The organism is Niallia tiangongensis, from assembly GCF_044704065.1.
Lineage (GTDB): Bacteria > Bacillota > Bacilli > Bacillales > Cytobacillaceae > Niallia > Niallia tiangongensis.
Map to the genome: position 1 here is coordinate 3,859,140 of NZ_CP162613.1, position 230,686 is coordinate 4,089,825.

Here is a 230,686-nt window from a genome sequence, read left to right on the forward strand (position 1 = left end):
AAATTTTAACACTTGATAATCTAGCTAAAGCGGTTAATACAGCTAAGATTAACCCAATGATAAAGGAAATAATTGATAGTGGTATCGTATATAAAATAGCCCCCTTCACCAAAGGGAGAAGGGAACTAACTGCAATATCATAATATCGCTGAAATGCTTCTGGGTCTGTAAAGATATTATTTAAGTACATCTTCTCCGAACCATTTCTCTGATATTGATTTATACGTACCATCATCAATCATTTCTTGTAATGCTTTATTTACCGCTTCTACTAACGTATCATTTCCTTGTCTAAACATTAATCCACTTTGAGACACATCTTCAGCAGTATCTGCAATCACAACTTTCGTATCAGGCTTTTGCTTTTTAAAGTCTAAGAAAGATAATTTATCATTAATCGTTATATCTACACGTTTTGCGTTCAACAGTTCAATCGCTTGATTAAATCCATCAACCCCAACTATCTCTGCACCGTTAGACTTTGCAATTTCTGCGTAATTACTTGTTAATGACTGTGCTGACTTTAAGCCTTTAATATCCTCAAAACTTTTTACATCTGAATCTCCTCTTGTAATAAGAACAGCAGCAGATGAAATATACGGATCAGAGAAAGAGTACTTCTCTTTACGATCATCTCTTATCCCAACTTGGTTTGCAACCATATCAAATCGCTTTGCATCAAGACCAGCAAACATCGCATCCCATTGTGTTTCCATGAATTCAGCTTCCACGCCTAAACGTTTTGCGACTTCTTGTGCGATTTCAACATCAAAACCAGTTAATTTCCCAGTATTATCATGAAAAGTGAAGGGAGGATATGTACCTTCCGTACCAACCACTAATTTTCCATTTTCTTTAATTTGCGCTAATAAATCTGTTTTGTTATCAGCATTTTTATCTGCAGAATCATTTGATTCATTTTTTGATTCACTACCACATGCAGATAGAACTATGGTAAGACTTAGTAATAAACTAAACAATATACTTAATTTTTTCATATTAATCCTCCTAATTCCGATAAGGCTTGTCAGCAATTGCTATCATATTATATGGGATTACCTTTGTCAAAGCTTTCCTTCTAACTTTTATTTTCACCAAAATTTCTGTCATTAACCATTAGTGATATATCCATTTGATACCAAAAAAAGCGACCATTTAAACGGTCACTTTTTTCCATTTATATAAAGAATCTCAATAATAAAGATTTTAATTAATCGTTTTTCCCCAACGAGCTTACTAATTGGGCAAAATAAAATTTATTGTTGTGTAGGTATGATAAAATATAATAGCTTTATGCTGCTGTTTTCGTAAACACAAGTGGATATAGTTGTAATTCCCCTTCATATACCCTTTGCATATTGTATTCGTCTAATAAATCATAGGGGGTTATTAAACATGGTGGCTTCGTAAAAAATAATGCACCGCTTTCATGTAAGATTGATGCAACAAACTGAGAACAAAAATAAGCATTTTTCCGATTATATGGAATTTTAAACAAAATAAATAATAAGCCAAGAAGATTATAGCGATAATTTCTGTGCTCTCTCTCCATTTGATCAACCTTACATTTCATTTTTTCATATTGTGTCTCCGTCACGGAGATGGAATAAATGATGCAACGACTTTTTCGAAAAAAATCATGTTGTACATTTTCTTTCACAAAACCGCCGACAAAGGGATTGCTGGGTTTTCTTCTGCCAAAACTATACACTTCCTTTAATTGTGGATCAAAGGAAATAGATGCATGATTATGGGGCTTTCTTGTAAAGAATTTAATACAACGAGTGAATAAAGTCCCTGTATCCGTTAAAATAATATATACTTTTTTTTCAGACACACCAACATCCCTCCTTTATAAATTCATAATTTTCAATCTTTTGAAATCGTTTTAGCATCTTGATTGTAGGTAAATAATTTTTTCTGAGATGATTTTCACTCACAGTTCCATATCATTAGTTAGTTTTTCAACGAACAACCTTTACTCAAAAAACTTTTTCTATTCCTCTTTTCTATCATATAGAAATTATCTAAGACTTGAAACAAACTCTTGGATTATTTTTATCTACGTCTTTAGCCTTAAAAAGTTACAAAAAAGCATCCTTACATTAGAATTCTGCCATCATGACGATTGTTCCTTCTATGTAAGCATGCTTTTAATCATTAATGTGTTTTTTTCTTAAAGGACTAGTGTCTGATAATTAAACAGGAGAGGTAGTGAGCCCTTTTTAGTTGCTACCATTGCACCTAGCTTATTCGCACGACCCATATAATTCACCATCTCTTCTTTCGTATTAGGAAATCCCCTTTCGTGTATATAATATAGAATCGTTGCCATAAATGCGTCGCCTGAGCCATTGGTATCTAAAACTTTCACTGCCTCGGCAGGCACATGCACTTTTTCCTTTTGCTCAAACAATCGTCCAATAGCTCCTTTTTCTCCGAGTGTAACAAGCTGAAATAGGACATGGAAATTTGCCAGCTCTTCCATCCCTTTCTCCACCGTATCTACCTCCATTAGAAAATAAAGCTCTTCTTCTGATAACTTTAGAACATCAACAAAAGGCAATAGCTCCCTAATCACCTGTCTGCATTCCTCTTCACTATTCCATCTTTTCAAGCGAATATTTGCATCAAAAGCAATTAACACCCCTCTTTCCTTTGCTAAGCTTATTGCTTTTTTTGTTGCTGCTCTTGCATGTGGATGAAAAAGTGTACCAGATCCAAAATAGAATATAGATTTATTTTCAAATGATTGTCCTTTAATATCTGTTTCCAATACAACTTCATCTGGGGTTTCATTTTCATAGTTATGAAAGTGCCTTTCACCAAAGTCATCGAGATGGACAAAAACCTTAGAAATTTTCTTTATTGGTGTACGAACACTATCATCCAAATTTATTTGTTCCTTTTGCATCTCACCTTCCACAAATTTGCTATCTTCTTCGATTCCTAACTTTGTTATATAAAAGCTCGGAATAGCAAATCTACTTACATGTACAGCAACATTAACAGAAGCTCCACCTAAATTTCTATCAAAGCTGTTATTATCACTTGTTCGTGAAACAAAATCAATAAACGCATCACCAAGAGATAGAATTCCTTTTCGAGCCATATCATTCTCTCCCCCTCTATCTTTACTATCCTAAGTATACCTTCATTCATCTTATTAAGCATTTTAACCCGAATGAAGTTTGGTAAAATTAATGAAACTTACGAATCTATTTCTACGTTATACTCTATGTGAAAATTTTAATAGCAGAAAATTTTACATCACATAGCATTCAGCTTTTGCTAAATATTTGATATGATAGTTGGGTGTATGTTTTTTGAAAAAAATATATTTTTTATATTAATTGATAAATAGGAGTGAACAAGGCTTGGATAAATTATGGGAATTAATTGTTGCCTTTATTTTAGGCATAGTAGAAGGTTTAACTGAATTTGCACCTGTTTCGTCAACAGGACATATGATACTTGTTGATGATTTATGGTTAAAATCAGGAGAAATTTTTTCACCTGAAGTAGCAAATACCTTTAAAGTAGTGATTCAATTAGGATCGATTTTAGCAGTAGTCATTATCTTCAAAGATCGCTTCCTAAATATTCTAGGTTTGAAAAAAACGATTAATGGTGAAAAAGTAACGGGGCATAAATTGAGCCTTGTACAAGTTCTTATCGGATTAATCCCAGCTGGTGTTTTAGGACTCCTTTTTGATGATTACATAGATGAGCATCTATTTAATTTTGAAACAGTTGTGTATGCTTTAATTGTTGGAGCTATTCTGATGATTATCGCAGACTATACACAAAAGAAAAAGAAACCAACCACGACTTCCTTGGATCAAATTACAAATAAGCAAGCATTTTTCATTGGTCTATTTCAATGTATTGCCTTATGGCCAGGCTTTTCAAGGTCTGGATCAACGATATCTGGTGGAGTACTTATGGGACTAAGTCATCGTGTTGCAGCTGATTTTACATTTATCATGGCTGTTCCGATTATGGCTGGAGCAAGCTTTATTTCTTTATTAAACAATTGGGAATATATCACATCTGCTGCCCTTCCATTCTTTATTGTTGGATTTATCAGTGCGTTTATTTTCGCATTAATTTCCATTCGATTCTTCTTAAAGCTAATTGATCGAATTAAATTAACACCATTTGCAATTTATCGTATCATTATCGCCATTATTATTATCGTTGTATTCTTATAAGAATCGTTTAGAGTACAATCAGTAACGTATAAAGTCATCTCATGTTGAGATGACTTTTTTTGGCTGTTGCTTTTCTTACTTATCCCTTCTTCAATCGCCTTTTGTCACTTTTTACTTCTAATATATCAAGCAGGAATATGAAAATTGGGATTCCTACAATTAAGCCCCATACGCCAAAGAAGTGTTCAGAGAATATTAGGACAATGAAGGTGAAAAATACTGGTAAATCAGTCTTGGAAGACATGAGTTTTGGATTTAAAATATATGCCTCTATCGCATGGATGATCATGATTAAGACAATGACTGAAATGACATGGGTTATTCCACCAACCGTGTATCCAATAATACACAATGGGATGAAAGATATGATAACACCAGCAACTGGTATAAGCCCAAGTAAAAAAATCATAATGCCTAAGCCAAATAATTGCGGAAAGCCTAGGAAATACAAAGATGTGGTTGTTAAAAGACAATTAATTATCGCAATAATAAATTGCGCTTCTATTACTTTTCCAAATGTACCAACAAATTTCTCTCCAAAATACATACATTCAAAGTATATCGGTGCTATTTTACTCGTATGGAAACGAGTCGCAAACAATCGCAATCGATCCTTTTCTAACAGGAAAAATAGACTAAGCACAATCGCCATAAAAACTTGAAGAAGATTACCCCATATATTTGTAAAATACTTAAAAATAAAGGTAAAGCCCTGATGCAGATAAGTCGTTATACTAAAATTATTAATTATGTTTACTATAAAATTTAATACGGCATTATCATGTGGCTGCATATAAAAATCTGTAATTTGAATAACTAATACAGATATTTGCTGAATGACAACAGGCAAATAGGTGGAAATCCCGTATATAAGTAACGATAAAACCGAAAAATAGAGTAAGATAACAGCAATCGTCCGTTTTATCGCAAACTTACTTGTAAAGAACTGAACAAGTCTATCCATTAAATAGGAAAAAATAAATGTAAATAAAATCAGATTTATCATACTTCGTACATAATACAGGCACAAACCAATTATAAATAAAATAAAAAATCTTTTTACCCCTTTTTTTTGAAAAAAGTGAAGCAATAGTTCCATGCGAAAGACCCCTGACGATTTAAAATACCTAACAAATATGAATTTTTTTTACTTTATAACTTATTATCAATCCAATAATGAAAAATAACAAGAAAAAAAACGATTGAATTTTTTATTACATACTTTCTCTTTAAGTATCGAAGTTACCACTATATATCATCATTTCATTTTCGCGAAATTGTAACAAAGAGGAGCAATTTTCTATTTTTTTTAGAAAAATCTTTCTTTACAGTCTATATGATAATTAGTAAAATAGGAAAGTCGTTTTTAAATTCGGTCGACATTTTTATATAATTTTCGCAATTTTTTATCATCAGGAGGTTTACATGAGTATCTTTAGAAAAAAAGCAGTAACGTCAAGCACAAGCACCTCGCTAAATCGTGTACTCGGCGCATTTGATTTAACGATGTTAGGAGTCGGTGCAATTGTTGGGACTGGTATTTTTGTATTGACAGGTGTTGCCGCTGCTAAATATGCGGGACCTGCTCTTATTCTTTCATTTATAATTGCCGGCCTTGCCTGTACATTTGCGGCGTTATGCTATTCGGAGTTTGCTTCGATGATTCCGCAGTCGGGTAGTGCCTATACTTATAGCTATGTAGCATTTGGAGAAGTAATCGCTTGGATTTTAGGATGGGATTTAGTATTGGAATATGGACTTGCTTCCGCAGCTGTTGCCAGTGGCTGGTCAGGCTATTTCCAAAGCCTGTTATCAGGATTTGGTATCCACTTGCCTACCTTTATGACAAGTGCCTTTAACCCTGCTAACGGTACATTTATCGATGTTCCTGCTATTATTATCGTCTTTATTATTACGCTTTTATTAACGAGAGGAATTCAGGAGTCCTCTAAATGGAATATCATTATGGTATTTATTAAATTAGCAGTCGTTTTACTCTTTATATTTGTTGGTGTTTGGTATGTAAAACCAGATAATTGGGTACCATTTACACCATTTGGTTTTTCTGGTATCACTACAGGTGCAGCTGTTGTTATTTTTGCTTATTTCGGCTTTGATGCTGTTTCCACAGCCGCAGAAGAAGTGAAAAACCCACAAAGAAATCTGCCTATTGGGATTATTTCAGCTTTAGCTATTTGTACCGTACTCTACATTATTGTATCGTTAATTCTAACAGGAATTGTTCCTTATCATCAATTAAATGTAAAAGATCCTGTTGCCTTTGCTCTTAGCTATATTAATCAAAATTGGATAGCCGGCTTTGTTTCTCTTGGTGCAATTATCGGGATCACGACCGTCTTAATGGTAATGATGTTTGGACAAACTCGCCTTTTTTACGCGATTAGTAAAGATGGTTTACTTCCAAAATCTATGCAAAAGGTTAGCAAGAAAACCCAAGTTCCTATTGTCAGCACATGGATAACATCAGCTTTAGTAGCGATATTTGCAGGTTTTGTGCCATTAGATCGATTAGCAGAGCTAACAAATATCGGGACATTATTTGCATTTACAATGGTTTCCCTTGGTGTAGTTGTCTTACGTTACACACAGCCAGACCTTCAACGTGGATTTAAAACACCTTTCGTACCATTTATCCCAGGATTAGCTGTCATCTTTTGCGTTTATTTAATGCTTCAGCTAAGCACCTTCACTTGGAAGGGATTCGTCGTTTGGCTAGTAATCGGATTAATTATTTATATTGCATATGGTTATAAGCATAGTAAATTAAATGATTCCAATGAAAAATCTATTCAATAATGAAAAGAGGAAGACTTTAAGGTTATAACTTAAAGATCTTCCTCTTTCTTATTTAGTCTTTCACTCGTTTAAACGGCCACCAGTTTGCTTCTCCAAAATTCTTAACAAGTACAGGAATAAGCAGTGGCAAGATAATAAACGCGTATAAAAACAATCCAACCAATACTATACTAGCTATTTGCAATAAGGAAAGCATTCCTGATGGCATCATCGCTGCGAATGTTCCACCTAAAATAATCGCGGCTGATATAATGACAGTTCCCATCTTCTTCATTGCTTCTAGCATAGCATCTTTTATTGTTAACTCCTTATACTCATTAAAGCGATCCATAAGGAAAATACTATAATCCACGCCTAAAGCCACTAAAATAACAAAGCCAAAGAATGGTACTGCCCAGCTGATTCCCGTATAGCCAAGCATATTGACATAGATTGCTTCATTTATTCCAAGCGCTGTGTAGAATGTTAAAATCAATGATCCAATTATATAGGCTGGCATAATAATGGAACGGAATAAAAAGATTAATACAATTGAAATTCCAATCATCATCCAAATAACGGTATTCGTGTAATCTGCATTTGACATCGTTCGAAGGTCTGCGTTGGTACTTGTAATTCCCGAAACAGCAACTTCTGCGTTTTCTAGCTTCGTCCCTTTTGTAACACGCTCCACACTATCCTTTATCGCATCGATTTGATCGATGGCATCATTAGAATAAGGATTATCTGCGAATATAACATCAAAAGTCATAATTTTGCTATTAGGGGATAAATACGTATCTAATGCGTCCTTAAATTCATCACTCTTTAATACTTCTTCCGGAATATAGAAACTATTTGTTTCATTCTTAGATAAACCAGATAAATAGTCTGTAGCGGAACCTAATCCATCGGAAACTTGATCTAATCCTTCTGCACTTTGTGTTAGTCCATCGGTTAATTGGCCAAGCTGTCCGCCAATATCACTAAAACCATCCAATAATTGCTTTTGTCCATCATTTATACTACTTAAGCCGTTCGTTAATTTAGGCATATTTTTAACAATTTGTCCTTGACCATCTGCTAATTGATCTAACCCTTTTTGCTGTTGGTCAATTCCAGTAATTAATTGCTGTAGTCCAGTCGAAATATTGCTTTGATTTTTTAAGATCTCTGCATAGCCTTCATTTGCTGCACTAACTCCAGTTTGTAATTCTGCAAGTCCTGCATTTAATTGACTTATACCATTGCTAATGGCAGGTAATTGTTGTTGAGCTCCTAGAAATCCTTCTCTTATACCAAGATATCCTTCCTCTTCAGCTAATCCAGCATATTTATTTTCTAAATAGCCAAACGTTTCTTTTGGAACTTGATTTAGACCATTAGCTAATTCCTCTATACCTGAACCAATTTTTTGATATTCTCCAAGAACAGTGGCTAAATTAGTTTCCACTTTTTTATAGCCGCTTTGTAAATCTTTATGTGCAGCCAATAATGCTTCTGCTCCTGTTTTTGCTTCTAGTAATCCAGCTTTTATTTGATCAGAGCCAGCGGAGCCTTGACGGATACCTTGTTCAATTTTTTCTAAATTGGTTTGAATTTCTCCTAAACCAGCTTTTACATCATTGGTTCCTTTAATAAGTCCGTCAATCCCATCGGCTGCTTCATTTAGCTGTGGTTCAGAATTTTGCAACTCATCTCCAGCACTTTGAAGTCCCTCGCTTATTTGATTGATTCCTTCTTTTCCTTGATCCAATCCCTCTTCTAACGTCTTCGCCTGATTAGAAATATATAGATCCTCAATCGGTTCCCCCATTGGTCTCGTTATAGAACGAACTTTATCGACTAAATCTACTTTAGCTAATTCCGTTGTAACCGAGTCTGCTAACGATAGATATTCAATCGTATCTAATTCATCATCATTTTTAATGATAACAGTTGTTGCCATCGATTCGCCTGGTCCAAAGCTGTCAGCAATTGCATTAAATGCTTTAATAGACGGATAATCATCACTAATTTCTTCTAAGGAATTAAAAGAAAGATCCCCATCATATGTGACAAGGAAAGGCACACAAATACATGCAACAACTAATAGGGAAAGCAATGGTCTTTTTAAAGAGAAATTACCTGCCTTTTCCCAAATCCTGCTATCCGCATGTTCTGCTGATCCTTTTGATGGCCAGAATAATTTATTGCCTAATAAGAGCATGCAAATTGGAACTACTGTAAATAATGCAATCAAAAGTATAGCTACCCCTACTGCTACAGCTGAAGCAGATTGATAAAGCACAAATTTAGAGAATCCAATTGCAGCGAAACCAATCATTACAGCAACACCACTAAAAAAGACGGTTCGTCCTGCATTTTTGTACGTTTCCACTACTGATTCCCAAATACTTTCATTATGCATCATTTCTTCTTTAAATCGGCTTAATAGAAGGATACAGTAATCTGTCCCTATCCCAAAGAGAACAGCTACTAAGAAGATTTGCGTATAGGTGGAAATCGGGAAATCAAATTTATCCACTAGAATCGATACGATAGATTGAGATGCTAGGTAGGTAACACCTACTGTGATTAATGGAATAAACGGTGCAATAACTGATCTAAATACAATTAATAGCACAGCAAGAATAAAGACAACCGTTATCCCTTCCGTCTTCTTTAACCCCTCTTGTGAGCTATTTACTAAATCTTGATCAATCATCCAATTGCTCGTATAAAAGTGATCCACATCGTATTTTTCTATCGTTTTATATAATGCATCACTTACTTCCTCTGCTTCTCGGCCATTCCAGCTAATCGTTAATGAAGTGAGAATGGTTTTTCCATCTTCTGAAACCAATTGATCTTTGAGATCTTCATTTTTAAAAGAAGAAAGAATATCTGTAATTCCAAGCTCTTCCTTGTTTGCTTCTAATGCATCAACTGCTTTTTTTGCTTCCGTTAAATTATTATCAGATAACTTCTTATCATTATGGAAGACTAGTGCAACCGTTGACTGCTCCCCTACATTTTTCTGATTTTGAATTTCATCCAGAATCTTTCCTGCTTGGGAAGAGGAATACTCATCAGGTATACTAATCTGCCCTTTTTCCTTAACTAGATCTCCCATATTTGGAGCTATTATAAATAAAGCGACTATAGCTATAATCCATGCTCCAAGAATAAACCATTTTCCTTTTAAAATAGCATTCACTTTCTTCCCTCCAACCTTTAGTCCTTATTTCCCTCAATCAGTCCATCTAATTTTGCATAAGTATCTAAGAAATTTTGAATTTCAGTTTGATCAAATTTCGAGATGACAGATTCAATCACACTTTGGATTTTTTTCTCCATTTCGCCAAAAATCACTTTTCCTTCAGGGGTTAAAGTTAAATAAATGACGCGCCTATCCTTTTCGTCTCTTGTTCTTTCCACCCATCCCTTTTCAACTAGGCGATTGATAATGGGCGTAATGGCGCTTTTCTTTACACCGAAAACAATCGCAAGCTCTGTAGAAGTACATACATTGACATTGTTTATATGACGCATCGTAAAATGCTGCTCTGTTGTAAGAACATCTCCAATTTCTTGTCTAATTAGCTGATCAAATTTACGATTAACTGAAAAATTTATACTGACATATCGGTCAATAATGTGATTTATATCTGTTCGATTAATAACCGTCACCTCTTATCCTTTTAGTTAAACAACTTAACTATTAAACATTTTAACTTCATTGCTATTTTTATGTCAACAAAAAATTTTTCATTCCAAAAAGATAAAGAAAAACTGTTCATTCGGACCTTTACGGACAGTTATTCTCCCTCCTTCCTCGAATTCTCCTCAGCATGAGGTGAGCGTCTTATTGGAGTTTTAGAGTGGGGTAAAAGGGATTGCATTTTCTTTTATAGCACATCTAAAGGAACGAACGTAGTGATAAGCTAAATTTTAAGGTGCCTATGCTATAATAAGGAAAAAAATGAACGGAGAATAAGATTATGTTTCCAAAAAATTCAATGAAAAATACGCTTATGGAAAGCTTAGGAATTAAAATAGTGACAGTGAAAAATGGGGGATGCATTGCGACAATGCCAGTAGATGAAAGAACAAAACAACCCTTTGGCTACCTTCATGGCGGGGCTTCCGTAGCCTTAGCAGAAACGGCTGCTAGCATTGGAGCAGCAAGTCTTGTTGATGGGCAAAAACAAGCAGTGTTTGGGCAAGAAATAAACGCAAATCATATTCGGTCGGTAAAAGAAGGGATTGTAACTGCAACTGCTTCAGTTATACATCAAGGAAAATCTAGCATGGTTTACGAAATAAAAATAGTGAATGAGAAAGAGGAACTAATTTGCATCTCACGTTGTACGTTAGCAATAATTTGTTTAGAAAATTGATTCTTTAGTTTGGCTGATATATTTCCTTTTTGGCTGATATCCTGCTCTAGTAAATTACTGATTCATTTCACTTAACACACAATAAAGCGCATCCAAAATGCCAGTTAATCTGACTTTTAGATGCACTTTTGCCATTAAACTAAATGTAACTTACACGTATACAATCTTGCTTCATACGGCTTCAATGAAATCGAAGTAGTTGGCTCATGCTCTTCCACTGGATAGTTCGCTAACAATAGATTTTCTTGCTCTAACTCTACCACACGATTTTCAAATACTGCCTCTTCTGCTGATAAATTAGTTATAATAACCATTTTTTTATCCTCTAGTGTTCGCGTATAAGCAAATACTTGATTATTATCCTCATCTACTAAATCAAACGTTCCATAGGTTAAAATTGGACCTGATTTTTTCAACTCTATCATCTTCTTGTAAAAATGAAAAATAGAATCTGGATCTTTCTTTTGTTTTTCTACATTAATATCTAAATAGTTAGGATTAATCCCCATCCAAGGAGTATGTTCAGAGAAACCTGCATAAGCTTCGCTTGACCATTGCATTGGGGTTCTAGAATTATCACGACTTGAAGACCAAATAATTTCCATTATATCCTTATGGCTAACTCCTTCTTCTCTTTTCAAATTATATAGATTTTTCGTTGCCACATCATCATATTCCTCAATTGTTGGAAACTGAACATTTGTCATGCCTATTTCTTGACCTTGATAGATAAATGGTGTTCCTTGCATAAAGAAATACATCATGCCAAAAGCCTTAGCACTTTCTTTCCAATATTCCTTATCATTTCCCCATGTAGATACAGATCTCGCTTTATCATGGTTTTCGATAAATAGCGCATTCCAGCCTTTATTCTCTAAACCTTTTTGCCATTTATTTAATACTAGCTTCAATTCCATAATGTCTATGCCATATTTTTTTTCATTATCCCATAAATCGAGATGCTCAAATTGAAAGACCATATTAAATTTCCCTTTTGTTTCTCCAACCCAAAGCTCTGCTTCTTCCACTTTAACCCCATTTGCTTCCCCAACCGTCATAATATCATATTTAGCAAATGTCTCATTTTTTAATTCATCTAAATAAGTTTGAATTCCTTCTACGTTCATATGTTTATCAAAGGAAGGAACATAGTCTAAATCTAAAGGATTATCCATGTCCTTTAATCCCTCTTCTTTTTTAATATGGCTAATCGCATCAATTCGGAAACCATCAATTCCTTTATCAAGCCACCAATTAATCATATCGTATAAAGCTTTTCTTACGTCTTCATTTTCCCAGTTTAAATCCGGTTGTCTCGTCGAGAAAATATGCATAAAATACTGTCCTGTTGTCTCATCAAGCTTCCAGGCAGAGCCTCCAAATATACTTTCCCAGTTATTAGGCTCTTTCCCGTCTACTCCATCTCTCCAAATATACCAATCTCTTTTTGGGTTATTCAGAGACGATTGGGATTCCAAAAACCATTTATGCTCATCGCTTGTATGATTAATAACTAAATCAATGATTAGCTTCATTCCACGTTGATGAACTTCATAGAGAAGTAAATCAAAGTCAGCCATTGTTCCAAACTCATCCATAATATCCTGATAATCGCTAATATCATAGCCGTTATCATCATTTGGTGATTTGTACATTGGGCAAATCCATATGCAATCAATACCTAATTCTTTTAAATAATCTAATTTTGTAATAATCCCCTTTAGATCCCCTATCCCGTCTCCATTTGAATCCATGAAACTTCTAGGATAAATCTGGTATGCTACTGCTTCTTTCCACCACTTTTGCGTCACTGTTTTAACTCCCTTTCTACATCTAGTTTCTGTCTTATTACCACTTTAAAGCTTGTATTACTCCGCTACTTTACAACAAGAGTTTCTTTCCACCATTTTCGCTGGCACTATTATTCGCTTCGTTACTGTATTGGGATACGTAATATCATCAAGTAAACATTTCGTAGCTTCGACGCCCAGTTGAAAAATATTGATATCAACACTTGTCAATGAGGGCTTCATGTACTTACCGGTTGAAATATTATTAAAGGCAACAATCGATAAATCTTCTGGAATAGATATAGAAAGTCCCTCTGCATAGCTTATTAATTCAATGGCAATAAAATCATCAGAGACAACAAATGCTGTCGGTCGACTCTCCATATTTAATATTTCAGAAAGCTTTTCTTTCGTTTTCCCAGCTAATTCCTTATCATATATAATTAATTCCTTTTGATAAGCAATTCCATTTTCCTTTAATGCTTGTTTAAATCCTTTTAATCGGTCAATTGTAAAAACCATTTCCATATTCGCGCCAATAAAGGCGATTTTTTTATGCCCTAATTGGATTAAATGCTCCGTAATTTGTTTTGTAATAAATACATTATCATTATCTACAAACGTTATTCTTTCAGCATTTTGATATGGTCTACCAATGACAGTAAACGGAAATTTATTTTGTAAAAGGTAATCCATGATCTGATCATTTGTTTTACTATATAAAAGAATGATTCCATCTACTCTTTTTCCATGAACCATCTCTATTACTTCTTGTAATATTTCCTCTTCTGTTGCGCCAGTTGTCAAATAAATGCCAAACTGGCTTTTTCTTGCCTCTAAACAAATGCCTCTCAATACTTCTGGAAAAAACGGGTTTTCCAACACCCTTTCAGTCGAATTCGGCATAACAATCCCGATTGTTTTTGTGCTCTTTACTACTAAACTTCTTGCCTGGAGATTCGGATGATATCCTAATTCCGCCATTGCTTCTCGAACTTTACGCTTGGTTTCATCACTTATTTTAGGATGATTAGCAAGTACTCTTGAAACGGTAGAGGGAGAAACATTTGCTAATTTACCAACATCTTTTATGGTTACCGCCATACTTGTACCTCCATTATCATTTGCACCATTATGGTAAACGCTATCATTTTATATTATATAAATCACATGATCACTATCATTCGTCATGCAAACGATTGCACTAACATATGTAGAATATACCATAGGAAATGTTTTATATCAATAAAAAATTACATTTGGAGGAATTGATGCTTTTAAAAAGGAGGTTTTGCAAGGCCACCTCTGTTAACTTTCGGAGACTTTTTTTGTCGAATTGGGCTTTGACACGACTCCTCTGTTACTTATTCTTCTCTATTTTTTGCATTTCGGGCACAGAGAACGCTTCTCTGTTACCTTTTCTTCTTTATTTTTCGCCTTGCGGGCACAGAGAACGCTCCTCTGTTACCTTTTCTTCTTTATTTTCGCCTTGCGGGCACAGAGAACGCTTCTCTGTTACCTTTTCTTCTTTATTTTTCGCCTTGCGGGCACAGAGAACGCCTCTCTGTTACCTTTTCTTCTTTATTTTTCGCCTTGCGGGCACAGAGAACGCTTCTCTGTTACCTTTTCTTCTTTATTTTTCGCCTTGCGGGCACAGAGAACGCCTCTCTGTTACCTTTTCTTCTTTATTTTTCGCCTTGCGGGCACAGAGAACGCTTCTCTGTTACCTTTTCTTCTTTATTTTTCGCCTTGCGGGCACAGAGAACGCTCCTCTGTTACCTTTCGGAGAGCTTTGTTGTCGAATTGGACTTTGAGACAATCCACTATAATATTTCCCATTACGCTCTTACAAGATCAGCTTTAATTTCCCATCTATCAAAGAAAAAACCCTCACAAGGAGGGCTGAATCTAATTGTATATATAAAATTATTTATCCAATGACTCAAGTTCCTTTATAACTGGAGGATTCTCTAGAACAGTGTCCATATAATTTCTTCCCCAGCTATACATAGCATCTAAAATAGGCATAAGGGATTCCCCCTCCTTTGTTAAGGAGTACTCCACTTTTGGTGGCACAACAGGGTAAACAACTCTTTTTATAATATAGTCATTTTCTAATTCACGCAATTGATTTACAAGCATACGTTGCGTTATACCAGGAATCAATGTCTTTAATTCTCCAAATCGTTTTGTTCCTTCTTTTCCTAAATGCCAAAGAATTAACATTTTCCATTTTCCACCAATAATACTTAAAGTTAACTCTTTCTCACAATTAAATTCCTTTCCTGCCATTCGTTCCATCAAAAAACCTCCTTCATCAAAAATACACTTAGTATACTTTTAGGCACTATATAAAAATAAAGTGCGTACTTACTTACATGGATTATAAAACGTATAATAAAGATTGTACAGAAATTAAACATATTTCAACACAGCTTAGCACAATATATAACGAAAAAAATGTAAAAGGAGCAAATCAAAATGAAATTACAATTAGCATTAGATCTAGTTAATATCCCACAAGCAATTGAGGTTGTAAAACAGGTTGAACAATACGTTGATATCGTCGAAATTGGAACACCTGTTGTCATAAATGAAGGACTTCATGCAGTAAAACAAGTAAAAGAAGCTTTTCCAAACGTTTCCGTTTTAGCAGACTTAAAAATTATGGATGCAGCTGGATATGAAGTTAGCCAAGCAGTTAATGCAGGTGCTGACATTGTCACTATTTTAGCAGTTGCTGAAGATGAATCTATTAAAGGTGCAGTTGCTGAGGCAAAAAAACTTGGCAAAGAAATTCTTGTTGATATGATTTCAGTTAAAGATATTAAAACACGTGCACAACAACTTGATGAACTCGGTGTTGATTACATTTGTGTTCATACTGGTTATGATTTACAAGCAGTTGGGAAAAACTCTTTTGAAGATTTAAAAGCAATTAAAAGTGTTGTGAAAAAAGCAAAAACTGCTGTAGCGGGTGGAATTAAATTAGAAACATTGCCTGAAGTTATTGCTGCACAACCTGATTTAGTTATAGTTGGTGGAGGAATTACTAGCCAAGAAAACCTAAGTGAAGCTGCCTCTAAATTTAAAGAGCTAATTGCTCAAGGATAAATCAATGAAAACAAGTGATTATCTTGACCGTGTTATCCAGGAGCTGTCTCAGGCTGGGACACTCATTGCTAATGAGGATTTAGAAAAGCTTGTTGAGCGTATTCTTCAAGCAAATAAAGTTTTTGTCTATGGCGCTGGTCGTTCTGGATTTATGCTTAAGTCATTTGCGATGCGAATGATGCATATGGGAATTGACGCTTATGTGGTAGGTGAAACCGTTACTGCTACCTATGAAAAGGACGATCTACTTATCGTAGGAACTGGGTCTGGCGAAACGAAAAGCATCATTACTATAGTGGAAAAAGCAAAAAGTATTGGTGGAAATATTACCGCTCTTACTATCTCTCCTGTTTCTACTGTTGGTAAATTAGCTGATCAAGTTGTTAAAATGCCTGGTTCACCAAAAGATAGAGGAAACGAAGAAGCCAAAAGCATTCAACCAATGGGTTCCTTGTTTGAACAATTACTCTTAATTGTCTTGGATAGTGTGATTTTAAAATACATGGAAATAAAAGAATTAGATTCCAATAAGATGTATGGAAAACATGCTAATTTGGAATAAGATTTTTCAAATAAAGGACAGAAAAAGCTCTTGAAAAATGCTTTTTCTGTCCTTTATCCTTATTAATCCGAACCCCCACCACAGCTTGAACAAGAGCTATCGGATGAACAGGAGCTATGGGACGAACAAGAAGAGCCAGAGCCACAGCTGGTGCAACTTGCAGAACTATCACTTCCTACTTTTAAATAACTTGCAAATTCCTCATAATGAAAATAAGAAACGGATAAAAAAGGAACAACCATAGAGTTAAATTTTTGTTCTCTTTTACTTTTCTCCATTTTGTCATATATGACGCTTTTTTGATAATCCCTTACTTTCCTTACTGTTTTTTTCATAGATGCGATAAGCGCGAGTACAGTATTTAAGTATTTCGTGTCACTTTTAAAATATAGATCAAGCAGTTCTTCTTCTGATAAATTTTTAAAGTCCTCAATAACAGTTGGATTCACCGGAAAAAGCCCTTATATAAATAGATATTCTCTTTTCTGATCAGAAAAAGCTCTGTATACACCCACTCAAAGAACCCTCGTAAATCGGGATCAGATTAAAGTTCCATCTTTACAATTTTTTAATATTTAGCCATGATAAGAGCTCCTACTAAAAAAAGGTACACCACTAACGTAGAGTGATGTACCAAATTATTTATCTATCTTATATTTACATTCTTTCTGCATAAATAATATATCGCTGCGGTGCATTTCCTACAAATCGGAATGGATAACATGTAGTTAAGATAAGCTCTTCTTTTGAATCATCTAGAGTAATAATCGAACGATCATCTGCCTCGACTATTTTTGTCGAAGTTATTTGATAAGAGAATTCTCCATATGGTAACACAATTTTAAGTTCGTCCCCAATTTCTAATTCTCCCGCTCTCCTAAATACTGTATCTCGATGACCTGACAAGACAATTTGTCCATTTTCATCTGGGTAGAAGCTGCCTTTATAATGGCCGACTCCTTTATCCAGATCATCTGGATCGGTACCTTCTACAATCGGTAATACTCCATCAATCTTATCGATTTCCAATAGTCCCACTGCATCACCAATAGATGGAACAAAGCGTTCGCTGTGTTTTTCTACCCATTTTTTATTCCCCTTGTTAATGGCTGCTTTCGCTTCTGATAAAGAATTCTCTGTTTGTGCTTTTGTGTCCATAATATTAAAGACTCCATAACCAATAAAAAGTACTCCTCCTACTATAAGTAGAAGCGATAACCATTTCGTCCATTTCATGTTTATCTTATACCTTTCTTCTATTATTTTTATAGAAAACAACAAACCCTCTCACAAACAATAATAAACCCTACGATGATTAAATTGTAAGTCATTGTCGCTGTATTTGGCAATAGATTTCCCTTTCCCTTCTCTTGCTGATTTACTGTATCCTTCTTGTCATCCAATGAGGTTTCTGTTTCATTATCGGATTCACCGTTTATGTTATCTGGAGTTTCTGGATTCTCTCCTTGATCTTCTTCTCCATCTTCTCCGCTGTTTTTCAGAAAAATCCTTTCTTGCTGGGTCAATAGTAAAATCAATATCCAAATAAGCCATTCCATATTCCAACGCTTGAACGATAGTAGAAGAACATAAAAGAGACCACATGAGAATGACTCATGTGGTCCTATGATTTATTTAGCGATTGCAATTGCCTCTGCAATATTGGCAGCATGATCGCCTACTCGTTCTAAATTACTGATAATATCTACAAAAACAATTCCTGCATCTCCACTACATTTTCGTTCATTTAAGCGGCTGATGTGCTTTTTACGATATTGTTTTTCCATTTTATCAATTTCTTCTTCATTTGTAATTGCCTTTTGAGCAAGTTCAACATTTTTAGCAAAAAAGCTTTCATAAGAAGTTTTTAACGTATCCACTGTAAAACGATACATTTCTTCTAATTCATTTTTCGCATCTGTGGAGAACTCTACTTTTTTATTGATTTTATATTCTACAAGCTCCACTATGTTTTCCATATGATCTCCGATTCTTTCAATATCTCTGATAGAATCAACTAAGATGGAAAACTCTTCACTTTCATGTGGCGTAAGAGCTTTGGATGAAAGCTCTACTAAATAGCTCGTAATTTCTTTATCTAAATTATTAATCCCTTGCTCATATTGCAATGCTTTTTCTTTATGCTTTTTTTCTCCAGTTTGTAAGTACATAAATGCTTCTTCTAAGCCTTTAATCGAGAAATCTTTCATTCTTTCCAATTCTTCCTTTGCTTGCCCTAAAGCGATGGAAGGAGAATGTTCAATAAAGGTTGTATTTAAGTGCTGCGGCTTTGTTATTATTGCTCCATCTTCTCCTGGAATTAGCTTTGTCACAAGCCATGCTAATGCAAAAATAAATGGGAATTGAATAATCGTATTAGATACATTAAAAATCCCATGGGCAAATGCAATGGTCATCGGTTCGTTTAATCCTAGAACACCTTGCAAGTACGTAATAAGATTAGTAAATGGCACTAAAATAATAACAAATATCACTGTTCCAATAATGTTAAAGAGAACATGTACCAATGCCGCTCTCCTTGCTGCCACAGAAGCACCAATTGCAGCAAGAACCGCCGTTATTGTCGTACCAATATTATCTCCAAATAACACGGGTAAAGAGGCATTTAAAGAGATAGCATCTGTTGAGAACAACTCTTGTAAAATCCCAATTGTTGCACTAGAGCTTTGGACAATTAAAGTTAAAACTGTTCCAACTACAACCCCTAAAAACGGATTGCTACTCATATTCAATGTTAACTCTTGAAATGCTTCTAATGAACGTAACGGCTTCATACCTTCACTCATTAATTCTAACCCATAAAACAATGTTCCGAATCCAAATACAACTTGTCCAAAAGCAGTAATTTTCGGATTTTTAAAGAAGAATAAAAGAACAGCACCTGCTGCAATGATTGGTAAAGCATATGCCCCAATATCAATTCCAATGATAAAGGCAGTAACCGTTGTTCCGATATTCGCCCCCATTATAACACCAATCGCTTGTCGTAAAGTCATAAATCCAGCACTTACTAATCCTACTGTTAACGCAGTAGTCCCAGAACTTGATTGGATTAATACCGTTACAAATATCCCGGCTAATACGCCCATAAAAGGGTTTGTCGTAAATCGATCTAAGATTTCTTGCAGACGATCCCCTGCAGCATTCTGCAAGCCGTCTCCCATATATTTAATACCAAAAAGAAATATCCCTAATCCTCCGAGAAACTGAAAGATCATTTCTTGATAATTTATTTCCAAAAGATTGTCCCCCTAAAACCTAATTCTTTTAAGACATATACCAAGTTATCATAACAACATCCGACAAGAATTTACACTATTCCAGAATATTATTTACATGAAATTAATATTTATTTACGAAAAATTTACATTCTGATTTCAAAAGATTAGTTGACATTTTTATTTCTATCATTCAATAGGAGATTAATTTATGAGAAGAAAATAATAAGGGGGGTAATACGTAAAAATAGAGGATGGCAACTAATGTCCCTCCTCTATGAATTATTATTTTATTATGGAGTTAATAACCTTTCCATGATCCATTTCATGAACTGTATCACAAAGGATTTCGATATCTTCTTTTCCATGACTAGCAAGGATGATTGTTTTCCCTTCTTTTTTTAACTCTAAAAGAAGTTTGCGAATATCTGCAACTCCTTGATTATCTAGTCCATTCATTGGTTCGTCTAAAATAAGAATACCAGGTTCTTCCATAAGTGCTTGCGCTAATCCTAACCGTTGTCTCATCCCTAATGAATATTTCCCAACCTTTTTCTTGCTTTTAGAATCGAGTCCAACTTTATCAATTGTAGCAAGAATTTGTTCTTTGGAGATTTTCCTTTTTATTGCTGCTAAAAATTTCAAATTAGTATATCCATCATAATTTGGAAGAAATCCTGGTGCTTCAATAATGATGCCTACATTATCTGGTACATCACAATCTTTTCCTATTTGTTGATCGCTTACTTTAATGGAACCAGTCGTTGGAATAACAAACCCACAAATACACTTTAAAAGCATTGTCTTTCCTGATCCATTTCTTCCTATTAATCCATGAATCTTATTTTTTTCTAATGATAAAGTAACTCCATCTAGAACCGTTGTTTCGCCAAATTTTTTACTTATATTATTTATCTCTATTGCTACTTGTTGCATTTGTTTACTCCTCTCTTTTAAATAGGTGGTAATACATGGATGGATTGTTTTCGATTTACCGTTATGGCTGAAATAATTAAGCCAATAATAAGAATAGCTAGACCAATATAAATATACGAAATAGATGGCATCTGGGTTGTCCCGTTAATGTCGATTCTATCTAAATTGCTCCATGAAACAGGTGAAAATTGATAGATGGAGGAATACCCAGTTACTGCAGCATCGAGTACAAGTAAAAAAGAAGCTATTAATACCCCCCACATCCTCGTATTTGATAATGAATTAATGACATAGATTACTAATCCCAAAACAACACCTACTAACCAAGACAGAAAAAATGTAAACCACATTGCTTGTAGAGGAGTGAAATAATATATAATATTTCTTGACACAAATGTTTTGAGTCCTATTACCGAAGAAGCATTCGTATTAGCAAGTGTTCCTAGTACTTTCCCCCAACTACTTGTAAATTGTATATGAGAAATATTAATAATAATAGTTAAGAACAGGAGAAATAGAAAGTATATACCAGAGGCAATTATAATATACGCAATTTGCCCAAGACTCCATGGAATCCGACCACTCCGTACGATTACATATGCTTGGTTATCATCAATAAATGGTGCATCACAAAAAAGCAAGATCAATGGAAAGAAAAATAATAGCTTAACAAATTTTTGTGTAAATAAAAATGGAAAAATCCATGGAGTGACCTCTATATTGATTGCTTTAGAAAATTCAATAATTTCTTTTGTGAATATTTGAGTAAACATGAAAAGTAAAATGGCAATAATCCATACTCGATAATCTACTAGCCATTTACGAAAGTTTTGCAAACAAACATAGCTTGCTACATTAAACAACTTCATTATTTATTCGCCTCTTTACTTGATATTGAAACAACAATCCTGCCAATGCTGAAAATGATACAAATACAAATATAAAATAGAATAAACTTATGTAAGGACCTTGATGAATGACATCTTCACTTCCTGTCAATTTGTAAAGATTTAACCAATCTGGTAGATAAAAATACGTTATTTGCTCCAAAAAATAACTTGCAATAACGGTTGAAGCAATCGCTACAAAGTGAATGGGAATAAAGGCAGATACAGTTAAACCAACAACACTCCATAAAGCTGCAGATAGACTAAACACAAAGCATCTTGCAATGAGATAACTAATAGGAAAATTACTTGTTGCTAGCGGTGAAAATGGAAGATATACTATATTTCCGAAATTTTCAATAGGAAAGATCGGCATTCTGAAAGACAATAATAAAATGAATAATAGTAATCCTAAAAATACTGTTATTAGCCCCGTTACAAAACAAGTAATGATTTTAGCCCTTATATATTTATTTATTCCAGAACGAATAATAACTGGCTTAATATACTGACATTTCCAATCAGAACAAAAACTTGAAACAAAAGGAATTGCCGCAAATAGGACGACAATTTTTTTAAACATGGCCAGCCCAATAAATATCTCGATCAAATAACTAACCGAAACCCCTGGCATTTTTAAAGAATCCCATACACTAATAAAACATAGTACAGTAACTCCAATAATAGCAAGATAAAAAACTTTCGAGGTATATACTTGCATGAAAGACATTGATAAAGCTCTTCTCTTCATCATCAGTATTCTCCCCCTATAAGGATTTCTTCACCAGTCTCTGCATTAAAAATGATAGAGAATTCAGATGAACTCTGAGATGTCCCCTTACTATCTGTTACCGTTATTTCTTGATTTGCTGTAAACACCCAACAAGGAACAAGCTCATATTCTATTCCTTTATTTTCAGCTATTACTGGCACATATTCTAAGGAAATTTTCGAAATAGTTACCAGATCCGTTAATAATGTATTCTCATATTTGTCTTTTAATTTAGTAAGTGCATTTTCGATGGAAATTGGCTTTATCTTTTCCTTAACGGTTTCACCAATATCATATATTCCATTTGCTGTCATATAAATTAAGCCACCCTTGTTTACAATACCTAGTATACGACTCCCAATCACAGGAATACCGCTACTGCTATTCAACGAAAAATAGCCTTTATTCGTAATATTTATATTTTCATAGCTAATTGGAAATATGACAGCATACGCTTCATCGTCTTTCTCCCAGTGGCGAGGATGACTGCCATCTTTCGTTTCATAGTCTTCCCACTCCTGTTCTAGCGTTTTCAAATCAAAAGCAATAACCTGTGGGTTACCTAATTGTTTAATTCCCAATTTCTCTGCAGTTTGCTTTACTTGATTAATCGCATCCTCTTTCGATATATGCTCAAGAGAAGTTGCTTTAAACACATTTTCTAAATCATCACGAACAAAATAGGTAGTATCCGAAATAACACTGTCGTATTCACGATTCATATAAAATGGTGTTCTATATGTAACAGAACCTAACTCTATACTTAGAGAAGAATCATCCGAAAGATCATAGTACTTATCTATATACTCAGGAAAGAAAGCATTCTGTACTTCATTTGTCTCTACTATTTTATTATTTACTAGAAATGTATCCTTTACTTTATCCTCATCAAATTCTTTTAATGAAATGGAACTTCTTTTTAAGTTAGTATTGTCAAAGCCGACTACTCTTGCTTTAATAACTAAATTGTCTTCTATTTTTTCTTCAATAAATTCAGGTGTAGCTTTATCCTTCTGATCAAGTTTTATCTCTTCGGATGAATTATTATTCTGTTCTCCGTCTGGAAAGCAAGCAGTCAGAATGAAAGGTGATAAACAGAAGAATAATAAGACTAATATCTTTTTCACTATGAAACCTCCACTCTAGGAATATTTAAAAAATAGATCGTCACAGGTAAACGATCTACGATTTTAAGCTAAGTGCTCAAAATATTAAGAGTACCAATATCCTTCTGCATATACTGAATATTGATCAGTATCAGCTTGAAGAACTAATGATGTACCTTTTCCAGCATATGTGTGATAACTATTCACAATTTTAGATGCATTATTTGGAGTTACTCGAATAAAGTTAGTATACGATGTAGAAGAAATACTCGCACTACGTTTCACTCTATAATAAAATTGATCAGTACTAATAATATTGTGACTCGTTGTATAGATATATGCATTTTGCTCATTATCATCTTTGGGATTTGGAGCAGAAAATGCTACACCATCATTTGCAGAAGGAGTTACACTAAAAGAATAATTTTTTTTCGCTGCAAATGCAGAAGGTGTTAAAATAGTTAGAGCAGTTGCGAAAATAAAAGCAAAAGAAATTAGTTTTTTTCTCATTTAAAATTCTCCTCTTTAATAATTATTATTTAGAATCTATCAGTGACCTGTATGGCAGATTGCTAGCGAAAATGAAAGTAAAAATATTGTTTCTAGAAATAAACCTCATAATCATTTAATATTATTTTAAAATAATTGCTTTGAATTTTATTAATTTGCATATGGAAGTTCTGTGACTGTAATTGTATTTTCAGAAGAAAATTCTATCTGTACATTAGTATTATTTGTGTAAAATAGTGTAAAAACTAAACCCACAGTAAAAAGACTTTTTATTATTTTCTTCATTTTTTCTATTCCTTTCTGTATATTTCAAATCCTAATTTTAGGGCATAATTAAAAACACTGTATTTTACAAATTCACTGAATTTTCACCAATAAAGTACAATATTTAAGTATTTCCCCCTATTTTTGTTGTACAATATGAAGATAGGAATATTTTTGAAGGAATGATAGATATATGGATAATAAAGTTGGCCAGGAAATTAGAAGATTAAGAAAATCACTAAGTATAACGCAAGCATCCTTAAGCGAAGACATATGTGACCAATCGATGATTAGTAAAATTGAAAAGGGAGAAACTTATCCCTCTGCATCTATTTTATATCAACTATCCAAAAAACTTGATGTAGAAATGGAACATTTCTTCCGATTTTCAAAAATCCCCAAACCTGACTATGTTCATCATTTTTATCAATTATTGCGAAAAGCTGTGCAAAAGAATGATTATAAGAACGTGGAAAAGCTAATTACTAAAGAAGAACACCACCCCGTATTTAAACAACCTGAATTACAGCAGGTTATTCTTTGGCATAAAGGAATGGTCTCTTATTATGTATACCAAAATTTTCAGCATGCTGTTGATTTATTAAATCAATCTTTAGCTATCAGTAGGAAAAGTTACGAGAACTTCTTACTTTCAGAGAGAGAACTTGAGATTATAAATACATTAGCTGTCGTACATGCGGAAAAAGAAATGTTTGAAAAAGCACATGAGTACTATATGGATGCATGGAATGTATTGAATAGAAAATGGACATTAAAGGATCCAACCATCTATATTCGGGTTATTTATAATCTTGCGAAAGTAAAAACGAGATTAGGAGATAAGGAAAATTCTATTAAACTATGCAAAAAGGGGATTGACTATTGTAAGGAAGAAAACCTTATGTATCTTTTAGGAGAGTTGACTTACCATATTGGCTATAACTATGAAGTTCAAACAGAAGATATGGAAAAATGCTTTGCATACTATCATAAGGCAATCACCATATTCGAACTCCAAGGTAATGAAACACACAAAAAATTTATCTCAGAAAAAATTAATAAACTATCGATTAATCTTCCAACTTCCAACTCCTAAATTTAGGAGTTTTTTTGAATAGTAACTGTTAGTTTATTTATAAACATATTGACTAAAAATGATAGACAACTACATATATACACCTTGATTTAGATTTAACGATATCATATCCTCTAAAGTACCCTCTCCTCCCTTTTTATTCTTTTCTATTATTTTACACCAACAATAAAAAATTCGGTTTTTGTTCAAATAAATATTCCATGATTTATGGTAAGATTATAATGTTTTTCCTAAACATTTTTACTGGAAAGAATTATCCTGCAAGGAGCGTAATTATTCATGATTGATAAAATCAAACCAATACCTTCCTTATCTTCGAATTCCGTATTCTTAGCTGCTCTATTAGGAATGGTTGGTGGTTTTTTAGATGCTTATACATTTATTAGTAGAGATGGGGTATTTGCCAATGCACAAACAGGGAATATCGTTTTATTCGCGGTCAACGCTGCAACAGGTGAATGGGCGGAATCCCTCCATTATATCCCGCCATTAATAGCCTTTGTCTTAGGAGTCTTGGTTTCTGAAATTGTCAAAATACCATCTCTAAGGGAAATCCTATATAGCTATAGACGATCGATCCTTATTTTAGAATGTATCGTCTTAATTATAGTCGGATTTTTGCCAACATCTGTTCCGAATATCATTGTTACAACCAGCATCTCTTTTGTATCTTCTTTACAAATATCGACATTCAACAAATTAGATAAATGGGCATATAATTCAACAATGACTACTGGGAACCTAAGAACTGCTACTCAAGCTGCTTATGCTGCTTTTACAAAACAAAGTCACGAGGCGAAGGTCCAATTTAAAGAGTTTTCCATTATTATCGGCTCCTTTTTATTCGGGGCATTACTAGGAACCTTTACAACCACTCAATTTGGCAATAAAGCCATATGGGTATCGGCAATTATTCTCATCGTCGCATTAGTTCTTTATCATAAAGATAAAGGGTATATTCGTAAACGTTGTACAGATAATTTATAAAAAAGGAGAAAGGCTGAATGATTGACAGCCTTTCTCCTTTTTACTTACGATTCATAAGCCCATATAGTTCCTCCCACTGCCTTTCAAGCTCCTCCTTTTCAGAAAACAATTGCTCCAATTTACCCCAATCCGTTTCTATTTCCATTCTTTTCTCTAATTCTGCAATCTCTCTTTCCACTCCTTCTACTTCCTTTTCCAAATAAATTTGATTAAAAGAAGCTTCCCTCTCCTGTTTTTCCTTAATCGGTGCTTTCTCTTTTTTTGATCTTACGGAATTACTTAGTAGATTCTTTGACGTTTCTCTTTCCTTTGACTTTTCTCTTTCCTTTGACTTTTCTCTTTCCTTTGACTTTTCTCTTGCATACGTATAGTTCCCCTCATAACAATGAACTCCCTTTTCTTGAATCCAATAAATCTTTTGAAATAGCTTATTTAGAAAATAGCGATCATGGGAAACCGCAAGAATCGTGCCATCAAAATCTTCTAAAGCCTCTTCTAATACTTCACGGGACTCTATATCTAAATGATTCGTTGGCTCATCTAGAATTAATAGATTGATTTCTTGATACATAAGCTGGGCTAAGCGAAGCCTCATTCTTTCTCCTCCACTTAAATTGCTTACCTTTCGAAAAACAGAATAACCATAAAAGAGGAATTGAGCTAAAATATGCCGTGCCTCTCCCTCTGTCACATGCACTTCATTTCGAAAAGCTTCGATCACTGTTTCCCCTTCCATTTCCATTAATACATGCTGAGAAAGATAGCCAATTTTCACGTTACTTCCAATCTTAACTTCACCTTTATCTGACTCTAATTGTTGAAGTATCATCTTCAACAAAGTTGATTTTCCCGATCCATTCTCTCCAATTATTGCCGCTCTTTCTTTATAGCTTATTTGCATTTGAACTTGCTGAAACAATAGCTGGTCGCCAAAGCTTTTTGATACATTCTTCAGCTGAATAACATCCTTCCCACTTCGGTCACTTGCTTCCATATCGAAATTCATTTTCTTTCTATTTATAATAGGGCGAGCTAGTTTTTCCATTCTTTCAATAGCCCTTTCCATATTTCTCGCTCGCTTATGCAACCCTTCATTAGGCGGATTTGCCCGATTCGCCCATTCACGAAGTCGTTTGATTGCTTCTCTCATTTTCTTGATTTTCTTTTGCTGTTCCTCATATGCCTGAAACTCTCTTAAAAGTTTTTCCTCCTTTTCCTTTGTGAAATTTGTGAAATTAGTATGATAGGTTGTTACTTCTCCATCTTCTAAATCTACCACCTTTTGAATCACTTCATCTAAAAAGTAGCGATCATGGGAAACCACTAAAATGGTACCATTATAATCCTGAAGAAATTTCCCAAGCCACTCGACTGCCATTAAATCCAAATGGTTCGTCGGTTCATCCAATAAAAGAAAATCAGGTTCTTGGAGGAGTAGCATCGCTAAACCAACCTTTGTTTTTTCCCCTCCACTTAAGGCTCCATATTCTTTCATGACTAACTGCTCGATTTTTAGCCCATTAACCATTTTCTCTATTTTTGCTTCCATTTCATATCCACCAGCATTCGTAAAATACTCCTGCAATTTTCCATACTCCTCCATTAATAGCAATAGCTGTTCTGGATTGATATTCCTCGCCATTTCCTGTTCCATCTGTTTCATCTTCCCTTCTATCGTTTCGAGGTCAGAAAATGCCTTTTTTAATACTTCCTTCACCTTCATAGATTGTTCATACTCCGGAATTTGTTCTAAATATCCAATCTTTAATCCTTTCTTCCAATGGATTTGTCCAGCATCGGGGGTTTCCTTTCCTGCAAGTAATCGAAATAATGTGGTCTTTCCGCTCCCATTTCTTCCAACAAGACCAACTCTTTCTTTTTCCTTTATTTCTAATGATATGTCTTCAAATATTGTATTTCCTCCGTACATCTTCGCTACATGATTGACACTGCAAATAATCATAATACCGCTCGCTCCTTTTTCTATGATTATCTCTTTTCCCTGACTCTTTCATGGACGGTTTAGTCCACTTTTTAGCAACGCAAAAAAGCCATGGAAAAACAAAGTTCTCCATGGCTTTATTTAAGGAAAAAGATAGGTACACTTTTTACTTAAATATAAATACCTCTAAATGTACTTTTAGAAAGAGCCATATATAGTTGCGTACTGGCTCCTTTCTATTAATAAATGACATTCCATTCTGCTTTGGTAAAGCCATTAAAAAAAGAGCGCATGAAAATGCACTCCTTTAACCGTCCATATAGATGTGGGTAAGAGATGTTTTCACTGTTTTAGTTTGCTATTTAGTTGTTTAAAAAAGGGCACACTTATCCCGTTAACAACTACAATCGCAAATTTTGCACGGTTAATATATAGACTTTCTATCATATAACCTTGCACTAAAACAGTTGAACTTAACATCCTTCCCACCTCTTTTCTTTTATAAGTTAGTTTTATTATATCTTTTTAAAACATCTCACACAAGAGAATTAATAAGAAAAATCAGTAATATTGGAATCGTAGCATTTTTCCTTTAATAATTTAAGCATGATTCCAACCTTTTAGAAGAAAATCCTCCTTGTTAAAAAAATAAAAACTCGATATAATATGATGATAACAACGTTGTTATTTTTCGTTTAGTAAATCGGGGGAATGAAAAATGAGTGTCACAATTAAAGATATCGCTAAAACTGCTGGTGTAAGTTATTCTACAGTATCAAAGGCACTTCGAGATAGCCCATTAGTAAAAAAGCCTACGAAAGATCGAATTATAGCAGTGGCCAATGAATTAGGCTATCAGCCAAATGTGGCCGCTAGAAGTCTTGTATCAAAAAGATCATTTACAATTGGCGTTGTATGGCCAACCATTGAACAAACCGTTCTTTCTACACTTATTACAACAATTAACAAGAAACTGGAGCAGCTTTCTTATACGACATTAATATCGATTAATGAAGTAGAGTCAGCTTTAAAAATCTTTAATCGTTATCAAGTGGATGCCATATTAGTATTTGATTCCAGTCAATCCATCGATTCCTATACATCAGATGTTCCTATTGTCACTTATGGACTAGCAAACAAAGAAACAGTCTATCCCATCATTGATGTGAATCGTCTAAAATCTACTTACATTGCTGTACAACACCTTCACAATATCGGGCATCGTTACATTAGCTATATTGGGGAAGTTGAAAACGAAGAGCTACAAAGAGAAAAGGTAGAAGGCTTTACTCAAGCTATCTCCAATCTAGGATTACCATCTTTTCCAGATCAAATAGTGAAGGTACAAGATTTTGACCAATACGATGGCTACGAGGCTACTAAACAATTACTTGCTACCACTAAACTACCAACCGCTATTCTCACTGGTAGTCATGATCTTGCTCGAGGTGCCCTTCAAGCAATTTACGAAAAGAAGCTCTCCATCCCAAATGATATTTCTATTATTAGTTATGATAATATTACAGCAATAGACCGTTTCGATACTCCATTGTCTACCGTAGGAGTGCCATTAGATAAAATAAGTGATAAGATAATTGAAGTATTAATGAATGTTATAAGTGGCAAAGAAATTGAAACCACCATTTTTCTTGAACCAGAATTAAGAATAACTACTTCTTGTTCAAATCCTTTAAAATGAATGATTCTACAAAAAAAACGAGGAGCCATGTTAGTTTCCTCGTTTTTTCTTGTAGCTACTTATTCGCTTTTACTAAATCCATTTGTCCCTGATTATTTATTTTTAAAAACCCTCTATATGCAGGCCACATGACAATTACGCCAATTACACTCATACTAAAAAATAGTAAAGTCGCCGGAATCTTCATATATACAAAGGTAACAGCAACACAGCCTAAAATGATTACTATTGTTCCTCCAATATTGGTTATCCCTAATATCAGAGCATACTTCACATATTGAAAGCCTTTGAGCTCGAAATGAACATAGGTCGGAATCAGATATAGAATAGTGATTAAGTAAAAAAGACTTAAAATACCAAAAATGATTAGGATGCTTTTAGAAAGGAGAGAATTGATGGAACTGAAATAATAGATATCTACAGCTAAAACAAAGCCAATTATTCCTAGCACAAGACCGATGACATTTATGCCGACAAAATCGCGCTTATAGCATTGCCAAAATGTTTGAAAGATAGAAATATCCTTATTTCCCATTATCCATTTCCTTATGACAGTAAATAGTGCTACTGTTGCAGGAAACACGCCTAAAATAATGCCACCTAACAATGAAAATCCAATCCATAAAAGATTTAAATAGGCTAATTTCATAATCATATCTGACCCACGATAAATACTATTGGCAAATCCGCTCACTTTTTAGCATCTCCCTTCAACCATCCAATAAAGCTAGCACTATTTTAAACTAGTAATCAACATGATTAAACTAAAATTTCACTAAGGAATCTAATTTAACAGGCTTTCCAGTTTTAATGGAAATATTTCCTGCAATTCCTGTTAGGATGGATTTCACACCATCAATATGTGTGGCTGCACGATTAAATCGATCCTCGACTGGCTCACCAAATATATCGCGAAGTAATACTGGATCTCCCCCACCGTGTCCTCCTTCTCCTTCTTCTATCTCCACTTCATAAGGCTTTCCTAGCATTGGGTGAACCGTAATAGATTTTGAGGATAATGCCCCTTCTTCTTCTTTATTTCCACCAGAATTGACATATGATTTTTCTACTACATTTACTTCTATTCTGCCCTTTGTTCCATTAAAGGCAACATTAAAGCCTTCCCAAGGTGCATAAGCATGTAAGGAATAAGTAAGAATCGCTTTATTTTTATACTTAGCGATTAAACCTAAAGTGTCTTCTGTGCTAATTCCATCTCCAAAAACGCTTTGATCGCGCTGATATCCATCTTCCTTTTCAGCATGCAGATACATTTCCTTTAAATGCTCATTTTCCTCTAAATGCAAAGCAAAATGATCTGATTTTGCATATTCACTTCCATATGCCCTTTGATAGAAATGGGTCTCCCCTCTCTTTTCGGCATTTTCTCTTCCGTAAAACATTAAGTCACCCATTGCTAAAACAGTATCTGGATAAGACTGCAACCAGAAATTGACGAGATCGAAATGATGGGTCGATTTATGAACAAGTAACCCCCCACTATTTCGTTTGTCACGATGCCATCTTCTAAAATAATCCGCTCCATGCTCTGTATTAAGAAGCCATTCAAAATGTACTGCATGAACATCCCCAATGACACCATCTTCAATTAACTCTCTTATTTTCGTATTATGCGGGGCATACCGATAGTTAAATGTTACACGTAGCTTTCTGTTTGTACGTTCAACCGCCTCTAAAATAGATTGCGCTTTTTCTTCATCAATCGTTAAAGGCTTCTCAGTAATGACATCACATCCCATTTCCATTGCCTTTATAATATATGTATGATGCGTCCGATCCATCGTAGTAACGATACAATAATCTGGTTTTAGTTCTTTCAGCATTTCTTCAAATTTGTCTGCTTTATACGTTGGAACAGCTTTATAATCATACTTCGTTGCTAATAAATGATTCGCATAATCCATTCTCGTTTGATTCAAATCACAAAAGCCTACTAAATCAGCTGTTTCTCTAAAATCACGGGCAATTGCACCATAAAAAAACTCTGCTCTTCCTCCAGTTCCTACTAATGCATATGTTTTTTTAGTCATGTTTCATCATCCTCCTAAATCTATCTTTTGTTAAACTTACACTCACTCTCACCCATCACTTTGATTCTTCCATTATCATTAATTTCTATGTCTAAGAACAGTGGACGTTCATTCGGTGTGTCATTAGGAGCATGTAGGGTTAACTTGAAATCTCCTTCAAAGGTTTGAAAAATCATTCCATGCCCACCATTATTCTGATAGATTGCTTCGGAATCATGCTCCCATGGTCCTTGAATAGTACCAGTCCTAGACCGTGAAATACCTTGTGCATAGACATTATTGATAAAACTCGCCCATAGCATTCCTAATTCTCCGTTAGGAAGTGTGATGACAAACGGACCATCTGTCACATAATTGTTTCGCCCTGGAAATCTTTTGTGTTGAAAAGAAGTTGGCCATCTTGCTTCCGAAGCACGGAATAGAATAATAGGATCTCCAATCACATCCACTAAATTATCTTGAAGCTGCACGGCACAAATTTGCCCATCACTAACCTGAACCCATTCATGGCAAAACACTAGCCAAGGTTTTCCATTCTTATCGATAAATAATGTCCCATCTAATGAATACCAATTTTCAGGTGTTAAAGGTGAAGTGCTATGGGGTTTAAACGGTCCCATAAGCTGATTCGATACGAGGACACCTGTTCCTCTACAACCATTATCTTTTCTAAGAAAGGTTGCAAACATATAGTATTTTCCTTTATATTCATGTACTTCTGGCGCCCAAAAATTTTCTTCCGAATAAAAGTCTTCCTCTGGACGAAATACTGGATAAGGTCCTTCCCAATTATCTAAATCAGGACTTACATAAACATCAAAGCCTGTTCCTTTTCCCCAAATATTTTTATCCGTACTGCCAAATAAATAATAATTTCCTGACTTTTGATCTGGAAATATAAACGGATCACGTATTTGGATATCTTGTGTTTTTACCATGCTTTTTCCCACCATTCTAAGTAAACTTATAAAATAGGATGTAGCCCTTCCCACTTTACTTGCCATGTTCCATCTTGCGGAAATCCTTTTATATGTTGATCTTCATTTCCACGCCACCCACATGCCATCATAGCTACAGCAGTTAATAGCCCACCATTTCCCGGTAAATAACAAGATAAACTACTATTTTGATAGTTATGCCCATTTGGTAAATACATATTTTTCACTTGATCCATTAATAGAAAATCAACTGCTCTTTCACTATCACCAAGGCGTGCTGCTGTCATTGCACACATAGGAAAGTCCCATCCCCAGGCAGTTTCCCATTGCCATTCTTTTTCTACACGTTCTAGTGTTTGTTTCATTACTAGAGGATCAATTAAGGTGCCTTCTAGTATTCCAAGTGCTGCCACCATGGATGGATGATCGTGATTACACTGTGTAAAGGTATCCACGCAATTTTCATGGGCTAAATATACTCCATTTATTTGAGGTGGTTTTGCTACTGCTCTCGCTACCTCTAGCCATTTAGGGTTAGCTTTTCTTCCTAACCTCTCCACCCATTCAGTGGCAACTTCTAAACCATATTTCCAATACTCTAATTCATATGGTGGATTTAAACTTATTGCTGGATCATGACACTCCTGCGCTGGAATTAATGGAGGTCCTAATATATATGCCTCTTTGTCTTTATCCCATACTGCAAAAGATGCCATAAAGTCAGCTGTTTCTATAATAATTTCTTCCCATTTTACTAATAGCTCTTCCTTTGGATTAGCTTGATAGCATAATTCAGCTAAGGCGATCGGATGTGGTTGCTGCCAAATCAAAAGAGGTGCAATTGGTGATGGACTTTGTTTGCCATCCACTCCAATCATTTTTGGCCATCGCGCCCCTTCATAGCCTTGCTCTTTAGCTAAGTCTTTTGCAATAGAAAGATGTGATACATACCAATCCATCGCTTTTTCAACGATTGATTCACGTCCCCATAATGCAAAATGGGCGACATGCCACCAATGCATTTCCAAATGGAACTTTCCAAACCAGCTATTATACATATAACCCGTTTCCTGTGGTGGTGCAGTTCCACTATCATGAATGGCAGTTAAAAATTGCGATAAGACCACTCTACGCTCTAATTCATTCGCTCTCGAATCAGTACTTCCAGAAAAATCAATCGCTCCACCGCTATTCCAAAATTCTTCCCAATGATTCTTACTAGCGGAAAAAATTCGATCATAGGAGTGATTTGTTGGTGCGTGTTCAGCAAAGCTCATCGAAAAGGAAAATTCCGCTGTCTTATTATCAGGAATAAGCACATATCGCTTATTGCTATCTTTGGTTAATTGCCCACCCGACCATGTCCAGCCTACCTCATAACTATCTTCATCCATATGTCTACGGAAAAAAACAGATGACTCCGTTTGTCTCAGCACCTCTATTTGATTTAAGGAATATTCCTTTGGAAAAATTGATTCTTCCCATTTCACCGATGTCATTTCTGGAGAGGGGAATGACAAGGTTATTTGTAATTGACTAAGTGAAATCAAAGGAGAACATATATGAACACCAATTTCATCTGATTCAGGATGACAAATCGTTACAACAGAAACAGGTTTATTTTCTAAATAAAAGGTGCTTAATAAAGTCCCTTCCCATAAATTTAACTCTTGGTCAATATTGTAAATATCGTTCATCTTCGCTTCCTGGTTATCTTCCTTTAATAAACGAAAGCCAATGATACCAAGATGGACACGATGCGGATTCTGCCTCAGCCAATGATAGGCTTCTTCCTCTTGCTCCTTAGGAAACAATGGATATTCTACCACTCGGCCATATGTATCCAACCTTTGCTGAGTAAGCTGTTCTTTCCTATACAAATCTCTTCCACCAGAGGAATGCCATCCCCATTCGGATTGTGTTCCAAGTGGTACCTGATATTCTTTCGGGAAGGATTGCAGCCCTGTTATATCTGCCGAAAAGGCAAAGCTTCCATTCCCAACGGATAATGGCGCTAGGTTTTCTACTCGTTTATATTTAGGATGATGCCTTGTTACCACAGCCTTACGATTAATCATATGAATAGCACCTCTTTAAAAATTGTAGGGAGTCCAACTTATCCTTTTATACCAGTAGTCGCAATACCTTCCACAATATATTTTTGAAAGATAAAGAAAATAATCGTAATTGGTAAAATAGAAAGAATGGACATCGCAAACATCGGTCCCCAAGCAGATTGCCCTTGTGAATCTAAGAAAAGTTTAAGTCCTAATGTCACCGTATAATTCGATGTAGTATTTAAGTAAAGCATTTGACTAAAGAAGTCATCCCATGTCCATATAAAAGAGAAAATAGCCGTTGTAATAAGAACCGGTGTTGCTAATGGGAGAATAATCCGCAAATATATACGGACAATTCCACATCCATCCATAATTGCACTTTCATCTAGATCTCTTGGAATCCCACGAATAAACTGCACCATTAAAAAGATAAAAAAGGCTTCTGTTGCAAAAAACTTAGGAACCGTTAACGGTAAAAAAGTATCGATCCAATCAAGATAGTGGAAGATGGCATATTGTGGTACCAAGGTAACATGAACCGGAAGCATTAAAGTTGTAAGCATGCAAATAAACCATAATTTTTTTAACGGGAATTGCAGCCTAGCAAATGCATAAGCAACCATCGAACAGGAGATAAGATTTGCGACAACATTTATGCTACTTAGAAATAAGGAATTTTTAAAAAATGTGCCAAAGCTTAAATCCTGGATAACGTACCAGCCTTTAGCATAGTTTTCGAGTGTGAATTCCTTTGGCCATAGTCCTTGCTGGCTAAAGATGAGAGCTTCTGGCTTCAATGAACTGGAAAGCAGCCATAAGACAGGATATAGCATTAGAATTCCGATGAAACTAACAACTAGATAAACAAAAGCTCTTTGTATTCTTCTTTTTACATTCATCTGCTATTTCCCCCCTGCATCTTCGTAATACACCCAATATCTAGAGGTGATAAATAAGATTCCTGTAATGATCGCTAATACAAGTACAAGTATCCACGCCATTGCAGCAGCATAGCCCATATTGAAAAAGGAGAAGCCGTTTTGATATAGGTAAAGCGTATAAAATAAAGTAGAATTAATCGGTCCGCCAGTTCCTCCGCTAATAATATAAGCAGACGTGAAGGCTTGCAGTGACTTAATGACTTCCATAACGAGGTTGAAGAAGATAACTGGTGATAGCATTGGCATCGTAATATGGATAAAGGACTGGAATTTATTAGCCCCGTCTATTTCTGCCGCTTCATATAGGTTTTCCGGTATTTGCTTTAGGCCAGCAAGGAAAATAATCATCGAAGCACCAAACTGCCAAATAGATAGAATAACCAAAGTGTACAAGGCATAATCCGGATGGGAAATCCAAGCCTTTCCTTGTATACCAAAGAGAGATAAAAAAGTATTAACTAAACCATTGGAATCGAACATATTACGCCAAAGAATCGCAATTGCAACACTTCCGCCTAATAAAGAAGGCAAATAGTAAATAGTTCGATAAATACCAATTCCCTTTAAACCCTTTTTCAGTAAAAGTGCTACCAATAGAGCAGAAAGTAATTGGGTCGGGACAGATAACACAACAAATTTAGCTGTTACGTGTACAGAATCCCAAAAATTATCATCATCAAAAAACATATTTTTATAGTTTTCTAAACCAATCCATTCTGGTGCATTTAACAAATTATAATGGGTAAAAGATAAATACAATGACGCAATCATCGGACCTAATACCAAACCGAAAAAACCGATGAGCCAGGGTGTTAAAAAACCGTATGCAATCAGACTATTTTTCGTTTTCGCTCGTAATGACATCCCTATCCCCCTCTATTAATCTAGTTCAAGAAGATCGGTATATTACCGATCTTCTTTCCCATACCGTTACTTCGAATGTCTCTCGATTATCTTATTTAATTCTTTAAAGTATCTTTCAGAAGCATTATCGACAGAATCCTTTTCAAATGCGATGGTTTCCACTGTTTGCTTATAAAGCTTTTGTTCCTCTACATATCCTGGGTAAAGCGGTGTATATTCCGCATCTGACGTTTTTGTGACAAGATCAATATAATCTAAGACAACTTTATCTTCATCTGCAGCAGATGCGCTTACTTGTTCACGAACCTCAGAATTAACTGGAATACCTCTATCCATCCCTAAAACTTCTCCTGCTTCGATATTATTAACAAAGAAATCAAGAAACTCAGCAACTTCTTTCGGATGCTCCGTTTTTGCATTTCCAGCTAAAAATTGGCTTGGCAATAGCGTTACTCCATTTTTGCCTGTTTCGCCATCATATGGAGGAATATGGAATGTCAACTCATCCTTTGTTGCACTGTTATAAGCAGAATACTGGTTCGAGAAAATAAATTGCATTGCAACATCCCCTCTAACAATTAACGATTGTGCAGGATCATCTTGGTTTTGTGTTTGTAATTCAGCAGGTGCTGCTGCTCCGTTCTCTCTCATATCTTGCCATAGCTGGAACCATTCCTTTGCATCCTGCTCTTCAAATCCAACTTTTCCATTATCATAAGCAACCTTATCTCTTTGTGCCAAGAACATACCAAAGCCGTCTTCATCAAAGTCTAGGACACCATACTTCTTGTCTAATGCCGTCGTAATCTCTTTTGGCGTTTTCTCTAAATCTTCCCATGTCCAATCATCAGCAGGTATCGGCACATTCGCTTCCTCAAATGCTGTCTTATTCATCACTAAACCACCAGCATTCACACCAAGAACTACCCCGTAAAATTTGTCATCATAAGTAGCAGCCCTAATCATGTTTTCAGGGTGTTTACTTAATTCAAGTTCCTTCCCTATGTATTCATCTAGAGGCAAGACTACTCCTTTAAGGACATAGTCATTTAAATTTCCACCAAATTGAATGATATCAGGAGCATTTCCAGAAGCTAACTGTGTATCTAATTTTTCAAAGTATCCTTCAAGACCAGAAAATTCAGGCACAATTTTCACATCTGGATGTAATTTTTCATATAGTTTAATAACTTCTTGTGTCTTTTGTGATCTTTCTTGACCACCCCACCATGTGAATCGAAGTTCAATTTTGTCTCCATCCGCACCACTAGATTTACTAGAAGAGCTTGATTGATTTGAGCATCCAGTAAAGACGAGTAAAGCAGACATGACTAATAAAATCCAAGTAAAGCTTTTTTTCATATAAATTCCCCCTTTTTGACAAAAATTTAAAATACCCTTTTGAATAAGGAAAGAGTGTCAAAACGATAAAACCTTGATAATGATAGTAAGCTCATTCTGTTAGTAAACGATTTCATTTTAAAGGAATATACTTTTTACAGTTTAATAATGTTATAGCCAAGATGAATTGAAATAATAAAACGAGGTAAAACCGATAATTATAAAGCGGTTTCAATAGTGAATAAAAAAAGAATTGAAAAATAACAACGTTGTTAATTTTGATTATAAGATATGTTCCATTAAATAGCAACCATCATTTTCAAGCTTTCTATTTTGTTATTTGTCTTACTTAATAAATTAGTAACTTTGTACTACCTTTATAAATAGAAATAATAACCTGTTCAAAGCAAATACAAAAACCCCTAACAACCTGTATTTTCCTACAGTTTAATAGGAGTCTTTAAAATCTAAAAACCATACTTTATTACTCTATAGCTATATGCAGGAATTTCATATGACCCACTTTCGAGTATTTGATTACTTTTCCACACCATACTCTTTTTCGGAAATGTTACCTTACTAGTTTTTCCATCCATATTTACAATGACATAATAAGAGGCATCCTTATCTACTCTTGGAATCATAGCAGTGCCTGGAGTAGTTTTTATTTCCATTTTAATTGCGGCTTGCCTTACATAATGTTGGATTAATGCTTCTATCATTTTTTCTCCCTGTTGTCCCACCGGCAAGCTGCCAAGCATGATAATCTTCCCTTTCCCTTTTTTTGTTTCTTTTATAAAAGCTTTTCCAGCACCTAAGCCTTCTTTGATTAGCCCTATATTCTCTCCGTTCTCTGTATCAAAGATTGTACTCCATAGTCCTAATTCAGCTGTTATTCCAAATGCTTCCCCGTAAGTATTTGTTCCATCTAATGGATTCGTAAATAAGGCATGGACACCAACTTGCTTCTCTAGTTCACCAAGCGCACAGTCTGTATGATTTGTATGGTTTATCGTGCGGCCACCAGCAAGAGGACCAACTATCCATATACCACCCTTTTCTACAAACTCTATTGCCCTCTGTATATATTCAGAGGAAAGATAAGGGATAAACGGCGTAAACAATAACTTATAACCATCTAAATCCGCTTGTTCCATGATTAAGTCTCGATGGATACCTAATGAAATAAATCGTTCATAGAAGCTGGTTACAATTTGTTTATATTGAATACCGTTGAATGGTTCTGTTTGAAAATATGCTTTTGCACGATCTGAATAGCAAACTGCTACCTCAGCTTGCATAGGCTTGGTGGAAAGAAGGAATGGTTCTAGTTCTTTTCGAATTCTTTCCACCTCCAAAACATTAGTATATCCAATGGTTGGTTGCCCCCAAGCACTAACAACAGAACCATGCGTAATCTCACAGCCGGTGCGCTGCTGTCTCCAAAGCCAGTAGCAAAAGCCTTCTGCCCCAGCCGCGTATGCATACGTAGCCTCTGCTTGTAAATATCCATCTGGATGTGGACTTGCATATCTTTCAAGAGATGCACTAAAGGAAGTACTTGTTTCCATCAGCCAAAATGGAGTGTCTTTCTTTATATTCCTATATAGATCACATAGCATAAAAAAAGAACTGATATTTTCTTTAACTGCATATGTATCAAACGATGCAAAATCAAGATTTTCAAATAGCAGTGATTGATTTAAATCAAAAAAGACTGTCGCATTATGTGTAATAGGGGCGTCTGAATATTGGCGAATAATGGCGGCTTGTTCGTTTGCAAATTCTGTAATTTTCTCATGTGTAAACAGTTTATACATTGTTGACAAAGAAGCATTGTGCAAGAAAGGTGTCGCAGTGGGCTGAGGAATTTGTTCAAAGCTTTGATAATACTGGCTCCATATTTGTGTACCCCACGCAGTGTTTAACTGTTCAATTGTTTGATATTTTTGTTTTAGAAAGGAATGCCATTCAGCTTTACAGGTCTCACAATAGCACTCCCCTACATGACATTTAAATTCATTATCTAGCTGCCAGCCAATGATACCAGGCAATTTCCCTAATCCTTCTGCAAGTGCCTCTGTTATGATTGCTGATCTCTTTCTGAAATAGGCATTATTTGTGCAAATATGCTGTCTTGCTCCGTGACTCATAACCGTTCCTTCTTTATCTACATGCATTCGTTCAGGATGTTGATAAGACATCCAGATTGGCGGAGTTGCTGTCGGCGTACACATTACCGTATCAATTCCATGATCTTTTAATCGATTAATAATATCGACCAAAAATGAAATATCAATTTCTCCTTTATTTGGTTCGATATAAGACCAAATAAATTCCCCTATCCGCACTACATTTAAGCCGATTTTTTGCATATGAAGAATGTCTTCTTCCACAATCTCTGTTCCCCATAATTCAGGGTAAAATGCTGCACCATGATATAACTTTTGCAAGTCCTATCTCCTCCTTTTATAACAAAATAATGTTAGCAATAGCTATATAAAAATTCAGATAAACATAAAATTGCCAAGGATTGTCCGTATGGCATCGTAGTCATCGGAATTTGGCGATAAAAATCAAGTGTATCTCCCATTCCAGTCCCAACTGAAACTTTTTGTAATGCTCCTTGTTCATTTATTTCTTCCATGATTGCATGCACAGCTTTTAACGCAACCTCTTTATATTCTGCTCCAATATATCGTTTGTGAACAGACTTTAGGATTCCATAAGCAAAACCTGCTGTTGCAGAGGCTTCTAAATAAGAGGTACGGTCGTTTATTAAGGTATGCCACATCCCAGATTCATGTTGATACTCTTTCAATGACTCTATCTGTCTAGTTAATGTTTCTAGCAAATATTCGCGAAAAAAATCACCCTCTGGCAAATCCAGCATGTCAATTATTTCTGGGATGGCAATTGTAATCCAGCAATTTCCTCTTGCCCACAATGCTTCTGCAAAATGGTGATCCCCTTCAAACGTCCAGCCATGATACCATAGACCTGTTTTTCTATCAGAAAGATATTTGATATGAATAAGAAATTGCTTTTTTGCCTCTTCTATATATGCTTGGTTATGAAGGAGTTTACCGATTTTTGCGACAGGCAAGACAGTCATCATTAAGGTATCGTCCCATAGCTGATTTTTATTTTCTGGCCCGTACGTCATATGCTGTAAACCATCTTCTCTTGTTCTTGGCATATCATATAAAACCCAGTCAGCCCATGCATTTAAATAAGGCATGTATGTTTGATCTGTTGTTTCTTCATATAAATAGGCTAATGTAAGTAGCGGCGCCATCGTATTGACATTTTTCGGTGGAGCCCCTTCTTCTAATCGCTTTGTATACCAGTCTGTCATTATTTGCTTTGCATTTGAATCATTTGATAATTTCCAATAGTTATAAATTCCATATAGACCTACACCTTGGGGCCAATTCCATACCTCCCAGCTCTTATCATCTACAACGACTCCATCAAAGTGCAGCAAATACTCACCAGTTTGATCCTTAATACTTGCCAGATTTCCCATAAGTTTATTTATATAAGCAATCACATCTTGTTTATCCACTATTCTTTTAGTATCAACCATTTCTATTCCCTCCTTAAAAAACTTGGTTATCTAATAGATTTTATTCCGAAACGCCCATTCACTCTATTTCAAGCCACTCGTACTAATACCTTCCACAATATATTTCTGAAAAAGGAAGAATACTAAAATGACAGGTACTAAGGAAACAACTGACATAGCAAACATTGCTCCCCAGTTTGAAGCAGATTCAGTATCTAGAAATAGCTTTAACGCTAACGAAACAGGGTATAACTCTGCCTTGTTTAAATATAAAACTGGATTAATTAAGTCTTCCCATTTCCAATAAAATGAGAAAATAGCGGAAGTAGCTAAGGCTGGAGTGATTAAAGGCAAAATAATCCGAAAGAATATGCTAAAGCGACCACAGCCATCTATTCTAGCTGCTTCATCTAGCTCGACAGGTATCGTCCGAATAAACTGGACAATTAAAAAGATAAAAAAGGCATGCCCAAAAAATTGGGGAACAATAATTGGTTTAAAGCTATTAATCCAGCCAATTTTAGCAAAAATAATATATTGAGGAATCATTAACACTTCATGTGGAAGCATCATCGTTACCATCATGCATGCAAACCAAAAGCTTTTTCCTTTAAATTGTATTCTTGCAAATCCATAAGCAATTAATGACGAGGACACGACTGCTCCTATTGTGGAAAGTCCAACAATAATCAACGAATTTTTAATAAAGGTACCAAAGGATTGCCCCGCAATCCCCTTCCAGCCATCAGCATAATTCGTCCATATAAATTTTTCCGGAATAAGGGAATGAGCGGTCACAAAGATGGAAGAACTTTCCTTAAAGGAACTCACGATTAGCCAAATGACCGGATAAAGCATGATTAATGCAATAGCACTTGTCACAATATGAAATAGAAATTTTTTTGGTTTTAGTCTTTTGTTTTTCTTCTCTATGTTTGGCTCGATTATATTTGTAGTTGTTTGTTTATATGTCTCCAATTTCGTCAATCCTCCTTCGATTCATAATAAACCCATAAGGATGAAGTCTTAAATAAAATGAGAGTCGTTAATCCTACAATAATCAGCATGACCCATGCCATTGCAGATGCATATCCCATTTGAAAAAAGTTAAATGCTTTTTGGAATAAATATAATGGGTAAAGCAAGGTTCCATCTAGAGGACCGCCTTCCCCTTTCGAAATAATATAGGCAGGTGTAAAAGTCATAAATGCAGAAATTGTTTGCATGACAAGATTAAAGAAGATAATAGGACTTAACAGCGGAAGCGTAATTTTAAAGAACTTATGTGCAGCACTTGCTCCATCAACGCTAGCAGCTTCATAGAAAGTTGGTGGAATATTCTTTAATCCTGCAAGGAAAATAAGCATCGATGAGCCAAACTGCCATACTGCAAGCAAAATCAATGTCCATAATGCACTAGTCGGATCTTGATACCAGAGTATTTTTTTATCAATGCCCATAAAGAATAATAAAGCGTTTATCACTCCATCATTGCCAAAAATATTACGCCACATAATAGCAACTGCCACACTGCCGCCGATGATGGACGGCAAGTAAAAGAGCACACGGTAAATCCCTATTCCTTTTCTGCTTTGATTTAAGAGCATCGCAACAAAAAGAGCAAACATAAGACGAAGGGGAACGCCCGCTAGGACATAATAAAAAGTTACACTTAAGGACTTCCAAAACTTTTCATCTCCAAAGAACATTTCTTTGTAGTTGGCAAGTCCTATCCATTTTGGAGTTGTAAATAGATCATAATTCGTGAAGGATAAATATAAGGAAATTAGCATTGGCACAACGGTAAAGGCAGTAAACCCAATAATAAATGGCGAGATAAATGCATATCCTGACAAATTGTCTTTAAATGCACGAGACTTCATTCCAAACACAACTCCTTTCTCGATTAGAAATAGTGCACGAATCAATTCAAGATGAACTTTTCGTGCATTTTGTATACAAACGAGGAATTTTTATTAGCTTTTTCTATTAATCCTTATTCAAATAAATGGTTAGTTTTCGAACATCATTCGATATTTTGAGTTGATTCTAGCTTGGGACACCTGACTCCTAAGGCAGATGAGGGAAGTGGGAAATCTCAGAAGGTTCCCCTCCCTCAAATCTTGCAGTGTAAATGAATGGGTAATCTCTATTTATTTCTCCCTAAAATTTCATTTGCTTGTTCTCTAAATTTCTTTGCGCCTTCTTCTGGTTTGATTTGTTTAAAGAGGATTTGATCGGAAACATCCTTTAATGCTTTCATTACTTCCGCACTGCCAATCGGATCAGGTGGATCTGCTTGGCTTGCATGCTGTGCTGCAGATTCTACGTATTCCACAATTTTCGTCTCCGATTCGTTAAGCTCTGACTTAATGGCATCTGATACTTCCGTTGAAACAGGGACTCCTCTTTCTCCTTTAATGATTTTATTTGCTCCAATGTTATTCACAAAGTAATCTATAAACTTAGCAGCTTCATCTTTTACCTTTGAACTTTTTGGAATCGAAAACAGCATACTAGGCTTTAAGAATAAAGCACTTTCCTTTTCCTGTTCTGGCGGTAAGTTGATTGTTAATGGCGCTTCAGTTAATTGCGAGAACGCTAAGTATTGGTTAGACCAGTTCCATGTAAATCCAGTTGCACCTTTTACTATAAAGTCATCTTCCATCCCTTTAATTTGTGCTTGTTCATCAGGCGTTGGCGATGCCTTTCCATTAATTAAGCGCAATTGTCTTTCAAAATAATCAACAAATAATTGATCATCCGTATAAGCTAATCCTGTACCATCTTCCTTATAAAAACGTTCTCCCTGTGTTCTTAAATAGTACGGGAAGAACACATCTGGGGGATGCATCCCGTTCGATCCATATATCCCTAGTTTTTCTTGTAACTGCAATGCTACTTTTTCATAATCCTCCCATGACCATGTTTGGCTATTAATCTCAATCCCCGCTTCTTTCAAAAGCTGATCATTAGAAATTACTGACAATACGTTCATGCCAGCTGGCAATCCGTAAAGCTGATCTTTGATTTTCCCTCCGGAAATATTATTATCTGGAATCGAAGAAGTATCTATTGTCCCCTTTTCTAAATATGGTGTTAAATCTTCTAACTGACCTTTTTCTCCATATTGGGATAAATAGGCCATATCCATTTGAATAATATCAGGTAATTGGTTGGCAGCTGCTTGAGGAGCTAGCTTTTTCCAATAGTCATCCCAGTTTGCAAATTCTGGCTCAATATTGACATTGGGATTTTCCTTTTCATACATTTCAATGACTTTCGTCGTATAATCATGACGCGGCTGCCCACCCCACCATGCAAATCGAAGGGTAACTTTTTCATTGCCATCTTCTCCTCCTGAATCATTACTGCTCGTTGAACTACAACCGCTAAATGCCGTGACCATAAACAAACTTAATGCTAAAACGAGAATCTTCTTCATCCAATCCCCCTCTTCTTTTTCGTTTTGTAAGTGCTTTTATTAAGATTTTACGCGTTATCAATCTTTCATGGAATGGAAAAAGCAGAGATTTCTTGTTTAAAAAATAGAGGTTTCCAAAAAAAAGCTCCTAATCCATTCTCTATAAATTGATTAGGAGTGCTTTTTTAATTTGTATTTTTAAATTCAGATGGAGTATATCCAGTATGCTTTTTAAAAACTTGACTAAAGTATTGAGGATTATCGCCAAATCCAATCATTTCTGCAAGTGCAAAAATTTTGACATCATCCGTGTTTTTTATTTCATCAATGGCTCTGTTTACTCTTATTCTCGTCACATAACTCGAAAACTTTTCTCCCGTTTCTTGTTTAAAGAGCTTTCCTAAATAATCTGCATTCATATAGACTTGTTTTGCTACCCATTTCAAAGAAAGAGCAGGATTACTTATTTCCAGCTCAACCATTTCCTTTATTTTCTCCATTAAAAAGGTCTGTGAAGACTTATGTTTATCATAATAAGAGATGGTGATATCTTTTGTATGGCGAAGAAGAAAATCCTTCATCTCCTGAATAGACTTCGCTTCCAGCAAATAAGGAATTTCCCCCATATATTCGGGGAGTTTTTTGCCGTAGCATGTTTGAATGATGGCAAGGAAAAGCTGGATGACATAGGTTCTTGTCAAATGAATTGGATCACGTTTAACTGCAAGCTGATAGAATACCTCGTCCATTTCCTTTTCTACCTTGTCCCAATTCCCTGACTTTATTTGTAAAAACAGTTGTAATTCATCAAAATCAAAACTATCGGTTTCTTGGTCTTCCTGAATATCTTCTTTTGTGATAATACTGCCTTCTTCTAAATAAAATCGATAACTGAGACATTCTAATGCTTCTTGATAAAGCTTTTTTGTTTGTGTAATAGGTCCAATGCTGCTGACAGCGATGGTCATATCCATTTCATAGACAGCATAAAAATTTTTTCGAATTTGCTCCATTCTTTCTTGTAGATCTTCTTGGTTGTTACTTTGATCTAACAAGAACAAAATATATTCTCCGATATTGGATGAAAGAATCGGGTTCTCAAAAATATCGTTTCCGATATTCTCCAGCATAAATAAATGTTCATAGGAGAATTCTCCCTCTAAATGAAATAACACAACACAAATTTGCTTATTCTCTAAATTAATATGAAAAAGCCTTTCATAATAAGCTAAAGTCTTTTTCTCAGACTTCTTACTTGTAACAAGTTCTGTCAATAATTGCTTTTTTACAAAGGGCTGAACAGTATCCATCTTCGTTTTCAATTCTTTTAAATGAGACTCTCTTTTTTCTGTGATATGAATCTCTTTAATAGTCTGTTCAATCGCTTCCATAATTTGATTCTCATTACAAGGCTTTAGTAAATAATGCTTCACCCCATACTCCATTGCCTTTTTGGCATAATGAAACTCCGAAAATCCCGATAAAAGGATAAAATGAATAGAAGGGAATTTTACGGATATTTTCGAAACTAATTCAATTCCATTCATGCCAGGCATTTTAATATCACATATTACAATATGAGGCTGTAAATCAGTAATTAATTGATAAGCATCCATCCCATTAGCAGCTTTTCCTACTAACGTAGTTTCGAGCATTTCCCAGTTAATAATGTTTGCAATACCGTCTAATATGATTCTTTCATCGTCCACTAAAATAACTTTATACAAACCGTCACCGCCATTCATTTGGAATGCTTAGACATACCTTCGTTCCCACTCCTGCTTTGCTTTTGATCGTTAAGCCAAATGCATCTCCATATAAAAGCTTGATTCTAGCATCGATATTTGATAATCCAATTCCATTTCCTTTTGTTTTCCCTTCCTGTTTCAGAACCTGTTCTAATAATGTATCCTCCATTCCAGGGCCATTATCTTCTACAATAATATGAAGGATGTTCTCCCGTAAAAAGGCACACACACTTATTTCACATGTCTCCATCATTCTTTCAAGGGCATAATGAACCGCATTTTCCACAAGTGGCTGAATCATAAATTTAGGAATATAGCAATTTTTTGTATTTGGCGAAATTTCTTCACGAAAAACTAATCGATCGCCAAAACGATATTTTTGAATTCTTATATAATGGGAAACGATGAAAATTTCTTCTTCAAGTGGCACAACATCATTTTTCATCTTCATGGCATTTCGCATTAGATAGCCTAAAGACTCCACCATACTTGAAATATCCGTTTGCCCATTTATTTTTGCCTGCCAATTAATAGTCTCCAAGGTATTGTATAAAAAGTGGGGATTAATTTGTGCCTGCAATGCCTTAAATTCTGTATCTTTAATCAAAAGCTGTTTCTCATAATTTTCTTTAATCAGTCTGTCTATACGGTTAATCATCAAAATAAAGTGATTTGTAAGAATACCAACTTCATCCTTTGATTCTGCTGGCTTTAACACATTAGTAATGGATAAGTTCCCATTTTGAACATTTTTCATTGCCAACACAAGTTGTTCAATTGGTTTGGTCAATTTACCGGAGAAAACAATTGCCATCAATAAAACGAGGCAATTCAAAAGCAGGAAAATACCTACCATGACGTATTTAGTTGTTTTCACTTTCGAAATAATAGAATTAAATGAGACAATGTTCCAGTATACCCAGTTAACGTGAGAACTCGTAGAATGCGTAATAAAGTATTTCTTGCTTTTAATGGTTGTGATTTGATAACCCACTTTCGTTTTCGGTAAATAAGGGATTTTCTCAAGCTCTATTGAGGAACCTTTGTAAAAAAACTGATTTGTGTCACTACTAATCATCATATTATTTGTCTTTTTATTTTCTTCAGATATGCTATCTTCCACAATTCTGTCTAGATTCACTTGAATTAGGAGCGTACCTAAGTTGTCTAAACTTAAATTTTTATGTGCTCTTATTTTACGTATCACAAAGATTTTGTTACTATCTGTTTCTGTTACCCATTGGTTCGCCCCGTTATTTTCCTCTGCAATCTCTATCCATTTCTCCTTCTGATTAGAAATTATCGGCGAAGAAAATCCTCCAGCCCGGTACTCTACTCCATTTACATCTAGCAAATGAATAGAATGAATATACTTAGAAGACCCAACATAATCAGTCAATAAATCCCAAAGTTCATTTTCTAGCTGATAGCGCTCGTATGGATTATCATTCTTTTTTACTTCCGACAAAATTCTTTGAATCTTATTATCTGTCATAACAGAAAACGAAATCTCTTCAATATTCTTTAATTCTTTTTCTAATTGGTTGGAGGACATATGTAATACTTCAGTCGTTTTTTGATAATATTGTTGATCGTATACATGAAATGCATATTGGAATCCAACTAAGATAAAGGATAAAGAACCTATCATGATCAATAAAATCGTTAGAATGAGCTTGTTTTTGATTTTCAACTGCTTATATTTATTGAGAATAGAAATAAACCAGTTTTTCATAGCTGAGCTCCTCTTTGCTTCAAATAGTTCGATCCTGGTTGAGCTTTTGCAAACGATTATCTATACTGACAAACGCTTTCCCAGCAATCCATGTAATAACAAATGCAATGGAACTAACACTGAAGAACAATAGAAGCGTAATATGGAGTGAAGCAATTAACGTAACGCAAAACACGGCTAAAAAAATGCCTAATGTATGAAGTGGACGTAAAAACCCGATGAAAAACGCATATTTTAGATACTCAAATAATCTAAGTTCATAATAGGTGAAGATTGGTAGAAGATAAAAGAAAGTAGTCATAAAGTATAGAAATAAACCAAGAAAGAGAATAATAGGTAACGTTTGACCCAAATCGCTGATAATCCGAAAATCAATGTAAAATAAAAGGAAAATCATTGTACAAATCATCCCAAGGATATTCCCTTTCCGCCAATTTTCCTTGTAGCTATTCCAAAATACTGGGAATATAGAAATATCCGTCTCTCTATTGACCCATTTTTTTGTAACAGAAAACATCGCTATACTTGCTGGCATCCACCCAAATAAACCAAGTCCTAAAACAGTAAAAATTCCCCAAAGGATATTTAAATAAGCCAATCGCATTACCCATTCACAAAAACGATAGACACCATTTGTTAAACTATGTACCAATATCCCATCTCCCTTCCTTTTTTAATCTATTGTACCTTACTTTTGAAAACCTTTACATAGTATAAACAGCATGGTAAAAGGAAGATTTATCTATTAAGTTAGTCCTAAGATTCTTTACTACATTCCCCTCTCTTTATTTTCTTAAAGAAAATAAATTTTTAAGGTTTTGACTTCTAAACAATTGGGTAAATACCACCTATTAAAAAAAATTACTAGCGGAAAAATAGTGTTTTCTATTTCAATTAATAAACGGGAGTATCGGAAAATGAATACAATAGCTTACATAAAGGAAGAATTAAAAACTTTCATTAATGAAAATGAAATTCCATTCAATCAAAAACTTCTTACTGAAGCAATAAATGTATCAACAAAGATTACAGAAATATTAAACAAAGGAAACATCGATTTATTAAAAAACGCCAAAAAATTAATTTTTTATACAGTCGATCAGCAGGAAGAAGAATTAATCTCTTTTGCGAAAGTAGAAGGAATTGCTTGGGCAAAACACTCTTTAACACTTGAATTAAAGCTTGAATGGGTGCAAGCTATAAGAAGAACGCTATGGCACTTTATACGGATGATTGATGAAGAAAAAGACATAATGAAAAATCGTGATGATTATTACAGTATGGAAAAAATATTCAATGAAAAAATAGATCAATTTTTAAATACCTTTTTTCTGAGCTATTCTCATTACAAGGATGAGATGCTACATAAACAAAGAGAAATGGTTGAACATTTATCCGTCCCAATTATTCCAATAAAACAATCTATTTCCGTTTTACCGTTAATCGGTTATATTGATTCGTACAGAATTAAAGTAATTGAGGAAAAGGTACTTAATGATATAGGAGATTCCAAAATCCAAATATTAGTTATAGACCTTTCTGGTATAGCCATAATGGAAATGGATGTAATTGATTATTTCGAAAAAATATTAGCAGGGATTTCAATGATGGGTTGCAAAGCGATTCTGACTGGATTAAGGCCAGAGTTAGTGAAAAAAATGGTGCATGTTGGCATGCATTTCGAAAAAAATGCAGAAACACGAGGTACGCTGCAAGAAACCTTGAAGAATATCCTATAGCTTTAATTAAAAAGACCATTATTAGGTCTTTTTTCAGTTTAAAGCCAAAAGGGGATCAGTCAAAAAGCATTTAAATCCCGTTTTTGGCAATATACTTCTTTTTACGGATATATATTTTGATTCCTCTTGCTTAAGATGGTAATATCCTAGCTGGTTATTCCCCCAGGTTGGATAGGATATAAAACTCCCTCCAAGGCGAACGATATTCTGCCTGTTTCCTCGGAAACGACAATAACTAATGCATCAGATATCTCACTTAAACCAATGGCTGCACGGTGTCTTGTCCCTAATTTTTCCTTACCATTGTAATGAACAGAGGAAGGAAAAATATTTCCAGCTGAAACAATTGAATTCTCCTCAATCAGCACCCCACCATCGTGCAAAGGATTGCCTGGGTAGAAAATTGCTTCTAATAGAGACGGAGATAATTTTGCATGCAAAGGAATTCCGGAATGGACAAGTGTTGCTAATCCATCATTGCGCTTAATGGCGATTAGTGCACCATGACGCTTCTCCGATAAAGCTTGGGCGCATGCTGTAAGAATTTCTAAATCCTTTGTATAAGGCTCTAAATATAATTGCAAATAGAAGGTAGCAGCACTATGATGAATACTTTTAAATTGTTTATTTACTTCTTCAAAGTCATTTAAGATACAGCAATCTTTTTCATCCATCGTACGCTTGAGTTCCCCAATTTTCTCTTGTAAATGGGTCAACGAATCGTGCATATGATTACTAAATTCTATAGGTAAATGTCTTTCTCCTTCCATACGAACACTCCTTTTTTGTTACCTTGTCCAAGCTTAGTGAATTTATGCAAGCAGGTAGAGAAATTTGTTTATTAGCTTGCTGATTCCTGTACGCTGATGCATTTTGAATCATTGAATTCATATTTTACAAGTGATAGACTAATAGTTGAGCATTTTAAAAGGAGGAAATATTTTACAGATGAAATTTTGGACTTGGACTATTACCATCCTACTAACAGTTACTGCTATTGGCGTTTCTTCCTTTTTTGTCATACAAACACTATTTGACAGTAAATCGCCCTTACAAACAAACAATGAGCGGTCTGTCGTAAAGGAAACTTCCAATGCAGTAGAAGAATCTTTTGATACGGAAAAAGTTAATACTCCTGTCAATGAGGAAGTTGTCACTTTAGCAGATGGGACGAGCGGACACAATTTTATTTCTACTTGGCATGATTTTTATAATGAAACATTAGGCTGGGGGAGATTGGAAACAACAAGCTATGAAAAACAAAAAGAAGCAGCACTTTCCATTCTTAATGAGATAAAGGATATAAAGGTCTCCGATCAAGAAATTGCACAAGACATCAAAGATATCGCTGCAAATGCTCAGATTGTGGCGGAAAAGGATGATCGTGCCTCTATGCGAAATCTGCATCGATATTTTCATGATTTAGATATTTATTTTAATGGCTATGACTATAATCAAACATTTGGTATTACTGAATTTAGAGGGAACTAAGCCATATCTTCGTTCCACTCTAAATTTTTAGTTAAATGGATATTTTTGATTAAAGTAATTTGGTTTTTTGCCTTCATTATTGTAGCGTTTATGAAAAATATGGGTAGTTGCAGGAGACAGCGGCGGAATTAGCCATGCCCAATTGCCAGTAATATCTCTCCCTTTTTCTGCCTCTTTATTTTCAAATGTCTTAAATTGCTGTGCAGCGGTATGGTGATCAACAATTGTTACACCTGCTTTTTGAAAAGAGTCCAATACAGCAATATTTAATTCCACCAAGGCTTTTTCTTTCCAAAGAGTAGCGTTCCTTTTCAGGTTGAGACCAAGCCATTCCCCGATGGTTGGTAGCATATTATAGCGATTTTCATCCGCTAAATTTCTTGCTCCAATCTCTGTACCCATATACCAGCCGTTAAATGGTGCTGCCGTATAAGAAATACCACCAATTTCAAGGCGCATACTAGAAATAATTGGCACAGCATACCACTGTAAGCCTAATTCTTCAAACCATGGATATTCTGGATGTTGAATAGGTACTTCTAAAATAATTTCTTTCGGGATTTCATATAGCTTCGGCTTTTGCTCATTCATTTGAATAACAAGTGGAAGGATATCATAATTTGTTTGTTCTCCAGTCCAGCCTAGCTTTATGCACTCCTTTGTAAAAGCAATGGAGTCAGGATCCCCAATAACACCATGCTCTGTTTCATACCCAGCATAACGAATAAGCTGGTGATTCCATATTCGGATAGAGGAATTTCTCGTTTCTTGCTGAAAAATAGTAATCGTTGGCTTTATTTTCCCTCCATTTGTTGCATAGGTAATATGCTGGAACAAGGCTTCTTTTATTTCTTCTTCTGTTCTAGTATGCCGTTTGTCTAGTACATGAAGATTTTCCCAAAACAATCGACCGATACAGCGATTACTGTTGCGCCAAGCCATTTTAGCGCCATATATTAATTCTTCCTCTGTATGCTCATAATATCCCTTTTCATAGATGGCTTTCTTCACTTGTAAAACTCTTTTTTCTATCTCTTCTCCAGACTTATTCAGTTCCTTATATGCCGTCTCAATGAACGTTTTTGCTTCTTCTAGCAGTGTATTAATCAATAAATCAGCCTCCTAATGCTAATTATTTTAGCACTTTACGAATAATTTTTTCCTTTTTTTCTGTATACGGTGGGAAAAGAATCGGGATATCTACTCTAACACTTTTTCTGAGCACACTTCTTTGATGCGAAAAGGTTGTAAAGCTATATTCGCCATGATAAGCTCCCATGCCAGATGCGCCTACTCCACCGAAAGGCAAATTTGGCGGAACAATATGTGTTAGTACATCATTTATAGAAACTCCCCCAGATGATATAGCATGGATCACCTTTTCTTCCGTCTCTTTGCTATTTGTAAAAAGATAAAGAGCTAGAGGTTTATCTAGCTTTTTCATCGCTTCGACTGCTTCGTCTAATTTTGTATACGATAAGACAGGTAAAATCGGACCGAAGATTTCTTCTTGCATAGAAGCTGATGCCCATGTAGCATCCAGTATAGTTGGTTCAATAAATCTTGTTTCGATATTACTATTCCCTCCAAATAAAATCCCTTCCCGGTCCGCTTCTAGCATTTCTCGTAAGCGAAGAAACTGTCGCTCGCTCACAATTCTGCCGAAATCCTTCCTATCTTCAATCTTTTCTCCAAAATAATTCATTAGTGTATTTTTCAACTCAGCGATTAATGGCTCTTTGACAGATTCATGAACCATAATATAATCTGGAGCGACACAAGTTTGACCGGCATTTAATGTCTTTCCCCATATAATGCGCTTGGCCGCTATCTTCAAATTTGCTGTTTCATCAATAACAACTGGACTTTTTCCACCAAGCTCCAACGTAACAGGCGTTAAATGCTTGGAAGCTGCTTCCATTACGATTTTTCCAACCTTTGTGCTGCCTGTAAAGAAAATATAATCAAAGTTAGCATGTAGTAACAATTGATTTGTATCCACTCCTCCTTCTACAGAACATATATAGGAAGGTTCAAAAATAGTATTAACCATATCCGTTACCACAGCTGAAACAGTTGGCACAAGCTCGGAAGGCTTTAATATTGCGCAATTCCCTGCAGCAATTGCTCCAATTAATGGTTCAATCAATAATTGAAATGGATAATTAAAGGGACCAATAATAAGAACCGTCCCATATGGCTCGGAAAGAATCTCTCCCTTGGAAGGAAATAGGCTCCATGTACTTTTTACTTTTTTAGGCTTCATCCATCTTTTTAGATATTTCATTGCATGACGTATGCTATTAAGCACAAAGCCTATTTCCGATGTATAGGACTCAAAAGGATGCTTTCCTAAGTCTTTCTGAAGGGCTTCTATTAATCTTTGTTCATTTTCTAAAATAGCATTTTTCAATTTTTCCAGCTGCTGCAGCCGGAATGTATAGAGCAATGTTTTTTGGGATGCGAAAAATGTTTTTGTCTGTGCTAATCTTTCGTCTACGTTCAATTTCAACAGCTCCGTTAATGAGTATCGTTTAAGTTTGAGTGTACCAACTTTTTCTTTCTTTAAGCAAGTTTTATAGACGATTCTCTTTAATCGGGAACAATCTTTTAACTAGCTAGTCCGTTTTATTTAATTGGATGAAAAAGGATTTCGCAAAAGAAAGAAATAAGATTCGTTCTTTTGCGAAATCCTTGTCATAAAGGGAAACTTCCTTCAGTGGGGGTTCCTTCTCCACCACTGATGGTTAGTTGAACCAATCGGACCTTTACGGACAGTTGCTCTCCCTCCTAGCTTTCTCGAATTTCCATTAACAAGGGGGAGAGTCTTACTGTCCGTTAAGAGTGGGATAAACTTTTATGTAAAATATTTAAGATATTCCTTAATTCTTCAATTGGAATTTGCCCTGGTGCTGATGCCTTTTTTGCTGCTGCAAACGTGATAGCTGAGCCAAATATTTCTCCTGCCATTCTACTCACAGCCCCTTTTCCTCCCATGGCCATTGTTACAATTGGTAGATCTGCAGCAATTTCCTTCATCGTTGCCGTTGCATCTAACAATGTTAAAACATCTTTAACAGATTGAGGCATGACTGCAATTTTCGGAATATCCGCACCCAATTGTTGTGCTTTCTGTAATCGAGAAAGAATTTCCTCCTTCGATGGTGTTATTTCAAAGTCATGATTAGATAGCACGACTTTGATTTGCTGTCCATGCGCCAGCTTAATAACTTCCTTCATTGCTTCTTCGTCGGTAAATAATTCCATATCTAGTAAATCAACCAGCCCTGTTTCTACCACCCTTTTATTTAAAAGAAAATAAGCTTCCTTCTCTATCTGTCTTTCTCCACCCTCATCAGCTGTTCGAAAAGTAAATAGTAAAGGAATATTTCCAATCGTATTTCTTATTACGTGAAGGGCATCTATCACACTGCCTATCTCATCTACTTCTGAAAAATAATCCCCTCGCCATTCTATTATATCGATTGGAAGCTCCTTAAGTAATGCTGCCTCTTCCCTTAGCTCTAGACTTGTTCTCCCAATAAGGGAAACACATATTTTCGGCAGTCCTTCACCAATGAAAACATCTCTTACCTTAACGCTTTTACTCACCTTTTTCCCTCCAATAACCCATTTCTCTATTATTTAAGCAAGATCCAAGGAATCTATTACGGATTCTACTATTTCCTCTAGCTCTTTCCCATCCATTTTCACCTTCAAATGATGGTTTACATAGATTGCCTTTCTCTCATTAAATAAATTCTTTATTTCTTCCTCTGATTTCCCTTGTAATACTGGCCTGCTATCGATAATAAATGGAATTCTTTGCTTCCATGCTTTAAAGGACATGTCCAAATATATGACGATACCATTTTCAAGACAGCTTTCCCGAATGTCTTCTTGTAAAAAAGCTCCTCCCCCAAGGGATATAACTTTTTGCGTCTGTTTGGATAAAGCTCTAATCATCTCTTTCTCCTTATTTCGAAAGAACGCCTCTCCGTGATGGTGGAAAATTTCGGAAACCGACATGTTATATTCTCTTTCTAATTGATGATCAACATCTACAAAATCTCGTTGGAGTTTATTTGCTAACGCATTTCCAATTGTTGTTTTCCCTACCCCCATAAACCCAATTAATATAATACTTTTCTCTTTTGCTGATTCCTTTTGCAACATGAAGTAAAGCCCCCTATATTCTATTCCGACGAAAATCTTTCTTTCATTATAAGGGAAATACAGTCTTTATCCTAGCAGATTATGAGGAATAAATCGGATACTCCATTCATAAAGTGTACGGATATAACTATTTTCTATTCCACAAATAAATAATCTTCATTCATGCTTCCTTAATTCTCATTCATGTATTTCTGTTCTCTATTAGTCCTATTTATAAAATCTTATACTTTGTCAAGTATTAAGTATTCATTAGTATGTAAAACCCTTTCAAATTATATCCCCCGGAAAACTTATTTATAATTATTATAAAATTATATTGATTTTTTATTTATAGATGATATTATAATATACATATGCTAAAGAACTAAATTATGAGGTGATTTTTTATATGTCAAATAATCGATTAACTACTAGCTGGGGAGCACCAGTTGGGGACAACCAAAATTCCATAACCGCTGGACATCGTGGACCTACTTTAATACAAGATGTACATTTACTTGAAAAATTAGCTCATTTTAATAGAGAACGTGTACCTGAGCGTGTTGTTCATGCTAAAGGGGCTGGAGCTCATGGATATTTCGAAGTTACGAATGACTTAACAAAATACACAAAAGCTAACTTCCTATCTGAAGTAGGCAAAAGAACACCAATGTTCATTCGCTTTTCAACAGTTGCTGGGGAACTAGGTTCTGCTGATACGGTTCGTGATCCACGTGGATTTGCAGTGAAATTTTATACAGAAGACGGAAATTATGACATCGTTGGTAACAATACACCTGTATTCTTTATTCGCGATGCGATTAAATTCCCTGACTTCATTCATACACAAAAAAGAGATCCAAAAACACACTTAAAAAATCCAACAGCTGTATGGGATTTCTGGTCTCATTCACCTGAATCTTTACACCAAGTATCAATTCTTATGTCAGACCGTGGTATTCCTGCAACACTTCGTCATATGCATGGATTCGGAAGCCATACCTTTAAATGGGTGAACGAAGACGGAGAAGGCGTTTGGGTTAAATATCATTTCAAAACAGAACAAGGGGTTAAAAACCTTGATGTAAATCTAGCAGCTAAACTTGCTGGGGAAAATCCTGATTATCATACAGAAGATTTATTTAATGCGATTGAAAAAGGAGATTTTCCTGCTTGGACACTTTATGTTCAAATCATGCCATTAGAAGATGCAGAAACGTATCGTTTTGATCCATTCGATGTAACAAAAGTATGGTCACAAAAAGATTATCCTTTAATCGAAGTTGGTCGTATGGTACTTGATCGTAATCCAGAAAACTACTTTGCAGAAGTAGAGCAAGCAACTTTCTCTCCTGGAACATTAGTACCGGGTGTAGAAGTTTCACCAGACAAAATGCTACAAGGTCGTTTATTTGCTTATAGTGATGCACATCGTTATCGCGTAGGTGCAAACCATAATGCACTTCCAATTAACCGCCCTCGCAATGAAGTAAATAACTATCAACGCGATGGCCAAATGCGCTTTGACGGCAATGGTGGCGGTTCTGTTTATTACGAGCCAAATAGCTTTAGCGGTCCAAAAGAAACTCCTGAAAATAAAACAACACCATTTGCGGTATCTGGAGTAGCAGAAAGTGTTGCATATGATCATAACGATCATTACACGCAAGCTGGGGATCTATATCGCTTAATGTCTACAGAAGAACGCGAAAGATTAGTTGCAAACATTGTTGGCGCAATGAAACCTGTAGAATTAGAAGAAATCAAACTTCGTCAAATTGGTCACTTCTACAAAGCAGATCCTGAATACGGCACAAAAGTTGCTGAAGGTTTAGGCTTAAGTGTACCAGAGACAGTAAAATAATAACGTTTTGTTGAAAAGCCCTCTATCATGGAGGGCTTTTTCTTTCTATTTAAAGGAAGGGTTCACTCAAGCTCTAAAACCTTGGTTTGTTAGTAAATTACCCTTTTTAGCAAGACTTCATGGCGATTTGTAGGTGGATGCTTGCAGCTTTTCTCCTTTTACTTGCAACTTACTGGGATTTACTTGCGACTCCCACCTTTTACTTGCAGCTTTCCTCCTTTTACTTGCAACTTACTGCCTTTTACTTGCAGCTTTCTTCCTTTTACTTGCAACTTACTGCCTTTTACTTGCAGCTTTCCTCCTTTTACTTGCGACTCCCACCCTTTACTTGCAACTTACTGCCTTTTACTTGCAGCTTTCTTCCTTTTACTTGCGACTCCCATCCTTTACTTGCAACTTACTGCCTTTTACTTGCGACTTCTCTCCTTTTACTTGCGACTTCTCTCCTTTTACTTGCAACTTTCTCCTTTTACTTGCAACTTTCCTCCTTTACTTGCGGCTCTCCCCATCTCAATCATTTGAAAAATCAACCAGAAACCGATACTCTTAGGATAGTAAAAACTATTATAATGAGGTGAAATAATGGAGTTATCAATTAATACCACAAAAAAACTAAGCAATGGAGTAGAAATACCCAATTTGGGCTTTGGTGTTTTTTTAGTTAACGATCCAACAGAATGTGAACAAAGTGTCCTTGCTGCAATTAAAAACGGATATCAGTCCATTGATACAGCTACAAGGTATGAAAACGAAGAATTTGTAGGCAATGCAATTAAATCGGCTGGTGTACCTCGTGAGGAATTATTTATTACAACAAAGGTTTGGGTAACCGACTTCGGCTATGAAGAAACAAAAAAAGCTTTTCACGAATCCTTAAAAAAATTGCAGCTTGATTATTTAGATCTTTATCTCATTCATTGGGCAGCACCTGGCTTTGAAGAGACATGGAGAGCATTAGAGGATCTTTATGAAGAAGGCTTAGTCCGTGCTATTGGCGTATGTAATTTCCAAATTCACCATTTTGAGAAATTGGCTGAAACAGCAAGAATAACGCCAATGTTAAACCAAGTAGAAACACATCCCCTTTTCCAACAGGTAGAATTAAGAAATTATATGGCACAGCATAATATCGCACATGAAGCTTGGGCCCCGCTCGGTCAAGGAAAAAATGGATTATTCGATTTGCCAGCTTTAGCAGCCATTGCCAAAAAGCATAATAAAACAGTTGCACAAGTTATTTTACGCTGGCATTTAGAACGAGATACCATTATTATTCCTAAATCTGTACATGAGCATCGTATTATTGAAAACGCTGATTTATTTGACTTTACACTCGATGCAGACGATATTAAAACGATTGCTTCCTTAGATACGAATCGACGAAGCTTCGGAAATCCGGATGATATCGAACGGTTTAAAGCAATGCAAGAAGCAGCAAAGTAATTTTATAAACAAAATTAAAAGCATACCAACTCGTCTGTTGGTATGCTTTTCGCACAAAAACCCTATCCAATTAATTTACTGTTTCTTATTAGTAGAAGCCCATTGATTATCTGTCGCTGTCTTATGCTGTTTTTTGCTTGTAACTTCTGTATTTGCAGTTGCCCATTGGTTATTTACTTCAGATTTTTTCTGTTTCGCCATTATTCGTTACCTCCTGCTAGTAGTTATAGACGTACAATTCTAGTATGAGATAAAGTTGCTAAGATTATGAACCCGACCGAAAAACTTTTTATAAACCAATAATCTTAAAGCTTTAAACGTTGCAAACGAAGGGCATTTAATACGACAGATATAGAGCTAAATGCCATAGCCGCACCAGCAAGCCAAGGTGCTAACAATCCGATTGCCGCAATCGGTATACCGAGTGTATTATAACCGAATGCCCAGAATAAATTTTGCTTAATATTGGTAAGGGTCTTTCTGCTTATTAAAATACTGTCTGCAATTGCTTGTAAATCCCCGCGAATGAGTGTAATATCAGCTGCTTCCATTGCTATATCCGTACCAGTCCCAATTGCCATTCCTATATCTGCTAGGGCAAGTGCTGGAGCATCATTTATTCCATCCCCGACCATGGCTACTTTTTTACCTTGTTGCTGCAGTTTTTTGACAGCCTCCGCCTTCCCATCTGGGAGTACCTCAGCAATTATATGCTCAATCCCAGCTTGTCTCCCAATCGCTTCTGCTGTTTGCTGGTTATCTCCAGTAATCATCATGACTTCTATGTTCATCTGTTTCAATCGTTTAATTGCCGCTTTTGACGTTTGTTTAATCGTATCTGCAACTGCGAGAAGACCAGCATAATTACCATTTACGCTTATAAGCATTGCTGTTTTCCCTTGGGATTCAAGCTCTTTCATGTGGGGAAGAATTTTCCCAACATTTATGCGATAACGATCCATCAACCGGCGTGTTCCGACTAATACTTCATTACCATCTACATTTGCACGAATTCCAAATCCTGGAATCGCTTCAAATTGAACTGTATCTGGAAGTAGAATCCCTCGATCCGTTATTCCTTTGACAATCGCCTCTGCAAGGGGATGCTCTGATTTACTTTCTGCTGCCCCAACTAAGGATAATAGTTCTTCTTCTTTCCATTCTGTTACTACATCTGTTAAAACAGGCTTCCCATTTGTGACCGTTCCTGTTTTATCTAATAAAATGGTGTCAATTTTATGCGTCATTTCCAGGTGTTCTCCGCCTTTGAATAAAATCCCATATTCTGCAGCTCTGCCTGATCCAGCCATAATAGAGGTCGGAGTAGCAAGCCCCAGCGCACAAGGGCAAGCAATAACTAGTACTGCGATTAACTTCTCTAGGCTTTCTGCAAAATCTCCAGGTGTAATGAAGAAATACCATAAAAGGAACGTAATAAGTGCAATACTTACTACAATTGGAACAAAAATACCTGAAATATGATCTGCCAAACGTTGAATTGGTGCCTTAGAACCTTGAGCTTCTTCAACTACTTTTATAATTTGCGCAAGTGCTGTCTCTTTACCGACCTTTGTAGCCTTCATTTTTAAGAAGCCATTTTTATTAATGGTGGCGCCAATGACTGAATCTCCCGCTTGTTTATCGACTGGAATACTTTCACCAGTAAGCATCGATTCGTCAATCGCTGACTGTCCTTCGATGATTTCTCCATCTACAGGAATTTTTTCTCCTGGTTTTACAAGGAGTGTATCTCCTACTAAAACCTCTTCAAGAGGAATTTCCCTTTGCTCGCCATTTCGAATAACAATGGCAGTTTTCGCCTGTAATCCCATTAGTTTTTTTATTGCTTCTGAAGATCGTCCCTTTGCTTTCGTTTCAAATAACTTGCCAAGAATAATTAACGTAATAAGAATAGCACTTGTTTCAAAATATAGACCAACAGGATGACCTAAATTCCCTAATGTCTGGAAGGATAGATAGACACTATAAAAATAAGCAGCAGAAGTTCCTAATGCGACGAGAACATCCATATTAGCACTCTTATTTTTTAATGCTTTATAGGCGCCTATATAAAACTGCTTACCCACTAAAAATTGAACAGGGGTTGCCAGAGCCATTTGTATCCATGGATTCATGAGCATCTCTGGGACATAGAGAAAAGAAGTAAATGTAAAGTGACCAACCATCGCCCATAAGAGAGGAAGAGATAAAATCATGGAGAATATAAATTTCCGTTTTTGTCTTTGAAATGCTTCTTCCTTTTTGTTTATGGTTGCTTGCTTAGACTCCTTCTTCGTTGCCCCATAGCCAAGCTTATTTATTTTTCCAATTAATTCATCCGTAGCAACACTTGCCGGATTATACTCAATTGTTGCATTTTCTAAGGCAAGATTAACGGTTGCATCATGAACACCGGACATTTTATTTAACCCTTTTTCAATACGAGTTGCACAGGCAGCACAAGTCATTCCTGAGATATCTAATTCGAGTTTTTCTGTTGTTACTCCATATCCTAATCCTTCAACTTTTTCTTTAATTTCATTTGTTGAAAGTTCCTCTTCTCTATACTTAACCGTTGCCTTTTCGAGTGCCAAATTGACTGTTGCAGTTTCTACGCCTTGCATTTTATTAAGACCTTTTTCAATACGAGTTGCACAAGCAGCACAAGTCATTCCCGTAATCTCAAAGGTCTGTTCCTTTATTTTCCCCTTACTTTTCATAACACTTTGTTCGGCCATATCACAAAACTCCTTATACCTATACAGGGTATATATTATTGAAAATAAAAATGTGCTGACAAATGCACATTTTATCATTGTATTACTTTACATCATAGCCTTGCTCATCGATTGTTTCTTTAATCGTTTCAAGATCAACTTCACTAGCATTAAAAGCAACATCAACTAATCCTTCTTTTAGGTTTACTTTAACAGCTGAAACTCCAGCAAGCTCGCCAACACTTCCTTCTACTGCTTTCACGCAATGATTACAAGACATACCTTCTACTTTCAATGTTACGTTTTCCATTTAAAACACTCCTTATTTTTTCATTAATTTTTGAATTGTGGTTAAAACCTCATCCACAACTTCCATGTCTCCTTCTTGAATACGCTCAACAACACAGTTTTTTAAATGTCCTTCTAACAAAATCTTTGCTACACTATTTAAGGCAGATTGTGTAGCAGAAATTTGTGTAATAACGTCATCGCAGTACGTATCTTTTTCGATTAAACCTTTTAACCCTCTAATCTGGCCTTCAATACGATTTAATCTGGTGACTAAATTTTGCTTTACTTTGTCTGAATGATGACTTTTTCTGTCACTAGTAACATGGCAATTTTCCATTTCTTGTTCGTTATGTTCCAATAAAATTCCACCTCCCATAGATATCGTATATTTATATCATACCCAAGTATGGTATAAATGTAAAATGAAATGATTTGACAATTTTGTGAATGATTCTACGAACTTACTCTTTTCCACTAATATAACCGAAATATGATATATTAATGCTATGAAAAATATTAAACAAATTCCTCGTCTATCATTAAGAGAACAAGTATATGAACGGTTAAGATCAGCAATCATTCATCTTGAATTAAAGCCTGGTGAAAGAATTAACGATAAAGCATTGGCTGAACAATTTGGTGTAAGTAGAACTCCGGTACGAGAAGCACTCAAAAAATTGGAGGATCAAGGATTAATTGTAACTTCTCCAGGTTCCGAAACAATTGTTAGCCTAATTGAAGTAGAACAAGCAATGCATGCCTTTACAGTTGTTGCTTCCCTCCATGCATTAGCTGCTAAAATAGCTCTAGCCACTTTGTCTATTAGTCATGTCGAACAAATGACGGCAATAAATAACGAATTTGCTGCGGCACTAAAAGTAGCGGATCGGTTTAGAGCAATCCAAAAGGATGACCAATTCCATGCAATTATTTTAGAAGCATCTCAAAATCCTGAAATAGTTATAGCTTTAGATCGTCTTCTTCCTAAAATCCGTCGACTTGAGTTATTAAAATTTAATGCCTTGGATGGGCAAAAATCGATTGAACAGCATCAGGAAATTATTGCGTGTATATCTAACGGGAACAAGAGCCAGCTTCCAACATTGATCGAAAATAATTGGCTAAGCTTGGCTGAATATTTAACTAAAAAATAAGATGATTCACCATTCTTACTCTCAAGTGGGGATATTCCCCCCACTTATTCTCTATTTTTCTTATCCTCTGCTATACTGCCACTCATTAATTCAGGATAAAGTGAAACTAACCATCATTGGGGGTTTTCCTTCATCCCCCAATGATGGTTAGTTGAACCATTCGGACCTTCACAGACAGTTGATCTCTTCCTCGAATTCTCACAAACAAGAGGTGAGAGTCTTACTGTCCGTTAAGAGTGGGATAAATCTTTGTTAATAATTGAAGCAATTGACGCTCTTCTTCAGCAGTCAAATTTCTAGTAATTTCTTCGTTTAGCCTTTCTAACACATCTTGTATATGTGGAAAAATGTTTTGTGCTTTGGCTGTTGGATATAAATTATTAGAACGTCGATCATTGTTATCGGTTTGTCTATCAATATATCCGACGTTTTCTAAATGCTTTACAGCTCTTGCTGTTGTTGCTTTATCAAACTTTAAAAGAGAGGAAAGTTCATCTTGGTTAATCCCCGGCTTGGCAATAATCGTTTTTAAAAAAGCGTGCTTCCCACCATTCCCTAATTCGAATGGCTTTAATTCCTTCGAAAGGAATTTCTGATTCTGCCGATGAATCATCGATACAATCCTTCCAATTGGCATTTCATTCATATTGTTTTCCCCCTCGGATAGTTTCACATAAGAATGCAGAGACTAATTTCACTGATTGTAGCATACAAAAAAATAGTTGCTTATGCAACTAACTTATTTTAAAATGAAGCAAGAATAGTTGCTTATGCAACTAAATAAAAGAGGTGATTATTTGCATCCTTCCGTAAAAGAAAACAACAACGAAGTTCATCAACGTAGATGGCTCATTTTTACCGTTTTAAATATATTTACGTTTATGTCCACTCTCGATGCAAGTATTGTGAATATTGCGCTACCGACTATTTCTAAACAATTAGGTCTCGCTTTTGCAAGCTCGCAATGGGTTGTTATTAGTTATTTACTAACAATCTGTACCGTTATCCTATTCTTTGGAAAATTGGGGGATATGTTTGGAAAAATTAGAGTCTTTAAATGGGGATCGGTTCTATTTATCATTGGCTCTTTCCTTTGTGGATTAAGTAATTCTCTTTCCTTTCTAGTCATTTCTCGGATTATCCAAGCGATCGGCGCATCAATGACGATGGCAAATAGCCAAGGAATAGTCACAGAAATTTTCCCAGCAAAAGAAAGAGGAAAAGCATTGGGCTTAATTGGAACGTTTGTCTCCTTAGGGAGTATCACTGGACCAAGCTTAGGTGGCATTATTATCTCAAGTTTAGGGTGGGAATACATATTCTGGATTAACATTCCAATTGGGATTATTGCTATTTCATTAGCATGGAAAATACTTCCTAAAGATGTAACGTTAACAAAGACTAAGATAGATGTAGCAGGAAGCTTATTATTCAGCTTTGCCATTATTCTTCTTATCGGCGGTTTATTACTTGGTCAGCAATTTGGATATGCTAACTGGATGATTATCTCTTCCATCCTTATAGGAATAATTATATTTATCAGTTTTATCATCGTGGAATATCGCAGAGACAGTCCAATGCTAGAGCTCTCTATCTTTAAAAATCCACTTTTTTCAATAAGTATCTTCTGTGCGTTTATTGTCTTTATCGCAAATTTTTGTTTTAATATCCTGTCTCCCTTTTACACACAGGATATTCTTGGGTTGTCAGCGTTACATTCAGGTTATATTCTTATGCTCTTTCCAATTACCATGGCGGTTGTTGCACCTTTAAGTGGAGCATTATCCGATAAAATAAGCGGACAAGCTATTACCTTTGCAGGACTACTAGTAATGATTGTCGCACAAATCGGTTTAACTTTTCTTCATGAAGGAAGCACACTCACAAGTTTAGCTTTATGGATTATTATGCTTGGTGCAAGTACTGGTCTCTTCCAGTCCCCTAATAATTCTTTAATTATGTCGACTGTGGAGCGGAAACAACTAGGAATCGCAGGCAGCATTAATTCACTCGTTCGTAATTTAGGAATGGTAGTCGGAATTTCCCTTGCAACGAGCATATTATTCTCTGTTATGAGCATGAAAGCAGGCTATCGAGTAACTGCCCTCATCCCTGGTAGACCTGATATTTTTCTTAGTGGGATGCATGTAGTATTTCTCGTTTCCAGCAGTCTTTGTTTTGTTGGCCTGCTTCTTACAGGATGGAGATATGCGACTTCTCGCAAAATAGAAGCGAAAAAAGTCAGAAATGCTTCTTGATTTAGTGATTAACCAAAGAGGCTGGGACATAAGTATTCCAGCCCAAGTTAAAGCCAAACAATTACACGAAATTTGAACTGCCCCCCGTCAAGTAGACAGCGGAAATAAATAAAATATTCTAAGCGGCTTTAGCCCTGTATTCTAAGGGGCTAAGGCCGTTTAGTCTTTTTTGTAATCGTTCATGATTATAAAATCGTATGTACTCTTCAATGTCTTGCTTCAACTCTTCAAAAGTACTGTACTTGTTCAGATAATACTTTTCACTTTTCAATGTTCCCCAAAAAGCCTCCATCGGTCCATTATCGATACACCTTCCTACCCTTGACATACTTTGGACCATTTCTGCTTTATCAATTTTCCTTTTAAAAGCTCGGGAGGTGTATTGAAATCCTCGATCACTATGGAAGAGGGGTTTTGCTCCTGGGTTAACTTCTAACGCTAAATCGAATGTTTTAAATACCAGCGGATTATTATTAAAATTGCCTAACATATAGCTTACAATGGAGCCATCGTACAAATCTAAAATCGCACTCAAATAAGCCTTTTGTGAGGCTCCATACTTCATTTCAGTCACATCTGTTAGCCATTTTTCATTTGGCTCATCTGCGTTGAATTCTCTGTTCAAAATGTTCTCAACCATATGTTGTGGTGTGCTTGGCTTATACTTTTTACCTTTACGTCGAATTACCGAGTGAATTCCAGCGATTCCCATCAATCGGTATACACGTTTATGATTTATAGGCTTTGATAAGGTACGGTTTAGGTTCATCGTAATGCGGCGATATCCATATATACCGTCCACCTTCGCATAAAGATTCTTTATCTCCTCTAGAATTTGCTCATTCAACTTTTCATTCTCGGAAGGGGTACGATTAAGCCATTTATAATAGGAAGAACGTTGAATTTTCCCAATTTCGCATAATAGCACAATGGAGAATTTCTCTTTCTCATGAAGTTCCTGAATGACTACATATTTATCGGTCAATCGAATTTGGCTTAAGGACGTTTCTTTAAACGCCTCCTTTCGAGTTCCTCCAACTTTTTTAAGAATGCATTCTCAGCCCGAAGGCGCTCATTCTCTCTCTCCAACCGTTTCATTTCACGCTGGATCTTCTCTTCTGGAGTTAACTCTGGTTCTGACTTACGTTGGCCTCTCTTATCTATTAGACCTTCTTCTCCGTGTTCCTCATACTTTCTCACCCATTGATAAACCTGTTGATAGGAAACATTGAACTGTGTCGATGTCTGTTGATAATTTTTGCCGTTCTGTAAGCTGTACATAACGATTTCCAAACGCTCTTCTTGTGTGGTAGACCGACCTTTAATCATAGAGTTGTTCATCCTTTTCGTCTCTTTTAATTCTCTATGATCATTATACTTCTTTATCCAATCTTTCAACACCGAACGACTGGATATTTCATATTTATGTGTAATCTCAATCAGAGAATAGCCCCCTGAAAGATAATCAAGTACTGCAGCAGTTTTTACCTCTTTGGTATACCTTTTCCATCCACTAGAAGCTTGAAGTCCAGACGTTCCATAGGTCTGAAATAGATAAAGCCAATCGTGTAGAGCTCTTGTTGAAATGCCATATTGTTGACAGAAGTCTGAAATTGAAGTTTGTCTGTCCACATAAGCCATAATTATTTCAAATTTCTCTTGCGCTGAATATGCATTTTTCGCCATGAAAAAGCCCCCAATAAAGTTAAACAGATTTTTTACTATTTCATCTGTCTACTTTATTGGGAGCATATCAATTTCGTATGATTGTTTGGCTTTTTAATTAGCTTGTAAAAAAGCTGTTTCAGTTGTTATCACCCGCAGCCTGAATACACTTCGCTTTCTAGTATGAAAAACTAGCCTTTATTTAAGAGCTAAATTAGAGATTGGTCGTCTTTACAGAGTGGCTATTTAGTTTTGTCCCAGCCTCATTTAGCTAACGCTAACTTTCAGAAGACATGCCTGTATAGATTAATATGGCATCGCGTAAAAAGGCTGTTGCGCCAACTTGTACTTTGTCATAATAAGAGGTAAAACGATCATCAGCAACATACATTTCTGCAAGTCCTGCATGTGCCTCCTTTGTATATTCCGGCCATGTGAAAGAAAGCCATTGCTTGTGCAAATCCGCTGTTTTTTGCCCAGCCTGCCCAGCGGGATTCCCTTCCTTTAATGCTTCTTGCAAGCTGGAAAATAGTGTTTTCTCCACTTCAACCATGCTTCGATAATCATTTTCTGACATATTCATTAGTTTAGCATTGGATTGATCAATAATCTCTTCTCCATACTTTTCTCTTATTTCTTTGCCATACTTCGCCTCGTTATCTTCTATCATTTTCTTTTTAAAACCTGCAAATTTTTCTTGATCAGACATCGTCCTGCTCCCTTCTATTGTTTCCATCGTTTTTTCTACATTCTCAATTAACTGATGTAGCTGTTCTTTTTTAGCCAGGAGTTTTTCGTGATGTTCCTTTAATGCCTCTTTGACTTCAAAAGAAGGGGAAGCCATCATATTCTTAATAGTCTCTAATGGTACATCTAGCTCACGGTAAAACAGAATTTGCTGTAATCTGTCTACCTCATTTTGTCCATAGATACGATATCCTGATGAATTGATTCTCGCCGGCTTGAGAATTCCTATTTCATCATAATATCGCAATGTTCTTGTACTTACTCCCGCTAACTTCCCTAATGCATGTACGGTGTATTCCATCTGTTCACCTCCTGACTCTTCCATCGTAAACATTGACGCAACGTAAATGTAAATAGTTTTTCTATATATTTTTTAATCTTTTATTATCAAGGCTATTTTCCTAACGCTACTCAGTATTTCTATATGTAATTTCCCCGAAAAAAAAAGGCCATTATCAAAAAAGCAGCCATCACAAAGAATTCGCCTTCATGATAGCTACTCTATTTTTCATTTCTTTGAAATAAAAGCTCTTCCTCTTAACGTTTTAAATTTACGCTTGTTACCTCAAATTTATCATATCGGTGGCGGGAAAAAGAATATTCAAATGGCATGCCATTATTTAAATAGCCCACATGTTCTACTTCAAGAATAGGATCATCTAATTCACATGCAAGATGTTCATGATCTAGCTCTGTGGATTTACATGCTCTAATTTTCCGATGAGATCCAGCAATCGTTAATCCTAATGTTTTCGTAATATGCTCATAAATAGAACCGTATAAGACATCATCATTTAGACCTGTTATGATTGTTGTTGGCATATAAGTAATTTCTAAGACATACGGTTCGCCTTTCACTGATCTCAATCTAATTAAATAATACACTGGTGTTTTCACATCAATTGCCAAATGTGCTGCAACCTCTTCATTGGGAAAATGAACTTCAAATTTAATGATTTTGCTCTCTATTTTCTCGCCATCTAATAGCTTGGACAATCCCATAATTTCATTTGACAAAACATTTACTCGGCTGTCATGTAGTGCAGATTGAACGATGAAGGTGCCATGCCCTCTTTTTCGATAGAGAAGTCCTTCCATCACTAGTTTATCCAATGCTCTTTTCATTGTCATTCTGCTGCAGGAAAACTCTTTAGACAATGATATCTCATCAGGTATCGGATGATCCAATGGATAAAAGTTTTCTTTAATTCGACGTTTAACTTCAATTGCTATCGCTTCATACTTATTCATAAACGAGCCACCTTAATTAGAAAAAATAATTCTATAAATTATGTTTGCAATATCCTTTAATCTTTAATCAATAGATAATGATATTTTAATTATAAGCATTTGAATTTAAAAGTCTACACTTTAAAAACTTACGCTTAGTATGTCTATTTATAGTATAGTACATTTCTTTGTAAATCGTATACCCTTTTTTGAAACGCTTTCAATCATGTTTTATTCCGATTGATTTAAATAGAAAAAAGAGATAGCCATTGTTTAGACTATCTCTTTTCCTTTATTCGCTTAAATTCTCCATAATTATTTCTTAGGAACTTCGCAGCCTTCGTCTGTACAAACAGCACCTGTTCCGGAAAGGTCTTGAAATTTAGGGGCTGGATGGTCTTCCTGCCATACTTGTTCGAGAACACGTTTAAAGGTTTCAGTAGGTTGGGCTCCAGAAACAGAATATTTTTGATTGATAACAAAGAATGGAACGCCTGTCACGCCAATTTGCCCAGCAAGTGCTTCATCAATTCTGACATCATTTGCAAAGCTAGTGGCATCAGCTAATACTTTTCGTTGCTCTGCTTCTTCCAGCCCTACTGATTTTCCGATTTCCACCAATACCTGAGGATCACTTATTAGTTTTCCTTCTGTGAAATAAGCATGCAATAATTTCTCTGTTAGCTCTTTTTCTTTTCCAACCGTTTTCGCATATTTTGTTAACCGATGGGCGTCAAATGTGTTCGTTGGTTTCATGTTATCAAAATCATAGCTCAATCCTGTGCTTGCAGCTTGATTACCAACATTTTCATTCGCATTTTTCGCTTCCTCGATACTCATTCTATATTTACCAGCAAGTACTTCATGGATACTTTTCCCAGAGTAAGCTTCCGCATTAGGATCTAATTCAAAGCTCTTAAATTCAACCTCAACTTGGTCTTTAAAAGGAAATTGTTCTAACGCAATCTCTAAACGACGTTTGCCAATATAGCAAAATGGGCAAACAAAGTCTGACCATACTTCAATTTTCATTTTTCCACCTTCTTTATAGTGATGCTATCATCCTATCACAATAGCAGGGATTTTACTTCGATTTTGCTCCAAGTCAACGGCCATTTAAACCAAATAGAAAAACTCCTATTATAGGAGCCTTTCTTAAAATCAGCCTTATTTAAATACCTTTACGCGATCCTCTAGAGGCTTAAATTCTTTTTGTCCTGGTTCTACTGTTGGTTTACCAAATGGCATTTGTGCAACAAGCTTCCATGTAGAAGGAATTTTCCATTTTGCTTGTACCGTCTCATCAATAAGTGGGTTGTAATGCTGCAAAGAAGCTCCATAGCCTACTTCTTCCAAAGCAGTCCAAATGACCAATTGATGCATGGCGTTCGTTTGATTTGCCCAAACTGGAAAATTCTCTGCATATAACGCAAACTGCTTTTGTAATCCTTCTACTACTTCTTGATCTTCAAAAAATAAAATCGTTCCATATCCTGCTTTAAAGGAATTTAATTTTTCTTTCGTGGAAGAAAAATTCTCCTCGGGAACAATTTTTTGTAATTCACTTGCAGTGAGATTCCAAAGTTTATCATGGTGTTCGTTTAATAAAACCACTACTCTTGTACTTTGGGAGTTGAAAGAAGATGGTGTATGTAGCACTGCTTCATTCACTATTTCTTGGATTTTTTCATCAGACACTATTTGTTCTTTACTAATGCCATAATACGAACGGCGGTTTTTAATCGCTTCTAAAAATGCAGTCATTTTTCTCCTCCAGTCGAAAATTTTTTTCTTATTTATATTACCCATTTGTCTTATTATTAAAATATCTTTTCTAAAATTCTTCGACTGGAAATCCTTTTATAAAAATACACTTCGCTTTCCATGGGGCGAGTGGTGAGCCCAAAGGAGTCCACGTGTATTCAGGCTGCTCAGTATTTCTAATTAATTTCTTTTCACTATAAAAAAAAGAGTAAAGCTTCATACGCCCTACTCTATGTATACAAATTATCCACGAATTGTTTTTAATGCTGTGCTCCAAGCTACTACTTGATCAAGCATTGCATTCATGTTCTCTAAATGAAGAGAAGATGGTTTAAATGTTGTGAAGTTCTCAAAATCAGTAAATAAAGAAAGTGTTGGATGAACTCGAACATCAGCAATTTGCAATTCGCCTAAAATTCCTCGTAAATGCTCTGCTGCACGAGCTCCACCTGTTGAACCATAGCTTACAATTCCAGCTGCTTTATTGTTCCAAGCTTCTCTTGCAGAATCTAAAGCATTTTTTAAAGCACCAGTTATACTGTGATTATATTCTGCTGCAACAAATACGAACCCATCAAGACTAGCTAGCTTTTCATTCCAAGCTGCAACATTTTCTTGGCCTTCTGCTGCACCTAAAAATGGTAAGTTAAACTCTGCAATATCCACGATTTCGTATTCAGCATCTCCTCGCTTGTCAGCAATTTCTTTCACCCATGCTCCAACTTGTGGACTCACTCTTCCTTGACGTGTACTACCTAAGATAATTCCAATTTTCATGATTTTAACCTCCGTATTTTTTAAAAAGTCATATTACTTTTTTATCCTAATACTGAGATTATTTAATTGCAAACAAAAACACTTACTTATTATAAAAAAGTTATTATAAGTAACCTACTTATATTTTTCGTAATCAAAAAGAAGCTTCCTAACACATTTCCTTGACTATTTTTCCTAAATTTGTAATACCTTTAATGATATTCTCTTCTGACATATACGAATAATTAATTCGGCAATGGTTTTTCTCTTGCATGTTAGGGAAAAAGCTTTCACCTGGAACATAAGCTACTTTCGCGATTGGCAAACTACGTTCCTGCATAAGAATCTTTGTATCAATATGCTGTGGAAAAGTAAGCCATGTAAACAACCCACCTTGAGGATTTGTATAGGTAACACTTTTCGGAAAAGCCTCGTGTAAAGTTTGAAACATCAGTTCTTTCTTATGTTTATACGTTTCTCTGATATGTGCGATATGCTCATCCAAATCATACCTATCCATAAATCGGTTCACTGCATACATATTTAAAGTTGAATTTTGCGTATCGGAAGCCATCTTTAATAAGCTTAGTTTCTCAGCTAATACACTATCTGCAATTAACCAGCCAAGACGTAATCCCGGACTAAGAATTTTCGAAAAGCTTCCTATATGAATAACTCTTCCCTCTGTGTCAAAACTTTTAATAGATGGCAGATCTTCCCCTTCATACCGTATTTCACGATACGGACTATCCTCTACAATGACGACATTATATTTATTTGCTAAGTCTACTAAAGTCTTTCTTCTCTCTAAACTCATCGTCACTCCTGTAGGATTCTGAAATTCAGGAACCGTATAGATAAGCTTCGCATTTGGATGCTTCTGTAATACTGCCTCAAGCTCGTCCATTCGCATACCATTTTCATCCATTGATACGCCAATGTATTCTGGTTCATATGGATTAAATGCAGCAAGCGCTCCTAGAAAAGTTGGATTCTCCGTTATAATAATATCTCCATAATCAATAAAAGCTTTGGCTGCAAGATCTAATCCTTGCTGTCCGCCTTGAATAATAAAAAGATTATCCACGTCACAGCTTATGCCAATTTTCTTCACTCGATTCACAAGCTTTTCCCTTAATGCCATTAACCCTTCTGTTCCTGTATATTGCAGCGCCAATTTTCCCTCTTCTAGTAGTACCTGATCGTATACTTTTCTTAATTTTTCAATTGGAAAAATCTCTGGATCTGGATATCCACCTCCAAATGAAATAATAGAAGGATCCGCCCCCAGTTTTAGTAGTTCTCTGATAGCTGATGGTTTTACTCGTTCTATTCGATTGGCAAATTTGTAATTCATTATGCTTTTTCCTCCTTATGTCTTTTCCCCTTCTACACTATCCGGAGCAGAATTTTCAGTATATTCATTCATTATAGATTATCATATCGCTCTTGGGTATAAAGATTTTATTATTTTGGAATGGATATTCGTTTGATTCTAACCATAAACCCGGATAAGGAGCAACTAAAATTTGGCGATTCAGCAAATAGTAGAAAATCCATTCACAAAAAAGAGATGGCTTTTACATTCAACCGATTTGTATTGTAGATGGAATTTTCCTTTTTATCAGCTTTTCCATATTAACTGTTTTCACTAATTTTCCATTGGGATTGTTTGCCTCTTCTTCTTTTGTTATGACAAATCCTAATTTTTCGTATAAACTTATATTCTTTGGTACATTTGCTCTGACTTTACATTCCATTTTCTGCTTTCCGTTTAATAATGCATATTCTTCCATCCATGCTAACATCCCTTGCGCAATTCCTTTACCTCTTGCCGATGGAGTAACGGAAAGTCTCGAAAAATAAAGAGAATCCCCTTTTAGCTGTAAACGGGAGGAACCAAGGGGGATATCATTTAATCGATAAAGAATTGCTTGCTCCGTTCCATTTTTGAGTGCATCAATTAATTTGTCTATTGGTTCATTCAGTGCACTTGAGGGCACCTTCATATATCGATAATCTTCAAACGCCTCTAGCATTAGCCTATGGACAAGAGGAGCCTCATCCTCTGTCACAAGATTTATTTGCTGTTTTTTCTCATTCTTTCTCCCTATTAAAATACCTGTTAATTGATCGATACTCTCCACAATAAAGGTTGCATTTGCCTTGTGTAGCTCTTCATATGAGCCATAGCCATATGTAACTCCTATCGAATCAATAGCTACATTATTTGCTCCAATGATATCATGCTCCCGATCCCCTATCATCACAAAGTCACTCAGCTGATAAGACGGATATAAATCTACTATATATTGAATAATTTCTGTTTTTGAAGTTCTACTCCCATCGAGATTACTGCCAATGATTTGCGTAAAATATTGCTCGATTTGAAAATATTTCAAAATCGTCTCCGCAAAAATCGTTGGTTTGGAGGTGGCAACAATTAAAATCCTGTCCTCTTTTTGTAATAAGTCGAGTAGCATCGATATACTTGGATATAATTCATTTTCAAACATTCCGCTTTGCGTAAATCGCTTTCTATATAGTGCTATGGCCTGATTCGTCATTTCATCGTTGTAACCATAATATTTTGGAAAAGATTCTTGTAGTGGCGGACCAATAAATCTTTCTAACTTATCTAAATCAAGTACTTCTTTCCCAAGCTTTTGCAATGCATATTGAACAGATTTCGTGATTCCTTCTTTAGGATCTGAAATTGTTCCATCTAAATCAAATAATATGACTTTGTACTTACACATGCCCCCACCCCTTTTACGAATAAATAAATCTTAATCTTCAGTCACTTATCTTTTTGCCCATTATAACGAATTTGGCATTTTGCCACAATAAGCAATTATGGAACAAATCAAAACATAATCATTAACCATGAAATAAATCCACCTTAACAACTTGGAATAGTCAATTTGATAAGTTATAATGAAATTATCACTACTTATTTGATGTCTTCGAAGAAATGAAATTGATTAAATTAAGGGGGAAGTACAATGGTTTATTACGATAAAACGAAATCCATTAAAAATATTCTTATTCAAAAGATTGTTTGTAATAGCGGCTTATCCTCTGAAATGTTGGAGCATTTATCCATAGCAGAGTTAAATGAGAAACTTAATAAAGACTTCCCTTATACCCACCCTCATAATGGATGCGGTTCTCTAAAGTGGAAAAATATTCGCTAGCCCTTTGCCAGAACCTTTTCTCAACATTCCCGTTATAACCATATCACCAACTAACTAGAGAATAAGGATCTCTGGTTAGTTGTTTTTCCTTCTAAACTTTTCGTCTATGTAATCTCCCGCTTCCCAATCCTAATTAGAAGTCAACTATCTGCCGCACCAATCAACTCAAATTTCGTACTTCCTTCCCATTATAATTCATACATCATAATACTTCTTTATGCATCATCCACTAATATGAAAGAGTATTCCTTTGGATTATTTACCCAATAAATCCTTTACTCTACTAATACACTAAAATATTTTATTGACAATTACTTTTTTAATATGGTAAATTCTATTCATTGGTTTATCACTCTACTATATTATCGAACTAAAGGATTTTAGTGATAGCCTTATTTTTAATAGATTTATCTTAAAAAATACAAACTTTAATTCATAAAGGTGGCTTTTTACAACATGAAACGTTTAGCAAGTAATTTACTTATCTTAGCAGCTGTATTTTTCATTTTTACAGCTTGTTCAAACAATTCATCCGATAAAAAGGAAGATACATTAGTAATTGGAATTGATGATAAATTCGCTCCAATGGGATTTAGAGATGAAAATAATGAAATCGTTGGTTTTGATATTGATTATGCAAAAGCGGCTGCTGAAAAAATGGATATGTCAGTAGAATTCCAACCAATCGATTGGAAAACAAAGGAATCCGAATTAAGCAGTGGTCGAATTGACCTAATTTGGAATGGCTATACTATTACGGATGAACGGAAAGAAAAAGTTCTTTTCACGAAGCCTTATTTAAAAAATGCACAAGTGGTCGTAACATTAGCTGATTCGAAGATAACAAAATTAGATGATTTGGAAGGAAAAGTCGTTGGTCTTCAATCTCTTTCTTCTGCATCCGATGCATTAAATAATAGTCCTATTAAATCAAAAATTAAAGAAGTTACCGAGTTTTCCGATAACGTATTAGCTTTAAATGATTTAAAATCTGGCCGTTTAGATGCTGTTGTTATTGACGAGATTGTTATTGATTATTATATGACGAAAGAACAAGATTCCTTTAAAGTGCTGGATGAATCACTTGCTCCTGAAGAATACGGAATTGGTGTTAAAAAAGATAACGATGCTTTATTAGAGAAGCTTCAAAAAGCACTTGATGAGATGAATGAAGATGGAACATCCGCTAAAGTTTCGGAAAAATGGTTTGGAGAAAATAAAGTATTAAAGTAAACTCGCAAATGAATCGTAAACAAAACAGGATTTCTTTACGAAACCCTGTTTTGTTTTGTTGGAGGAATAAAAATGTCGTTTGATTATATTATGTCGATACTAAAACCGATGTTAGAAGGAGCACAATCAACCGTTCTTTTATTTATTATCGCTATTGTGTTGTCTGTTCCACTAGGTTTTCTTTTAACTCTTGCTATAAGGTCTAGTATCAAACCACTTGCTTGGCTGGCAAGCTGTTATGTTTATATTATGCGTGGTACTCCACTATTGCTGCAATTATTGTTTATCTGTTTTGGTTTGCCGATGATTCCAGGAATCGGAGAATATTTGGTGTTAGATCGTTTTGTCGCTGCCGCTTTAGGTTTTATTTTGAATTATGCAGCTTATTTTGCGGAAATTTTCCGTGGAGGTCTACTCGCTATCGATAAAGGTCAGTATGAAGCCTCTCAAGTTCTCGGCTTAAATAAATGGCAAACAACAACACGTGTTGTGTTGCCACAAATGTTTCGCATTGCCCTTCCTGCTGTTGCAAACGAATCGGTTACATTAGTGAAGGATACGGCCCTACTTTATGCTGTTGCTGTCCCAGAATTACTGCATTTTGCTCAAACTGCTGTAAACCGCGATTTTACGATTGTACCATTTTTCATCGCGGGGATTATTTATTTAATCATGACCCTACTATTAACAGCATTTTTTAAATGGCTAGAGCGTAGATTCAAATTTGAATAAGAAGGACGGATTTTTATGGCAATCATCGAAATAGAGAATATCAAAAAATCATACGACAAGGTTGATGTGTTAAAGCAGATTACCTTTGATGTCAATAACAATGATGTCGTTGCGGTTATTGGTCCATCTGGTTCTGGAAAAAGTACGATGCTCCGTTGCCTTGTCGATTTAGAAAAAATAGATGGAGGAAATATTCGTGTTTGTGGGGAAGATTTAGTAAAAGACGGAATCTATTCACCGCCCCCAAAAATTAAACAGATTACGACAAAGATGGGAATGGTTTTTCAGCATTTCAATCTATTTCCTCACCTTACTGTAAAAGAAAATATTGAACTTGCACCGAAATTGGTCAAGAAAGAGGCAGCTGCTGACATTCAGAAAAGAAGCATGAAAATCTTAGAGAAAATCGGACTTTCCAATTTTACAAACACATACCCAGCCAAACTATCTGGCGGACAAAAACAACGTGTTGCCATCGCCCGCGCTTTAATGATGGAACCAGAAATATTGCTGTTTGATGAACCAACCTCTGCCTTAGATCCAGAACTGACTGGTGAAGTGTTAGAAGTAATGAAAGACTTAGCAGAAGAAAAAATGACAATGATTGTCGTTACCCATGAAATGGGCTTTGCCAAGGAAGTAGCCAACAACGTTATCTTTATGGACAATGGAGTAATCGAAGAGTCAGGACCACCAAATAAGATCTTTACAAACCCTCAATCCGTGCGTACACAGGCTTTTTTGAGTCGGAATTTGAAGTAATTGTAAAGTAGAAGAGCTTGAGGTTATTCTCAAGCTCTTCTAAATAAGAATGAAGGACTACTTTCTTCTCAATCGAATAACATTCCAAGACATTTTTGGCAGTACAAGTACTAATTTGCCATTTTCCATATAAGATTCCTTAGAGGCAACAGGTTTTACTGCTTCATGTTGAAGTGTGTTAATTGCCTTAGGATCATCGTTTGCAAGCACAATATGCTCCTCAATGGAATATCCTTCAAATGATCGAATATCCACATCAACATGTAATGGATTGTCTAAGCTTCTATTAACAGCAAAAATAACAAGTTCCTCTTTCTCCTCATTATAGACAATCGATTGATCTAAGTATGGTACATCCGTAAAATCCTTTGAATCATATTTTGGTGAATCTACTATCGCTTGGATTGCCGTTCCACGACCATATACAGATGTATAATAGTATGGATAGAAAATGGTCTGTTTCCAAGAAGCCCCACCTGTTTCTGTCATTATTGGTGCAATGACATTTACTAATTGGGCAAGACAAGCTATTTTAACTCTATCTGAGTGATTTATTAAAGAATTTAGCAAACTACCAACAAGCAATGCATCTTCAAAATTATAAACATCCTCTAAAAGTGGAGGTGCCACACTCCAAGGTTCTATTTGTTTATCTTGATTATTAGAGTGAAACCATACATTCCATTCATCAAAGCTTAAATGAAGTTTTTTCTTGCTTCTCTTCTTTGCCTTAATATAGTCACAAGTTGCAATAACCGTTTTGATAAAATCATCCATATCCAATGATTTTGCGAGGAAATTGGTTGTATCATTATCTCGGTTACCATAATAGGTGTGAAGTGATACATAATCGACGTAATCATAGGTCTGATCCAATGAGGTTGCTTCCCACTCAGGGAATGTTGGCATCGCTGTATTGGAGCTTCCGCAACTGACGAGTTCAATTCTTGGATCCACAATTTTCATTGCCTTTGCTGTTTCTGCAGCTAGTCTTCCATATTCATAGGCGGTTTTATGACCAATTTGCCATGGGCCATCCATTTCGTTACCTAAGCACCAAACTTTAATATTATGCGGGTCTTTATAGCCATGTTGTTTTCTTAAGTCACTCCAATATGTACCTCCTGGTAGATTGCAATATTCCAAAAGGTTACGGGCTGCATCAATTCCACGCGTTCCAAGATTTACAGCCATCATTACTTCTGAATTCACTTGTTTTGCCCATTCAAAAAATTCATTTGTGCCTACTTCATTTGTTTCGATGGAATTCCATGCTAGTTCCAATTTCTTTGGTCGTTTCTCCTTTGGTCCTACGCCATCTTCCCAATTATAAGCAGATACCATATTTCCTCCAGGATAACGAACGATAGGAACTTGTAATTGTTTAACTAACTCCATTACATCTTGACGAAATCCATTATTATCCGCCGAAGGATGCCCGGGCTCATAAATACCTCCATAAACCGCACGTCCTAAATGCTCAATAAATGAACCATAAATACGGGAATCAATTTCTGATATTTTAAAAGATTTATCGATGATCATTTTTGCAGTTTTGATATTTTCAGACATACTTCTCTCATTCCTTTTCCATTGTATTTTGATTTGCATAATTGAATTGTTTTTTCAGATAAAAACTACTATTTAGATACAGTCTATTATCCAATTTCATCAAAAATCTTCTCATTCGATAACCAAACTATTAGTGACTTTTCTAAGATAAATACGGCTGTTTATGAATACTATAAGAGCAACTCCTATTAAGGCTAATGGAATCAACATTTGACAAAAGTAAATGATCAAGTAGTCTATTACCACCATCAAGATGCTCATTGGTAAATTTTTAATAGCTAAAAATAGAGAGGTTCTTAATAAATCTAATACCGGACCATGAAAATTTACTAAAACTGGAAAGATTGTAACGAAGAACAAAGCAAAAAGAAAAACTAGAAAGATATAGAAATAGTAAATACTCAGTGAAGTATTTGCTGCAATTTCAAAATAAAAATTTCGAGAAGATAGTAACAATATGCCAAAACCGACAACAATAATACCAGTCATCATATTTCTAACAAAATTCCACTTAAATGATTGGTAAAATTCGGTAAAAATATTCATTTCTTTCCCATTAATCAAATGAAACATACAATGATGGAGTGCAACAGTAGATGGACCAATTGTAATTAATGGTAGACTAAACAATACCCACAAGAAATTTAAAACAATAATGTAATAGAGTTTTCCCATCCGTTCCCAAAATGGAGAATCGTATCTTATTTTCATTGTTCACCCCGCCTCTTTATCAACTTTTTCAGTCATTTTCTCCAAGCTTTATCCTTTTACTGCTCCAGCTGTCATACCCTCTACAAAGTACTTATTGAATATTAAGTACAAAATGAATAAAGGAAGAATGGAGAAGATGGATCCGGCAACTAGGACATCATAATTGTTTCCATAAGGTGTTAATAACGTATTTAATCCTATAGGCAATGTGAATTTTTCTGCTGATCGTAAAACAATTAATGGCCACAGCATACTATTCCATGCCCCCATTGAACTCAGAATTGCCATTGCTGAGAACGCAGGTTTAGAAATGGGCATAACAATTCTCACACAAATTCCATACTCACTACTGCCATCAATTCTTCCTGCATCCAATAATTCCTTTGGTATGCCTGAAAGATACTGCCTAAAGAAAAAAATGGTGGAAGCATGTACTAAACCTGGAAGGATAACCCCAGCATAGGTATCTATTAGTCCAAAACTTATCATTTCCTTATATAATGGCAACATCAATATTTCAAACGGAACCATCATTGTCGCAATAACTAGGAAAAACAATAGGTTTTTAAACTTAAAATGATACATTGCAAAGCCATAGGCAACAAAATAACAGATAATTAACGTCAAAATCACAGAAACAATGGTAATAATCAGACTATTCTTATACCAATCCAGATAGCCAGTACTTCCATCAAAAAGATAGCTATAATTGATTAATGACCAATTTTCAAAATCCAAGTTTAAATTTAAGCCGTTTCTTATTAACATTTGACCTGGACGGAAAGATGCAAATAATCCTGAGAGAAAGGGAACGGCTACACTAGCACACATAAGGATAAAAAAGCCGTTTATCAAAGCTTTCACCAAAGGATTTTTGCCAGTTTTTTTCCCTTTAATATTTCTAATTCCTTCTAGTGATGAGCTAGATAAAGGACTTTTATTGGGATTCGTATTATTCTTGCTCATACTATTTGTCCTCCTTTTTAAACATGCCGCTTGAGAGCAGGTACACCATGCTAATGGATAAAGCAACAATCAATAATACTAAGCCAACCGCAGATGCATATCCTAAATCATTCTTTTCAATGCCTCGTCTATACAAATAACCAACTATCGTTAACCCAATATTTTTTGGAGAATTATTGCTTCCATATATCATAAAGCTTTCAAGAAACATTGCTAATCCAGCATATATACTGATGGTTGTAACATAAATTCTTGTTGGTTTAAGTAACGGCAAAGTGATATGCCAAAACCTTTGCCATGCATTTGCACCATCGACTTTTGCCGATTCATAAAGCACCTCATCAATAGAGCTTAAGCCAGCCTCAAAATACAAAGTGTTAACTCCAGTCCATCTCCATGTTGCTAATAAAAGTAGTGCAAACATTCCTGTTCCCCAATTTTTCAGCCACTGTTTTGACTCAAGGCCAAAAAAATGCAGGATTTGATTCATAAGACCAGAATCCATTTCACTAAACATATATCGAAATAAAATACCTGCAACTACCACTGAAACCAATGCTGGCAAATAAATAATCGATTTATAAATTCTCTTCCCAACAACACTTTTCGAATTTAATAAAAATGCGCAAAGCATTGGAATAGGAATCAATATAATTAACGTAAATATTGTGTAGATGACACTATTTCTAACGGCGATATGAAATACCTTATCACCTAACAGTTTTTCATAATTTGCAAGCCCAATATATTCACTGTATCCATTTCCAATATTATAAAAACTCATATTTATGGTCGAATACATTGGATATATCCAGAAGAATGACAAGCTAACAACAAACGGCAATATAAACACATAAGGTGCAATTTTCTGAGAGAATAAAAAAGCTTGGATCTTCTTCAAATTCGTTCCTCTCCTTTTCTATCAAGAGTCTTTAAGATTGCCTTATGAGGCAATCTTAAAGACCAAACTTATTCTTGCTCAAAATCTACCTCTGCCTGCGCATCTTCAAGAGCTTGCTTTACATCCGCACCATTTTCTAGAACTTCATTTAAGGTGGTTAAATTAAAGACCTCATTAATTGTAGTAGTAATTGGCACTGTTTTAATTAAATTTACTTCATCTTGAATTTCTAATAATGTATCAAATGGATTATTAACAAAATATTTCACATATTCGTTCTCTTGATTATGGGTAATTTCTTTATTTGTCCACACCTTCGTATTGACTGGATCAAAACCAAGGATATTCCAAATTTGTTCCCCGCCTTCTTCCGTCAATTTTGCCCAAGTCATAAATTCAGCTGCTAGATCAGCATTTTCAGAGTCTTTATATACTACTGTTCCTGTACCACCTGCACCATTCGAACGTTTTTGCCCTTCTTCAAACACGGGGGCTGGCGCAATTGCAAATTTACCAGACATCTCTGGCATATAATCTGTAAATCGAGACATATACCAAATCGCTTTAGGGAAAGCAGCTACTTCACCTTTTGCAACTGTAGCATAACCTTGCTCTGTATCAATTTGTCCCCCTGGAGTTACTTCTGCAATACCACTTTCCAACCAACCTTTTTGCATTGTTAGCAAATTATTTAAAGAATCTAATTCCACGTTTGCATTTTCAGGATCTTCTACCCAAGATTCTCCATGTTCAGACATAGCTAAAGTTAACCAGTCAGCACCGCCTGTATCAACTGAAGTCATATAAACTTCTCCATTTGAAGCCTCTTTTAATTTTTCACCAGCTGCTGTAAAGTCATCCCATGTTTGAATTTGGGCATAATCAATACCGTATTTCTCTAGGATTTCCGTATTATAATACATCACAGTAGCTCCAACATGTGTTGGTACACCATAGTAGTTACCATCTTTTTCATAAGCATCTAATCGGGATGTTACCAAATCGGCTTTATACGGCTCTACATAACTGTTCAATGCCAACCATGGTACTTCTCCGTCTAAATAGTTTGGAAATTGGCCAATTTCTACATCCGCTAAATCGGGAATTCCTTCACCAGATTGGACTGATAAAGTTAGCTTCGTATGCATATCTGCATAAGGATATACGGTAAACTTAATTTGAATTTGCTTATCCGGATTCTCCTCATTCCATTTATTCAACATTTCAGTATAGAACTTTTGATGTAAATCAACGAACAACCACATGTCCATTTTCGCACCATCTTCTGGGCCTACTGTAGTAACCTCAGATTCTACCTCTTCTGTGTTTTTTCCATTTCCACTAGAGGAATTCGAACATCCAACAACTAAAACAGCCATCAAAAGAACAACAAAATAGGAAAAGCCTTTTTTGGGTAACCTCATGAAATTTGCCCCCATTCGATTTTTGAAATTCAAAATTCAAGTATTTACATGTACTTTATATTGATTAACAAGATCACCTCCTGTAATTAAAACGCTTTCATCATTAGGTATATTACCATTTACAAATTTTTATGTTCACTTTTTTATACGCACTTTTTTATTTTTTGCAAAAAAATGTACGTATATAATGAACATTTTTGTTAATTATATTTTTTTCCACCCCTTACTTGTTTTATCTACTATCAGAAATAAATATCAGTTTTACTAAAATTATCCTTATTAGAGTTCTGGCGATAAAAAGAATTTATATAGGCAAGATTTATTGTAATATTCATCATGCACAGTTAAAATTTGACCACACATCTTTTGGAAATAATCCGTTTTATACCATGCCGAAAAGTTTTTCAGAAAACAAAGGAAAAAGGAAATGTTTCTATTTCCTAAATTAGCAGGAGTAACTTTTTCATGAAATCAAAAATTACATGAGTAATTTTTTAATATTTAGAAGAAAATACATCTGTAGAAGTTATTACAAAAAGGAGTGTTCACATTGAAAAAAAAGAATGCTGATCAAAATACGGAAGTTGCGGGACGTGTTTTTGATCCAAGTGATTATGAAAAAAAAAATCAACTTTCATCAGGCTTGGCAACAACTCATGAACAAGCTACAGATACATATACAGAAGGGGAAATTGGTGCCGTAATTGATGATGTAGATGGGGAAGATATTCAAATTGGGAAAAAAACGAAGAAGTAACAGAACTAGCTAGACCTCGGAAAATATGAATTATTTCACAAGCAACTAAAATGGGGACTACTTCCTAAGTAAAGGAAATAGTCCCTATTTATGTCGATTTAATTCCGGTTAATTCATTTTTTTAGTTAATCAATTAGGAAAAAGGAATACTAAATTGCCCGCCTTTACTCAGGAATATATGGTAACTCAAGGGTTTTTGGAAGATTGATTACATGTGTCTCTACATAAGATTTTAATCCTTCTTCACCGTATTCTCTTCCAACACCCGACTGCTTCACCCCACCAAATGGGAACTGAACGTCCAAACCTTGAACAGCCGCTGTATTAATCATCGTTGTACCAGCTTCCATTCTGCGTGCTACTCTCACGGCATGCTCTTCCTCCCCCCAAACAGAGCTTGTTAAACCGTAAATACTTTCATTATGTAATTCGATTACTTGTTCTTCATCATCAAATGGCAAGATTGGTACAGTAACTACAGTTGGCTGGAGAAAATAACCGTTATCCATTAGTTCTGGATTTAGTATTTTCCCTAATGGAATCACTTTTGCACCTTTACTTTTAGCATCCTCTACAAGGCTACGTACATATTTCACCTGGTTTTTATTATTTACAGGACCTACTGTCACATCTGGATGAAAAGGCTCCCCAACTCTTATCCATTTATTTGCTGCTTCGATATATTTTTCTACAAAGGCATCATAGATGGAACGATGGACATATATCCGTTTAGCAATCATACAAATTTGTCCTGATGTTAAAAAGTTTGAAATGACCATTCTTCTCATAGCTCTTTCGTCGTTAACATTAAAATCCTCTAAGACAATTGCAGCATCATTTCCACCTAGCTCCAAGGTCATCTTTTTGATTGTTTCTGATGCAGCTTTCATAATACTTTTGGCAGTTTTTGTTCCACCAGTAAAGGCAATTTTTGCAACTTTAGGATTAGAGGTTAGTTCTACTCCCACTTCTGCATCCCCATGTACAAGATTGAGTACACCAGGGGGAAATTCATTTGCAATGATTTCAACCACTTTGCTAACAGCTAAAGGAGCATATGGACTTGGTTTAACAACCATAGTATTTCCAGTCAATAATGCTGGGGCTATTTTAATGGTGGATAAAGAAATAGGATAATTCCATGGTGAAATGGCAGAAACAACCCCTACTGGATCAAATGTAATAATAGTTCTCCCATTTTCATGTACTTTTTCCTGTGGACTAACGACTTTCTTCACATTCATGCAAGCAAATTCCATCCACATGATAGAAATAGCGATTTCTCCTTTAGAATCATATAATGCTTTCCCGTGTTCTCTAGATAATAAGGTAGCTATTTCAGGTGTTGCGTCCTTTATTTTTTGGATAGCTCGCTCCATTCTTTCAATCCGATCCTCCACTTCCGTCCATGCCCAGCTTTTTAAAGCATCATACGCTGCCTCTATCGCATGTACCGTTTCGTCTTTCGTATTAAGAGGAGCATATCCTACAATCTCATCAGGATGCGTGGGATTTTCACGAGGAGCTTGTTTTTCCGTTGGTACTTTCTCTCCATTGATAATAGCATGTATTGTTATGGGTTCATTTGGCATAATCTGAATCCTCCTTTTCGATTCTTCCTTAACATAATTAGTATGAATTAGGTTAATACAGTATATACGGTGAGTATATTGAAATTAGATGATTCTTCCTAATCCATTTAGATAGAGAAACGTATTTACAAACTATTTCACTAATGACTTTATAATTATTCCTCTTTTATAAAGTAGGAAAACACAATTAGCTTTGTAATTTTTCCCACATTCAAAAAAAAGAATAGCAAATACTACTTTAGGTAGCATCTGCTATTCTTAATTACTCTTAAATATTAAATTAAAATTTACATTATCACTTTGAAATTTGACACAAATTCGTTTAATATTACCCAGATTATCTATTATCCCAAACCTTCTGCACCTATTCCAATTTTCTTTAATAGATCAATAAGCAGCTCTTTTTCTTCCTTTGAGATAAAGGATAAATTTTCTGAAATGGTTGCAACATGTTTAGGGAAAATCTCATCAAACAACGCCCGTCCTTCCTTTGTCAGGACGACGTTAGAGGCTCTTCTATCATTGGGGTTGGGCTGTCTTTCTACTAGCCCTTTCTTTTCTAGCTTGTCTACTACATAGGTAATACTTCCACTAGGAATAGAAAAAACCTCACTAATCTTTTGAACAGGATGTGGTCCTTTACTGTAAAGCAATTCAAGAATCATAAAATTTTCACTATTGATTTTATGACTTTCTATATCGTTCTTTATATTTGTAATAACAGCCTTGGAAGCCTTCAACCATATGCGAAACAATCTCAAATCCAGATTATTTTGATTTTCCACGACTTAACCTCCTTTAAATAATTAAGGCATTTTATTTATCTATATAAAGGATAATTAACTTCAGTTGGAATCGCTATTGGCATTTGAAGTTTTCCTTTAGATTCAACGAAAGCTGATTGTTTTCTTCCTTTCTACTATTACCAAACTCCTAATATTTCCTGAAATTTACTCATTCATTGAATTCACTCTTTATCTTACTAGACTTAAAGCAATGATTCAAAATTAATAAAGAATACAATGAACCCTAATAGTAATAAAATGATTGGCATCATCATACTTTTAACCGCATCTTTAATTTTAATATGTGTAATAATTGCTCCAATCATTGTAAAAACAATTAATAACCCACCCCAAGCAGCTAATGTTTCATGCCAAATACCTATAATAATGAAAACTGCTGAAATAATCTCGACTAAACCAGTAAACACCCTAAACCATCCTGGATACCCATAATGCTTAAACCCTTCAACCATTTGTTTAGAGCCCAACTTCATAAATCCAAACATTAGGAATCCTAACCCTAATATAACTTGTAGAATAATTGATAATACCGTCATTTTATTGCTCTCCCTTTATCCTAAAATTATTTATCCTATAATTAGGACTTTTTTATCCTAACATTAGGATATATTTATTGTCAATAAAAAAATAAAGAATGACTTAGTGGTATACTCTTTTAACTATATATTTTAAATTTATACTTAAAGATAAAGACAAAGCCTCTAGACCTACCAAACTTTTAGTTCTTAAATACAGTATTTACAGGTTAATCAGTACTAAAGGACTTACTGAGAATGGACTTTAGAAATAGCCCACAAACTTCTCTTTTCTATTTTAGGAACTAAAATTTCACATAAAAAAAAGCATAAAATTTCCAAAAGAAAATTTATGCTTTACATTATATAGATAAATTAAAAACCACCAAATATGTATTTGGTGGAGACGGTGGGTATTCTACCACAAAAATCTACAAACCTTATTATATCAACGTTTGAAGGGCTTTTTCGACCGTCAAAAATGGCTCTTACAAAGGAATTAATAAGGTTTGCTAAACTATGCTTACGGAGACTAGTATTTCTTTATTTCACAGCATTTCTTATATTTTTTATTTCTTCCACAGGGACAATTATCATTCCTCCCAATTTTACCATTAACTTCTCTATATTTTTCTATTCTTTGCTTTGAAATAAATTCAACCACTTTTTCAACGTCTTGTATTTGATTAAGGTCTTGAAGGTTGCTCAGTTTTAGTGAACAAATTTTTATATCTCTTAATCGATCATGTCTATCATAGTAAAAGTCATATACTAGGCATTCTTTATTACCAGTAATCTTTAAATTTGCATAAATATAATTAACCTTATCATTATCTGTAAGTGCTTTAAAATCAGGAGCATAAACAAATATAGCGTATGGCATTTCACCTGGTGCAAACGTTTGAATCATATAACCAATTTGTTTTTGCCTTAATAAAATTGACTCTAATTGATTTACGAAATTATCCCTGGATTCAAAATCAAAATCTAATAAGAAAATAGAAAACCTAATTTTTTCTACACTCCCTATTTTATTTAACAAATCTAGAATTTCTTTAAACTGAGATGCCATATTTTGTGTCGGCTTATTAACCTCAATATTATGATGCAACAACGAAAAGTAATTATCTAGTTCCTGTCTGTAACCTATCCCACTTAGTCTAGTCCCACTCTCTACTTCTTTAGCATCCCAAGTATATAAGTTTCGTTCTAAATACATCCCTAAATGATCTAACTCGTCATTCAAAGCTAAACTCTCACATTCAATAGCTTTCCTACGTTCTTTTAAGTAATGTAGAAATTGTAACGGATTATCAAATATATCCCGATATATTCTTAAATCATCTATCGATAATGATATTGAATTACTCTTCAATTTTATAAAATTGATTTTTTCTGCTTTGGCCGTAAAGGTATTAAAATTATCTACCGTCACACAAAGGCAATAAATTTCAGGATAATTTCGCATGTCTAATTCCACTTTCAAATCTTTTTCCTTCGTATAAATTTTTGAAAGTGTACTTTTCTCTATATATTCCTTCGTTCTATCACATTGATGATCTGCCTTTTCAATCAATGCTTTAAAAGAATTTATATGTCCTTTATAATCCGTTAAAGCAGAAGTATAAATAAATGATCCCGCTTTAACTTCTACTATTAACATGACATCATTAAAAGTTATGAGTAAATCATTTTCTGCACAATCTTTCAATGATTTTTTTCTAGGATAATAATTGTCTCTAAGCGTATTACAGCCGGGAAGTATTTTTTTAAATAAATTTTCTACCATTTTTTCAGTTGTTTCTTGCTGGATAATTGCCCATGTTTCTTTATAACTCGGACATGCACTTATTAAATTTTTTTGAATAGCTCTATATAAATTATCGAAAATAGAGTAATAGTCAAAACCGTATGCAATATTATTTATTTTAATAAAAGGTCTTTTTTGAATAGGCAAGTCTAAATTCGGCCATCCAGAATAATAATTATCATCATTAAAGAAAGCTCCATATTCATTAATTCCATAACTTAGTATATCGATAAATTCATCAGACCACCCTGTTATCTCCTTAATCCCATGTAGCTTAATTATATCTAATTTTTGAATTCCTTCAGATATATCTAATAATTCTTTATACTTTTGATTAATATCAGTAACATTATCAACTTGAATATCTTGGCTGAAAAACTCAGTCAAACTATCAGCCATTTTCTTCATTTCATCCATTCTTCCTTGCGTAAGAATATATTCTAACTTTTTCAACCCTCTAATAAAATTTTCTACATTAAGTTTAAATGTTTCTTCAAATATTTGCTTATGTGGAGAAAGTATTTCTCTAAAATGTTCAATTTGATAACACTGGTATCTATCTCCACGTACAACTCTTGAAAATTCAGATTCAATTATATACGCAAGTTCTTCTCTATTAACCTCTGGATCATCTTTTATTTTTTTTTCAGACCAGTAGTAATAATAATTATTTAAAGAATAATACAATTTGATAACATCAATTATTATATCTTCATAGTCATCAAATTCACTCTCTTGCCCACCATCCAAATACGTATTTTCTTGAGAAACTAAAATTGACTGAATATATTCAATAGCTCTTTGAGAATAAATTTCTTCTAGGCTACTTTGAATCTCTGAAGTTAGATTAATAAAATTTAAGATATTCCTTTCAAATAAATAATTTAGAAGTTCAAGTGGATTAGATTTTTTAACCTTTTCTTTTATATTATTTATTAACTTATCTATATCATTTTTATATTTTTCATAATTATTCTCTATCAACATTAACTCACTATTTCCCATTTAATATCCCCTTATATTTTTATTAAAGCCTAATTTTTCTATGTATCCTTCCCCAATGCCTCTTCACCTGCTTCTTAATAATGCAATTAACATGTAATCTACACATTTTGTTATGCGCTTTATAAGCATAAGTAATAAAATTCCCACGATCTTTATAATCGAAGCCTAAGTGTGTATACAGATCATAGAGCGATCGTTTCGGACCAGGTCGTTTTGTCGCATATTCAATACGTTTTACAGTTTTAACTTTTCTATACGCCCTAGTGTAATAATTAAATAAACTCTTTTCTCTCAGTTGAATCATGTGTCCATTTGTTACAAACCCCAAATAATCTATTTTAGAAGGTTTTAATTGTTCATCAAGAATTTCTGTACCATTCCATAACCTTATTTCAGTTTTTTCTGGTTGCACAATTAATCCATCAGGTTTGTATTTTTCTATAATTGTAAATAATTCATCTCGAATTTCATTAAACTCACCATAACTTTCGCTATCAATTGGTATGATTACAATCAAATCATCACAGTATCTTCTATACATAGAATTAGCATTCTTTTTCTTACACCATTGTCTAATTTCTTTATCAAAATCAATTAAATGTACATTAGAACAAACTGCACTCACACTTGAACCTTGAGGGATACCGAAAGGCCCCGGATTAGGATTTTTCTTTAAATGAATTTTCTTAAACTCTCTAAATTCAGTTGGCTCCATGATTCTACTAATTTGATGTGTTTTAATTTTTCGGTTCAATTTCCCTCCAAACTTTTCTTCTAAAAAGCTATCAATATTTTCTCTATTCACGTATGTAAATTTCGTCAAATTTTTAAATACTTGATACCAGTCTTTATCTAGAGTAGTTACTCCCAGAACTCTTTTCATGTTTTCTTTCAATGTATGATGTGAAATATTATCAAAATACTTCGAAAAATCACTAGCTATTACAACAGCGTTCTCAAATTTAAATAAATGCTCAAACACTTCAAACGCAAAATCGATATTATTTTTACCAAACTTGTTATTACGATATGCAATAACGTTTTCATCAATTTCATTATCAGCAGAATAATCGTTATAAGCATTATTTAACAAATCACCATAATATTTATATATAAAGCTATCTTTGTGTGCAGCATAAAAAATTTGACGAGTCTTTGGTTTCCCAGGTTCTTTTCTTTTAATGACATTGCCTAGTTCATCAATTTCTTTAACCGTCACAAACCTCTTAAAGCTCATTTCAAAATGTATAAATGGTAAAAAAGCATATGAAGCTACGAAATCCTTATTTAAAAGATTCGCTTTCATATGCCCAATTTGTATTCGTTCATCAAAATGTAGATAACCTTTTGTTCTATACTTCTTCCAATTAATATTAGAAGAGCTAGAGAGGTTATGTAATTGATGTGGTCCATTACCCTGGTTCATAACCGGAAAACCTCCTAGCCTAATTTGGTGTCATCTATCAAAGATAGATGCTCTGCTGACCACGCGCTCCGTATGAAACGGCTTTGTTACTCTTAAAACAATACACTATACTTACCCTATGGAGGTAATTACAATGTTGCTAAGTTTGTCTAGCTATTCAGAAGTCCAGCTTGTGCTGTTCTTAACAGAAATCACTAGGTTGCTTGTTGAGGTTCTAAATATTTATAACCTTGACAAGCGTGAAACTTAACACTTCCGCAACTATTTTCACAGAACAATCAAATTATCCCATTTTATCCAATAAAAATCAATTCTACCTCTATTAATCTTTTAAATAAAACTCTAATTTTTCAACCACAATTTTTTTAGCAACCCCATAATCACTCGTACTAAATTCCCCTACCCTTTTTTTCAACACCTGATAAATGGACTGATGAATATTTCTCGTTAGCCATCCTATATTATCAACATCGCTATCTAGTTGAAAATCGTAACGAATAGGTAGTTCCATTCCTTTCTTATCCAACTTACTTTGAACAAAGAAATCTTCAATTTTTAAGTTTAACCACGTTATATACTCTTTTCGTAAACCTTGAGCTTTTAGATAATCTTCGCCATCTGAAATATTCAACTTAATCGTTTCATTAGCTTGTGTTTCTTTTAATTCGATTAATGCTTGGGCTTCTTCTTTAGAAATTACGCCTGCCTCTCCCAACTGTTTAATACGTTCATTTTCAGCTTTTAAATTGCTCACTACTGCATCATTTGCTGCTTTTTTAGCCGCTAAATATCGATCAAATCCATCAGGTGAAAATGAATCTTCGTTTCCAATGCCTTTCGATGAATATTTGGTCACGCTTCCTAATTGTTGAGGAGCAATAACAAGAACATCTTCTTCAATATCAACTTTGGGTTTCTTTTTACCAGGTCTAGATTCTACAAACCCTAGTTCTTCAAGCATATTGATTTGTTCGCTTAAACTTTCTCTTTGGGATTTAATTACTTCCGAAAAAGATTTCTGTTGTTTATAATAATCCCACAGTTTTTCAAGCCCTAGTTCTTTATGGTAAATGACATTACAGAAATTATCTAAATCTGAATTAGCATTAGGAATTTTTCTCAATCCTCTTCCTATTGCTTGTGCATATGGTGTTAATGATTTAAATGGTCTAAATATAGAGATAATCGAAATATCAGGATTATTGTAACCTTCCCCTAGCATTTGAATGCTTACCATCACGTCATATTTGCCTTGTGCAAAATCACTTAAACGAACTTCATTTTCTCTTTCGTTATTTGAGTTTGTACTAACATAAGTCGCACTCATTCCAGCATCATTAAACCATTTACATATAGACTGAGCATGTTCATCGTTACATGTAATTGCTAGAACTCGATGATTTGGGTAGCTTTTTCGTTTATCCATTAAAACTTGTTTCGTTTGTTCAATAATTTGCTTTGAACATACTTCAGAAAGAGCAACGGATTTGTTTATCCAATCATTATTTAACTTTTGCTTTGCTTCCTCTAAAGTGAGCCTTTGACCTGTTTCATTATGAATAAACTCTAATTCTCCAGGGATTTCAACTTCTTTGATTACATCCTTTAATAAGCCATCTTTAATTGCTTCACCTAATGTATATTCGTAAATAGGGTCCAATGGATTGCTTGTAATTTCAAGTTTATCTGCTCTAAATGGAGTTGCTGTTAATTTAATTACTTTTGAAGCTTTAAAATAAGCTATAGCTTCTTGCCACATCGGAGCTGCTACGTGATGGGCTTCATCGATAATAATCATGTCGAAAAAACCTTGATCCACTAGATTCATTAAATTTACTTCTTCACCGCTACTATTAATTCGATGAATATTAGTAATTACAATATCTGCTTCCTTTAACTTACTAATGGCGATGGCCTTTTCCTGCTCACTATCTTTCCTAAACCCTTGATATAATAATGTTTTAGGTAAATCCACTGCTTTTAATATCACGTTATGCTTATATAAAAATGAATTTTGAGGATTAAATAAAGTATCAAATTCTTCAAATACTGTTCTTCTGACAACCTTACCTGGAGTTATTAATAGTACTTTGCCTTTACAATTAGTAAAAGGAAGTATCGACATTAAACCGGTTTTACCTGACCCAGTAGGCATAACGACTAATACTTCTCTTTTTTCGAACTCTGGAAACTGCTCATAATATCTTGTAACCGCGTTGTAAGCATCTAATTGAGCTTGATATAACTTACTATTACCAATAATATTTGCACTACCTGCCTCAAAAAATACCATAATATTCCTCCTTTATAATTATATAATAACATGTAAATCAACCTTAATAATTTAAATATTTAGATATTAAACTTTATAGATACGAACAAATGTTGAGGGAACCCCCCAACTCACAAAATGACTAATGCGTCACTTTATTGAGTTTGGGGTTGCAAAATAAGTATATTTCACTACAAATTACACATTAGTAATAAGCTAATTTTTTTATATGTATATCCTATCAACTTCATATCTGCGAACAAACATTAATAATTAACAACGAATCCCTAATTTATAAAACATCTGAAAATGGCGCTTGTAACCAACAAAGATTTTCTTATAATAACAATATATGTAAATTTTAAAATAAAATAGTATTGCATTATAAAGTTGTAAAATAAGTACTTTTCTAACTAAATGAGGTGAGAAAATGTTTGTAGCTATCAATCGAAACGGAGAGAAACAGTTTGCATTTCATGAAGATAAGATACGGTTAAGATCATTATCTGATGCAAAAGAACTTTATTGTCCTAACTGTCAGAAGAAAGTTTTCTTTCGTGGTGGACCAAAACGCATACACCACTTTTATCATGAAACCCATGTTGAATGTAGTTTTTTGGGGGAGCCTGAAACACAGGAACATCTTGGTGGTAAATTAGCAATTTATAATTGGTTGAAAGAGAAATATCCGAATGCTTATGTCGCATTAGAAAAACGAATTAGTAAGACGAATCAAATTGCAGATGTTTATGCTGATTTTGGTAATGATCAAAGATTTGCATTTGAAGTACAGTGCGCGGAGTTAACAACAGAAAAGTGGTTAGAACGGCGTAAACTATACGCAATAGCAGGCATAAAAGACATCTGGCTTTTCGGTGCTAATTATTATAAAGAAATTAATACTGATGATATAGGTGAGGACGAATTGGTTATCCGATTAAAGTACTTACAGCAAACGGTTAATAAAAAAGAACGTAGTGTTTATTTTATTGATACAAAAAACAATCTCGTAAAACATATCGGACAATTTTTTGGTATTACTTATCGGACAGAAACAAGAGCTTCAGTAAAGTTGCAAGAACTCACTATTAATGAAATGAAAATTTTTAAAGTACCATCTCCTTGTAAATACGTTTTAGGAAATGAAACTTCATTCAAAAAGCTTCAAGAATATTTTACAAATAGAAGTAAGAAAGCTGCAGAAATTTGGCGGGAACGTAAAAAGGAACACGCCCTAAGAATGCAAAGAATCCATCAAAAAAAAGAGCAGCAAAAGAAATTCCAATTATATAAACGGTACTTGAATAACTTTAGTATTGAAAAAGTATATCACCGTTTGTCACCCAGAGAACAAGTTCTATTTAAAAGATTAGTAAAAGAATACGGTTTAACCGATACAAATTTCCCTGGCATATTCAATATACAAATGGAAAATTATAAATTTGTTCACACGCCTTATCCTTTATGGCAATTACTCGTTTTTCATAAAGCTATAAAGCACAATTACAGTAAGAAACAATTAATCTATTCAAAGTATTTATTTCAAGATATAAAGGACCAAATCAGATATGATGTTAGGGACAGTAAAGAAGTTGCTACAATAATTCACAGCTATCTAGTTCTCTTGGAGAAATGCGGTTTTTTGGATAAAAAAACGTTTTATCGTAAGTATACTCACCCATTTACAATTGAAAATAATGTTTTACCAATCGTTAATAATAAAGATCTTAATTCAAATGTTGCCTTATATTTATCTGAATTTAATTTATTTGAAATTGGTTGGGTTGATGATTACTATACTACTCATGTATTTATTGAGCGTGAGGAACAACAAATATTGAAAAAGGGTATAAAGCATTATCAAAATCTCGTAATTAATAGAATGGAATCCCCTTTTCATATTGAGGAAGGGTTAATTGATTGGTTCTGTGAGGCCGTGTTGAACCAATATATTCAATTAAATAAGAACGAAGAAGATTTTTTAACTCAACTAAGACATCTCGTACTAGAAGGTGAATTTATCTCGCAGGCAATACATGATACTTTTTTTGCGTTAATAGAAGAAAAATTTAATTAATTATAAGTGCTAGGCACGCAATATATAACAATTTGTAAATTTGTCAGTATTATTATTGTGCCTGGCACCTAATATTAAATTCAAAAGAACGATAACTATGTGATAACAACTTCCAACTTTGCACTTATTGAATTAAAAATACCATAATACACCTAATTTGTAAGTATATAATAGAATGAATTATAATTGTAAACAGAATATTCTTTTTATATTTACAAGCACGAACAATTGTTTTATAATCTAATAAAATAAATATTAACAAGGGAAACCCCCAACTCATAAAGTAAAGTGATTTTAATGTCGCTTTACTTTATGAGTTGGGGGTTTTTGCTTTGTAAAGGAGGAAATGCAAATGCAAGATGAAAACTTAAAAGTTACATTAGAAGAAACAATTTCATTAAAAGTGGCAGCAACATTGTTAAAAGTACCTGAAACAGTTGTTATTAAATTATGTGAAGCTAGGTTGTTAAAAACAGTGGGTTCCGATGGAATATGGAGAGTGTTCAAGAAACAAGAATTACCGTGTATACTTCAGTTAAAAAGTTGGATTCCCAGAAATAGTGATAATTTTAAAATCCTTGATAATCAGTACGATTTGGTTGATTTAGAAGAGTTAGCATATTGGCCTTTTGAATTGATAAATGATGAAAATTACGTTGAATTTCGAAATATTTGTATTGACCGAGCCGTATTTAAGGATCCATCTAACCAGCTTCATACAAAATATGTACTTGAAATTGAAACTTTCTTAAACGTGGCGGAGTGGGAGATGTCTTTGGAAACTATTTTAACTACCGTAGATCAAACTGTAGACCCTACTACAACAGTATTTACAGGTGTATTTGAAAATGTAGAAGATGCTTATGCATGCGCAAAAGAACTCTATAATGAAATCGACTTACAAAAAGCCATCACAAATCAACATTAACCCATACTTCGAGTTGATGATGAAATGAAATCAAATTAGCTTGAAAAGCGTAGAGACACCAAGAAGTTTCTACGCTTTTTTCATTATGTCAAAGTATATAATAATGGATGATAATCCGAATTAGAATACCATTTTTAAAGTATGTCTAGGACAGAAGTTCCTAAACACAAACGCCGCTATATCAACATTCCCATAAAAACCAACCTACTTTTCAGAATTTCTCAAACTGTTATTGGCTTTTTTAGTATAATGGCTATATATCCCGTGTTTCGTCCGGGAATCTTCGAAATTTTCCGTAATAAAAATCAATAAATATTTATCTAATTTAATCGATAACTCCGTCCTATATTAAAGCTATATAACCTAACTTTTCTCAAAATTTCATTTGAAATCACAAGTCATCATCTTCATCCAGATAGCTCATTAACTCTTCAAATAAATCATCGTAGTAATTTCCATTGAATTTTTTTCCTAAATTTTCAAACTTCTTCTTTCTTCGTTGCATAAGCTCCTCATGCGCTATATCAGAATAAGACCTATTTGTACCTGTATCGGTGATTCGAGTATCATAACTTTTAGAGTTATTAATTACATAAATATATTCATTGGAACCACCAAAAACAAATTTCACATAACGCAACTCTATAAATTTGTAATCAGAACCTAATTCAAACCCCATACTTTCTAATTTACAAACAATTACTTGATAAAATTCTACAAATTTTGAATAAATATCTTGAATATCACATACATAAATTTTCCCATATAACTTATCAATACGATCATGTTCTTGTGTCCAGTGATAACCAAAAATCGATTCAATTTCTTCAATATTCAGTAAATTATATAGATGATAATCTAAATTAGATCCATTTAGATTTAATTTTGATTGCAATTCTTTATTATAAATAGAAATTTCATAAAAGTAATAAACTTTCTTTTTTTCTACAATTTTATCAAGTTCATCCTTTCCGTATCGATATTCAGGTAAACTATGATTCATCATACAATCACTCCACTCAATGATTAATACAGAAATTATATAAGAATAATAAAATTAATTCAATATTCAAATTTTTATAAATTACATGGATAATACTTTCATCAGAAATCCTTGAAAAAATAAAACCTTAAAAATCATTAAAATTCGTTAAGAATGTAGCTAATGAACCCCTCTATGCCATTGAATAAATTAATTTTTGCTGTAACAACCTTTATTATATAACATGTTTTAGATTAGTCTTGTGAACTTAATCCAGATATTATCCTTGGAATCAGTTCAAGTTTAATAGGTGATCAATCGTTATTTTATTGTTGGCATATGATGACACTTCTCTAATTAAATACTGCTACCGGCTTGGTAGTTTTATATGTGTTGTTTGATTACGAGCTTAATTTTCTTTTTTCATAAGGTACTAAGAATATGATTTTCAAGCGGCTATAATGTGTAAAGCAAAAATTCAAAGGAACAAACTTCAAGTACACCATTCATGCTATTTAACTAACGAATGAATGTCCTTAAAACTGTTTATCAAACTTTACACTAAAACGGAGGAAATCGTCATGAATACAAAGGAATTCAAAGTACACTTTATTTACAACAACAAAGGTCAACGGGTAGAACTGGGTTATGCTGAAATTCAAACCCTTCTCTTTCTATATGAACATAGCTTTTTATCACAACCACAATTACTAGAATTTTATTCATTCGTTCAGGCAGCACATCCAGCTACATTTCGCAAAAAAACGAGCAAATGGCTTGAAGCTGGTTTAATTAAAAAGAAAGCCACCTCGATTCAAAATGGACATTCTGTAGTAATTATTTCACTAGCAGGCGCTGGTTTGACAGTGTTGAAAAAATTAGGTTATATAAAAGAAAATATTCGAGTAAAGGCACCTAGCTTTAGTAATATTGATCATTCATTAGCAATTCGACAAACTGCACTTGATGTTTTATATAATCATCGTAAGATCACTAATGCACAAATTTATTATGCTAAAGGTTTGTATTATGTTGGTATTAAACCTAATGTATTTTTCAATACCTTAACAGAGCCGGTTTTAATTTATAAAACCAAAAAGCTTGGGGAAGATCGTCTAAGTCACTTTAAAAAATATGATGGCACTCTTCAAAAATACAAGAATACCTTATTAACATCAATTAACCCTTATAAAGAAAAGGACGAATATACAGAGGTTATTGCAGATTGGCTATTTGAAGTACAAGGTCAATATCTACACATTGAGGTCGATTGCGGAAATGAACAAATTCGAAAATCGAAAAGTGGACATGATACTTCCTTCGAAGGAAAACTTTCACGTTTGCAACCGCAACTTGAAAAGAAAGCGATGGATCCATCAACTTATCATGTATTGTTTATAATGGTCGATAATCGAAAGGATGCCGTTTTAACACAACTACATCCTTCAAGAGTTACACGTATTGCTAACGTAAAGCAAGAAATGGCTCGCTTTGCGAATTTTACTGAATGGCAGTTCGAAATGTATGTGATTCGTTTCAGTCGTACTAAAGGTTTTTTACAGAATTTTTTCAGGAAAATTGCAGAACTAGCAGCGGATAAAGGCAGCCTAATTAATCAACTAATTGATGTTTTTTTTCAGAAAGAAGCATTACAATTTTCCGATTGGGAATTTCGGTTCTTAGAAAAAGATACTATACAAGAAATACAGTCATTTACTATTCTTAATTATATTCCTGAAAAAATATTTGCATATATACAACCTAAAAATAAGGTGTTTCAATTGATTGTTCCCTTCTTCATGGAGGAAGGGAATGTTAAAATAACTGAGCAATTGGCCGAGCTGGCAGATAGTCTAAGTCATGGTTATTATGGAGGCGCTTTAACAAAAATCTTAGTTATATATCCAGATGCATCAGAATTAGGTTATGATGTTATTCGAAAAAACAAAAAGAATTCGAAGGATGATTCCGCAATGGACACTTCTAATATGCTGTTCATTTATATGACAAATTTCATCAGCCTATATGACATCCCAAAATTATTCAACGAAAGTAAAAAACGCATTCCATACAGTATGATTTTCGAAACTTGAGCGGCTGAGGCGGTTCTTCTATGAGCCGTCTTTTTCATATTAACCATGTACAGTGAAACGGCGTCTCAGGGGAAGTTGGATAACACACTAAAATTCAAAGTAAATCAATAAAAATAAGGTATCAAAATAGCACTAACAGGTTACACACTCTATAAGTATACTTCAAAACCTCCAAGCCCTTGAAGGCGTAAGAATTCCACTAGATTAAAGATAACGAGAATGTTGCCACTATTATATTTATACTAATCTATAATTAACGTTTAACATTTTAATAGAGCGTGTCATACCTTTTTAGTTAAATCCTCACTTATATTAGTCTTATCTACATGCCATCATAGATATTAAAATTTCATCTCTTAAACGCATTAGTTGCTTAAACTTTTTAATGATACTACTCTGAAAACACTATAACATTCTGTATTGAAATTATTTTTATCAAATAATAGTTTGCTATTTGTTTCACCCCAAAAATAGCATTAAAAAGCCCCCTTACAAACTGCAAGGAGGCTATTTTCTATTATTTTAGATGATAATATTCCAACCCTTTAAAGATCAATGCATTTATAAGATTACTCATTTTGATCGATTTTTGTTTACTTAATTCTTTCAATTCTTCGTAAAGGCCTTCTTCAAACAACACTGATTTTTTATCAATGGTGTTCTTTATATTTAGGGTATTTTTATACAATTCATAATCTAAATTAGTTACTACTTCATCAGTATTACTAGCAACTCCATTAGACGATTCAACAATTTTCTTATCGTATGGCTTCACATAAATTTTCGAAAAAATATTACGAGACAATGAATCAATTTCATTTTCACCATCATATCTCCATTCACCATCATGATTTACGACAACTGCTGCATTTGCTAATTTTGCTTCTAATACACTTACACGCATTTCCAATTTTCGTGAGATACTTTCAATTGTCTCATTGTCATTTAATAGTGCCACAACTTCTTTGATCGTCATAAAGTTCTTCTCTTGCTTCACTTCAGGCAATTCAACCTGAACTAGATCTTGATTCTGCATAACCTCTGATCCATCATTTAATTTTCCCTGATTTAAATGCCCGTTTTCGCGCATCGCAATCATCTCCTTTTCTGCTTTTTAACATTCTAACTTCTTACTTCCGATATTCTTAGGGCTTTTTCATAAAATAAAAAATACCCGATTTGCTATTCGAAAACGAGGATTCATAGTATAGAATGTTTAAAATTCTGGAGATGATTTACATGAATAACACATTATTAATTTTTAACGCTACTTCATTGTGTATGAGCCATCAGCATTTCTTTTATTTCGACAATGAGCAGAAACTACAAACTACTAGCGATTCATGGCCAACCTTACAGCCATTTTTTCAAGAAGAAGAGTTAAGTGATAAGGCAATTGGTTTATTACTTGTTATGCAGTTTTTAGCACGAGAAGAAAAAATGATTGTGGTTCCACGAGAAAGTGTCTATAAAAACTCACGTCATATTACCAAAAATGCAGCCAATTTAAATAAGCTGCTTTGCTTTTTACAGGAAAAAGGCTATTTGGATCTTCAATATGCGGGTGTCTCTGGTCGGAAACAGTTTATAACACTAAATCCGCAAATTTTTCAACAACAATATTTAAGAACTAATTAAATAAAGAAGAACTACACCTCTGACGTTAACGCTAACTTTAGTGTAGTTCTTCTTGGATAGATTATTAAAATCTTAAAATACCTATTTAAAATTTAACAAAGCGAGGTCTACAACACATATATCAGGAACTTCCTGTCGAGCTGCAATTTCTTGGTACAACAGTAATATAGATCCTTTATGATTTTCTAACCATATTCTTAATGTGTATGTATTATGTATGATACTTAACTAGATTGCTTGCCTTAGAATAATTGGTTGTAGAGCATGTCGCTAACATTATATTTCAACCTTTGTAAACTCCATTCCCTTCACCTTCAACTGATTAAATAAATTCGCTAATGCTGTCTCACCGACATTTCGGTACTTGCCTAATAGTACTATCTCTTTTGGAAAATCTTTAACATGTAAGAATCCTTGCTCTTGTAACGAGTTCAGCAAGCTTGTTTGTCCAGGGAAGTTTTCCTTTGTTAATGCAACATTTCCTAATGCTTCAGTTAAAATAATAAATTCAGATTTGTAAAACAACAAGACTTCCCCGCGATATTGCTCCATCAATATTTTGCGTTTTTGTTCTTCTTCAACGAATAATCTTAATTCTTCAAAGAAACATTCATCATTAGCTTCTTTAAAACGCTTTACATGCTGGTGCATACCATCTAATTGATATGGCAGTTCACTCATAATTCGTGCTTGCTGTTCGCCATTCAAACGTATTAAAAACGTTGTAGATTTTGGGAAACGTTGTGGTAATAAAAAAGCATCACGTAAAAAATCAGGTATCTCAACAAATTGATTTTTATAATAAATTTTGCGACTAACTTTTTGTTCAGCTATCACATTTTGTGAAATTGGCTGTTTTTGCACAAATGTCTGCATTAATGCTTCAATATGTTCAATTAAATATTCACTATCAGCTGCGCTTTTCTCAGGAACTGGCTCAATATACTCTGGCACCTCGATATCAGGTGATGCATATGTTTCAATAAACCATGTCAAAATCAAATGCTGATACTCCCAACAAGTTAATGCTTCTCGAATTAACATTTTACGCGTACCATCATGACTTGCTGTGTTTCCTTGACGGCGAACAAAGTGAATCGCATTATCCGTTGTCGGCGTAATGATGCCTTCATTTTTTAACTTCATTTGTAATTCACCGAAGTTCAACTCACTATGCTCTAGACCTTCCAATTGTGCAACTTGACGTACTAATGTTTCTGCCATAGTTCGTGTTGTTTGCATCGCTGCACGTGGTGAAATAAAAATAAGCTTTTCTATTTCTTGCGTTAACTCAGCTAAATTTGGATTAACCCCAAATAAAATTTCTTGTAACTTTTGCGACACTATTTCACACCTACCCCCTGATTTATATATAATCACTCTATTATATTTAAAATGAAAGCGTATCAGTATAAAAACATGATACGCTTTCTCATTGTTATAATTGATTCAAAAAGCCCTTTAACGTTTCAAATTCTTCTTCCGACAACGTAACTCCCTTACCCATCTTTTCACGATTAGGCGCCCATTCGCGGATATCATATTTCGGGGCATTTCCATTCCAACTAATAAGGTTTAATTCTTTCTTCCAACCTTTTGCGGATTCAGATAGTACACCGATGTGTTCAACAACTTCATATTTGATTTCTGCCATTTAAAAAGCCTCCTGACATTTAATAAACTTGCTCTAGTTCAACTGCTCGCTTGAATGTAATACCTGTATTGATCGCAGCAAAGTGCTTTTCTCCACAACGAATTTTTTCTAATTCAGTTTTACGTAAATCTTCTGCAGCGGTACTTCCTTTTGTCTCTACAATAAAGTACAACTTCTCTTTGCCGTCTTCTTCAACAGATAATGCCCAGTCAGGATTATAGTTTCCAAGCGGTGTTTTGATTTTAAAGTCGGCTGGCAATTTAATATAAAACTTTACATTTGGATCTTTTTCACATGCTTCGGCGAAATCTCTTTCAATTTTAGAATCTACAATAACATGGTCATAAGGAGAACGATTGTCTGAAACTTTCACAATGCTATCTTCATACGATTCAATTTCTTCTTGTTTGAATAAGCTTTGATCGTATACTTCTTCTGTTTCCAGTTTCTCATATTTAACGCCATCAACCATCGCTAAACGTTTAGCTGCATTAATAATGCGCGCGGCTTCTAGCATATACATTTGTGGATTCACTTTAAAGTCATGTAGCGTATCACTTTGCTTCAAAATAGCAATTAATGTTTTACGAGTTAGTTTTGTATCTTGCTGTAACTCCGTTAAAATATCAGGTGCTTTTGTATATTCGCGTTGAACAGTGCTGAAGCTTGTTTTTGCTGTCGTTTTTCCTTCAATACCACTTTCTTCAATACTTAACTGCTTACGCTCGTATTCTAATTTTTGAATACGTACTAACAATTCATCCTTTAATTTTTTTGCCGCATCGCTGATGAACTGCTCGCTATTAAATTGAATTGAATAAGTTGTTTTATATTTAATGCGCTCCCACAGCTCAATGAATGGTCCAGATAACGCTTCTTTATTTAAACGAACCGTTTCTTTCTTTGCATGATCCTTAATTTCAATTTTTTCTGTATTAAACTTCTGTTCAATTGCAGCAATTACCTTCTCCGTCATATTTGGAGCTAGAACAGTATATTCTTCAGGCAACTCAAATACTTGATCTTTAATCGCTTCAGCTAAGGCAACAGTTCCCTTCCCTTTTGCATCAATGTATTTTTGCTCAAATAAGTATTCAACAAGCTTTTTTGAATACTCATGTCCTAAAGGTTTTTGATATCCTGTCAGTTCATCTTCCTCTAACACAAGTGAACTAAATGTTTCATTCTTAAAAATACCGAATTCTATACCATCTTTTTCATACTCATGCTGTAAGCCAGTAGCAAATTCTTCGTAGCTTTCATTTGCCATTACAGTTAACGTATTGACTTCGAATCCATGTACACGTTCACCATTTTGATTAACAGCTATGCGCAGACCTCGACCGATTTTTTGGCGCTTCGTTAGTTCATCTTTCGAGTCAATTAACGTACAAATTTGGAAGACATTTGGGTTATCCCAACCTTCCTTTAACGCTGAATGCGAGAAAATAAAACGTAGTTTATGAGCAGTTTTTGTCTTCCTTTTTTCTTCATCATACATTGTCAGTAAATCTTCTTTATCTTTCATGATGATCTGGAAAGCACTTTCATCCTTTTCCCCACCATTTTTAAAATTACCTTTTTTATCAATTGAGAAGTATCCATTATGTACTTCTTCAACAGGAACGTGATAATCACGAAGCTTTCTATATTTAGGAGATTTTAATACGTCCTTATACTCTTCTTCAAAAATTTGACCGTATTCCCCTAAATAATGCTTACCATCCTCATCGTATTTCCGGTATTTAGCTACATTATCGATAAAGAAAAGACTTAAAACTTTAATTCCTAAAGCATTTAGCTTTAGCTCTTTATTTAAGTGTTCCTCAATTGTTTTACGAATTTGACCGCGCTTTACCTCTAAGTCGGCGTAGTGTGCCTGACTTAAATAAATCGTAGATGGCTCGCCTGAAAACTCAATGTACTCATTACCTTTTTCAGCCGATATATCGCGAACATAACCAATCTCTTCATACGCCGTTAACTTGGTCTTTTTCACTAAGTCATCATTTTTCTTTAAGGAAATAATCTTTTTCTCAATGCCGGTTTTCTTTTTCTCAAAAACCTCTACAGATGCCGTAACAGAAGTTTTTGTCGCTTTAATACCTAATAATCGTAAGTGAGCCACATTACCATCAATTGTACGTTTAACGCCAGCCACCTCTATTTGCTTTACAAGCTTGTTCTGATACGCTTCAACAGGTCCTAATTTATAAAGTAAAGGATATCCTTCTTCTTTATGTGTTGCAGAGAAACGGAAAACAAACGACGGATTTAAAGTAGCAATTGCAGCCTTTGCATTCTCTGTAGTATCTACGCTTTGTGGCTCATCAATCACGACAATTGGATTCGTTTCCGCAATATAATCTTTAGGAGAGATACCATATAAACTATCACGATCATTACGGTTAAAAATATTATCTTCACTATTGAACGCTTGAATGTTAATAACCATAATTTCGACATTTTCGTTTGAAGCAAATGCTTGGATATTATTTAACTTAGAACTATCATACATAAATGCACGATATAAAATCCCTTGCATTTGTGTTTTGAAATAATCCTTTGTCATTTGCAACGTCTTCATGACACCTTCTTTAATCGCTACAGAAGGTACGACAATAATAAATTTCGTAAAGCCATATTTTCGGTTCATTTCCAGAATCGATTTTAAATAAACGAAGGTTTTCCCTGTTCCTGTTTCCATTTCGATATTGAACTGTGGAAAAGGTGATGAAATTGATTGGGCAATTGGAATACCTTGCTTAACTTGAAGCTGTTGGACATTTTGTAGCAGTTTACTTTCTGATACATCAATTTTATTACCGACACCTTTTTCACCAAATAGCTTTCCCTGTATATCTTGATCCATAATCGTAAATTCTGATTTACGAATTTGTTGCCCTTCAAATACTCCTAATATGGCATTTATCGCCTCTGCCTGATACGTTAATTCATCAAATTGAATTTTCATTACTGTCACCTCTAAATCGTCAACAAGTTATCTTCTGGATAACCTGCATCTTTTAGAATTTCAATACAGTTCAATTTATCTGAATCATCTCCAAAACCCGCATCGCTGAATATAACGCTGCTTGTTTCTGTTCCATGCTCCTCACGGCGTACAATTATTGCTTTTGCAATATCTGGTGTAATTTCTTTTGATAAGCAAATAAATAAACTTCCAAAAGCAATGTCATAAATCGTTTGACCATTTACTTCAAACGTGTCAATTGGATATGTTAGCTCTATACCTTGCTTTAACATAATTTCATACACGATATCCATCTCTGAGCGACCTTCTACAAATGGGGTTTCATATAAATCTAACGTGTCTTCTAGGTTTTCAAAATCCACATTCCATTCACGAATGTTTGAAGAATCCAACTTCAACACTTTAAAGCCAATATCTAATGAATCAGGATCTACTGTATTTTCATCAAGCAACCCGACCTGTTGATGCTTTTCTTTTAATTCAGCCTTAACTTTTTCCCCTGCACGATTAATTCTTTCTCTAGCTATTTCAGATAGTTTATGTTCTACATTTAATCCATCACATAAACGAATTGCATTTTCAAGAATAACCTTTTTATCGTTTGCAGCTTTTTGAGAACTCTCATCTAAATCCTCCGGGAGTTGAACTAATATAAACTTCCTTCTTCCCCCGTCTTCAGCATTCATTTGCATAATAGCATCTGCGGTAGTCCCTGACCCACCAAAAAAATCTAAAATAATTGCATCTTCATTTGATTCAACTAAACCAATAATATATTTAATAAGTTTAGTTGGCTTAGGTGTATCAAACACATTTTCAGGTAAAATTTGAAGTAATTCGTATTTAGCTTGTCTATTATGTCCTGTTTTATCTAAATTAATCCACAGAGAAGATGGTGGTAACCCCTTCATATCCTTCAAATATGTTCTTCTTTTGAATTTTTTACCATCGTTTGTAAATTTTATTTCTCCTGTTTCTATTTTTTTATTTAGTGTTTCTTTTGACCATCTCCAACCATTTTTAGGAGGCTTAATACTATAACCTGTTGGCGAAATAACATCATAGATTAAGTTTTCTCGATAATTTGGAGAATTTAAAGGATTACCATCAAAATATGGGCCATTAGGGTCATTATCAGGATTTTTAAAATGTTGCTGTTTATCACTATCAAATTGTTTTTTGGGTTGCCACAATGGTTTTTTTGAATAAATCAAGGTATAATTATGGTCACTTGAAAATTGTTTGGCATCATTATTACTATTATCTGAAGATCGCCAAATTGCTGAAGATACAAAACAATTTTCTCCAAATATTTCATTACATACTTTAATTAAATTTGCATTTTCTCCATCATCAATACTAATAAAAATCACACCATCATCTGTCAGTAAATTCCTTGCTAACTTTAATCGTGCATAAATCATATTCAACCAATCCGTATGGAAACGACCGTTACTCTCTGTATTAGTTGACAAACGATTACCTTCAGCATCAACTTGTCCTGTTTGTTCTAAATAATTCTGAACTCCATCTTTAAAGTTATCTTTATAGACAAAATCCTTCCCTGTATTATAAGGTGGATCAATATAAATAATTTTCACCTTGCCATTATAAGATTTTTGTAAAATTTTCAATACTTCCAAATTATCCCCTTCGATATAAAGATTTTCTGTCGTATAGAAGTTTTTACTTTTCTCTGGGACTGGACGTAATGTTCCTTTTGATGGCTGTTGTGATCCTGCAATCATTTTCTGTTTGCCATGCCATGTAAACTGATAGCGTTCTTGCTCTGTTTCTACGGCTTCCCCTAATACCGTTTTCAGCATATCAAAATCAATTTTTTCACCATCAGTTAAGATTTCTGGGAATAGCTCTTTTAAACGTGCAATATTTTGTGCAGTTATATCTAACGATCCCCCATTCATTTTATTAACCATTATCTTGCTCCTTTTCTATTAATGCTTGTTTCGCAAGCTTTACTTTATTTGCTTCTTGTTGTAATTCAACCCGCATGTTCAATTGCGTTTCTTTTTTAGCCCGCCTTACATAATCGTCAATTTGTGCGTCCATCACGACGAGTTTCTCCAGCAAATTATTTTTTAAAGAAATCGGTGTATAAATGTTGTATCGAGATTGTAATTCTAATTGTAGCAAACGCTCAAGCCACGATTCATAAAACATTTTTAAATTTGTTTTACTAAGGTTTTCAAATTTTAATTGTTGTTCAACCTGTTGCAGCATTACGACTTCTTTTATTTCATAGATAGTATCACTTACTAAGTATCCATCTTTTTTCTTAATGTGTGTAGAGAATACCCATTTCGTATATGAACCATCAAAGAATATAATTACTATAGGATTCGGCATAATACTCATAAACACCTTATAAATTTGCACTGCCTTTTTTAAATCCTTTACGTTTATAGCTAAAAAAACGATTGAATCATAACGCTCTGTTTCATTCTCATACACTTCAATATTCGTATTATTAGTTTGAATTGTAGCTAAGATACGAATACCTCTCGAAACTACATGTTCAGAAATGATTTTTTTCTGAGCGGGTGTTAACTTGTTTTCCATTTGATTATACGGCAACGTCTTCATGATTTGCGTTGCTTTTGGAAATCCAATCGCCTTTAATAACTGCGCTTCATTCATCATGCTTCATCCTTTACAACTAAAAATGAAATGAGTTCAATTTCATCGTCACCTAAGTCCAACTGTCCTTGTAATGTATTTGAACCGAAGCTAAACAAGCTTTCAAAGCCTACTTCTTCTTGTTTATCTTTAATAATATCAATTGATTGCTTCAATAAGTCTTGATAATGCTCCATATCCGCTGCATCGTTTGTTTGCTTATTAAACCACTCGACTGAATTTAATTCTGGCTGTTGTTTGCCAAGTGTTAATTTACGGTAAGCATCTAATATTTTCTTCGCATGTGTGTAATGTATAAACGCTTCTCCTTCATCTGTCACATACAATAAAATGTATGGTGCTAGGCTATTGCTTTCAACAGCTACTTCTTTATGCTGTTTGAAACAAAAAATCACACCTGGTTTTGCTTCAGGCAAATCTGCATTACTTATAACCGCATACAAACCTTTTGGAGCAACTGCAAGCTCTTTTTTATACAATTTTAATGCGGCACTTAAATCACTTTTGAAATCGGTGTATGTTAAGTCAGTAATAGATATCGCACCTGAAACATCCTCTAAGTTTAACACATCATTTTGTAATGCTTTTAGTTGATTGCGACGATATTCTAAATCATTCATTTCTTTCGATGACGTATCTAAAATATCTTCCTCCCCAGAGGCAGAAGTATTTAATATTTTCATACGTCCTTTAACACGTTCTTCTAAATTGATATATTCATCTAATTCCATATTTGGCCAAAAGTTGACGAGTTGAATTTCTGTATTAGTCGAACCGATACGATCAATACGTCCAAATCGTTGGATGACACGTACTGGATTCCAATGAATATCGTAGTTTATTAAGTAATCGCAGTCCTGTAAGTTTTGTCCTTCTGAAATACAGTCGGTCGCAAAAAGTATATCAATTTCATCTGTACGTTTACTATCCACCTTGTAGCGTTCCTTCGATTTTGGTGAAAAGTTCATTAAAATATCATTAATGTCTTTGACACGAACGCCTTTTAAGGTACATTTATTCGCTCCACTTCCGACAACTAACGCAGAATAAAGTTGTTTATTAAGTAAACGCTCTGAAAGATTATCGTACAAGTACTTAGCAGTGTCAGCGAACGCTGAGAAAATAATAACCTTTTTATTGCCTGGATTAATTGGATTTTCAATTTTTTCTTTTATTAAATTGACTAATTGTTCAAGCTTGGCATCACGTACAGTTGAAATCTGTGTTGCTTGTTGTAATAGGTCCTGTAATGTGGCTAAATCGGCACGTAAATCTCCTGCCCATTTCAACGCATCAATATCATTTAATTGAATTTGTACTTTGTCACTACCTACTGTAATCGCTTCAAGCTGTTCATCATCTAGCTCAGTGTCATCAAATTGTTCCGAATATGCTTGCTGATTTTGCAGCTGTAATGTTTGGAGTGTACCTTCAATTCGTCCAACTAATTTTTCAAGCGTCAGTCTAAATGAATGAATAGAACTTTCTAAACGCTTGAACAAGTTCACCTTCATTAAAGCGGCTACTGCAAACTCACGGTCTGTTTGTTTAAACGTCGATTGACCACCCTTTACTCTAGTATCATACAACTCTTCATAATACTTTCGTTTATGAGGTAAAACGTATTTCATTGGCTGATAAATACTAAAGCTCAATGACTCTAAACGCTCATTGACTTCGTTCATATTAACAAATCGTTGTTCTGTATCAACATCGGCTTTAATTGAAAGCGGCTTTAATCGAGTTGGGAAACTACCAATATCTTTGACATTATAATATTTCTCAATATGCTTACGACTTCGAGCAATGGTTAGTAAATCAAGCAATTGGAAGTAGTCTTGCTCAACCATATTTAAAAACTCTTCTGTCGTTCGCTTCGGTGCTGGCAAAGCTGTCCAACGATTGAACGACGCTTGTGCCGCGCGTAACGTTTGCTCAATGCTATCTATACCTTCTTTTTTAAGTGCCTGATCGTTATCTTCCGTTATAAAGGCAATTTGATTTTTGATATCATTCATTTTATTATTTACGGGTGTAGCCGATAATAATAGCACCTTCGTTTTTACACCTTTTTTAATGATTTCCTGCATAAGCTTTTGATAGCGTGTTAATCGGCCCTTATGCGCATTGTTATTTCGGAAATTGTGCGATTCATCGATTACTACTAGATCATAATTTGACCAATTGATTGTATCGAGACGAATTTCACCCGACATGCCACTTTCGCGATTTAAATCGGTATGATTTAACACATCATAGTTAAAGCGGTCTTCATTTAACACATTTCGTTTATCATTTTGCGTATAAACCGCCCAGTTATCTCGCAGCTTTTTCGGACATAAAACTAATACACGGTCATTTCGTAGCTCATAGTATTTGATGACCGCGAGTGCCGAAAATGTTTTCCCTAACCCCACACTATCCGCTAAAATGCAGCCATTATACTTCTCCATTTTGTCGATCATGCCGAGTACACCATCGCGTTGGAACGGGTACAGCTTATTCCAAATAACCGTATCTTTAAAGTTCGTGCCTTCTTTAATAATATTATCCTCTGAGAGACCTTCAAGATTTTCAGAAAAGATATTATACAACGTTACAAAATAGAGCCATTCAGGTGCATTTTCTTTTTGAAATGCATCAAGCTGTTGCAATACTTCTGCTGTAATTTCTTTCGACTTTGTTTCGTCTTGCCAAAGTCTATCAAACTCTGCAAGCATGTTTTGCGTAACACCCATCGTTTCTTTCATGACGGTATAGCTAGCTTGGCGATTTGAAGGTGTGATACCTAATCCATCCGCTGTAAACTCAATTTCCGATTGAATAAAAATGTCCTCATCCGTTTTGTTTTTAATCATCATTTGCTTAGGATACGAGACTTCACCTAAAATCGTTTTAAACTGGGCGTGTTGATTAATCCATTCTGATAATTCTCTTGCAATTTGTTTGGACTGCATTTGATTCCGTAATGGAATTTCAAACTGGTTTCCTTCTAAATCGAGCTGTTGGCCTTTTCTTTCTACTAATTTAAATTGATGATTATCATCAATTTCTTGTTGATAAAAGGTTGGCTCTGTAAAGAGAAAGCGAAAAGATTCCCCTTTCGCTAACGCTTTTTTTAATTCTTGAAAAATATTCATACTCAATTTTGCAGAGGCCACTGCAATTTTCGAGCCTTTTTTTATTTCATCTTTCATCACTTGAACGAGTGTGTTATTCCCTTTATTATCGACTAAATCTACTTTCACAACTAAACACCTCTTACATTACATTTCTAATAATTGATCAAAGTAACCGTCTTTCTCATTCGGATTAATGTTGATTAATGTTCGACGATCTAGCAATAAATTTCCCCATTCACAAGAAGTTTCGGAAACAAATGTACATGCATGACAGGCCGCGCCATTTGCTGACGTATGATATTCGAATTCCCCATCTGAACAGATTGGATCAGATGAACAATAACTCATCTTTTCTAATGCACGAATAATTATAGGTAATAACTTTTCGCTTTGAGCCAAGTTTGTTAATCCACCTAAACTTCCTTCTGAATCTCCAGAGGCAGTGTATATAAACACACCATACATGTCATCATTTGCATAAATACGTTCTTTTAAAGACGTCATTGTATAGCCGCAATGTGCAGCTAGTTCCTGCAACAAAGCATGGCTAAACGTATGCAACAAAATTTGGCGTGGCAGAATATCTAATGGTGACTTTTTAAATTCTTCGCGCTGGGTATTATATGCCCTTACAATAGCACTCGTAATTTGCTCAGTTTGTTCCCACTGGAGCAATTTTTCTAAATTAAATTGAAAGAAAATACCTTCACCGTAATTTCGCACAGCTGGTAACCATTTCAAATCGCTTGTTATAACAACTGGCTGTGTTTTCGCTTCTTCATCTGTAAATCGGTCAATATAGTCTAATCGAGTAAATTCTTTTAAAACTTGTACTTCAGGTACAGAATCCACACGGAAAATCCCATCAAAATACGGCACTAACGTTGGCGCAATATCAACTTTCTTAGATGAAAAACGCTCTTCGTTTATTTCCTCCTGTATTAGCGTGTTCCACTCCTGCTTTTTAATCGATTCATAGGTAGAACTTTCTGCAAGCGTTATTGAACCATCTAAATACTGCTTAATAGCAGGTATAAAAGAAGAAGGGATATTTTTAAAATTACATGCCATTTCAAGACCTGCTTCACCCATACCTAGATATGCTTTACTAAAATTTTCTTTATCTTTTTCTACTAAATATAGAACCTCAAATTCTGAGCTAGATGCTGTTAAAGGAACTTGTAAAAAACTCATAACAGAAGGTGAATAAACATTAGATGCGCCACGCAACGTCGTTTTCATTTTACAATTACATTTCTGTTTGGCAGTATTACTAATCCACGGTCGTTCCCCATGACAATCAAATAAACTATGATTCTCTCTTTCTTCAGGCTTCATAATACTCCCTAAACTTTCACTATGCTTACAGTGCAAGCAAATCACGTGTAAATCAGATAAAGATCCACTTGAGCCACGGGTTTTTAGCATTAATCGTGGATCTTTAGATTGTTCTGTACAAGGCTTATTTCGATGTACCCATTCTTCATAAGGAAAATCTGACAAATGACCATTTTCACATGCTAATACAAAGCGGCTTGCATAAAGCTCCTGAATGTCATCTTCATTTTTCCGCGCACAATAATAACAATTAGTATTATCATAATTCGTCATATTATGGCACTTCGGACAGATTTTCCATTTAGGAAACTCAACCGCTTTAATTTTTTGTTTATCAGGATTTTCATTTAAAATGCGTACGTGGTCAACTCCTAAAAACGATGTAATTCGTACATCTTTTTCTTGAGGCGCCCTTCTTGTTTGCCACTGATCTGCTGATTTCACGATGACGCTTTGATATAAAAGTTCAACGATTGCTCCTGGCCCTGATTGATATATTAGTTGGGAAGGCCTAATTGTCTCATTTTGTTGATTCACGATTTTAACACCTCAATTTCAATGGCTGCTTCTACATTTCTTAATGACATCATAGCTGGACGAGCATCTTTTACCTTCACTTCTTCATTAAAGTTTTTTAATAAGTAAGCTTTTACATATTTAGATTCTTTGTAAGCTAAAGTATCTTCAGCGTGCTTCAACGCTAATTCTCGCCACCATTCTAATAAACCCTTTACTTCGTTTTCAATGGTTGCACCATAAGCATTTTGAACTCTTTCTAAAAATTGAACGGTTGCTGTATCTACTTTATTTTGTAGTTGTACTATTTTTTTCGGACTTTGCTCAGAGTTGATTTCCATAATCGTTTGACGCATAAATCCAACAAACGTACCTGTTAACCCTTTATATAAAGCACCTTTTGCGAAAGGTGTTACACTCATCGTTTCTACATGACGATAGAGTGCTTGATGGTATGCTTTAAAACGTTCAAAATGCGATAAATCTCTAGACCGTAGTGAATTAAGCAGAACAAATACAACTCCTGGATATTTACGCCCAACACGGCTCGTCGCTTGAATATATTCAGAAGTCGTTTTCGGTTGCCCTTGTACAAACATTGTTCCAAGTCGGTCCACATCGACACCTACTGAAATCATATTCGTTGCAAGGACGGCATCAAGAACACCTGCTTCATCTAAAGTTTTCTCCATTTGTGTTAGTAGCTGTGGAATTTCTTGTGCCTTTTTCCGGCTCGTTAATTCTTCAACGGATAGATCATGTTCAAATTTATTTGTTGGATCTAGCATATTTAATCGTGAGTTTACTTCATCTTTAAAAGTAGTAACCATACCTGCCAATTCTTTAACCGTATTAAAATAGCCTAGCATTGTATAATATGGATCTACTTTAAACTTTGGCTCACTTCTTGTTATCGTTGCATATGCACTATATGTTTGAATCGCTTGAATTTTATTACTGACTCCTGGCGCACAGATTCCTACATAGCATCGGCCTGGCTTTTCAGAAGTCGGCACCTCTTTTGAAACGAAATTATCATTTGCTTTTTGCACAGCTAATGGGAACTGCTGCATTTCCCGACCGTATAACGCTCGAATTTGCTCGTCCGCACCACTAATTGTTGCTGTTGAAGCAATTACTTTAGCTGGTCTTCCGTTATTTCTTGTTAATAGATCAATTGCTACCTCATATAAACCTGTTAAAGAGCCTAATGGTCCTGAAATCAAATGAAGCTCATCTTGAATAATTAATTCAGGTGGTTTCAAACGATTAATACGACTGTATCCCCTTGGGGTAGAATCACTATATTTAAATCCTAACTCACGATGATACACGTTTTTATTACCAAATAGTTCATGCATATCTTGTTTCCAAGGTAACTGAGCAATTTTATCTACCGTACCAATTAACAATGTTGGTAACTTCAGATAAATTGCCTCATCAACTGTATAAACAGGAATTCCGTGTTTAAATGCACACGCTTTATTAGAACAACAAATTTTCTGTGAATTCGTGTTAATTTCATACTGCTCCGGCCCTAGTTCCGACCCACACCACGGACAGTTTATTAGTTGAATAGGATTGCCAGTCTTAACTTCTTTACCATCTCGTAATTGTTCAAGCTTATCCATTGCATCTACAAATTTATTAGGAGATGAATCCTGTCCAATCCAAAGCCCTATACTAAATGGCTCTTCTCCAAATAAATTTGCATTTGGTTTACGCAGAACTTCTGCAGCACAAATTAAAGCTGCAGCTCGTTGGAATTGTTGTGTTGTTAACAAACGCAATGTATAACGCATAAAAACTGTAACTCCAGCATACTTGTCTACTTGTTTTGGCGCTAATAATCGGCGATATGCCATGACATAAGCCGCCACACCTAAATAAGCCTCTGTCTTACCGCCCCCAGTTGGGAACCAAATTAAATCAACAATTTCTCTGTCTATATGCTGTTCATCAGATGCACCGGCAACATTCATAAGTAAAAATATTAATTGGAATAAACGCCATTCTCCATCTAATGTAGGTTTTATTCTCTCTCCGGTAGTACGATACGTTTGAGCCACGCCTGATTGCGCTCGTTGCAATAGCATCGCACGGTTTGCAAATTGAAACGCTAAATAACATAAGGAATTATTACTTTCTGTTACTAATGAAATTCCTTCTTCTAGACGTTCGATGATACTTTTTACTTTTAAAATATTTTGTTCCGCTTCACTCTTTAAATAATCAGGTAGCTCATTTACTATTTTCGTTTCATGATTCAGCCACAATTTATAGGCTGCTGGTATAACACTTAATTTTTCCTTTAAGATGGCTACAGGATATTCACTTAAATCCTTCATCTTAAATGACTGATTTTCGATTTTACAATGCTCCACATTCGGCAATTCATAACGTGGCATCCATGTTGAATAAATCGTTGTACTGTTTCCATCGGTTTCCCAATCAACCCCCACGCCATGACCAATTGCTAATTCTTCTTTATCACGATAAAGAAGTTCATTTTGGACATGATATTGATCAGCTTTAGATGTAAATTTAGCTACATGAATTGTAGGTATATGTACCTTTAAAGAGCTTTGAAACATAACTTCATCTTGTTCTGGATATTGATTTTCTCTCTTCAAACTATTCATTAGAAAAACATTTACGTGATATAAGTTATTTCGGTAAGTAACGGTATAACGTACTTTCCCATGCTTCGAGTCATTTAAATTTTCTAACGTATCCGTTCTCTTATCCGAAAGATTAATTTCCCATCTTTCCGCTTGTGGCATACGCTTATGTTCTTTATCCTCATAAATAGCCCAAGAAGCTTCAATTACAATAGTTGTTAATTCTTGCAGTTTAAAACTAATTCCCATGGTAGAAGGACGAAAAAGTTTTTTTATTGTAAGCTGTTCATTTATTTCTTCTTCGCTTGCTTGTACATGTGTTTCTATTGCATTATCACGTTCATTTACAACATCTGATGTAGAACCAAATGGAACTAATTTCCCCGTTAAATAGAACTGCATCGGTCTAATATTTGTACCAAGTATTTCATCTTCCATACGTGGACCAATTAAATATGTTTCTAACTCATGAATTAAATCTTTACGTAAGACTGTGTATTGCTCCATCTAATAACACAACCTTTCTCTTTAAGTAGTTTCTATTATTATAGCATCTTGCTTTTCTGTATAGGGAATATTTCCCACGACAGAAATTATCTATTAAATAAGATTACTATCATTAATTTTTTATTTCCCTCTTTAGAATATGCTAATTTGCTGCTACCTATTTCTGGTTCCCTTTTTAGGCAAATTTAATAGGCGTCTCCCGTAGCTGCTTTCAATAGAGAATACATTTTTTCTAGCTATCTTTTCAAAAACAACTAGGAGAATTAGAGTACCTACAGACGTACTAAAGTTACCTAAAACAAACTTTAATATAAGAACTTAATCTATTACACGGTTAATTTAGCTAAATCAATTGAAGCCTTTCGAATCTTAGAGCAATTGAAACCAGCATTACCAAAAAACACACTTCTTCACTACGCCTTATTTACTTACATTTGCTCAAGCATATAAAATATGCACCGAAAACCTTAGCCTAAGGTACCTAGACATCAAAATTAATGGTCAATCAAAAAACACTGAACATTCCCACTTAGAAATTCCTCTTGAATAAGGGTACTTCTAGCTAAGTTAACAACAGAAAAATAAAAGCAAACAAGTTACGAAAAGCGAAAAGAGTTGTCCCTGTGCCACCCCCTTTTCGCTTTTTTATTTCCGTCTCTTAAAAAGGTACTTTAGACCCATAAGAATACACATGACCTATCGATATACTGATTTGCGAATTTGAAACAATTCATTGAGGTTTAACATTCCTATTACTTTTTCAAAAAAATAAAAGGAAAAATAGCGTTCGAAGCTATTCGAATGCTTTAAATACTCTGTTAGAATACTTCAAATTTCGAAGGGACACGCTTTTTAGTCTCTCTAAGGATTCCACAGCACCCTAGCCGGAAAGGTTGTTGTAAATATGTTTTTATAGCGATTAGGTACCTAGGTTTCAAAATTATCAATAACGGAGGAAAATTCAACATGCAGGATAAACAAGAGCGTAATGAATTCAAAGAAAAAGAAAGTAAAGAAGTAGAAACTAGTTTTTCAGAACTAAAATTAGCTGAATCTAAGTTAATAATAGCTGAAGGAAAACATGCTGAAGAAGAATTGTCCAATGCAAAAATTCGTGGACAAGAATCAATTGATGCTTTGTTTAAAGAGTTGCAGGAAAGTATTAATAGCTTAGATGAATACGGTTTTGAATGGCAACCACCGGTAACCTTTGAAAAACCATCTCTAAAGGAATTTGATGTCAATATTTTTCCTGATACTTTGAAAAATATGGTTTTATCAGTAAGTCGCTTTACACAAACACCAGTAGATTTAGCTGCAATTTGTTTGATTGGTGTGCTATCAACAACTTTACAAAAAAAGTTTCATGTTGAACCAGTCGTTGGCTGGAAAGAACCTTTGAACACATATACAGCAGTGCTATTGCAAGCATCTAATCGTAAATCTTCGGTGTTTGGATTAATGACAGGACCAATATTCAATTATGAATCGGATCTTATTAAATCGCATCAAGAGCAACAGAAAAAGAATGAAAAACAACTGTCTCTAGTAAATAAGCGTATCGATAAACTAGAAAATGAATATGCCAAATCAGGTGATATTGAACTACAAGGAGCATTGGAAGAATTGTGGGCCTTAAAAGAAAAATTAAAACCACAGCCTGCTCCCACATTCATTTTAGATAATTCAACTGAGGAAGCAATCATCTCAAAACTTTTTCAAAATTCCGAACGAATAGCTATTGCCTCTTCCGAAGGAGATTTATTTGAACGGTTAAAATCTTCTATTAAATTAGACGCAAGTAAGCTAGATGTTTACCTAAAAGGGTATTCAGGTGATCCTTTACGAACTGACCGAATCTCGAGGGATACTGAACGTTTAGAAGAGCCTTTGGTGACAATTTGTATATCAGCCCAACCAGCAGTTATTGAGGATATGCCTCAAAAAATCATTGATCGCGGCTTAATTCCTCGTTTTTTAATCTCTATGCCTAGTGACTTATTAGGTAAACGCGACGTATACAATGCTGAACCAGTGGATTTCGAAACTAAAGATTTATATAGCAATTTAATTTCTAAACTCCTAAGTTTTGAAGATAAAAATTCGGTTGCACTCCAACTTTCTTCAGAGGCATACGATGTCTTGAAGAAATTCGAACAACATGTGGAAACATTATTTTTACCTGAACAGTTGTATTCAGACTCCTTGAAAAGTTGGGGTGGGAAAATCATTGGCAATTTATTGCGCCTTACAGGATTATTACATGTTGCTAAATATACCGAAAAAGCCGATGGAAAAGCAGATATCCCTACCACAATTAATATAGAAACATTAAATAATGCACTTAATTTAAAGGGATATTTTGATTCTCAAATTATCAATGCTTTTGGAACTATGTTTAATAAAGAATCTAATGATATGGCTCAATATTTATTATATAAGTTAGAACTGCTAACAGAAGAAAAAAAAGTGCGAAAAGTCGCTAAGCAAGATTTATGGCAAAAAACAAAAAAAATTTTTACTACTGCTCCACCTTTTAAATTAGCATTAAAAATTTTAGAAGAGCGTGGCTTTATACAATTTGAATATGGCGGTAAATCAGGTCGACAAGAATTTATTATCTTATCCCCTTTTGTAAAAAAAAATCAATAAATTTTTAAATAGCTATTCGAATATGAGAAAACGGCTGTTATTATACTTCCAGCTTTTAAACAACATGGCTAGATAATTAATGTTCTAGCAGGAGAAAGGAGGAACTTCAGATGCAATCAAATGATTTAGAAGAAAATGAGCAATGGATGGATTTAAAAACGGCTGCAAAGTATTTAAATGTGTCATATAAGTCGCTGAGGAGCTTTCGAGCAATGGGCCTCGAGGTAGCAGAAATTGGTCGTATTAAACGCGTATAGAAAACGGCATTAGACGAATTCATGAAGCAATATAGTTTTTAAAAAGATCAATGAGAGGTTCTCTTATTTTTAAAGATAATCCTCTCCATCACTAAAAATTAAATTTCAGGAGGGCATTTCATATGCAAAACACTTCAAAGAAGTATCAACAAATTAAACCTTATCAATTAAAAAATGGGACAACATTATTCCGATTCACGATTTATCTTGGAATAAATCCACTAACAGGAAAAGAAGAAACTGTGACTCGCAGTAAATTTAAAACGGTTAAACAAGCAGAGCTAGCCATTGAAAAACTAAAGTTTGAATTTAGCAATGGTTTAAATCCAGCTAAAATGCTAAAAACATATAACCAGGCTTATGAGCAATGGATCAAATCATATCAGGTTTCAGGTATCGTTATGAGTACTTTTTCAAAGACAGAAAGTTATTTTGAAAATCATATTTTACCTTTCTTTGGTGAAAAGAAATTAGCAAAAATTAACGTTGCAATGTGTGAGCAATTCGCATTCGGACTTTCGAAAAAATTAAAGTACTTTCATCACATTATTAATTACGCTTCGGATGTAATGGATAAGGCTGTTTGTTTGGGATATATTCATTCAAATCCATTCAAATTAGCATCAATTCCAAAAGAAGCTCCACATCAACAAAATGATAATTATCTTGAAGTAGAAGATTTCAAAAAATTGTTACACGTTTTACCTGAGTTAGAATTAAAAAAGCAATGTTTATTACGGCTCCTTATGTTCACTGGAATGCGTAAAGGGGAACTATTGGTGTTAACCTGGTCAGATGTAGATTTCGATCATAAGTTACTTTCTATCCATGCTGCATATTCATATTCCAAATATAACGAAGGGCAAAACATCGGTCTAACTAAAGGAAAACTTAGTCACATTATTCCTTTAGATCCGACAACTATGAATATGCTTAAAGAATGGAAGGAAGTCCAAAAACAACAATTAACTCAATTAGGTTTAACACGTAAGACCGATAATGAACAATTTATTTTCAATAACTCGGTAAACAATCTTCTAAAATCAAGTTACCCTAATGATTATTTAAATGAAGCTATCCAAAAAGCGAATATTAAATACATTACAGTACACGGCTTACGTCATACACATGTAACACACTTGGTTGAAGCTAGTGCAGATTTTTTTGGTATTCAGAATCGTGTGGGGCATTTAATTAAAAATACTGCAACTCATAAATTTTATTCTCATGCAACTATGAAAATTAAGTTAAATACACTGCAATGTCTACTAGATTACTATAAAGAGTTTGATATCGAATAAACAGGAGGAAATTATAAATGGATCACTTAATGTCATTAAAAGAAGCTGCAGAAAAATGGAATGTTACAGAACGTACAGTACGCAAGTGGTGTATGAACGATACAATTAACGCTGTAAATATTGATGGAACTTGGATCGTTATTAGTAATCAAGAAACACCTATTCAGAATCTTGGTGAATTTAAAGTTTTTGGCTTAGCTAATGCAGTGAAAAATTTCAATAGTTATTATGATATCGCTCGTATTTACTTTGATCATGACAATCATTTCGTATGGACATCTTTTTTTACAAATGAAGATGAAATGCATTTTTACAATCATATTTCAGCAGTTGAAATCTACAATAAAGTTTTCCATGAGGATTTTCGTCGACAAGTTACAGAGGAACAAATTTTGATGTTATGTTACGACGAATATCTCGCTAAAGAATTTACTTCCTTCGATGATTTGCAAGACTATACGCCACCGTACTTGATTGAATAACGGTTTTCAGACGTAATAGAGTTTAATAACTCTGTTACGTCTTTTGTTTTCTAATTTGCTAAAGTCCTTCTTATTCACTAAACTAAAAGTGTAGTACAAGATACTACTTCCTTTAGTCTCCGTAAGCAAGAACTGGAGGAAAACATGGTAAATATTAAAACCTACAAGCTACAAAATGATGCAATCCGATATAAATTCCACATTTACATCGGTACAGATCCATTGACAGGCAAAGAAAAAACAACGACTCGCAGCGGATTTAAAACCAAAAAAGAAGCAAAAGAGGCTTATTATGAGCTGCAACAAGAAATCAAGAATGGCACGTTTGGCAAGGTTTCTAAAGACACATACCAAGAGGTTTACGAGCTGTGGATGGAACACTACGAAAATACTGTTGAGGATAGCACTCTCTTAAAAACCAAACGTATTTTTCAAAATCATATTTTGCCTACCTTTGGGTCATATCGTATTGCCAAGATCGATGCAGCGATTTGCCAAAAACACGTTAATCAATGGGCCAAAAAGTTAAAGCGTTTTAAGATGGTGAAAAACTACGCTGCTCTTGTTATGAAGTTTGCTATTAAACATAGCATCATTGATAAAAACCCTTTTGATTTAGTTGAACTGCCTATCATCAAAAAGACGATTTCTCTTGAAGATGATGATGATGAATTTGAAAACTTTTATTCCCGAGAGCAATTAGTCCATTTTTTAAATTGTTTACAGCAAGAAACTAACTTGAAGAAACAGGTCGTATTTCGATTATTAGCCTTTTCTGGAATGCGTAAAGGAGAAGTTTTTGCCTTGAAATGGAAGGATATCGACTTTGATACGTTGGAAATCCGTATTACAAAGGCTGTGAAACGTGGAGAAAACGGGCTTTATCTTGGTACAACTAAAAACGGTAAACCTCGCACAATTAAATTGGATCCAGAAACAGTCGATTTTTTAAAAAAGTGGCGCACTGAACAAGATAACATCTTTTCAGCGAAAAAAATCAATACGAAAACGAAGCAACAATTAGTGTTCTCTAATACTTTTAACGTTTTGCAGGATCCAAACAAGACCGTTCAGTGGCTTTCTAGTTTCATTAAAAAACATCAGCTAGAACCCATTACAACGCATGGCCTTCGACACACTCATTGCTCCTTACTATTCGAAGCCGGAGCATCCATTAAAGAAGTGCAGTATCGATTAGGTCATAACGATGTCAAAACAACACTCGAAATTTATGCACACGTTACTCGAAAAGCGAAAGCCGGAACAATTGATAAATTCACTGCCTTTCTAAATGATGAATCCGATTAAATTCTAACAAAGGATTAACAAAGGTTAATAAGGTTTTTAATAAGGATTCAATGCAATTCAGTACAACTCAAAGGCAATAAAAAAGTGCCACAAGCGTTGTTATATCAACGTTTATGACACTCAGTGAAATCCAGGGGATTTCTATGTATGGAGACGGTGGGAGTCGAACCCACGTCCAGAAACATCGGCACTTAAGCTTCTACGAGTGTAGTCAACATATTCGCATTTCGCTTATTCTTCTGCCTGTTGACAGGCGCCCGATAAGCTAGTCTGGTTGTTCTCTTCCTTCTTCCTCAGACGGTGGAATCCGGAGTAGCCCACTCAGTTTGAGTCCCTGACCCTACCACATGGGCGATGGAGGGAGGAACCGCTAAGCGCTATTAAGCAGCTAAAGCGAAGTTGTTTTGTTGTTTGCCAGTTATAGGCTTTGACGTTTTAACGAGGCCGATCCCCTCGACTCGCAACCTAAGCTCGAACTATCCCTGTCGAATCCGTAGCGTCCCCATATAAGGAATAAAATCAAGTAATAGTTACATTACAAGATTCCCGCTTTAATAGAAAAGCGTAACGTTTCGGAAGCTCTGAAATAGGAGCTTAAAGTTATGTTGTCTTATCGACATAACTTATTATAACATAACTATAGCGTATTTCAATTGTAAAGTTTTGGATTACATTTTTTGCCTTTCACGTAAAGCACGTTCGATGCTGCGATTTGCTTCTTTACGTTTCAAGGTTTCACGCTTGTCATAGTTCTTTTTACCCTTACCTAAACCAATCAAAACCTTTGCAAAACCATTTTTAAAATAAATCTTTAATGGGACTAAAGCATAACCTACTTCTTTTGTATCACCAATTAATTTATTAATTTGCTTTCGATGTAATAGAAGCTTTCTTGTTCTTAAAGGATCATGATTATAACGATTTCCTTGCTCATATGGACTAATATGCATACCTAGCAGGAATACTTCTCCATTAATAATGCGCGCATATGATTCCTTTAAGTTTACTCTACCAGCACGAATTGCTTTGATTTCTGTTCCTTGAAGAACAATCCCTGCCTCGTAAGTCTCCTCGATAAAGTAATCATGATTTGCTTTTTTATTCTGTGCAACTAATTTCCCTTCACCTTTTGGCATGTCTCTTCCCCCTACTCTGCCAATAATTTTAACAAAAGAATGTCTATTATTCAAACATCCCCTGCATGTGGTTTCTTTTTTAAAAGGAACCACATGCATAAAATGTACCTATTTAGCCGTTAACGCTTCTTTTTCTTTCTCTTTGCTTTTGGTGCATTCTCGAAGTGTTTTCTATCATTCTTTCCTTTTCGTCGGGATTCTCCAGGTTTTCCTTTACGATCCGTATCTCTATCTCTATCTGATTTACCTTTGCGCGGTGCACGAGAGACACTACCAGTGGAGAATACCTTGCCGTCTTTCTTTGGATCTCTGCGGCGTGTTCCCTTCATGCCGACAATTTCAAAGTCGATTGCACGTTCATCTTTATTTACATTTACGACACGCACCGTAATTTCGTCTCCAATACGGAAGACTTTTCCGGTTCTTTCGCCAATCATTGCAAAATGACGTTCATCATAACGATAGTAGTCATCGGTCATATAGCTGACATGGACAAGTCCTTCGATTGTATTTGTAAGCTCTACAAACATTCCAAAATTCGTAACGGAGCTAATAATACCATCATATTCCTCACCAATTTTATCAAGCATGTACTCTGATTTCTTCAACTCATCTGTTTCACGCTCAGCTTCTACCGATCTTCTTTCCATACTAGAAGAGTGCTCTGCTATTTCTGTTAAGCGGCTATTCCATTTTTCTTGTGTCGTGGAACTGATATCTCCTTCAATTAAATACGTACGAATCAAACGGTGTACGATTAAATCTGGATAGCGTCTAATAGGTGAAGTAAAATGCGTATAGAATTCCGTTGATAGACCAAAATGCCCTAGGCTCTCAGGGTAGTACTTCGCCTGTTGCATGGAACGCAGCATTACCGTAGAAATAACCATCTCTTCAGGGGTCCCCTGAACTTCTTCAATTATTTCTTGTAACGCTCTAGGATGTACAGAATTTGCAGTCCCCTTTACAATATAGCCAAAGTTTGTAATAAACTCGAAGAATCTTCTTAGTTTTTCTTCTTTTGGATCTTCGTGAATACGGTAGATAAACGGAACCTGCATCCAATGGAAATGTTCTGCAACTGTTTCATTAGCAACTAGCATAAACTCTTCTATCAGTTTTTCCGCAACAGAACGTTCTCGTAAAATAACATCCTGTGGCTTTCCATCCTCATCCACAAGGACCTTTGATTCTTTAAAGTCAAAGTCAATGGCACCACGGGTCATACGTTTTTTACGAAGGATTGCCGCAAGCTCTTCCATACGCTCAAACATTGGCACAAGTCCTTCATATTTGGCTCTCAATTCTTCATCTTTTTCATGTAATATGGAATTCACATCTGCATAAGTCATGCGCTCTGTTGTCTTAATAACACTTTGAAAAATTTCATGCTTCACTACTTCACCATCTGGCGTAATTTCCATCTCACAGGAAAGAGTCAAGCGATCTACTTTAGGATTTAAGGAACATATTCCATTAGATAAACGATGTGGAATCATTGGAATCACTCGGTCTACTAAGTAAACACTCGTTCCTCTCTCCTCTGCTTCTACATCAATAGGAGTATTTTCTGTTACATAGTAAGTAACATCTGCAATATGAACCCCTAGTTTATAATGACCGTTTTCTAAAATAGTAACAGTAACCGCATCATCCAAATCTTTTGCGTCTGCACCATCAATAGTGACAATTGTTTCATTACGCAAATCTCGTCTGTTTGCAATTTCCTTTTCATCTATCGTATCTGGAGCATTATTCGCTTGATCTAGTACATTTTCCGGGAAAGCTAGTGGTAATCCATGCTTATGTATTACCGATAAAATATCAACACCTGGGTCATTCTTATGTCCTAGTATTTTGATAACTTCCCCTTCTGCATTCTTTCTGCCTTCTGGATAGGAAGTTAGTTTAACAACTACTTTATGCCCTTCGATAGCCCCTTTTGTACTGCCTCTTGGGATAAAAATATCGGTTGCGATCTTTTTATCATCAGGTATCACAAAGCCAAAATGCTTACTTTCCGAATAGGTACCAACTATTTGCTGTACGCCTCTTTCAATAATCCGGACGATTGTACCTTCTCTTCTTTGACCAGAGCTCTCAGAAGTTACCCGTGCTAAAACAATATCTCCATTTAACGCTGTTTTTACTTCATTTGGGGGAATAAAGATATCATCCATGCCTTGTTCTTCTGGAATAACAAACGCAAACCCTTTTGCATGACCTGCAAGTTTTCCTCGAATAAGATTCATTTTTTCCGGTAAACCGTAACGATTGCTTCTTGTACGAACAACAAGTCCCTTCTCTTCCATCTGAACAAGCGCCTTCACGAAGTCTTTAAAGTGAGAAGAATCCTCTATTCCAAAAGCCTCTTCTAATTCTTGTACTGTTAATGGTTTATAGGCTTCATCTTTCATATAGGTTAATAACTTCTCGACATTTTCCTTGATTATATCTTCCAAACAAAAAACCTCCTTTGCTTCTCATTCTTTCCAATCTAGTTTTTCTAAAAACTGATAGAAATCTTCAAAAACCTGTTCCTTCTCTTTATCATGTGTAATAACATGAGTTGAGTTTTCATACCATTTGATGTCTTTGTGAATCGATTCCACTTCTTCATAAATAATATTAGCACTATTTGTATCAATCATTTGATCATGTCTTGCTTGGATAACAAAAACTGGTGAATAAATAAGGTCAACAGATTCTCTTACTTCTTTTATAAGATTTTGTAATTCTTTCAATGTATGCATTGGTTTAAATTGAGCCATTTCCTGCTCAATTACTTCTTCTGATTTCTTCTCACGTTGCTTATAACTGCGGGCGTATTCGAGCACTCCTTCATACATTACTTCTTCACTCTTAATATACATCGGAGCGCACATTGTTACGATACCCTTTACAGGTACAGTGTAACCTAATTTAAGGGAAAATACCCCTCCTAAGGACAGTCCTCCAACGGCAATTTCTTCATATCCCATATCTTTTAAATGCTGATAAGCTTCCGTTACATCCTTCCACCAATCTTTCGGTCCAGATTCGACTAATTCCTCTGGCGGAACACCATGACCTTTATATAAAGGAACATAACATGTATACCCCTTTGTATTTAAATATCTACCTAGCAAACGCACATCAGATGTATTCCCTGTAAAGCCATGCAATAACAGCACAGCACGATTATTATCTCCTTTAAAGGTTAATGGTTTCTGTTCTACTATTTTCATTTGATAGCGCTCCTTTGCCTTATTATTTTCTCCTTCATCCTTATATATAATTAAAATTACGATGTTTGTTAGAAAAAGTACTATTCATCTATTGTAGTAAAAAAGAAATGGAAGAATCCAGTAATATGATTAACCTTTATTAATGGTCGTTCCTTCTTTTTTATCAACACTTATGTATGAACCAACTTGTTTTCCGAAAAAAAACCTGACCTTTCTTGGCCAGGTTTTTTTATCTATACCGAACTTCGTTATTATAGATCAAAATAACTAACTGCAATCGTTAAAACAAAGAATAGGATTGCTAAAACGATTGTTGCATTGTGAAGGATTAATTCTAAACCACGTGCTTTTTGCTTACCAAATAACTGCTCTGCACCACCAGAAATGGCTCCAGATAGTCCAGCACTCTTACCATTTTGAAGAAGTACTACTACGATTAATGCAATCGCAACGATAATCAATAAAGTAATCAAAACTGTGTGTATCATATCAAACACCTCCATTAAAACCAACCTACATTAGTTTAAATGTATCATATTTTATGTTTTGTCACAATAGTATGTCGCGTCTTTGTCATAATAATTAGTAGAATACATATTTTGATGGTGGAATATGAGAGGACTTTCTTAATGAAGGGATAATTTTGATCGTTTTTTGTCTGGTTATGTGGGAATGATGATAAAGCAGATCTGTTATCTTTTCTTGCTTCCTCTGTTAATGGCGGGCACAGAGAACGCTTCTCTATTACCTTTGCTTCCTTTTTTCCTCCTCTCGGGCACAGAGAACGCTTCTCTGTTACCTTTGCTCCCTTTTTTCCTCCTCTCGGGCACAAAGAACGCTCCTCTGTTACCTTCGCTTCCTTTTTTTCTTCCTCTCGGGCACAGACAGCGCTTCTCTGTTACCTTCGCTTCCTTTTTTTCCTCCTCTCGGGCACAGAGAACGCTTCTCTATTACCTTCGCTTCCTTTTTTTCTTCCTCTCGGGCACAGACAGCGCTTCTCTGTTACCTTCGCTTCCTTTTTTTCCTCCTCTCGGGCACAGAGAACGCTTCTCTATTACCTTTGCTCGCTTTTTTTCCTCCTCTTGGGCACAGAGAACGCTCCTCTGTTACCTTCGCTTCCTTTTTTTCTTCCTCTCGGGCACAGACAGCGCTTCTCTGTTACCTTCGCTTCCTTTTTTTCCTCCTCTCGGGCACAGAGAACGCTTCTCTATTACCTTCGCTCGCTTTTTTTCCTCCTCTCGGGCACAGAGAGCGCTTCTCTGTTACCTTTGCTTCCTTTTTTTCTTCCTCTCGGGCACAGAGAACGCTTCTCTATTACCTTTGCTCGCTTTTTTTCCTCCTCTCGGGCACAGAGAACGCTTCTCTATTACCTTTGCTCGCTTTTTTTCTTCCTCTCGGGCACAGAGAACGCTTCTCTATTACCTTCGCTTCCTTTTTTTCCTCCTCTTGGGCACAGAGAACGCTCCTCTGTTACCTTCGCTCGCTTTTTTTCTTCCTCTAGGGCACAGAGAACGCTCCTCTGTTACCTTCACTCGCTTTTTTTCTTCCTCTCGGGCACAGAGAACGCTTCTCTGTTACCTTTGCTTCCTTTTTTTCTTCCTCCTGGTCACAGAGAAAGTCTCTCTGTTACTTTTTCCCGCTTTTCCTCTTACAAGGGGGGGCACTGACTTCTAACACAAATTCTCTGCTACCATTCTTTCTCTCATATTGCTTTAGTTTGAAAAGTCCCACCTTATTCTCCCTTCCATCTTTCAAAATAAAAAAGCACCCTAGCTTATAGGAAAGCTCCTAATGCTAGAGTGCTTATCAAGTTAAGGCAAACTTAACTTCAATTATTTCTTAAGATTGTAGAAAGATTTAAGACCATCGTATACTGCTAACTCGCCAAGCTCGTCTTCGATGCGAAGAAGTTGGTTGTATTTTGCAATACGGTCTGTACGTGACATAGAACCAGTTTTGATTTGACCAGCGTTTGTAGCAACAGCGATGTCAGCGATTGTAGCATCTTCTGTTTCACCAGAACGGTGAGAAACTACAGCTGTGTAACCAGCACGTTTAGCCATTTCGATAGCTTCGAAAGTTTCAGTTAAAGTACCAATTTGGTTAACTTTGATAAGGATTGAGTTAGCAATACCTTTTTCGATACCTTCAGCTAATTTTTTAGTGTTTGTAACGAATAAATCATCACCAACTAATTGTACTTTAGAACCGATACGGTCAGTTAATAATTTGTGGCCTTCCCAGTCGTTTTCATCTAATCCATCTTCAATAGATAGGATTGGGAATTCGTTAACTAACTCTTCGTAGAAAGATACTAGTTCTTCAGAAGTTAAACCATTACGGCCTTCTCCAGCAAGATCATATTTTCCAGTTTCTTTGTTAAAGAATTCAGAAGAAGCAACGTCCATTCCTAAGAATACATCTTTACCTGGCTCATAACCAGCTTTTTTGATTGCTTCGATGATTACTTCTAATGCTTCACGGTTAGAACCAAGGTTTGGAGCGAATCCACCTTCATCACCTACAGCAGTGTTTAAACCTTTTGCATGTAAAACAGCTTTTAATGCATGGAATACTTCAGCACCCATACGTAGAGCTTCTTTGAAAGTTGGAGCTCCTACTGGTAAGATCATGAATTCTTGGAAATCCACATTGTTATCAGCATGTGAACCACCGTTGATGATGTTCATCATTGGAGTTGGTAATTGTTTTGCATTGAATCCACCAAGGTAACGGTATAATGGTAAACCTACTACTTCAGCAGCAGCATGTGCAGCAGCCATAGATACACCAAGGATTGCGTTAGCACCTAATTTACCTTTGTTTTCAGTACCATCAAGTTCGATCATCGCTCTATCGATTCCAACTTGATCAGTAACGTCCATACCGATAATTGCTTCAGCAATTACTTCGTTAACGTTTTCTACTGCTTTAAGAACACCTTTACCAAGGTAACGAGATTTGTCACCATCACGTAATTCAACTGCTTCGTATTCACCAGTTGAAGCACCAGATGGAACTAGTGCACGACCGAAGAAACCTGATTCAGTTAATACTTCTACTTCTACTGTTGGGTTACCGCGTGAGTCTAATACTTCACGAGCATAAACTTGTTGAATATAAGGCATAATTATTCTCTCCTTTTAATTTAAAAACTTATTTTTTAATAATAGATATTCCAGTCATTTCTGCTGGTTTATCAATTCCTAATAAATCTAACATAGTAGGAGCAAGATCTCCTAAAATACCATCTGTACGTAACTCAGCGTTCTTATCTGTTACGATTACAGGAACTGGATTTGTTGTATGTGCTGTCATTGGTGTTCCATCAAGTGTTACCACTTCATCAGAATTACCATGGTCAGCTGTAATAATTGCTTTACCACCTTTTTGTTCAATTAAAGTGATAATTTTCCCTAAACATTCATCCACTGTTTCAATCGCTTTGATCGTTGGTTCAAGCATTCCCGAGTGCCCAACCATATCAGGGTTAGCGAAGTTTAGAATAATTGCATCAAAATTATCTGCTTCAATTTCCTTCAATAGTGCATCTGTTACTTCATATGCACTCATTTCAGGTTGTAAATCATAGGTTGCCACTTTTGGTGAATTGATTAAGATACGCTTTTCACCAGGGAACTCTGCTTCACGACCACCGCTCATAAAGAAAGTAACATGTGGATACTTTTCTGTTTCAGCTATGCGAAGCTGCGTTAATCCTTTTTGTGAAAGAACTTCACCTAATGTGTTATCCAAGTTTGTTGGCTTGAATGCAACATACCCATTTACTGTTTCACTAAAATGAGTTAAACATACAAAGTAAAGATTTTTTGGATGTTTTTCTCCACGATCAAATGAACGGAAGTCCTCATTCGTGAACGTATTAGATATTTGAATTGCACGGTCAGGGCGGAAATTATAGAAAATAACAGCATCTTCATCTTTAATTGTCGCAACTGGCTCACCGTTCTCTTTTGTGATAACAGATGGAAGTACGAACTCATCAAAGATTCCGTTATTGTAATTATCCTCTACTACTTGTAATGGATCAGAGTATGCTGGTCCATCGCCATATACCATAGCACGGTAAGATTTTTCTACACGATCCCAACGTTTGTCTCTATCCATTGAATAGTAACGTCCAGAAATGGTAGCAAATTCACCAACACCGTATTCAGCCATTTTTTCTTGTGTAGCTTTAATGTATTTTTCAGCAGTCTTTTGACCGACGTCTCGACCATCTAAGATACCGTGAATATATACATTTTCAATTCCTTCTTCTTTTGCTAGACGAAGAAGTGCATACATATGTTCAATATGGCTATGAACTCCACCATCGGATAATAATCCAAATAAATGTAGATTTTTGCCTTTTTCTTTTACATGCTTCATTGCATTAACGAAGGTTTCATTTTTGTTAAATTCGCCTTCTCTAATCGAAACATTTACTCTTGTTAAACTTTGATATACGATCCGGCCGGCACCGATATTCAAATGTCCAACTTCAGAGTTACCCATTTGTCCTTCTGGAAGACCAACAGCTTCACCACTAGCCACTAAAGTAGCATGAGGGTAAGAGTTCCAATATTTATCGAAATTAGGCTTATTTGCTTGTGCTACTGCATTTCCCATGCGTTCGCTTCTTAAAGCAAAACCATCTAAAATGATTAAAGCTACTGGAGATTTACTCATTCTTACCTGCCTCCAATAAAGCTAAAAAGCTTTGAGCTTCTAGGCTAGCTCCACCTACTAATGCTCCATCAATATCTGGCTGTGCCATATATTCTTTAATGTTTTCAGGCTTTACGCTACCGCCGTATTGAATGCGGATGTGTTCAGCAACTTCTGGAGAGAATTGTTCACTTACTACCTTACGAATATGTGCACATACTTCGTTCGCATCAGCAGAAGTAGAAGATTTGCCAGTTCCGATTGCCCAGATTGGCTCATATGCAACAACTGTTGCTTTCGCTTGATCTGGTGTTAAACCGTTAAGTGCTTTTGTTACTTGAGATGCAACGAAATCATTTGTTTCGCCGTTTTCTCTTTGCTCAAGTGTTTCACCACAGCAAACGATTGGAGTTAAGCCATTTTCAAAAGCAGCAAGTGTCTTTTTGTTAACAGACTTATCTGTTTCGTTAAAGAACTCACGACGTTCAGAATGACCAAGCACTACATATTTAGCACCGATATTTTCTAATGCAACTGGGCTGATTTCGCCAGTGAATGCACCATTTTTTTCGAAATGCATGTTTTGAGCTCCGATTTTCACATCTGTGCCATCAGTTAATTCTACTAATTGTCCTAAAAACAACGCAGGAGCACATACAACTGTATCCACTTTTTCACTTGATGGAACAGAAGCTTTTACTTCTTGAATGAACTCAGTCGCTTCAGGAAGCGTTTTGTTCATTTTCCAGTTACCCGCAATAATTGGCTTGCGCATTGTTTACATCCTTTCATGCATATCTATAAAGATATTATTTGTCGTTTAAAGCCACTACACCTGGAAGTTCTTTACCTTCCATAAATTCTAATGAAGCACCGCCGCCAGTAGAAATATGACTCATTTTATCAGCTAAATCGAATTTTTCAACTGCTGCTGCAGAATCTCCACCACCGATTACGGAATATGTATCTTGAGATTCAGCAAGCGCTTCTGCTACTGCTTTTGTACCTTTAGCGAATTCATCTAATTCAAAAACACCCATTGGTCCGTTCCAAATTACTAATTTAGAACTCTTAATAACATCTGCATAGATTTCACATGTTTTAGGACCAATATCTAATGCTTCCCAATCTGCTGGGATTTCTTCAATAGAAACTGTTTTGATGTTAGCATCGTTAGAGAAATCATCTGCAACTGTAACATCAACAGGCATATAGAACTTAACGCCTTTTTCTTTTGCTTTTTCCATATAAGATTTAGCAAGATCAATTTTATCTTCTTCTAATAAGGATTGACCGACTTCATGACCAAGTGCTTTAACGAAAGTATAAGCTAAGCCTCCGCCAATGATTAAGTTATCAACTTTATCAAGAAGGTTTTCGATTACGCCAATTTTATCCTTAACTTTTGCTCCACCAATAATAGCGGTGAATGGGCGATCAGGATTTGATAAAGCTTTGCCGAGAACATCTAATTCTTTTTGCATTAATAAACCAGATACTGCTGGAATACGATGAGCAATTCCTTCTGTTGAAGCGTGTGCACGGTGTGCAGCACCAAATGCATCATTTACAAATACATCTGCAAGCTCTGCATATTGTTTTGCTAATTCTGCATCATTTTTTTCTTCACCAGCATTGAAACGTACGTTTTCAAGAAGGATTACATCTCCTTCTGATAACTTGCTGATTTGTGCTTTAACAGCTTCACCATATGACTCATCTGCTTTAGCAACTTCTTTGCCTAGTAATTCAGAAAGACGTTTTGCTACAGGAGTTAAACGTAACTCTTCTACTACTTCGCCGTTTGGACGTCCTAAGTGGCTTGCAAGAATAACAATTGCACCATTTTCCATTAATTCTTTAATGGTTGGAAGCGCAGCTTGAATTCTTGTTTCGTCAGTGATTTGTTGATCCTTCATTGGTACGTTAAAGTCAACGCGAACGAAAGCTTTTTTCCCTTTTAAATCGATATCACGAATTGTTTTCTTGTTCATTAAAGGTACCCTCCACTGCATATTTTTAAAATAGCGGAAACAAAGTTGTTTCCGCTGTTAGATTAAAGGGGGTGCTTATTAACTCGCACATATTTCCATTTGAAAAGGGAAATTATTTTGTTGCAAGTTGTGCAAAGTGCTTAACAGTTCTAACTAATTGGTTAGTGTAAGACATTTCGTTGTCATACCAAGCAACTGTTTTAACAAGTTGTTGATCACCAACTGTGATAACTTTTGTTTGTGTTGCATCAAATAATGAACCGTAGCTAATTCCGATAATGTCAGAAGAAACAAGCTCATCTTCCGTATAACCGAAAGATTCGTTAGCAGCTTCTTTCATTGCAGCATTAACTTCTTCAACTGTTACCTTTTTATCAAGAACAGTAACAAGCTCAGTTAAAGAACCAGTTTTAACTGGAACACGTTGAGCTGCACCATCTAATTTACCTTGAAGTTCAGGTAATACTAAACCGATTGCTTTAGCTGCACCAGTTGAGTTTGGAATAATGTTTTCAGCAGCTGCACGTGCACGACGGAAGTCACCTTTTGGATGTGGAGCATCTAAAGTATTTTGGTCGCCAGTGTAAGCATGAATTGTAGTCATTAAACCAGATACGATACCATATTTGTTTTGAAGAACTTGTGCCATTGGAGCAAGACAGTTAGTAGTACAAGAAGCACCAGAGATAACTGTTTCAGTTCCATCAAGAATTTCATGGTTTACATTGTAAACAACTGTTTTCATTTCGCCAGTAGCTGGAGCAGAGATTACTACATTTTTAGCACCTGCTTGAATGTGAGCTTCCGCACTTTCTTTTGTTGTGAAGAAACCAGTAGATTCGATAACTGTATCTACACCAAGTTCTCCCCATTTAAGGTCAGCTGGGTTTCTTTCAGCAGTTGTAACTACTTTTTGACCGTTTACTAAGAAATAACCTTCGTGAACCTCAATCTCACCTTGGAAAGTTCCTTGAGATGAATCATATTTTAAAAGATGTGCTAGCATTTTAGTATCAGTTAAATCATTGATTGCAACCACTTCTAATTCTGGGTTTTCCATGATTTTTCTGAATGCTAAACGTCCGATACGTCCAAAACCGTTAATACCTACTTTTACTGTCATTGTAAATTTCCTCCTCTAATTTTAAGAGTATTAAATATATAAAGGGATTTCCCATTATATCAACTTTTTTGCGGCGCCTTCATCTGTTATTAAAATAGTTGAAGTTGGCGCTTCTTTTAAATAAGCACGTATAGCCTTTGATTTAGATGCTCCACCAGCTACGGCAATAATATTAGGTACGGAAGATAAGTCTTCTAGTCTAAGGCCAATTGTTTGGACCTTATGAACAACCTCTCCCTCTTCATTGAAGTAATACCCAAATGCCTCGCCAACAGCTTCTGCATTCTTAATCTTTTCTAAATCCCTTTTACTTGTACTTCTACGATTCGCCATCGTAAGCGCCTCGCCTATACCGTGAACTAAAAGGTTTGCTGAACGTATAAGTTTTAATACTTCACTTATACGAGGATCGTTGGAAATGCTTTTATACATCTCTTCACTGACCTCATCTGGAGCATATAAAACTCGATGTTTTGATGCAGTATGGTCTGCCATCATGGAACAAATTGTATTTGCCTGATTTTTGACATCTTCTCCTATTCCACCACGAGCAGGAACAAATAATAATTCGCCATCTGCAACACTTGGTGTTAGCGCCTCAGCAACAGAAGACATAGTAGTCCCACCAGTAACTGCGATGATATTATTTCCCTTTAGGAGAGATTTCATACAATTTGCTGTCGCAAGTCCTAATTCTTTTTTTACCCATGGAGAATGATCACTGTCTCCAGCTACAATAATCACTTGGTTAATGCCAAGTTTTCTTTGCAGTAGCTGCTCCATTTCGTTAATACCCGTTACTTCTCTCATTACACTAGAAAGACTTTCCAAAACTTCTTCCCCTATCGAAGTGACTGTCATGCCGATGTTTGAAATATGTATAAGCTGCTGATCTTTTAAAAACTCGACTTCACTTCTCAAGACTCTTTCGGTCAGTCCTAGGCTCACTGCCAGACTTCTTCTTCCGACAGGCTGCATATTCTTAATGTATTGCAGAATATAGTACCTTTTTTGCATAACTGTAAGTAAATCAGGTAATAATCTTTTTTGAATCTCAATAAATGAAACCATGCTTGATGCGCTCCTTCACTTACAGTGGTCGTCAGAAGTCCCGCATAGACATTTTGCGTCCCGGATACTACAAAAAAAATAACTTCCCTACTACAAGAACAATTCTAACACCAGTATAGTATGAATTCAACTGATATGTATCTATTTTTTGTAAAATTTGACGAAAAAGTGTCGTTCCTTCTTTTCTTACTATTTGGAAAAAATCAATTATTATCCTCCTAATTTTTAATTATTTTTTTGAAATAGAAAAATGGTTTTTAAATGACTATCTTACGAGAGCATTAGTAAGTAAGGAGGAGGTTTGATATATGAAAACTTTACATGAAAAGCTTTCTTAAATAGTGAGTCTTTATTGAAGGATAATAAGGTAGGAAGTTAAACGCAAAGCTTTTCACAAAGGAAAATCGAGATAATAAACATTAGATTCATTACTTAGTAATCATATTTTCCCGTTCCTTCAAGAGTTCCCACAATAAAGGAAAAGCATGAATAAATCTGAATTAGCAAACTTAATTATTATTAGACACTAATATAGTTCAAAATAAAAAGGTTTTTCTAAAGAATCGAATAATGTTCGAAACTTCAGAAAAACCTTTTTATCATTCATTAGCGCCCTCGGAGGGAATCGAACCCCCATTTTAAGAACCGGAATCTTACGTGCTATCCGTTGCACCACGAGGGCATAGTGTATAACTTACGTACCATTAAAGTTACGCCTTCATATTATAAGCGAAGTTACTATTTTATGCAATAGATGATGTTTAAAAATAGGAGCAATGGGTATCATGGAGAAAGGATTGTAGACGAAATAAAAGGATGGAATCAATTATACCTTTAAGTATCGACTTCCGAATTATAAAGGCTATTTTCTAAAAGATTGCTTTTAAAATTAGGCTCTGTTATTAATCATTGTTGATTTTAGTAGTATGTGTATTCATAGGCGGAGAATTTCCGGCTAAAGTATATAGAGTGAACATAAGTAGAAGATATAAGCGGAGATATTCCGATTATCTGCTGTAAATAAGACAAAATCCAAAGAATTGGATACAATAAACGGAAAAAACTCCTTTATATTTAAGGAAATATGCGTATTTCCCCATTTAAACGGAATTATACCGTTAATTTTTCAAACACGGCACAATTAACATTCCGTTATAACAGAACTTAAAATTAAAAACCAACTTTAGGAAAACAGCCATAAAAAAGATGTCGAATGATATTTTTGGGTATTTAGGCTTTAATGTTTGACCTTAATTGACCATCCGTGTATCATTAGGATTACATACAGTTTTGATGTTTTTCATCTTACTGAAGAAACAAATACTTATGGTTTTCGAACAGACATTATAAAGGAGGATTTTAAATGAACTTAATTCCTACAGTTATTGAGCAAACAAACAGAGGAGAACGTGCCTACGATATTTACTCTCGTTTATTAAAAGACCGTATTATTATGCTTGGTAGTGCTATTGATGATAATGTAGCTAACTCTATCGTATCACAGCTTTTATTCTTAGAAACCGAAAATCCTGAAAAAGATGTATCAATCTATATTAATAGTCCAGGCGGAAGCATCACTGCTGGTATGGCAATTTATGATACAATGCAATATATTAAACCAGATGTTCAAACTATTTGTATTGGTATGGCTGCTTCTATGGGTGCATTCTTACTTGCTGCTGGTACAAAAGGCAAGCGTTATGCCCTTCCAAACAGTGAAGTAATGATTCACCAACCACTTGGTGGAGCTCAAGGCCAAGCAACGGAAATCGAGATTGCTGCTAAACGTATTTTATTCTTAAGAGATAAGTTAAACGGTATTTTATCTGAGCGTACTGGTCAACCTATTGACATCATTGCAAGAGATACAGAACGCGACAACTTTATGACTGCAGATAGAGCAAAAGAATATGGTTTAGTAGACCATGTTATCAGCCGTAATCCTCTTGAAGACAAAAAAAATAAATAAACAATTATTAGCTAAAATATACTCAATAAAAAGGCTGTTCCAATGTATGGAACAGCCTTTTTTATATGAGGGCACTGAAAAAGTTCATGAAATGAGAAAAAGAAGTTAATCACCTACTATATACAGGTGGGTAACTTCTTCATATTGTATATATATTGATGAAATCCACATTACTTTCTCAGATTAATCACTTTTTCAGTGGCCTAAACGTGAGTTGTAAGGAGGCTTGGCGCTCGCCCCAGTGAGTCATGCGGTCACCTCGGAAAACAATTCCCACATCTAAGTTTAGAAAGAGGTTACTTTCAATCATCAATAGCTAACAGTTTTTCAGTGACATCTTTTATATAAGGAGAGTTTTTTATTTCTCAAAAGAATTACTTTAGCAATTCCCTCAGATTCTGAAGCGCTTCCACTTCGTCGCTGCCCTCAACAATAAGTTTAATTGTCGCCCCAGAATTTATTGCTAAGCCCATTATTCCCATAATGCTCTTTGCATTGACCTTCCTTCCATCTTTTTCAATAAATACTTCTGATAAATAATTACTTGCCTCCTGTACAAATAAAGCAGCAGGTCTCGCTTGAAGTCCCGCTTTTAGGCCAACTGTAATTTCTTGTTCCACCATCGAACTTCCTCCCCTTTAACAAAGTAGTAATATATCTATTATACAAGGAAAATAAGTTTTTTGCTCTATCCAAGGGAAATAATATTCAGTTTAAAGAAATTTTTCTGATAATAATGTTTGGCACAAAAAAATGGATAATATATATCCCTGTCTTGATATATTATCCATTTCTTTTATTTCACTGCTTCTCCACGACGAAGTGCATCTGCAATTTCATCAATTTTTCTTAATCGATGATTGATGCCAGATTTACTTATATTACCGGAAGATACCATTTCCCCTAATTCTTTTAAGGTTACATCTTGATATGCAACTCGCAGCTCTGCAATTTCTCTAAGCTTATCAGGAAGAATTTGCAGCCCAACTGTTTTATCAATAAAACGAATATTCTCGACTTGTCTTAATGCAGCCCCAATTGTCTTATTTAAATTGGCTGTTTCACAATTGACCAATCGATTAACGGAATTTCTCATATCTCTAACAATTCGTATGTCTTCAAAGCGTAGAAGTGCTCCATGTGCACCTATAATATTAAGAAATTCCGTTATTTTTTCCGCTTCCTTTAAATAAGCAATAAATCCTTTTTTTCTTTCTAATGTCTTACTTTTTAATCCAAAAGTATTCATTAAATCACTAAGGGCAATTATATGCTCCTTATACAAGGATGCGATTTCTAGATGATAGGAAGATGTTTCTGGATTATTTACAGAGCCTCCTGCTAAAAAGGCCCCTCTTAAGTAAGATCGTTTACAGCATTTCTTCTTAATTAGCTCTGGGGAGATTTCATGAGTAAACACAAAGCCTTCTTTAAGAATACTTAATTCCTCCAGCACTTCTTTACCATGATTAGAAATCCGCACAATATAAACATTGTTCTTTTTCAAGCGCATTTTTTTACGAACTAGTAACTCAACTGGGATGTCAAAATACCTTTTTATCAAGGTATATATCCTTCTAGCTATTGCCGCATTCTCTGTCTGTATATTTACTACTAGCCTCTGGTTAGAAAAGGAAAGTGTGCCGTTCATTTGTATCAGTGCTGATAATTCTGCTTTTCCACAGCAATTCTTGGCTTCGATTGTTGTCAATTCTTTTTTTGTTTCTGACGCAAAAGACATGTCCTTCCCCCCTTATTAGAAAAAAGCAGATGTTATTTAATCCATTTTTTCAATTATTGAATAAAGAATTTTCGCCACTTCTACTGTATTATGGCGAATAACACCTTGATCAAGCTTGATGATATCGCCAGCTATCACATCCAGGTCCATCCGTTCAAGCCGATTTACATCAAAAACCACAGGCTTTGCTTTCTCTTCATCATATCTTTGTTGCACACTTGCAGGGATATTCGTTTTGTTCACGATAATCGTGTCGATAAACGGTTTTTCAACATGTTCATATAACGCCTTCACATGATTACTTGCGGTATAATCTAACGTTTCTCCTGCTTGTGTCATTATATTGCATATATATACTTTTTTCGCTTTCGTTTCTAGCACTGCTTCTTTAATTTCTGTGACAACCAAATTCGGCAAGATACTTGTATATAAGCTTCCAGGACCAATCACAATTAGATCTGCTTGCTGGATAGCATGAATGGTTTCAGGAAGAGGTGCAGAATCTTCTGGAGTTAGAAATACTCTCTTTATTTTTTTCCCAGCCTTCGGAATGCTGGATTCTCCCACAACAACGGTCCCATCTTCCATTAATGCATTTAAGATAACACTATGACTTGTTGCAGGTAATACTTTACCACGAACATTAAGCACTTTGCTCATTTCTTGAATCGCATAGGTAAAATTACCAGTAATGGAAGTCATTGCAGCTAATATTAAATTGCCTAATGAATGCCCGTCTAAATCTTTACTATTGGTGAATCGATGCTGAAACATTTCCTCCACTAACGGCTCCACATCTGATAATGCTGCTAATACATTGCGAATATCTCCTGGAGCAGGGATATCAAGATCCTCTCTAAGTCTTCCAGAGCTTCCTCCATCATCGGCTACTGTTACGATTGCTGTTATATCTACGGGATATTTTTTCAATCCTCGCAAAAGTACAGAAAGGCCTGTTCCTCCCCCAATGATTACTATTCTTGGCTGTTCCTTTTCACTCATGCCTGTTGGTCCTTTCTCCTCTCCATATCACGGTGAGCAATAGCAATATTATATTCCTTTTCAAAATGATGTCCAATATATTCTGCTAATGCAACAGACCGGTGCTGACCCCCAGTGCAGCCAATCGCAATAACTAGCTGCGATTTTCCTTCTCTCTTATATTGGGGTAGCATAAACGTTAACAAATCAATTATTTTTTCTAAAAATTGACCTGTCTCTGTCCATTTCAACACATAACTAGATACCTCTACATCTAAACCAGTTTTCGGTCTCATATGCTCCACGTAATGAGGGTTTGGTAAAAAACGCACATCAAATACTAAATCTGCATCAATAGGAAGTCCATGCTTAAATCCAAAACTCATTACATTTACAGTAAAGATGGATTGTTTATTAATAGAGAACTCTTTTAAAATCTTTTCACGAAGTTCTCTAGGAGAGCTTTGCGATGTATTATAAATAATTTGAGCTCTCCCTTTTAACTCTTCTAACATTTCTCTTTCCAATTTAATTCCTTCTAAAGGAAGTCCAGACGGTGCAAGTGGATGAACTCTTCTAGTCTCCTTATATCTTCTAACTAGTGCGCTGTCATCAGCATCTAGAAAAAGGATTTTCGGTACAGCCCAGGAATTTGCTAAATCGTCTAGCGCAGTGAATAAATCATCAAAAAATTCTCTGCCTCTTAAATCCATCCCAAGAGCAACCTTATTCATCTTATTCTCAGACTCTTTCATAAGTTCAAGAAACTTAGGTAAAAGTGTAGGAGGTAGGTTATCTACACAAAAAAATCCTAAATCTTCAAAGCTTTGGATAACAACTGTCTTTCCTGCTCCTGACATTCCTGTGATGATTACGATTTGTGGCTCACTTGCACTCATTTTTTTTCCCCCTTTAAATCTTTAGCTTGGATCTAATCGGTAACTAATTAATTCAAAATCAGGTGTATAAGTAAATGTCCCATAGATAATTCCATTACCATGGATCATGTAGTCTAATATATGATAATCGCCTTCAGCCATTGGCAAGTTTTTCACATCATCTAAATCGTGCCAGACAATTTTCCCTTCAGCTGATTCATCTACATTGACACCATCAGCGTTCGTAGAGAAAAAGGTGAACATCATCCACTCCGATACAATTTTATCTCCATCTTTAATAATAAAGGTAAAAATCCCTTTAATGTTTGGATTTCTTAAATAAATACCTGTTTCTTCTCTATATTCACGAATACAGGAATCTCGCACAGACTCCCCAGGCTCCATTTTACCACCTGGCGCTACCCACCAACCGCGTCTTGGCTTTTGTAATAGCAAAACCTTATTATCTTTAAGTAACAAACAATTCGTCACACGTTGCAAATTATTCACCCCAATTTTCTCTGTATGTAGGCACTTCGTTTATCCATTCCTTTTATTATACTATTATTGTCATGCCCTCACAATAAATTGCCTTTTCCAATTAGGAAGCGTTCCTTATTCATTACGGAGAATGCTTATATAATAATAGAAAATAATCTATAATTTCTTGTATGTTAATTTTGTTAAAAACAGGTAGAAGTATCTTAAACAGGTAAAATGGAGGGGGAATTATTACCCGACGAAAGGATTTCTTTGAATGAATTAACAGTATTTGTGTAATTCAACGTGATATTTTGCCGAAAATTACTATTTATCATCTAAACCCAAAATCCATCCCACAAAAAAAGGCATAGGCTCTATAAACCAAGCCTATGCTAAAAAAATATATCTTAAAAGGGGGTCAATTTCTACTTATATGATACCCCAAATATATTTCACTACTGTTACATTCCAATTAAAACGGAATGACACTTTCAAGACGTGTTTACGCTTGTTGTTTTAATGCTTCCGCTAACTCTTCCACATAGTGCTGGGCACTTTGGGCAGCGATACTTCCGTCACCAGTTGCAGTAACAATTTGACGAAGTGTTTTTTCACGAATATCACCAGCCGCAAATATGCCTGGTACTTTCGTTTCCATTTGATCGTCTGTTTCAATATAGCCATTTTCATTGGTAATTCCTAAGCTTTCAAATGGTTTGGATAATGGAACCATGCCAATGTAAATAAACACGCCGTCAGCCTCTAGCTCTTGCTCTGTTTGATCTACAGTGGAAACAAGTGTCACACTGCCCACTTTCCCATCCTTTTCATTGATGGCTTTAATTGTATGATTCCAAATAAAGTCCACTTTTTCATTATCAAATGCTCTTTTTTGAAGGATTTTCTGTGCTCTTAATTCGTCACGTCTGTGTACAATCGTCACTTGTGATGCAAAACGAGTTAAGTATACACCTTCTTCAACTGCTGAATCTCCTCCACCGATTACGAATAGACGCTTATTCTTAAAGAACGCACCATCACATACAGCACAGTAAGATACACCGCGACCGCCTAATTCTTTTTCACCTGGTACTCCAATCTTTTTATATTCTGCACCTGTAGAAATAATAATAGATCTTGCTTTAAATTCTTTTGAACCAGCTTTCACTGTTTTATATTCTTTTCCATCCACTATTTCTTTAATATCACCATAAGCATATTCAGCACCGAATTTTTTCGCGTGATTAAACATTTTATTGGATAGATCTGGGCCTAAGATACTTTCAAATCCAGGAAAATTTTCAACTTCCTCTGTATTCGCCATCTGTCCGCCAGGTATTCCTCTTTCAATCATTAAAGTAGAAAGATTAGCACGAGATGTATAAACAGCAGCTGTCATTCCAGCTGGGCCTGCCCCAATAATAATAACATCATAAATTTTTTCTTCTGTCATTTTCAAAAACTCCTTTTCCCATTAACTAACGCATTTATTATACTAAATTAACGCTTAGATAAAAGAATCCATGCTTAAATTAATTTCCATTTCTTATTATAAGTATGATTATCTATTACTATCCTATAAAACCAATCCCCTATCCGTCCAAAAATCTGCTCAAACTTGAAAAATTTTCAAATAGTGCTGAATTATATGGATAGGCTGTAATCAGGTATAGGATTTTTTTCATTCAAAATGAAATTTCTGTAGTGTCCCATTTTTTGTAAATCTTTTTTATTATGTAATCCCTAAAAGCTCTATATCAAATCCTTTAATTTCTTGACCTCATTTTCTAAAATTAATCTACGCTCCCGCAATTCTTCTTCTTCCTGCAATAGTTTGTCTAATTGACTAGTTAAAACCTGGTAGACCTGTCCAATCAATTGTTTATCTCCACAACCCAAAGCCTGCTTTAAAGAAAAGATTAATTGTATGTCTTTTAAGGTAAAACCATATTCCTTTAACTCTTTCACAACCTGAAAATCGAGAATTTCTTTTTCACTATATTCTTTTTTATTATTTTGCCAACTAGGTGTCAATAAGTTTAATTCTTCATAATGCCTAACAGTATCTTTTGTCGTATTTAGTAGCGTTACAAACTCCCCTATTTTCATTTCTAACTCTCCTTTTGTAAAGATAACTATTGACATGGGGTTAACCCCATCACTTTAAATTAATCTAGGTTGATTTTGTAACAGGTTGGATGTTTTAGATAACAGTTTTTTAAAATGAATCCTAAATTTATTAAAAATTTCACTATTACGGAGGAGATAATATGTCTTTGAGCTTACTAATTGGAGCGATATTGGCTTATGTTTATGGGATATTAACAAGTTTAAGCGGAATGCTACAAATAAAATCGAAAGATATACCGACTTGGTCTGCTTATGGGATGATTTTATTCGGAATCGCCATATGTATTAGTTCCACCTTAGCCCTTATGAATATACAAGTCCTGACTTTACAAATTACTTGTTTCGTTTTCATTAGCATTCTTGCCATCACAAATGGCTTTTACCTTTATAGAAAAATAAACATCATTCACCATATTATTAGATTAATTATAACTCTTTTTATCATCTATTTAATCATTTAATCCATTCCATTTGCTATTAAATTACATCCCTGAAGCAACCCAAAAAAGAAGCAGCTAAATTCTATCCGAATTAAACTGCTTCTTTAGGAATTATTTTTTCACTAAATGCATAAAAAATCATGAATGATGAATATTAACTATAGATAGGCTGCATATAACCCTTCATCGACTTTATATATTTCTGCAATGTTGAAGTAGAAAGTCCATACTGATCGGCAATTTCTTGCTGGGTTTTCTTTGTTTCACGAGTTTGATTCCATAAATAATCGATAGCTGCTGCACTGGCAATGCAATTTTTATATAAAGAACCGGCCCTTTGCATTTCCATGATAGCTGAAAACCATAATAGATATAAGCTAGTTTCTTCTGTTCCAATTGGATGATAGTTCGTATAAATTTGCTCTGCGGTATGATGCGCAACATATAGAAATGGATCCTCTATTTCAATACCAGTCTTCACATAAGCTAAATAATCTTGTTCTATTTTCGTAGAGCTCTTCGTTTGCTGAATAGCAGAAGAAGAAAGGATTTTTTCCTTTTGGCTAGATACAGACGTTAAGAATGTCGCAAACAATCGTTCCTCTACATGATTGCTTTCAAATCTTTTTAGAATAGAGCTAAGATGCTCCTCAAATCCACTAATCTTATATTCCAAGTTGTTCCATGGCTCTTGTCCTTCTTTTTCTGGATGATGATCCAATACCTTTTTCCATGCTTTTTTTGCCGTTTGCTTATTTCCCGTGTTATACGCAGAATACGATAACCAATAATAAAAAGAACCGTCTCCTTGGAATCCTTGTTTATAAATCTTTTTCAACCAAAAATAAGCAGTATCATACTCGCCAATAAGTGCGAAAGTAGTGCCTAGTTTGAATTGATGATCAATAGAAATAGGATTGATTTTTCTTAAAACGGCTGCCAATTCCGCAACGTGAGCATCGTTATTTTGATAATAGGCAAATACTAGCTTATTACACAAAGCATGTAAGTTTCCTATATTCTGGGTTAATACATGCTCTAAAATTTCGCTAGCCTTTTCCGATTGACCAAGATAGAAATGAGCTAAAGCTAAATTATTATAGGCCGACCAATACTCTGGATAATCTTGAATCACTTTCGTCAGCACTTCTACAGCTTTTGCAAAGTTACCAGACTCAAGCAATGCTCTTGCCTGCTCTTGTCTTGTGATAAGATCTTCTTCCTCGTAGGCTTCATCTTCCTCGAGCTCATCCGATTCCAAAGATAGAACCTCCATTAGGTCTTCCGTATCCTCTACAAACTCCCCATCTTTATCCAGACTTAAATAGAGTTTTGCATGATAATATGCATCTTTAAAAAATCCTAAATGGGCATAATTATTCGCTAGGAAATAATAACACTCAACCATACCCTCATCTAGTTCTTCAATAATAACATGGAGAAGTTCATTTGATTTTTGATATTCTCCAATATCTGCATAAACGACTGCAAGCTGACATGCAATCATTGGTTCTCCTGGCTCCAATGCCAGTGCTCTTTGCAAATATTTAAGGGATTTATAATAATCTCTTTGATGATATGCTTTAATTCCTTTATTAAAATAAAATTCGCCTGTAGGATTAAATGTAATAAGTTTACCCACTGGTTGTACTCTACTTGAGTTTTTATTCATAAATCCTCCAATATATATATGTTCCCTTATAAAGCAAGAGGTAAATAGCATGCTAAAATAAATGGTTCTTGTTAACTAAACAATTATACCATATTAAGTTCATTTCGGAGAAGAGTCAATCCTATTTTGGAAAAAAAGTGTATGAATTAAAAGCGGAAATTTATTGATAGGAAAAAGGGGATAAACGAAATAACTTTTCGATGAAGCCATTCACGTAGAAGCAAAAAGTAAAAGAGGCTGGAACAAAAACATTTCAGCTAGCAATGAAGACGAATGTTTATACAATATTACCGTACAAATGTTCGCGTTCTGAAAGAAGGTTTCAAAAAAGTCTGTGGTTATTACCCGCAGTCTGAATACACTTCGCTTTCCATGGGGCGAGCGCCGAGCCGCTTCGTCACTTAAGTTCCTGCAGGGTCTCGGACTTTCTCGCAGCTCCCATAGGAGTCTACGTGTATTCAGACTGCTCAGTTCTTCCATATAATTATGTTTTTCTATTCCCAAAATAGTTAATAGAAAATCAATCTTTAAAAACGGAGTGGAATGGAGCGGAGGACACTCAACTCCTGCGGGAAGTAGAGACGCTTTAGACCCCGCAGGCACGCCGAGTAGGCTCAGCTTCCTCCCCGTCGCATAGAGTTTCCGCAGCGCAATGAAACGAATTAGTTTTTAGACTGACTATATTTAAAATCATAAATAACTAGCAGGAAAAAGTACCCTTTATTTAAGAGCTAACTTAGAGATTATTCGTTTTTACAGATTTGCTATTAGTTTTGTCCCAACCTCTTTTTCTATCTCTTTACTTACCTTGCTTCTCTTCATGACGTGCTTCCAATACATTTAAAATTTCGGTGAATGGAAGTTTTTGCTCTCTTAATAGGACGAATAAGTGATAAAGAAGATCGGATGCTTCCCACTTCAATTCCTCTGCATCGCGATTTTTTGCAGCAATAATAACTTCTGCTGCTTCTTCTCCGACTTTCTTCAGAATCTTATCTACCCCTTTTTCAAATAAATACGTCGTATATGTACCTTCAGGGCGATTAATATCTCTTTCTTCAATAACCTTCTCTAAATTAGCCAGAATCTGATAATCTGCAGATGTTTTTTTAACCGCTTCTTTGTTTTGATAAATGCTCTCTACAAAACAGCTTGTTGTTCCATTATGGCAAGCAGGACCAGCTGGATTAGTGAGTACCACTAATGCATCTTGATCGCAGTCATATTTAATCTCTACAATTTGCTGTGTATTTCCACTTGTTGCCCCTTTATGCCAAAGTTCTTGTCTAGAACGGCTATAAAACCAAGTCTCGCCTGTTTGCAAGGATTTTTCTAAGGATTGTTTGTTCATATAAGCAAGTGTTAACACTTCTTTCGTAGTATCATCCTGTACAATAGCAGGAATTAATCCTTTTTCATCAAATTTCAATTCCTCTACATTCATCTGACAAGCACTCCCTTTTCCTTCAAATATTCCTTTACTTCATGAACTGATGTTTCTTTATAGTGAAAAATAGAGGCAGCCAGCGCAGCATCTGCTTTTCCCTCTTTAAACGCTTCTTCAAAATGCACAGCATTTCCAGCTCCTCCTGAAGCAATAACCGGAACAGAAACAGCCTCACTCACTGCTTTTGTTAATGTTAGATTAAAGCCATTTTTCTCACCATCCGAATCCATGCTTGTTAATAGGATTTCACCTGCTCCAAGTGCTACAACTTCTTTTGCCCACGTAATAACGTCTTTATCTACTGGATTTCTTCCGCCATGTGTGTACACCCGCCATGACCCAAGTTTCGAATCGTATTTTGCATCAATCGCAACTACAATGCATTGAGAACCGAAAAAACTTGCCCCTTCTTCAATCAAAGATGGATTTAGCACTGCTGCTGTATTTAATGATACCTTATCCGCACCTGCACGCAGAATTTTTTTCATATCCTCTAACGAATGAATGCCTCCCCCCACCGTAAAAGGAATAGCAAGCTGGGATGCAACTTCCATGACTACCTCTACCATCGTTTTTCTTCCTTCATGGGAAGCAGAAATATCGAGAAATACCAATTCATCTGCTCCTTGTTCATCATAAAAGCGCGCTAATTCAACTGGGTCTCCTGCATCTCTTAATTGAACAAATTGGATTCCTTTTACAACACGGCCATCTTTTACATCCAAACATGGAATAATTCGCTTGGTTAACATTTTAAAACCCCTCTCACAATGAGCTTGTTGAAAAGTTTCTTCCGCTAATACATTTTCCCAAAAGCTTCTTCTAGTGTAAACCTTCCTTCATATAACGCCTTACCTATAATCGCACCGCCAACACCTTTAAAGTGTATTTCCTTAAGTCGCTTAAGATCCTGTATACTACTTACTCCACCGGATGCAATCACTTCTTTTTTTGTTACCATAGCCATTTCTTCAATTGCCTCTACATTTGGGCCACTCAACATGCCATCTGTTGCAATATCCGTAAAAATAAAGGTCTCGGCTCCTGCTTCTGCAAAGCGTTTCCCCAGCTCCACAGCTTTCACCTCAGAAGTCGACAGCCATCCATGTGTCGCTACAAACCCATTTTTCGCATCGATTCCAATGGCAATTCCCTTTCCATATTTACGAATCATCTCCATCGCAAAGTCTGGATTAGAAACGGCAATACTGCCAATTATTACTCTCGTTACACCATTTTCTAAATAGTGAACAATATCTTCCTCTTGCCTAATGCCCCCTCCAATTTGCACTTGCACACCTAATTTTTTAGCTGCATCAATAACATATTGATCGTTTACTCTCATGCCATCTTTTGCACCATCTAAATCAACCATATGTATCCATTTAGCACCCTGCTCAACAAAGCTTTTGGCCATATCAAACGGAGAATCTCCATAGATTGTTTCTTTATCATAGTCCCCTTGAAGCAAACGGACACATTTTCCGCCCCGCATATCAATAGCAGGATATAAGGTAAAGATCATGTAAGTTCATCCTTCCTGTATTAAATTAGCAAAGTTGCTTAATAAATGCATACCCAATTTACTACTTTTCTCCGGATGAAACTGCATGCCATATACATTGTTTCTTCCTACCACTGCTGGTACCTTTTTATCATAGGAACAGCTCGCAATGATTACTTCGTCTTTTGTATCTGCATAATAGGAGTGTACAAAATAAACAAAATCATCATCCATATTTGGCGTTATCGATGAATTCTTCTTAAAATGAAGCTTATTCCAGCCCATATGAGGTACCTTATAAGCTGAACCATCTTCTGTGATTCCAGGAAAACGGACTACTTTTCCAGGCAATAATTTCAATCCTTCACTATAGCCATGCTCCTCACTCGACTCAAACAATAGCTGCATTCCAAGACATATTCCTAATAAAGGCTTGCCGCTGTCAACAAATGAGTCAATCATCTCCGCTAAGCCAGTCTCCTTTAGCTTTGCCATCGCATCTTTAAATGCACCTACTCCAGGAAGAATTAACGCATCTGCTTTTAACAATGCTTCTTTGTCCTCTGAAATAAAATAAGGAGCATTTAATCGTTCCAATGCTTTACTGACACTGAACAGATTTCCCATTCCATAATCAATAATCCCGATCATTTACAGCATCCCTTTCGTCGAAGGAATCCCCTTGATTCTAGGGTCAATTGTCGTTGCTTCATCTAGAGCACGAGCCATCGCTTTAAAAATCGCTTCAATCATATGATGAGTATTTTGTCCGTAGTGTAAAATAACATGAAGATTCATTCTAGCTTCTAATGCAAATTTCCATAGAAATTCATGGACAAGTTCGGTATCAAAGGTCCCTACTTTATCACTTGGAAATTCAGCACGAAATTCTAGATGTGGTCTATTACTTAAATCTATTACAACTTGCGCTAATGTATCATCCATTGGCACAAAGCTATTTCCATATCGTTTAATGCCTTTTTTATCACCAAGAGCATCTTTCAGCGCCATTCCAAGACATATTCCAATATCTTCTGTTGTATGGTGATCATCTACTTCAATATCGCCATTTGCTTGTACCGTCAAATTAAATTGACCGTGTTTTGTAAATAAATCTAGCATGTGATTCATAAATGGTACGCCAGTATCGATTTCGGAAACTCCTTCTCCGTCTACATTTAAAGATAACTGAATGTTTGTTTCTCCTGTTTTTCTATTGATTGCAGCGGTTCTTCCCATTTTTTCTTCCTCCTTTTATGTAGGTTCATTAAAAATTATGGCTGTTTCGTAAAGTATGTTGCTATGACCCGCAGCCTGAATACACTTCGCTTTCCATGGGCTACGCTTAAGCCTCCTCGGCTTTGCCTGTGGGGTCTCACCTTTCTCGCTAATCCCATAGGAGTCTACGTGTATTCAGGCTGCTCAGTTTTTCTCATTAATTGATTGTTGCTATTGAAAAAGCAACAATCCATTAATAAACAGCCAAAATCATTAAGATTCTTTATTTTATTTTTGATTTATAGTTTCAGCATTTAAATAAAACCCGTTGATTTCCATTCTGCTCCAATCAACTGAGGCGACGATACTTTTTTTACAAATCTCGTGCTTCTATCGCTCTTGCATGGGCCTCTAGTCCTTCTAATCGGGCGAACTTGGCAATTTTGTGGGCATTTTCTCGAAATGCCGCTTCACTGTATTGGATGACACTGGATTTTTTTTGAAAATCATCTACGTTTAAGGGATTAGAGAATCTTGCTGTACCATTTGTCGGCAATACATGGTTAGTTCCAGCAAAATAATCTCCGACTGGTTCTGAGCTATATCTTCCTAAAAAGATGGACCCTGCATGTCGAATATTTCCCAGAATATCAGACGGATTTTCGGTGATTATTTCTAAATGTTCTGGGGCAATTGTATTAATGACTGCCACAGCCTCTTCAAGTGTTTTTACTACGACAATTAATCCATATTGATCCACTGATTTTTTAGCTATTTCTTTTCGTGGCAAATCACGTAACTGTATCTCTACTTCATTCGAAACCTCTTCTGCTAATTTTCGAGAAGTAGTCACAAGAACAGATGAAGCTCTTTCATCATGCTCCGCTTGTGATAATAAATCTGCTGCTATTTCTTTTGCAATGGCAGTTTCATCCGCTATAATCGCGATTTCGCTCGGACCAGCAATCATATCAATAGCAACATCTCCAAAAACTTCTCGTTTTGCAAGAGCAACAAAGATATTTCCAGGACCAACAATCTTATCGACATTCTCAATAGATTCTGTTCCGTACGCTAAGGCAGCAATCGCCTGTGCTCCGCCAACTTTATAAATTTCCTTTACTCCAGCAATATCTGCTGCTACCAATACTGCATGAGGTAGCGTTCCGTTTTCGCTTGGTGGTGATACCATAACAATTCGATCGACTCCTGCCACTATCGCTGGAATAACATTCATTAATACTGATGAAGGATAGGCTGCTGTTCCACCTGGCACATAAACTCCAACTGAATCTAAAGGCAGAATTCTTTGACCAAGGATTGATCCATTTTCTTGTGTGAAATCCCATGAAGTTTTCAGCTGCTTTTGATGGTATTCTTTAATGTTTGCAGCTGCCTCTTTGATAATGGAAATCATGTCTTTTTCTACATTATCATAGGCAGCAGCTATCTCGTCTTCCCTTACAAGAAGACTTGAAAGATTTGCTCCATCCCATTTTTTTGTATATTCTATTAATGCTTGATCACCATTTCTTTTTACGTTTTTTATTATATCAATTACGGATTTTCGCTGTTCTTCTGTTCCAGCATCAACAGAACGTTTTAAGCTAATATTCTCTATCTCTGTCACAATCCTCATCTCGAAATCCCCTTTCTCTTTATTTAGATGGCAGCTTCGTCTTTACGACTAGTTGAAGCCTTTCTACTAATTCACTGATTCGTCTATCCTTCAATCGGTAGCTTGCAGGATTTACGATTAATCTTGAAGTGATATCTACTATTCTTTCATATTCTACGAGTCCATTTTCGACCAAAGTTTTTCCTGTTGAAACAATATCTACAATCCGATCCGTCAACCCAATAATAGGCGCAAGCTCAATAGAACCATTCAGCTTAATGATTTCTACTTGAGACCCTTGCTCTCGAAAATAGGCTGCTGCTACATTCGGATACTTCGTTGCAATCCTTGGTGCAATTTCATTAAGCTCTGTATTTGGAAGACCTGCCACTGCCAAATAACAAGCACTGATATGTAGGTCTAGCAGTTCATAAACATCTCTTTCTTCTTCCAGCATCACATCTTTTCCAGCAATTCCTAAATCCGCTACGCCATGCTCCACATATGTTGGTACATCCATTGGTTTTGCCAAGATAAAGCGAAAATTTTCTTCTTCGACATCAATGATTAATTTCCGGGAGTCATCAAATTCAGCTGGTAAACGAAAGCCTGCATCTCTTAATAAGTCAGCTGCCTCTTCGAAAATTCTTCCCTTTGGCATGGCAATAGTTAGCATATCGTTCATTTGACAACCTCCATTCCTTTTTTTCCAACTAATAGCGTAATTTCACTGTATTGCTTCGTACAAGCATCCACATCTTTTACGCCATTAATATCTTGCGTAATGACATGGATTCCTGCTTGCCTTTTCTCCTGAGCCAATTGGAATGCTTCTTTCCTGCGCTCATTACTAAATAAAATACACTCTATAGTTGCTGTTTTTTCCACATTACCTAGCGCCTCTAATAATCGATCAACTCGAATAGCAAAACCAGTTGCTCCCGTTCTTTTTCCGAATTTCTCTAATAATAAGTCATAGCGACCACCGCTCCCAATATGAAAACCAACACCCTCTGCGTATACCTCATACACAATTCCGGTATAGTAACTCATATGACTAACAAGGGATAAATCAAATGTCACTCTATCTGCCACTTCATAATCAACAAGGATTTCCCAAAGCTGCTTTAAGTCGTCAATTGCTTTCGTACCTTGATCTCCTTCAATCAGTTGATAAGCAAGCCCAATTACTTCTTCTCCGCCTCTAAGCTGCAAGAAATCATTTAATCGCTGTTTATCAATGCTTGATAAAGAAAGCTGTTCCACATGCTGGCGATACCCCACATAATTTTTTTCATATAAATATTTCGTTAGACTCTCTGCTCTTTCTTTCGTTCCAAGGATTTGCTGGAAAAAGGCCTGCACAAAACCAATATGTCCTACTGATACTTGATAATCCTTCACTCCTGCTTGTTGAAGCGTGGAAACGAGTAAAGAAATCCCTTCTCCATCGGCACTAATTGTTTTATCGCCAATATATTCAACCCCTATTTGCTCAAATTCAGCTGGTCTCCCACCCTCTCGCTGCTGTGCACGAAAAACAGATGCATTATAGGCAAGTCGCAATGGCAGTTCTTCTGTTAGAAGTTTAGAAGCTGCTACCCTCGCAATTGGAGCTGTCATATCTGGACGAAGAACTAGTGTATGTCCTTGCTGATCTAGTAATTTAAAAAGCTGCTGATCTAAAATAGCAGATGCCGTTCCAACTGTTTCATAATATTCCAATGTTGGGGTTTCAATAAATTGGTATCCCCACTTCTTTATTTCTGTGTCCATTTTCTGTTTTACTTTATATTTTCTTTCATATATGGCTGGTAATGTATCTCTCATACCTAATGGCTTTTCAAACATAAATAAGCTACTCATCACTACACCTCATGTTTTAAAATTCCGAATGCTTTAGTTCGCTAATATACTACCAAATTAAAGTATTATTTTCAGTTTACCCTTCGTCGTATCTTAGGTCAAGGGAAAAATTTCATTTAAAAGAAAATTCGCTTAACCTTTCTTTTTTTATTAATTCTGATATTTTCAAAAAAACCTATCTATCCGTTACTCCAAAGATCATGAATCTTGGAATAACGGACAGATAGGCTTTCTTCTATTTATTCATCTAATACATAAGAAGGTTCTTTTTTTCTGCGCTCTTCCATTTGTTCTGCTGTATAAATGACTTTCATTGGATTTCCGCCAACAAAGCATCCAGCGGGGACATCCTTATGTACGAGTGTGCCTGCGGATACAATCGCCTGATCTCCAATTTTCACGCCGGGGAGAATCGTTGAATTCGCACCAATCATTACTTCATCTCCAATTTCAATCTCTCCCAGCCTGTATTCATCGATTAAATATTCATGGGCAAGAATCGTTGTATTGTATCCTATCACACTATTCTTTCCAACCTTAATTTTTTCAGGAAACATAATATCAAGCATTACCATCAAAGCAAAGGAAGTATGTTCTCCTACTTTCATTTTCAAAAGCTTACGGTACATCCAGTTCTTCCCTTTCAAAAAGGGCATATATCTTGCTATTTGGATAACGATAAAATTCTTTACTACCTTTAAAAAAGGAACGGTTTTATATACATGCCACAAAGAATTCGGACCGCTAACTGGATATCTTGTGGTCTTTCTCATGATGTTTGGACTTCTGGAATAGAAAGGATATCCTTCATATTATCAAAAATATAGTCAGGATTATATTCCTGCAAGAATGCCTTTCCCTTTAATGTCCATGCAACCCCCGCAGTTAAGGTACCTGCATTTTTTCCTGACAAAATATCATGTTTATTATCTCCAACCATAATTGCTTCTGCTGGAGATGCCTTCAATTTCTCGAGAGCAAGCAGAACTGGCTCCGGATCTGGCTTTGCCTTTGTTACATGATCCAACGCAACCACTACCTCAAAAAACTCATCTAATTTCGTTAATTTCAAGCCCATTTCTACCACATCAGAAAGCTTTGTTGATACAATCGCAAGTTTAAAGCCTTTTTCCTTTAATTCTTTGATTGCCTCATACACCCCATCAAATATTGTAACAATATTATCATGGTTCTCAATATTATAGGCACGATACATTGTCATCATTTCCTGTGCCCGCAATTTATCAATGGATTCAAATGTTTCCAATAACGGTGGACCCATAAATGGAATTACATCTTCTCTACTATATTTTCCTGGGTAATAATGATTTAGCGTATGTAAATAAGAGGAAATAATTAATTCATTTGTATTAATTAGCGTTCCATCTAAATCAAATAATGCAGTATTAATTTTTCCAGTCAACCCAAACATCCCTTTCTATCATTAACCATTTGTATCTAAATAACGCTCACTCGCAAATCCGGCTTTTCTTCTGTAAGTGATTGCGACAACTGAAAACACTATTAAAACTAAAGAAATTAATTGAGCCATTCGCAAATCACCAATCATTAAGCTATCTGTTCTCATACCCTCTATAAAGAATCTCCCAATCGAATACCAGATGACATAGGATAAGAATATTTCACCTCTACGTAAGTTTACTTTTCGTAAAGCTAGCAAAATCACGAATCCAATAATATTCCATAATGATTCATATAAAAAAGTAGGATGGTAGTAAGTTCCGTTAATATACATCTGATCAATAATAAAGGTTGGCAAATGAAGCCCTTCTAAAAAGGAACGTGTTACTTCCCCACCATGTGCTTCTTGATTCATAAAGTTGCCCCAGCGGCCAATTGCTTGTCCTAGGATAAGACTTGGCGCTGCTATATCAATTATTTTCCAGAAGGGAATTCCCTTTTTCTTTGTAAAAATATAGGTAGTGACAACAGCACCAATTAAGGCACCATGAATAGCGATACCACCATTCCAAATTTTCGGAATATCACCAAGGTGATCTTTATAATAGCCCCATTCAAAGATAACATAATAAATTCTCGCGCATATAATAGAGATTGGAATAGCCCATAACATTAAATCTGGAAAGTCATCCTTTCCTAGTCCTCTTCTATTTCCTTCTCTCATTGCAATAATAAGAGCAAGAATTAATCCAGAACCGATAATAAGTCCATACCATCTGACATCAATTGGTCCTAATGAAAATGCAATTGGATCGATTGGTCGTATATCTTCCATCAGATTTCCTCCTATTTCCCTAGTGTCTCTTTTAAAGGCTTAATAAATGGGGTATTTCTATATCACCTTTAGTTCCCCATTTTTTGGACCTCTTTAATTTTTATCATCAGAAATAACATTATTCAATTTATTGGTGAATTGTTCAGCTGCATTTACACCCATTCGTTTTAAGCGGAAATTCATTGCTGCTACTTCAATAATGACAGCTAAGTTTCGGCCAGGACGAACTGGAATCGTAAGCTTCGTTACTTCCGTATCAATTATTTTCATTTTTTCTTCGTCTAGCCCCAAACGGTCATATTGCTTGTTCTGCTCCCATAATTCCAAAGACATAACCAAGGAAATTTTCTTATGAGTACGTACAGCACCAGCTCCAAATAGAGTCATGACATTTATAATTCCTAATCCGCGAATTTCCAATAGATGCTCAATTAGCTCTGGCGAACTTCCGACAATTAGATTCTCATCCTCTTGACGAATCTCAACGCAATCATCAGCAACTAATCGATGACCACGCTTAACAAGCTCAAGTGCTGTTTCACTTTTACCAACACCACTTTTTCCCGTAATTAAAACCCCTACACCATAAATGTCAACTAGGACACCATGAACAGCAGTAGTAGGTGCAAGTTTTCTTTCCAAGAAATTTGTAAGTCTACTAGAAAAAAGCGATGTTTTATGCTTTGATCGCAATACTGGTACAGCGAGCTCTTCAGATGCCTCAATTAATTGTGGAGGCACTTCCATATTACGAGTAATGATAATCCCTGGAGTTGTATCACTACATAATTTCGTTAATCGATTTGCTCGATCTTCATCACTTAAACGTTCAGCAAAAGAGAGCTCGGTCTTTCCTAACAGCTGAACACGCTCAGCTGGGTAGTAGTTAAAATAGCCAGCCATTTCTAAGCCTGGTCTTGATATATCACTAACCGTAATCGGTCGATTAATTCCTTCTTCTCCACTTACAATTTCTAAATCAAACTCTTCAATAACATCTTTTATTAATACTTTTGCCGCCATGAAGCTCCTCCTTTAAAGGTCAATGCTGTTAGTTTTTAAACAGAAGAAAACTGTTTAATTTTAGTCATTATTTAGAATTCCATATTCACCTTATTTTAGCATTAAAAGATAAATATATGCCAGAATTCAATCAAAATATTAGGAAAACATGACTACTTAGAAGTAATTGTTTACATACCGGTAATGGCAATAGGTGGAGCGTATTAAAATTACGCTATTAACAATGGAAATAATATCCTTTTCATTTAACCATTTACACTTGTTTTCCATTAATTTTGAACATAAAAAAACTGCCAATATAAAGCTGAGACAAAACTAAATAGCCAATCTATAAAGACGAACATTCTCTAATTTAGCTCTTAAAATAAGGCTACTCTTTTTACTGGTTATTTAAGTTTTTGAATATATTTGAGTGTATAAACTAATTCGTTCCATTGCGCTACGGACACTCTATACGCCGGGAGGCCACTGAAAAAGTATGTTTAATCTAAGTTCAACTAGGATTTTGAGCTTTGAAAGCGAAAATATGTTGGTTTAGAGAGGTGACCGCTCGACTCCCTCCTATGGGAGCTGCGAGAAAGTCCGAGAACCCCGCAGGAACTTAAGTGACAAGGAGGCATGGCGCTCTCCCCATGGAAAGCGAGCAGTCACCTCGGAAAACAATTCCCACATCTAAGTTTAGAAAGAGGTTACTTTCAATCATCAATAGCTAACAGTTTTTCAGTGGCCTCTGCGCCATTCCAATTCGTTTTTTAAGGTTATTTTCTAAAATAGCCTTTTTAAAAGCGAATAAAAAGGCCAAACAATCAAACGAAACTTTGTGATTGTTTGGCTCTATCTTTGGCTGGATTACTTATGAACCAGCCCCTTATTTAGCAGCACTTTATCTTTTTTCTCCACGAAGAACTGTATTTTGAACAATTATATTACAAAGCGAAAGTAAAATGCTAAAAAGTAAGGACATACCAAAACTTGATATTTCAAAACTGCTCCCCATCAATCTGTCTGTTAACGACAAGGTGATTGCATTAATGACAAATAAAAATAGCCCTAGCGATAGTATCGTCACAGGTAATGTTAATAATATTAATATTGGTTTTACAATAATATTTAGCAGAGATAAAACGGCACTTGCTCCAATTGCAGCACCGAACCCTGATAAATAAAAGTAATCCTGAAATAAGCCGGCTAATGCCACAAAGAAAATAGCATTAATCAGTATCCCTATTATCCATCTCATCCAAATTGCTCCTCATTTTGCATAGTAGAAACCGATAAAGTGAAACTTCCAACAGTGGGGGCCTTCATCCCCACTGTTGGTTAGTTGAACCAATCGGACCTTTACGGACAGTTAATCTCCCACCTATCTTTCTCGAAATTCGTTAGCAAGAGGTGAGAGTCTTACTGTCCGTTAAGAGTGGGATAAATACGATAAGAGATTTAATTAGCATTCGTACAATCATTTATTCTCCACGCCATCTATCGATTATTTTATTATCGGTTTCTTCTATAAATTAATTGCCTACTTTTTCAATTTTTTTTACCTTTATCGATCCAGTTTTAGTGTTTGCTTCAATTTTTGTATGATGATCACTTGATTGTATCGATTTAAATTGTAACGTTTTTTGAAGTACTTCACTTTTTTCTTCAATTATTTGAATACCCTCTAACTCTACATTGAACCCGCCAAAATTCGTTTTTAATTCACCACTAACAGCTAAAGCTTCTGGCAAACTTACCTCAATACTCCCTGTAGTCCCTTGGAACTCTAACACTTCGCAATTTTCAGCATGATTTGTACACGAAATGCTGCCATTAAAGGATTGTAAATCCACTTTATTAAAGTACCCATCAACTGTTATGGAACCATTAATCGTTTCTGCATCAAGTTTCTGGATGTTTCCTTTGTCTACTTTAATACTGCCATTCGCTGCATCCGCTTCTACCTTTGTATTTTCACCTGCATTTAGCGTTATTTTACCATTAGCTGTTTTAGCATACAATTTTTCCGCCTTTATATCAAATGTTGTAATCGGTCCATTAAATAAGCGAATGATTGCCGATTCATAAGACGTTTGCGGTACGTAAACTTGAGTTTTTACCTTCATCCATTTATGATTTGTTTTGACTACTAATTGTTCATCATCTACAATCACTTGTATTTCCTTTAAAAACACTTTTTTTGCTTCTTCCAAAGAATTTACTCGATATACCTTTGCTTTACACTCAATACTAACTTCTTCTTGATCCCATGGAATAAGCTCCACTTCTCCATTTGGAATATCAATATCCAGTTTTTTTGGTGAAATATTATTGTATTGAAAAATGTGAGAAACTTCTTCAAAATGACCAAAGTTCAAATCAAGGTCTACTTCTTTTACCTTCTTTATGGTTGTATCAACAAAGTCAAAAAGCTTATCTTTTGCTGCTTGAAAGTTAAATCCATAATTTGAATTTGTTTCTTTCTTCTTTTCATGGAACTTTGCTTCATCTTGAAAATCTTCTAATATTTTCTTTTCTTCTTCATTTAGTAATTTCTTCTCACTCACTTCATCAACCTTTTCCATTAGCTTTAATGCTTCATCCACTGTCAATTTACCACTTTCAACTAATTCTAAAATCCGCTTTTTCTCGTCAGCCACTTTAACTCCTCCTCAAAAATAAACTGTTTTATTCTGTTATCAACATTTTAAATTAATATGCTAATGATTAGACATAAACTACATAAAAGAAATGCATTAATGAAACTCTGTGAATAAATTAAATGATTGGCTGCATTTCAACTCCAATCAATTCAGGATATCAACCATTAGAATTCAAAATTATCGTTTCTTCATTCTAGTACGAATTATCCCTCCGGAAAGTTTCAATACTTTTATTTCTCTATATACTTAATTTAAGAATCTTTTTTATTTTATGTCATTATTTTTCATTTCAGAAGAATTCTGCTGAAGAAAAAAATGGGACAAGGTCATTTTATAAGAAGTCGGCATCTACTATAAACTAACCGACTCTTCTACTGTCCCCATCCCTTTTTTCTTTATTAAGTTGTAGCAATCTTTTCTGCTTCTTCTATATGATTCTTCATTCTTAGTCGATCTCTCTCCAAAATCGGCTTCAAATATTTCCCAGTATAAGATCCTTTAAGATTTGCAATGTCTTCTGGAGTACCTGTTCCTAAAATTGTACCACCTTTATCTCCACCTTCTGGACCTAAGTCGATAATATAATCTGCAGTCTTTATTACATCCAGATTATGTTCAATAACGAGTACTGTATCGCCATTTTCGACTAATCTTTGCAGCACCGTCAATAATCTTGAAATATCATCAACATGTAAGCCTGTCGTCGGCTCATCTAAAATATAAAAGGACTTCCCAGTGGAACGGCGGTGTAATTCAGATGCTAATTTCACCCTTTGCGCTTCCCCACCTGATAAAGTAGTTGCCGGCTGTCCTAGTTTAATATAACCCAAGCCAACATCAACAATGGTTTGGAGCTTGCGATGAATCTTGGGGATATTTTCAAAGAAAGCTACTCCATCTTCTACGGTCATTTCCAATACATCTGAAATGTTTTTCCCTTTATATTTCACTTCCAATGTTTCTCTATTGTATCGTTTTCCATGACATACTTCACATGGAACATACACATCTGGAAGGAAATGCATTTCGATTTTTATGATTCCATCTCCACGGCAAGCCTCACATCTTCCGCCTTTTACATTAAAACTAAAGCGTCCTTTTTTATATCCACGTACTTTTGCTTCGTTAGTCGTCGCAAAAACATCCCGAATATCATCAAACACTCCGGTGTAAGTTGCAGGATTTGATCTTGGCGTTCGTCCAATTGGAGACTGATCTATATCAATAACTTTTTCTAATTGGTCGATTCCTTTAATTTCTTTATGCTGTCCTGGCTTTGCTTTTGCACGGTTCAGTTTTTGTGCTAAGCCTTTATGAAGAATCTCGTTAATTAACGTACTTTTTCCAGACCCTGAAACACCTGTGACGGCGATAAACATTCCAAGCGGTATTTTTACATTTACATTTTTTAAATTATTTTCTTTTGCGCCAGTTATTTCAATAAACCTACCATCACTTTGTTTTCTCTCTAATGGAAGTGGAATGAATTTTTTTCCTGATAAATATTGACCTGTAATTGATAGTGGATCATTCATTACTTCATCTGGTGTTCCAACTGAAATAATTTCTCCTCCATGTACGCCTGCACCAGGACCAACATCGATTAAATAATCTGCTGCCATCATTGTATCTTCGTCATGCTCTACAACAATCAATGTATTTCCGATGTCTCTCATTTGTCTTAATGTATCAATTAATTTATCATTGTCTCTTTGATGAAGACCGATAGAAGGTTCATCTAGAATGTAGAGTACGCCGGTAAGTCTTGAGCCAATTTGTGTTGCCAAACGAATTCTTTGCGCTTCCCCTCCAGATAGGGTTCCTGCTGCTCTACTTAAAGTCAAATAATCTAAACCAACATTTATTAAAAATCCGACTCTCTCTTTTATTTCTCTAAGAATCAAGTTAGCAATTTGTTTTTCCTTTTCAGTTAGATCAACCTGCTCCATAAATTGATAACATTCAACAACTGATTTTTCCGTGATTTTTCCAATATGTTGGCCATTAATTAATACTGCTAACGCTTCTTTCTTTAAACGATAGCCTTTACATGTACGACAAGGCTGTTCAGCCATGTATTTTTGCATTTGCTCTCGGATATAATCAGAGCTTGTTTCCTTAAATCTTCTTTCAATATTTTTTATAACACCTTCAAATTGAATATCATTTTCCCTAACTTGACCAAAGTCATTTTCATATCGAAAGTGAATATATTCTTTACCTGACCCATAAAGAATCTTGTCCATTAGATTTTGGGGAATATCCTTTACCGGTATATTCATATCAATGCCAAAATGGTTACATACACTTTCAAGGAGCTGAGGATAGTATTGAGAACTAATAGATTCCCATGGAGCAATCGCATTTTCTTTTAAAGTCAAATCCCAATTAGGAATGACTAAATCAACATCTACTACTAGTTTATTTCCGAGACCATCACAATCAGGACATGCTCCAAATGGACTATTGAAGGAAAATAGTCTTGGTTCTAATTCGCCAATAGAGAATCCACAAATCGGACAAGCATGATGCTCGCTAAAAAGCAATTCTTCCTGTCCAATAACATCGATAATCACTTTTCCATTCCCAAATTGTAAAGCAGATTCAAGGGAATCTGCCATTCTTGCAGCAACCCCTTCTTTTACAACAAGTCGATCAATTACAACTTCAATATTATGTTTCTTATTTTTATCTAAGGAAATATCATCACCAATTTCAAACATTTCGCCATCGATTCGCAATCGAACATATCCCTGCTTTTTCACATCTTCCAGCACTTTTACATGGGATCCCTTGCGCCCAGATACAACCGGTGCAAGCACTTGAAGTCTTGTTCTTTCAGGATATTCTAGAATACGGTCAACCATCTGCTCAATTGTTTGGGAAGATATTTCGATTCCATGCTCAGGGCAAGTTGGTCTTCCTACCCTTGCAAATAATAATCTTAAATAATCATAAATTTCGGTTACTGTACCAACAGTAGAGCGCGGATTTCGACTAGTTGTTTTCTGATCTATAGAAATAGCAGGAGATAGCCCTTCAATCGAATCAACATCCGGCTTATCCATTTGTCCTAAAAACTGGCGGGCATATGCGGATAAAGATTCCACATATCTTCTTTGTCCTTCTGCATAAATGGTATCAAAAGCGAGGGAAGATTTCCCGGAACCAGATAAACCGGTTATGACTACTAATTGATCTCTTGGAATTGTTATATCAATATTTTTTAAATTATTTGCTCTTGCGCCTTTTACAATAAGTTTATCCTTTGCCATTGTTTGCTCACCCCTCAGCCTTTAATTCAAGCAATAAATCGCGAAGCTCTGCTGCTCTTTCGAAATTCAGAGCTTTTGCTGCTTCCTTCATTTCGTTTTCCATTTGGGCGATTATTGCCTCTTTTTCCTTTTTCGTCAATTTATCAAGTTTAACAGATGTTGCATATTCTTCTGGTTCTTCTGCTGCTTGCGTAGCACGAATAGAATCTCGAATACCTTTTTGAATCGTTTGTGGAGTAATTCCATGTTCTTCATTGTATTTCTCTTGGATTTCTCTTCGTCTTTTCGTTTCACTTATTGCAACTTCCATCGAATGAGTCATCTTATCTGCATACATAATGACATGCCCATTCGAATTTCTTGCTGCACGTCCAATTGTTTGAATTAAAGAGCGTTCCGAACGAAGGAACCCTTCCTTATCAGCATCTAAAATAGTGACTAGTGATACTTCTGGAATATCCAAGCCTTCCCGCAATAGGTTAATTCCTACAAGCACATCATATTTGCCAAGACGTAATTCCCGTATGATTTCAATCCGATCTAATGTTTTTACTTCGGAATGTAAATACTGGACTTTAATTCCTATTTCTTTCAGATAATCTGTTAAATCCTCTGACATTTTTTTCGTAAGCGTCGTCACCAATACCCGCTCATTTCGTTTAATTCTTTCATGAATCTCAGCAATTAGGTCATCAATCTGCCCTTCAATCGGACGAACGTCAATGGTCGGATCAAGTAATCCAGTTGGACGAATGATTTGTTCAATCATAACTGGCGTATGCTCGATTTCATACGGACCAGGAGTTGCCGAAACACAAATCATTTGATTTATATGCTTTTCAAATTCTCCAAAGGTTAATGGGCGGTTATCAAGTGCTGACGGCAAGCGAAAACCATGCTCTACTAGCACATTTTTCCTTGCCTGGTCCCCATTATACATTCCTCTTATTTGCGGTAGTGTAACATGCGATTCGTCAATGACAAGAAGAAAGTCTTTTGGAAAATAATCTAATAAAGTGTAAGGTGTAGATCCAGGAGGTCTTAATGTTAAATGTCTTGAGTAGTTTTCTATTCCCGAACAGAACCCCATCTCTCGCATCATCTCAAGATCATAGCGTGAGCGCTGTTCTAGACGCTGAGCCTCTAATAATTTATTATTCTCTCGCAGTTTTTCTAATCGTTCTTCTAATTCCTTTTCAATGTTCTCAATCGCTATTTTCATTTTCTCTTCTCTTGTTACGAAGTGAGAAGCAGGAAAGATTGCAATATGATTTCGTTCTCCTAATATTTCGCCAGTTAATGCATCTACTTCACGAATTCGATCAATTTCATCACCAAAAAATTCTACTCTAATACAGTGTTCATCGCGAGAAGCTGGGAAAATTTCTACTACATCTCCACGTACTCGGAAAGTCCCTCGTTTAAAATCAATATCATTTCGATCATACTGGATATCAACTAGCTTACGTAGCAATTGATTTCTTTCTAATTCCATACCAGTCCTTAATGAAACAACCATTTCTCGATATTCTTCTGGGGAACCTAAACCATAAATACAGGAAACACTGGCGATGATAATAACGTCATCTCTTTCAAATAAGGAGGATGTTGCAGAATGGCGAAGCTTATCAATTTCATCGTTGATGCTCGCATCCTTTTCGATAAACGTATCCGTTTGCGGGACATATGCTTCTGGTTGGTAGTAATCATAATAGCTGACAAAATACTCCACTGCATTATTAGGGAAAAACTCCTTAAATTCACTATATAATTGGCCAGCTAGTGTTTTATTGTGAGCAATAATTAACGTTGGCTTCTTCACTTCCTTAATAACATTGCTGATTGTAAAGGTTTTACCAGTTCCAGTTGCCCCTAGCAAGGTTTGAATTTTTTCGCCTTCCCTAATTCCTGATACTAATTTTTTTATTGCTCCTGGCTGATCTCCTTGAGGAGTATACTTTGAAACTAATTCAAAATCATGATTCACTAAACCATCCTCCGATCTATAAGCATTTCTGCTTATTCATATGCTCCGTTGATACTTTTTGTTTATGGTGTTTCCTATATATTACAAACTATTTTCGTATACTTTATTGTTTATAGAGGCAAATGTAAAAACTTGCACGTTACATTTTGCTTCAGATACTTGCATTCTTCTTTTTTCCCGCAGGATCCGAGTGTATTCCATTCGATTAACACTCCCATTTTTTTTGCAGAATAATCGAAAGCAATTTTTTATTTAAACAAAAAAATTTAAAAAGGCGGTTGTTTAACCGTTCTTTTATTATAAATTCCTACCTATGTAATCAACATATCACCATTCTACCACAAACCATCCATTTCAAACCACAAAAAGAGAACAAACATTCTATTTATTTTAGAATTGTTTTATCTATGTGAAAAAAAAACCAAAAAAAATGACTATACGAAAATACCTATCATCTTTATCGACGTAAAATCGTTTAGTCATTCTTCTTCTCTATTCTTTTTCATTACTTTTTGAAATATAGCCTAAACATTATTTATTCGCTACTTTCTCTTTCCATTTCCTGCTAATCATATATCCAATCGTCATGGAAAAAGCATCCACTACTATTAATAAAAATGTGTCAGTATATCCTTTATACACTGAAGCAGCAATCAATGCGACAGTTAAGATTAACCCAATAATTGGATAATAGGTAGCTTTTGAAAAGAGTACTACTAATAAGCATGGAAAAAATAGTGCAGCTAGATACTTCCCCATCTACATACACCTCTATTTAAACATATTTCGCTTCGTCAACCATTAACCCAATTCTTTCAAGAGCGCTTGCTAAATTATTAAAAATCGGAATTTGGCTAAAATCCACACCTAGTTGAATTGCTGTTTGCGCCACCTCTGGTCTTAATCCAGAAAGATATCCTTTTACACCAATTAAACGCAGAGCATGAATAACCTGAAAGATTTGATGCGCCACCATTGTATCGATTAGTGGCACTCCTGATAGATCAATAAATAACTGATTAAATCGTTTTTCATTGCATTCCTTCAAAGTATTTTCCATGATTAATTGTGCCCTCTTCGTGTCTATATCTCCAATTAATGGAAGAACACCAATCCCCTTCGTAATTGGGATAACCGGACTGCTTAATTCATAGATTATTTCTTGCTGCGCTATTAATTGCTGAAATTTGTATTCATCATAAGACCCAATAAATATATTTCCAAATAAATCAAATGCATAGTGGATTAATCGTATCCATTCAAACAGTGTAGTAACAGTTAACTGATCAGTTGATTCCTTAGAAAACTTTTCAACGTATGATACAAGAATTGCCTTAATAGTGTTAAGCTGTTCAATTGATTCCAAGATAGGAACCAAGTCTTTTGCACGCTTTTCCGCAACTCTCACAGCCCATTTAGAAATATTTGCTGTATATACTGCTTCATCCTCAATAAATACCTTAATTACATTTTCTAAAAGTACTTTATGAGCTGTAACTAATTCATCCAAATTTTCAGTTGATTTATTAATAGAATAAAAATTAGATGAGCTATTTTCTATCGTGTTTAGCCAATCCTTTCGCATATCTACAAGTTGATTATTTAAATAGGTGTATAGGCTTTGCATACATGGTTCCAACTATTTCTCCTCCTAATACAAGAAACAAACCTTCATCCCTTTTTCTATTAGACTGTTTATAAAGTTTGTTTTCGTAAAGTTTGTTGCTATGACCCGCAGCCTGAATACACTTCGCTTTCCACGGGGCTACGCTTAAGCTTCCTCAGCTTCGCCACCGGGGTCTCACCTGTCTCGCTAATGAGGCCACTGAAAAAATATAGTTATCCAAGTTAAATGAGGATTCAGTTCTTTGAAAGCGAAATAATAGGTCGCCTCGGAAAAGAATTTCCACATCTAAGTTTTAAAAAGTGATTACTACCAATCTTCAAAAGCTAGCAGTTTTCCAGTGCCCTCCCTCGCTAATCCCACAGTCTACGTGTATTCAGGCTGCTCAGTTTTTCTAATTAATTTATTTTTTCTATTGAAAAAGCAACAATCTTTTAGAAAAACAGCCTTCTATCATAACAATTTCTCGATGTAGAATAATTGAAGCATCCACAACTGTCTATGTTCATTCCTACTTATTTTTTGGATTCTACTCTAGGTAATTATGGATAAATATATACTATCATATATTTGTCACCATAGTGAAACAAGTGAGAAGCCTTTGATAGTAAGAGCAGATTAGAAGATATTCCTATGTATTTTTTAATAAACTTATTGCAATTACTTGAAAAATGGATTCCAGAGAGGAAGCTCTCTTTTTGGCGTTTTCTAACAAAAAGATAATTTCTGTGATTTCCTCAGGGCTTAGTTTTTCTACTATCCAGTCTTCCAAATCCTGGTTTTCAATCACTATATTTTGATTAGGTATATTTATGGTACGAAATTTCATCAATTCATGATGAATAATTTCTAAATGGTTTTGATATTCCTTTTCCTTATGTACATATAAAGTAGTATTTTTTTTCAGCTGATTTTTATCCATTTGTGTATTCCCCTCTCTAAAAGTATCTTTGAATCTGCTAAAAAAAGATCAATTCCTTCGATTTTTTTCGGGTAAATATATGATTATTATAATAGGTAAACATTGCGGAAGACCTTAGTCCTTAGTAACTTCTACTAAAATAGGTATTTAGGATTATTCCAACTGGTTATAAAGTCTGTTTTATCCATTGTTGAGGTAAGGTAATATTTACTAATAAGGGGATGTGACGTAGCAAAATAGCTATTACATAAAGGAGACAAATGATATGGAAAAAGTAACTGCTGATATTACCGGATTTCGTATAAAAGAAGATGTATATTCTAACTCCATTGAAGGTTTATTTCTACTAAAAAAGGGCTCCATTCTTACGAAAAAACATGTAGATTTACTAACAAAGCATCAGGTAAATCCATTTGATGTAATTAGTTCTACAGAAGAAGCCCCTCCTTCCTCCGTCAATAATGAATTTACTGAATTAATAGATGTAGTGAAAGAAACCTTTCATTGCATGATAGAAAAGGAAAATTACAATGTAGATAGACTTCTTCATACCTATGAAAAAGTAATTGATTTTTCCCTTCAAGAATTAGCAATTTTAGATATTATCCATGAAGAAGTAGCACCAATGAATTATATTTATCAACATAGTATCAATGTCGGCATCATTTCAGCAATCATAGGAAAAATATTAGGGTTATCTAGAACGGAATGTCATCTACTAAGTCAAATGGGTTTATTCCATGATATCGGCATGCTCAAAATTGACCCATCTATTTTACAAGCACAAGACCGCTTAACGCAAAAAGATTATAAGGAAATCCAAAAACATACAACCTATGGAAAAAGCATTTTATTTCAGGTTTCTCAATTAGATATATTAATATCACGAACTGCCCTATTGCATCACGAAAAAATTAATGGAAAAGGCTATCCCTCTCACCGAACGGAAAAAGATATTCCATTTTTAATTCAAATTGTTTCGGTAGCAGACATGTTTAATAGCATGTGTAGTTCACACACCTATAAAGAAAAGAAAACCTACTTTGAAGCAATCAATGAATTAGTGAATGAAGCATATGGAAATGCATTAAACCCTGCCATTGTCATTCCATTTACTAATTTTATTATGAGAAAGCAACTCTTTAAAAAGGTCACCTTATCTAATAGTGAAACGGCGGAAATCATCTTTATCCATCAAAACGAACCACATCTCCCGCTTGTTCGTCAAAAGGATTTCTATATTGATTTACGTAAGACATCTTTGAAAATTGCTGGCATAGCCAATTGAATATATAAAAGAAATGGCCAAATCAAAAATGATTTGGCCATAATGCTATGCTCTACGGAAAGATTTTAAACCCCTTTATATGCTTTTCGATAAATGTCTGCCAACTCTGTTACTAATGGTAATTTAGGGTTCGCTGTTGTACATTGATCTTCAAAGGCACGATCTGCTAAATAATCCACTTTTGCTTCAAATTCTTTTGGATCTACACCTTGTGCTGCAATACTCATTGGGATATTTAACTCTTTTCCAAGTCTGATTACTGCTTTAACAAAGCTGTCTACCCCTTGTTCCACTGTATTAGCTGGCAATCCTAGAATTCTTGCAAGCTCTGCATAACGTTCATCTGCTTTAAAGTATTCGTATTTAGGGAATGCCATGAATTTTTTCGGTTTCTCTGCATTATAGCGAATTACATGTGGCAATAAGATAGCATTTGAACGTCCATGCGCAATATGGAATTCTGCACCTAATTTATGTGCCAAGCTATGGTTAATTCCTAAGAAAGCATTTGCGAATGCCATACCAGCAATTGTAGAAGCATTATGCACTTTTTCGCGTGCTTCTTCATCATTTCCATTACGATACGCTCTTGGTAAATATTCAAAGATCAATTGAACTGCTTTGACGGCTAATGCATCTGTATAGTCATTTGCCATATTAGATACATACGCTTCAACAGCATGTGTTAATACATCCATTCCTGTATCTGCTGTAACTGCAGGTGGTACTGTCATAACAAATTGCGGATCGATGATTGCCACATCTGGTGTTAATTCATAATCTGCTAAAGGATATTTAATGTTTTGTTCTTTATCTGTGATTACCGCGAAAGATGTTACTTCAGATCCAGTACCAGAAGTAGTTGGAATTGCTACAAATTTAGCTTTTCCACCTAAAGATGGATATTTATAAACTCTTTTACGGATATCTAAGAATTTTTGCTTTAATCCAAAGAACTCTTCATCTGGATGTTCGTAGAATAACCACATCCCTTTTGCTGCATCCATCGGAGATCCCCCACCAAGTGCGATAATGCAGTCTGGTTGGAATTTAGCCATCATCTCTGTTCCTCTAACAACAGTTTCAATAGATGGATCTGGTTCTACATCTGAAAACACTTCAACTTGCACAAGGTTTGAACGTTTTCTTAAGTTATAAAGTAATTTATCCACATATCCGAATTTAACCATGTATGGATCTGTTACGATAAACACTCTAGAGATATCCTTCATTTTTTGTAAATATTGTACAGAGTTTTTCTCAAAATAAATTTTTGATGGAACTTTAAACCATTGCATATTTACATTCCTTTTAGCCAGTTTTTTAACATTTAATAGATGAATATCTGTTACGTTAGTAGATACTGAGTTTTTACCATAAGATCCGCAGCCAAGCGTTAAAGATGGCATGAATGCATTGTAGATGTCACCGATTGCTCCTTGAGAAGATGGTGCATTATTGATAATACGGCATGCTTTCATTCTTAACGCAAAGCTTTCCACTACTTTTGGATCTTCAGAGTGAATAACTGCTGAGTGTCCTAATCCCCCGAATTCTAGCATTTCTTCTGCACGTTTGATTCCTTCTTCTGTTGATTCCACTTTATAGCACGCAAGCACTGGGCTTAATTTTTCTCTGGATAGTGGATAATTTGGTCCAACACCTTCTAATTCAGCAAGAAGAATTTTTGTATCTTCCGGAACTTTTACTCCTGCTAAACCAGCGATATAATGTGCAGATTTTCCAACTATATCCGGATTTACCGCACATGTATTTTCATTGATTACTAATTTTTCTACTTTTGCCAACTCTTCTTCATTTAAGAAGTAGCAGCTATTGCGAATCAATTGATTTTTTACTTCATCGTAGATTTCTTTATCTATGATTACCGCTTGTTCAGATGCACAAATCATTCCATTATCAAATGTTTTAGATAGAATCAAATCATTCACTGCTCTTTTTACTTTAGCTGATTTTTCGATATAACAAGGTACATTACCAGCGCCAACGCCAAGTGCAGGTTTTCCACAGCTATATGCAGATTTAACCATTCCTGGTCCGCCAGTTGCAAGAATTAATGCAATATCATTATGATTCATTAACGCTTTTGTTGTTTCAATAGAAGGTTTTTCTACCCATTGAATACAGTTTTCTGGTGCTCCAGCTTTAACTGCTGCATCTCTTAAAATTCTTGCTGCTTCACTGCTACATTTTTGTGCAGATGGATGGAAAGCAAATATAATTGGATTACGTGTTTTTATCGCAATAATAGCTTTAAACATTGTTGTAGATGTTGGGTTCGTAACAGGTGTTACCCCTGCTACTACACCTACTGGATCGGCAATTTCAACAATTCCTGTTTGTTGGTCTTCACTTATTACCCCAACTGTACGATCATACTTAATATTATGGTAGATATATTCAGTAGAGAATATATTTTTTGTAATTTTATCTTCATAAATGCCTCTGCCAGTTTCTTCAACTGCTAGTTTAGCCAAATACATATGTTTATCTAGACCAGCAAGAGCCATAGCCTTTACAATCTTATCTACTTGCTCTTGATCTAAAGACATAAATTCTTCCAGTGCCTTTTTTCCTTTTGCTGCCATTTCATTAATAACTGTTTGCACATCAACTTGCTCATTTTTCGCTTTTACTTCTTTTTCAACAACTGACATCGTAGATCCCTCCAATATAGAGAATAATAATGTGAAATAATTCACAAGTAACTTTAAAGAAAAAACCACTTTATAAAGCAGTTAATTTGTGAATGTTTTCACAAAAGATTCTTTAAAGAAAAACTACTAATATAGTAGTTTATTTTGCCTACTAACTTCCTACAATCTTATTGCATCTTTTCGTAATTTCTTGTTGTTTTTCTTTACATGCTTATCATATAACGACATGCCAAAACCTTCAAGCCTATTCATTAAAAATTGTTCAGTTTTTCACAATGTTGTTCACATTTTATACAAATTTGAAATAAATCCTTGTTTTACCTATAATATAAAATGTGATAAAATCAACAATGAAAGGGTTTACAATATGGATGAAAAATCGGAAAGAACTAACACGGATCATGATACCTATCAATTTATAATCCGTGTCTCCTATCAGTTGTTTATGGAATTGGGATTTCGTAAGGTCAGCACAAGGATGATTGCAGAGCGTTGTGGAATTACACAGCCAGCCTTATACCATCACTTTAAGAATAAACAAGATATTTATAAAGAAGTAATTATTACTTCTATTCAACAGACTGAAAATGCTTTATTAAAAATTACGAAAGAATATCAGACCCTTCAAGAATGTCTTTACCATATTGCTCTTTACTTTTTAGAACATTATCAAGAGGATCTCATGCAAATGTTCCATGACTTACAACATGAGATGCCAATTGATATACAAACCCAACTAAGAATTCGCTGGCAAGAGGGATTTTTCAAACCGATTAAACATGTGTTTGATATGGCCGAAAAAGAGAATAATATTTCTTTCCAAAAAATAGAAAGTAATAGCGAAGAAATAGCCTTCACGTTTCTACAATATATTCAAACCGCCATGCATCCTTCTCATATGAAAAAACTTTCTAATGCAGAACAAACAAAGGAAATCCGGCGTAAAGCAAAATTAGTCGTTCATCTATTTTTATTTGGAATAGTAGATAGATAATAATTTTCAAAAAAATACTTCCTTTCTTTCAAAAATAAATATATACTCACCTTATCACTTGATAAGTTCCTTTCCACACACAATTTATCAAATGATAAGCAATGTGTATTTAAGGAGTGAAAAAAAATGAAACAGTATATTCATCTTTATTTTGCCGCTGTTACTAGTAAAAAAGGAAAATGGATAACCTTAATTGCTTGGATTCTCCTTGTTGGAATCTTAAGTGTGCTCTTCCCTCAAGCTAGTTCACAAAAAAACGACTTAGCTAGCAATGTTCCAACAATTGCTTTATCACAGCAGGCCGAAGAAAAAATGAAGGAGGAATTTTCTGATGACCAAGGAACTCCTGCCTTAATTACATGGTTTCGCTCAACCGGCTTATCTGATAGGGATGTAGAGCAAATCCAAGAACTTACGAACCAATTAACAAATGCTCCACTTGCTAATCAAGCAGTAATTATTCCTTATCATCAACTACCTATTGAGGTAGTCAGACAACAAATTTCAGAAGATGGAACAACTTTAGTTCTCCCTATTTTATTTGCGAACAATTTAGCTACTAGTGAATTAAAAGACAGTATTCAAAACCTAGAAACTGTTGCAAATGAGATATTTGACAAAGATCCTTTTAACACTACATTACAGGATGAGACGAAATTACATGCGAGAACTACTGGCCCTGTTGGGATCTCCATAGATGCTACTGAGCTATTTAGCCAAGGGGACTTATCCTTACTCATTGGCACCGTTATTATTGTGCTTATTTGTTTACTTGTCATCTACCGTTCTCCTATTTTAGCGTTAATTCCTTTAATTGGAGTAGGTATTGCCTATGGAGTTATCAGTCCTTTGCTTGGTTTCATGGGAGAACATCAGTGGATTGAATTCGATTCTCAAAGTATTGCTATTATGACTGTATTACTTTTTGGAGCAGGTACTGATTATTGCTTATTTATTATTAGTAGATATCGAACGTATTTAACCAAAGAATCGATTAAAGAAATTGCTATGCAAAAAGCATTGCATCGATCCGGTGGAGCCGTGGCTATGAGTGGATTAACAGTAGTATTTTCTCTACTTGTCCTATTGTTCGCCCAGTATGGTGCCGTTCAACGATTTGCAATCCCATTTAGCTTAGCTATATTTATTATGATGATAGCCAGTCTTAGTCTTGTTCCAGCCATTCTAGCTATTATTGGAAGACTATCTTTTTATCCATTTGTTCCGAAATTAGACGAACAAATAATGCAGGGTAGTATAAAAAAGTTGGCCAGAAAAAGAAATACGCTAGGTAAAACAATCGGAAATGTAGTAACCAAACATCCATGGAAAGTGACTATTCTGACGACATTATTTCTTGGTATTTTTGCTGCATTTTCCCTTAAAACAGTATATACGTATGATTTATTGTCCTCCTTTCCAGATGATATGCCATCAAAAGAAGGATTTACTTTAATCGAAGAACACTTTAATGCGGGCGAACTCGCTCCGGTATCTGTCATTATTGATACAGAAGGAGAAAAATTTAAGGTCGGAGAAGAATTAAAACAATTAGATTTCATTGCAACGGTTTCAGAGGAAGAATCAGGAATAAACAATCCTAATTTAGTAAAATATTCGATTGAATTAGAAACAAATCCTTATTCAAATCAAGCGATGGATGAACTACCTATTATTCGTGATACCTTAGAAGAGATACTTCGTGAAAATGGCATAAAGGATCCAAATGATAATATTTGGCTTGCTGGAATAACTGCAGAACAATATGATACAAAAGAATTGACAAATCAAGATGCAAAATTAATTATTCCAATTATTTTAATCATGATTGCTATCTTGTTACTTGTTTATCTAAGATCCATTACAGCAACATTCTATTTAATAGCATCTGTACTTCTTTCTTACTTTAGTGCTCTAGGCTTAGGGTGGGGCATTCTTCATTATGGATTTGGAGTAGAAGCAATTCAAGGATTAATCCCCTTGTACTCCTTCGTCTTTATTGTTGCTTTAGGAGAAGACTATAATATTTTCATGATATCAAGCATTTGGAAAAAACAGAAAGAGATGCCTCTCTTACAAGCAGTAAAAGAGGGAGTTGCAGAATCAGGTGGGGTTATTACTTCTGCAGGAGTCATTTTAGCAGCTACCTTTATGGTGTTGACTACTCTACCTATGGAAGTGCTTGTCCATTTTGGAACGATAACGGCTATCGGGATTGTGTTAGATACATTTATCGTAAGACCGTTTTTAGTACCGGCAATTACTTCTCTATTAGGAAATGCTGCCCTTTGGCCCAGCAAGAAAATACATGTAAAAGGAAAGGAATAAAGGATTACTCTCCTCCAAGGTTTGTCTTTAAATAAGCCTTGGGGATTTTTTATCTCATCCAAAACATTTCCATCTTAAGTAAACATCCCCCCTAGATTTAGGTGCATTATTCTACTTTACTAAGTTAATTTATATTGATGATTTTTTTCCTTTGGCTAACTATTTTATCTTTCTAACACTTTTGTTGATATGTATAAAAACGTTGCTCTAGACCCACCCTATAAGGAATTGATATGATAAGTGGGTTAGTTAAGGGGGCATTTGTAATGGATAAAAAATATGCAGACTTAAAGCTCGGAGAACGGGCTGCGATATTGAGCATTTTTACATATATTATATTAGCTTCTGTGAAATTATTTATTGGGAACAGCACTGGTTCGCAAGCCTTAAAAGCTGATGGTTGGAATAATTTTACGGATATTATTGCTTCTGTTGCTGTATTAATTGGCTTGCGTCTTTCCCAAAAACCAGCGGACAAAGATCATCCTTATGGTCATTGGAAGGCAGAAACAGTTGCTTCTTTAATTGCTTCCTTCATAATGATGAGCGTGGGATTGCAAGTATTATTCCAAGCCGTTTCTTCCTTCTTTAGCCATACAAGACAAGCACCTGATTTAGTAGCTGCCTATACAGCCATCGCTTGTGGTGCTGTAATGTTTTGCGTTTATCGCATTAATTTACGTTTAGGCAACAAAATTAATAGCCAAGCTGTTAAAGCTGCTGCAAAGGATAACTTCTCAGATTCAATCGTTAGCTTTGGAACGGCCGTTGGTATTTTTGGCGCTCAACTAAAACTAACCTTTTTAGATCCCCTTGCTGCCTGCATTGTTGGGCTATTAATTTGTAAAACAGCCTGGGGCATTTTCCGAGAAACAACCCACTATTTAACAGATGGGTTTGATGTTTTATTAATTGATCAATTCAAAAAAACTATTTTGCGTACGGAAGGTGTAAAGGCTGTAAAAGAAATTAAAGCAAGAAACTACGGAAACAACCCAGTTGTCGATGTAGTCATTACAGTTAACCAGCAGCTAGATGTTACTCATGCCCATGATATTTCATCCGCAGTTGAGAATGCTTTAATAGATGAGTTTAATGTGTTAGAGGTACATGTGCATATAGAACCAGACGAAGAAAAATAAAAACGACTGGATATTGGTAATGCCCCCCCAAAAGTTAGAGTGCAAAAATCTAACCTTTGGGGGTACCCACCATTTTATCCCTTCGTTTTTTTGCAACTAGATAATCCGGCTAAAGTATTAATATGCCTTGGCCCAATACACTAATTTACTTGCTTTCTTCCCACAGCATACACAAGTATCTGCAATTACCTCCTGTTCAAAAGGCATGCATCTAGATGTTGCACTTGTTTCTTCCTTAATTTTATCTTCGCATGCTTGATCTTCACACCACATTGCTTTAATGAATCCTGGCTTTTCTTTTGTTATCCATTGTTTAAATTCATTGAAGCTTAAAGCAATATGAGTATTTTCTTCTCTATGATCGATAGCTTTCTGTAGTAAATTATCTTGGATATCCTTTAACAATTGGGCAATTGTATCCTCTAGTCCATCCATTGATACAAATTGCTTTTCTCCAGTATCTCTGCGAACGAGCACAACTTGATTTTTCTCGATATCCTTTGGTCCTACTTCTAGACGTAAAGGAATTCCCTTCATTTCATACTCATTAAATTTCCAGCCTGGCTTTTTATCACTTCCATCAATGCCCACTCGAATGGAACTGTTTAGTTTCTTCTGCAAATCATAGGCAAAATCCAAAACCCCTTCTTTATGCTGGGCAATTGGTACGATCATTACTTGAGTTGGCGCAATCATTGGCGGTACTACTAAGCCACGGTCATCTCCGTGAACCATAATCATGGCACCAATAATTCGAGTAGTAAAGCCCCATGATGTTTGGTGAACATGCTGGAGGTTTCCGTCCCTATCAGAGAACTGAATTCCAAATGATTTTGCAAAGCCATCACCTAGATTATGAGACGTTCCTGATTGTAATGCTTTTCCATCATGCATCAAACTTTCAATCGTATACGTATATTTAGCACCAGCAAACTTTTCTTTTTCTGTTTTTCTCCCTTTGATAACAGGAAGTGCTAAGTATTTTTCACAAATTTCCGCATAGACTTCAAGCATTTGAATAGTTTCTCGATCTGCATCTTCTTCTGTTTCATGACACGTATGCCCTTCTTGCCATAAAAATTCTAATGTACGTAAAAATGGACGAGTAGTCTTTTCCCAACGCACTACATTTGCCCACTGATTATATAGCTTTGGAAGATCGCGATAGGAATGGATAATATTTTTATAATGCTCTGCAAAAAGAACTTCAGAGGTTGGGCGCACACAAAGTCTTTCTGCTAATTCCTCATCTCCTCCATGCGTAACCCATGCTACTTCTGGAGCAAATCCCTCGATATGATCCTTTTCCCTTTGCAATAGACTTTCTGGAATAAACAGTGGCATATAAACATTTTCATGTCCTGTTTCTTTAATACGTTTGTCTAAAGCATCTTTAATATTCTCCCAGATTGCTGTTCCATATGGTCGAATAATCATGGACCCTCTTACACTTGAATAATCGATTAGTTCTGCTTTTGTAACAACATCTGTATACCATTGAGCAAAATCTTCTTCCATACTAGTAATGCTTTTTACAAAATCCTTTGCCATTTTAGGGGCCTCCTATTTTCAATATTGTAATATCTGTCATTAATTAAACTATTTCACCTTGTAAAGTTCTTCTAAGGATTGCTCTTGCGAGGGAGTACAAATTAAACCTGTTTTCCACGGGGCGAGTTAGCTTGCTCCGTGGAGCCAGGATGGTATTTACTCGCTAATCTACGTGTAACCCAGTTTTTTTAAAAGCCCTTTTTATTAAAAATAGCCATTAAAAAAGCTTTGCCTTTTATTAGGGACCATAAAAATGGCGGTACCACCCTAATTCAAAGCAAAGCTTTACACTCATCCATGGTAACGGTATTGAACCGCTGAATCTTTCTAAACAATGTCTATTCGATACAGAACGAAAAAGGCAGGTTCCACAGATAGCCTATAGGTCCTTTCAGCAATTAAACCCTCTCTTCTAATAGACATGGCTGTATACTATTCCTTTTTATAGTTTCTTTATTCATTTCTTTGTGAAAAATCATATCGGATAGAATCATTATTGTCAATATGGATTTTTTTATTCATTTTATAATGGATAGGCAATAGTTTGTTACCTTTTCTCCTTTTTGAAAGTGGGACGGGCAATGAGTGGACTTCTCTGTTACCTTTTCTTGCTATTTCTCTTGCTCGCGGGCATAGAGGGTGCTTCTCTGTTACCTGCTCTTGCTGATTCTCTTGCTCTCGGGCACAGAGGACGCTTCTCTGTTACCTGCTCTTGCTGATTCTCTCGCTCGCGGGCACAGAGGGCGCTTCTCTGTTACCTGCTCTTGCTGATTCTCTCGCTCTCGGGCACAGAGGGCGCTTCTCTGTTACCTGCTCTTCCTTTTTCTCTTCCTCTCGGGCATAGAGAGCGCTTCTCTGTTACCTGCTCTTGCTGATTCTCTCGCTCTCGGGCACAGAGGACGCTTCTCTGTTACCTGCTCTTGCTGATTCTCTCGCTCGCGGGCACAGAGAGCGCTTCTCTGTTACCTGCTCTTGCTGATTCTCTTGCTCTCGGGCACAGAGGACGCTTCTCTGTTACCTGCTCTTCCTTTTTCTCTTCCTCTCGGGCATAGAGAGCGCTTCTCTGTTACCTGCTCTTGCTGATTTTCTCGCTCGCGGGCACAGAGAGCGCTTCTCTGTTACCTGCTCTTGCTGATTCTCTTGCTCTCGGGCACAGAGAGCGCTTCTCTGTTACCTGCTCTTCCTTTTTCTCTCGCTCGCGGGCACAGAGTAAACAGAGTAAGTTTCTCTGTTACCTTTTATATTAATCATTTGAATAAAAATCCAATGTCGCTTGAAGTGCTTGACCAGCAGGCAGTTTTACTCCATGTCTAATAAGGCAGGCTTCTAGACTGGCAAGTACGAATAAGACATTTTCTTTTCGGCAGCTATAGCCCATCGTTCCAATTCTCCATATTTTTCCATTCAAAGAGCCAAAGGAGCTTGCAATTTCTACGCCAAATTGCTGGAGCATCATACTTCGGACCGACTCTGCATCGATTCCTTCTGGCACTTTAATGCAAGTAACAGTTGGGAGTTTCCACCTTCTATCACTAAATAGCTCTAGCCCCATTCCTTTAATTCCTTCCATTAATGCTTGTTCATGGTATTGATGTCTGGCGAATCTATTTTCCAGTCCTTCCTCTAAAACAATTCTTAATCCCTCATGTAGTGCGTATAACATAGAAGTTGCTTCTGTATGATGATTTAATCTTCTTGGACTCCAATAATCCTGTAATTGTGCTAAGTCTAAATAATTGGAGCGAATCGGAGCATGGGCTTTTTTCTCTGCTAACTCACTGTCTGTTGCTATCCCTCTTTCTACCTTTTTCCGCGCAATCAATACTTTTTCCACTCGGTCATTATACGTAATAGGAGCATTGCCCGATGGCACTGATAAGCACTTTTGGTTTCCCCCAATAACTGCATCTATATGCCAATTATCTGTTTGAACATCTACTCCGCCAATCGTTGCCACAGCGTCGACGATAAATAGAATATCTTGTTCACGGCATGCCCTACCAACCTCTTCTAATGGCTGCATACACCCAGTTGATGTTTCTCCATGAACAAGGGCAACAATTTTTGGTTTCACTTTCTTCATTTCTGCAATGATTTCTTCCGGATCAAAGACTTCGCCCCATTCACAATGAAGTAAATGAATATCTGCCCCATATCTTTCAGCGATTTCTGTTAACAAGTGTCCAAATCTTCCGTAAATCGGTATTAGTACTTTATCTCCCGGCTCAATAATACTGGCCAATACAGCTTCAAGTCCAGATCTCGAGGTTCCATCTATCGGATATGCCCACTGGTTTTTTGTTTGGAAAACTTGTTGGATCATCACCATCACATTATTCATGATAGCTGTAAATGCTGGATCGAATTGCCCTAAAATCGGAGTGCTTAATGCTCTTAATACTCGTGGATCCACTTCAACTGGACCTGGTGTCATAATTGTTCTTATAGGTGTGTTTAATTCTGAAAAAGTCATTGGTTACGTCCTTTCCTTTTTTCTCTTCTGCTTTTCGGTTCTCTTGCTCCAAATAAACGCTCTTTTTCCTTCTATAAAAATAAGCACATTACTTAATAAGCCAAGCGGTGCAATAATTTAATAAGAACAATAATCCCTCTTTTTAAATCTTCTAGATTTGTGTGTTCTTCTGGAGAATGGCTGACTCCAGCTACGCTTGGAACAAATAGTAAGGCTGACGGACAGTATGTTCCAAACACCTGCGCATCATGCCCTGCCCCACTGATCATTTTTCGGTTTGGAATATCCATTTCTTGAACGATGGAATGGGCTAGTTCTCTCAAATCTGCATCCATTTCAACAGCCTTAATGTCCATCCATTGTTCCCACTCAACATTCATGCTCGCTTCTATGCTTTTCTGCTTAAAATAAGCAAAAATTTTCTTGCAAAAATTATCTAGCACTTCTTCTTGATGATGCCTGACATCTAATGAAAACGTCACTTCTTTCGCAATCACATTCGGAACATTTGGCGAGGCTACTATTTTCCCGACTGTTGCTACTAACTGAGAATCAATATCTGTAACTTGGTTTATAGCATAGGTAATTAATTCAGCAGCTAAATGCATACTATCCTTTCGATAACACATTGGAGTCGTACCTGCATGATTGCTCTCTCCTGTTACTTTGACAGTAAATCGTCTTTGCCCAACAATATGAGAAACGACGCCAATGGACTCCTGCTCTTTCTCCAATACTGCACCTTGTTCGATATGTATTTCTATGAAACAATCAATATCTGCTCTTTTTACTTGTTCTCTATCTGATTGCAAGCCCATCGATGACATCGCATGAGAAAAGGAAATATTTCTCGCATCGTATAATCCTTTGCAATCACCCCTCATATATTTTCCTGTTATTGAACCTGACCCCCAGAAAGCTAAAGGAAATCGACTCCCTTCTTCCTCGCATAATGATACGACTTCTATTGTTTTTTTGGGGATTCCATAATGTCTCTTTAAATAATCCAAAGCAAGCAGACTAGCTATGATTCCATACGCACCATCATATTTTCCACCATCTATTACTGTATCAATATGGGAACCTGTCAGAATTGTTTTCTCCTTTACAAGCGACCCTTCTAGCCTGCCAAACAGATTACCTACACCATCAAAATACGTACTTAAACCAGCCTCATTCATTTTTTGTAAAAGAGAATGCTGTGCTAACCGCCAATTTTCATCATAGAGAAGTCGTGTAACTCCACCATTTTCGGTAGCCCCAAATGCAGCCAGCCATTCCATCCACTTACCCACCTCTTTTGTATCTAATTCAATAGATGTCTTCATTTCTATCGCTCCTCTCGGGTGATGTTTCCAATTGCTTCAACCTATTCAAAAATGAAGGAACAGGCTAATTCATTTTGATATATTTCCATACCTTTTTCATGGAATAAAATAACAATTTTAACTACGCACTTTTATTATGTAACCATTATTTTAATAAGCACTCACTGGCAATACATTAGATAAAGTGTTAGAATCATCTAAATACTTTGTATAAAATAACTAAAACTGATATGCGGAGACACCTTGTAAAATAGTATGCTTATAGGAGGGGATAAAATGAAACTAGAAGAAATACTGCAAAAACCGGTTTTTGATGCTGTGGAAGTCATTGCAGGTCACACTGGATTAAATAAAGAAATAAAGAATATTACAATGATGGATGCGCCTGATATTGTTGAATATTTACATCCTAACGATTTATTAGTTACTACCGCTTACCATCTTAAAGATAAGCCTGATGTTTTGCTTTCCTTAATAAAAAGTATGCAAGAAAAAGATTGCACTGCTCTAGGTATTAAAGCAAAAAGATTCTTAGGACATATTCCACAAGAAGCAATTCAATTTGCAAATGATAAAGGCTTTCCACTTTTAGAAATTCCTTTAGAAACATCACTTGGCGAAATTGTTAATGGCTCTTTAAATTACATGCTGAGTCAGAGAACAGCAGAGTTAACTACCGCCTTTGAAACCCACCGGAAATTCACACAGCATATATTAAAAGGAAAAGGCATAAAAAGGCTTGTCGACGACTTATCGCAAATGATTAATAAGCGAATTGTTTTACTTGATGCACATTTTCAAATGCATACCTCTTCTCATACTAGAAATTCGATTGAAAACTACTTTAGCTCCCTTCATGCAAAAGGATTTGAATTTTTATTAGCAAGCTCGCCCTATTCTTGTTTTTCAAGCAGAAATACAGAAGAGGTTTTTACTATTTTTCCAATCTATACGCATATGAGGAAGCCAGCATTTCTAGTTGTACTTGGAGAAATCTCGATTGAAGACAAGAGTTTATTGCTTACCATTGAACAAGCTACCAACGTTTTATCTTTTGAGCTAATGAGAGAAAATACAGTAAAGCAATATTCAAGAAGGGCACGAAATGATTTCTTCACTCATTTTGTGGAAGGAAAATTTACCTTTGCTGAGGAAATTGAAAGTCGAGCAAAAGAATTTTCTATAAAAAGGGAACACGCTTCGATTGCAATCATTGGAAAAATGGATAACAGTGATCAATACATGTCCTTTACACAGCATTCTGTTGAGGTAGATTATATATACGAATATTTGGAAACGGAAATAAAAAAAGCGCCTTTTGCCTCCCAGCTTTTTATAAAAGATGATCACTGTATTATTATTATGGAAGTCGCCCATTCATCGTATGATTTAGACCATTCGATTCTTCCTTATTTGCAAAATATTCAAGAATATATCGGAAATACCTTTAAAAGGTCTATGTCATTTGGTATTAGCAATGTTTTTCAACGCCTATTAAATATACCTAATGCATATAAAGAAGCACATAGCGCCTTACATATTGGACAGCTTTCTGGAAATATTCCCTTTATCCAGATTCACCGGCCAAAAGATGTGTTTGAGATGTTAAGAATTATTCCGACAAAGGATCTTCAGGAATTTTACGATTATATCTTTCAATCATTCATAAACAATCAGCAGCAGGAAGAGGAACAAATACTACTCAACACATTATCTGTATACTTAGAAACTCATTGCCAAATTTCTGAAACGGCAAAACGCCTTTATGTTCACCGCAACACAGTAATCTATCGTTTAGAAAAATGTGAAGAACTTTTAGGAAAAAGCCTTAAAGATCCAGAAACTACCTTCCATCTTCGGTTTGCTTTCCGGATAAAGTCGATTTTAAAAACGACTGAAGGAAAAAAACAAATTCAAATATAATGGAGTCTTCTTAGATATATAATCTATATTTTCTAAATATTTTGTACAATATAACCAATGACTTCTTTCTTCTCGCTCATTATGATGTTAATTATCATAACGAACAATGTTAACTTTATTAACATTCAAGAAAAAGGAGTGTAACGAATGGCTCAAAACAAAGAAAAGGGTTTGAAAATTTTTTCTTTAGGACTACAGCATGTGCTTGCCATGTATGCAGGTGCTATACTCGTACCGTTATTAGTCGGAAGAGCATTAAATTTAACAACTGAACAACTTGCTTATCTTGTTGCAATTGATTTATTAACATGTGGAATTGCCACCTTGCTTCAAGCTTGGAAAAATAAATATTTAGGAATTGGATTACCCGTTGTTCTTGGTAGCTCCTTTGTTGCTGTTACGCCGATGATTTCCATTGGAACAAACTATGGAGTGACTGCTATTTATGGAGCCATCATTGTTACTGGACTTTTCATGATTATTTGCGCTCCTTTTTTCAGTAAAATAACAAAACTTTTCCCTCCTGTCGTGATTGGAACAGTCGTCACTATTATTGGTTTATCTCTCATTCCATCAGGCATTAAAAATATGGGAGGAGGAGCAACAAGTGAAGATTTTGGTTCCATTGAAAATCTGATTCTTTCATTTGGGGTATTATTATTTATTCTATTGTTAAATCGCTTCACAAAAGGATTTATGCAATCATTGTCTGTTTTAATTGGAATTATCGCCGGCACTGTTGCTGCTGCCTTTCTTGGAAAAGTTAATCTATCCCCAGTAAAGGAGGCGAGTTGGTTCCATTTTCCTGAACTATTTTATTTTGGGACTCCTAGTTTTGAAATTGGTCCGATCCTTACGATGTTAATTGTTGGTTTGGTCATTGTCATTGAATCAACTGGTGTTTTCTTTGCACTAAGCAAGATTACTGAAACACCTTTAAGTGAAAAGGATTTAACAAGAGGATATAGAGCAGAAGGGGTTGCCATTACTTTAGGTGGATTATTCAATGCATTTCCATATAACACCTTCGCACAAAACGTTGGTCTTGTACAGCTTTCCAAAGTGAAAACCGTCAATGTTGTTGTCGCTGCCGGAGGAATCTTAGTCTTCCTAGGACTCATTCCCAAAGTTGCAGCATTCGCTACCATTATTCCAACACCTATATTAGGTGGAGCAACGGTTGTTATGTTTGGGATGGTTGTAGCTTCTGGAATCAGAATGCTTAGTAAAGTAGATTTTACTGATCAAGCTAACTTATTGATTATGGCGTGCTCCATTTCCATCGGTTTAGGAGCTACTGCAGTTCCTACTTTATTTGATCAACTCCCTTCTGCACTACGTATCATTGTCAGTGATGGAATTATTACTGGAAGCATAGCAGCTATCCTGTTAAATCTTCTTTTTAGGGTAAAAACAATTAAACAAAACACTAATACTTCTATTCTCCCTACACAGGAAGTAAGCGAAACACATACACTTTAATGAGAAAAGAGGCTGTTCTTCAATGAACCGACCTCTTTTCTCTTTACCTTTATTAATTTCTTATCGTTGCCAGTTTCATCGTTTTCATTCTTACCTGCTCTGGATCGACCTGAATTCTCGCTACATTTGTTTCCATTGCTGTTCTCGCAACGGCGGCAGCAACGGCTGGAGCTACTCTTTGATCAAAGGGACTTGGAATGATATACTCCTCATTCAGCTCTGATTCCGCAATTAATCCTGCAATTGCTTCAGCCGCAGCTTTTTTCATCGCTTCATTAATAGTCATTGCTCGAACGTCTAAAGCGCCACGAAAAACACCTGGGAATGCCAATACATTATTTACTTGGTTCGGAAAATCAGATCTTCCTGTTCCGACAATCATAGCACCTGCCTCTTTCGCTTCAGCCGGACTTATTTCTGGCACTGGATTTGCCAGCGCAAAAATAATCGCATCCTTATTCATCGTTTGTACCATCTCTTTTGTTAAGGTATCTGCGACAGAAACTCCGATAAATACGTCCGCTCCTCTAATAGCATCGCGCAAAGAACCTTTTTCATTCTCTCCATTTGTGAATGTTGCTACAGACTCTTTTGTTGGATTCATGCCAACTGGTCTACCAGTATAAATTGCTCCTTTTGTATCACATAAAATCATATTGATTACACCGGAAGAAAAGAGAAGTTTCGCAACAGCTATCCCTGAAGCACCAGCCCCATTTATAACAATTTTTAAATCCTTCATTTCTTTGTTTACAAGTTTAAGCGCATTGACAAGTCCAGCCAAGGTTACAATCGCAGTACCATGCTGATCATCATGAAATACAGGGATATCTAATTCTTGCTTTAATCGTTCTTCTATCTCAAAACAATAGGGTGCAGCAATGTCTTCTAGATGTATCGCACCAAAAGTAGGAGCCATCAATTTCACAGTTTCCACTATCTTATCTTCATCTGCTGTATTTAAAGCAATCGGAAAGGCATCTACTCCAGCAAAGCTTTTTAATAAAATTGCTTTTCCCTCCATAACAGGAAGAGATGCCGCTGCCCCAATATTCCCCAAACCAAGTACAGAGGTACCGTTTGTTACAAGGCCCACCATATTGCCTTTCATCGTAAAATCATATACAGCTTCCGGATTTCCAAAAATTTCTTTACACGGTTCGGCCACTCCTGGAGAATAGGCTAAACTTAAATCCTGGGCATTTTTCACTTCTACCTTTGCATGGATTTCTAATTTCCCTTGGTTGACCTGATGCATATGTAAAGCTTCTTCTCGTAAAGACATTTTATCTCTCCCTTATTAGCGCAATTTCCCTCTAATACAATTGCTTCTTTCTATTGGGGCATTTTTCTAGTATAGGAATTTTTCTTACCTAAAATGATAGATCGAAAAACATAAAAAAACGCTTTCAAAAAAATACTAACTATCTAAAAAAAAGTAAGCATCATCAGACGTTTTTTCTACATTGATTTTTGTATAACCAATCGGGATTTTATGCAGTTCTCCCCACCTAACCATTTCTGAGGTGAGGGTCTAACTGCAAGGTAATCTGAAATAAATTAGCATTGCTTTTAAATATACGATCGTTCGGTTTCCACTATTATTCTTTTTTAGCTAAATCAACACTAATTGCGTTCTGCATATTAACGGAAATTAATACATCAACCATATGAATAAAGAGACCATTTTCTACTACTCCTACTATATTATTCAGTGTTTGATGTAATTGACTGGGATTTTGGATACTAGGAAAAGAACAATCAACAATATAATTGCCATTATCTGTTACATAAAGCGCCTCATCCTTCATCCGCAACTCTGTTTTACAGCCTAATTTTCGAATGGCTCTCTCTGTTTGTTTATACCCAAATGGAACTACTTCTACAGGCAAAGGAAATCGCCCTAAGGATTGGACTTTCTTACTCCCATCCGCAACAACAATAAAGGTTTTGGCAGCACTAGCGATTATTTTTTCTCGCAATAATGCTCCACCTCCTCCTTTTACGGCACAGAAATTAGCATCAATTTCATCCGCACCATCAATTGCAATATCTAATGCTTCCACTTCATTTATATCAACCAGTTGTATTCCATATTCGCTTGCTAATTTTTCAGTAGCTTTTGACGTCGCAACCCCTTTTAATTTCATTCCTGCCTTGATCATTTCGCCCATTTTTTTAATCACATAAAATGCAGTTGATCCTGTTCCTAGTCCAACGGTCATTCCATCTTTTACATATTGAATTGCCGCTGTTTCTCCTACTAATGCTTTTTCATCCTGTCTATCCATCCTGTTCACCTACACACTTATTTTGTCATTATGCAAATAGTTATCCTCCCTTCTATAATAGATGATATATCCTTCTCTTTCATCTTTTTTTCATTAAAAATTTTCTCCTAAATACATTTTCACTTTATTTTTTACTTGCTCCATTTTATCCGCGTTTCTTCTATACATTGCTTTTGCATCTTTGTTGTCTGTTTGCAACGAAAACATTTCTAAATCTGCTTGTACTTTTTTAATCGTTGCTAATAATAGTGGTCTTTCCTGTGCCTCTGCTAGCTTGATTTTATCATCAAATATATCAATCGTAAGCTCGCCATATGAATTAACCTGTCCTAGAAATACATTATCTAGTGTTACACCTAATTTCTCTAATTCCATGTGCAACCAAGCTGGTGTTTTTCCCGCTTTTGTTAAAGACTCATATACGATATTCCCATCCATAATTATAGTTTGAGGCGCCTTTTCGCTTGGTACTTTCAGGTTTAAATCTTTAGGAGTGAGTGGTCTATTTTTCTTTTTCAGTAAAACACTAAGCATCCCCTTTGGCTCAAGTACAGCATATTCAATTTCAGATAAGCTAAAAACATCTTTTTGTCGCAAAAGCGTAGAAAAATCGTCAATGGTATAATGCTCTTTTTTCAAATTATCTTCAAGCAACTTTCCATCTTCCACCAATACCGTTCCAGTACCTTCAATTACATTACGCAATGTCTTACTTTTTAATGAAATCACATCAGCTAAATACGAGATGATTGCAAAGACGAATATCCCGAGTATTCCATGCATAACACTAAGACTGGAGTTTAGGATAACCTCTCCTGCGATATCTCCCAGAGTAATACCCGCTATGTATTCAAAGAGTGACAGCTGAGAAATATGCTTTTTTCCTAATAGCTTAGTGGTAATAAATAAAACAATAACAAAAAGCAAGGCACGTAAAACTACTGTTAACATGTTTTCACCATTCCTTTTAAGAAGAACTATATTCCTTTTCTTCTCTCTCCAATTGATATACCCTCAACTGAATATCGTTTTTAATCTCTCCAACTAATACCATTGCTTCGTGAAAAGCCTTTTGGGCCTCTTCCTCCATGGAATGGAGAGCAAAGGCAGATAGCTGGGATTCAATACCTTTTAAACTCGCTAATGTCTGCTTCACATTTGATGCAACAGTCATATTTTCTTCCTCCAATAAAAGAGAAGCCGTTTATATAGAAGGGAAGTCAATTCTCCTAGAAACGGCTTCTCGATTTTTTCAGCATGTTTTATTGTTGTGCATATTGTGGTTCTTCTTGTTCTATCTCTTGTAACCTTGGATTTAAGGAATCAATGATTTGTTGGGTTTGTTGTGCAGCAGTTTGATATGTTTGCTTTGCCGATTGGTTATCTGTGGATAAAGCAAAGATTTCTAAACTTGCTTGAGCACTTTTTAGCCCAGCGATTGTTTGTTTTACGTTTGTAATTACGGTCATATGAGCTGCCACCATCCTTAAATTTTTTGTTACTCTTATATCATTTCATTAACTTCTATTGTTATTCAGTAAAAAAAATCCAAGTGTAAAGTAGGAGCGTCTTGCTTCAAATAATTGAAACTTTTGCTTTCTATTGCCGTATTCTCTAATAAAAATAAAAAGGGAATTTTAAAAAATGATTACTGTCATTATTGTTTTAATTGTATTCTCTATCCCCCTAGCTGGGATCATAACTACCCATTTAGAAAAACAGACAAAATTAAATCATGCTATGCTAAAAGATCAATTGGAGCTTGAAAGATTAAAGCATGAAAATTTTTTACTAGAAACGAATAAATTGAAATTAGAAGTGGATAAAATGGAGAAGGAAAATGATTTATTGGAGAAGAAGTGATTTTATGACTGTGCATTTCTTGAAGGAAAAGAGGCTGGGACAAAACTAAATAGCAAATCTGTAAAGACGAACAATCTCTAATTCAGCTTTTAAATATAGTCAAGTGTAAAAACTAATATCGAAATAGAAAAAAATTAATTAATAGGAAAAACGGAGCTGCCTGAATACACGTAGACTCCTATGGGAGCTGCGAGAAAAGTGAGACCCCGGAGGCGAAGCTGAGGAGGCTCACCGCTCGCCCCATGGAAAGCGAAGTGTATTCAGGCTGCGGGCAATACCACCAAATTTTACTGAAACAGCCTTTTATAAAATTAACAATAAACACGAATAATCATATGTAACTCCCATGTGATTATTCGTGTTTATCTATAACTGGAATACTTATGTCCCAGCCTCTTTATGGATTCATAGAAGTCCTAAGAATGCTACAGATTAAAATAACTAATAACTTTTCCATTTTACAAAAACAACAAGGCAATTAACCATTCCATTCAATAATAAGTCAACCTATCTTTAAATAAACAATAACAGACTTACTGCCATAACAGCCATTCCTGCTATTAAGCCGTATATGGATAGGTGACCTTCGTCATATTTTTTTGCGGCTGGTAATAATTCATCTAGTGATATAAAGACCATGATGCCTGCTACTGCTGCAAAGATTAGGCCGAACATTACATCATTTAGAAATGGCATTAAAATGAGGAAAGCAACAATGGCACCGACTGGCTCTGCTAATCCTGATAAAAAGGAAAGTTTAAATGCTTTTTTTCGATCACCTGTCGCAAAATAAACTGGTACTGCAACTGCGATTCCCTCTGGAATATTATGTATCGCTATCGCAACTGTAATCGCTACACCCAGTCCCGGATCCTGAAGTGCTGCAGTAAAGGTAGCAATTCCTTCTGGAAAGTTATGAATAGCGATAGCAAGTGCTGTAAAACTCCCCATTTTCAGTAGAGAATGATCTGTTTTCTTGACATTTGATTTATTGATATCTTCTACTTTTTTCAACTCATGTGGATTTCCTTGCTCTGGAACAAATTTATCTATTAAAGCAATTAACAATATTCCACCAAAGAATCCTGCAACAGTAAGCCAGTTACCTGATTGCACTCCTAATGATCCGACTAATGCGTCTTTTGATTTAACAAAAATCTCAATCATCGATACATAAATCATCACTCCGGCAGAAAAACCGAGCATCCAAGATAGAAACTTTGTATTCGTTGTTGATGTGAAAAAGGCAAGCACGCTTCCTATCCCAGTAGCCAAACCTGCTAATAATGTCAAACCAAATGCAAACAATAAATTTTCGGGCATATAAATCCCCCTTATTTCTCTGTATTATTCCTAGGCTTTTTCGTATATATAAAAATTATATCTTCGTTTAAAAATGTTTCTCTCAAGAAAAATTTTAACCAATTTCTAAATATTCGTCAATCCGTTTATATATTGATTATATCTGTAGTCAAAAAGCAGCACACAAATACTACCTTTGGTGAATTATTAAGACCGTCTTTTTAATTATACGTAAAATGGTTAATTTCTTTACACCATTTTATTTATTTCTTAAGTGAAGTTAAAAGAATCCTATGTAATAGTCTTTTTTCTTCTATTATTCATCCCCTTATACACTCTTTTTACACCTTCTGTAATAATCGTGCTTCCATTAGATCGATAACAATATTTCCATTAATCAGTTTAATTAAGTAATAAGATAAAGTACCAATTCCCATATCCATCATGACAAATCGCTTCATTTTCGAAATTTCAATTACTACAATAATTATTTGTTTTTTATTCTCTTTATTCATTTCCCCCAACTCCCCTTAGCATTTAGAGTATGATGGAAAACGTTTGTCCAATGTCCACAATGCATCCCATTATTCATTCTAGCTTGAAAGATTCTCCCCGAAAAGGGATGATTCCCAAATAAAGAGGCTGGGACAAAACTAAATAGCCAATCTGTAAAGACGAACAATCCTTAATTTAGCTCTTAAATAAAGGCTACTTTTTCATACTAGTTATTTATGATTTAAAATATAGTCAGTGTAAAAACTAATTCGTTTTTAAAGATTGTTTTTCTATAAACTATTATGGAAATAGAAAAAATTAATTAATTGGAAAGACCGAGCAGCCTGAATACACGTAGACTCCCTCCTATGGGAGCTGCGAGAAAGTCCGAGACCCCGCAGGAACGTGAGTGAGGCCACTGAAAAAGTCCATGAAATGAGAAAAAGAAGTTAATCACCTACTATATATAGGTGGGTAACTTCTTCATATTGTATATATATTGATGAAATCCACATTACTTTCTCAGATTAATCACTTTTTCAGTGGCCTAAACGTGAGTTGTGAGGAGGCTTGGCGCTCGCCCCATGGAAAGCGAAGTGTATTCAGGCTGCGGATAATAACACCATCTTTACTGAAACAGCCTTTTATAAACAGAAACAAACCCGAACAATCATATGGAAATTGAACTGCCCCCCGTCAAGTAGACAGCGGAAATAAATAAAATATTCTAAGCGGCTTTAGCCCTGTATTCTAAGGGGCTAAGGCCGTTTAGTCTTTTTTGTAATCGTTCATGATTATAAAATCGTATGTACTCTTCAATGTCTTGCTTCAACTCTTCAAAAGTACTGTACTTGTTCAGATAATACTTTTCACTTTTCAATGTTCCCCAAAAAGCCTCCATCGGTCCATTATCGATACACCTTCCTACCCTTGACATACTTTGGACCATTTCTGCTTTATCAATTTTCCTTTTAAAAGCTCGGGAGGTGTATTGAAATCCTCGATCACTATGGAAGAGGGGTTTTGCTCCTGGGTTAACTTCTAACGCTAAATCGAATGTTTTAAATACCAGCGGATTATTATTAAAATTGCCTAACATATAGCTTACAATGGAGCCATCGTACAAATCTAAAATCGCACTCAAATAAGCCTTTTGTGAGGCTCCATACTTCATTTCAGTCACATCTGTTAGCCATTTTTCATTTGGCTCATCTGCGTTGAATTCTCTGTTCAAAATGTTCTCAACCATATGTTGTGGTGTGCTTGGCTTATACTTTTTACCTTTACGTCGAATTACCGAGTGAATTCCAGCGATTCCCATCAATCGGTATACACGTTTATGATTTATAGGCTTTGATAAGGTACGGTTTAGGTTCATCGTAATGCGGCGATATCCATATATACCGTCCACCTTCGCATAAAGATTCTTTATCTCCTCTAGAATTTGCTCATTCAACTTTTCATTCTCGGAAGGGGTACGATTAAGCCATTTATAATAGGAAGAACGTTGAATTTTCCCAATTTCGCATAATAGCACAATGGAGAATTTCTCTTTCTCATGAAGTTCCTGAATGACTACATATTTATCGGTCAATCGAATTTGGCTTAAGGACGTTTCTTTAAACGCCTCCTTTCGAGTTCCTCCAACTTTTTTAAGAATGCATTCTCAGCCCGAAGGCGCTCATTCTCTCTCTCCAACCGTTTCATTTCACGCTGGATCTTCTCTTCTGGAGTTAACTCTGGTTCTGACTTACGTTGGCCTCTCTTATCTATTAGACCTTCTTCTCCGTGTTCCTCATACTTTCTCACCCATTGATAAACCTGTTGATAGGAAACATTGAACTGTGTCGATGTCTGTTGATAATTTTTGCCGTTCTGTAAGCTGTACATAACGATTTCCAAACGCTCTTCTTGTGTGGTAGACCGACCTTTAATCATAGAGTTGTTCATCCTTTTCGTCTCTTTTAATTCTCTATGATCATTATACTTCTTTATCCAATCTTTCAACACCGAACGACTGGATATTTCATATTTATGTGTAATCTCAATCAGAGAATAGCCCCCTGAAAGATAATCAAGTACTGCAGCAGTTTTTACCTCTTTGGTATACCGTTTCCATCCACTAGAAGCTTGAAGTCCAGACGTTCCATAGGTCTGAAATAGATAAAGCCAATCGTGTAGAGCTCTTGTTGAAATGCCATATTGTTGACAGAAGTCTGAAATTGAAGTTTGTCTGTCCACATAAGCCATAATTATTTCAAATTTCTCTTGCGCTGAATATGCATTTTTCGCCATGAAAAAGCCCCCAATAAAGTTAAACAGATTTTTTACTATTTCATCTGTCTACTTTATTGGGAGCATATCAAATATCATATGGTTGTTCGGGTTTGTTTCTGGCTGGAATACTTATGTCCCAGCGTCTTTTATTGGTTATGCGTTTATTCTTTAGACCGCTTCATTCCCATGAACATTCTCGTCAGGAATCAATAGCAACCCTAATTCATGATGATCGCCTTCATATAAAGCCCTTTGCACGAAACGAATTTCACCATTAGCATCAAACACTTCCAGTTTACAATGGGCTGAATTTTTTTGTAAGGCTTTATATAACTGGTTTTTATCTTGAACCGGAATACTATTAACCTTCGAAATCATTTCTCCAATTTCCAAGCCCATTTTATCAGCTGGAGAATCTGGCACAATTCCTAATATTACTACCCCATTATTTTTTCTAGAAAAATAGAAAGATTTATTCTTTTCTTTGTTTATCTGCTTTCTTGTAATCCACTCACGACCAATCATTGCTACTATGACGAGACCAAGTGAAGCAATTGGGAAGAAATAAGCAGCAGATCCAGCTACTATTACAATAGAGCCAAGAATAATAATATTTCTCCCTATATTCCGAATGGAAATAATCGGGTGTTCTCCTTGAACTACTATTTTAGCTCCAATCAAGAAAGGGACCAAGAGGAGAGAATACGTTTGATCTCCTACAGTAAACATCGGCCACCATTGAAACGGGATCGTTAAAACTCCTGTAGGGATAAACAAAAATACTGGTAGGATCCACGTTCTCTCTAGTAAATGAATCCCTATAGCTTGACCACGTTTACTTTTCTTCAACCGTGGAGAGGTTCCTTCAATTCCATTTTGACGAACAAATATTCCCTCGGAAATAATTAATAGTCCTAATAAAATAACAGCCGTTGGAAAAATATATTCGGATGAATTCAGATTACTTTTCGAAAACAAGAGATAATCCCATCCAAGGAAAAGAGAAACACTACTAACAACTATCCCTAATCCAACTGAGTATACAGGCGATAACATTCTCGTTTTTCCAATTAACGCTAATACGATTGTAATAATCCCTGTAAAAACAACAAATTCCATTGGAACTACTAAGACAAGTCCGATGGAGAGAACCGATATACAAAGTCCAATGATAATCCCGATTGGCAGCAATTGTTTCAGTTCAAAATAAGCGTTCTGTGCTCTTACTGTGAAATGTCTTCTTTCTTTTTTTACTCTAGCAACCCCTAAATAAGCAGCAAATAAAAACGATAAATAGAAAACAGGATTCAAAAATAGTTTACCAAATCCTTTTAAAAGCTCGAGCAACCAATCTTGCCACATAAAACTTCCCCCATCCTAACAATAAGCTTTCCATCTATTTATTCCTTTATTTTAAGGAACTTAATCTTTTATAGTATAAATCTATTATATTCTACTAATATGGTAATAGAAAGACTATGTGGAAGAAATATTATCTCTTTTTGGAGCTATTGAAGAGATTTGCTCTTTAATTTTTCATGTTCCATAAATAAAGCCAACAACCTAATTAGGTCATTGGCTTATTTTAACTTTTTATTTTGTTTTAGCAATAGAAGATTTTACTTTCGCTACTACATTTTCTACTGTAAATCCATACTCTTGGAAAAGTTTATCGGCAGGTGCAGATGCTCCGAAATGATCAATCGTGATATGCTCCCCTTTAGATCCGATATATTCTCTCCATCCTAGAGATGCACCAGCTTCAATACCAACACGTGCTTGAACACTTTCTGGTAATACGCTCTCTTTATACTCAGCTGATTGTTGTTCAAAGCGATCCCAGCTTGGCATACTTACCACATTTACAGAAATTCCTTCTTCTGCTAATGCTGCTTGTGCTTTCATTGCAAGAGACACTTCTGAACCAGATGCTAAGATTAAAGCTTGAGCCGCTTCTTTACCAGTTGAAACGGTGTAAGCACCTTTTTTCACGCCTTCGTATGCTTCAGCCTTTGTTAAATCTATTGTCGGCAAGTTTTGACGAGTCAACACTAGCGCTGTTGGTGTATCTGTGCTTTCTACAGCAAGTTGCCATGCAGCAGCTGTTTCTTTTGCATCTGCTGGACGAATGATAGAAAGTCCTGGCATTGCACGCAATGAAGCAAGTTGTTCAACTGGCTCATGTGTTGGACCGTCTTCACCAACTGCGATACTGTCATGTGTGAATACATAAGTCACAGGCAATTTCATTAATGCTGCTAAGCGGATTGCTGGACGTAAATAATCAGAGAATACGAAGAAGGTTGCTCCGAATACTTTCACTCCACCATGTAATGCTAAGCCGTTTAACGCTGCACCCATTGCGAATTCACGTACACCAAACCAAATATTTCTGCCAGCATAACCGTCGATTGCAAAGTTTTTCTCAGCTGTCATTAATGTTTTGTTTGAACCAGCAAGGTCTGCAGAACCACCGAAGAATGCAGGCACAGCACTAGCAATTGCTTGAATAGTTTTACCAGAAGAATCTCTTGTTGCCATAGAATCTCCTGCATTAAATTCAGGTAGGATTTCTTGCAAATCAGCTGGTAATTCGCCATTGATAGCTGCTTCTAGTTGAGTTGCTAATTCTGGATGAGTTGCTTTATAGCCTTCAAATAGTTCATTCCAAGCTTGTTCTTTTTCTACTCCCACTTGTGCTAATGCTGCATAGTGCTCAGAAACCTCTGTTGGAACATGGAATGCTTCTTCGTAAGACCAACCATACGTTTGTTTAGCTAATTGTGTTTCAGAAGCTCCTAGTGGTGCACCATGTGATGCTGATTTTCCACCTTTGTTTGGAGAACCGTAACCAATAACTGTTTTCACTTCGATTAATGTTGGTACATCTGATTTTTTTGCTTGTGCAATAGCTGCTTGAATTTCTGTTAAGTCATTGCCATCTTCTACTCGAATTACTTCCCAACCATATGCTTCAAAACGCTTTTGAACACTTTCTGAGAATGATAGATGTAAATCACCATCTAAGGAAATATCATTTGAATCATATAATACTACTAATCTTCCTAGTTTTAAATGCCCTGCAAGAGATGCTGCTTCTGCAGATACACCTTCCATTAAATCACCATCACCACAGATGCTATACGTATAATGGTCAACAACTGGATAATTATCTTTATTATATGTTTCTGCTAAATGTCTCTCTGCCATTGCCATCCCAACTGCCATTGCAATACCTTGTCCTAGTGGACCAGTAGTAGCTTCAACACCTGGTGTGTGTCCAAATTCTGGATGACCTGGAGTTTTGCTTCCCCATTGACGGAAGTTCTTTAAGTCATCAACTGTTACTCCATAATTAAATAGATGTAACAAACTATAAAGAAGCATAGAACCATGTCCTGCTGATAAAACAAAACGATCACGATTGAACCAGTTAGGATTAGCTGGATTATGATTCATTTCTTTTGCCCATAGTGTATATGCCATAGGTGCTGCACCCATTGGCATTCCTGGGTGACCTGAATTTGATTTTTCAATAGCATCAATTGATAATGTACGAATCGTATTAACTGCTAATTGCTCAATGTTTGTTTTTACTTGATTACTCATTTTCCTCATCCTTTATTATTTATTTAATGCTAAACAAAAGCATAATGATGTGCTAACTTTCTTAGAAAGCAATACCTTTACCTTTATTTGTCTTAGCCTTTATTTAAATTGAATTCCGTCTTTATGAACGACAAGCTCACCGGTCAAACAATTATTTTTTATCCATCTTAATACTTCATCCGCTAGTTCATTAGCAAGAATACGATCAAGGGCTGTCGGGTTTGTTCCCATACAAAGTGCTTCATTAATTTCTGTATATTTCCAATCTACATCAAGCTCGCTGATTACAGAATCTTGAACAACTGCTTTTAAAGACTCGCTATATATTAAGACATTAGATGTTTTTGTATATGTATAGCTCTTTGTTATCGCGTCACATAAAGCGGTAATTTCTTCTTGCTCGTAATCAACGGCTAAATAGTTCCCATCTACTGCAAGGGAAATATCCTGCAGCATGTTGGTCGAAGGATTCCCCTCTATTGAAAAACCAAATAATCTTGGTTTGTCATATTTTAGAGATTGAATGGTATCCTGAACCTTTAACACATTCTGAGTAATACTGTTAAGAGCTGTATCATACCCTAAAGTCCAATCATTTCCTCGAATATTATTATAAATGGAAACTGGCACAAATAATGTCCGAATGGCTTCTTTCGTTGCAATAGAAGTTTTCCATAGTTCTTTTGCATCCGCATCTCCAATTACAACTGTCATATCCATTGGAGCAAATGCTTGATCCCACTGATAATCTGACGGTGTAGCGCTTACCTTTAAGATAGAATGGCTTACATATGGTGCATCACTAATTTCTTTTACTTCTGTATAAGTGATTTCACCGGACTCTCTGTCTATTTCAAGTCCAAAAAGTTGATGCGTAGGAGATAAATTCTCATATATACGATGTAGAATTTGTTTTACCCCCGAAGGCAAACAACCTAAGACAATCACTCCAACCTTCAACACCTTACCCCCTAACTATTATTGAGCTGCAAGTAAAAATGGTAATAATAAAAAATATACAGAAAAAACGCACATACTATTGGAAGAAAAAGTATTTTTTCACCTTTTCTTCTTTATGATATATTTTTCCAAAACCATTATACCATACAACTTCCCAAGAATAAACCATACATATTTAGTATAACCTATTAATGGTACGTACAAGTTATAATGTGTTTCATTTGATAATTTTGATGTTAATTAGCCCTACTATTAACAATAATATGATTCTAATTCTTTGATTCCATTGATTCTGTTAGCATGTCTGCCACCTAAAAATTCTGCGCTTAACCATGTATCGACAATTAAACATGCCAATCCTTCACCAGTAACTCTTTCACCTAAACAAAGGATATTACTATCATTATGTTCTCTTGTTGCTTTAGCAGAGAACACGTCACCCACTACTGCTGCACGTATTCCAGTGATTTTATTGGCAGCTATACTCATGCCAATTCCTGTTCCGCAACACAAAATACCTAATTGATTCTCTCCATTTACAATGGATTCCCCAACAAGCTTTGCGTAATCTGGAAAATCAACACTTTCCCTACTATGACAACCAAAGTCTACTACTTCCACATCAGATTTAAGTAGATGTGCTTTTATTGCTTCTTTTAGCTGATATCCGCCATGATCACTAGCTATTGCTATTTTCATAAGCTCATCCTTCCTAGTTAAGATGCTTCTTTTTCAGATGTATTCTAACATAAAAGCAAGGATTTGTATTCGGTTTCAGGTAAAATTTATAATTTTTTCATATTTCGATTTACTTGTTCATTCATTAATTATTGGAAAAGGAAAAAGGAATGGAGCCCCTTCTCCATTCCCATTCTTTTGCAATAAGATAAAGCATCAATTAAAAATCAAAATTATCAGGATCTGGACCAACACGTTGATCCAAGTTTAATGCATCGATTTTATCCATTTCTTCTTTTGTTAATGCAAAATCAAAAACATTTCCATTTTCGATAATGCGATGCTCTTTTACGGATTTTGGAATAGTGACAATTCCATTTTGCAGATCCCATCGAATGATAACTTGAGCTACTGATTTTTGATATTTCGATGCGATTTCCACTAATTCAGGTTGATCTAATAGTTGACCTTGCATCAATGGAGACCATGCTTCAACTTGAATGCCTTTCTCTTGGCAATAAACTATTAGTTCTTTTTGTGTAAGTCTTGGATGCAATTCAATTTGATTAATCATTGGTTGTATTTCAGCATCTTTCATTAATTCTTCTAAATGATGAATTTGAAAATTACTTACACCAATTGTTTTTACTTTTCCTTCTTTATATAATGTTTCTAAAGCTCTCCATGCTTCTTTATACTTTCCTTCTTTTGGCCAATGAATAAGATATAAATCTAAATACTCTAGTCCTAATTTTTCTAGACTTACTTCATATGCTTTTATTGTTTCTTCATACCCTAAATCTTCTGTCCATACTTTTGAAGTAATAAATAAATCTTCTCGAGCAATTCCTGTTTCTTGCATTCCTTTTTTAATCCCCTCACCAACACCAGCTTCATTCGCATAAATAGCAGCTGTGTCAATGCTACGGTAACCATTTTTAATAGCAGAGCTTACAGCGTCTACCAGCACTTGGCCTTCTTCGACCTTAAATACGCCTAGTCCTAACCAAGGCATCTTTACTCCGTTTGATAAGTTGACAGTATCTTGTAAGTTTTTCATCGTGCTAAAACTCCTTTTTCTAATGAATTTTTTTCTAAAACTAAACTAAAACCTGTAAGGAAGATTGCAGCTACAACCATTACTCCCCCAACCCAAGAAGTATGAATTAATCCGAGCGAATTAGTTACGATTCCTCCTAAATAAGAACCAATTGCTATTCCTGCATTGAAGGCGGCAATATTAACAGCAGAAGCAACATCCACTGCACTTGGCACGTATCGTTCTGCTAATATGACTACATAAACCTGTAATCCCGGCACATTCATAAAGGCCAATAATCCCATAAACAGAATGCTTATTAAGCCAATGACCTTAAATGGAAGTGTCAAGGATAATATAAACAGTACTATAGCTTGGACTATGAACATATAAAATAAAGCCTGAAGTGGATTTTTGTTGGATAGCCTGCCACCGATCATATTACCAATCGCAATTGCTACCCCATACAATAATAAAATTCCTGCTACTGTATTTTGCTGAAACCCTGTTACTTCATGCAATAACGGGGAAAGATAAGTGAAAACAACAAATGTACCACCATATCCTAGTGCCGTAATTAAAAATAGCAATAAAAGTCGTCCGTTTGTGACTAATCGTAATTGATCTTTTAAGGTAGCACGGCTCCCCTTCGATAAATTGCCTGGTACGAGAATAAAATTTGCGATAAACGCAATAAGACCGATAATGACTATCGCAATAAATGCTAATCTCCATCCAAAGTGTTGGCCAATAAATGTTCCAAAGGGAACTCCAGTTACTGTTGCAACGGTTAATCCGGAGAACATTATAGAGATAGCACTAGCTCTTTTTTCTTTCGTTACTAAATCTGCTGCTATCGTTGATCCAATGGACATAAATATTCCATGTGCAAAAGCAGATATGATGCGTGCAATAAGTAAAATAGTGATATTTGGTGCGATTGCAGCCAAACTATTTCCTATAATAAACACAATCATAATCCACAATAATAGTGATTTTCGTGAAATATTAGATGTAATAGCTGTTAAAACTGGTGCTCCTATTGTGACACCTAATGCATAAATAGAAACAGTTAATCCCGCTGTTGTAATGCCTACGTGAAAATCATCAGCAATTAATGGGAGTAACCCAACACTTATGAATTCCGTTGTCCCGATCGCAAAAGCACTAATAGCTAATGCCATTAAAGCGAGAGTATTCTTTTTTTGCTTCAATTTCCATTTCCTCCTATTAAATATATCGTTAACCACTAGCGGTAGCTTTTTACTAGTCTTGCATTTTAACCGGCAAGTGTTATTATGAATCATATAAGATAAATAGAAAAGTACGTACTTTTTTGTAATGTAGGAACTAAAAAGTATTATAGGTACAAAAAAGTGCCTATAAAATAGCTGGAGGATAGAGGATGGAAAATAAAAAATATAATATATCTGTTGAAGCCACTTTAGAAGTAATCGGGGGCAAATGGAAGTGTGTAATATTATGCCACTTAACCCATGGCAAAAAAAGAACGAGTGAACTAAAACGATTAATGCCGAATATTACCCAAAAAATGCTAACACAACAATTAAGAGAATTAGAAGAAGATGGCGTAATCAACCGAATCATCTATCAACAAATTCCACCAAAAGTAGAATATGAACTTAGTGATTACGGGAAAAGCTTAGAGCATATATTAAACGCTCTTTGCCTTTGGGGAGATACACATATAACCAAAATTTACGGAGATAAAAGCTTAGTTTTAGAAGATAGTGTGTTAAATCAATAGCCTCTTACACAAAAGGCTGGGACATAACAAAATAGAAGATTTATAAAGGCGAACAATCCCTAAATTACTATTAAATAACCGTTGTGCTATCATATACTTGGTTATTTGTGTTTTTAAATATAGTTAAGTGTAAGAACTAGTTCGTTCCATTGCGCTACAGACACACGATGCGCCGGGAGGCCACTGAAAAAGTATGTTTAATCTAAATTCAACTAGGATTTTGAGCTTTGAAAGCGAAAATATGTTGGTTTGGAGAGGTGACCGCTCGACTCCTATGGGAGCTGCGAGAAAGCCCGAGACCCCGCAGTGCAGCGAGGAGGCTTGGCGCTCGCCCCAGTGAGTCATGCGGTCACCTCGGAAAACAATTAAAGAGGTTACTTTCAATCATCAATAGCTAACAGTATTTCAGTTGCCTCTGCGTCGGGGAGGAAGCTGAGCCTCCTGCACTGCTGGGTCTCAGCCTTTCCTCTATTTCCCGCAGGAGTCGAGTGTCCTCCGCTCCATTCCACTTCGTTTTTAAAGATTGTTTTTCTAAAAAATGTTTATTAATAGAAAAAATTAATTATTTGGAACAACTGAGCAGCCTGAATACACGTAGACTGTGAGATTAGCGAGACAGCTGAGACCCTGCAGGCCAAGGGCAGGCTGCGGGTAATAACAACAGACTTTACTGAAACCTTCTTTCCAAAACTAAAAACACGAACAATTATACCGTGATTTTTGTATGATTGTTCGTGTTTATCACTAGCTGGATTACTTATGTCCCAGCCTCATTTTATTTATATAATTTTTTTAATGAACGATATATCTTATCGCTGTTTGCAGCTGTATATCATTTTCATCCTTCTGTTTTTCTAGCCTTACTGATTCTTCCATCTTGGCTGCAGTTTTTTGATCAATCACACCTGTAACCTCTAATGCATTTTTTTCTTGAAATGCTCGGACAGCCACTTCTGTTTGCGGGCTAAAATAGCCATCCTGTCTATCAGTTGTGAACCCTAAGCTTGTCAGAATTTCTTGTGCATATTGGACTTGTTCATCATTATCTTCCATCTTTAACGAATCTACAATCTGAAGAGGATGTGTATGATACAAGTCTGTTTGCTTTACTTCAATCGTAGGCTTTATTCCTTGTTTATGAATCCAATTCCCATCAGGGGTTAGCCATTTAGAAACAGTTAATTTAATTTCGCTTCCATCATCCATATCAATTGGCTGCTGGACTGTCCCTTTTCCGAATGAATTCTCGCCAATTAGCGGATAATCTGCTCCCTCTTTCAATGCAGCAGCTAAAATTTCTGATGCAGAAGCACTTCCATTATCAATTAACACGACAACTGGATATGCTTTTTCCTTCGATAAATCGGAATAAAACTGTTCACGATTACCATTTCGATTCTCTATTTGTACATATGGTTTACTGTCTGTTAAAAATTGCTCCACTATTGCGTTCACGCTAGTAAGTAATCCACCTGGGTTACCGCGGACATCCAAGATAAGGCCAGATATTCCTTTTTTCTCTAAACTACTCAGCGCTTTGTCAAACTCACTTGCGGTATCTTTAGAGAAAGACGTAACTTCGATGTAGCCTATCTTTTCTCCACCATCTTTTTTGATATCTGAATAAACAGTAATTTGGGGAACTTCATCTCGAACAATCTTTACCTTTAGCGGCTTATCTACTGTTGTTCGTTTAATCTCTAGTTCTACCTTTGTCCCTTTTTCGCCTCGAATCTTGCCGATAACATCATTTAAATCCTTTCCTTCGACGGTTTCGCCATCCACGGAAATAATTTGATCCTGCGGTTTGATGCCTGCTTTCTCTGCTGGAGAACCTTTTATCGGCGATACAATAATCATTTTATCGTCTTCTATACTGATTTCTGCGCCTATTCCTTCAAATGACGAACCTAACGCTTGTTCAAATTGCTTGGCAGCCTCTTGGTCCATATAGACAGAATATGGATCCTCTAAAGTAGCCAGCATCCCTCTAATCGCTCCGTCTTCCAATTTCTGCTTGTCTACATTTTCCACATAATTTTGAAGGATTAACTGATAGGCTTTATCTAATTTATAAAGAGAATTTGTCTCCATTGTATGACCAATTGCATGCTTCTCCTGTCTTTTTTCTAAAACGGTTATTCCCATATATGTCATTCCTGACCCCGCTATTAAGGAGCCTGCTATGTAAACAGCCAGCCATTTTCGATTCATTTCATCCGTCCCTTCTATCGCACACGATGTGTTTTATCCTGTTTCTATGTATATGATAAGCTCGGACAACTTATGAATGAATCTACCTTTTATCCATTGGACACGAACCTAATACAGGCAAATGCATAGTATATAAAGGATTTTATGAGGAGGGGAAAGAATGTTTTATCATATTAAAGAACTAGCTTACCAAGCAAAACCCGAAAGGCCAGATCCTGTATTCGCTAAAAAAATACAGGAACTCATCGGTGGACAATTCGGGGAAATGTCGGTAATGAATCAATACTTATTTCAAGCTTGGGGTACTAGAAAACATGATAAATATCGTGATTTATTATTAGATACTGGAACAGAGGAAATTGGACATATTGAATTACTGGCAACAATGGTTGCAAGATTACTAGATGATGCACCCGTTACGGAACTAGAAACAGCAGCAGCAAGCAATCCGGCAATGGCTGCTATTATTGGTGGTATGAACCCACAGCATGCTATTGTCTCAGGACTTGGAGCAATGCCAAAGGATAGTATGGGGGTTCCTTGGAATGCAGGATATGTCGCAGCAAGCGGCAATTTACTAGCTGATATGCGTGCTAATTTAAATGCGGAATCACAGGGGCGACTTCAAGCAGTACGCTTATATGAACAAACTGACGATAGAGGAATTAAGGATATGCTGTCGTTTTTAATCGCACGTGACACGATGCATCAAAACCAATGGCTTGCTGCTATTTATGAACTAGAACAACAAGAAGGTGTTGTTGTACCAAGCACTTTCCCTAAGCATTTAGAAAAAACAGATGTATCCTATCTTTTCCTTAATCATTCGATGGGAGACGAAAGCAGCAAAGGAAGATGGGCATCTGGACCGAGCATGGACGGCATGGGAACTTTCCAATATGTAAAAGATGTTCCTCCATTTGGTCCTGCTCCAAAATTAAAACCAGCCCCTCCAGCTGAGCATGATACTCCCCCAAATGTTAAATAAGTTTTATTTTATAGAAAAACGGTGCAAAGGTAAAAGACCTCGTGCACCGTTTTCATTCACTATAATCCTTTTACCCGCAATACCCGCATTGCATTTAGAACTGCTAATACTGTAACACCTACATCTGAGAAAACAGCTTCCCACATTGTCGCAATTCCAAAGGCTCCTAGCAGTAAAAAGATGGCTTTTATTCCTAAAGCAAAAATAATATTCTGCCAGACAATTCGTCTTGTTCGCTTTGCAATAGATAGAGCTGTCGCTATTTTTGAAGGCTCATCTGTCATAATCACTATGTCAGCTGCTTCAATCGCTGCATCTGCTCCTAATCCGCCCATCGCCATTCCGACATCAGCTCTGGCTAGAACAGGCGTATCATTAATCCCGTCTCCAACAAATAGAATTTTATCTTTTGGCTGTTTTTGTTCATCAAGTTTCTCGATTTCCTCTACTTTATGCTGTGGCAATAGATCTGCATGTACTTCATCTAATTGCAGAAGAGCACCAATCTTATCGCCAACCTTTTTTGCATCACCTGTTAACATTACGGTTTTCTTAATACCTTGTTCTTTTAAAAGCTGAATCGCTTTCTTTGCATCGTCTTTTATTTGATCTGAAATAACGATAGAACCGATAAATTCTTGATTTACTGCTACATAAATAACCGTGCCAATCTCTTCGTTTTGTACGTATTCTATGTTTTCTTTTACCATCAATTTTTTATTTCCCGCTAAAACATTTCTACCATCAAGCTTCACACTAATTCCATGACCAGATATTTCCTGATACTCCTTAATACGTTCTTCTAATATTTTCCCAGGAAATGCCTTTCTGATGGAGTCCGCAATAGGATGATTAGAATGTACTTCTGCATAAGCAGCATATTCAAGAACTTCCTCTTCTGAAAATCCAGGAGCTGCATGGATGGAATTCACTTCAAATACGCCTTTGGTCAACGTACCTGTTTTATCAAAAACAACATATTTAACAGCATTTAAAGCTTCTAAATAATTACTTCCTTTGACCAATATCCCTTTTTTCGAGGCTGCACCTATCCCACCAAAGAAGCCTAACGGAATGGAAACTACAAGGGCACAAGGGCAAGAAATAACAAGGAACACAAGAGCACGATATAGCCAGTCTGAAAATGTTGCACCACTTATTATTAGTGGTGGTAAGATAGCTAATAAAGCCGCGGTAATTACTACTACAGGTGTATAGTATCTTGCAAATTTGGTAATAAAATTTTCGGTAGGAGCTTTTTTGCTGCTAGCATTTTGGACAAGCTCTAATATTTTCGTTACTGTGGATTCTCCAAAATCCTTTGTTACTTCTATTGTTAATACTCCATTATTATTAATGAATCCAGAGAGTACTTCATTGCCAATTTTGATATCACGAGGCATGGATTCTCCAGTTAATGCTGATGTATCAACAGAGGAACTTCCTTCTATTACCCGCCCATCTAGAGGAATTTTTTCTCCAGGTTTTACGAAAATAATATCTCCTATTTTCACTTGCTCAGGACTTATTTTTTTAAATTGATCACCATCCTTTACATTTGCATAGTCAGGGCGAATATCCATTAAACTTGTAATTGATTTTCTAGAACGATTCACTGCTATCCCTTGAAATAGCTCCCCTATTTGATAGAAGAGCATAACTGCTACTCCCTCAGGGTATTCTTGAATCGCAAATGCTCCTAATGTGGCGATCGCCATAAGAAAGTGCTCATCAAATACTTGCCCGCGTAAAATATTTTTTATGGCTCGGTATAAAATGTCTCCACCGACGATTAAATATGCCAGAAAGAAAAGGGAAAATTCCGCCACTCCAGTCAAAGGAGCAAAAAATCCACCTACTGCAACAATCGTTCCAGCTACTAATCTACCAATTAATTTCTTTGTATTTTCCGCTCCATGTTCATGTGTATGGCTATGTGTTTCATGATCATGTTCTTCATGATGAGCATGTGCATGATTATGTGGGACCGAGACTGTAATTTTATTTCCTTTTTCCACCATTCTCACATGTGGTTCTAGTCTTGTAATTGTTTTTTCTGCTTTTGCTAAAATACTGTCTCGTTCTGTTTCATTTAACTGTAAACTTAACGTTTGCGTGGCGAAATTAACATTACATTCACTAACTCCATTAATGGAGGCAATTCCATTTTCAATTTTCATAGCACAATTAGCACAATCCAAGCCTTCCAATGTAAATTCTTTTTTTAGTAGCTGCTTCTCTTCACTCATCTTATCCCTTCTTTCACTTCATTCATCTATTAATCAATGAATTATTTACTCGTTTCAATATATGAGCAATTATTCATATATTCATATTCTTATTATATGAATAATGTAATAAAAGTGTCAATCCCTATTCTGATTTTTATGTAAAAAAGAAGAGGCTGGGACAAAAATAAATAACTATCTTTAAAGACGAACAATCTCCAATTTTGCTCTTAAATAAAGCTACTTTCTCATGTTGGTTGTCTATGTTTTAAATATAGTCACGTGTAAAAACTAAGTCGTTCCATTGCGCTACAGACGCTCGATGCGCCGGGGAGGAAGCTGAGCCTCCTGATATGAATGAAACTGTCAAGGTTCCCACTACACCATTCGTTTTTAGGTATTTTAAGGCAACTTTAAGTAAAGAAGCTAATTTTCGAGCTTCTTTTTTTGTATGGGTTTTAGCCAAATTTGGCTAAATAGTCTCCTTCTTTAGCTTACCAACCTAACTTCCTAACTTAGAATTGCGGTCAAGTGCTTTCCTTGACGGTAATTCTAAGTTAGGAGACACTGCTAAAAGCTAAGGAAGGAATAATCCATTAACTGACACCTCCTATAAAGGTTATTTGAATAGATAGTAAGAACACGGCACGAAGGCAAAAATCTAATGACTGCGGTTTAGCATTCTGATATTCGTGGATTTACACATTTTATTTTTCCGTATAAAGGCCTAGCCACTAACTCGCGGCGTGCGTTCACCTATTTCGGCTAGCACAGAGGAGGCACGTGGATTATCCTTCCCGGTATTTTTTTTGCCTCCGAGCCCTGTTCTCAAGTATCTAGTATTTTTCTTCCCGTCCTACCTATCCGACTATATTTTTCAAAAACTAACCCTAACTAAAGTTCTATACTTCTTGTACTTCTTGTCCAATTGCCCAAATAAAACCTGCTAATTCTCTTGCTACCGCGACAATCGCTTTATTCTTTTCTTTTCCTTTAGAAACTAATCGAAAGTACTTTTTATGAAGACGGTTCTGCGCTTCCCAAGAAATAGAGTGAATCGTTGGCGGTAAGTGTTCTAAACGCTTTTTTAATTCTCCCCTGACTGCTGGTTGATACAAATAACTCCAGGCGGCTTCTATTAACAATCTGCGGACATGACGATTCCCTGTTTTCGTAATGGCCCCCTGCCGCCTTTTTTCCCCACTTGAGTATTCACTTGGAATTAAACCGACGTATCCCATCAGTCCTTTAGGAGTAGAAAAGCGTCTAAAAGAACCAATTTCTGCGGCAATACTGGTCGCGGTGACAAGGGCAATCCCTCGCAGCCCTTGTAAAGTTTGAACGATAGGCGCATGAACTCCTTCTTGGGCATGCATGTTCATTTCCATTTCATATCTTTTTACTCGTTGTTCTAATTCTTTCAATTGATGATAGTATTCTTGAAAGACTAATCGTAAAGTGGAACTTTCAAACTTCAACGTATTTAACCATTCACGATATTTTTTTGTCCATTTATTAACACCTTTAGGTGGGTGGATATCATTACGCAATAAAAACTTACTTAACCGATGCTTCGCTCTTAGCTCATCCTCCTTGGCATCTTCCCTTGCTCTTACTAAATCTCGAAGTGCTTCATCATCTGGAGTGGGAACATAAATCGAAGATAATTCATTTGCGCGATAGAGCTGGGCGAGACGAATGGAGTCTCTTCGATCTGTTTTAATTCGATCTCCAGGTCTTGTCGGAATTAAAGTAGGGGCAATCACTTCACAATGAACATGTAAGGAAGATAATAACCGATATAAAGGGTATCCAGTGGGACCTGCTTCATAACACATTCTAATAGTTTCAGGTTGTCCAAGTTTTTTTACTAGTTTTCTAATCGCTTCTGGTGTATGAGGAATGACCCCATAGTATCTTGGTTCTTCTCTTCCTTCCTCCGCAATTGCCACTGCAATTTTTTCTTTTGATACGTCTAAACCTACATATTTTGTGGTATTCTTCATAATATAACTAGCTCCTTCCGTAATGTAGCTCTGATTTGGTTTTTGTTTTGGTTCACTAAACAATATTCCCAAATTAACCTACGAATTTACGTGTAAGGGGCTAGTTTCGTTCATTATAACTCGCATGCGCTGCGGGGTCTAAAGCGTCCTCTATTTCCCGCAGGAGTCGAGCGTCCTCCGCTCCATTTCACTTCGTTTTTAAACCTTTTTCTAAAACAATAAAAACAAATATTATTCATGAGCATTAATTGTACAAAGGTTCGTGTATATTCGTTAGTTGAAAGGCTTATGTCCCAATCTCTTCTATTGTGATTCATTTTTTTCAACTATCCTTATTCCTTTTAAAGACTAATGGTTGAATTCATAAAAAATCACTTTAAACCACATTACATGCAAATTAATGATGTCTTGCATGGTCAATCATTTGCTTTAATACGTCCATTACGTGTTCATCATCACAAGAATAAATCATTGTTGTTCCTTCTCGCTTATATTTTACTAAGCGTAAGTTCTTTAAAAATCGAAGCTGATGAGAAACAGTGGATTGGAGCATGTTCAGACTTTCTGCAATTTCATTTACGGAATGCTGCTTTTTTGACAATAAATGAAGAATTTTTATCCTTGTAGGGTCAGAAAGTGCTTTAAACGTTTGAGAAACAATATACAGTGTTTCTTCATCCAACTCAAGTTTATTTTTATCGATTGGATCTATTGATTCCTTTTTATCATTCAATTCGCTCATCTATATTCTTACCCCTTTATTATTACAGACCTTTCCACCTATTATAGCATACAAATTATTGCTTTCTGTAGTAACTCGATTTCTCGATTTCCGCCACTCTTGACACAAAAAATAATGGCGCTCATTAAAAATGAACGCCATAACTCGGGTTTAGGAGAAAAAGGAGAGTCTTCCTGTGGAAGATGATACCTCTCATTTCATGTTTAATTCTCCATATTTCGGATAAACTATTACTATCATATTCTTTTACAATGGAACAATACCAACTGGATTAATAGCATTTGATTTTGCTTGATTCCATGGCCCTTTATGCAATTCAAAATGCAAATGCTGACCTGTAGAATCACCAGTATTACCCATTGTACCGATACGCTGTCCTTTTGAAACAGTATCACCAGCGTTTACAAGACGGCTACCCTTTCTCATATGAGCATAGACTGTTGTATATTCCTGTCCGTCAATGTAATGACTAATAAAAATAACTTGTCCATAACTATCTGAAGGATAAGAACTAAAGACAACACCATCTGCAGCTGCGTAAATAGGTACCGCACCAGTAGCTGCAATATCAACACCTGCATGGAAAGTACCCCAACGGTGTCCAAGTCCTGAAGATAAGTAGCCTGCTCCTGCTGGACGGGTGAAATTGCCAGATGATACAGAAGTAGATGGCTTAGATACACTTTCGGAAGAACTTCCGCTAGATGAGCCAGTTGAAGTTGCCGTATTCGAACTAGAAGATTTAGCACTTGATGCTTTTTGTGCAGCAGCTCTTTCAGCAGCAGCTTCTGCTTCTTTGCGTTGTTTTTCTGCTTCTGCTGCTTGTCTTGCTAATTCAGCTTGTCTTTCCTTTTCTAATTGTATCGCTTTTTCCATTGCTACTTGTTGATCTTTAAGCAGCTGTTCTTCCTCTTCTAAGGAAAGCATTTCTGCATGGACGTAATTTTCCTCTTCCTTCAATTGAGCCATTAATTTATCTTTTTCATTTTTCTCTGAATTCAATTGAGAATTTAACGATTCTAGGTCAGCGAGCATTGTTTCAAGGGAGCTTAATTTCGACTTTAGCTCTGCTTGTGATTGTTCCAATAACTTTTTATCCGCTTCTTGCTCTTTAATTATTGATTGATCCGCTTCTACAATTGTTGCAACAGCACCAACTCTATCAATAAAATCACTGAAGCTTTGTGACCCCATTAACACATCCAGGTAATTAACCATCCCACCAGTTTGCTGATAAGATCGCGCACGCTCCTTCAATAATTCATTTCGTTTTTCAATTCTTGCTGTCACTTCTTTAATCTGCTTCTCTAATTTTTTTACTTCTTCTTTTGTAGTAGAGATTTGTTCTTTTTTCTCGGTGATTTTCACTTGAGTACTTGAGATAGAAGTGTTTAATCTTTGAATCTCTAATTCTACTGAATCTTGCTCTGAATGAATATCACTTAATTTGCTACTAGAATCATTTAGTTTTGACTTTACGTCATTTTGCTTATTCTCAATATCACTTTTTGCCTTATTCAACTCATTAAGTGAAGTTTGAGCATATGCAGGTGATGTAGTAGTGGCTGTATAAGCTACGATACTGCTTATACTTAATGCAGATACAAGTGTTAATTTTGCTACTTTCTTTTTCATCTAGTAGAAGCTCCTTCCCCGTATACCAATAAGTAAACTTGGTAATTTTATTGCTTTCTCTCTTTTTTTTCCAAATGGAATAGCTTGAAGCACTATAATTCTCGTTCTCCAAGCTATTGACCATAAGACTAATTTTATTTATCGACGACTAACTTACACTTTTAAAAACTTGCGAATACTCATTACAGAACCCCAAATCCCAATTACTGCTCCCATCAGAAGAAGTAATCCACCAACTTGGTATACAAAAGGAGTAAAATCTAAAATTTTAATATAACTTCCTGCTAGCTTCGCAACTAAAAACTGATAGGCATAATAATAAATTGCGCTAACTGCTGCTATCGGAATGATGGCGCCGATTATTCCCAGCCACATACCTTCTAGAAAAAATGGCCAACGGATAAACCAGTTAGTTGCACCTACTAAACGCATGATTTCAATTTCTTTTCTTCTTGCTACAATCGTAATTTTAATCGTATTGGAAATAAGGAACATTGCTGTAAATAGCAATCCAATAATTAGTGCAATTCCCACATTTCTACTCAAATCAATTGCACTAAAAAGTTTTTCAACCGTTCCTTGTCCATACCTTACCTTCGCAGCATGTTCAAATTTCTCAATTTTATCTACTACAGTTAGTGTATCCTCTGGATCCTTAGTCTTTACAACAAAGACATCATTTAGTGGATTATCCTGTTCGAATAGTTTAAATGCATCTCCATCTTCCCCAAGACTACTAATTAAATTATCTAATTCTTCCCCTTTAGGAGAAAATGTAACACTACCCACTTCTGGTATTGCCTTTATTTCTTCTTCTAAGGCATTTCTTTCTTCCTCTGTTGCTGCTACATCAATATGGACTCTAATTTCAACATTTTCTTCAATGGAAGTCGCTACATGATTTAGATTCATCATAATAACGAAAAATACACCAACAAGAATCAAAGTAATAGTTACCGCACTAATAGAGGCAAATGTCATCCAACCGTTACGAAGAAGGCTTTTAAAACTTTCTCTTGTATGTCTAGCCACTGTTCTAGCCTTCATATCCGTATTCACCTCTCGTTTCATCACGTACAATTCTGCCGCCTTCAATGGCGATAACGCGATGCTTAATCGTATTTACGATTTCACGATTATGTGTTGCCATTACTATCGTTGTACCTCTATTATTTATTGTTTCAAAAATATTCATGATTTCCCATGACGTCTCAGGATCTAAATTACCTGTTGGCTCATCAGCAATCACTAATTTAGGGGAATTGACAATCGAACGCGCGAGCGATACACGTTGTTGCTCTCCTCCTGATAATTCTGTTGGAAGCATCTTTGCTTTATGCTTTAGTCCAACTAATTCTAATGTCTCCATGACTTTTTTCTTTATATATTTAGGGTTTTCTTCAATAACCTCTAATGCAAAGGCAACATTTTCAAAAACAGTTAACGTGGGAAGGAGCTTAAAATCCTGAAAGACAATTCCCATGTTTCTTCTTAATAAAGGAACCTTTTTGTCTCTTAATTTTTCTAAATTGATGCCGTTAATTCGAATACTTCCTTGTGTAGGCTTTTCTTCACGATACATCATCTTAATAAAGGTAGATTTACCTGCACCACTCGGTCCTACAACATAGACAAATTCTCCTTGATTAATCCTAACATTTATTCCATTAGCGGCTATTACACCGTTAGCATACTTCTTCATTACATTCTTCATTTCTATCATCTAATTATCACACCTGAATTATTTTTTGTATGGATTATGGAAAAAGCGAAGAAGTTACATTTAAGTTTGAAAACATAAACGAATCACAGAAGTGATATTTGGAAGTGATTTGGTTCATGAATAATTTATCCTCTGGCAATAAGTTTAATTTCCCCTAAACTATTCCTTCTATTTTCCATATGATTCAAAAACCAAAATTCGACAACTTTCAACCGACTAAAAGTGACAACTGTGATTATGCACAGCCTGTCCCTTAACCTACTTAAGCTATTATATCATCATAATCCGGCAAATTAACGTAAAAAATTATTACATTTTCTTTTCAAAAATAACATAAAGTACTATTGATTTCATTTACCCCCAACATTTTCTATTAATATAGTACTACAAATCGCCCTAATTCCCCTTTTTTTTCTTAATGTTTTACGATAAATAGTAGTATGTACCTAAAACTTAAAAATATTATTGGAATTATTTACATAATCAAAAGCTGTTTTGGTCAGACACAAAAAATTCACAAAATCTAATCGCTATCTATAAAGAAATTTCGACAAAGATTTTACAAAAAGCTCCTTATCTCTCAAAATAAAAAAGAGAATATCTGCTTTTAGTATTCATTCACTTAAAAATTAAATGAATCAACACTAAACAGATACTCTCCCTTTTATAAGCCTGCTTATTTAAAACCTCTGCCTAATACCTCTGAAGCGTCTGTTACAACAACAAATGCTGCTTCATCGATTGATTTTACTAGTTGCTTCAGCTTCATAAATTGCGATTGGTCTACCACACACATTAAAATTGGTCTTTCTGAATCTGTATATCCACCGTGAGCGGTTAGTCTAGTTACCCCACGATCAATTTTATTTAAGATTCCTTCCCTTACTTCATCTTGCTTATCTGTAATAATTAGCGCCATTTTCGAGCTGCCAAAGCCTACTTGGATAAGGTCAATTGTTTTGCTAGTTACAAATAATGCAATCAATGCATATAAACCTTGTTCTATACTAAACACGATAGAAGCTGTAATAACGATAACCCCGTCAATTAATGCCACACATTTTCCTAACGAAATACCCGTGTATTTGTTTATAATCTGTGCGGCTAAATCGGTGCCACCTGTAGATGCTTTTCCTCTAAATACAATTCCAATTCCAAGACCAATTCCAATCCCACCATAAAGAGCTGCTAATAATGGTTCATTTGTCCATGGTTCTAATCCTCTTGAGAGGTAAACAACAAATGGTAGAAATACAGTGCCTACCAACGTTTTTGCTCCAAAGTTTTTCCCTAATAATAGGACACCTAGAATAAATAACGGAATATTAAATGCCCATTGTACGTAAGCTGGTTCCCACTGAAACACAGACTTAGTAATTGTACTTATCCCACTTACTCCACCAGATGCAATATTATTAGGCAATAAAAACAAATTAAAGGATAAAGCGACAATTGCCGACCCTATTAGCACGTATATATATTCGCGCAGCTTCATTCTTTTACACTCCTATTCAGTTTCTGTCACATTCCTTTGACGTTCTTATTCGACAATCTTTTTTATTATGTAATAATCGCAAAGAGCGTACTCTAAAATATGACATCATTTTCATATTCAGCAAATTTTTTTATAGAAAAAACAAATGAAATAGAGGGATAGATTTTCATTCCCTCACATTTTTGACATTAATAAATAATTCCATAAAAAACGAACTGATTCTTCCCAAGCAGAGAGTATATCATCTTATATTTGAAGTGTAAATGGTGGCAAATTAGCGTGGTAAAGCGGTGAAACAGCAGGTTTAGACCTCGCTAAAAATTGCAAGGTCTTTATTGCTTATAAAATAAAAATCCAAAAGAGGATGGCAAGTCCGAAACGATAATAAGCAAAGGGAGCTAGTTTAATTTTATTAATCAGCTGTAAGAAAAAATTAATAGCTATTAATGCAACGATAAAGGCTGTGAAAAAGCCAGTCAAAAAAAGAGGAAGATCATCAGGAGATAAATAGTTCCAGCTTTCAATTAAGTCCTTTCCGGTTGCCGCTGCCATGATAGGAATCGCCATAATAAAAGTGAATTCTGATGCTGTTTTATGGCTCAGCCCAGCAAGCAAGCCTCCAGATAAAGTGGCTCCAGAGCGAGAAAATCCTGGAACTAACGCAAAGCATTGAAACATTCCTACTGCAAAAGCTTGTCTATAGGTAACCTGATCTAACGTTTCTGCTGTTGGCTTTTGTGGCTTCCATCGCTCTGCTGCAAGCATCAGCAGCCCTCCAATGATAAGGGTAACGACGACCGTTCCTGATCGAAAAAGAACTTCCTTTATGAAATCATAAAATAAGACGCCACCTATTCCAAAAGGCATCATTCCAATGGCAATATGAAATATGCTTAACGTTCCTATGTCCTCTTCTTTTTGCCATTTATTGATTCCGATAATGCTTAAAATTCGTCTCCAAAACACAAAAACGACCGCAAGAATACTTCCCAATTGAATGATAATTTCAAATGTCTTTGCTTTTTCGCCTGTAAATTCCAGCAAATGGGCTACTAAAATAAGATGTCCAGTTGAGGAAACTGGAGCAAACTCTGTTAATCCTTCTACTATTCCTAATATAATAGCAATGATAATTTCCATAAAATTCCTCCTTTTAGAAAAATTCTTGTTAGAAAAAATATGTTAATCAGCATATCATTCTTTTACTTAGTGAATTCATCCATTAGCCCCGTCCATTAAAACGCCTGTCCTTTTTAAATATATTATTTAATAGGGAATATAGACCGAACAATTTATCAAAATAAAAATAGCCACCACAAAGTGATGACTACATTTATTCATTAAGCATTATTAATTTTTGAACGAAGATAAGCATTAACAAAGATATCAAGGTCACCATCCATAACGGATTGTGTATTCCCTACCTCTGTATTGGTGCGATGATCCTTTACCATGGAATATGGATGGAAAACGTATGAGCGGATTTGGCTTCCCCAGCCGATTTCCTTTTGTTCTCCACGAATTTCTGCAAGCTTTTCTTCTTGTTCTTCAATTTTGCGTTGGTATAATTTCGCTTTTAACATCTTCATTGCTGTTTCTCTGTTTTTAATTTGTGAACGTTCTGTTTGACAGGAAACAACAACGCCAGTTGGTATATGTGTAATACGAACGGCAGAATCAGTGGTATTAATATGCTGTCCACCGGCTCCACTTGCACGATACGTATCAATTTTCAAGTCTTCTGTGCGCACTTCGATTTCGATTTCATCGTTAAACTCAGGCATTACATCACAAGAAACGAAACTTGTATGTCTACGGCCAGAAGAATCGAATGGGGAAATACGTACTAAACGATGAACCCCTTTTTCTGCTTTTAAGTATCCGTATGCGTTATGTCCTTTAATCGCTAGCGTTACACTCTTAATCCCAGCTTCGTCCCCTGGTAAATAGTCCAAGGTTTCCACTTTAAATCCTTTTTTCTCCGCATATCTAGTATACATACGTAGAAGCATGCTGCCCCAGTCCTGTGACTCTGTCCCACCTGCACCTGGATGAAGTTCCAGGATTGCATTGTTTTTATCATATGGTCCACTTAATAATAAATTTAATTCGAACTGGCTTAAACGATCGACTAATTCTGAAAGCTCTTCTTCTAACTCCGCGCGAAGCTCAGCATCATCTTCTTCTTTTACCAGTTCATATGTTAATTCAAGATTTTCAAATGTTTCCACTAATTTATAGAACTCATGAACCTGGTCCTTTAATGCATTGCTTTCTGAAATGACTGCTTGAGCTGCCTGCTGATCATTCCAAAAATCAGGATGAAGCATATCATCTTCTAATCCAGCAATACGAGCCTCTTTGTTTTCTAAGTCAAAGAGACCCCCTAAAGTTTTCTAGTGTTACATTTATCTTCTCTAACTCATTACGAATATCTGCTAATTCCATTAATGTCACCCTTTATATAAATTATAGTTCTAAGTAGTTTTCTACTTCCTTTATGTATTATATGGCTTTTTGAAAAAAAATGCATGTTTTCCTGTTAATTTAATAGTGAGGAGGGAATTTGACTGTGGATTTGATGGGTTTACTTGCGAGTTTGGCACTTTTACTTGCGACTTTCTTACTCTTACTTGCGGCTTTCGTACTTTTACTTGCGACTTCTTCACTCTGACTTGCGACTTTCGTACTCTTACTTGCAACTTTCCTACTTTTACTTGCAACTTTCCACCTTACTTGTGACTTCCTCACTCTTATTTGCGGCTTTCACACTCTTACTTGCGACTTTCCTACTTTTACTTGCGACTTCTCCACTTTTACTTGCAACTTCCCCACTCTTACTTGCGACTTTCCCACTCTTACTTGCAACTTTTCCACTCTTACTTGCGACTTCTTCACTCTTACTTGCGACTCTCGCAGCCCTTCTTGCTCCCCCTTTTCCAATCCACCATCCACCAACCAATAAAAAAAAGCCTATCTCTTCCAAAATGGAAAAGATAGACTCCTCACTAAATTTATTAAAGATTTGCTCCATGGCAATTTTTATATTTCTTTCCGCTTCCACAGAAGCATGGCGCATTACGGCCGATGTCTAGTTGTTTAACTGCAGGCTTTTTCTTTGGTTTCTTCTCTCCGCCTTCTTCTTTAGGGTTTACAGCTTGGCCTTTTGCCACTTCTTCCCTTTCTAGATTATTGCGGATTTCTGCTTTCATAATGTATTTTGCGACGTCTTCTTCAATGGCAATGACCATTGCTTCAAACATGGCAAAGCCTTCTGATTGGTATTCACGAAGGGGATCGATTTGTCCATATGCACGAAGGTGAATCCCTTGGCGTAATTGATCCATTTGGTCAATATGGTCAATCCACTTACTATCTACTGCACGAAGAACGATAACTTTTTCGAATTCACGCATTTGCTCAGGAGAAAGCTTCTCTTCTTTTTCATCATAGCTTTGTAGTACTTTCGCAAAAATGAATTCAACGATTTCATCGCTTTCTTTTCCACGAAGATCGCTTGCTTGTACATCGCCCTCATTAAGAAGATTTCCATTAACATAATCCACAATCGTTTGAAGATCCCAGCTTTCTCTGTCGCCATTTTCAGGAGTATGAGCTTGGACATTTCTCTCTAATGATGATTTAATCATATTTTCCACAATGGAGCGAAGATTTTCAGAAGTTAATACTTCATTACGCTGTGAGTAGATAATTTCCCGTTGCTGACGAAGCACATCATCATATTGTAGTAATTGCTTACGTGAATCAAAGTTATTTCCTTCTACACGTTTTTGTGCAGATTCTACAGCACGAGATACCATTTTGCTTTGAATAGGCTGGGAGTCATCCATTCCTAATCTCGACATCATATTTTTCATATTATCAGAGCCGAAACGGCGCATTAATTCATCTTCCATGGATAAATAGAATTGCGTTACCCCTGGATCTCCTTGACGACCAGAACGACCGCGAAGCTGATTATCGATACGTCTACTCTCATGACGCTCTGTACCGATAACTGCTAAACCACCTAATTCTTTTACACCTTCGCCAAGTTTAATATCTGTACCACGCCCTGCCATATTTGTTGCAATCGTAACGGAACCTTTTTCTCCGGCAGTTGCAATAATTTCCGCTTCTCTTTCATGGTTTTTCGCGTTCAAGATATTATGTGGTATACCTTTTTTCGATAAGTACTTCGAAATGATTTCAGATGTTTCAATTGCAACTGTACCAACAAGTACTGGTTGTCCCTTTTTGTGGCGCTCTGCAATATCTTCTCCTACTGCTCTGAATTTCCCGTCCATAGAAGCATAGATTAAATCAGGGCGGTCATCACGAACAATATCACGGTTTGTCGGGATCACAACAACATTCATATTATAAATGTTTCGAAATTCCTCTTCCTCCGTTTTCGCTGTACCAGTCATCCCCGCAAGTTTTTCGTACATACGGAAATAGTTTTGGAATGTGATGGTTGCAAGGGTCATGCTTTCATTTTGAATTTCTAAGTTTTCTTTTGCTTCAATTGCTTGATGCAAGCCATCGCTATATCGGCGGCCTTTCATTAGGCGGCCTGTAAATTGGTCAACAATGACAATTTCGCCATCTTGAACAACATAATCTACATCCTTATGCATACTAGCATGGGCTTTTAATGCTTGGGTAATATGATGGTTAATGGCAACATTGGAAACGTCAAATAGGTTTTCAATTTGGAAAACACGCTCTGCTTTTGACATTCCTTCTTCTGTTAATTGAACGCCTTTTGTTTTTTCATCATACGTATAATCTTTATCTACTTTTAAGCTGCTAACAAAAATATTGGCACGAACATAAAGCTGTGTTGATTTTTGAGCAGAACCAGAAATGATAAGTGGTGTACGTGCTTCATCGATTAAAATGGAGTCCACTTCATCGATTACTGCATAATACAATGGTTTTTGTACCTTTTGCTCGTTATAAAGAACCATGTTATCACGTAAATAGTCAAAACCGAATTCATTATTTGTTCCATAAGTTATATCTGCATTATAGGCAGCCTGCTTGTCTTCTCTAGATAGACCGTTTAAGTTAAGACCTACTGTTAGACCAAGGAAATTATATAATTGCCCCATTTCTGCAGCATCACGAGCAGCAAGATATTCGTTGACTGTAACAACGTGTACACCTTTACCAGATAATGCATTTAAATACACAGGCATTGTCGCAGTTAACGTTTTACCTTCCCCTGTTTTCATTTCGGAAATATTCCCATCATGAAGGGAAGCTCCCCCCATTAACTGCACTGGATATGGATAAAGTCCAAGTACACGCTTTGCCGCTTCACGAACGACTGCAAAAGCTTCTACCAATAAGTCGTCTAATGTTTCTCCTTTTTGGAAACGAGCTTTGAATTCTTCTGTTTTTCCTTTTAATTGCTCGTCTGACAGTGCTGCTGTTTCATCTGCAAGCAATTCAACCTTATCAGCAATCTTAGCTAATTTTTTTATATCGCGTTTGTTTTGATCAAATACTTTATTTAAAATTCCAAGCATTAAAAAACGCTCCTTTTTCTATTGTAATGAGAAATCGCAGTAGATATTGGGAAGACTATCTCTTTTTCATTAAAAAAAGATGAAAAATAATTGTCTTCTTTGTTAACATTTACAGGATTCCATCCATAAAAATCAATTTTTAAGACCAGTTATCTTTAAACGTATACTTATACTAAATTGTATACTATATATTATAGAAGAAAAATGATTGCTAAATACCCATTTCCCCTTAAATTCAAACTAGTATCATCTATACATCTTACCATTTCCACAATAGCGTGACAACTTATACCTTGACAGAAGCCTTCATTCTATCAAGTTCAGCAAAAAAACTCCCTATATTTAATAGGAAGTTTCTATTTGCAACCTTCTCCTGTATGACTCGTTTTTCATTATTTATTAATGAATGGATAAGTCTTTTATTAGCCTTCTACTTAACGTTTATATATGAACCCATAATATAGGCTAGGCTTATTCAATTTTTATCGCTTTTTCCTGTGCTTCGACACAGAGAGCGGCAGCAGTAAATGCATGTTCCTGGGTCATGGCATTTTCTGTTCCATTTAAGCAGTCTAAAATGAATTCTCCGAAGAATGGGTAGCCTACTTTTCCCGTTAATTGAAAATGCGTCTCCCCTTCTCCATTCACTAAATACAAATGGTTGCCTTCGTTGCTGCGAGCAATGTCAATGTATTTACGGACTTCAATATACCCTTCTGTTCCGAGGATCGTAACACGTCCATCTCCCCAAGTTCCTAGCCCATCTGGAGTAAACCAATCGACACGGAAATAGAAAGTAGCACCATTATCTGCAACCAACGTCGCATCCCCATAATCCTGAAACGCTGGGTATTGCTTAAAATTATAGTTGGCAACCTTACTATGGAGAACTTTTGCACTTTTAGCATTAGTATAATGTAAAAATTGCTCAATTTGATGACTTCCGATATCCGTAAGAATCCCGCCATATTGCTCTGGGTCAAAAAACCATTCAGGTCTGCTGTTTGCATTTGCACGATGGGGTCCTGTTCCCATCACAGATATTACTCGGCCAATCGCTCCTTCTTCAATTAACTGCCCAGCAAAAACGGCACTTTCCACATGCAACCGCTCACTATAATAAATTCCCCATTTAAGACCAGTCTCTTCCACTTTTTGCTTTGCTTGTTCAATTTGCTCTAACGCTGTAAAAGCAGGTTTATCAACAAAATAGTGCTTTCCTGCATCTAATACACGTAATCCTAACGGACCACGCTGCACTGGGATATTTGCACTTGCTACTAGATCAATCGTTGCATCTTGAAGAATTTCTTCTTCCGATGCTGCTGCACTAACATTGGGATACGCTTCCATAAACTTCTTTACTTTTTCAGGGTATAGTGATAGGTAAGCCTTTGATACTATCGCTAGCCTTTCCCCCACTTCACACCGTGCATGAGACTTTCACCTCACACGGCGTTCCATCGAAAAATTCCAAAACGAATCAATAGACGGATTAACATGTATGTATATGCATAAGGACTACTGCTCAGGAAATTGTTTTTTTAGTAATAATTTATTAGTCCTATTTAAATGACGACTATTATATTCAGCTTTTGAAATTTTCGACTAGAGTCTATCCCTCCACCAATTATTATCTTGGTTTCATAAGTACTGTGACTCCACTCTCTCGAACGGTTAATCAGTTTTAATAGGTTAATTCCCTTTATATACTGAACTGCTTCTTCGGCTGGTTAATACCTCCACATCCTTCGATTTCCACGTTCCAATTTCTCTATCCTTCCATATATCCTTAGGTTTCTCCTATGGTCCTGTATGCTTGAACTTGCCTGTAACAAGCTATGGGTTTTCATAACGCCAGATTTTTACTTACCCACACATACGAGTGACGTACTTGCCACCTGCTGCATTTCTACAGCATTTATGTCTAGAACCGTACATTCGGAGATTCGTCAGTGTATGCTACACATTCTAACCATAGATACTTTATGGACTCCCGGCATATGGGATACACCGTCTACCACTAGACAGCTTTCGTGATTGACTGTGAAAAATTTTCACTTTATCAACTTACGGTATCTCTCTGCCGACTTCACCGAGCTTCACACCATTCTATTTAACCCTAGAATAAGCATGTCGGAGTATCAGAGTAAGCGTTTCAGAGCGTTACCTCCTCATTCCGCCTATCGAGAAATTAGTTCTCTTAGAGGGTACTAAATACTCCCTAATGCCTAACCTTTTCCGTTAGAAACGTGTCACACCTGGGTCATAAACGGAAACTAAAGTTCCTCCTGCTTCTACCAGACCATTACACATTCCATAAATATGCCCATGATCTAAGCCAATCGCTGCAAATCTGAATTCCCCTTCTTCCACTACTTTGCTTACTTTTCCTTTTGGAGCATAATTCATGCCATCATTTTTATTCAACACTTTCTCCTCCTTTTAATTATTCGTATTTTCCGCCTACGGTAATGTCATTATCTTCAAAGTTTTCTATCGCTGTTTTCTTTTCATAAAAATGGATGGCATTTTTTTGTGTGCCTTCCATTGTGTAAAATAGGCTATCCTTCGTTAATGGAAGTTTAATTGTTTTACCTGTGCTTGCAGATTCATAGATAGCAGAAATCAATTCCAATGTCTGTCTTCCTTGTTTCCCATCAATTAAAACAGGGATTCCATGTTCCAACGCAGTTAATACATCATCAATTTGACCAGTATGCCCCTCATACTGTACTTCTTCCAATTCATCATAATAGTGCTGAATTTTTTCTTCCAACTCTGGATCCTCTTCTGGGAATCCATTTCCCTTCGATTTAGAAGCCTTCACCTTCCATGGCACGGAAACTCTAGCATTTTTCCCTTGAAAAATTAATTGTTGTTCCTCCCCGTGATGAATGACAGAGCTAGTTATTTGAGCAAGGCTTCCATCATTATATCGGCAAATAGCGACAGAAATATCCTCTACCTCTGCATTTTCATGAGAAGCATTACTCATTAATGCAGTAACTTCGGATGGCATCCCGTTCATCCATTTGAAAATATCAATATGGTGCACAGCGTGATTTAGTGTACAGCCGCCACCTTCTTTTTCCCAAGTACCCCGCCACCATAAATCATAATAGCTGTGCCCACGCCACCAGAAGGAATCAACCTGGGTATGGACAATAGGTCCCATAAGTTTAGTATCTAGCACACTTTTCAACTTCATCATTGGGGTACGAAAACGATTTTGTGAAATGACAGAAAGCATTTTATTATTACTTTCAGCAGCTGCATTCATGGCATCACATTCCTCTAGTGAAGATGCCATCGGTTTTTCAACTAATACATTCTTACCGGAATCTAGAAAATTTATCGTAATTTCTGAGTGTGTATAAGGTGGAGTACAAACAGATACTAAATCAATATCTCCTCGTTCTAGCATTTTTGTATGGTCATCATAAACAGCTGCATCAAGCTTATATTCTGTCACCTTCTTTTCTGCCTTCTCCGGATAAATATCACATAACGCAACAATTTGGCACCGATCTGGAAATTGCAAATATGCTTCAATATGAGCGGATGAAATTGCTCCTGCACCGATAATAGCTACTTTTAACACAAAACCCTCTACCTTTCCTTTATATATTTATTCTTCTTATAGGTTATTTAGAAATTTCTTATCATAGAAAATAAGTACTATTCTTCGAGATTATAAAACGCTTACACTATATCTTAAATAACGACTGACCCTGTTGTTGTACAATGAGAGGTTTTAAGGAAATCTAGTCTGATTTATTCCTAAAATTTATTATTCTATTTTGAAAGGTTCTGTTTTCCCTTTCTTGCATTTGTGTGGACAATGATGAATTTACTGAAATGTATTTGTTTAATAATGACTATAAATGAATAGGTTTTATTCTAAAAGGATAGGTTCTTTTGATGATTGAGTTTTTCAGGCTAAATCCTATATCTCATGATTTACCTTCTTCCATAAAACAACTTCAATCAGTGGAGTTTTTTAAAAGCCCCACTAATTGACAGTTGAACCAATCGGTCGTTTACGCGCAGCTCCGTTCTGCCCCGCCACCTGGATTTCTTTTGAAGTGGAAAGGCTACTTTACTGGCCATAATGCGGGATAAATGAGGTACTAATTAATATATCGTTCTATTTTTTTCGTCTGCGATTCCTGATTTTCTATAGAAATACGTATTAATGCGATCACGCCATTCTTTAGCATTTTCTAACTGTAACTGTAAACGTTCTTTCACATTTTCAAATACCCAATTCTCTACTTTTCCTTCTAATTCATTCCAGCTCTTAATAAACGTCTCCACTTCTTCTACACCTTGAAAATGTGTATTATAAATATGCTGGATGACTGTTACTCCGGAATGAAGTTTATGTGAGTATGGTACATGATGGAAAAATAGAAGCAGTTCATCTGGACAATCTTCTAATGAGTTGTATCGTTCTGCATTTGATCCAAAGTATTGTCCCGCATAGCCAGTTCCCGTTTCTATTGTCCGATCTACACCAATCCCATCACGATCTGCAAAGTGATACGTTCCCCATTTTGAGTACTCATATCCTTCAACATTTGGACCATAATGATGGTCTGGATTAACCATCCAGCCAACGCCAAGTGGTGCCGTATAATTTTCATATGTTCTCCATGATTGGAGCAGAATATCTTCAACTGCGCCAGCAACCGTCGGATCACTACCAAAGGTGAATTGAATCCATTCATTTGTGATCGTTTCTGTCGATAAGTCAGGGTTCCAGGTTAATCTGCCAAATCCATAAAGATTGGCCTGTGCTAATGTATTTCCAGTCCAATTTATATCATTGCCAATATTGGATACAGCAGCAATACCGCTATGGCTATAGTTATAGCGTGAACCATCTACTATTGATTTCACGGTCGATCCTTCTCCATCAGAATAGGTATCAAAATCTAGCACCTCTTTCCATTGTGGTACTAAATAGCAAACATCTTTCTGTTGACCGGTATATTCCTGTGCAATTTGAAATTCCACTACCTGATTCGTTTCTTTCATTGCGCCTACTAGTGGAGATATTGGTTCACGTACTTGGAAATCCATTGGCCCATTTTTAATTTGTAAAATGACATTATCAAGGAATCGTCCATCAAGTGGCTTAAAATTGTCGTAGGCTGCTCTTGCCCGATCTGTTTTTCTATCACGCCAATCCTGCAAGCAATTGTAAACAAAGCAACGCCATACTACTTTTCCATTAAAAGGCTGTAATGCTCGTGCTAAAACATTGGCCCCCTCGACATGGCCTCTGCCATATGTGAATGGTCCAGGTCTACCCTCTGAGTCTGCTTTCACCACGAAACCACCGAAATCAGGGATATAGCTATAAATTTCTTCTGCCTTTCTCGCCCACCATTTTCCTACTTCTTTATCAAGTGGATCAGCAGTTGGCAGATTCCCTAATTCTATTGGGCTAGCATAGTTTATACTTAAATAGGTAGTAATCCCATAAGACCTTAAAATATTTGCCACTTCTTTTACTTTAGGTAAAAACTCCTCTGTAAGCAATTTCGTTTCTACATCCCACACATTTACATTATTAATTGAAATAGCATTGACACCTACAGATGATAAGAGACGAGCATAATCTTTTATCCTTGTTACATCCTTACTGAAATCGTTACCATTAAAAAAGATGGATTTTCCAGAATAACCACGTTCAATCGATCCGTTCATGTTATCCCATTGATTCATCATTCTCAACTGATTTTTTGGGGCTTCCACTATTTCTAAGCCCAAAAGAGACTCTTCTTGTTGTAAAATTCTGAGGAAGTGGAAAGCCGCATATAAGGCTCCTCTATCCGTTTTTCCAATTAATAGCACCTGTCTATTATCTTCGGTTGTTTTTAATAAATAGCCTTCCTCATTTAAGTCATCAAATAATTTTGGTGAAATTCCATAATTATTTAAGTTAACGCTTTCATATGTACCCAAAACAATAGAGCTTTCATTTGAAGTATACGGTTGAACAGTTGAATCAACATCTAGCATGGATTTAAGTGCATACTGGAGTTCTCTCGCAGCGGAATCAATAATTGCTGTATTTCCTGCCACTCCAATAGAAGAGGGGATGTCGCTGTATTGATTAGCATTTTCGATTTTACGATACTGCAACCAACAGTGATAACTATTGGTTACGAATCGTTGATTTTCTATATCCATCATTTTTTCCATTTGCTTAATCCTCCTATAATTAACCTATAAAGCTTGATTAAAATTCTGTGAAAAAGCTATGATAAGATCCTACTAATTTTAACTAAAATAATCAGGATACGTATTCTTTAGTTCCTTTTTCTCAAAGTTAACTAAGTTTAAATGTATCCCTATTAATTTTTCTGCATCGTTTGCTTTCTTTTCCTTGATAAACTGAAAGATATCTTTATGCTGAGAAACAAGCATATCCCATTCCAGATTTGATTCTAATCGAAGAACACGCAACCGATCAAAGTGGCTGTTCATTTGTCTAATCATCTTCCAGGTTCTAAGTTTATTACATCCCTCAAATAATAAACGATGAAACTGATCATCTAATTCCAATAATTGTTGGTAGGATTCATTTTTTAAACATAATTCCTGCATGGCAATATTGGATTCCAATTTAAATAACTGCTCTTGTTCAAAAACCTGACAAGCTTCTTTCACAACTGCTTTCTCCATATTTTCTCGAATAAATCTTGCTTCTTCCACAAGATCTAAATCAATCAAGGAAACAATCGTACCAATTTGCGGATATATTCCAAGCAAATCTTCTTGGGAAAGCTTTAAGAAAGCTTCTCTTACCGGAGTGCGACTTACGTTTAACTCACTTGCGATTTCTTGTTCAGAAATCTTAAGCCCAGGTTTTAACTCTAATTCTGTTATTCTATTTTTTAATGTTTCATAAACAAAATCTCGTGTGGAAATATTTTCCCTTTTTCTAATCGAAACTATTATGCTCACCTTTTTCTTGGCATTCTAATTACACTAGTATGGTAGTACGCACTTTCATTATAGAAGTTCTCATCTGGAATTTCAATCCTTTTTATTTGATTAATTGTTTATTTCGGATTATTTAACTTTTGCGAATGCGGGATAATAGGAATATTTCGGAACTTGAATACAGGATTAATTGTCATCTAAGGGAGGCCGTCGAGTAAATTAATATGTCTACTTTACTACCTACCAGGTGATTGCAGAGTCAAAATTTAGTTATAAAGAAATCCTCCATAAAAAAGAGGCTGGGACATAAGTATTCCAGCCATAGATAAACCCGAACAACCATACGATAGTTCCATATAATCGTTCGGGTTTATATTGGTTTATAAAAGGCTGTTTCAGTAAAGATGGTGTTATTATCCGCAGGCTGAATACACTTCGCTTTCCATGGGGCGAGCGCCGAGCCGCTTCGTCACTTAAGTTCCTGCGGGGTCTCGGACTTTCTCGCAGCTCCCATAGGAGTCTACGTGTATTCAGGTTGCTCCGTCTTTCCAATTAATTAATTTTTTCTATTTCCATAATAGTTTATAGAAAAACAATCTTTAAAAACGAATTAGTTTTTACACTGACTATATTTAAAATCATAAATAACTAGCATGAAAAAGTAGCCTTTATTTAAGAACTAAATTAAGGATTGTTCGTCTCTACAGGTTGGCTATTTAGTTTTGTCCCAGCCTCTTCAGAATGTAGACAAACTCCTTGAATTTTGAGGCTTGTTTACAGTTTTTTATTGCCTTCTAACGGGAATTTTGATTTCAACATTCTTTTACCAAGTTAATCTAGAATTCTAATACCGTCAACAACTCACGACTGAAGTCACGAGGGTTCTCGGCTAAAGCCTAAACCTTAAATATTGGTAGATAGTTTTTTTAATGTGTGATCATGCTTTCCAAACATTATTCCATACAAGAGATCAATTAGAAATGATTACTTTAGAACAACTTGTTCCACCAAATTACTTAGTTCGTAAATAGGAAGTTTCTTAAACAAATTATTTTTGTTTTTTCATATACTCGAGTACTTCTAAATCAATCAAGCCTTCTTTTTGTTCTCTTTCTTCAAAGTTCTCGGTATGGATATAGGTTGTAAGTGCTTCGGGTATTTCAGTGATTGTTTCGTTTAGATAGCCCAATCTTTGTAGGTGAGTCGTTAATTCTTCTAACGTACTTCCTTCAATTGAAATAATATTCTCTGGCTTTGATGGAGCGAAATATAGTTGCTGTAATTGATAGATGCGGTCCAGTTCTTTTATTGGCTCTTCATGATCTTCTACACGCAAATCAATATAGCGATCATTAAAGCCGCCATATCCACCTCTATCCTTTACAACAAGCAGAGCTGCTGATTGCTGCCCTCTACTATCGCCGCCCGCATTCTGTCCTGCTTGCAATGCGGCAAGTAATCGTTCAGCCAGGCTTCCTGCTGATTTTTGAAAAGTGTCAGCCATCGCTTTTACCGTATTTTCGTCCACTAGAATATTTCCCTGTGCTGCAAAATGAGTCCCTGTTACTCCTCCAGCCCAGTTATAGCATTCTTTCCCTGTGAAAGTTGCTGCATTGCCGTTAGCATCAATAAAGCCAACTTGTCTTTGTTCTCGTCCTAGGTCCTTATCTAATAACGCATGCAAGGCTTCTTCTGCTGATTTCCCCTCTTCCATTAAGCGTAAGCCTTCTGGACCAAAGGACGTATTTGCATTAGACTGGGTTGCAACGGCTCCAACTCCTGCCTTTGCCCACGGAACAACTGCTCCAACGCCAAGAAATTTCGATTGGACAGCAATGCCCCATTCTTTTTCCTGAGGATCATACCCGACAATAGAAAATGTCATATTCTTGCCTCCTTATTCTTTAAGCTAAGAAAATTGCCCCATACACAAGAGAACCTGCTATCACATAAGCAGGATGAACTTTTACTTTTTCTAATAAAAGTAAACTTATGATGCCAATGAATGCTGTCTGCAGGATTCCGATTCCATTATAAGAATTCTGGAAAAAACTTATCGTCATCATTGCCAGTAAAACAGCAATCACTGGTCTAACTAAGTTTGTCAGTAAATTCACTTTAGGAGAATCTTTAAATTTCATTAACAAACGTAATAGGACAATCATTAAAATTAAGGATGGGGCAACTGTTGCAAATATACCAATGATTGCGCCAAGTACTCCACCCTCTTGAAATCCGATATAGCCTGCCATTTTTGTCGCAATTGGTCCAGGCAATGCATTTCCCATTGCCAGCATTTCACTAAATTCATTTTCTGTTACCCATTCATACCGATCGACCACTTCTTTTTCCACTAAAGGAATCGAAGCTGGGCCGCCTCCATAGCCAAGAATTCCAGGTAGAAAAAATGCCCAAAAGATGTGCCAATAAATCACGAAGCCTTCACCTCTTTTACTTCCTGCTTCTCCTTCTTACTAAGAAGTGAAACGACAATGACGACGCCAATCACAATCGCAGGATGGATATTCAGAAGAACTAAAAGAATGATACTTGCTACCACTAACCCAATCGTTAGCTTCACGCCAAAGCTAGTATTTACTTTCTTTAGAAAGTCCACCGTCAATACCCCTAGCATCACACCAACTACTGGAACTACTGCCTTTGTCATTCCTAATACCCAAGGCTTATCCTTGAAGGAATTTAAGAAGGTTAGGAGAACAATCATTAATAGAATAGTAGGAACAACAGTCGCAATAATGGCGTTTATCATCCCAAAGACTCCCTTTACTTGCCAGCCAATGTAGCCTGCCATTTTTGTAGCAATCGGACCAGGTAAAGCATTTCCTAATGCTAAAACATCGGAAAACTCATCATCTGTCATCCATTTATATTTATCCACTACTTCTTTTTTCACAAGAGGGATAGATGATGGACCGCCGCCATATCCTAATATCCCTACTCGGAAAAAAGCAAGAAATAGATGCCAATGTGTCATAAAATCAACAACCTTTCTGAAGTCTTACCAGGATGCAATCGCTCCATCTGTTCTTGATTCAGTTCCTCCAATTAATGCACCTGTTTCTTCGTCTCGCCAGATAATTTGTCCTCTGCCGAAATGACCGTAGTCTGTAGCCGTTTGAATCTCATGCCCTCGTCTTGCCAGTGCTTGAGCGAGATAGTTTGGAAAATGAGGCTCTACTAAAATTTTCTTGCCTTCCATCCACTGCCATCTCGGTGCATCTAAAGCTGCTTGTGGGTTCAAGTGGAAATCTATTGTATTTGTCACTACCTGGAAATGTCCTTGTGGCTGCATATAACCACCCATTACCCCAAAAGGACCGACTGGTTTATTATCTTTTGTAAGGAATCCAGGAATAATTGTATGATACGTTCGTTTTCCCGGTTTTAATGCATTGGGATGGGTTGGATCTAGTGAGAAATCATGCCCACGATTTTGCAGACCAATCCCTGTTCCTGGAATAACAATCCCTGAACCAAAGCCCATATAGTTACTTTGGATATACGAAATCATATTTCCTTCTTCATCTGCTGCTGCTAAGTAAACCGTTCCGCCCTTTGGAGGGGATAAAGGTTCAGGAGTGATCGCATCCTCTCCAATTTTTTCTCTTCTTAACGCCGCATATTCTTCACTTAATAACTCGCTCACCGTATGAGGCATCTCTTTTTCTTCCGTAATAAAGGCTTTCCCATCTGTAAAGGCAAGTTTCATTGCTTCT

General features: G+C 35.7%; 189 protein-coding genes, 1 tRNA gene, 1 other RNA gene, 1 pseudogene and 1 other annotated feature (2 of these 193 only partly in view). Of the genes and pseudogenes, 39 read left to right on the top strand and 153 right to left on the bottom strand.

Annotated features, from left to right (window positions below; all coding sequences use genetic code 11):
* The 4 genes from AB3U99_RS18590 to AB3U99_RS18605 form a co-directional block, all read right to left on the bottom strand.
* Positions 1-190, bottom strand: partial view of an amino acid ABC transporter permease gene (locus tag AB3U99_RS18590; protein ID WP_400243085.1) — the beginning only. Its footprint begins 512 nt before the window's first position; 190 of the gene's 702 nt are visible here — the first part of the coding sequence; the start codon lies at positions 188-190; the stop codon falls past the left edge of the window.
* Positions 177-998 carry an amino acid ABC transporter substrate-binding protein gene (locus tag AB3U99_RS18595; protein ID WP_400243086.1) on the bottom strand — a complete coding sequence of 274 codons (822 nt, stop codon included), beginning with the start codon at positions 996-998 and terminating at the stop codon, positions 177-179. The genes AB3U99_RS18590 and AB3U99_RS18595 overlap by 14 nt, the downstream gene beginning before the upstream one ends.
* A 293-nt stretch (positions 999-1,291) precedes the next feature.
* Positions 1,292-1,837, bottom strand: a complete 546-nt coding sequence (locus tag AB3U99_RS18600) for a hypothetical protein (protein ID WP_400243087.1) — start codon at positions 1,835-1,837, stop codon at positions 1,292-1,294.
* A 339-nt stretch (positions 1,838-2,176) separates the two neighbouring features.
* On the bottom strand, positions 2,177-3,112 hold the full coding sequence (locus AB3U99_RS18605; RefSeq protein WP_400243088.1) for a carbohydrate kinase: 936 nt from the start codon (positions 3,110-3,112) through the stop codon (positions 2,177-2,179).
* A gap of 265 nt (positions 3,113-3,377) precedes the next feature.
* On the opposite strand from AB3U99_RS18605, the gene AB3U99_RS18610 reads away from it, so the two are divergent.
* Positions 3,378-4,214, top strand: coding sequence for an undecaprenyl-diphosphate phosphatase (locus AB3U99_RS18610; RefSeq protein ID WP_400243090.1), 837 nt, complete (start codon positions 3,378-3,380; stop codon positions 4,212-4,214).
* 79 nt (positions 4,215-4,293) lie between these two features.
* Here AB3U99_RS18610 and AB3U99_RS18615 read toward each other — a convergent pair whose 3' ends face one another.
* A complete protein-coding gene (locus tag AB3U99_RS18615; protein WP_400243091.1) occupies positions 4,294-5,313 on the bottom strand; it encodes an AI-2E family transporter in 1,020 nt (339 codons plus the stop codon).
* A gap of 326 nt (positions 5,314-5,639) precedes the next feature.
* Between AB3U99_RS18615 and AB3U99_RS18620 the strand changes: the two genes are divergently transcribed.
* The gene (locus AB3U99_RS18620) at positions 5,640-7,031 is read left to right on the top strand and encodes an amino acid permease (RefSeq protein ID WP_400243093.1); all 1,392 of its coding nucleotides are present in this window, start codon (positions 5,640-5,642) and stop codon (positions 7,029-7,031) included.
* A gap of 52 nt (positions 7,032-7,083) precedes the next feature.
* Here the strand turns inward: AB3U99_RS18620 and AB3U99_RS18625 are convergent, their stop codons facing one another.
* Positions 7,084-10,209, bottom strand: coding sequence for an MMPL family transporter (locus tag AB3U99_RS18625; protein WP_400243094.1), 3,126 nt, complete (start codon positions 10,207-10,209; stop codon positions 7,084-7,086).
* Positions 10,210-10,226: 17 nt separating this feature from the next.
* Positions 10,227-10,682 (bottom strand): MarR family winged helix-turn-helix transcriptional regulator, encoded by a 456-nt coding sequence (locus tag AB3U99_RS18630; RefSeq protein ID WP_400243095.1) that lies wholly within the window; start codon positions 10,680-10,682, stop codon positions 10,227-10,229.
* 311 nt (positions 10,683-10,993) lie between these two features.
* Here AB3U99_RS18630 and AB3U99_RS18635 point away from each other — a divergent pair, with 311 nt between their 5' ends.
* Positions 10,994-11,392 carry a hotdog fold thioesterase gene (locus AB3U99_RS18635; protein ID WP_400243096.1) on the top strand — a complete coding sequence of 133 codons (399 nt, stop codon included), beginning with the start codon at positions 10,994-10,996 and terminating at the stop codon, positions 11,390-11,392.
* 134 nt (positions 11,393-11,526) lie between these two features.
* Here the strand turns inward: AB3U99_RS18635 and AB3U99_RS18640 are convergent, their stop codons facing one another.
* From AB3U99_RS18640 to AB3U99_RS18650, 3 genes are all read right to left on the bottom strand, one after another.
* Complete coding sequence (locus tag AB3U99_RS18640; RefSeq protein WP_400243097.1) at positions 11,527-13,203, bottom strand: alpha-glucosidase; 1,677 nt, start codon at positions 13,201-13,203, stop codon at positions 11,527-11,529.
* 57 nt (positions 13,204-13,260) lie between these two features.
* Positions 13,261-14,286 carry a LacI family DNA-binding transcriptional regulator gene (locus AB3U99_RS18645; RefSeq protein WP_400243099.1) on the bottom strand — a complete coding sequence of 342 codons (1,026 nt, stop codon included), beginning with the start codon at positions 14,284-14,286 and terminating at the stop codon, positions 13,261-13,263.
* An 822-nt stretch (positions 14,287-15,108) separates the two neighbouring features.
* Positions 15,109-15,483, bottom strand: a complete 375-nt coding sequence (locus tag AB3U99_RS18650; protein ID WP_400243101.1) for a winged helix-turn-helix transcriptional regulator — start codon at positions 15,481-15,483, stop codon at positions 15,109-15,111.
* A gap of 180 nt (positions 15,484-15,663) precedes the next feature.
* Between AB3U99_RS18650 and hxlA the strand changes: the two genes are divergently transcribed.
* Complete coding sequence (gene hxlA / locus AB3U99_RS18655; RefSeq protein WP_400243102.1) at positions 15,664-16,296, top strand: 3-hexulose-6-phosphate synthase; 633 nt, start codon at positions 15,664-15,666, stop codon at positions 16,294-16,296.
* Between the two features lie 4 nt (positions 16,297-16,300).
* Positions 16,301-16,858 carry a 6-phospho-3-hexuloisomerase gene (hxlB, locus tag AB3U99_RS18660; protein ID WP_400243103.1) on the top strand — a complete coding sequence of 186 codons (558 nt, stop codon included), beginning with the start codon at positions 16,301-16,303 and terminating at the stop codon, positions 16,856-16,858.
* A gap of 657 nt (positions 16,859-17,515) precedes the next feature.
* Here the strand turns inward: hxlB and AB3U99_RS18665 are convergent.
* The 8 genes from AB3U99_RS18665 to AB3U99_RS18700 form a co-directional block, all read right to left on the bottom strand.
* Positions 17,516-18,094: a class D sortase gene (locus AB3U99_RS18665; protein WP_400243104.1), complete on the bottom strand. Its 579-nt coding sequence runs from the start codon at positions 18,092-18,094 to the stop codon at positions 17,516-17,518.
* 29 nt (positions 18,095-18,123) lie between these two features.
* On the bottom strand, positions 18,124-18,417 hold the full coding sequence (locus AB3U99_RS18670) for a hypothetical protein (RefSeq protein WP_400243106.1): 294 nt from the start codon (positions 18,415-18,417) through the stop codon (positions 18,124-18,126).
* A gap of 72 nt (positions 18,418-18,489) precedes the next feature.
* Positions 18,490-20,118: a Na/Pi cotransporter family protein gene (locus tag AB3U99_RS18675; RefSeq protein WP_400243108.1), complete on the bottom strand. Its 1,629-nt coding sequence runs from the start codon at positions 20,116-20,118 to the stop codon at positions 18,490-18,492.
* Positions 20,119-20,382: 264 nt separating this feature from the next.
* On the bottom strand, positions 20,383-21,033 hold the full coding sequence (locus tag AB3U99_RS18680) for an ABC transporter ATP-binding protein (protein WP_400243110.1): 651 nt from the start codon (positions 21,031-21,033) through the stop codon (positions 20,383-20,385).
* A 17-nt stretch (positions 21,034-21,050) separates the two neighbouring features.
* Entirely contained in the window at positions 21,051-21,902 is an 852-nt protein-coding gene (locus tag AB3U99_RS18685) for a hypothetical protein (protein WP_400243111.1), read from the bottom strand.
* On the bottom strand, positions 21,889-22,674 hold the full coding sequence (locus AB3U99_RS18690) for a hypothetical protein (RefSeq protein WP_400243113.1): 786 nt from the start codon (positions 22,672-22,674) through the stop codon (positions 21,889-21,891). The genes AB3U99_RS18685 and AB3U99_RS18690 overlap by 14 nt, the downstream gene beginning before the upstream one ends.
* Positions 22,674-23,819, bottom strand: a complete 1,146-nt coding sequence (locus AB3U99_RS18695; RefSeq protein WP_400243115.1) for a DUF6034 family protein — start codon at positions 23,817-23,819, stop codon at positions 22,674-22,676. Before AB3U99_RS18695 ends, AB3U99_RS18690 begins: the two co-directional genes overlap by 1 nt.
* An 84-nt stretch (positions 23,820-23,903) precedes the next feature.
* A complete protein-coding gene (locus tag AB3U99_RS18700; protein ID WP_400243117.1) occupies positions 23,904-24,308 on the bottom strand; it encodes a hypothetical protein in 405 nt (134 codons plus the stop codon).
* 457 nt (positions 24,309-24,765) lie between these two features.
* On the opposite strand from AB3U99_RS18700, the gene AB3U99_RS18705 reads away from it, so the two are divergent.
* Together AB3U99_RS18705 and AB3U99_RS18710 are read left to right on the top strand one after the other, a co-directional pair.
* Positions 24,766-25,668, top strand: a complete 903-nt coding sequence (locus tag AB3U99_RS18705; protein WP_400243119.1) for a helix-turn-helix domain-containing protein — start codon at positions 24,766-24,768, stop codon at positions 25,666-25,668.
* Between the two features lie 279 nt (positions 25,669-25,947).
* Positions 25,948-26,655 carry a YoaK family protein gene (locus AB3U99_RS18710; protein ID WP_400243121.1) on the top strand — a complete coding sequence of 236 codons (708 nt, stop codon included), beginning with the start codon at positions 25,948-25,950 and terminating at the stop codon, positions 26,653-26,655.
* A 40-nt stretch (positions 26,656-26,695) separates the two neighbouring features.
* Here the strand turns inward: AB3U99_RS18710 and abc-f are convergent, their stop codons facing one another.
* Complete coding sequence (abc-f, locus tag AB3U99_RS18715; protein WP_400243123.1) at positions 26,696-28,618, bottom strand: ribosomal protection-like ABC-F family protein; 1,923 nt, start codon at positions 28,616-28,618, stop codon at positions 26,696-26,698.
* Between the two features lie 321 nt (positions 28,619-28,939).
* A complete protein-coding gene (locus AB3U99_RS18720) occupies positions 28,940-29,077 on the bottom strand; it encodes an RAxF-45 family protein (protein WP_400243125.1) in 138 nt (45 codons plus the stop codon).
* A 238-nt stretch (positions 29,078-29,315) separates the two neighbouring features.
* Between AB3U99_RS18720 and AB3U99_RS18725 the strand changes: the two genes are divergently transcribed.
* A complete protein-coding gene (locus tag AB3U99_RS18725) occupies positions 29,316-30,296 on the top strand; it encodes a LacI family DNA-binding transcriptional regulator (protein WP_400243127.1) in 981 nt (326 codons plus the stop codon).
* A 55-nt stretch (positions 30,297-30,351) separates the two neighbouring features.
* On the opposite strand, the gene AB3U99_RS18730 is transcribed toward AB3U99_RS18725, so the two are convergent.
* The 15 genes from AB3U99_RS18730 to AB3U99_RS18800 form a co-directional block, all read right to left on the bottom strand.
* Positions 30,352-30,990, bottom strand: a complete 639-nt coding sequence (locus AB3U99_RS18730) for a YesL family protein (RefSeq protein ID WP_400243129.1) — start codon at positions 30,988-30,990, stop codon at positions 30,352-30,354.
* 70 nt (positions 30,991-31,060) lie between these two features.
* The gene (locus tag AB3U99_RS18735) at positions 31,061-32,347 is read right to left on the bottom strand and encodes a Gfo/Idh/MocA family oxidoreductase (RefSeq protein WP_400243131.1); all 1,287 of its coding nucleotides are present in this window, start codon (positions 32,345-32,347) and stop codon (positions 31,061-31,063) included.
* Between the two features lie 20 nt (positions 32,348-32,367).
* On the bottom strand, positions 32,368-33,285 hold the full coding sequence (locus tag AB3U99_RS18740; RefSeq protein WP_400243133.1) for a glycoside hydrolase family 43 protein: 918 nt from the start codon (positions 33,283-33,285) through the stop codon (positions 32,368-32,370).
* A 26-nt stretch (positions 33,286-33,311) separates the two neighbouring features.
* On the bottom strand, positions 33,312-35,363 hold the full coding sequence (locus tag AB3U99_RS18745) for a glycoside hydrolase family 65 (RefSeq protein ID WP_400243135.1): 2,052 nt from the start codon (positions 35,361-35,363) through the stop codon (positions 33,312-33,314).
* A 38-nt stretch (positions 35,364-35,401) separates the two neighbouring features.
* Positions 35,402-36,244, bottom strand: coding sequence for a carbohydrate ABC transporter permease (locus AB3U99_RS18750; RefSeq protein ID WP_400243137.1), 843 nt, complete (start codon positions 36,242-36,244; stop codon positions 35,402-35,404).
* 3 nt (positions 36,245-36,247) lie between these two features.
* A complete protein-coding gene (locus AB3U99_RS18755) occupies positions 36,248-37,150 on the bottom strand; it encodes a carbohydrate ABC transporter permease (RefSeq protein WP_341099543.1) in 903 nt (300 codons plus the stop codon).
* A gap of 66 nt (positions 37,151-37,216) precedes the next feature.
* Complete coding sequence (locus tag AB3U99_RS18760; RefSeq protein WP_400243139.1) at positions 37,217-38,512, bottom strand: ABC transporter substrate-binding protein; 1,296 nt, start codon at positions 38,510-38,512, stop codon at positions 37,217-37,219.
* Between the two features lie 446 nt (positions 38,513-38,958).
* Positions 38,959-40,944, bottom strand: coding sequence for a beta-galactosidase (locus tag AB3U99_RS18765; protein ID WP_400243141.1), 1,986 nt, complete (start codon positions 40,942-40,944; stop codon positions 38,959-38,961).
* Positions 40,945-40,976: 32 nt separating this feature from the next.
* Positions 40,977-42,080 (bottom strand): glycoside hydrolase family 105 protein, encoded by a 1,104-nt coding sequence (locus tag AB3U99_RS18770; protein ID WP_400243143.1) that lies wholly within the window; start codon positions 42,078-42,080, stop codon positions 40,977-40,979.
* A 63-nt stretch (positions 42,081-42,143) separates the two neighbouring features.
* Positions 42,144-43,007: a carbohydrate ABC transporter permease gene (locus AB3U99_RS18775; protein WP_400248119.1), complete on the bottom strand. Its 864-nt coding sequence runs from the start codon at positions 43,005-43,007 to the stop codon at positions 42,144-42,146.
* Between the two features lie 35 nt (positions 43,008-43,042).
* Positions 43,043-43,942: a carbohydrate ABC transporter permease gene (locus AB3U99_RS18780; protein WP_341194186.1), complete on the bottom strand. Its 900-nt coding sequence runs from the start codon at positions 43,940-43,942 to the stop codon at positions 43,043-43,045.
* Between the two features lie 266 nt (positions 43,943-44,208).
* Positions 44,209-45,504, bottom strand: a complete 1,296-nt coding sequence (locus tag AB3U99_RS18785; protein ID WP_400243144.1) for an ABC transporter substrate-binding protein — start codon at positions 45,502-45,504, stop codon at positions 44,209-44,211.
* Positions 45,505-45,668: 164 nt separating this feature from the next.
* Positions 45,669-47,210: a response regulator gene (locus AB3U99_RS18790; protein ID WP_400243146.1), complete on the bottom strand. Its 1,542-nt coding sequence runs from the start codon at positions 47,208-47,210 to the stop codon at positions 45,669-45,671.
* 4 nt (positions 47,211-47,214) lie between these two features.
* Positions 47,215-48,966: a sensor histidine kinase gene (locus tag AB3U99_RS18795; protein WP_400243148.1), complete on the bottom strand. Its 1,752-nt coding sequence runs from the start codon at positions 48,964-48,966 to the stop codon at positions 47,215-47,217.
* A 19-nt stretch (positions 48,967-48,985) separates the two neighbouring features.
* Positions 48,986-49,618 carry a YesL family protein gene (locus tag AB3U99_RS18800; RefSeq protein ID WP_400243150.1) on the bottom strand — a complete coding sequence of 211 codons (633 nt, stop codon included), beginning with the start codon at positions 49,616-49,618 and terminating at the stop codon, positions 48,986-48,988.
* Positions 49,619-49,883: 265 nt separating this feature from the next.
* Here AB3U99_RS18800 and AB3U99_RS18805 point away from each other — a divergent pair, with 265 nt between their 5' ends.
* Positions 49,884-50,705, top strand: coding sequence for an STAS domain-containing protein (locus tag AB3U99_RS18805; RefSeq protein WP_400243152.1), 822 nt, complete (start codon positions 49,884-49,886; stop codon positions 50,703-50,705).
* 146 nt (positions 50,706-50,851) lie between these two features.
* Here AB3U99_RS18805 and cdaS read toward each other — a convergent pair whose 3' ends face one another.
* Entirely contained in the window at positions 50,852-51,475 is a 624-nt protein-coding gene (gene cdaS, locus AB3U99_RS18810; RefSeq protein ID WP_400243153.1) for a sporulation-specific diadenylate cyclase CdaS, read from the bottom strand.
* 178 nt (positions 51,476-51,653) lie between these two features.
* Between cdaS and AB3U99_RS18815 the strand changes: the two genes are divergently transcribed.
* On the top strand, positions 51,654-52,196 hold the full coding sequence (locus AB3U99_RS18815) for a hypothetical protein (RefSeq protein WP_400243155.1): 543 nt from the start codon (positions 51,654-51,656) through the stop codon (positions 52,194-52,196).
* A gap of 27 nt (positions 52,197-52,223) precedes the next feature.
* Here the strand turns inward: AB3U99_RS18815 and AB3U99_RS18820 are convergent, their stop codons facing one another.
* From AB3U99_RS18820 to AB3U99_RS18835, 4 genes are all read right to left on the bottom strand, one after another.
* Entirely contained in the window at positions 52,224-53,306 is a 1,083-nt protein-coding gene (locus tag AB3U99_RS18820; RefSeq protein WP_400243157.1) for a nitric oxide synthase oxygenase, read from the bottom strand.
* Between the two features lie 22 nt (positions 53,307-53,328).
* Entirely contained in the window at positions 53,329-54,702 is a 1,374-nt protein-coding gene (locus AB3U99_RS18825; RefSeq protein WP_400243158.1) for an aldehyde dehydrogenase, read from the bottom strand.
* A 332-nt stretch (positions 54,703-55,034) separates the two neighbouring features.
* Positions 55,035-55,808 carry a type I 3-dehydroquinate dehydratase gene (gene aroD / locus AB3U99_RS18830; protein WP_400243160.1) on the bottom strand — a complete coding sequence of 258 codons (774 nt, stop codon included), beginning with the start codon at positions 55,806-55,808 and terminating at the stop codon, positions 55,035-55,037.
* A 33-nt stretch (positions 55,809-55,841) separates the two neighbouring features.
* On the bottom strand, positions 55,842-56,372 hold the full coding sequence (locus AB3U99_RS18835) for a shikimate kinase (protein ID WP_400243161.1): 531 nt from the start codon (positions 56,370-56,372) through the stop codon (positions 55,842-55,844).
* 388 nt (positions 56,373-56,760) lie between these two features.
* Here AB3U99_RS18835 and katA point away from each other — a divergent pair, with 388 nt between their 5' ends.
* Together katA and AB3U99_RS18845 are read left to right on the top strand one after the other, a co-directional pair.
* Positions 56,761-58,215 (top strand): catalase KatA, encoded by a 1,455-nt coding sequence (gene katA / locus AB3U99_RS18840; RefSeq protein ID WP_400243163.1) that lies wholly within the window; start codon positions 56,761-56,763, stop codon positions 58,213-58,215.
* Between the two features lie 582 nt (positions 58,216-58,797).
* On the top strand, positions 58,798-59,658 hold the full coding sequence (locus tag AB3U99_RS18845; protein WP_400243165.1) for an aldo/keto reductase: 861 nt from the start codon (positions 58,798-58,800) through the stop codon (positions 59,656-59,658).
* A gap of 75 nt (positions 59,659-59,733) precedes the next feature.
* Here the strand turns inward: AB3U99_RS18845 and AB3U99_RS18850 are convergent, their stop codons facing one another.
* From AB3U99_RS18850 to AB3U99_RS18865, 4 genes are all read right to left on the bottom strand, one after another.
* The gene (locus AB3U99_RS18850) at positions 59,734-59,859 is read right to left on the bottom strand and encodes a hypothetical protein (protein WP_263479846.1); all 126 of its coding nucleotides are present in this window, start codon (positions 59,857-59,859) and stop codon (positions 59,734-59,736) included.
* A gap of 104 nt (positions 59,860-59,963) precedes the next feature.
* Positions 59,964-62,396, bottom strand: a complete 2,433-nt coding sequence (locus AB3U99_RS18855; RefSeq protein ID WP_400243167.1) for a heavy metal translocating P-type ATPase — start codon at positions 62,394-62,396, stop codon at positions 59,964-59,966.
* A gap of 82 nt (positions 62,397-62,478) precedes the next feature.
* On the bottom strand, positions 62,479-62,685 hold the full coding sequence (gene copZ / locus AB3U99_RS18860; protein WP_400243169.1) for a copper chaperone CopZ: 207 nt from the start codon (positions 62,683-62,685) through the stop codon (positions 62,479-62,481).
* A 12-nt stretch (positions 62,686-62,697) separates the two neighbouring features.
* Positions 62,698-63,042 carry a metal-sensitive transcriptional regulator gene (locus tag AB3U99_RS18865; protein WP_400243171.1) on the bottom strand — a complete coding sequence of 115 codons (345 nt, stop codon included), beginning with the start codon at positions 63,040-63,042 and terminating at the stop codon, positions 62,698-62,700.
* Positions 63,043-63,172: 130 nt separating this feature from the next.
* Here AB3U99_RS18865 and AB3U99_RS18870 point away from each other — a divergent pair, with 130 nt between their 5' ends.
* Complete coding sequence (locus tag AB3U99_RS18870; RefSeq protein WP_400243172.1) at positions 63,173-63,820, top strand: GntR family transcriptional regulator; 648 nt, start codon at positions 63,173-63,175, stop codon at positions 63,818-63,820.
* Positions 63,821-64,040: 220 nt separating this feature from the next.
* On the opposite strand, the gene AB3U99_RS18875 is transcribed toward AB3U99_RS18870, so the two are convergent.
* The gene (locus tag AB3U99_RS18875) at positions 64,041-64,466 is read right to left on the bottom strand and encodes a MarR family winged helix-turn-helix transcriptional regulator (protein WP_400243174.1); all 426 of its coding nucleotides are present in this window, start codon (positions 64,464-64,466) and stop codon (positions 64,041-64,043) included.
* A 124-nt stretch (positions 64,467-64,590) separates the two neighbouring features.
* Here AB3U99_RS18875 and AB3U99_RS18880 point away from each other — a divergent pair, with 124 nt between their 5' ends.
* Positions 64,591-66,078, top strand: coding sequence for an MFS transporter (locus tag AB3U99_RS18880; RefSeq protein WP_400243176.1), 1,488 nt, complete (start codon positions 64,591-64,593; stop codon positions 66,076-66,078).
* Between the two features lie 118 nt (positions 66,079-66,196).
* Here the strand turns inward: AB3U99_RS18880 and AB3U99_RS18885 are convergent.
* The 8 genes from AB3U99_RS18885 to AB3U99_RS18920 form a co-directional block, all read right to left on the bottom strand.
* A protein-coding gene (locus AB3U99_RS18885; RefSeq protein ID WP_400241628.1) for an IS3 family transposase occupies positions 66,197-67,764 on the bottom strand; the annotation gives its coding sequence in 2 pieces (ribosomal slippage) (positions 66,197-67,113 and positions 67,113-67,764; 1,569 coding nt in all).
* A gap of 256 nt (positions 67,765-68,020) precedes the next feature.
* Positions 68,021-68,791: a MerR family transcriptional regulator gene (locus AB3U99_RS18890; protein WP_400243177.1), complete on the bottom strand. Its 771-nt coding sequence runs from the start codon at positions 68,789-68,791 to the stop codon at positions 68,021-68,023.
* Between the two features lie 236 nt (positions 68,792-69,027).
* Entirely contained in the window at positions 69,028-69,741 is a 714-nt protein-coding gene (locus AB3U99_RS18895; RefSeq protein WP_400243179.1) for a GntR family transcriptional regulator, read from the bottom strand.
* Positions 69,742-70,035: 294 nt separating this feature from the next.
* A complete protein-coding gene (locus AB3U99_RS18900) occupies positions 70,036-70,752 on the bottom strand; it encodes a DsbA family oxidoreductase (RefSeq protein ID WP_400243181.1) in 717 nt (238 codons plus the stop codon).
* A gap of 135 nt (positions 70,753-70,887) precedes the next feature.
* Positions 70,888-71,484: a nitroreductase family protein gene (locus tag AB3U99_RS18905; protein WP_400243182.1), complete on the bottom strand. Its 597-nt coding sequence runs from the start codon at positions 71,482-71,484 to the stop codon at positions 70,888-70,890.
* 243 nt (positions 71,485-71,727) lie between these two features.
* Positions 71,728-72,261 (bottom strand): NADPH-dependent FMN reductase, encoded by a 534-nt coding sequence (locus tag AB3U99_RS18910; protein WP_400243184.1) that lies wholly within the window; start codon positions 72,259-72,261, stop codon positions 71,728-71,730.
* A gap of 148 nt (positions 72,262-72,409) precedes the next feature.
* Positions 72,410-73,597, bottom strand: a complete 1,188-nt coding sequence (locus tag AB3U99_RS18915) for a PLP-dependent aminotransferase family protein (protein WP_400243186.1) — start codon at positions 73,595-73,597, stop codon at positions 72,410-72,412.
* A gap of 229 nt (positions 73,598-73,826) precedes the next feature.
* Positions 73,827-74,999 carry a GNAT family N-acetyltransferase gene (locus AB3U99_RS18920; RefSeq protein ID WP_400243187.1) on the bottom strand — a complete coding sequence of 391 codons (1,173 nt, stop codon included), beginning with the start codon at positions 74,997-74,999 and terminating at the stop codon, positions 73,827-73,829.
* 246 nt (positions 75,000-75,245) lie between these two features.
* Between AB3U99_RS18920 and AB3U99_RS18925 the strand changes: the two genes are divergently transcribed.
* The 4 genes from AB3U99_RS18925 to AB3U99_RS18940 all read left to right on the top strand — a co-directional run bounded on the left by AB3U99_RS18925 (position 75,246) and on the right by AB3U99_RS18940 (position 78,164).
* Positions 75,246-75,437 (top strand): hypothetical protein, encoded by a 192-nt coding sequence (locus AB3U99_RS18925; RefSeq protein WP_400243189.1) that lies wholly within the window; start codon positions 75,246-75,248, stop codon positions 75,435-75,437.
* Positions 75,438-75,893: 456 nt separating this feature from the next.
* Positions 75,894-76,670 (top strand): amino acid ABC transporter substrate-binding protein, encoded by a 777-nt coding sequence (locus AB3U99_RS18930; protein WP_400243191.1) that lies wholly within the window; start codon positions 75,894-75,896, stop codon positions 76,668-76,670.
* A gap of 72 nt (positions 76,671-76,742) precedes the next feature.
* Positions 76,743-77,402 carry an amino acid ABC transporter permease gene (locus tag AB3U99_RS18935; RefSeq protein WP_400243192.1) on the top strand — a complete coding sequence of 220 codons (660 nt, stop codon included), beginning with the start codon at positions 76,743-76,745 and terminating at the stop codon, positions 77,400-77,402.
* 15 nt (positions 77,403-77,417) lie between these two features.
* On the top strand, positions 77,418-78,164 hold the full coding sequence (locus tag AB3U99_RS18940; RefSeq protein WP_400243194.1) for an amino acid ABC transporter ATP-binding protein: 747 nt from the start codon (positions 77,418-77,420) through the stop codon (positions 78,162-78,164).
* A 57-nt stretch (positions 78,165-78,221) separates the two neighbouring features.
* On the opposite strand, the gene AB3U99_RS18945 is transcribed toward AB3U99_RS18940, so the two are convergent.
* The 5 genes from AB3U99_RS18945 to AB3U99_RS18965 all read right to left on the bottom strand — a co-directional run bounded on the left by AB3U99_RS18945 (position 78,222) and on the right by AB3U99_RS18965 (position 83,738).
* A complete protein-coding gene (locus AB3U99_RS18945) occupies positions 78,222-79,736 on the bottom strand; it encodes an alpha-N-arabinofuranosidase (RefSeq protein ID WP_400243195.1) in 1,515 nt (504 codons plus the stop codon).
* Between the two features lie 111 nt (positions 79,737-79,847).
* On the bottom strand, positions 79,848-80,447 hold the full coding sequence (locus AB3U99_RS18950) for a YesL family protein (RefSeq protein WP_400243196.1): 600 nt from the start codon (positions 80,445-80,447) through the stop codon (positions 79,848-79,850).
* Between the two features lie 48 nt (positions 80,448-80,495).
* Positions 80,496-81,278, bottom strand: coding sequence for a carbohydrate ABC transporter permease (locus AB3U99_RS18955; protein WP_400248120.1), 783 nt, complete (start codon positions 81,276-81,278; stop codon positions 80,496-80,498).
* Positions 81,279-81,414: 136 nt separating this feature from the next.
* A complete protein-coding gene (locus AB3U99_RS18960; protein WP_400243197.1) occupies positions 81,415-82,314 on the bottom strand; it encodes a carbohydrate ABC transporter permease in 900 nt (299 codons plus the stop codon).
* Between the two features lie 68 nt (positions 82,315-82,382).
* Positions 82,383-83,738 carry an ABC transporter substrate-binding protein gene (locus tag AB3U99_RS18965; protein ID WP_400243198.1) on the bottom strand — a complete coding sequence of 452 codons (1,356 nt, stop codon included), beginning with the start codon at positions 83,736-83,738 and terminating at the stop codon, positions 82,383-82,385.
* Positions 83,739-84,288: 550 nt separating this feature from the next.
* On the opposite strand from AB3U99_RS18965, the gene AB3U99_RS18970 reads away from it, so the two are divergent.
* Positions 84,289-84,495 (top strand): YozQ family protein, encoded by a 207-nt coding sequence (locus tag AB3U99_RS18970; protein ID WP_400243200.1) that lies wholly within the window; start codon positions 84,289-84,291, stop codon positions 84,493-84,495.
* Between the two features lie 164 nt (positions 84,496-84,659).
* Here AB3U99_RS18970 and AB3U99_RS18975 read toward each other — a convergent pair whose 3' ends face one another.
* From AB3U99_RS18975 to AB3U99_RS19000, 6 genes are all read right to left on the bottom strand, one after another.
* Complete coding sequence (locus AB3U99_RS18975) at positions 84,660-86,087, bottom strand: aldehyde dehydrogenase family protein (RefSeq protein WP_400243201.1); 1,428 nt, start codon at positions 86,085-86,087, stop codon at positions 84,660-84,662.
* A 344-nt stretch (positions 86,088-86,431) separates the two neighbouring features.
* Positions 86,432-86,872 (bottom strand): MarR family winged helix-turn-helix transcriptional regulator, encoded by a 441-nt coding sequence (locus tag AB3U99_RS18980; RefSeq protein WP_400243203.1) that lies wholly within the window; start codon positions 86,870-86,872, stop codon positions 86,432-86,434.
* Between the two features lie 203 nt (positions 86,873-87,075).
* A complete protein-coding gene (locus AB3U99_RS18985) occupies positions 87,076-87,429 on the bottom strand; it encodes a DoxX family protein (RefSeq protein WP_400243204.1) in 354 nt (117 codons plus the stop codon).
* Positions 87,430-87,940: 511 nt separating this feature from the next.
* Positions 87,941-90,223: an SEC-C metal-binding domain-containing protein gene (locus AB3U99_RS18990; protein ID WP_400243205.1), complete on the bottom strand. Its 2,283-nt coding sequence runs from the start codon at positions 90,221-90,223 to the stop codon at positions 87,941-87,943.
* A gap of 22 nt (positions 90,224-90,245) precedes the next feature.
* Positions 90,246-91,649, bottom strand: coding sequence for a reverse transcriptase domain-containing protein (locus AB3U99_RS18995; protein ID WP_400243206.1), 1,404 nt, complete (start codon positions 91,647-91,649; stop codon positions 90,246-90,248).
* A gap of 322 nt (positions 91,650-91,971) precedes the next feature.
* Positions 91,972-93,942, bottom strand: coding sequence for a DEAD/DEAH box helicase (locus tag AB3U99_RS19000; protein WP_400243207.1), 1,971 nt, complete (start codon positions 93,940-93,942; stop codon positions 91,972-91,974).
* Positions 93,943-94,351: 409 nt separating this feature from the next.
* On the opposite strand from AB3U99_RS19000, the gene AB3U99_RS19005 reads away from it, so the two are divergent.
* Both AB3U99_RS19005 and AB3U99_RS19010 read left to right on the top strand, forming a co-directional pair.
* Entirely contained in the window at positions 94,352-95,998 is a 1,647-nt protein-coding gene (locus tag AB3U99_RS19005) for a competence protein CoiA family protein (RefSeq protein ID WP_400243208.1), read from the top strand.
* Between the two features lie 352 nt (positions 95,999-96,350).
* Positions 96,351-96,926 carry a hypothetical protein gene (locus AB3U99_RS19010; protein WP_400243209.1) on the top strand — a complete coding sequence of 192 codons (576 nt, stop codon included), beginning with the start codon at positions 96,351-96,353 and terminating at the stop codon, positions 96,924-96,926.
* A gap of 391 nt (positions 96,927-97,317) precedes the next feature.
* On the opposite strand, the gene AB3U99_RS19015 is transcribed toward AB3U99_RS19010, so the two are convergent.
* Positions 97,318-97,932 (bottom strand): hypothetical protein, encoded by a 615-nt coding sequence (locus AB3U99_RS19015; RefSeq protein WP_400243210.1) that lies wholly within the window; start codon positions 97,930-97,932, stop codon positions 97,318-97,320.
* A gap of 557 nt (positions 97,933-98,489) precedes the next feature.
* Between AB3U99_RS19015 and AB3U99_RS19020 the strand changes: the two genes are divergently transcribed.
* Complete coding sequence (locus AB3U99_RS19020) at positions 98,490-100,001, top strand: hypothetical protein (RefSeq protein ID WP_400243211.1); 1,512 nt, start codon at positions 98,490-98,492, stop codon at positions 99,999-100,001.
* Between the two features lie 517 nt (positions 100,002-100,518).
* Here the strand turns inward: AB3U99_RS19020 and AB3U99_RS19025 are convergent.
* Entirely contained in the window at positions 100,519-101,091 is a 573-nt protein-coding gene (locus AB3U99_RS19025) for a hypothetical protein (RefSeq protein ID WP_400243213.1), read from the bottom strand.
* A gap of 149 nt (positions 101,092-101,240) precedes the next feature.
* On the opposite strand from AB3U99_RS19025, the gene AB3U99_RS19030 reads away from it, so the two are divergent.
* On the top strand, positions 101,241-101,639 hold the full coding sequence (locus tag AB3U99_RS19030) for a hypothetical protein (protein WP_400243214.1): 399 nt from the start codon (positions 101,241-101,243) through the stop codon (positions 101,637-101,639).
* 276 nt (positions 101,640-101,915) lie between these two features.
* On the opposite strand, the gene AB3U99_RS19035 is transcribed toward AB3U99_RS19030, so the two are convergent.
* The 8 genes from AB3U99_RS19035 to drmA all read right to left on the bottom strand — a co-directional run bounded on the left by AB3U99_RS19035 (position 101,916) and on the right by drmA (position 117,050).
* Complete coding sequence (locus AB3U99_RS19035) at positions 101,916-102,983, bottom strand: DUF4145 domain-containing protein (RefSeq protein WP_400243216.1); 1,068 nt, start codon at positions 102,981-102,983, stop codon at positions 101,916-101,918.
* A gap of 94 nt (positions 102,984-103,077) precedes the next feature.
* A complete protein-coding gene (locus tag AB3U99_RS19040; protein ID WP_400243217.1) occupies positions 103,078-103,293 on the bottom strand; it encodes a YdbC family protein in 216 nt (71 codons plus the stop codon).
* Positions 103,294-103,312: 19 nt separating this feature from the next.
* Positions 103,313-106,267, bottom strand: coding sequence for a DEAD/DEAH box helicase family protein (locus AB3U99_RS19045; protein ID WP_400243219.1), 2,955 nt, complete (start codon positions 106,265-106,267; stop codon positions 103,313-103,315).
* Positions 106,268-106,278: 11 nt separating this feature from the next.
* Positions 106,279-108,225: a site-specific DNA-methyltransferase gene (locus tag AB3U99_RS19050; RefSeq protein ID WP_400243220.1), complete on the bottom strand. Its 1,947-nt coding sequence runs from the start codon at positions 108,223-108,225 to the stop codon at positions 106,279-106,281.
* Positions 108,218-108,946 (bottom strand): DUF4391 domain-containing protein, encoded by a 729-nt coding sequence (locus AB3U99_RS19055; protein WP_400243222.1) that lies wholly within the window; start codon positions 108,944-108,946, stop codon positions 108,218-108,220. The genes AB3U99_RS19050 and AB3U99_RS19055 overlap by 8 nt, the downstream gene beginning before the upstream one ends.
* A complete protein-coding gene (locus AB3U99_RS19060) occupies positions 108,946-112,194 on the bottom strand; it encodes a helicase-related protein (RefSeq protein ID WP_400243223.1) in 3,249 nt (1,082 codons plus the stop codon). Before AB3U99_RS19060 ends, AB3U99_RS19055 begins: the two co-directional genes overlap by 1 nt.
* A gap of 18 nt (positions 112,195-112,212) precedes the next feature.
* Positions 112,213-113,943 (bottom strand): DrmB family protein, encoded by a 1,731-nt coding sequence (gene drmB, locus AB3U99_RS19065; RefSeq protein ID WP_400243225.1) that lies wholly within the window; start codon positions 113,941-113,943, stop codon positions 112,213-112,215.
* On the bottom strand, positions 113,940-117,050 hold the full coding sequence (gene drmA / locus AB3U99_RS19070) for a DISARM system helicase DrmA (RefSeq protein WP_400243227.1): 3,111 nt from the start codon (positions 117,048-117,050) through the stop codon (positions 113,940-113,942). Before drmA ends, drmB begins: the two co-directional genes overlap by 4 nt.
* 966 nt (positions 117,051-118,016) lie before the next feature.
* Here drmA and AB3U99_RS19075 point away from each other — a divergent pair.
* From AB3U99_RS19075 to AB3U99_RS19095, 5 genes are all read left to right on the top strand, one after another.
* A complete protein-coding gene (locus AB3U99_RS19075; protein WP_400243229.1) occupies positions 118,017-119,702 on the top strand; it encodes a YfjI family protein in 1,686 nt (561 codons plus the stop codon).
* 110 nt (positions 119,703-119,812) lie between these two features.
* Positions 119,813-119,959 carry a hypothetical protein gene (locus AB3U99_RS19080; protein WP_400243230.1) on the top strand — a complete coding sequence of 49 codons (147 nt, stop codon included), beginning with the start codon at positions 119,813-119,815 and terminating at the stop codon, positions 119,957-119,959.
* 122 nt (positions 119,960-120,081) lie between these two features.
* On the top strand, positions 120,082-121,260 hold the full coding sequence (locus AB3U99_RS19085) for a tyrosine-type recombinase/integrase (protein WP_400243232.1): 1,179 nt from the start codon (positions 120,082-120,084) through the stop codon (positions 121,258-121,260).
* 17 nt (positions 121,261-121,277) lie between these two features.
* Positions 121,278-121,742 carry a helix-turn-helix domain-containing protein gene (locus AB3U99_RS19090; RefSeq protein ID WP_400243234.1) on the top strand — a complete coding sequence of 155 codons (465 nt, stop codon included), beginning with the start codon at positions 121,278-121,280 and terminating at the stop codon, positions 121,740-121,742.
* A gap of 144 nt (positions 121,743-121,886) precedes the next feature.
* A complete protein-coding gene (locus AB3U99_RS19095; protein ID WP_400243236.1) occupies positions 121,887-123,050 on the top strand; it encodes a tyrosine-type recombinase/integrase in 1,164 nt (387 codons plus the stop codon).
* A 145-nt stretch (positions 123,051-123,195) separates the two neighbouring features.
* Here AB3U99_RS19095 and ssrA read toward each other — a convergent pair.
* From ssrA to AB3U99_RS19155, 12 genes are all read right to left on the bottom strand, one after another.
* Positions 123,196-123,554: a transfer-messenger RNA gene (ssrA, locus tag AB3U99_RS19100) on the bottom strand.
* A 164-nt stretch (positions 123,555-123,718) separates the two neighbouring features.
* The gene (smpB, locus tag AB3U99_RS19105; protein ID WP_312092652.1) at positions 123,719-124,186 is read right to left on the bottom strand and encodes an SsrA-binding protein SmpB; all 468 of its coding nucleotides are present in this window, start codon (positions 124,184-124,186) and stop codon (positions 123,719-123,721) included.
* 119 nt (positions 124,187-124,305) lie between these two features.
* Entirely contained in the window at positions 124,306-126,603 is a 2,298-nt protein-coding gene (gene rnr, locus AB3U99_RS19110; RefSeq protein WP_400248121.1) for a ribonuclease R, read from the bottom strand.
* A gap of 66 nt (positions 126,604-126,669) precedes the next feature.
* Positions 126,670-127,413, bottom strand: coding sequence for an alpha/beta hydrolase (locus AB3U99_RS19115; RefSeq protein ID WP_400243239.1), 744 nt, complete (start codon positions 127,411-127,413; stop codon positions 126,670-126,672).
* A 251-nt stretch (positions 127,414-127,664) separates the two neighbouring features.
* Positions 127,665-127,898, bottom strand: a complete 234-nt coding sequence (gene secG, locus AB3U99_RS19120; protein ID WP_031540682.1) for a preprotein translocase subunit SecG — start codon at positions 127,896-127,898, stop codon at positions 127,665-127,667.
* Between the two features lie 1,347 nt (positions 127,899-129,245).
* Positions 129,246-130,541, bottom strand: coding sequence for a phosphopyruvate hydratase (eno, locus tag AB3U99_RS19125; RefSeq protein ID WP_031540681.1), 1,296 nt, complete (start codon positions 130,539-130,541; stop codon positions 129,246-129,248).
* 28 nt (positions 130,542-130,569) lie between these two features.
* Positions 130,570-132,105 carry a 2,3-bisphosphoglycerate-independent phosphoglycerate mutase gene (gene gpmI, locus AB3U99_RS19130; RefSeq protein ID WP_400243240.1) on the bottom strand — a complete coding sequence of 512 codons (1,536 nt, stop codon included), beginning with the start codon at positions 132,103-132,105 and terminating at the stop codon, positions 130,570-130,572.
* Positions 132,098-132,859, bottom strand: coding sequence for a triose-phosphate isomerase (tpiA, locus tag AB3U99_RS19135; protein WP_400243242.1), 762 nt, complete (start codon positions 132,857-132,859; stop codon positions 132,098-132,100). Before tpiA ends, gpmI begins: the two co-directional genes overlap by 8 nt.
* 34 nt (positions 132,860-132,893) lie before the next feature.
* Positions 132,894-134,078, bottom strand: coding sequence for a phosphoglycerate kinase (locus tag AB3U99_RS19140; RefSeq protein ID WP_400243244.1), 1,185 nt, complete (start codon positions 134,076-134,078; stop codon positions 132,894-132,896).
* Between the two features lie 112 nt (positions 134,079-134,190).
* Complete coding sequence (gap, locus tag AB3U99_RS19145; RefSeq protein WP_400243245.1) at positions 134,191-135,201, bottom strand: type I glyceraldehyde-3-phosphate dehydrogenase; 1,011 nt, start codon at positions 135,199-135,201, stop codon at positions 134,191-134,193.
* 54 nt (positions 135,202-135,255) lie between these two features.
* Entirely contained in the window at positions 135,256-136,272 is a 1,017-nt protein-coding gene (locus AB3U99_RS19150) for a sugar-binding transcriptional regulator (protein WP_400243246.1), read from the bottom strand.
* A 610-nt stretch (positions 136,273-136,882) separates the two neighbouring features.
* Positions 136,883-136,954, bottom strand: a tRNA-Arg gene (locus AB3U99_RS19155).
* A gap of 681 nt (positions 136,955-137,635) precedes the next feature.
* Here AB3U99_RS19155 and clpP point away from each other — a divergent pair.
* Positions 137,636-138,241 carry an ATP-dependent Clp endopeptidase proteolytic subunit ClpP gene (gene clpP / locus AB3U99_RS19160; protein WP_400243247.1) on the top strand — a complete coding sequence of 202 codons (606 nt, stop codon included), beginning with the start codon at positions 137,636-137,638 and terminating at the stop codon, positions 138,239-138,241.
* Positions 138,242-138,615: 374 nt separating this feature from the next.
* Here the strand turns inward: clpP and AB3U99_RS19165 are convergent, their stop codons facing one another.
* The 7 genes from AB3U99_RS19165 to AB3U99_RS19195 form a co-directional block, all read right to left on the bottom strand.
* On the bottom strand, positions 138,616-138,864 hold the full coding sequence (locus AB3U99_RS19165; RefSeq protein WP_400243249.1) for an HPr family phosphocarrier protein: 249 nt from the start codon (positions 138,862-138,864) through the stop codon (positions 138,616-138,618).
* A 173-nt stretch (positions 138,865-139,037) separates the two neighbouring features.
* A complete protein-coding gene (whiA, locus tag AB3U99_RS19170; protein WP_031540673.1) occupies positions 139,038-139,982 on the bottom strand; it encodes a DNA-binding protein WhiA in 945 nt (314 codons plus the stop codon).
* 36 nt (positions 139,983-140,018) lie between these two features.
* Positions 140,019-140,984 carry a uridine diphosphate-N-acetylglucosamine-binding protein YvcK gene (locus tag AB3U99_RS19175; protein ID WP_400243250.1) on the bottom strand — a complete coding sequence of 322 codons (966 nt, stop codon included), beginning with the start codon at positions 140,982-140,984 and terminating at the stop codon, positions 140,019-140,021.
* Positions 140,981-141,862, bottom strand: a complete 882-nt coding sequence (gene rapZ / locus AB3U99_RS19180; protein WP_400243251.1) for an RNase adapter RapZ — start codon at positions 141,860-141,862, stop codon at positions 140,981-140,983. Before rapZ ends, AB3U99_RS19175 begins: the two co-directional genes overlap by 4 nt.
* 21 nt (positions 141,863-141,883) lie before the next feature.
* Positions 141,884-142,342, bottom strand: coding sequence for an NUDIX hydrolase (locus AB3U99_RS19185; RefSeq protein ID WP_312092871.1), 459 nt, complete (start codon positions 142,340-142,342; stop codon positions 141,884-141,886).
* Positions 142,343-142,826: 484 nt separating this feature from the next.
* Positions 142,827-143,777, bottom strand: a complete 951-nt coding sequence (trxB, locus tag AB3U99_RS19190; RefSeq protein WP_400243252.1) for a thioredoxin-disulfide reductase — start codon at positions 143,775-143,777, stop codon at positions 142,827-142,829.
* A 299-nt stretch (positions 143,778-144,076) separates the two neighbouring features.
* Positions 144,077-144,469 (bottom strand): MerR family transcriptional regulator, encoded by a 393-nt coding sequence (locus AB3U99_RS19195; protein ID WP_400243253.1) that lies wholly within the window; start codon positions 144,467-144,469, stop codon positions 144,077-144,079.
* 131 nt (positions 144,470-144,600) lie between these two features.
* Here AB3U99_RS19195 and AB3U99_RS19200 point away from each other — a divergent pair, with 131 nt between their 5' ends.
* Positions 144,601-144,915, top strand: a complete 315-nt coding sequence (locus AB3U99_RS19200; protein ID WP_400243254.1) for a hypothetical protein — start codon at positions 144,601-144,603, stop codon at positions 144,913-144,915.
* A gap of 133 nt (positions 144,916-145,048) precedes the next feature.
* Here AB3U99_RS19200 and AB3U99_RS19205 read toward each other — a convergent pair whose 3' ends face one another.
* The 20 genes from AB3U99_RS19205 to AB3U99_RS19300 all read right to left on the bottom strand — a co-directional run bounded on the left by AB3U99_RS19205 (position 145,049) and on the right by AB3U99_RS19300 (position 167,952).
* Complete coding sequence (locus tag AB3U99_RS19205; RefSeq protein WP_400243255.1) at positions 145,049-146,566, bottom strand: tetratricopeptide repeat protein; 1,518 nt, start codon at positions 146,564-146,566, stop codon at positions 145,049-145,051.
* 799 nt (positions 146,567-147,365) lie between these two features.
* Positions 147,366-148,010 carry a bifunctional phosphoribosyl-AMP cyclohydrolase/phosphoribosyl-ATP diphosphatase HisIE gene (gene hisIE, locus AB3U99_RS19210; protein WP_400243256.1) on the bottom strand — a complete coding sequence of 215 codons (645 nt, stop codon included), beginning with the start codon at positions 148,008-148,010 and terminating at the stop codon, positions 147,366-147,368.
* Entirely contained in the window at positions 148,007-148,765 is a 759-nt protein-coding gene (hisF, locus tag AB3U99_RS19215) for an imidazole glycerol phosphate synthase subunit HisF (protein WP_400243257.1), read from the bottom strand. Before hisF ends, hisIE begins: the two co-directional genes overlap by 4 nt.
* Positions 148,766-148,809: 44 nt before the next feature.
* Positions 148,810-149,538 (bottom strand): 1-(5-phosphoribosyl)-5-[(5-phosphoribosylamino)methylideneamino]imidazole-4-carboxamide isomerase, encoded by a 729-nt coding sequence (gene hisA / locus AB3U99_RS19220; RefSeq protein WP_400243258.1) that lies wholly within the window; start codon positions 149,536-149,538, stop codon positions 148,810-148,812.
* A gap of 6 nt (positions 149,539-149,544) precedes the next feature.
* Positions 149,545-150,168 (bottom strand): imidazole glycerol phosphate synthase subunit HisH, encoded by a 624-nt coding sequence (gene hisH, locus AB3U99_RS19225; RefSeq protein WP_400243260.1) that lies wholly within the window; start codon positions 150,166-150,168, stop codon positions 149,545-149,547.
* Positions 150,169-150,756, bottom strand: coding sequence for an imidazoleglycerol-phosphate dehydratase HisB (gene hisB, locus AB3U99_RS19230; RefSeq protein ID WP_400243261.1), 588 nt, complete (start codon positions 150,754-150,756; stop codon positions 150,169-150,171). It abuts the gene before it with no gap.
* A 352-nt stretch (positions 150,757-151,108) separates the two neighbouring features.
* Entirely contained in the window at positions 151,109-152,374 is a 1,266-nt protein-coding gene (gene hisD / locus AB3U99_RS19235) for a histidinol dehydrogenase (protein WP_400243262.1), read from the bottom strand.
* A 19-nt stretch (positions 152,375-152,393) separates the two neighbouring features.
* Positions 152,394-153,038 (bottom strand): ATP phosphoribosyltransferase, encoded by a 645-nt coding sequence (hisG, locus tag AB3U99_RS19240; RefSeq protein ID WP_400243264.1) that lies wholly within the window; start codon positions 153,036-153,038, stop codon positions 152,394-152,396.
* Positions 153,035-154,219, bottom strand: coding sequence for an ATP phosphoribosyltransferase regulatory subunit (locus AB3U99_RS19245; protein ID WP_400243266.1), 1,185 nt, complete (start codon positions 154,217-154,219; stop codon positions 153,035-153,037). Before AB3U99_RS19245 ends, hisG begins: the two co-directional genes overlap by 4 nt.
* A gap of 239 nt (positions 154,220-154,458) precedes the next feature.
* Positions 154,459-154,992, bottom strand: a complete 534-nt coding sequence (locus tag AB3U99_RS19250) for an acyltransferase (RefSeq protein ID WP_400243267.1) — start codon at positions 154,990-154,992, stop codon at positions 154,459-154,461.
* Positions 154,989-155,642, bottom strand: a complete 654-nt coding sequence (gene ppaX, locus AB3U99_RS19255; protein ID WP_400243268.1) for a pyrophosphatase PpaX — start codon at positions 155,640-155,642, stop codon at positions 154,989-154,991. Before ppaX ends, AB3U99_RS19250 begins: the two co-directional genes overlap by 4 nt.
* 21 nt (positions 155,643-155,663) lie before the next feature.
* Positions 155,664-156,476, bottom strand: a complete 813-nt coding sequence (gene lgt, locus AB3U99_RS19260; protein ID WP_400243269.1) for a prolipoprotein diacylglyceryl transferase — start codon at positions 156,474-156,476, stop codon at positions 155,664-155,666.
* 93 nt (positions 156,477-156,569) lie between these two features.
* A complete protein-coding gene (gene hprK, locus AB3U99_RS19265) occupies positions 156,570-157,499 on the bottom strand; it encodes an HPr(Ser) kinase/phosphatase (protein WP_400243270.1) in 930 nt (309 codons plus the stop codon).
* Positions 157,500-158,382: 883 nt separating this feature from the next.
* Positions 158,383-158,739: a phage holin family protein gene (locus tag AB3U99_RS19270; RefSeq protein ID WP_400243271.1), complete on the bottom strand. Its 357-nt coding sequence runs from the start codon at positions 158,737-158,739 to the stop codon at positions 158,383-158,385.
* A gap of 274 nt (positions 158,740-159,013) precedes the next feature.
* Positions 159,014-160,141 carry a DUF4097 family beta strand repeat-containing protein gene (locus AB3U99_RS19275; RefSeq protein WP_400243272.1) on the bottom strand — a complete coding sequence of 376 codons (1,128 nt, stop codon included), beginning with the start codon at positions 160,139-160,141 and terminating at the stop codon, positions 159,014-159,016.
* Positions 160,142-160,542: 401 nt separating this feature from the next.
* Positions 160,543-163,419, bottom strand: a complete 2,877-nt coding sequence (uvrA, locus tag AB3U99_RS19280; protein WP_400243273.1) for an excinuclease ABC subunit UvrA — start codon at positions 163,417-163,419, stop codon at positions 160,543-160,545.
* A gap of 7 nt (positions 163,420-163,426) precedes the next feature.
* Positions 163,427-165,406, bottom strand: coding sequence for an excinuclease ABC subunit UvrB (gene uvrB / locus AB3U99_RS19285; protein WP_400243274.1), 1,980 nt, complete (start codon positions 165,404-165,406; stop codon positions 163,427-163,429).
* A 531-nt stretch (positions 165,407-165,937) separates the two neighbouring features.
* Complete coding sequence (locus AB3U99_RS19290) at positions 165,938-166,165, bottom strand: CsbA family protein (protein WP_400243275.1); 228 nt, start codon at positions 166,163-166,165, stop codon at positions 165,938-165,940.
* 16 nt (positions 166,166-166,181) lie between these two features.
* A complete protein-coding gene (locus tag AB3U99_RS19295) occupies positions 166,182-167,045 on the bottom strand; it encodes an STAS domain-containing protein (RefSeq protein WP_400243276.1) in 864 nt (287 codons plus the stop codon).
* Between the two features lie 616 nt (positions 167,046-167,661).
* Positions 167,662-167,952, bottom strand: a complete 291-nt coding sequence (locus AB3U99_RS19300; protein ID WP_400243277.1) for a hypothetical protein — start codon at positions 167,950-167,952, stop codon at positions 167,662-167,664.
* Positions 167,953-168,217: 265 nt separating this feature from the next.
* On the opposite strand from AB3U99_RS19300, the gene AB3U99_RS19305 reads away from it, so the two are divergent.
* On the top strand, positions 168,218-169,240 hold the full coding sequence (locus AB3U99_RS19305; protein ID WP_400243278.1) for an HD-GYP domain-containing protein: 1,023 nt from the start codon (positions 168,218-168,220) through the stop codon (positions 169,238-169,240).
* 65 nt (positions 169,241-169,305) lie between these two features.
* On the opposite strand, the gene adhE is transcribed toward AB3U99_RS19305, so the two are convergent.
* The gene (adhE, locus tag AB3U99_RS19310) at positions 169,306-171,918 is read right to left on the bottom strand and encodes a bifunctional acetaldehyde-CoA/alcohol dehydrogenase (protein WP_400243279.1); all 2,613 of its coding nucleotides are present in this window, start codon (positions 171,916-171,918) and stop codon (positions 169,306-169,308) included.
* Between the two features lie 367 nt (positions 171,919-172,285).
* Between adhE and AB3U99_RS19315 the strand changes: the two genes are divergently transcribed.
* The 3 genes from AB3U99_RS19315 (at position 172,286) to AB3U99_RS19325 (ending at position 176,382) form a co-directional block, all read left to right on the top strand.
* Positions 172,286-172,912 carry a TetR/AcrR family transcriptional regulator gene (locus AB3U99_RS19315; RefSeq protein WP_400243281.1) on the top strand — a complete coding sequence of 209 codons (627 nt, stop codon included), beginning with the start codon at positions 172,286-172,288 and terminating at the stop codon, positions 172,910-172,912.
* A gap of 126 nt (positions 172,913-173,038) precedes the next feature.
* Positions 173,039-175,240, top strand: a complete 2,202-nt coding sequence (locus AB3U99_RS19320; RefSeq protein ID WP_400243283.1) for an MMPL family transporter — start codon at positions 173,039-173,041, stop codon at positions 175,238-175,240.
* A 266-nt stretch (positions 175,241-175,506) separates the two neighbouring features.
* Positions 175,507-176,382 (top strand): cation diffusion facilitator family transporter, encoded by an 876-nt coding sequence (locus AB3U99_RS19325; protein ID WP_400243285.1) that lies wholly within the window; start codon positions 175,507-175,509, stop codon positions 176,380-176,382.
* Positions 176,383-176,499: 117 nt separating this feature from the next.
* On the opposite strand, the gene proS is transcribed toward AB3U99_RS19325, so the two are convergent.
* From proS to AB3U99_RS19340, 3 genes are all read right to left on the bottom strand, one after another.
* On the bottom strand, positions 176,500-177,933 hold the full coding sequence (gene proS, locus AB3U99_RS19330; RefSeq protein ID WP_400243287.1) for a proline--tRNA ligase: 1,434 nt from the start codon (positions 177,931-177,933) through the stop codon (positions 176,500-176,502).
* Positions 177,934-178,170: 237 nt separating this feature from the next.
* Positions 178,171-178,388, bottom strand: a binding site (T-box leader).
* Positions 178,389-179,176: 788 nt separating this feature from the next.
* Positions 179,177-180,406, bottom strand: coding sequence for a pyridoxal-phosphate-dependent aminotransferase family protein (locus AB3U99_RS19335; protein ID WP_400243288.1), 1,230 nt, complete (start codon positions 180,404-180,406; stop codon positions 179,177-179,179).
* 92 nt (positions 180,407-180,498) lie between these two features.
* Positions 180,499-181,734 carry a Zn-dependent hydrolase gene (locus AB3U99_RS19340; RefSeq protein WP_400243289.1) on the bottom strand — a complete coding sequence of 412 codons (1,236 nt, stop codon included), beginning with the start codon at positions 181,732-181,734 and terminating at the stop codon, positions 180,499-180,501.
* Between the two features lie 276 nt (positions 181,735-182,010).
* Between AB3U99_RS19340 and AB3U99_RS19345 the strand changes: the two genes are divergently transcribed.
* A complete protein-coding gene (locus AB3U99_RS19345) occupies positions 182,011-183,657 on the top strand; it encodes a PucR family transcriptional regulator (protein WP_400243290.1) in 1,647 nt (548 codons plus the stop codon).
* Between the two features lie 147 nt (positions 183,658-183,804).
* The gene (locus AB3U99_RS19350) at positions 183,805-185,139 is read left to right on the top strand and encodes a nucleobase:cation symporter-2 family protein (protein WP_400243291.1); all 1,335 of its coding nucleotides are present in this window, start codon (positions 183,805-183,807) and stop codon (positions 185,137-185,139) included.
* A gap of 52 nt (positions 185,140-185,191) precedes the next feature.
* On the opposite strand, the gene AB3U99_RS19355 is transcribed toward AB3U99_RS19350, so the two are convergent.
* The 5 genes from AB3U99_RS19355 to AB3U99_RS19375 all read right to left on the bottom strand — a co-directional run bounded on the left by AB3U99_RS19355 (position 185,192) and on the right by AB3U99_RS19375 (position 188,899).
* Entirely contained in the window at positions 185,192-186,424 is a 1,233-nt protein-coding gene (locus tag AB3U99_RS19355) for an NADP-dependent malic enzyme (protein ID WP_400243292.1), read from the bottom strand.
* A gap of 316 nt (positions 186,425-186,740) precedes the next feature.
* Positions 186,741-187,430: a ribose-5-phosphate isomerase RpiA gene (gene rpiA, locus AB3U99_RS19360; RefSeq protein ID WP_400243293.1), complete on the bottom strand. Its 690-nt coding sequence runs from the start codon at positions 187,428-187,430 to the stop codon at positions 186,741-186,743.
* Positions 187,431-187,523: 93 nt separating this feature from the next.
* A complete protein-coding gene (locus tag AB3U99_RS19365; RefSeq protein ID WP_400243294.1) occupies positions 187,524-188,381 on the bottom strand; it encodes a DUF421 domain-containing protein in 858 nt (285 codons plus the stop codon).
* Positions 188,382-188,397: 16 nt separating this feature from the next.
* Positions 188,398-188,604 (bottom strand): DUF1657 domain-containing protein, encoded by a 207-nt coding sequence (locus tag AB3U99_RS19370; protein ID WP_031538536.1) that lies wholly within the window; start codon positions 188,602-188,604, stop codon positions 188,398-188,400.
* 88 nt (positions 188,605-188,692) lie between these two features.
* Complete coding sequence (locus tag AB3U99_RS19375) at positions 188,693-188,899, bottom strand: DUF1657 domain-containing protein (protein WP_400243295.1); 207 nt, start codon at positions 188,897-188,899, stop codon at positions 188,693-188,695.
* Between the two features lie 175 nt (positions 188,900-189,074).
* On the opposite strand from AB3U99_RS19375, the gene AB3U99_RS19380 reads away from it, so the two are divergent.
* On the top strand, positions 189,075-189,293 hold the full coding sequence (locus AB3U99_RS19380) for a hypothetical protein (RefSeq protein ID WP_400243296.1): 219 nt from the start codon (positions 189,075-189,077) through the stop codon (positions 189,291-189,293).
* 513 nt (positions 189,294-189,806) lie between these two features.
* Here AB3U99_RS19380 and zupT read toward each other — a convergent pair.
* The 9 genes from zupT to AB3U99_RS19425 form a co-directional block, all read right to left on the bottom strand.
* The gene (gene zupT / locus AB3U99_RS19385; RefSeq protein WP_400243298.1) at positions 189,807-190,616 is read right to left on the bottom strand and encodes a zinc transporter ZupT; all 810 of its coding nucleotides are present in this window, start codon (positions 190,614-190,616) and stop codon (positions 189,807-189,809) included.
* Between the two features lie 320 nt (positions 190,617-190,936).
* Positions 190,937-191,110: a hypothetical protein gene (locus tag AB3U99_RS19390; RefSeq protein ID WP_400243299.1), complete on the bottom strand. Its 174-nt coding sequence runs from the start codon at positions 191,108-191,110 to the stop codon at positions 190,937-190,939.
* Between the two features lie 707 nt (positions 191,111-191,817).
* A protein-coding gene (locus AB3U99_RS19395) for an IS3 family transposase (RefSeq protein WP_400241628.1) occupies positions 191,818-193,385 on the bottom strand; the annotation gives its coding sequence in 2 pieces (ribosomal slippage) (positions 191,818-192,734 and positions 192,734-193,385; 1,569 coding nt in all).
* Between the two features lie 150 nt (positions 193,386-193,535).
* Positions 193,536-194,729 (bottom strand): PDZ domain-containing protein, encoded by a 1,194-nt coding sequence (locus tag AB3U99_RS19400; RefSeq protein ID WP_400243300.1) that lies wholly within the window; start codon positions 194,727-194,729, stop codon positions 193,536-193,538.
* Positions 194,730-194,960: 231 nt separating this feature from the next.
* Positions 194,961-196,976, bottom strand: coding sequence for a transketolase (gene tkt, locus AB3U99_RS19405; RefSeq protein WP_400243301.1), 2,016 nt, complete (start codon positions 196,974-196,976; stop codon positions 194,961-194,963).
* 99 nt (positions 196,977-197,075) lie between these two features.
* Positions 197,076-197,939 (bottom strand): 6-phosphofructokinase, encoded by an 864-nt coding sequence (locus AB3U99_RS19410; RefSeq protein ID WP_400243303.1) that lies wholly within the window; start codon positions 197,937-197,939, stop codon positions 197,076-197,078.
* A 249-nt stretch (positions 197,940-198,188) separates the two neighbouring features.
* Complete coding sequence (gene rpiB, locus AB3U99_RS19415) at positions 198,189-198,635, bottom strand: ribose 5-phosphate isomerase B (protein WP_400243305.1); 447 nt, start codon at positions 198,633-198,635, stop codon at positions 198,189-198,191.
* A gap of 199 nt (positions 198,636-198,834) precedes the next feature.
* Positions 198,835-199,674 carry an aldo/keto reductase gene (locus AB3U99_RS19420; protein ID WP_400243307.1) on the bottom strand — a complete coding sequence of 280 codons (840 nt, stop codon included), beginning with the start codon at positions 199,672-199,674 and terminating at the stop codon, positions 198,835-198,837.
* Positions 199,671-200,837, bottom strand: coding sequence for an MFS transporter (locus AB3U99_RS19425; protein ID WP_400248123.1), 1,167 nt, complete (start codon positions 200,835-200,837; stop codon positions 199,671-199,673). Before AB3U99_RS19425 ends, AB3U99_RS19420 begins: the two co-directional genes overlap by 4 nt.
* Before the next feature lie 221 nt (positions 200,838-201,058).
* Here AB3U99_RS19425 and AB3U99_RS19430 point away from each other — a divergent pair, with 221 nt between their 5' ends.
* Positions 201,059-201,421: a winged helix-turn-helix transcriptional regulator gene (locus AB3U99_RS19430; RefSeq protein WP_400243308.1), complete on the top strand. Its 363-nt coding sequence runs from the start codon at positions 201,059-201,061 to the stop codon at positions 201,419-201,421.
* A 792-nt stretch (positions 201,422-202,213) separates the two neighbouring features.
* Here AB3U99_RS19430 and AB3U99_RS19435 read toward each other — a convergent pair.
* Complete coding sequence (locus tag AB3U99_RS19435; protein WP_400243310.1) at positions 202,214-203,635, bottom strand: S41 family peptidase; 1,422 nt, start codon at positions 203,633-203,635, stop codon at positions 202,214-202,216.
* A 160-nt stretch (positions 203,636-203,795) separates the two neighbouring features.
* On the opposite strand from AB3U99_RS19435, the gene AB3U99_RS19440 reads away from it, so the two are divergent.
* The gene (locus AB3U99_RS19440) at positions 203,796-204,623 is read left to right on the top strand and encodes a manganese catalase family protein (RefSeq protein WP_400243311.1); all 828 of its coding nucleotides are present in this window, start codon (positions 203,796-203,798) and stop codon (positions 204,621-204,623) included.
* 59 nt (positions 204,624-204,682) lie between these two features.
* Here AB3U99_RS19440 and AB3U99_RS19445 read toward each other — a convergent pair whose 3' ends face one another.
* The 21 genes and pseudogenes from AB3U99_RS19445 to AB3U99_RS19545 all read right to left on the bottom strand — a co-directional run.
* The gene (locus AB3U99_RS19445) at positions 204,683-206,872 is read right to left on the bottom strand and encodes a heavy metal translocating P-type ATPase (RefSeq protein ID WP_400243312.1); all 2,190 of its coding nucleotides are present in this window, start codon (positions 206,870-206,872) and stop codon (positions 204,683-204,685) included.
* Between the two features lie 881 nt (positions 206,873-207,753).
* On the bottom strand, positions 207,754-208,857 hold the full coding sequence (locus AB3U99_RS19450) for an IS110 family transposase (protein WP_400242826.1): 1,104 nt from the start codon (positions 208,855-208,857) through the stop codon (positions 207,754-207,756).
* Between the two features lie 397 nt (positions 208,858-209,254).
* Positions 209,255-209,599: an ArsR/SmtB family transcription factor gene (locus AB3U99_RS19455; protein ID WP_400243313.1), complete on the bottom strand. Its 345-nt coding sequence runs from the start codon at positions 209,597-209,599 to the stop codon at positions 209,255-209,257.
* Between the two features lie 246 nt (positions 209,600-209,845).
* Complete coding sequence (locus AB3U99_RS19460) at positions 209,846-211,234, bottom strand: murein hydrolase activator EnvC family protein (RefSeq protein WP_400243315.1); 1,389 nt, start codon at positions 211,232-211,234, stop codon at positions 209,846-209,848.
* A gap of 153 nt (positions 211,235-211,387) precedes the next feature.
* A complete protein-coding gene (gene ftsX, locus AB3U99_RS19465) occupies positions 211,388-212,281 on the bottom strand; it encodes a permease-like cell division protein FtsX (RefSeq protein WP_400243317.1) in 894 nt (297 codons plus the stop codon).
* Positions 212,271-212,957, bottom strand: coding sequence for a cell division ATP-binding protein FtsE (ftsE, locus tag AB3U99_RS19470; protein ID WP_400243318.1), 687 nt, complete (start codon positions 212,955-212,957; stop codon positions 212,271-212,273). Before ftsE ends, ftsX begins: the two co-directional genes overlap by 11 nt.
* Before the next feature lie 676 nt (positions 212,958-213,633).
* Positions 213,634-214,452, bottom strand: coding sequence for a YitT family protein (locus AB3U99_RS19475; protein ID WP_400243320.1), 819 nt, complete (start codon positions 214,450-214,452; stop codon positions 213,634-213,636).
* A gap of 339 nt (positions 214,453-214,791) precedes the next feature.
* Positions 214,792-215,592: an undecaprenyl-diphosphate phosphatase gene (gene bacA / locus AB3U99_RS19480; RefSeq protein ID WP_400243321.1), complete on the bottom strand. Its 801-nt coding sequence runs from the start codon at positions 215,590-215,592 to the stop codon at positions 214,792-214,794.
* A 200-nt stretch (positions 215,593-215,792) separates the two neighbouring features.
* A protein-coding gene (gene prfB, locus AB3U99_RS19485; RefSeq protein ID WP_400243322.1) for a peptide chain release factor 2 occupies positions 215,793-216,900 on the bottom strand; the annotation gives its coding sequence in 2 pieces (ribosomal slippage) (positions 215,793-216,827 and positions 216,829-216,900; 1,107 coding nt in all).
* 50 nt (positions 216,901-216,950) lie between these two features.
* Positions 216,951-217,175, bottom strand: coding sequence for a hypothetical protein (locus AB3U99_RS19490; protein ID WP_400243323.1), 225 nt, complete (start codon positions 217,173-217,175; stop codon positions 216,951-216,953).
* Positions 217,166-217,438, bottom strand: a complete 273-nt coding sequence (locus AB3U99_RS19495; RefSeq protein WP_400243325.1) for a hypothetical protein — start codon at positions 217,436-217,438, stop codon at positions 217,166-217,168. The genes AB3U99_RS19490 and AB3U99_RS19495 overlap by 10 nt, the downstream gene beginning before the upstream one ends.
* A gap of 31 nt (positions 217,439-217,469) precedes the next feature.
* Positions 217,470-219,989 (bottom strand): preprotein translocase subunit SecA, encoded by a 2,520-nt coding sequence (gene secA / locus AB3U99_RS19500; RefSeq protein ID WP_400243326.1) that lies wholly within the window; start codon positions 219,987-219,989, stop codon positions 217,470-217,472.
* Between the two features lie 471 nt (positions 219,990-220,460).
* The gene (locus AB3U99_RS19505; RefSeq protein ID WP_400243328.1) at positions 220,461-221,411 is read right to left on the bottom strand and encodes a Gfo/Idh/MocA family protein; all 951 of its coding nucleotides are present in this window, start codon (positions 221,409-221,411) and stop codon (positions 220,461-220,463) included.
* An 840-nt stretch (positions 221,412-222,251) separates the two neighbouring features.
* Positions 222,252-222,419, bottom strand: a pseudogene (locus AB3U99_RS19510) (gfo/Idh/MocA family oxidoreductase); the annotation flags it as partial.
* Between the two features lie 19 nt (positions 222,420-222,438).
* On the bottom strand, positions 222,439-223,593 hold the full coding sequence (locus AB3U99_RS19515) for a Gfo/Idh/MocA family protein (RefSeq protein ID WP_400243329.1): 1,155 nt from the start codon (positions 223,591-223,593) through the stop codon (positions 222,439-222,441).
* 533 nt (positions 223,594-224,126) lie between these two features.
* Positions 224,127-226,205, bottom strand: a complete 2,079-nt coding sequence (locus AB3U99_RS19520) for an alpha-glucuronidase family glycosyl hydrolase (RefSeq protein WP_400243331.1) — start codon at positions 226,203-226,205, stop codon at positions 224,127-224,129.
* Positions 226,206-226,283: 78 nt separating this feature from the next.
* Positions 226,284-226,970, bottom strand: a complete 687-nt coding sequence (locus tag AB3U99_RS19525; RefSeq protein WP_400243333.1) for a GntR family transcriptional regulator — start codon at positions 226,968-226,970, stop codon at positions 226,284-226,286.
* Between the two features lie 1,027 nt (positions 226,971-227,997).
* On the bottom strand, positions 227,998-228,834 hold the full coding sequence (locus AB3U99_RS19530; protein ID WP_400243334.1) for a DUF1028 domain-containing protein: 837 nt from the start codon (positions 228,832-228,834) through the stop codon (positions 227,998-228,000).
* A 19-nt stretch (positions 228,835-228,853) separates the two neighbouring features.
* Positions 228,854-229,384: a chromate transporter gene (locus tag AB3U99_RS19535; protein WP_400243336.1), complete on the bottom strand. Its 531-nt coding sequence runs from the start codon at positions 229,382-229,384 to the stop codon at positions 228,854-228,856.
* Positions 229,381-229,944 (bottom strand): chromate transporter, encoded by a 564-nt coding sequence (locus AB3U99_RS19540; RefSeq protein WP_400243337.1) that lies wholly within the window; start codon positions 229,942-229,944, stop codon positions 229,381-229,383. Before AB3U99_RS19540 ends, AB3U99_RS19535 begins: the two co-directional genes overlap by 4 nt.
* Positions 229,945-229,968: 24 nt before the next feature.
* Positions 229,969-230,686, bottom strand: the 3' end of a protein-coding gene (locus AB3U99_RS19545) for a gamma-glutamyltransferase family protein (RefSeq protein WP_400243339.1). The gene runs 893 nt beyond the window's last position; only the last 718 of its 1,611 coding nucleotides appear in the window; the start codon falls outside the window, past its right edge; the stop codon is at positions 229,969-229,971.

Bases quoted from the DNA above. Each gene is read 5' to 3' on its own strand.
- AB3U99_RS19020 (WP_400243211.1), top strand. From the start codon at position 98,490: ATGAATACAAAGGAATTCAAAGTACACTTTATTTACAACAACAAAGGT.
- AB3U99_RS18780 (WP_341194186.1), bottom strand. From the start codon at position 43,942: ATGAAGTCTCGTGCATTTAAAGACAATTTGTCAGGATATGCATTTATC.
- AB3U99_RS19520 (WP_400243331.1), bottom strand. From the start codon at position 226,205: ATGGAAAAAATGATGGATATAGAAAATCAACGATTCGTAACCAATAGT.
- AB3U99_RS18870 (WP_400243172.1), top strand. From the start codon at position 63,173: ATGAAAAATATTAAACAAATTCCTCGTCTATCATTAAGAGAACAAGTA.
- abc-f (WP_400243123.1), bottom strand. From the start codon at position 28,618: ATGATTATTTGCAGTGTCAATCATGTAGCGAAGATGTACGGAGGAAAT.
- AB3U99_RS18710 (WP_400243121.1), top strand. From the start codon at position 25,948: ATGATTGATAAAATCAAACCAATACCTTCCTTATCTTCGAATTCCGTA.
- AB3U99_RS19540 (WP_400243337.1), bottom strand. From the start codon at position 229,944: ATGACACATTGGCATCTATTTCTTGCTTTTTTCCGAGTAGGGATATTA.
- AB3U99_RS18945 (WP_400243195.1), bottom strand. From the start codon at position 79,736: ATGTCTGAAAATATCAAAACTGCAAAAATGATCATCGATAAATCTTTT.
- AB3U99_RS19300 (WP_400243277.1), bottom strand. From the start codon at position 167,952: ATGGATAAAAATCAGCTGAAAAAAAATACTACTTTATATGTACATAAG.
- AB3U99_RS19090 (WP_400243234.1), top strand. From the start codon at position 121,278: ATGGATCACTTAATGTCATTAAAAGAAGCTGCAGAAAAATGGAATGTT.
- rpiA (WP_400243293.1), bottom strand. From the start codon at position 187,430: ATGGATAGACAGGATGAAAAAGCATTAGTAGGAGAAACAGCGGCAATT.
- AB3U99_RS18890 (WP_400243177.1), bottom strand. From the start codon at position 68,791: ATGGAATACACCGTACATGCATTAGGGAAGTTAGCGGGAGTAAGTACA.
- AB3U99_RS19250 (WP_400243267.1), bottom strand. From the start codon at position 154,992: ATGAGAAAGACCACAAGATATCCAGTTAGCGGTCCGAATTCTTTGTGG.
- AB3U99_RS19355 (WP_400243292.1), bottom strand. From the start codon at position 186,424: ATGTCTTTACGAGAAGAAGCTTTACATATGCATCAGGTCAACCAAGGG.
- AB3U99_RS19055 (WP_400243222.1), bottom strand. From the start codon at position 108,946: ATGAATGAAGCGCAGTTATTAAAGGCGATTGGATTTCCAAAAGCAACG.
- AB3U99_RS19085 (WP_400243232.1), top strand. From the start codon at position 120,082: ATGCAAAACACTTCAAAGAAGTATCAACAAATTAAACCTTATCAATTA.
- AB3U99_RS19390 (WP_400243299.1), bottom strand. From the start codon at position 191,110: ATGAATAAAGAGAATAAAAAACAAATAATTATTGTAGTAATTGAAATT.
- AB3U99_RS18720 (WP_400243125.1), bottom strand. From the start codon at position 29,077: ATGTTAAGTTCAACTGTTTTAGTGCAAGGTTATATGATAGAAAGTCTA.
- AB3U99_RS19365 (WP_400243294.1), bottom strand. From the start codon at position 188,381: ATGTTAACAGTAGTTTTACGTGCCTTGCTTTTTGTTATTGTTTTATTT.
- AB3U99_RS19045 (WP_400243219.1), bottom strand. From the start codon at position 106,267: ATGAAAATTCAATTTGATGAATTAACGTATCAGGCAGAGGCGATAAAT.
- AB3U99_RS18910 (WP_400243184.1), bottom strand. From the start codon at position 72,261: ATGAAAATTGGAATTATCTTAGGTAGTACACGTCAAGGAAGAGTGAGT.
- AB3U99_RS18965 (WP_400243198.1), bottom strand. From the start codon at position 83,738: ATGAGGTTACCCAAAAAAGGCTTTTCCTATTTTGTTGTTCTTTTGATG.
- AB3U99_RS19080 (WP_400243230.1), top strand. From the start codon at position 119,813: ATGCAATCAAATGATTTAGAAGAAAATGAGCAATGGATGGATTTAAAA.
- hxlA (WP_400243102.1), top strand. From the start codon at position 15,664: ATGAAATTACAATTAGCATTAGATCTAGTTAATATCCCACAAGCAATT.
- AB3U99_RS19165 (WP_400243249.1), bottom strand. From the start codon at position 138,864: ATGGTGGAACAAGAAATTACAGTTGGCCTAAAAGCGGGACTTCAAGCG.
- hisF (WP_400243257.1), bottom strand. From the start codon at position 148,765: ATGTTAACCAAGCGAATTATTCCATGTTTGGATGTAAAAGATGGCCGT.
- bacA (WP_400243321.1), bottom strand. From the start codon at position 215,592: ATGGAAATTATCATTGCTATTATATTAGGAATAGTAGAAGGATTAACA.
- AB3U99_RS19530 (WP_400243334.1), bottom strand. From the start codon at position 228,834: ATGACATTTTCTATTGTCGGGTATGATCCTCAGGAAAAAGAATGGGGC.
- AB3U99_RS19245 (WP_400243266.1), bottom strand. From the start codon at position 154,219: ATGAGTAGCTTATTTATGTTTGAAAAGCCATTAGGTATGAGAGATACA.
- AB3U99_RS18770 (WP_400243143.1), bottom strand. From the start codon at position 42,080: ATGGTTGATACTAAAAGAATAGTGGATAAACAAGATGTGATTGCTTAT.
- AB3U99_RS19425 (WP_400248123.1), bottom strand. From the start codon at position 200,837: ATGGCATTAGCTATTAGTGCTTTTGCGATCGGGACAACGGAATTCATA.
- AB3U99_RS18920 (WP_400243187.1), bottom strand. From the start codon at position 74,999: ATGTGTAAGTACAAAGTCATATTATTTGATTTAGATGGAACAATTTCA.
- hisIE (WP_400243256.1), bottom strand. From the start codon at position 148,010: ATGAATGTAGAGGAATTGAAATTTGATGAAAAAGGATTAATTCCTGCT.
- AB3U99_RS19040 (WP_400243217.1), bottom strand. From the start codon at position 103,293: ATGGCAGAAATCAAATATGAAGTTGTTGAACACATCGGTGTACTATCT.
- AB3U99_RS18605 (WP_400243088.1), bottom strand. From the start codon at position 3,112: ATGGCTCGAAAAGGAATTCTATCTCTTGGTGATGCGTTTATTGATTTT.
- rpiB (WP_400243305.1), bottom strand. From the start codon at position 198,635: ATGAAAATAGCAATAGCTAGTGATCATGGCGGATATCAGCTAAAAGAA.
- AB3U99_RS19445 (WP_400243312.1), bottom strand. From the start codon at position 206,872: ATGAGTGAAGAGAAGCAGCTACTAAAAAAAGAATTTACATTGGAAGGC.
- hxlB (WP_400243103.1), top strand. From the start codon at position 16,301: ATGAAAACAAGTGATTATCTTGACCGTGTTATCCAGGAGCTGTCTCAG.
- AB3U99_RS18845 (WP_400243165.1), top strand. From the start codon at position 58,798: ATGGAGTTATCAATTAATACCACAAAAAAACTAAGCAATGGAGTAGAA.
- AB3U99_RS18880 (WP_400243176.1), top strand. From the start codon at position 64,591: ATGCAACTAAATAAAAGAGGTGATTATTTGCATCCTTCCGTAAAAGAA.
- AB3U99_RS19450 (WP_400242826.1), bottom strand. From the start codon at position 208,857: ATGAAGAATACCACAAAATATGTAGGTTTAGACGTATCAAAAGAAAAA.
- AB3U99_RS18805 (WP_400243152.1), top strand. From the start codon at position 49,884: ATGAATACAATAGCTTACATAAAGGAAGAATTAAAAACTTTCATTAAT.
- AB3U99_RS19150 (WP_400243246.1), bottom strand. From the start codon at position 136,272: ATGGTTTCATTTATTGAGATTCAAAAAAGATTATTACCTGATTTACTT.
- AB3U99_RS19460 (WP_400243315.1), bottom strand. From the start codon at position 211,234: ATGAAAAAGAAAGTAGCAAAATTAACACTTGTATCTGCATTAAGTATA.
- AB3U99_RS18645 (WP_400243099.1), bottom strand. From the start codon at position 14,286: ATGGCGGTAACCATAAAAGATGTTGGTAAATTAGCAAATGTTTCTCCC.
- hisA (WP_400243258.1), bottom strand. From the start codon at position 149,538: ATGATCTTTACCTTATATCCTGCTATTGATATGCGGGGCGGAAAATGT.
- AB3U99_RS19075 (WP_400243229.1), top strand. From the start codon at position 118,017: ATGCAGGATAAACAAGAGCGTAATGAATTCAAAGAAAAAGAAAGTAAA.
- AB3U99_RS19335 (WP_400243288.1), bottom strand. From the start codon at position 180,406: ATGACTTTTTCAGAATTAAACACACCTATAAGAACAATTATGACACCA.
- AB3U99_RS18950 (WP_400243196.1), bottom strand. From the start codon at position 80,447: ATGAAAATAAGATACGATTCTCCATTTTGGGAACGGATGGGAAAACTC.
- AB3U99_RS19270 (WP_400243271.1), bottom strand. From the start codon at position 158,739: ATGAGATGGATAATAGGGATACTGATTAATGCTATTTTCTTTGTGGCA.
- tpiA (WP_400243242.1), bottom strand. From the start codon at position 132,859: ATGCGCAAGCCAATTATTGCGGGTAACTGGAAAATGAACAAAACGCTT.
- AB3U99_RS18745 (WP_400243135.1), bottom strand. From the start codon at position 35,363: ATGATTAATCGTAAGGCTGTGGTAACAAGGCATCATCCTAAATATAAA.
- AB3U99_RS18995 (WP_400243206.1), bottom strand. From the start codon at position 91,649: ATGAACCAGGGTAATGGACCACATCAATTACATAACCTCTCTAGCTCT.
- AB3U99_RS19455 (WP_400243313.1), bottom strand. From the start codon at position 209,599: ATGAGCGAATTGAATGATAAAAAGGAATCAATAGATCCAATCGATAAA.
- AB3U99_RS19205 (WP_400243255.1), bottom strand. From the start codon at position 146,566: ATGAATAAAAACTCAAGTAGAGTACAACCAGTGGGTAAACTTATTACA.
- AB3U99_RS19345 (WP_400243290.1), top strand. From the start codon at position 182,011: ATGAAACTAGAAGAAATACTGCAAAAACCGGTTTTTGATGCTGTGGAA.
- copZ (WP_400243169.1), bottom strand. From the start codon at position 62,685: ATGGAAAACGTAACATTGAAAGTAGAAGGTATGTCTTGTAATCATTGC.
- AB3U99_RS19290 (WP_400243275.1), bottom strand. From the start codon at position 166,165: ATGGGGAAGTATCTAGCTGCACTATTTTTTCCATGCTTATTAGTAGTA.
- AB3U99_RS19440 (WP_400243311.1), top strand. From the start codon at position 203,796: ATGTTTTATCATATTAAAGAACTAGCTTACCAAGCAAAACCCGAAAGG.
- AB3U99_RS18895 (WP_400243179.1), bottom strand. From the start codon at position 69,741: ATGAATAAGTATGAAGCGATAGCAATTGAAGTTAAACGTCGAATTAAA.
- AB3U99_RS19050 (WP_400243220.1), bottom strand. From the start codon at position 108,225: ATGGTTAATAAAATGAATGGGGGATCGTTAGATATAACTGCACAAAAT.
- AB3U99_RS18750 (WP_400243137.1), bottom strand. From the start codon at position 36,244: ATGAATGTAAAAAGAAGAATACAAAGAGCTTTTGTTTATCTAGTTGTT.
- lgt (WP_400243269.1), bottom strand. From the start codon at position 156,476: ATGGAAGATATACGACCAATCGATCCAATTGCATTTTCATTAGGACCA.
- whiA (WP_031540673.1), bottom strand. From the start codon at position 139,982: ATGTCTTTTGCGTCAGAAACAAAAAAAGAATTGACAACAATCGAAGCC.
- hprK (WP_400243270.1), bottom strand. From the start codon at position 157,499: ATGGCGGCAAAAGTATTAATAAAAGATGTTATTGAAGAGTTTGATTTA.
- AB3U99_RS18705 (WP_400243119.1), top strand. From the start codon at position 24,766: ATGGATAATAAAGTTGGCCAGGAAATTAGAAGATTAAGAAAATCACTA.
- AB3U99_RS19475 (WP_400243320.1), bottom strand. From the start codon at position 214,452: ATGAAGCTGCGCGAATATATATACGTGCTAATAGGGTCGGCAATTGTC.
- AB3U99_RS19435 (WP_400243310.1), bottom strand. From the start codon at position 203,635: ATGAATCGAAAATGGCTGGCTGTTTACATAGCAGGCTCCTTAATAGCG.
- AB3U99_RS18915 (WP_400243186.1), bottom strand. From the start codon at position 73,597: ATGAATTACAAATTTGCCAATCGAATAGAACGAGTAAAACCATCAGCT.
- AB3U99_RS19430 (WP_400243308.1), top strand. From the start codon at position 201,059: ATGGAAAATAAAAAATATAATATATCTGTTGAAGCCACTTTAGAAGTA.
- AB3U99_RS18855 (WP_400243167.1), bottom strand. From the start codon at position 62,396: ATGGCCGAACAAAGTGTTATGAAAAGTAAGGGGAAAATAAAGGAACAG.
- AB3U99_RS19340 (WP_400243289.1), bottom strand. From the start codon at position 181,734: ATGAAGACATCTATTGAATTAGATACAAAAGAGGTGGGTAAGTGGATG.
- AB3U99_RS18735 (WP_400243131.1), bottom strand. From the start codon at position 32,347: ATGACTAAAAAAACATATGCATTAGTAGGAACTGGAGGAAGAGCAGAG.
- AB3U99_RS18595 (WP_400243086.1), bottom strand. From the start codon at position 998: ATGAAAAAATTAAGTATATTGTTTAGTTTATTACTAAGTCTTACCATA.
- smpB (WP_312092652.1), bottom strand. From the start codon at position 124,186: ATGCCAAAAGGTGAAGGGAAATTAGTTGCACAGAATAAAAAAGCAAAT.
- gap (WP_400243245.1), bottom strand. From the start codon at position 135,201: ATGACAGTAAAAGTAGGTATTAACGGTTTTGGACGTATCGGACGTTTA.
- cdaS (WP_400243153.1), bottom strand. From the start codon at position 51,475: ATGGAAGGAGAAAGACATTTACCTATAGAATTTAGTAATCATATGCAC.
- AB3U99_RS18975 (WP_400243201.1), bottom strand. From the start codon at position 86,087: ATGCCAAATGAACCCATAACAATACATGCTATTATCAATGGAGAGAAA.
- AB3U99_RS18865 (WP_400243171.1), bottom strand. From the start codon at position 63,042: ATGGGAGGTGGAATTTTATTGGAACATAACGAACAAGAAATGGAAAAT.
- AB3U99_RS19095 (WP_400243236.1), top strand. From the start codon at position 121,887: ATGGTAAATATTAAAACCTACAAGCTACAAAATGATGCAATCCGATAT.
- katA (WP_400243163.1), top strand. From the start codon at position 56,761: ATGTCAAATAATCGATTAACTACTAGCTGGGGAGCACCAGTTGGGGAC.
- zupT (WP_400243298.1), bottom strand. From the start codon at position 190,616: ATGCCCGAAAATTTATTGTTTGCATTTGGTTTGACATTATTAGCAGGT.
- AB3U99_RS18680 (WP_400243110.1), bottom strand. From the start codon at position 21,033: ATGCAACAAGTAGCAATAGAGATAAATAATATAAGTAAAAAATTTGGC.
- AB3U99_RS18740 (WP_400243133.1), bottom strand. From the start codon at position 33,285: ATGGTAAAAACACAAGATATCCAAATACGTGATCCGTTTATATTTCCA.
- AB3U99_RS19140 (WP_400243244.1), bottom strand. From the start codon at position 134,078: ATGAACAAGAAAACAATTCGTGATATCGATTTAAAAGGGAAAAAAGCT.
- AB3U99_RS18685 (WP_400243111.1), bottom strand. From the start codon at position 21,902: ATGAAGTTGTTTAATGTAGCAAGCTATGTTTGTTTGCAAAACTTTCGT.
- AB3U99_RS18690 (WP_400243113.1), bottom strand. From the start codon at position 22,674: ATGATGAAGAGAAGAGCTTTATCAATGTCTTTCATGCAAGTATATACC.
- AB3U99_RS19030 (WP_400243214.1), top strand. From the start codon at position 101,241: ATGAATAACACATTATTAATTTTTAACGCTACTTCATTGTGTATGAGC.
- tkt (WP_400243301.1), bottom strand. From the start codon at position 196,976: ATGAGTAATCAAGTAAAAACAAACATTGAGCAATTAGCAGTTAATACG.
- AB3U99_RS19420 (WP_400243307.1), bottom strand. From the start codon at position 199,674: ATGAAAAACTTACAAGATACTGTCAACTTATCAAACGGAGTAAAGATG.
- AB3U99_RS19005 (WP_400243208.1), top strand. From the start codon at position 94,352: ATGTTTGTAGCTATCAATCGAAACGGAGAGAAACAGTTTGCATTTCAT.
- AB3U99_RS19380 (WP_400243296.1), top strand. From the start codon at position 189,075: ATGATTACTGTCATTATTGTTTTAATTGTATTCTCTATCCCCCTAGCT.
- AB3U99_RS18620 (WP_400243093.1), top strand. From the start codon at position 5,640: ATGAGTATCTTTAGAAAAAAAGCAGTAACGTCAAGCACAAGCACCTCG.
- AB3U99_RS19195 (WP_400243253.1), bottom strand. From the start codon at position 144,469: ATGTCAATAGTTATCTTTACAAAAGGAGAGTTAGAAATGAAAATAGGG.
- AB3U99_RS19025 (WP_400243213.1), bottom strand. From the start codon at position 101,091: ATGCGCGAAAACGGGCATTTAAATCAGGGAAAATTAAATGATGGATCA.
- AB3U99_RS18900 (WP_400243181.1), bottom strand. From the start codon at position 70,752: ATGAAAATTGAAGTATGGTCAGACTTTGTTTGCCCATTTTGCTATATT.
- rnr (WP_400248121.1), bottom strand. From the start codon at position 126,603: ATGAAAGATGAAGCCTATAAACCATTAACAGTACAAGAATTAGAAGAG.
- AB3U99_RS18850 (WP_263479846.1), bottom strand. From the start codon at position 59,859: ATGGCGAAACAGAAAAAATCTGAAGTAAATAACCAATGGGCAACTGCA.
- AB3U99_RS18725 (WP_400243127.1), top strand. From the start codon at position 29,316: ATGAGTGTCACAATTAAAGATATCGCTAAAACTGCTGGTGTAAGTTAT.
- AB3U99_RS19010 (WP_400243209.1), top strand. From the start codon at position 96,351: ATGCAAGATGAAAACTTAAAAGTTACATTAGAAGAAACAATTTCATTA.
- AB3U99_RS19175 (WP_400243250.1), bottom strand. From the start codon at position 140,984: ATGAGTGAAAAGGAACAGCCAAGAATAGTAATCATTGGGGGAGGAACA.
- hisG (WP_400243264.1), bottom strand. From the start codon at position 153,038: ATGAACGATATGCTAACTATTGCCATGCCAAAGGGAAGAATTTTCGAA.
- AB3U99_RS18905 (WP_400243182.1), bottom strand. From the start codon at position 71,484: ATGACTGCATTTTTAGAAGCGATTAAAAACCGCCGTTCGTATTATGGC.
- AB3U99_RS19350 (WP_400243291.1), top strand. From the start codon at position 183,805: ATGGCTCAAAACAAAGAAAAGGGTTTGAAAATTTTTTCTTTAGGACTA.
- AB3U99_RS18665 (WP_400243104.1), bottom strand. From the start codon at position 18,094: ATGAAATGGACGAAATGGTTATCGCTTCTACTTATAGTAGGAGGAGTA.
- AB3U99_RS19325 (WP_400243285.1), top strand. From the start codon at position 175,507: ATGGATAAAAAATATGCAGACTTAAAGCTCGGAGAACGGGCTGCGATA.
- AB3U99_RS18785 (WP_400243144.1), bottom strand. From the start codon at position 45,504: ATGAAGAAGATTCTCGTTTTAGCATTAAGTTTGTTTATGGTCACGGCA.
- trxB (WP_400243252.1), bottom strand. From the start codon at position 143,777: ATGACAGAAGAAAAAATTTATGATGTTATTATTATTGGGGCAGGCCCA.
- clpP (WP_400243247.1), top strand. From the start codon at position 137,636: ATGAACTTAATTCCTACAGTTATTGAGCAAACAAACAGAGGAGAACGT.
- hisH (WP_400243260.1), bottom strand. From the start codon at position 150,168: ATGATCGGGATTATTGATTATGGAATGGGAAATCTGTTCAGTGTCAGT.
- AB3U99_RS18875 (WP_400243174.1), bottom strand. From the start codon at position 64,466: ATGAATGAAATGCCAATTGGAAGGATTGTATCGATGATTCATCGGCAG.
- AB3U99_RS18760 (WP_400243139.1), bottom strand. From the start codon at position 38,512: ATGAAAAAAAGCTTTACTTGGATTTTATTAGTCATGTCTGCTTTACTC.
- AB3U99_RS19400 (WP_400243300.1), bottom strand. From the start codon at position 194,729: ATGTGGCAAGATTGGTTGCTCGAGCTTTTAAAAGGATTTGGTAAACTA.
- gpmI (WP_400243240.1), bottom strand. From the start codon at position 132,105: ATGAGTAAATCTCCAGTAGCTTTAATCATTTTAGATGGTTTTGCTTTA.
- AB3U99_RS18990 (WP_400243205.1), bottom strand. From the start codon at position 90,223: ATGGGAAATAGTGAGTTAATGTTGATAGAGAATAATTATGAAAAATAT.
- AB3U99_RS19115 (WP_400243239.1), bottom strand. From the start codon at position 127,413: ATGAAAATAGTAGAACAGAAACCATTAACCTTTAAAGGAGATAATAAT.
- ftsE (WP_400243318.1), bottom strand. From the start codon at position 212,957: ATGATAGAAATGAAGAATGTAATGAAGAAGTATGCTAACGGTGTAATA.
- AB3U99_RS19000 (WP_400243207.1), bottom strand. From the start codon at position 93,942: ATGGTATTTTTTGAGGCAGGTAGTGCAAATATTATTGGTAATAGTAAG.
- adhE (WP_400243279.1), bottom strand. From the start codon at position 171,918: ATGTCAGTTGTTGAAAAAGAAGTAAAAGCGAAAAATGAGCAAGTTGAT.
- secA (WP_400243326.1), bottom strand. From the start codon at position 219,989: ATGCTTGGAATTTTAAATAAAGTATTTGATCAAAACAAACGCGATATA.
- AB3U99_RS18955 (WP_400248120.1), bottom strand. From the start codon at position 81,278: ATGTGTGCTAGTGTAGCCGTTCCCTTTCTCTCAGGATTATTTGCATCT.
- AB3U99_RS19305 (WP_400243278.1), top strand. From the start codon at position 168,218: ATGGAAAAAGTAACTGCTGATATTACCGGATTTCGTATAAAAGAAGAT.
- AB3U99_RS19315 (WP_400243281.1), top strand. From the start codon at position 172,286: ATGGATGAAAAATCGGAAAGAACTAACACGGATCATGATACCTATCAA.
- AB3U99_RS18815 (WP_400243155.1), top strand. From the start codon at position 51,654: ATGAAATTTTGGACTTGGACTATTACCATCCTACTAACAGTTACTGCT.
- hisD (WP_400243262.1), bottom strand. From the start codon at position 152,374: ATGAGGATTGTGACAGAGATAGAGAATATTAGCTTAAAACGTTCTGTT.
- AB3U99_RS18635 (WP_400243096.1), top strand. From the start codon at position 10,994: ATGTTTCCAAAAAATTCAATGAAAAATACGCTTATGGAAAGCTTAGGA.
- AB3U99_RS18795 (WP_400243148.1), bottom strand. From the start codon at position 48,966: ATGAAAAACTGGTTTATTTCTATTCTCAATAAATATAAGCAGTTGAAA.
- uvrA (WP_400243273.1), bottom strand. From the start codon at position 163,419: ATGGCAAAGGATAAACTTATTGTAAAAGGCGCAAGAGCAAATAATTTA.
- AB3U99_RS18650 (WP_400243101.1), bottom strand. From the start codon at position 15,483: ATGGAACGAATGGCAGGAAAGGAATTTAATTGTGAGAAAGAGTTAACT.
- AB3U99_RS18615 (WP_400243091.1), bottom strand. From the start codon at position 5,313: ATGGAACTATTGCTTCACTTTTTTCAAAAAAAAGGGGTAAAAAGATTT.
- AB3U99_RS18940 (WP_400243194.1), top strand. From the start codon at position 77,418: ATGGCAATCATCGAAATAGAGAATATCAAAAAATCATACGACAAGGTT.
- AB3U99_RS19375 (WP_400243295.1), bottom strand. From the start codon at position 188,899: ATGACCGTAATTACAAACGTAAAACAAACAATCGCTGGGCTAAAAAGT.
- AB3U99_RS18755 (WP_341099543.1), bottom strand. From the start codon at position 37,150: ATGTCATTACGAGCGAAAACGAAAAATAGTCTGATTGCATACGGTTTT.
- proS (WP_400243287.1), bottom strand. From the start codon at position 177,933: ATGGCAAAGGATTTTGTAAAAAGCATTACTAGTATGGAAGAAGATTTT.
- AB3U99_RS18985 (WP_400243204.1), bottom strand. From the start codon at position 87,429: ATGACGGTATTATCAATTATTCTACAAGTTATATTAGGGTTAGGATTC.
- AB3U99_RS18930 (WP_400243191.1), top strand. From the start codon at position 75,894: ATGAAACGTTTAGCAAGTAATTTACTTATCTTAGCAGCTGTATTTTTC.
- rapZ (WP_400243251.1), bottom strand. From the start codon at position 141,862: ATGAGTGCAAGTGAGCCACAAATCGTAATCATCACAGGAATGTCAGGA.
- AB3U99_RS18935 (WP_400243192.1), top strand. From the start codon at position 76,743: ATGTCGTTTGATTATATTATGTCGATACTAAAACCGATGTTAGAAGGA.
- AB3U99_RS19320 (WP_400243283.1), top strand. From the start codon at position 173,039: ATGAAACAGTATATTCATCTTTATTTTGCCGCTGTTACTAGTAAAAAA.
- AB3U99_RS19370 (WP_031538536.1), bottom strand. From the start codon at position 188,604: ATGACTGTTGCATCAAATGTGAAGCAGACATTAGCGAGTTTAAAAGGT.
- AB3U99_RS18925 (WP_400243189.1), top strand. From the start codon at position 75,246: ATGGTTTATTACGATAAAACGAAATCCATTAAAAATATTCTTATTCAA.
- AB3U99_RS19015 (WP_400243210.1), bottom strand. From the start codon at position 97,932: ATGATGAATCATAGTTTACCTGAATATCGATACGGAAAGGATGAACTT.
- AB3U99_RS18835 (WP_400243161.1), bottom strand. From the start codon at position 56,372: ATGTTGCAAAAGGAATCAGCAAAAGAGAAAAGTATTATATTAATTGGG.
- AB3U99_RS18700 (WP_400243117.1), bottom strand. From the start codon at position 24,308: ATGAGAAAAAAACTAATTTCTTTTGCTTTTATTTTCGCAACTGCTCTA.
- ftsX (WP_400243317.1), bottom strand. From the start codon at position 212,281: ATGAAGGCTAGAACAGTGGCTAGACATACAAGAGAAAGTTTTAAAAGC.
- drmA (WP_400243227.1), bottom strand. From the start codon at position 117,050: ATGGAGCAATACACAGTCTTACGTAAAGATTTAATTCATGAGTTAGAA.
- hisB (WP_400243261.1), bottom strand. From the start codon at position 150,756: ATGGGAAGAACCGCTGCAATCAATAGAAAAACAGGAGAAACAAACATT.
- eno (WP_031540681.1), bottom strand. From the start codon at position 130,541: ATGCCTTATATTCAACAAGTTTATGCTCGTGAAGTATTAGACTCACGC.
- AB3U99_RS18670 (WP_400243106.1), bottom strand. From the start codon at position 18,417: ATGGAATGGCTTATTTGGATATTGATTTTACTATTGACCCAGCAAGAA.